Source organism: Streptomyces lienomycini, assembly GCF_027947595.1.
Taxonomy (GTDB): domain Bacteria; phylum Actinomycetota; class Actinomycetes; order Streptomycetales; family Streptomycetaceae; genus Streptomyces; species Streptomyces lienomycini.
In genome coordinates this window covers 5866011-6095609 of sequence record NZ_CP116257.1, presented here as the reverse complement: position 1 = coordinate 6095609, position 229599 = coordinate 5866011, and the positions used below count along the sequence as shown (strand labels likewise).

Genomic DNA, 229599 nt, shown 5'->3' with positions numbered 1-229599 from the left:
CCGCCTCGGGGCGTCCCCGGCTAGCGGGACAGCGCGTCCCGGACCGCCTCGTCGGTGCGGCCCACGACGGCCGTTCCGTCGTCGGCCGTGATGATCGGGCGCTGGATCAGCTTGGGGTGCTCGGTGAGCGCGGTGATCCACCGCTCGCGCGACCCCTCGTCACGCGGCCAGTCCTTGATCCCCAGCTCCCCGGCGTCCGCCTCCTGGGTGCGGGTGATGTCCCAGGGTTCGAGTCCGAGGCGGGTGAGCACCTCGCGGATCTCCGCCGCGCTCGGCACGTCGTCCAGGTAGCGGCGGACGGTGTAGTCGGCCCCCTCGGCGTCGAGCAGACTGATCGCGCTGCGGCACTTCGAACACGCCGGATTGATCCAGATCTCCATGGCGCACACGGTAGCCCGAGGGGCACGGGAACTCGTTCACCACGTGCGTCACAGACACCCCGAAAGCCGTTGTGGCCAGGGGCTTTTGTCAGTGGTGGGCAGTAAAATGGAAGCAGTGTTCGAGGGTGTCGCCGGGAGGCCCGGACGGCGCCCTGACCGCGACTGGAGGATGCCCGTGCCCGCTGCCGCACTGAAGCCGAAGCCGCTGCCCACCCAGTCCACCGCCAAGCGGCCCGTCCTGCTCGACGTGCCGTACGAACCCGTCGAGAAGCGTCCGCTGCCCGCGGGCCGTCCCCGCGAGTGGTACGTCACGCACAACCGCCGGCTCAAGGCGATGCGGCTCGCCATCGCCCTGCTCGACTCCGGCGTCCACCTGCCCGACCAGGCGCGCAACGAGAGGATACGGAGCGCCGCGCTGACCATCGGGGTTCACCCGCCGTCGGACACCACGTGCCACATGGTGCGGGCGCTGATGCGGTACTCGCGGTGAAGCCGGACGCCGGGCGCCCTCCCCGCTGAGGGCGCCCGGCGTCCGCGTTGCCGTCCTCGGGAGCCGGCGCCCCAAGCGCCGGGCCGAGGGGGCCTTCCCTTCTACGCCGACAACTCCCGTTCCAGCGGCGTCCGGAACCGGGGCGTGATCCGAGTCGTGCCCACCCAGGACGCCAGTCGCTCCGCCTCCGCCCCGATCGCGGCCTCCGCGCCGCCGCCGACGCCCTCGCCGTCCAGGATCCGCCAGACGATCTCGCCGTCGGGCCGCTGGGCCCAGCCGCCGACGACGCGGCCGTTCCACCACACCGTCGGCCCGATGTTGCCGCTGCGGTCGAACAGCACCGGCCGCAGCTCGGGGGCGAGATACCAGTCCCGCCGCTGCCAGCCCATCGCGGTCGGGTCCAGGGCGGGCAGCAGCGCCGCCCACGGCTCGTCCGGCCCGGCGACCGGACCGGTGTCACCGGAGACGACGTACCCCGTGCCCTCGTCCAGCGAGACCGCCTCCGCGCCGATCGCGGCCAGCGCCCGGCGCACCTCCGTCACCCGCCACCCGGTCCACCACTTGAGGTCGTCCTCGGTCGCCGGGCCGCACGCCTCGAGCCAGCGCCGCAACAGCTCCGCCTGCGCCACGCCGGTGTCCAGCTCGGGATGCTCGGGCGCCGGTGCCCAGCGGAACTGGCTGGACGTCCACGACCCCAGCGGGCGGCCCCTGACCACCTTGCCCTCCACGCCCAGCACCCTCAGCAGGCGGGTGGAGACGGTGTGCACACCCTCGTAGCTCTTCCCGGCCGCGTACGCGAACTGCTCCTTCAGACGCGGCTCGTCGCGAGCCAGTTCGGCCGCCGTGGCCTGACCCCGCCGGGACAGCGCGGCCAGCGTCGACTCCTCGACCTCCGCCAGCCAGGCCGCGTCCGGAGCCCCGGCCTCCGCCATGTTCCTGACCAGCCTGGACCGCTCCCGGGCGGCGACGGTGCGTCCCGTGGAGGCGTGCACGACCGCGGTCAGCTCCGTAGGGAACACGAACACGGTGTGCCGCATGCCGTGCATCCGGACCAGCACCCCGTCCTCGTACAGCGCACGCTCCGTCCCGCCCACGGTCTTCGCGGCGTCCGCCAGCCGCGCGCCCACGGCCAGATACACCGTCGAGGGGTCCGTGCCGTGCAGCGCGACCAGTGACCCGGCGACCTCCTCCGGGCTCCCCGCCCGGGCCGCGCCCGCCAGCCGCTGGCGCAGGGCCAGCCGCTCCCGCCGCTCCGCCGTCCCGATGTGCCTGGTTCCGTCGCCCATTGCCAGCGCCTCCGCCCGTCCCTAGCGTGCTCGGTGGGGCCATCGTGCACCAGACCACCGACAGTCGGCGGCGCCCGCCCGGTCACAGTCCGGGCGCCCCCCACACGGGGAACCAGCGGCCCAGGTCGCCCTCCACCGGCAGTTCACCGGCGAGCACCGACCGAATCCGCAGCTCCAGCGCGTTGTCCCGCTGCTCCCGGCCGCCGGGCAGCGGCGCGAAGGGGTAGAACGTGCCGCGCTTGTAGAGGTAGACCAGGGCGAGCGGGCGCCCGTCGTCGTCCGCGAAACCCGCCAGCGAGCAGAGCAGCCGCGGGCCGAAACCGCCCCCTTCCAGGGTGCTGTTCACCGCGTGCAGGTCGTTCACCAGCTCCGGCAGCTCGCCCGGGGAGCGGTGCGAGACGAGCCAGGAGTAGCCGTAGGAGTCGTGGGTCAGCTCCACCGGGGTCCGGCCGGCGTCGGCGTCCAGCAGGGCGCGGATCTCGCGGTGCGTGCGCTCGAAGGCGGCGCCCTCGACCGTGGCGAAGCACACCGCGCCCCGCCCGGTCGGCGTGAACCCGGCCGCGGCCTCCAGGCTCACCGCCGCCGACGGCAGCGCGAAGAGACGGTCCAGGTCGGGCGCCACCGGCCTGGACCGGCCGAGCAGAATGTCCAGCAGCCCCATGCCTGCCCCTTCCCCCCTCAGGCCTTGCCGGGGGCCGTCGCCTCGCCCAGCTCGGCGGAGATCCGGCCCAGCTGGTCGAGCCGCTGCTCCAGGCTGGGATGGGTGGCGAAGAACCGGCTGATGCCGGGCTCGGAGCCGAAGGCGGGAGTGAAGTAGAAGGCGTTGAAGGCCTGCGCGGTCCGCAGGTCCTTGGTCGGGATCCGGGCGATGTCGCCCGTGACCTTGGTCAGGGCCGCCGCCAGGGCCGAGGGGCGCCCGGTGAGCAGCGCGGCGGCGCGGTCGGCCGCCAGCTCCCGGTACCGGGACAGGGCCCGGATCAGCAGGAAACTCAGCGCGTACACGGCCGCGGAGACACCCATCACGACCGCCAGGACGGCCATGGTGTTCTGGTCCCGGCGTCCGCCGAAGAGCTGCGAGTAGAAGGCGAAGCGCACGATCAGTCCGGCGATCACGCCGAGGAAGGACGCCACCGTGATCACCGCGACGTCCTTGTGCGCCACGTGCGACAGCTCGTGCGCGAGCACCCCCTCCAGCTCGGCGGGCTCCAGCCGCCGCAACAGGCCGGAGGTGACGCAGACCACCGCGTTGTCCGGATTGCGGCCGGTCGCGAACGCGTTCGGCATCTCCATCTCCGACACCGCGACCACCGGCTTCGGCATGTCGGCCATCGCCGCCAGCCGGTCCACCACCCCGTGCAGCTCCGGGTACTCGTCCCGCTCCACGACCCGGCCGCGCATCGCGAACAGCGCGATCCGGTCGGAGAACCAGTACTGCGCCCCCAGCACCAGCGCCACGATCACCACGACCAGCACCCAGGACTTCAGCACCGCGATCAGCGCGGCGACGAACCCCACGTACAGCAGACCGAGCAGGAACAGCGTGATTCCCATGCGCACGGTCAACCGCCGGTCACTCCGGAAGCGGCTCTGCATCTGCATCACCTCACAGTCGGGCACTCGTCCCGCTGTCCAGTGTGCACCCGGCGAAGGCTCTAGTAGGGCGCCCGGAAGTTGACGTATCCGAGCAGCACGATCACCGCGGCCACGCAGCCCAGCACCACGGCCGTGGACACCCACGACGACCGGCGCCCGGAGCGCACGTGCTCGGGATCGGCGCGGAAGGGGACCGGCCCGGGAGGGTTCTCCTTCCAGCGCGCGGCCAGCATGCGGGCGCGCGCCGAGGGCTCCTTGTGCTCGGCACCGTCGGCCCACCTCAGGTCGTACTCGCGCTCCTCGTCGTTCCGGTCCGGCATCTCCGGCACTCTCCCCGTCCCCCTGACTCGAACAACCGTCTTAGGGACATGATCCCGGCACGCCCGCACCCTGTGAAGTGTTTTCGGCCACGCACGACGGCGCCCCCGCCCTCCGGGAAGAGGGGGCGGGGGCGCCGGACGGCTCGGGCGGGGGCCCGGTCCGGTCACACGTCGAAGTACATCTCGAACTCGTGCGGGTGCGGACGCAGCTGCAGCGGCGCGATCTCGTTGGCGCGCTTGAAGTCGATCCACGTCTCGATCAGGTCCGGCGTGAACACGTCGCCCTGGAGCAGGAACTCGTGGTCGGCCTCCAGACGGTCGAGGACGGCGCCGAGGGAGGTCGGGACCTGCGCCACGTTCGCGTGCTCCTCGGGAGCCAGCTCGTAGAGGTCCTTGTCGATCGGCTCGGCCGGCTCGATCTTGTTCTTGATGCCGTCCAGGCCCGCGAGGAGCAGGGCCGAGAACGCCAGGTACGGGTTGCCGGAGGCGTCCGGGGCGCGGAACTCGACGCGCTTGGCCTTCGGGTTCGAACCCGTGATCGGGATACGCATCGCGGCCGAGCGGTTGCGCTGCGAGTACACCAGGTTCACCGGCGCCTCGAAGCCCGGCACCAGGCGGTGGTAGGAGTTCACCGTCGGGTTGGTGAAGGCCAGCAGCGACGGGGCGTGCTTGAGGATGCCGCCGATGTAGTAGCGGGCGGTGTCCGACAGTCCCGCGTAGCCCTGCTCGTCGTAGAAGAGCGGCTCGCCGCCCGTCCACAGCGACTGGTGGACGTGCATGCCCGAGCCGTTGTCACCGAAGATCGGCTTCGGCATGAAGGTCGCCGTCTTGCCGTTGCGCCAGGCCACGTTCTTGACGATGTACTTGAACAGCATCAGGTCGTCGGCGGCGGCGAGCAGCGTGTTGAACCGGTAGTTGATCTCGGCCTGGCCGGCGGTGCCCACCTCGTGGTGCAGACGCTCCAGCTGGAGGCCGGACTGCTGCAGCTCCAGGGACATCTCGGCGCGCAGGTCGGCGAAGTGGTCGACCGGCGGGACCGGGAAGTAGCCGCCCTTGTAACGGACCTTGTAGCCGCGGTTGTCCTCCAGCGCGCCGGTGTTCCAGGCGCCGGCCTCGGAGTCGATGTGGTAGAAGGACTCGTTCTCGCGGGTGGCGAAGCGGACGGAGTCGAAGACGTAGAACTCCGCCTCCGGGCCGAAGTACGCCGTGTCGGCGATGCCCGTGGAGGCCAGGTACGCCTCGGCCTTCTTCGCCACGTTCCGCGGGTCGCGGGAGTACTGCTCGCCCGTGATCGGGTCGTGGATGAAGAAGTTGATGTTGAGGGTCTTGTCCCGGCGGAACGGGTCGATGCGCGCGGTGGACAGGTCGGGGCGCAGGGACATGTCCGACTCGTGGATGGCCTGGAAGCCGCGGATCGAGGATCCGTCGAAGGCCTGCTCGTCGTCGGGGTCGAACGCCTCGGCGGGCAACGTGAAGTGCTGCATGACGCCCGGCAGGTCGCAGAACCGGACGTCGACGAACTTGACGTCCTCGTCCGCGATGAACTTCTTGGCGTCGTCGGCGTTCTGGAACATCCAGCTCCTCCTACTCCCGACCGTCCCGCCGGGGTGGTAGATCGTTCGTGCGGCCAGTGCGGGTGGCACACGCTTCCTCGACCCTAGGGACGGGTGATTTCTCGGGCGTGACCCATTTGTTTCACAGAAGTTAACCGGCTCCGCCCCCAGCCTAGGTCGGATCGGGGCCCCTCACACCCCGCCGTTCTCGGGACGTATACGGGCGCAGTACCGTGGTCGGGTGGACAACAGGCAAGCAATCGGATCGTGGCTCTCCGGGCCGCGCGCGGCCATCGAGGAGTCCGGCGCCGACCTCGGACACCGGGGGGAGCAGCTCGGTCTGCCCGAGGAGGGCCCGGGCTCGATCGCCCGTCCGGGCCGGCGCATCGGGGCCGTCGCCGTCGACTGGGCCCTGTGCCTCCTGATCGCATACGGCCTGATCACGGACGGCTACAACCAGTCGACGGGCAACTGGGCCCTGCTGATCTTCTTCGTGCTCGGCGTGCTGACCGTCGGCACGGTCGGCTTCACCCCGGGCAAGCGGCTCTTCGGGCTGCGCGTGGTGGACCTGGCCACGGGGCGCCCCAGCCCGCTGCGCGCCCTGCTGCGCACGGTCCTGCTGTGCCTCGCCCTCCCGGCGCTGATCTGGGACCGCGACGGCCGCGGCCTGCACGACCGGGTCGCGCGCACGGTGGAAGTCCGGATCTGACCCACGCCGCGACGCCGGTACGGCGAGGGGGCATCCGGAGTCGATCCGGATGCCCCCTCGCCGTACCGGCGTTCGAAGTCCTACGGGGTCAGCGCTGCCTGGGGTTGCCGCCGCGGGGCATGCGCATGCCCTTCGGCATCGGCCCCTTGGGCAGCGGCATGTTGCTCATCAGGTCGCCCAGGGCGCGCAGCCGGTCGTTGGTCACGGTGACCTGCGGGCCGGACAGCACGCGGGGGAGCTTGAGCATGGTCGTGCGCAGCTTCTTCAGCTCGACCTGGCCCTCGCCGGTGCCCACCACCAGATCGTGCACGGGCACGTCGGCGACGATGCGGTTCATCTTCTTCTTCTCGGCCGCGAGCAGGGACTTCACCCGGTTCGGGTTGCCCTCCGCGACCAGCACGATGCCGGCCTTGCCGACCGCGCGGTGCACGACGTCCTGATTGCGGTTCATCGCCACCGCCGGGGTGGTCGTCCAGCCGCGGCCGATGTTGTCCAGCACGGCCGCCGCCGCGCCCGGCTGTCCCTCCATCTGACCGAAGGCCGCCCGCTCGGCCCGGCGCCCGAAGACGATCGCCGTCGCGAGGAAGGCGAGCAGCACGCCCAGGATGCCCAGATAGATGGGGTGACCGATCAAGAAACCGATCGCGAGGAGGACACCGAAGACGACGATGCCGACACCCGCGAGCACAAGACCGATCTTCTTGTCGGCCTTGCGGGTCATCTTGTAGGTCAGAGCGATCTGCTTCAGTCGCCCGGGATTCGCAGCGTCCGCTGCAGGTTCCTTCCTCGCCATGGCACGAAGTCTACGTGCCCCGCAAAGCGCCGACGACGGCAGTGCCCGGCGGGAGGGGGAGGGACGCGGTCAGGGGCGGCCGACGACGGACTGGCGCAGCGCGCGCTCCGTCTCGATCCGGTCCTTGGCGCGGCGGCGGTCCTCGAGCACGGAGGTCCAGGCGTTGCGCCGGGCGGTGCGCTGGCCGCCGCTCATCAGCAGCGACTCGACGGCCCGCAGGGCGGTGGTGAACGACGGGATGGCGGTGGCGCGAACGGCGCCGACGCGGACGGCGGTGGCACGAACGGGCGCGGCCTGCATCGTGGAGGTCCCCCCTCGGTACGGCTCCGGGTACGGAGACAGGTGTACGTGATGGTGCACGCGGTGATGTACGTGCTGTGATTCCAGGGTCACTGACTGGTGTTACCAGGGCGTGACCCGCCGGTCAAACGGACGTGAAGCCCCGATGCCGGACCCCGCGACGCACGCGCGGCCCCGACCGGTGCCCTCAGCTGCGAGGACGGTCGGGGCCGCGGCGCATCGGCCATTACCGACCGGTAGCACCTTGTGCGTGAATTCACACGGTGGCGGACCGGCGCTGCTCCATGGCCATTCCGTACAGCCGCCCGGCCCGGTAGGACGAACGCACCAGCGGACCCGACATCACACCGGAGAAGCCGAGCTGCTCGGCCTCCTCCTTCAGCTCCACGAACTCCTGCGGCTTGACCCAGCGCTCCACGGGGTGGTGGCGCACGGACGGGCGCAGGTACTGCGTGATGGTGATCAGCTCGCAGCCGGCGTCGTGCAGCTGCTTCAGCGCCTCGCTGATCTCCTCGCGGGTCTCGCCCATGCCGAGGATCAGGTTCGACTTGGTGACCAGACCGTAGTCACGGGCGTCGGTGATGACCTTCAGCGAGCGCTCGTAGCGGAAGCCGGGGCGGATCCGCTTGAAGATCCGCGGGACCGTCTCGACGTTGTGCGCGAAGACCTCGGGGCGGGAGTCGAAGACCTCCCGCAGCAGCTCCGGCACCGCGTTGAAGTCGGGGGCCAGCAGCTCCACCTTGGTGCGGCCCGCCTCGCGGTCCGCCGTCTGCTGGTGGATCTGGCGCACCGTCTCCGCGTACAGCCAGGCGCCGCCGTCCGGGAGGTCGTCGCGGGCGACGCCGGTGATGGTGGCGTAGTTCAGGTCCATGGTGACCACGGACTCCCCGACGCGCCGCGGCTCGTCGCGGTCGAGCGCCTCGGGCCTGCCCGTGTCGATCTGGCAGAAGTCGCAGCGCCGCGTGCACTGGTCGCCACCGATGAGGAAGGTCGCCTCGCGGTCCTCCCAGCACTCGTAGATGTTGGGACAGCCGGCTTCCTGGCAGACCGTGTGCAGGCCCTCGCTCTTCACGAGGTTCTGCATCTTGGTGTACTCGGGGCCCATTTTCGCCCGGGTCTTGATCCACTCGGGCTTGCGCTCGATGGGGGTCTGGCTGTTGCGGACCTCCAGGCGCAGCATCTTGCGTCCGTCGGGTGCGACTGCGGACACGACCGGCTCCCTAGCGTTTGATTCTTCGGCGCCTTTAAGCGTACGCCCGTTGATTTGAATGCCCGGCGAGGGTGCTGGCCTCTGGGGGCTGCCGCCCCCAGGCCCCCGCATCGGCCCTGAGCGGGCCTCGCCCTCAAACGCCGGACGGGCTGGATTTATGCCCCCGGGCCGGGATCTATGCCGCCGGTGCCTTCTCGACGACCCGGGGCTTGAGGTCCGCGTTCTCCAGGACGTCGCGCAGGTGGCGTTCGGCCACCGGGAGGACCTCCTCGATGGTCACGTCGCGGCCGAGTTCGTTCGCCAGGGAGGCGACGCCCGCGTCGCGGATGCCGCAGGGGATGATCTTGTCGAACCACTTGTTGTCGGGGTTCACGTTGAGCGCGAAGCCGTGCATCGTGACGCCCTTGGCGACCCGGATGCCGATCGCGGCGATCTTGCGGTCCTCGCGGCGCTGGCCCGCGTTGGACGGGGCGTACTCGGGGCCGTTGAGCCGCGGGTCGAACTCGTCGTCGGCCAGGCGGGGGTCGAAGTCCAGGGAGAGGCCGCCGAGAGCGGGGCGCCGCTCCACCGGGTCGCCGAGGACCCAGACGCCGCTGCGGCCCTCGACGCGGCTGGTCTCCAGGCCGAACTCCGCGCACGTGCGGATCAGGGCCTCCTCCAGCCGCCGCACGTGGGCCACCACGTCGACCGGGCGCGGCAGCTTCTGGATCGGGTAGCCCACCAGCTGGCCCGGACCGTGCCAGGTGATCTTGCCGCCGCGGTCCACGTCGATCACCGGCGTGCCGTCCAGGGGGCGCTCGCTCTCCTCGGTGCGCCGTCCGGCGGTGTAGACCGGCGGGTGTTCGAGGAGCAGCACGGTGTCGGGGACCTCGTCGGCGAACCGCGCGGCGTGCACCCGGCGCTGCTCGTCCCACGCCTCCCGGTACTCGACGCGTTCGGCACCGAACCCCATCCGGACGAAGCGCAGCTCACTCACGGCACGTGCCTCCCTGCAAGGTCGTCAGGCACGAAGCGTGCCCACGCCACTGTACGACCGCCCACCCGCCGTCAGCCGGGCGGGCAATCCTCACACGATCGGATGAATGCCGGGCGAATGGTGCGACCGGTCGCTTACTCTCCGCTACATTCGCGCCGTTCACGAGGCCATAAGGGCTGCTCACAGGCGCTCCGGGCACATCGAACGCCCGGAAGGCAGGAGACCGCACCGCACCATGACGGAACGACCCGCGCAGCGCACCCCAAACCGCCAGCTCGCCGCGCTCATCGCCGAAGCGGGGTTCTCGAACGCGGGTCTCGCGCGTCGCGTCGACCAGCTCGGACTCGAACACGGCCTGGACCTCAGATACGACAAGACGTCCGTCACCCGGTGGCTGCGCGGCCAGCAGCCCCGCGGCACCACCCCGGCGCTGATCGCCGAGGTCTTCACCCGGCGCCTCGGCCGCCGCCTCAGCGCCCAGGACCTCGGCCTGGACGCCTGCGCACCGGTCTACGCGGGCCTGGAGTTCGCCGGAAGCCCGGAGGAGGCGGTCGACATCATCGGCGGGCTGTGGCGCAAGGACTCCGGCAGCCACGCCGAACTGCGGAAGATCGCCTTCACCCCGGCCGGACTCGTCGTCCCCAGCCGCGACTGGCTGATCGGCCGCGCCGACGAGAAGGTGGCCCGCACCGAGGTACCCGTCCCCGTCCGCATCCCCGCGCAGGGCCGCCCCGCCACTCCGAGGCTCGCCGTCCCGGTCGAACCGTCCCGGCGCCGGCCCCCGGCCGAGCGCGGCCCCGGCCAGAAGGTCAGCGGCGGCGACCTCGCCGCTCTGCGCTCGGTGGGCGAGCTGTTCCGCAGCCTCGACGACCGGTACGGCGGCGGCCACGCCCGCCAGGCCCTCGTGCGCTACCTGGAGCACGAGCTGGAACCGATGCTGCGCGGCACCTACGGCGAGCAGACCGGCCGGCGCCTCTTCGCCGCCGCGGCCGACCTGACCCGGCTCGCCGGCTGGACGTCGTACGACATCGCCGCGCACGGCCTCGCCCAGCGCTACTTCGTGCAGGCGCTGCGGCTGTCGCAGGCGGCGGGCGACCGGGCGTACGGCTCCTACGTGCTGGTCACCATGAGCCGGCAGGCCGTCTACCTGGGCCACGGGCGCGAGGCCGTGCAGCTGGCGCGGGTGGCGCAGCAGGGGGTCGGGACCTCCGCGCCGCCGGTCGTCCAGACGCTGCTGCACGCCGCCGAGGCGCGGGCGCACGGCCTGCTCGGCGAGGTACGGGCCTGCACCGCGGCCCTGGTGCGCGCCGAGCGGGCCCTGGAGGCCGCCCGGCCCGGCGACGAGGTGCCGCACTGGGCGCGCTTCTTCGACGAGGCGCAGCTCGCCGACGAGTTCGGGCACTGCCACCGCGACCTGCAGCAGTTCCGCGCCGCCGCCCAGCACGCGGAACGCTCACTGCAACTGCGCGCCCCCGTCTACGCCCGCAGCCGGCTGTTCTGCCGGGTCGTCCTCGCCACCGCGCGCCTGGGCCTCGGCGAACTGGACCAGGCCTGCCAGCTGGCCGCCGAGGCGGCCGGGCAGGCGGCGGAGATGCGCTCGGTGCGGGCCACGGAGTACGTCCGCGACTTCGAGCGGCGCCTGGAGCCCTACCGGGACGCGGCCCCGGTGCGGGGGTACCGGGACAAGGTGGCGGCGCTGGGCTGACCGCGGAGACGGACGGGCCCCGCCGCTCCGAACGGAGTGGCGGGGCCCGTTGGCCGTTGGCCGTCGGCCGTGGTCGGCTCAGGCGGGGCTGTTGTAGCGCTCGATCATGTGCATGCGGTCGAACGTCCAGCCGCTGGCGATCTCCCAGCTGTGCAGCGGGGAGTTGAGGGTGCCGTCGGCCTTGGCGGTCCAGGTGATGGTCTTGACCCGGCCGTCCGAGTAGCCGTAGAGGGTGGCCAGGTCGTCGCGGCCGTCGCCGTTGTAGTCGCCGGTGACGATCTGCATCCGCTCGCGGTAGTAGTTGTCGGGCGCGACGGTCCACAGCTCGGTGCGGTTGCCGAACTTGCCCGTGGCGTCGGCGGTGAAGCCGATCACGGCGTCGTGGCCGTCGCCGTAGTCGTACCAGGCGGCGAGGTCGTCGCGGCCGTCGCCGTCGAAGTCGCCGGAGTGGAGGCTGGCGGCGTCGAAGTTCCAGCCGGTGGTGCTCCAGCCGTTGACGGGCGTGTTGACGAAGCCGCCGTCGGCAGTGGCGGGGAACGTGATGATCCGCACTTCGCCGGTGGCGTAGCCGTAGAGGGCGGCGAGGTCGTCACGGCCGTCGCCGTTGAAGTCGCCGGTGCTGAACTTCATGTGCGAGGCGGTCCAGCCCTCGGTGCGCGTGAAGGACGCGAAGGGGCTGGCGAAGCCGCCGTCGGCCTTGGCGAGGAAGGTGTGGAGCTTGTCGCCGCCGTCGGCGTAGTCGTACCAGACGGCGACGTCGTCGCGCCCGTCGCCGTCGAAGTCGCCGGAGTTGACCGTCATGCGGTCGAACGACCAGCCCGAGGTGGTCTTCCAGGAGTGCTGCGGCTCGGAGAAGAGGCCGCCGCCCAGGCTGAGCCAGGTGATCAGGCCGACGTCGCCGTTGGAGTAGCCGTAGAAGGCGGCGACGTCCCCGCGGCCGTCCCCGTTGAAGTCGCCGGTGAAGCGCTTCATGTTCTCGGCCCAGTAGTTCCCGGGCAGGACGCTCCACGCGTGCGCGGGGGCGTTGAAGCCGCCGTCGGCCTTCGCGGAGAAGGTGTGGATCTCGTCGTGGCCGTCGCCGTAGTCGTACCACTCGGCCAGGTCGCTGCGGCCGTCGCCGTTGTAGTCGTGGCGGATCTCGGTGCCCGCGGCCCACCGGGACGCGCCCTGGGCGTCGCGGATGACGAAGTTGCCGCGGTCCTGGAGGACGGCCGTGCCGCCGGGCGCGGTCGTCTTCGACTCCCACAGGACGGTGCTGCCGTCGGCGTCGAGGACGGCGAGGTTGCCGTTGGTGTCGAACCGGGCGGTGGCGCCGGGGTGGCCCGCGGTGCCGGTGGACCACAGGGTCTTGCCGGCGTTGGAGACGACGACCAGGTTGCCGTCGGCCTTCAGGGTGAGGCGGGCGGCGTTGGAGGTGAGGCTGTCCTCGGCGTGGAGAACGGTGCCGGGCGCGAGGGTGTCGCCCCCGACGATGTTGTCGAGGCGCGGTGACACGGCGTCGTTGCGGGTCTCGGCCGGGTCGGAGCCCCAGCAGCCGCCCTGCCAGGACTGGCTGGCGAGGGCGACGAGTTCGAACTTGCCGTCCTTCTGCCGCAGCAGGGGGCCGCCGGCGTCGCCGGCGCAGATGGCGTCGTCGTCGGTCTTGCCGTCGAGGGCGAGCGTGGTGCCGGAGACGGACTGGACGGTGAAGGCGGCCGTGTGCCGGGTGTCGGGCACCCACGCGTCCTTGGTCCGGCCGAACCCGACGGCCGTCAGTTCCTCGCCCGCGGTGGGCGCGGTGGTGGCGAACGGGACGGTGGGGCCGCCCGCGGGCGCCGCGAGGCGGGCCAGGACCATGTCGCGGTCGGTGCGGGGGACCAGCTCGACGATCTCGACGGGCTTGCTGGCGCCGCCGGGGCCGTCGGGATTCGGGTCTATGGGGAACCAGGCCGTGGTTCTCCACTTGGGCTTGCCCGCGGTGACGGGACCGGCGCCGAGGTCGTCGGCGAAGCAGCTGGCGGCGGTGGCCACCCACTGGGAGGCGACGAGCACGCCGGTGCAGGATCTCTGGTCGTCGCCCATGTCCAGGCGGGCGGTGAAGTTGTAGGCGTTGGCCGTACTGGCCGGGCCGGTGGCGGCCTGGGCGGTGCCAGCGGTGAGACAGCTGGCGGCGACGGCGGTGGCCATCAGGCCCGCGGTGATCGCGGCGCGGGAACTAAGTCGTGACACGGGTCGGTACTCGATCCTCTCGAGGGACGGCGGGATACGGCGGTCGGGAGTCGGGTCAGCCGGTGACGCGGAGTTCCAGCAGGACGGTGGAGGCACCGCCGGTGCCCTCGCCGACGCCCTGGAAGTCGTTCTTGGTCAGCTCGATCTCCTGGGTCTTGCCGTCCGCGCTCAGTTCGGCGTGCACGGCCGTGTCCGTGGTCTGCAGGGCGTAGACCTCGGGCACCTCGAGGCTGAGGAAGCCCGTGGTGGAGGTGGTCTGGAAGCAGTAGGTGCCTTCGGCGCTCTTGCGGGTCCAGACCTGGATCTGCTCCGGCGATCCGTCGCACTCGGCGAAGAAGATGTGCCCGTCCCCCTTGTGGAGGGTGATGCCCTTCTCCTCGAGGATGCGGTCGGCGTTGGGGTGCTGGAAGTCCTCGACCGCGTAGGCCGGGCCGTCGGCCGCCGCCGCGGCCAGGGCGGGAGTGGCGGCGGTGGAGGTGTCGGAGGCGCTGACCGCGTAGGCGAGCGAGGAGGCGCCGGTGACGGCACCGGCGGCGAGCAGTCCGGCGAGGAGCGGCTTGCTGAAACGGGGGAATCGGCGTGTCTTCACGTTGTCCTTCCGAGGCGGGGCGTTGCCTGTTGCGCGACGCGCCAAGGGCAGCGGCACCGTTCGGGCAGACGTGGTCCGCGCGGTCAGCACGCGGGGCCACCGGAAACCCTCCCGGCGGCCAAGACCCCCTCGCCCCCTCGTGACGCCCCTCCTGGCGCACCGAGAGCGCAAGTTATCACGCGGTCACAAGTCGTCCACAGGGTCACCACATACGCGGCCGCGACGCCGAACTCCGTTTGTCCGCATCTGAACTGGCGATCAGTCAGGTCAAACTCACATGAACTGGAAGTACCGGTCCCACCAGGCCAGGGGCAACTCCTCGTCCTCGTCCGCGTCGTCGTCCTGGTCGCCGGACTCGGCCGCGAGCGCGGCAAGGATCTCCTCGGGAATCTCCTCGTCCTCCAGCTGGCTCGGCCCGTCGTACGGCTCCAGCAGCAACGTGACGGGCACGTACACGCAGGACAACTCCGTACACAGCTCGTCGAGCCAGGCGACGAACGCGTCGTCGAGGCCCTCCTCGCAGTCGGCCACCCCCCAGTCCCGGCCCGTGCGGGTGGTGACGAAGGGGCCGAAGTTGCTGATCAGCACCCACAGGGTCCGGTCCGTCCCCGAGGCCGGGGCGGGAACCGAGACGTAGCCGTAGAAGCTGGCGTCCTGCGCCCCGCCCACCGTCACCGACGGCCCGAAACGCCGCCCCAGCGCCTCGGCGAGCCGCGCGAAGCGCTGACGGGCGGCCGGGATGTCGTAGTGCTCGGGGAGTTCCAGGTGCGCGGGGTCGTCCAGCTCGCGCAGGAGGTCACGGATGCGGTCGGGGGAGAGCATGGCGGGGTCCTTGTCGGTGGCGCGGAGTCCGGGAGGGCCATGGACGCACCCCGAGCGCCGTCCCCGAGGTGCTGAGCCATCACGTGATCACAAGTCGCCCACAAGGTTGTCACCTGTAACGCACAAGTAGGCTCGCTCCGCCGAAGTTCGGTAGCCGACACGTGTTCTGTCGGTCAGTCAGGAATGAATGGACTCTTGAGTCGAATAGTCAGTACAAGACGCAGAACCCATGGACATGTACGCACGGGTGGCGCGATCCGCGGGTCGCGATGGCGGCTCGCCGCGCTGCGCTCCCTGTGCCTCACCCTCCTCGCCGCCCTGCTGCTGGGCGCGTTGAGCACCGCGCCGGCCTCCGCCCTCGACGAGTTGGGGGACGACGAGGAGGTGACCGACTACATTCCGGCCACCGACCGGGGTCGGGTGCTGGAGCTGTGGCAGTCGGGAGGGCCGGCGGCGAAGGCCGCGGCCGAGGTCGCGCTGCTCGGATCCGACGACGACGTGCGGAAGTTCCTCGACAGTGAGAACGCCGTCGCACAGCTCAGCGACGACCGGGTGGAGGCCGTACAGATCCTCTCCCTGGGCGGGCGGGAGGTACGTGCGGCCGCCCAGCAGGCACTCGCCGGGACCCCGGAGGACCTGGACGCCTTCCTCAAGGACGGCTGGGAGGCTCCGCTCCAGCAGGACCAGCGGGTCCAGGTCGTGCAGATCATTTCGGCGGCGTCCGGACCGGGAGTCAAGGCCGCCGGTCAGAAGGCGCTCAACGGCACCATCGAGGACGTACGGAAGTTCCTCAACGACGGCCAGTACACCGCCGCCGACAACGATGCCCGGGTGCAGGTCGTCCAGATCATGAGCACCGGCGGCGAGGCGACCCGTGAGGCCGCCCGGCTGGCGATGAACGGCGACATCAACGACATCCGGGAGTTCCTGGAGGTCGGCCAGTACATCGCGCGGGCCCGCGACCAGGAGCAGGCGACCGTCGCCCAGCTCGCCGAGTGGGCCACCGAGGCCGGACGGCAGGCCAAGGCGGAGACGGAGAAGTCGAAGGAGGCGTCGGCCCGCGCGGTCGAGGCCACCCGGCTCGCCAAGGAGTCGGCGCAGAAGGCGGCCAAGGAGACCGAGGCGGCCAAGAACGACGCGCAGAAGGCGTCGAGCGCGGCGGGCAGGGCCGCCGACGCGGCGCGCGGCGCGGCACGGGCCGCTCAGCAGGCCATCGACGCGGCGAACGCCGCCACCACGTCGGCGCGTGTGGCCGCCAACGCCGCGGCCCAGGCCGCGTCCGCCGCCGCCGCGGCGGCCCAGGCCGCGTCCAACGCCCGCAAGGCCGCGGCCGACGCGGCGACCGACGCCGGGAAGGCGGCCGCCGCCCGTGCGGCGGCCGAGGACGCGCGGGACGCAGCCAAGGGCGCGAAGACGGCCGCGACCGCCGCCGACCACGCCGGCACGGCCGCCTCCGAGGCGGCCAACGCCGCCAAGGCGGCGGCTTCCGCGGGTCTCAACGCGGACGCCGCGGCCAGTGCTGCGTCGGCGGCGAGCGGCCAGGCCGGCGTGTCCAGCGCCCAGGCGGCACGCGCCAGGGCAGCCGCGGCCGAGGCCCACCGGCACGCCGCCCAGGCCACGGCCGCCGCGAACCGGGCGGAGGCATTGGCGGGCAAGGCGGCCAAGGCCGCCTACGAGGCCCGGGACGCGGCCAACTCGGCCGCGAAGCACGCCGAGAACGCCGCCAAGGCGGCTGAGGACGCGGCCGACCACGCGGGTGACGCCGCGACCGCGGCGGCCGAGTCCACGAAGCACGCCAACGCCGCCCAGGACGCCGCCAACGAGGCGACCGCGGCGGTCACCAAGGCGCAGACCACCTTCACCCTCGCGCGCGAGATCGAGAAGGAGGAACTGGCCGCCCGGACGGCAGGAGCGATCGAGCAGGCACGCTCGCTGAAGGAACTCGACGACGAGCGCGCCACGAAGCTGGCCGAGCAGGCCCAGGCGTCCAAGGCGCTGGAGGAGGAGGCGGACCGTCTTGCCGCCGAGGTCGGTCAACCGGACGTCGACGTCGCCGCGGTCGCCCCTCAGGCGCGCAAGGTCGCGCTGAACACGGTGAAGACGCGCGGTCCGTGGAGCGTCGCCGCCGCCGAGGTCGCCCTGGCCGGTTCGGCCGAGGACGTCGTCGCGTACGTGCGTGACGGTCGGGACCAGGCTCAGGAGCTGGACGACCGGGCACGCGTCAACCGGCTCGCCACCCACTCCGAGTCCGAGGCCGTTCGCGCGGCGGCGGAGACGGCACTCGCCGGGGACGCGGCGACGGTAGCCGCCTTCCTGGCCACCGGCCAGCACAAGGCCGCGGCCAACGACTACCGGGTCACCGTCACCCAGCTGATGAACGGTGCCGGGGCCGGAGTGGTGAAGGCGGGCAAGGCCGCCCTCGCGGACGGCTCCCCGGCCGCGCTGCGTGAGTTCATCACCAGCGAGTACTACGCGCAGCGCACCCAGGACGAGCGGGTCGTCGCCGTCCAGCTCGCCGGGTCGGGCACGGCGGAGGTCGCCGCCGGGGCCCGCATCGCGCTGGCGGGTCCGCCGCAGGTCCTGCACGCCTTCATCGAGACCGGGCAGTACGAGACCAAGCGCAAGGACCTGCTGACGGCGACCCATGTGGCCCGGGTGCAGGGTCTGATCGCCGACGCGTCGGCGGTCGCCGCGACGGCCCAGAAGCACGCCGCCGAAGCGCACCGGGCCGCAGCGACGGCCAACAACGCCGCCGAGGACGCCAAGAAGTACGCGCAGCAGGCCCAGGACTCGGCCCAGGACGCCGCCGACTACGCCAAGGACGCGGACGCGTCCGCCGACGCCGCGGCGCGGTCGGCCGCCGACGCCGCCGAGTCGGCGAGGGTCGCGCGTGCCGCGGAGGCCGACGCCCACCGGGCCGCTCGTGACGCGGACAACTCCGCCGCCCGCGCGCAGGTCTCGGCCGACGCCGCCGCCGGTTCGGCCGCCGTCGCCTGGGTGGCGGCGGGAGAGGCCCGCGCGTCCGCGGAGGCCGCCGGCAAGGACGCCGACGCCGCCGCCGAGGCCATGAGCGAGGCGCTGTTCGCCTGGGCCACCAAGGCGTGGGAGGAGGCCGAGCAGGAGCGCAAGAAGCTGGAGGAGCAGGACCGCGAGGACATCAAGGGGCTCGAGAGCCTGGAGGACGCCTTCGCCGACATGGCGGCCGAGGAGGAAGCCGACTGGTGGGACATGGCCACCATCGGCCACACCCTCCTGGACGCGGCAGGCATGGTCCCCGGCTTCGGCGAGGGCTTCGACCTGCTCAACTGCGGCTGGTACGGAGCGGAGGGCGACGCCCTCAACTCCAGCCTCTCCTGCGCCGCCGCCATCCCGATCGTCGGCTGGGGCGCCACGGGTACGAAGTGGGGCAAGAAGGGCTTCTCGGCCGTCGAGGCCTTCGCCAAGTCCATGCGGGCCAACGGCAAGGTTCCGCACATCTGGGCCACCGGCAAGCCTTCGAAGGGCTACACCAACGCACAGAACGCGTTCATCCACTGGAAGAAGCACAGGGGGGAGTTCCCGGAGCTGGGGAGCGCGAGGGAGTACGTGGAGATGGCGCACGGGTACCGCAACGCGGCCAAGCTGCCGCAGCCGCCTCAGGGGTACCGCGTCTGGGATCGCGGCAACGGCAACTACATCGTCTACGAGAAGAACAGCAACACGCTCACCGCCTTCACCAAGGACGACCTGCCCATGAGCATGAACCGCCCCGCGCCCAAGAGCGCCACCAACCCCTACGGATACGATCCGAATGCTTATCCGACGCTGGAGGACTACCTGAAGGCGCAAGGAACGGAGCGGTAGATGCCGGAGGAGGAAGCGGTCCCCGCGGCTGAGGACTTCTGCCGCATGTGCGGATACGACGAGGACAGGTTCTGGGAGGCCGGCTGGCCGACCAACACGGTCTGTGACTGCTGCGGCAACGAGTCGGGCATCGGCGACATGGGCGCGACCCCCGGCGCGTGGAGCGGAGTGGAAGGGCTGCACGCGTTCCGGGGCTGGTGGCTCGGGTCCGGCGCCCGATGGGAGCGGCCCCGCCGTAAGCCGAGGCACTGGGACGTTCTCCGGCAACTCGAGAACATCCCACCGCAGTGGCGTACCCCCGCTCCCCCTCCGGTCGATCGCGCCCGCCGGATGGCGGATCGGGTCTCCTGCGGCTCGCTCGGCACCGAGACCGTGTGCCGGATCTGCGGGTTCTCGGGGGAAGTCTTCTGGCGTGACGGGGCCCCCACGGAGACGGCCTGTCCGTCGTGTGGGGCCGAGTCCGGGATCGACGATCTCGGCACACCGGGGGACTGGGACGCGCTGCGGGGCATCAGGGCCCGTCGCGGGTACTGGGTGGCCCTCGGGGCGCCGTGGGCGGACCCGGACGCCCGGCCGGTGGAGTGGGACGTGCTGGTCCAACTGGCGCGCGTTCCCGACGCCTGGCGCTGATCCGCGGGGCCTCTCCGACGCGTTGAACGGCGAGCAGGGCCACCGGCTTCGGCCGGTGGCCCTGCTCCGTCCCCGGGGGCCGCCCCGGTCGGAACCGGCTTGGTCCGGGCGGACCGGTCACCTCCGGGCACGGGAGCGACCGGTCGCACGGGACGCCGGGTCAAGCGGGAGGGACCCCCTAGACCCAGTCGTCCCCGTCCAGGAGCTGGAAGTACGTGCCGGTGTTCCTGCGGACCTCGATCCTGCCGTCCGCGGTCCGCACCAACAGGTCCGCCTTGCCGTCGGCATTCACGTCGGCGAAGTGGAGGCCGCCCTTCGGATGGCCGAGGAAGTTGCTCCAGCCGGCGCTCCAGTGGGTGCCGCTGTCGAAGTAGGTGCCCTTGTTGGTGCGGACGGCGATGTCGCCGTTGGTTTCGTGGACGATGAGGTCGGCTTTGTTGTCGCCGTTGATGTCGGCGAAGTAGAGGCGGCCCTTGCCCTCGTGGCCGAGGAAGTTGCTCCAGCCGGCGCTCCAGTGGGTGCCGCTGTCGAAGTAGGTGCCCTTGTTGGTGCGGACGGCGATGTCGCCGTTGGTTTCGTGGACGATGAGGTCGGCTTTGTTGTCGCCGTTGATGTCGGCGAAGTAGAGGCGGCCCTTGCCCTCGTGGCCGAGGAAGTTGCTCCAGCCGGCGCTCCAGTGGGTGCCGCTGTCGAAGTAGGTGCCCTTGTTGGTGCGGACGGCGATGTCGCCGTTGGTTTCGTGGACGATGAGGTCGGCTTTGTTGTCGCCGTTGACGTCGGCGAAGTAGAGGCGGCCCTTGCCCTCCTGACCGAGGAAGTTGCTCCAGCCCGCGCTCCGGTGCACGGGCGGGTTGAAGTGATACAGAGGGTCTCCCGGCCTCGTCGCGACCGTCGCCCTCGCCGTACGCACGGTGATCTCCCCGTCCTTGCTCAGAACGACGAGGTCACTCCGCCCGTCCCCGCTCACGTCGGCCGCGTACACGACCTCGCGCAGCTGCTCCCGCGTCTCCCGCACCCAGGTCCGGAGCGCGGCGTCGTCGAGGCGCGGTGACACGGCGTCGTTGCGGGTCTCGGCCGGGTCGGAGCCCCAGCAGCCGCCCTGCCAGGACTGGCTGGCGAGGGCGACGAGTTCGAACTTGCCGTCCTTCTGTCGCAGCAGGGGGCCGCCGGCGTCGCCGGCGCAGATGGCGTCGTCGTCGGTCTTGCCGTCGAGGGCGAGCGTGGTGCCGGAGACGGACTGGACGGTGAAGGCGGCCGTGTGCCGGGTGTCGGGCACCCACGCGTCCTTGGTCCGGCCGAACCCGACGGCCGTCAGCTCCTCGCCCGCGGTGGGCGCGGTGGTGGCGAACGGGACGGTGACCGCGTCGGCCGGGCGGTCGAGGCGGGCCAGAACCACGTCGCGGTCGGTGCGAGGGGCTATCTCGACGACGTCGAAGGTGTTGCCGGCGTCCGGGGAGGCGCCGAGGACGGCCGTGGTCTTCCACTTGGGCTTGCCCGCGGCGACCGGCCCGGCACCGAGGTCGTCGGCGAAGCAGCTGGCGGCGGTGGCCACCCATCGGGCGTCGACGAGCACGCCGGAACAGGCCCGCTGGTCGTCACCTGTCGTCAGGCGGGCGGTGAAGTCGTAGGTGCCGTCGGTGACGGCCGGGCCGGTGGTGGCCTGGGCGGTGCCTGCGGTGAGACAACCGGCGGCGACGGCGGTGGCCATCAGGCCCGCGGCCAAGGCGGCGCGTACGCGGGGTGGGGACATGACGTGGTGCTCACTCCTGTACGAAGAGGTCAGGGGCATCAGCCGGTGACGCGGATCTCGACCAGAACCGACTGGGCGCCGCCGACGGTTCCCTCACCCACACTCTTGAAGTCGTCTTCGGTCATGTTGACGGTCTGGGTCTGTCCCTCGGCGGTCAGGTCCGCACTGATGGGGTTCGTGCTGGTCTCGAGAGCGAAGACGCGAGGCAGCTCCAGCGTGAGGTAGCCGGACTTCGCCGTGGCCTGGAAGCAGTACGTTCCCTTCCGGCCGGCGGATGTGTCCGCGACGGTGTAGACCGTGATCTGGTCGGCGGTCTGACCGCACTCGGCCAACTGAATGTGGCCGTCTCCGCGCTTCAGTCGGATTCCCTCGTCCGCCAGGATCCTGTCCGCACCCGGATAGTTGAAGTCCTCGACCGCGGACGGCATTTCCGCGTCGGCCGCGAGCGGCTCGGAACCGCTTTCGGCGGAAGCCATGGACGAAAGTCCGGTGACCGCTGCGGCGGCCACGAGTGAGCACGCCAGAATTCTTCGAGTTCGCGAAATCAACGTTGTCTCTCCAATGTCGCACGAATGATTGCTTCGGACAGGGGAGGCATCCTGAAGGTGTAGCCGTCAATGCCCCCCTGGCAAACGAATCGGAGAGTATCAAACGGCCTTTCAAGACGCACCCGTTGTTCGTCTCGGAAGTGCGATTCGGGTGAGTCGTGAAATGTGAGGTACGCCTCATTTGCAATGAAACTGGCCGACATGGCCCGTGCGTACCAAATGTGACGTCGTGTCAGCAACCCGTGCTCGCGCCGGAGACTGTGAATATCTGATGGAGAATTCGGGTCTCCTGCTGCTAAATTCAGGTGCCCGGAGTGACCGATGGGGAAGGTCTGTGCTCACAAGGCGAAACGGTTTAGCGGCTCGTAGGAGACAGTCACGCCTCTGGCGCCTGCTGATGGTGCCACTGCTGCCTTTGGCGACTACTGGAAGGGCGGCGGGCCGGGGGTCAAGGCCGCGTCGGAGGCCGCGCTGACGGTGACGCGGCCACCGTGAGCGAGTTCGTGCACAACGGTCAGTACGGTCAGTACGGTCGAGGAGGCCGGCCGGGTCGAAAAGGTTCGTACGCGACCCGGAATGTATGGACTGAATGGTTCCTACTATCCAACCGTGACATTGCTGACAGGGTACGACCTGGAGTGCTCGGGTGCCTTGCTCGACGGATTCACTCAGTGGCTGCTCGACCGGAAGGGAGAGGAGCCCAGCTTTGTTTGGATGGCGCTGGTGCTCGAGGAGAACTTCCCCGGGACACGGGTGATCTGGTTTCGGGGAGAACGCAGCGGAAACGCGGAGGAGTAGACCGGTCGGGGCGCAGCCGCGGTGCACCGGTCGGCGCCCCGCCGTCCTCGACACCGGCCCGACCGGGGACCGGCCCTGTATTCGCGTGAACCGCTCAGGATCAGGCCGCCCGCGCCGCCCCCACCGTCTCCGCCGTGTGCATCGGCCGCCCCGCTCCCAGGTCCGTCAGGATCGCCGCCGAGGCGCGGTGGCCCGAGTGGAGGGCGCCCTGGGCGGTGCTGGTGTCGCGGTGGTCGCCGCAGACGTACAGGCCGGCCAGCAGCCGTACCGGCCTGCGCAGGTCGTGCGGTGGGCGCATCGCGGGCACCGCCTCGGGCGTGTGGTGCACGGCGAGGGTGTCCCAGTGGGCCGTGGGGGTGCCGTAGAGGCGGGCGAGGTGGACGCGTACGGCCGTGTCGACGTCGGGCGGGGGAGGGCCGAGGACCGTCGACGAGACGAGGACGCGGCCGGCCGGTGCCCTGGACGGGTCCACGCGGGAGACCACCGACGTGTGGGCGACCGGACCGCCGCGGTCCGCGTCGAGCAGCAGGGACGCGCCGGTCGTCGGCGGCTCGTCGGTCGTGTGGTGCACCACCGTGACCGGATGGAAGTCCGGCACGCGCAGCCCCGGCAGCAGCTCGGCCGCCGCGCGGGCGTCGGTCGCCACCAGGACGGCCCGGCACCGGATGACGCCGTGCTCCGCCGTGGTCACGGCGTTGGTCGCGACCGCGGTGACACGGACGCCGGTGTGCACGGTACCCGGGGGGAGCGTTCGCGCCAGCTGCTCCGGCAGGGACTCCGCGCCGCCCTGCGGCAGGGCCAGCCGTCCGCCGGCGAAGGCGCGCAGCGCGAGGTCCGCGCACCGGCTCGACGTCGTCAGGTCCGGGTCGCACAGCAGGGCGGCGAGCAGCGGACGCAGGAAGCCGTCGATGGTGCGGGCCGGCAGCCCGCGGGCCGCGAGCGCCTGGGCGGCCGGCAACTCCGGGCGCACCCGGAGCCGTTCGACCGGCGTGCCCGCCAGCCGGGTCAGGGCGGCACCGAGCCGGGCCTGGTCCACGGCGGTGCCGAGCGGGGCGCCGGCCCGGGTGCGGGGCGTGGCGGCGCCCCGCTCGGAGACGCCGGGCGCGGTGAACGTGCGCCGGGGCGCGGGTATCGAGCGGGGGCGCTCGCGAGGGCGCGCACCGCATGGAGTGCGCCCCGTGCGCCCCGGACGCCCGCGGGGGCGCCCGCGCGGTGGTGACGGCCCTCGCTGTGCAGCAGGACGCCGGGGGCGAAGGGCAGCAGCGCGAGGCCGTCGAGCCCCGGGGTGCGGCGCAGTTCGGGATACGCCGTGGACAGCAGCTGTCCGATTCTGTCGAGCCGGAAACCGTCGACCTTCTCGGTCGCCATCCGGCCGCCCACCGCGGGGGCGGCCTCCAGGACCGTGGTCGTCACACCTGCGCTGGTCAGCCGTTGCGCCGCGGCGAGTCCGGCGATCCCGGCCCCCACGACGACGACGTCCGCCTGGTACGCGGGCTCAAGCACGTGCCCCTCCTCGAGGTTGCGCGGCCGCTGGAGACGTCATGCCCCCAACAGCCTTGAGGGATACCCGAGTTCGAGACGAGATTAGGGCCCCGAACGGTCAGTGGGAGTCGCACAGGGGCAGCACACGGTCGCACGGCGGTCGCATACGGGTGTCATGTGTCCGCGATACGACCGTCAAGTGGTCGGAGTCGGTCGGGGGAGAGCGCCCACCAGGCCCGAGGCGGGCGACCCGCCTACAGTGCCGCGCGGATCGCCCCGTCGATCTCCGGGAACGCGAAGCGGAAGCCCGACTCCAGCAGGCGGGCCGGCAGGACCCGCGCGCTGCCGAGCACGTCGCCCGCCATCTCGCCCAGCACCGTGCGCAGGACCGGCGCCGGGACCGGGAAGGGGGTCGGGCGGTGCAGCACGCGGCCCATGGCCACCGTGATCTCACGGTTCGTCACCGGCTGCGGGGCGGTCAGGTTGAACGGGCCGGACAGGTCGTCCCGCTCCAGGAGGTGCCGGATCGCCGCCACCTCGTCGTGCAGCGCCACGAAGGACCAGTACTGCGAACCGTCGCCCAGCCGCCCGCCGAGCCCCGCCCTGAAGAGCGGGAAGAGCCGGCCCCAGGCCCCGCCCCGCCGGGCGACGACCAGCCCGGTCCGCGTGAACACCGTCCGCACCCCCGCCTCCCGGGCGGGCGCCGCCGCGGCCTCCCACTCCACGCACAGGGACGGCAGGAAGCCCTCGCCCGCGGGCGCGCTCTCGTCCACGGCCCGGTCGCCGGTCTCCCCGTAGAAGCCCATCGCGCTGCCGTTCACGAAGACCCGCGGCGGCCGCTCCATCGCGGCGACGGCCTCCGCCAGCGCCGTCGTCCCGTGCACACGGCTGCTGCGGATGCGGGTCTTGTACGCGTCGCTCCAGCGGCGGTCGCCCACCCCCGCCCCGGCCAGGTTGACCACGGCGTCGCAGCCGGCCAGGCCCGCCGCGTCCACCCGTCCGTTCTCCGGATCCCACCGGACCTCGTCCGCGCCCCCGGGCGCGTGCCGCACCAGGCGCACCACCTCGTGCCCGTCCGCGGCCAGCGACCGCGCCAGCGCGCTGCCGATGAGCCCGGAGGCACCGGCCACCGCGATACGGGAACGTTCCCTGCTCAAGCGTCCGTCGTCCATGCGCCCATCCTGCCGGGTGGCCCGCGCGAAACCGCGGAACGTGCCGCCGCCACCGCGTCGTACAGTGATCGTCATGCCAGCCCCGCACATACGTCACGCCAGGTCCGAGGACGAGGAACCGCTGCGCCGGATCGACCGCGCCACCTGGTCCCCGCTGCACGCCGTCTCGCCCCCGCCGGGGCCCGACGATCCCTTCTTCCGCCCGCACTCGGGCCCCGACGACCACCTCGTCGCCGAACTCGACGGCGCCGTCGTCGGCTACGTCCGCCTCGGCTTCCCCACCGAACTGGCCTCCAACGCCCACGTCCGCCAGATCCGCGGGCTCGCCGTCGCCGACGCCGCCCGCGGACACGGCGCCGGACGCGCCCTCGTCCGCGCCGCCGTCGAGGAGGCCCGGCGCCTGGGCGCCCGCCGCATCACGCTGCGCGTCCTCGGCCACAACACCGCCGCACGAGGGCTCTACGAGTCCGAGGGCTTCGTCGTCGAGGGCGTCCAGCCCGAGGAGTTCCACCTCGACGGCGGCTACGTCGACGACGTGCTGATGGGCAGGACGCTGACCGCGGCGGACGGCCCCGCCGGGGCCCCGCTCACGACGTGACCGGCTCGCCCGTGTCCACCGCCCGCGTCGCACCGGCCGCCTGCCGCGCCTCGGGGGCCACCTCCGCCGCCGTCAGCGCGTAGCCGGTCTCGGCGTCGGAGGTGGAACGCGCGAACACCACGCCGTACACCCGGCCGTCCGTGGTCAGCAGCGGTCCGCCCGAGTTGCCGGGGCGGACCGTGGAGCGGACCGAGTAGATCTCCCGGGTCACGCTCTCGTCGTTGTAGATGTTCTGGCCGGTGGCGCGGATCCGGTTCGCCACCGTCGCCGCCCGCAGGTCCAGGGCGCCGTCCTGCGGATAGCCCGCGACCACCGCCGCGTCGCCGCGCGAGGCGTCCTCGTCGAACCGCAGCACCGGGGCGCGCAGGTCGGGAACGTACAGCACGGCCACGTCCTTGTCCGGGTCGAACAGCACCACCCGCGCCTCGTACGCCGGGCCCACCCCGCCGACCCGCACGGTCGGGGCGTCGATGCCCGCCACCACGTGGGCGTTGGTCAGCACGTGCTCCCGCGCGTACACGAAGCCGCTGCCCTCCCGGCCCTGGGCCCCGGCCACGCCCTCCACCTTCACCGTGCTGAGCTTCGCCGCCCGGGCGGCCGCGGGCGTGACGCTGTCGCCGGAGGGCTCGGCGACCTCGGCGGCCGACTCGTTCTCGAAGGGGTTGAAGACCTGCGGGAAACCCGCGTCGGCCAGCGCGGACGTCGCCCCCGAGAACCACCGCGGGGTGGTGTCCGGCATCACCCGCTGCACCGCGCCCAGCAGCGTCGAGTCCCGGATCGCCGAGGTGAGCAGCGAGGACGAGGAGGCCGCCAGGACGCTCGCCGCCACCCACGCCACGATCAGCGCCGCCGCCGAGTTCGCCACCGCCCCGCCGACCCCGTCGGCCACCCGCAGCGGACCGGCGTCCAGCTCCCTGCGCAGCCGCAGCGCGAGACGCCCCGCCAGCTCGTGCCCCACCATCGCCGGGAACAGCACCGTGACCACCGCTACCACCGTCGCCGCGGTCGAGCCCCGCGCCACCAGGTCCGTCACCCACGGCAGGACCCACACGCCGAGCGCCGCGCCGCCCACGAAGCCGGCCAGCGAGATACAGCCGGCCACCAGCCCCCGCCGGTAGCCGGACGCCGCGTAGGCCAGCACCACCAGCGCCAGCACGATGTCGAGCAGGTCCACGCGAACCGCCTTTCTACCGGACCCCGGGACCCTCAGTACGTGCCGTACCGGGCCGATGATCAGCCTGAGAAGCACAGCTGTCCGAAAAACGGCCACCGATGCGGGCCTGTGTGGGCCGTCACATCGGGAAACGCCCCGGACCCGGACGATGGTTCCACCGGGTGGCACAGCACACATCGCGGACAGAGCGGATCCACCGGACAGTAGGACCATGCCAGTCTTCCAAGGACCGCGCAGGGCCCGGGAGCACGGCGCCCCAAAGCGCGGCGCCCGGGAGCGCCGTGCCGCCCGGGAGCGCGGTGCCGCCCGCACACCCGGCGCCTCCCGCCTGCCGCTCGCGGCCCGGGCACTGCTCGGCGCCCTGCCCGGGCTGGCCGCCGTCGCCGCGCTCTTCCTGTGCGCGAACGGCGTACAGGAAGCAGCCGACGCCCAGGCCGCCGCCCCGGCCGCCTCCACCGACCGGTACGCCGCGCCCCGGCCCGACATCGTGCCCCGGTCCGTCTGGCTGGGCGGCGCCGCCCGCGCACAGCCCGCCCCGCGCTACGACGACAGGGTCGTCGCCGTCTTCGTGCACCACACGGACACGCCGAACGGCTACGACTGCGACGACGTGCCGGCCATCCTGCGCGGCGTGTACCAGGGCCAGACCGGTGCCCGGGACTGGGACGACATCGGCTACAACTTCGTCGTCGACCGCTGCGGCACCGTCTACGAGGGCCGCGCCGGCGGCATCGACCGTCCCGTCACCGGCGCCCACACCCAGGGCTTCAACCACCGCACCACCGGGATCGCCGCCCTCGGCACCTACACCGCGGGCGTGCCCGTACCCGACGAGCTGACCGACGCGATCGCCGCCGTGGCCGCCTGGAAGCTCGGCGAGAGCGGCACCGACCCGCACGGGAAGGCCGTCCTGGTCTCCAGCAACGGCCTCAGCCGCTTCGCCGCGGGCGCCACCGCCACGCTGCCCGCCGTCGCCGGCCACGACGACGGCTACGCGACCAGCTGCCCGGGCGCCGCCCTCACCGCCCGCCTCGCGGACATCAGGGACACGGCGGCCCGCCTCCAGGGCCGCGCCTGACCGGCCGGGGTGTCTCAGTCCGGCCCGAACCTCGTCCACAGCCGGGGCAGGCGATCGGCCAGGGCCCGGTCGTCCTCCAGGTCGATCGCCGCGCCCAGCGGTTCCGCGGGCGCGGGCGCGATCCCCAGATCCGGCGCGACGGCACCGGTGAGCTGCTCGTACGCCTCGTCGGCGGCGTACCCCAGCTCCTCGCCGTCGCCGTCCAGCTCCTCGTCGAAGTCGTCCAGCAGCTCCGCGAGCGAGTCCGGCTCGTGCACCGCGCCCTCGTACACCTCGCGGCCCTGGCCGATCAGCCAGCACCGGAAGTAGTCGAACGCGTCGTCACTGGCCCCGCCGAGCAGCACCCAGGCGGCGCCCCACAGGTCCCAGGTGCAGGCGCGGTTGTAGCGGGCCTCGAAGTGGCGGGCGAAGTCGAGCACCAGGTCCGGGTCCATGCCGAGCAACCGCTCCACGAGCAGGTCGGCCTGGTCCTCGGGATCGCCGTCGGCGCCCTGCCTGGCGGCGTCGATCAACTCCCAGAACTCCGTCTCGTCCATCACGGGTCCAGCATCGGCCCTGGGCGGGGGCGGCGCACGTGGAGTGCGGCGGATCGTTATGTACCGGCCGGGGACTCACCGGCGTACAACCCCGCCAACCGTCGTGCGTCCCGCGCGAAACGTTCCCGCAGCGCCGCCGGCGCCAGCACCTCCACTTCCGGCCCGAGCCCCCTGAGCTGCGCGTGCGCGACCTCCTCCGACTCCACCGGCAGCGTCACCGTCACCCAGCCGTCCGCGTCCGGCGTCCCGGCGGCCTCCAGCGCCTCCCGGGCGGACGGCCCGTCGACGGCGTGCGCCAGCGCGCGCACCCCCCGCTCCGACAGCCGCACCACGGCCTCGGCCCGCAGGATCGACCGCGCGAACTCCTCGGCCCGCTCCGCCCAGAACGCCGGCAGGTCGAAACCGCTGTCCCGGGTGAAGCGTTCCGCACCCGCTTCCACGGCCGTGAACCGGTCGATGCGGTACACCCGGTACGGCCCGTCGTCGCACTGCGCGACCCGCGCGCACAGGTACCAGACCCCTGCCTTCAGGACCAGCCCGTACGGCTCCAGCTCCCGGACCACCTCGCTTCGCCCGCGCCGGTAGCGTGCGGCGATCCGCCGGTCGTCCCAGACCGCGTCCGCCACCGCCGGCAGCAGCTCGGGCGTCCGGGGCTCGCGGAACCAGTTCGGCGCGTCCAGGTGGAACCGCTGGGCCGCCGTACGGGAGGCGTCCCGCAGGGAGGGGAGCAGCGCCGCCGACACCTTCAGCCGGGCCGCCGAGGCCGCGTCCTCCAACCCCATCTCGCGCAGCGCCCCGGGCACCCCGGACAGGAACAGCGCCTCCGCCTCGCCCCGCGCCAGCCCGGTCAGCCGGGTGCGGTACCCGCCGACCAGCCGGTAGCCGCCGGCCCGGCCCCGCTCCGCGTACACCGGCACGCCCGCCTCCGACAGCGCCTGCGCGTCCCGCGTCACGGTCCGCTCCGACACCTCCAGCTCCCGGGCCAGCTCGGCGGCGGTCATGCTCGGGCGGGACTGGAGGAGCAGCACCATCTTGATGAGGCGGGCAGCACGCATCCCCACATGATGCAGGAGAACGCGAGGAGGCCCCCGCCGCGGCGGGGGCCTCCTGTCACGACACGCCTCGTGCCCTACAGGCCGTAGCGCTCGCGCGCCTCCTTCACGGCCGTCGCCTTGACCTCGCCGCGCCTGGCGAGCTGGGCCAGGGCCGCGACCACGATGGACTCGGCGTCGACGCCGAAGTGGCGGCGGGCGGCGTCACGGGTGTCCGACAGACCGAAGCCGTCGGCACCGAGCGACGAGTAGTCCTGCTCGACCCACTGCGCGATCTGGTCCGGGACCTGGCGCATGTAGTCGGAGACCGCGAGGACAGGACCCTCGGCGCCCTGGAGCGCCCGGCGGACGTACGGCACCCGCTCCTCGCCGCGCAGCAGCGCCGCGTCGGCGTCCATGGCGTCCCGGCGCAGCTCCGTCCAGGAGGTCGCGGACCACACGTCGGCGGCCACGCCCCACTCCTCGGCGAGCAGCCGCTGCGCCTTGAGCGTCCAGTGGATCGCCGTGCCGGAGCCGAGCAGCTGGACGCGCGGGGCGTTCGCGGCCGGGGTCAGGCCCGCCGTCTCCGCCGTGTTGAAGCGGTACAGGCCCTTGACGATGCCCTCGTCGACACCGGACGGCTTGGCCGGCTGCGGCATCGGCTCGTTGTAGACCGTCAGGTAGTAGAAGACGTTCGGGTCCTCGCCCGGGGCGGCCTCGCCGTACATGCGGCGCAGACCGTCCTTGACGATCGCGGCGATCTCGTAGGCGAACGCCGGGTCGTACGACAGGGCGGCCGGGTTGGTCGCCGCGATGGCCGGGGAGTGGCCGTCCGCGTGCTGCAGGCCCTCACCGGTCAGCGTGGTGCGGCCCGCGGTGGCGCCCACCAGGAAGCCGCGGCCCAGCTGGTCGCCGAGCTGCCACATCTGGTCGGCGGTGCGCTGCCAGCCGAACATCGAGTAGAAGATGTAGAACGGGATCATCGCCTCGCCGTGCGTCGCGTACGACGTCGAAGCGGCGATGAAGTCGGCCATCGAACCGGCCTCGGTGATCCCCTCGTTGAGGATCTGGCCGTTCTTGGCCTCCTTGTAGTACATCAGCTGGTCGCGGTCGACCGGCTCGTACGTCTGGCCCTTGGGCGAGTAGATGCCCAGCGACGGGAACAGCGACTCCATGCCGAAGGTGCGCGCCTCGTCGGGGACGATCGGCACCCAGCGCTTGCCGGTCTCCTTGTCGCGGACCAGGTCCTTGACCAGGCGGACGAAGGCCATGGTGGTGGCCACGTTCTGCGAGCCGGAACCCTTGTCGAAGGACGCGAACGCCTTGTCGGCGGGCGCGGGCAGCGGCGCGAGCGGGTGCACGCGGCGGGCCGGGGCCGGACCGCCGAGGGCGGCGCGGCGCTCCTGGAGGTAGCGGACCTCGGGGGAGTCGGCGCCCGGGTGGGCGTAGGGGACCACGCCGTCGACGAAGGCGCTGTCCGCGATCGGCAGCCCGAGCAGGTCGCGCATGTCCTTGAACTCGTCCACCGAGAGCTTCTTCATCTGGTGGTTGGCGTTCTTGGACGCGAAGCCCCGGCCGAGGGTGTGGCCCTTGACCGTCTGGGCCAGGATCACGGTCGGGGCGCCCCGGTGGGCGAGCGCGGCCCGGTAGGCGGCGTACACCTTGCGGGACTCGTGACCGCCGCGCGAGAAGTGGAAGCAGTCGAGGATCTTGTCGTCGGACAGCAGCTTCGCCATCTCGGCGAGCTGCGGGTCCTTGTTGAAGAAGTCCTCGCGGATGTAGGCGGCGTCGCGCGTCTGGTACGTCTGCACCTGCGCGTCGGGTACCTCGCGCAGGCGGCGTACGAGCGCGCCGGTGGTGTCGAGCTGGAACAGCTCGTCCCACGCCGTGCCCCACAGCGACTTGATCACGTTCCAGCCGGCGCCGCGGAACTGGGCCTCCAGCTCCTGCACGATCTTGAAGTTGGCGCGGACCGGACCGTCGAGGCGCTGCAGGTTGCAGTTGATGACGAAGGTCAGGTTGTCCAGGCCCTCGCGGGAGGCGAGGGTGAGCGCGGTGGTGGACTCCGGCTCGTCCATCTCGCCGTCGCCGAGGAACGCCCACACGTGGGAGTCGCTCAGGTCCTTGATGCCGCGGCTGGTCAGGTAGCGGTTGAACCGCGCCTGGTAGATCGCGGAGATCGGGCCGAGGCCCATGGAGACGGTGGGGAACTCCCACAGCCAGGGCAGCCGGCGCGGGTGCGGGTAGGACGGCAGGCCGTTGCCGCCGGCCTCGCGGCGGAAGTTGTCCAGCTGCTCCTCGGACAGACGGCCGTCGAGGAAGGCGCGGGCGTAGATGCCGGGGGAGGCGTGGCCCTGGATGTAGAGCTGGTCGCCGGAGCCGTCACCCTCCTTGCCCTTGAAGAAGTGGTTGAAGCCCGTCTCGTAGAGCCAGGCGGCGGAGGCGAAGGTGGCGATGTGGCCGCCGACGCCGTACTTGCTGCCGCGGGTCACCATCGCCGCCGCGTTCCAGCGGTTCCAGGCGGTGATGCGCTGCTCCAGCGCCTCGTCCCCGTCCACGGCCGGCTCGTCGGCCGTCGGGATGGAGTTGACGTAGTCCGTCTCCAGCAGCTTCGGCAGCGCCAGTCCGGCGCCCTCGGCGCGCTCCAGGGTGCGGCGCATCAGGTACGCGGCACGGTGCGGCCCGGCCGCCTGGGTGACGGCGTCCAGGGAGGCCTGCCATTCGGCGGTCTCCTCCGGGTCGCGGTCCGGGAGCTGGTCGAGCTCGCTCGGCTGGATGGCTTTGGGGTCGGTCGTCATGTCGCCGCCTTCCTCAGTCGAAGGGGGTTCCCTCATCGGCAAGGGTTCGGGGGTGCCCTAGGTCTTTGGCAGGACAGGGCTGGGGCTTGGGTGGAAGCCCGTCTGTGACTGTAACTCGCTGATCGATGATCGATCAAAGGGTTGAGGGGCAAAACCTCTTGATAACGAGAAAGTCGGCACGGGGTGCCTCCGGCGGTGGCACGGAGTGACCTTGAAGTTGGGGGTTTGTGCAGGTGAGAGGGGGTGGGCGCGGATGAGCTCGGGGGGTTCGGTCGAGTGGCGTCCGCGGGTGGTGTGTGGCTGATCGCGCCCACGCGGCGGAGCCGCATATCGATACAGCCCCGCGCCCCTGGAAGGGCTGCGCCCTTCTCCGGGGGCGCGGGAGGGGCGCAGCCCCTCGGGACGGTCAGGGGCGCGGCGCGCAGCCCAGGACGTGGGACTTGACGATCTCCGGGATGCGCGGGTCCCGGCGGCGGAAGGCCGCGACCAGTTCCTCGTGCTCCTCCGCGTACGACTGCTGCACCGTGCCCAGCCACCGTATCGACAGGGCCGTGAAGACCTCGATCCCCAGCCCCTCCCACGTGTGCAGCAGCACCGAGTTGCCCGCCGCCCGCACCAGCTCCCGGTGGAAGCCCACCGTGTGCCGCACCTGGCCCGTCCCGTCGGACGCGCGGTCGGCCGCGTACAGGGCGGCGACGTGCGGTTCCAGCGCCGAGCAGTCCTGCGCCAGCCGCTCCGCCGCCAGTTCCGCCGCGATCGCCTCCAGGCCCGCCCGGACCGGATAGCTCTCCTCCAGGTCCGCCGCGGTCAGGTTCCGCACCCGTACGCCCTTGTTCGGCGCCGACTCGATCAGCCGCAGCGACTCCAGCTCCCGCAGCGCCTCGCGGACCGGCGTCTGGCTGACCTCCAGCTCCGTGGCGATCCGGCGCTCCACGATCCGCTCGCCCGGCTGCCAGCGTCCGCTGATGATCCCTTCCAGGATGTGCTCGCGGATCTGTTCGCGCAGCGAGTGGACGACGGGCGCGGTCATGGGAGCTCCTTCGGGAGGGTCCCCTTCGGACCCCTGGGGCGGCTGACGTCTAGACAATACGGCCGTCACGGTGGGCGGGAAGGGCGCATGGGGGCGCTTTTACGCAGGTGAGACGAGACTTACACAGCGTGCCCCGGCCGGAACACGACGATGCCCCCGCCCGGGAAGTTCCGGGCGGGGGCACCGTACAGGCCCTCTGGCGGGGGAGACTACAGGCCGAGCTCGACCTCGAACTCGCCCGCCTCCAGGATCGCCTTGACCGACGTCAGGTAGCGGGCGGCGTCGGCGCCGTCCACCAGACGGTGGTCGTAGGACAGGGTCAGGTACGTCATGTCGCGGACGCCGATGACCGTGCCCTCCTCCGTCTCGATGACGGCCGGGCGCTTGACCGTGGCGCCGATGCCGAGGATGGCGACCTGGCCCGGCGGCACGATGATCGTGTCGAACAGCGCGCCGCGCGAACCGGTGTTGCTGATGGTGAAGGTCGCACCGGCCAGCTCGTCCGGGCTGATCCTGCTGGCCCGCACCTTGCCCGCCAGGTCGGCGGTCGCCTTGGCGATGCCGGCCAGGTTCAGGTCCCCGGCGTTCTTGATGACCGGGGTCATCAGGCCCTTCTCGGAGTCCACCGCGATACCGATGTTCTCGGTGTCGAAGTAGGTGATGGTCCCCTCGGCCTCGTTGATCTTGGCGTTGACCGGCGCGTGCGCCTTCAGCGCCTGGGCCGCGGCCTTGACGAAGAACGGCATCGGCGAGAGCTTGACGCCCTCGCGCGCGGCGAACCCGTCCTTGGCGCGGGCGCGCAGCTTCATCAGCCGGGTGACGTCGACCTCGACGACCGACGACAGCTGCGCCTGCTCGTGCAGCGCCTTGACCATGTTGTCGCCGATGACCTTGCGGATGCGCGGCATCTTGACGGTCTGGCCACGCAGCGGGGAGGCCTCCAGGACGGGGGCCTTCTTCGCGGCGGGCGCGGCGGCGGCAGCGGCGGCCGGAGCCGGGGCGGCGGCCTTCGCGGCCTCGGCGGCGGCGGTGACATCCTGCTTGCGGATGCGGCCGCCGACGCCGGTGCCCTTGACGGTGGACAGGTCCACGCCGTTCTCGGCGGCGAGCTTGCGCACCAGCGGGGTGACGTACGCGCCGTCGTCCACCGGCTGCGCGGCGGCCGGAGCGGCGGCCGGGGCCGGCGCGGGCGCCGGGGCGGCGGGCTGCGGGGCGGGAGCCGGCGGCGCCTGCGGGGCAGGAGCGGCCGGAGCCGGGGCGGCCTGCGCGGGAGCCGGAGCGGCCGGAGCCGGAGCCGGGGTGGGCTCGGGCTGGGCCGGGGCGGCCGGAGCCGCCGGGGCCGGGGCAGCCGCCGGAGCGGCACCCGCCGCACCGATGACGGCGAGCTTCGCGCCGACCTCGGCGGTCTCGTCCTCGCCGACCACGATCTCCAGCAGCGTGCCGGACGCGGGCGCCGGGATCTCGGTGTCGACCTTGTCCGTCGACACCTCGAGCAGCGGCTCGTCCTCCTCGACGCTGTCACCGACCGACTTCAGCCAGCGGGTGACGGTGCCCTCGGTGACGGACTCGCCGAGCGCGGGCAGGACCACGTCCGTGCCCTCCGCGGAGCCACCGGCGGCGGCGTCGGCGGTGGGAGCGGGCGCCGGGGCGGCCTGCTCGGTGGACGGGGCGGCGGCGGCGGGCTCGGGAGCGGGCTCGGCGGCCTGCTCGGCCTGCGGGGCCTGCTCGGCGGCCGGGGCGCCGCTGCCGTCGTCGATCAGCGCCAGCTCGGCACCGACCTCGACGGTCTCGTCCTCGGCGACCTTGATGGACGACAGCACGCCCGAGGCCGGGGCCGGGATCTCGGTGTCGACCTTGTCGGTCGAGACCTCGAGCAACGGCTCGTCGGCCTCGACGCGCTCACCCTCGGCCTTCAGCCAACGGGTGACGGTGCCCTCGGTGACGCTCTCGCCGAGCGCCGGAAGGGTTACGGAAACCGCCATGGTTTCGGTTGCTCCTTACGAAAATTGCGGAAGTCTGTGTCGTCGCGCCCGAAGACCGAAGCGGTCAGTCGTGCATGTGGAGCGGCTTGCCGGCCAGCGCCAGGTGGGCCTCGCCGAGCGCCTCGTTCTGCGTCGGGTGGGCGTGGATGAGCTGGGCCACCTCGGCGGGCAGCGCCTCCCAGTTGTAGATCAGCTGCGCCTCGCCGACCTGCTCACCCATACGGTCGCCGACCATGTGGACGCCGACCACGGCCCCGTCCTTGACCTGGACGAGCTTGATCTCGCCCGCGGTCTTCAGGATGCGGCTCTTGCCGTTGCCACCCAGGGGGAACTTGATGGAGACGACCTTGTCCGCGCCGTAGACCTCCTTGGCCTTGGCCTCGGTGATGCCGACGGAGGCGACCTCCGGGTGGCAGTACGTCACCCGCGGCACGCCGTCGTAGTCGACCGGGACGGTCTTCAGGCCGGCGAGCCGCTCCGCCACCAGGATGCCCTCGGCGAAGCCGACGTGCGCGAGCTGGAGGGTGGGGGCGAGGTCACCGACGGCGGAGATCGTCGGAACGTTGGTCCGCATGTACTCGTCGACGAGGACGAAGCCGCGGTCCATGGCGACCCCGGCCTCCTCGTAGCCCAGGCCCTGCGAGACCGGGCCGCGGCCGATGGCGACGAGCAGGACCTCGGCCTCGAACTCCTTGCCGTCGGCGAGGGTGACCTTCACGCCGTCCTGGGTGTACTCGGCCTTCTGGAAGAAGGTGCCCAGGTTGAACTTGATGCCCCGCTTGCGGAAGGCGCGCTCCAGGAGCTTGGAGCTGTTCTCGTCCTCGACCGGGACGAGGTGCTTGAGACCCTCGATGACCGTGACCTCGGTGCCGAAGGACTTCCACGCGGAGGCGAACTCCACGCCGATGACGCCGCCGCCCAGGACGATCGCGGACTTCGGCACGCGGTCGAGGGTGAGGGCGTGGTCGGAGGAGATGATCCGGTTGCCGTCGATCTCCAGGCCCGGCAGCGTCTTCGGCACGGAGCCGGTCGCGAGCAGGACGTGGCGGCCCTCGACGCGCTGACCGTTGACGTCGACGGAGGTGGGGGAGGACAGCCGGCCCGCACCCTCGATGTAGGTGATCTTGCGGGAGGCGACCAGGCCCTGCAGGCCCTTGTACAGGCCGGCGATCACCTCGTCCTTGTACTTGTGCACGCCCGCCATGTCGACGCCCTCGAAGGACGTCTTGATGCCGAACTGCTCGCTCTCGCGGGACTGGTCGGCGACCTCGCCCGCGTGGAGCAGGGCCTTGGTGGGAATGCAGCCGTTGTGCAGGCAGGTGCCGCCCAGCTTGTTCTTCTCGATCAGGGCGACGTCCAGGCCCAGCTGCGCCCCGCGCAGGGCCGCGGCGTAACCACCGCTGCCACCGCCGAGGATCACTAGGTCGAAAACGGTGCTGGCGTCGTTCGCCACGTCACGTCCTCCATGCATGTGCGCCACGCCGGTCTCCAGTGACCGGTCGGCGGCTGGTGTCCGGCCGCTCATTGTTCTCGGCCCTTGGGTGGGCCCTGTCCTGCCGGGCTCCATCTTCGCACTTGTCGACCCCGTACGAGACGCCGGGCCGGGGTGTGAGACGCCCCACGTTCACCTGAGCACGACCCGCGGAACGCACCACCAGCGGCTCCGCCACGTGAACCCGACCGAACGGTGCCCTGCCGGCCGAGGCCAGGGCATCCCCCCTCAGGGGCGCGGGGCTGTACCGATCTGCGGCCCCGCCGCGTGGACGCGACCGGACCGGGGGTGCCCTGCCGGCCGAGGGCACCCCACCCAGAGGCGCGGGGAACTGCGCGACAAGCCACGACGGACCCGCGGCCGCGCAGTCACCCGCACCCGGCACCCTCTCAGGCGCCCCTAGCCCAGGTCGCGCCCCTAGCCCAGCTCACCCGCGGCCGCCAGCTCGGCAACCCGCACCAGCGTCCGCACCGCCGTACCTGTGCCGCCCTTCGGCGTGTACCCGAACGGCCCGCCCTCGTTGAAGGCCGGACCCGCGATGTCCAGGTGCGCCCAGGTGATGCCCTCGCCGACGAACTCCCGCAGGAACAGACCGGCCACCAGACCACCGCCCATCCGCTCGCCCATGTTCGCGATGTCCGCGGTCGGCGAGTCGAGGCCCTTGCGCAGGTGCTCCGGCATCGGCATCGGCCACGCCGGCTCGCCGACCTCCTCGGCCGCCTCGTGCACCGCGGAGCGGAACGCGTCGTCGTTCGCCATGACGCCGTACGTCCGGCTGCCCAGCGCCAGCATCATCGCGCCGGTCAGGGTCGCCACGTCGATGATCGCGTCCGGCTCCTCCTGCGAGGCCGCCCACAGCGCGTCGGCGAGCACCAGCCGGCCCTCGGCGTCGGTGTTGAGCACCTCCACCGTCTTGCCGCTGTACATGCGCAGCACGTCACCCGGGCGCGTCGCGGAACCCGACGGCATGTTCTCGGCCAGCGCCAGCCAGCCGGTCACGTTGACCTCCAGGCCCAGACGCGCGGCGGCGACCACCGCGGCGAACACGGCGGCGGCGCCGGCCATGTCGCACTTCATCGTCTCGTTGTGCCCGGCGGGCTTCAGCGAGATGCCGCCCGAGTCGTAGGTGATGCCCTTGCCGACGAAGGCCAGGGACTTCGTCGCCTTCGACGAGGTGTACGACAGCTTCACCAGCCGCGGACCCGACGCCGAACCGACGCCGACGCCGAGGATGCCGCCGTAGCCGCCCTTGGTGAGCGCCTTCTCGTCGAGCACCTGCACCTTGATGCCGTGCTCCTTGGCGGCGGCCTGCGCCACCGCCGCGAACGCCTCCGGGTTGAGGTCGTTCGGCGGGGTGTTGACCAGGTCGCGGGCGCGGTTCAGCTCCTCGGCGACGGCCGCGGCACGCTCGATCGCCGCCTTGAACGCCTTGTCGCGGGGCTTGCCGCCGAGCAGCGCGGCCTCCGCCAGCGGGCCCTTGCCGTTCTTGGCCTTGGCACCCTTGGCGTCCTTGGACTCCTTGTAGGCGTCGAAGGAGTACGCGCCGAGCAGCACGCCCTCGCCCACGACGCCCGCGTCGGCGGCGTCGGCGAGCGGGAGGGCGAAGGCGGCCTTCTTGGCGCCGGCCAGCGCGCGGGCGGCCGCGCCGGCGGCCCTGCGCAGCGCCTCGGCGTCGTAACCGGCGTCCGCCTCGGGCTCGGCGCCCAGGCCCACCGCCAGCACGACGGGTGCCTTGAAGCCGGACGGCGCGGGCAGCTTCGTCACCTCGCCCTCGGCGCCGGAGGCACCGAGGGTCTCCAGGACGCCGGCGAGCCGGCCGTCGTACGCCTTGTCCACGGCCTCGGCGCCCGGTGCGACGACCGGGCCTTCGGCGCCCTTGGCGACACCGATCACGATCGCGTCGGCCCGCAGGCCGGGCGCCGCGGCGGTGCTGAGAGTGAGAGCAGTCACGGTGGTGAAATCTCGCTTCCGTATGAAATCTTGTGTGGCCGAATGCGGGTGGGTCGACCGGGCCCGACAACCGACCCTAGATCCCTCCTGCGATGCGGTCTCCGCCTGGGCAGGCGAACACCCGGCACGAGCCTACGCTCGCACCCGCCCCCACTCGCTCCCGCGGTGCCGCGGTTTTCCGCGCGGGGCCCCGGATGGGAGATCATTCCCGGGCCATAACCAACGCCCCCCCCCCGCACCTGGAGCACGCCCCGTGAGACGCCCGGTCCTGTCGACAGCCCTTCTCCTGCTGCTGCTCGGGGGCTGCGCGTCGTCACCCGACGACGGGGCGAGCCCCGACCGGGAGGCCGACGGGGCGAGCGCCGGCGACCACTGGCGGCCGCGGCCCGGCACCGCCTGGCAGTGGCAGCTCAGCGGCAGACTGGACACCTCCGTCGACGTGCCGGTCTACGACATCGACGGCTTCGACCACCCCGAGTCCGCGGTGGCGGAACTGCACGACGACGGCCGCAAGGTCATCTGCTACCTCTCCACCGGCGCCTGGGAGGACTTCCGCCCGGACGCGGAGGAGTTCCCCCGGTCGGTGCTCGGCAAGGGCAACGGCTGGGAGGGCGAGCGCTGGCTCGACATCCGCGCGACCGAGGTCCTGGAGCCGCTGATGGCCAAACGCCTCGACATGTGCCGCGAGAAGGGCTTCGACGCGGTCGAGCCGGACAACATGGACGGCTACAAGAACGAGACCGGCTTCCCGCTCACCGCCGACGACCAGCTCCGCTACAACCGGCTGATCGCGAAGCTCGCCCACGACCGGGGGATGGCCGTCGGCCTGAAGAACGACCTGGACCAGATCCCGGACCTGGTGGACGACTTCGACTTCGCCGTCAACGAGCAGTGCGCCCAGTACGGCGAGTGCGCCGACAACAAGCCGTTCACCGACGCGGACAAGGCGGTCTTCCACGTCGAGTACGAGCTGCCGACCGAACGCTTCTGCGCCGACTCCCGCGAGCTGCGGCTCAGTTCGATGCTGAAGAAGTACGAACTCGACGCGTGGCGGGAGGCCTGCTGAGGCCCTCGGGCCCGACCCCCGGGCTCAGCCCATGACCAGGACGACCAGCGCGGTCGTGGCCGCCGTCTCCGCGACGGCGCCGAAGACGTCGCCCGTGACGCCGCCGAAGCGACGGACGCAGTGCCGCAGCAGCAGTTCGGCGACGGCGATCGCGCACACGACGGCGAGCACCGTGCGCAGGACGTCGTACGGGCCCAGGTACGCGCCCGCGGCCGCACCCGCCAGGGCGACCGCCGCGCCGGCGGCCAGCGCCCCGCCGGCCGGGACCACCCCGGCGACCGCCGCGCCCAGCCCCTGCGGACGGGCGGCGGGCACCCCGGCCCGGGCCGCCGTCGTGAGCGCCAGCCGGGCCGCCGTCGCCGACACGGCGGCGGCGATCGCGCCCCGCGCCCACGAGCCGTCGTAGGCCTGGGCGAGCGCGGCCACCTGGGCGAGCAGCGTGAACAGCAGGGTGAGCACGCCGAACGGTCCGATGTCGGACTGCTTCATGATCCGCAGGGCGTCCTCGGCGGGCTTGCCGCTGCCCAGGCCGTCGGCGGTGTCGGCCAGCCCGTCCAGGTGCAGCCCGCGGGTCAGCACGGCGGGTACGGCGGCCGTGGCGACCGCGGCGAGCAGGCTCCCCGCGCCGAGGAACAGCAGCAGGAGCCCGACGGCGGCGGCGACGGCGCCCACGGCCAGCCCGGCCAGCGGAGCGCACAGCATGCCGGCGCGTGCCGCGTCCCGGTCCCAGCGGGTCACCCTGACCGGGAGCACGGTGAGCGTGCCGAAAGCGAAACGGAGACCGTCGGGGGAGGGGGACCTGAGCACCGGCGCAGACTACCCGGCGGTCGACAGGGCGCTTGCGGGCCCCGGGAAATAAAGTGCGCATATGGGAGATTGGTGGCAGCGCAACATCGTGGAACCGGGCAAGCTGCCGCTGCTCCTCGCGCTCACGGCGTTCGTGCTGACGTTCGTCGTCACCCGGGTCGTCACGCGGCTGATCCGGGCGGGCAAGGGGCCGTTCGGCAACGTCGAGGCGGGCGGGGTGCACATCCACCACGTGGTGCCCGGGATCGTGCTCACCGTCGTCGGGGGCTTCGGGGCGGTCGCCGGGGGGCGGCACGGGTTCGGGTCCGCGCTCGCGGCCGTGGTCTTCGGCATCGGGGCGGGGCTCGTCCTGGACGAGTTCGCGCTGATCCTGCACCTGGACGACGTCTACTGGACCGAGGCGGGACGCAAGAGCGTGGAGGTCGTGGTGCTCACCGCGGCCCTGGTCGGGCTGGTCCTCGCCGGGTTCACGCCGTTCGGGGTCGACGGGGTGTCGCAGGACGAGTTGCAGGACCGCGCGAACGTCATCGCGACCGTCGGGGGGAACTTCCTGTTCTCCCTGCTCGCCCTCGCCAAGGGGAAGGCCCGCCTCGCGGTCTTCGGGGTGATCGTGCCCGTCGTCGCCCTGATCGGGGCGGTCCGGCTGGCCCGGCCCGGGTCGCCCTGGGCGCGGCGCTTCTACGCCCGCCGCCCGCGCGCCCGCGCCAGGGCCCGGCTGCGCGCCTACCACCACGACCGCCGCTGGTCCGGGCCGCGCCGCGCCGTCCAGGACTGGATCGGGGGGCGCCCGGATCCGCGGTGACGCCGTTCACCCGCCGGCGGTCACGGCCTCGTCGTCGAAGACCTCCGGCAGCTCCGCCGCCAAGGACGCCGCCGCCTGGACGACGGGCAGGGCCAGCAGGCCGCCCGCGCCCTCGCCCACCTTCACGCCCTGGGACAGCAGCGGCTCCAGGGCCATCCGGTCCAGCGCCTTGGCCTGGCCCGGCTCCCCGCTGTCGTGGGCCGCCAGCCACCAGTCCGGTGCCCGGAAGGCGATCCGCTGCCCGACCAGCGCGCACGCCGCCGTCACGACGCCGTCCAGAACCACCGGCGTCTTGCGCACCGCGCTCTGCAGCAGGAAGCCCGTCATGGCGGTGAGGTCCGCGCCGCCGACCGTGGCGAGGAGCCGCAACTGGTCGCCGAGGACGGGCCGCGCCCGGCGCAGCGCGTCGCGGATCGCCGCGCACTTGCGCATCCAGGCCAGGTCGTCGATCGGCAGCCCGCCCCGGCCGGTGACGACCGACGCGTCCGTCCCGCACAGCGCCGCGACCAGTACGCCCGCCGCCGTCGTCCCGCCCACGCTCACATCGCCGAGCACCACCAGGTCCGTGCCCGAGTCGGCCTCCTCGTCGGCCACCGCCACCCCGGCCCGGAAGGCGGCCTCCGCCTCCTCGAGGGTCAGCGCGTCCTCGATGTCGATACGTCCGCCACCGCGCCGCACCCGGTGTCCCGCCACCTCGGCCGGCAGCGTCCCGGGGTCGCAGTCCAGGGACATGTCGACGACCCGCACCGGCACGCTCAGGCGCCGGGCGAGCACCGACACCGGACGGCCGCCCTCCAGCACCTCGCGCACCAGCGCGCCCGCACCGCCCGCCGGCCGTGCCGAGACGCCCAGCTCGGCGACCTTGTGGTCACCGGCGAAGAGCACCACCCGAGGCCGTTCCACGGGCCGTACCGGTACGGCGGACTGCGCCGCAGCCAGCCACTCGCCCAGGTCGTCCAGGCGGCCCAGCGATCCGGGCGGCACGACCTGACGCTCCCGACGCGCCTCCGCGTCGCGACGTACCCCGCCGTCGGGGCGTTCGATCAGGTCGGTGAAGTCGTCGAGATTCAGCGAGCTCATTCGCCGAACAGTACCGGCCCCGGCCGAACCCGGAGGAGGGCCCGTGGGCACCGCGCCCGGGCTGCGTCGTTGCACTCCGGATCGCGATCACCTACGTAACGTTTTGCCTGGAATGTCGTACGTTCCCGCGTACGTCCTCGTCTCGTGTCGGGAGCCGCCCGTGTCCGGACCCTCCGCCCCCTCGGTGCCTCCCGTCCCTCCGTACGGGCCGTACCGCGAGGACTGCCCCTGGTGCGGATCGCGGCGGCTGCGGGCCCGGCCGGGCGGAGACGGACCGCGGCAGGGCGCACCTCACCGGTCCGCCCTGGTGCGGTGCCACGACTGCCGCCACGTCTTCCGCAACCCGCCGCTCACCCCGGGGCCCGAGCGTCCGGTGGTCCGCGCCGGCGTCCGGCTGAAGCACGGCCGGGCCGCCCGCGCGATGGTCCGCCGCTGCCCGGAGCCCGAGAGCTGGCTGGACGTCGGCACCGGTGACGCCGACTTCCCGCTGACCGCCCGGACGTACTTCCCGTACACCTCGTTCGACGGCCTCGACCCCACCCCCCGCGTGCTGCGGGCCCGCGCCGTGGAACGGGTGGAGGAGGCGTTCGTCGGACGGCTGACGGATCATCACATCGCGGTCCGGCTGCGGGAGCGCTACGACGTCGTCAGCCTCTTCCAGTATCTGGAGCGGGTCGCGGACCCCCGGGCCGAACTGCGGGGCGCGCTGCGGGTGCTGCGGCCCGGCGGGCACCTCCTCGTCGACGTGCCCGACCCGCGCCGCCTGTCTCCCGTGCACCCCGTCGGACTGAGCGCCGAACTCGTGGCCCAGGGCTGCACGGTCCTCACCGGCACCCGCGGCCACCGGGTCATCGCGCGCAAGGACGCGTCAGCCCCGTAGCACCAGCGCCTGGCCCGCCACCACCAGCAGCACCTGCTCGCACTCGGCGGCGAACGCCGCGTTCAGGCGGCCGAGTTCGTCGCGGTAGCGGCGGCCGGACGCGGTGGCCGGGACGATGCCCGAGCCGACCTCGTTGGAGACCGCCACCACCGTGCGCCGGGTGGCGCGTACCGCCTCGGTCAGTTCCCGCAGCCGGTCCCTGAGCGCCCGTTCGCCGCCGTCGGCCCACTCCGCGTCGTCCCACGCGCCGACCGCGTCCATCGCGTCCGTCAGCCACAGGGACAGGCAGTCGATCAGGAGCGGCGGCCCCTCGTCGGCCAGCAGGGGGACCAGGTCGCAGGTCTCGGCGGTCCGCCACGAACCGGGGCGGCGTTCCCGGTGCGCGCCGACCCGCGCCGCCCACTCGGTGTCTCCGCCCCGGGTGCCGCCGGTGGCCACGTAGAGCACGTCGGGGAAGGACTCGAGGCGGTGCTCCGCCTCCACCGACTTGCCCGACCGGGCGCCGCCCAGCACCAGGGTGCGCCGCGGTACGTCGGGCACGTCCTCGTACGAGCCCACCGCCAGCGTCGTGCCGTCCGGCACCGCCCGTGCGCCGGCCGCCGCGAGCCGCCGCGCCAGCTCCCGGCCCGGCGGCACGTCGTGGTCCAGGTGGACGGCGACGACGTCCGTCGTCGGGCCCGCCGCGCCCACCGCCCGCAGCCGCGCCAGCGCGTCCGGCCGCCCCACGACGTCCGCGAGGACCAGGTCGTACGGCTCCGCGGGCGCCTCCAGACCGGCCGGGGCGCCACCCGGCGGCACGTACAGGAGCCGCCCGCCGTCCGGCCCCGTCACCGCGTACCCGGTGCCCGGCGCGTCCAGCGCCACCGCCCGCACCCGGTGCCCGGTCAGCAGCGCCAGCTCCCGCCCGTCCGGCACCCGGCCCGGCTGCGGCAGGCCCGCCGGGACCTCCACGGCGGGGCCGTCGTGCGGGTGGGAGAGCAGCACCTGCCGGACACCGGCCAGGGAGTGTCCGGCACGGGCCGCGGCGAACGCCGCCCCCGGGGTCAGGTCGAGCAGCAGCGCCCCGTCCACCAGCAGCGCGGTCGCCGCGCGCGCGTCCTCGCCCTGCGCCGCGGCACAGGCCGCGCAGGGACAGTCGGGGCGGGGGAGTCCCGCGGGGGCACCGGTGCCGAGCAGAGTCACGTCCACGCACCGATTTTCCCCGGTCGCCCGGAGACGTGCGCGCCCGAGTCCCCCGAGCAGCGGCCGTCCCGCCGGCGGATCCCGCCTCCGTCTCGTCTCCGGGCCTTCTACGGCGCACCCGGCCCAGCGCATAGGCTGCGGACGGAGGCGGGACCAGGATCCGGCTTCCGCTCTGCATGTGCTCACATCTGGGAGGCGTACATGGCGGCATGGACGTGGCGGTTCGAGACGGCCGAGGGGACGGAGGTCCAGCCCGCGGTGCAGCCCGAGGAGTTCACCACGCAAGGGGACGCCGAGTCCTGGATCGGGGAGTACTGGAAGGACCTCAAGGAGGGCGGCACCGACCAGGTGCGGCTGTTCGAGGACGCCACCGAGATCTACGGCCCGATGAGCCTGCACGCCGAGGAGACCGAGGCCGAGGCCGGGACCGACGCCGAGAGCGAGGTCTGAGGGGCCGGTGCCCGGGCGGGGGGCGGGGGCGGATCCGCCCCCGTCACTGCTCGCCCAGGGTCACCTCGGCGGTGTGCCGGTCGCCGTCGCGGGTGTACGTCAGCTTCGTCCGGTCGCCCGGCCGCATCGACGCCAGCGCCTCGGAGAGCGAGGTGATCGTGGTGATGTCCGTGTCCCCGAGCCCGACGATGACGTCCCCGGGACGCAGCCCCGCGTCGTCGGCGGCCCCGCCGCCGCTCACGTCGACGACGGCCGCCCCGGCGGGCCGGTAGCCGTCGTCGACGACCGTACGGGCGGTGATGCCGAGCGCGGCCCGGCCCGAGTCGGTGACCTTGCCGTTCCTGATGATCTGCCCGGCCACCGTCGTCACCATCGACGCCGGGATCGCGAACCCGATGCCGGGCGCCGCGCTGTCGCCGAGGCCCGGGTCGGTCGCCGCCAGCGTCGGGATGCCGATCACCTGCCCGTCGAGGTTCACCAGGGCACCCCCGCTGTTGCCGGGGTTGATGGCCGCCGACGTCTGCACCATGTTGGCGATGGTCGCGCCCGTGCCGCCCCCGCTGCTGCCCTCCGTGACGGTCCGGCCGGTGGCCGACACGATGCCCTGCGTCACGCTGGAGGACAGGCCGAGCGGCGAGCCCATCGCCAGCACGATCTGCCCCACCTCCACCTTCGCGGAGTCCCCGAAGCGGGCCGCCTTCATGCCGTCCGGCACCTTGTCCAGCTTGATGACGGCCAGGTCCTGCTCCGGGTAGGAGGAGACGAGCTTCGCCGTGGAGGCGCCCTCGTCGCGGGCGGTCGTCACCCGGAAGGACTTGCTGTCCCCGACGACGTGGGCGTTGGTGACGACATGCCCCTTGTCGTCGTAGACGACCCCCGACCCCAGTGCGTCGCCCGCCTGGATCTGCACCACCGACGGCAGCACGTCCTTGATGACCCGCTCGTAGTCGGCCTGCAGGTCGCTCGCCGCGCGCGGCGCCGCGGCCTGCGCCGTGTCGCCCTCCCGCGCGCTCCCGGAGCCCCGGTCGGTGCCGGAACCGGCGCCGGAGCAGCCGGTCAGGAGCAGCAGGGAACAGGCCAGCACGGCCACCGGACGGGACAGACGGGCGCGGGAAGTGTCCATGCCCCGAGTCTCACGGCGCACCCCGGCCGCGGCCCCCGGTGAACACCCGAACGGGCGCCGACGCGGTGACGGAACGAGCTAGCCGCGCACCCCGCACAGGTGCAGCAGCGCCGCGACCGTGCGGTACGGGTCCGTCCGGCCGGCCCGCTCCTCGGCCGCCAGCAGGACCTCGAGGTCGTCCGGGGCGGGGGCGCCGTCGGGCGCCGTGTCCGTGAACACCCGCACGCCGTACCAGGTGTGCAGCGGCGCCCCGATGCCCGCGAGCTTCGCCGTCAGCGTCGCCAGCCGGTCCGCGCGGACGTCGAGGCCCAGGCGGTTGCGGTAGTTCACGGTGTCGAAGGCGGCCAGCGCGCCGGCCCAGTCGCCGTGCAGGCCGGGGCGCAGCGCGAGCGCGTCGCCGTTGCGCACCACGAGGGACAGCAGGCCGCCCGGGGCGAGCATCCTGGCCAGCCCGGCGAGCAGCGGATCGGGCTCCTCGACGTACATCAGCACGCCGTGGCACAGCACCACGTCGAAGCTGCCCGGCAGGAAGTGCACGCCGGTGTCCCGGCCGTCCCCCTCGACGATCCGCATCCGCTCCCGGATGCCCTCCGGCTGCCCGGCCAGCGCCTCGCGCGCCGCGGCGATCATCGTGGCGTCCCGCTCCACGCCGGTCACCTGGTGCCCGGCCCGGGCCAGCCGCAGTGCCTGGGTGCCCTGGCCCATCCCGACGTCGAGCACCCGCAGCCGCCTGCCCACGGCGAAGCGCCCGGCTATCTGCTCGTCCAGTTGCCGGGCCACCAGCTCCTGCCGTACGACGTTGCGCAGCCCGGACAGCCCCGCCGTCCAGGCCTTGGCCGCGCCCCCGGCGAACGGCGTCGTGCTCAGGGCCGCTCCCCGCGCTTGACCTGGGGCTTGGGCAGCCGCAGCCGGCGCATCTGGAGCGAACGCATCAGCCCGTAGGCGACCGCGCCGCGCCTGCGCTCGTCCGGGAAGCGCTCGGCGAGACGCTTCTTCAGCCGGAAGCCGTTGACGATCGAGTCCAGCACGATCAGCACGATCACGACCAGCCACAGCAGCAGCGCGACGTTCTGCAGCGAGGCCACCCGGATCATGCTCAGTACGAGGATGACCACGGCCATCGGCAGGAAGTACTCCGCGATGTTGAACCGCGAGTCGATGAAGTCGCGCGCGAACTTGCGGACCGGGCCCTTGTCGCGGGCCGGCAGGTACCGCTCGTCGCCCTTCGCCAGGGCCTCGCGCTGCCGGGCCATCGCGGTCCGCCGCTCCTCGCGCTGACGCTTGGCGGCGTCCTTGCGCGTCATCGGCGTACTGGCGACGCTGCGGCGCTGGGACTGGGCCGCACTGCGCTTGGGCGTGGGCCTTCCCTTCGGGGCCTGCGGGTCACGGGGCTGCTTGGAGTCGGTCACCGGCGCGCTGACGGCGCTCTGGGCCTTCTCATCCTTGGCACGGCTACGGAACACAAAACCCAAGGGTACGGGGTCCCGGGGTGTGGACCCCAGTCCGGTGGGGAACGATCCGGCAACGCCGGTCGTCTGTAAAAGGACAGAGGGGACGTTGTGTACGGCCTCGGGCACCGGTGCATTCCGGACACCCCCGAGGAGTACCTACTCCCTACGCCGGACCGGGAGCGTACGCAGTCGTCCTTGGGGATGAGCGCATCCGTCCCCGAACAGTGCGGTAATGGATGCAGGGCCCGTACTGTGGGTCTTGTTGCAGTCGCTGGAGCTGGAGTCGGTCAGAAGGGGGCGCGCGAAGCCCATGAGCGGTGTCATGAAGCGTATGGGGATGATCTTCCGCGCGAAGGCGAACAAGGCCCTTGACCGGGCCGAGGACCCGCGCGAGACCCTCGATTACTCGTACCAGAAACAGCTGGAGCTGCTGCAGAAGGTGCGCCGCGGCGTCGCCGACGTGGCGACCAGCCGCAAGCGCCTGGAGCTGCAGCTCAACCAGCTCCAGTCCCAGTCGGGCAAGCTGGAGGACCAGGGCCGCAAGGCGCTGGCGCTGGGCCGCGAGGACCTGGCCCGCGAGGCGCTCTCCCGGCGTGCCGCGCTCCAGCAGCAGGTCACCGACCTGGAGACGCAGCACGCCACCCTCCAGGGCGAGGAGGAGAAGCTCACCCTGGCGGCCCAACGCCTCCAGGCCAAGGTGGACGCCTTCCGCACGAAGAAGGAGACCATCAAGGCCACCTACACGGCGGCCCAGGCGCAGACCCGCATCGGCGAGGCGTTCTCCGGCATCTCCGAGGAGATGGGCGACGTCGGCCTGGCCATCCAGCGGGCCGAGGACAAGACCGCCCAGCTCCAGGCCCGGGCCGGCGCCATCGACGAACTGCTCGCCTCCGGCGCCCTCGACGACCAGTCCGGCATGCACAAGGACGACATCCAGGCCGAGCTGGACCGGCTCTCCGGTGGTACGGATGTAGAGCTGGAACTGCAGCGCATGAAGGCCGAGCTGGCCGGGGGCAGCACCTCCGACCGGCAGGCCATCGAGGGCGGCCAGGGTCAGGACCAGGCCCCGTCGCAGTCCCAGCAGCAGCCGCAGGACACCCCGCGCTTCGACAAGCAGTAGCCCACGCCTAGGAGGGCGACATGATCGTACGGATCATGGGGGAGGGACAGCTGAGGCTGGCCGACGGCCGGCTCACCCAGCTGAACGAGCTGGACGACGAACTCCTCGCCGAGATGGAGAACGGCGACGGCCCCGGCTTCCGCGCGACCCTCCAGGCCCTCCTGGCCAAGGTCCGTGAACTGGGCGAGCCCCTCCCGGACGACACCCTGGAGCCGTCCGACCTCATCCTCCCCTCCCCGGACGCCACCCTGGAGGAGGTCCAGGAGCTCCTGAGCGACGACGGCCTCATCCCGGGCGGCACCTGAAGACGCCGTCGGCGCCTGAGAACGCCGGGCGGTTCCATCTTGTCCGTCCGGCGCCCGGGAACGCCGGGTGGCATCAACCAGCCCGTCCGGCGCTTGAGGACGAGGCCGTCCAGGCCGAAGCGGGGGTCTGGGGGCGCAGCCCCCAGCCGACGCCCACCTCATGCGGGCCCACTCACAGGACACGCCCACTCCAGCTACCGTAAAAACCCGTGAGCACCCTCGCCCGCGCCCGCTGCACCCTCGGCGCCCACCCCTCCGCGCTGGACACGGCCCTGGCCGCCGCCGTCCTGGTGTGCATGCTCGCCGGTTCCTTCGTGGACCCGCACGGCCCCGAAGGCGTCAACTGGGACCTGCGCACCCCCGACGCGTTGAGCCTGGCCCTCATGGCCGTCGGCGCCGCCGCGCTCGCCTTCCGCCGCCGGGAGCCGATGGCGGTCCTCGCCGTCACCGGCTGCGTCTCCGTCGTCGAGAGCGTCACCGGCGAACCCCGGGCCCCCGTCGTGATGTCCGCGGTCGTCGCCCTCTTCACCGTCGCCGCCACCACCGACCGCCCCACCACCTGGCGGGTCGGCCTGCTCACCATGACCGTGCTCACCGGCGCCGCCATGCTGGCCGGCCCGCTGCCCTGGTACGCGCAGGAGAACCTCGCGGTCTTCGCCTGGACCGGCATCGGCGCCACCGCCGGGGACGCGGTCCGCAGCCGCCGGGCCTTCGTGCAGGCCATCCGGGACCGGGCCGAGAAGGCCGAACGCACCCGTGAGGAGGAGGCACGCCGCCGGGTCGCCGAGGAACGCCTGCGCATCGCCCGCGACCTGCACGACGTGGTCGCCCACCACATCGCGCTGGTCAACGTCCAGGCCGGGGTCGCCTCGCACGTCATGGACCGGCGGCCCGACCAGGCCAAGGAGGCCCTCGCCCACGTACGCGCGGCCAGCCGCTCCGCACTGGACGAACTGCGGGCCACGGTCGGTCTGCTGCGCCAGTCCGGCGACCCGGAGGCGCCCACCGAGCCCGCCCCCGGCCTCGCCCGCCTCGACGAACTCGTCGGCACCTTCCACCACGCCGGGCTGCGCGTCGAGGTGGCCCGCGCCGACCAGGGCACCGAACTGCCCGCCGCCGTCGACCTCGCCGCGTACCGCATCATCCAGGAGGCCCTGACCAATGTGCGCAAGCACGCGGGGGAGCGGGCGAAGGCCGAGGTCAGCGTCGTACGGGTGGGACCGCACATCGAGGTGACCGTGCTGGACGACGGCACCGGAGAGGCGGCCGACGCACCCGCCGAGGGCGGCGGCCACGGCCTCCTCGGCATGCGCGAGCGCGTCACCGCCGTGCGCGGCACCCTCACCACCGGTCCCCGCTACGGAGGCGGTTTCCGGGTCCATGCGATCCTTCCGGTCAGAAACCGCACCGATGCCGTGGAGGACCCCGTATGACCATCCGTGTCCTGCTCGCCGACGACCAGGCGTTGCTGCGCAGCGCCTTCAAGGTGCTGGTCGACTCCGAGCCCGACATGGAGGTGGTGGGGGAGGCGTCCGACGGCGCGGAGGCGGCCCGGCTGGCCGCCGAACGGCGGGCCGACGTGGTGCTGATGGACATCCGGATGCCCGGCACCGACGGCCTCGCCGCCACCCGCATGATCAGCGCCGACCCGTCCCTCGCCCAGGTCCGCGTGGTCATACTGACCACCTTCGAGGTCGACGACTACGTGGTGCAGTCGCTGCGCGCCGGCGCCTCCGGCTTCCTCGGCAAGGGCTCGGAGCCCGAGGAGCTGCTCAACGCGATCCGTGTCGCGGCCGGCGGCGAGGCGCTGCTGTCCCCGACCGCCACCAAGGGCCTGATCGCCCGCTTCCTCGCCCAGGGCACGGACGACGGGGACCGCGATCCGGCCCGCGCCGAGCGGCTGGAGTCGCTGACCGTGCGCGAACGGGAGGTGCTGGTCCAGGTCGCCGGCGGACACTCCAACGACGAGATCGCCGAGCGGCTGGAGGTCAGCCCGCTCACCGTGAAGACACATGTCAACCGGGCCATGGCCAAGCTGGGCGCCCGCGACCGCGCCCAGCTGGTCGTCATCGCCTACGAGTCCGGGCTGGTACGTCCAAGGGTGGAGTGACCTCCACCCCCGTGTACTGCGGCGGGAGTAGGCGCCGTATAAGGAAATGGACCTGGGGCCTAGGGAACGGGGGCCGCCCATGGCCCAGGGTGTTGGGGTGGGTGCTCTTCCGTGTGCCCGCGTCCGGCGCTGCCATGTGCCCCGTCCCCCGCTCGGCCACAGAAGAGAGACCCTGATCCATGTCCTGGCTGTCGAGATTCAGCCTCGCGCAACGGGCCCTGATAGGCCTGATGTCGATCGTCGCGCTCGTCTTCGGCGCGATCGCCATCCCCCAGCTCAAGCAGCAGCTGCTGCCCACCATCGAACTGCCCATGGTGTCGGTGCTCGCCCCGTACCAGGGCGCCTCGCCGGACGTGGTCGAGAAGCAGGTCGTCGAGCCGATCGAGGACACCCTCGAGGCCGTCGACGGGATCTCGGGCGTCACCTCCACGGCCAGTGAGGGCAACGCCGTCATCATGGCGTCCTTCGACTACGGCCCGAACACCCAGCAGCTCGTCGCGGACGTCCAGCAGGCCGTGAACCGGGCCCGCGCCCAGCTCCCGGACGACGTGGACCCGCAGGTCATCTCCGGCTCGACGGACGACATCCCGACCGTCGTCCTCGCCGTCACCTCGGACAAGGACCAGCAGGCGCTGGCCGACCAGCTCGACAAGACGGTCGTCTCCGAGCTGAAGGACATCGACGGCGTCGCCCAGGTCGTGGTCGACGGCGTCCGCGACGTCCAGGTCACCGTCACGCCGGACCAGGCGAAGCTGGCCGCGGCCGGAGTGGGCCCGCAGGCGCTCGCCCAGTCGCTGCAGGCCGGTGGCGCGACCGTCCCGGCCGGATCCTTCGACGAGGCGGGCGCCAACCGCACCGTCCAGGTCGGCGGCGGCTTCACCTCGGTCCAGCAGATCCAGGACCTCATGGTCACCGGCGAGGGCGTCGACAAGCCGGTCCGCCTCGGCGACGTCGCCACCGTCAAGGAGGAGGAGGCCAAGGCCGACTCCCTCACCCGGACCAACGGCAAGCCGTCCCTCGCCGTCGCCGTGACGATGGACCACGACGGCAGCGCGGTCGCCATCTCCGACGCCGTCGAGGACAAGCTCCCCGCCCTGCGCGAGCAGCTCGGCTCCGGCGCGACCCTCACCGTCGTCAGCGACCAGGGCCCCGCGGTCTCCAAGGCCATCTCGGGCCTGACCACGGAGGGCGGGCTCGGTCTGCTCTTCGCCGTCCTGGTCATCCTGGTCTTCCTGGCGTCGATCCGCTCCACCCTGGTCACCGCGGTCTCCATCCCGCTGTCCGTGGTGCTGGCGCTGATCGTCCTGTGGACGCGCGACCTGTCGCTCAACATGCTGACGCTGGGCGCGCTGACCATCGCCATCGGCCGCGTCGTCGACGACTCGATCGTGGTCCTGGAGAACATCAAGCGGCACCTCGGCTACGGCGAGGAGCGCCAGGAGGCCATCCTCAAGGCCGTCCGCGAGGTCGCCGGGGCGGTCACCTCCTCGACGCTCACCACGGTCGCCGTGTTCCTGCCGATCGGCCTGGTTGGCGGCATGGTCGGCGAGCTGTTCGGCTCCTTCAGCCTCACCGTCACCGCCGCGCTCCTCGCGTCCCTGCTGGTGTCGCTGACGGTCGTCCCGGTCCTGTCGTACTGGTTCCTGCGGCCCCCGAAGGGCACCCCCGAGGACGCGGCCGAGGCCCGCCGGCTGGCCGAGGAGAAGGAGGCGAAGAGCCGCCTCCAGCGCTTCTACGTCCCCGTCCTGCGCTTCGCCACCCGCCGCCGGCTGACCAGCGTGGCCATCGCCGTCGTCGTGCTCATCGGCACCTTCGGCATGGCGCCGCTGCTGAAGACCAACTTCTTCGACCAGGGTGACCAGAAGGTCCTCAGCATCAAGCAGGAGCTGAAGCCCGGCACCAGCCTCGGTGCCACCGACGAGCAGGCCGCGAAGGTCGAGAAGCTGCTCGGCGACACCGAGGGCGTCAAGGACTACCAGGTCACCATCGGCTCGTCCGGTTTCATGGCCGCCTTCGGCGGCGGCACGGACACCAACCAGGCCTCGTACCAGCTCATGCTGGAGGACTCCGCGTCCGCCGAGGACGTCCAGGACCACATCGAGGACGGGCTGGCGAAGCTCGGCGACGGCATCGGCACCACCACGGTCGCCGCCGGTGACGGCTTCGGCAGCCAGGACCTGAGCGTCGTCGTCAAGGCGGGCGACGCGCAGGTGCTCCGCGACGCGGCCGAGCAGGTCCGCAAGACGGTCGCCGGGCTCGACGACGTCACCGACGTCACCAGCGACCTGGCGCAGAGCGTGCCGCGCATCTCGGTCAAGGCCAACGCCAAGGCCGCCGCGGCCGGTTTCGACGACCAGACCCTCGGCGCGGCCGTGGGCCAGGCCGTGCGCGGCACCCCGGCCGCCAAGGCGGTCCTGGACGACACCGAGCGCGACGTCGTCATCAAGTCGGCCCAGCCCGCCCGGACGATGGCCGAACTGAAGGCGCTGAACCTCGGCCCGGTCAAGCTCGGTGACATCGCCACCGTGCGGTTGGTGGACGGCCCGGTCTCGATGACCCGCATCGACGGTCAGCGGGCGGCGACCATCACCGCCAAGCCGACCGGCGACAACACCGGCGCGGTGGGCACCGACCTCCAGTCGAAGATCGACGCCCTCGACCTGCCGACCGGCGCCACCGCCGACATCGGCGGCGTCACCGCCGACCAGGACGAGGCGTTCGTCAACCTCGGCCTCGCCATGCTCGCGGCCATCGCCATCGTGTTCATGCTGCTGGTCGGCACCTTCCGGTCGCTGGCCCAGCCGCTGATCCTGCTGGTGTCGATCCCGTTCGCGGCGACCGGCGCGATCGGCCTGCTGATCGCCACCGGCACCCCGATGGGCGTCCCGGCGATGATCGGCATGCTGATGCTGATCGGCATCGTGGTCACCAACGCCATCGTGCTGATCGACCTGATCAACCAGTACCGCAAGCAGGGGTACGGCGTCGTCGAGGCGGTCGTCGAGGGTGGCCGCCACCGTCTGCGCCCCATCCTCATGACGGCCCTGGCGACGATCTTCGCCCTGCTCCCGATGGCGCTCGGCGTCACCGGCGAGGGCGGCTTCATCGCCCAGCCGCTCGCGGTGGTGGTGATCGGCGGTCTGATCACGTCGACCCTGCTGACCCTGCTGCTGGTTCCGACGCTCTACGCGATGCTGGAGCTGCGCAAGGAGCGGCGGGCGCAGAAGCGGGCCGGGAAGAAGGGCCTGCCCGAGCAGCCGCAGCCCTCCGAGGACCCGGAGCCGGCCCAGGTCTGACTCCCGCGGGCACGACCCAGGGGCGCCCCCCCGTGGACTCACCACGGGGGGCGCCCCTGCGTCGTGCCGTGCCTCGTCCCGTCCCGCGCCTCGGGCACGGGCGTCACCGCCCGGACAGCGCGGCGATGCCGCCGAACAGCACGACGGCCGCGAGGATCACCAGGGCGAGCAGGACGCCCATGCAGAAGCCGCAGCCCTGCCCCGCCCCGCGGCCGAACGAACCGTCGCCCCCACCGGGCACCTGTCCCCGACCTGCCATGCCGCCCCCCCGTCTCTCCCCCCCCGGAGCCCACCGTCGCACAGGCGTCCCCGCAGGCCAACGGAGCAGCGGGAGGCGTGCGCCCGGGGCCTGGTCTTCGTGCACGCGATGCGAGGCGGGGCCCCGCGTACCGCTGAGACGGGGCCCCGCGCACCGCTACGGCAGCGCCAGCATCCGCTCCAGCGCCAGCTTGGCGAACTTCTCCGTCTCCTCGTCGACCTCGATGCGGTTGACGAGGGTGCCCTCGGCGAGGGACTCCAGCGTCCAGACCAGGTGCGGGAGGTCGATGCGGTTCATGGTCGAGCAGAAGCAGACCGTCTTGTCGAGGAAGACGATCTCCTTGTCCTCGGCGGCGAAACGGTTCGCCAGCCGGCGGACCAGGTTCAGCTCGGTCCCGATGGCCCACTTGGAACCGGCCGGGGCCGCCTCCAGGGCCTTGATGATGTACTCGGTCGAGCCGACGTGGTCCGCCGCCGCGACGACCTCGTGCTTGCACTCCGGGTGCACCAGGACGTTCACGCCGGGAATGCGCTCGCGCACGTCGTTCACCGAGTCGAGGCTGAAGCGGCCGTGCACCGAGCAGTGCCCCCGCCACAGGATCATCTTCGCGGCGCGCAGCTCCTCGGCCGTCAGCCCGCCGTTCGGCCGGTGCGGGTTGTAGACGACGCAGTCGTCCAGGGACATGCCGAGGTCCCGCACCGCGGTGTTGCGGCCGAGGTGCTGGTCGGGCAGGAAGAGCACCTTCTCGCCCTGCTCGAACGCCCAGTTCAGGGCGCGCTCGGCGTTGGAGGAGGTGCAGATGGTGCCGCCGTGCCGGCCGGTGAACGCCTTGATGTCGGCGGACGAGTTCATGTACGAGACGGGCACGACCTGTTCGGCCACACCCGCCTCGGTCAGCACGTCCCAGCACTCGGCGACCTGCTCGGCGGTGGCCATGTCCGCCATGGAGCAGCCGGCGGCCAGGTCGGGCAGGACCACCTTCTGGTCGCCGGAGGTGAGGATGTCGGCCGACTCCGCCATGAAGTGCACACCGCAGAAGACGATGTACTCGGCCTCCGGGCGGGCGGCGGCGTCCCGGGCCAGCTTGAAGGAGTCGCCCGTGACGTCGGCGAACTGGATGACCTCGTCGCGCTGGTAGTGGTGACCGAGCACGAAGACCTTGTCACCGAGCTTCTCCTTGGCCGCGCGGGCGCGTGCGACCAGGTCCGGGTCGGAGGGCGAGGGCAGGTCGCCGGGGCACTCCACACCGCGCTCGCTCCTCGGGTCGGCCTCCCGGCCGAGCAGCAGCAGGGCGAGGGGCGTCGGCTGAACGTCGAGCTCCTGGGTTTGGGCGGTGGTCACGACACGCACCCTTTCTGAGTTTTCGTCGACCCTTTTCGTCGAACTGACGCTATATATCATAGCCGGTTCACGTCACTTTGACGATGCGCATAGTGTCGGTGTGACGTGAATCCCGGTGCCGGAGGCGCTGTCCGCCCTCGGGGGCGTGTGCGAGCATGAAGAGGAAGGCCGAGGGGCAAGACACGGGTCCGTCCTGGAATGAATCCGCGGCCCCGTCGGTTGAAACCGTCGGCAAGCAGTCTCCGTACAACCCGGGAGAGATGTAGATGTCCGTATCGGACGAGACCACCACCGTCACCGACGGCATCATCCTGACCGACGCCGCCGCGGCCAAGGTCAAGGCCCTGCTCGACCAGGAAGGCCGCGACGACCTGGCGCTGCGCGTCGCCGTCCAGCCCGGCGGCTGCTCCGGCCTGCGTTACCAGCTCTTCTTCGACGAGCGCTCGCTCGACGGTGACGTGGTGAAGGACTTCGACGGCGTCAAGGTCACCACCGACCGCATGAGCGCCCCGTACCTGGGCGGTGCCACCGTCGACTTCGTGGACACGATCGAGAAGCAGGGCTTCACGATCGACAACCCGAACGCGACCGGCTCCTGCGCCTGTGGCGACTCCTTCAGCTGAGCCGCGCGACACCCAGTACGAGAGGGGCGGCGGCCCGGGGACAGTCCCGGGCCGCCGCCCCTCTCGTGCTCTCGTCACCTGCCCGTGCCTCACCGGCCCCCGGAGGGAGCAGGCAGCCGGGCGCCCGGCTTGTACGCGGGGACGTCCGCACCGTCCGAGCCCACGACCGTCCGGTCGCCGAGCGGCCGGTCGAGCCGCACCGTCCGCTCGTACTCCTTGGCGATCAGGATGCAGACCTTGTCCGGGTGCGGGGTCTCGGTCACCGTGACGGTCACCTTCCCGCCGCTCTCCTTCGCCTTCGCGTCGTAGTCGGAGCACACACCGCCCGTGAAGTGCACCGTCAGCTCGCCGTCGGCCGCCGTGTAACCGCTCACCCGCACGTCCCGCGGCTCGCCGGGCTTCGAGCCCGGCCCGTCGGACGGGGAGGGGGGCGTGGCCGGGGCCGCGGTGGTCAGGTACTTCGGCTCCACCGCCGGGTACGTGACCGTGACGGCGTCCCGCGCGCCCGGCGCCCGCACCTCGAACAGCCAGGACGGCACCAGCGTCTGCCGCCCCCGCACCGGATGCGCGGCCAGCCCGAACACCGCGTCCTCGACCGTCGCGGTCCGCTTCCCGGACTGCTCCGGTGCGCCGGTCGGCAGCGCGCAGGGCAGGTCCGCGCCGTCCTGATGCGGTACGGGACTCGCGCAGCCCCCGATGCCCCCGGCGCCAGGACCGGATCCGCCGCCCGGCGTGTTCAGCAGCGCCAGCGTCTTCTTCGCGTCCAGCACGGGGTACGTGTCCCCCTTCACCGGAGCCTTCACCTGCCCGCTGCCGCCGACGACCTCGCCCAGCGCGCTGACGACCACCCCGGTCGTCAGGCCGTACGTGGGCAGCCCGCCGACCTCGGGCTCCGCGTTCACGGCCCGCCGGGCGCCCATGACCTGGCTCGCGTCCAGCTTGGCGTCGTCCTGGCCCAGCGCCTTCAGCACCGGCGCCGCCGCCTTCTTCGCGGCCGCCTCGCCCACCGGGTTCCCGTCCGCCGAGGGGGCCTTGCAGACGGGGCCCTTCCCGCAGTCGTCGGTCCCGGGCGTGTAGCGGTGGAAGGTCCAGGTGCCCGGTGCCTGCCGGTCCACCGTGAGCAGCGGCCCGGAACCGTCCTTGGCGTTGCCGACCTTCCACGCCCCGCCCTGGACGCGGGGCACGCCCTCCAGCCCCAGCGCCCCGGCCAGCCGGGCCACCTCCGCCTCGGTGACGTCGCCCTCGGCCCGGTACACGGGCGCCGAGCCGGGCCCGTCGGGCAGCGGACCGTCGGCGCGGTAGGTGACGCCGGACGGGTCGGGCTCGCCGGGCGCGATGCCGTTGCCGCCGCCCCCGGAGTCCGCCGGGTGGTCGTCGAGGGGAGCGGCGGGGAGTGCCGTCGCCCGGCGCCCCCGAGGCCGTACCGCCGTCCGAGTCGCCGGCCGCGGACGTGGCCAGGTAGGTGCCGCCGGCTCCCACGAGCAGCACGGCGGCGGCGACGGACGCGACCGCGACCGCCGGGGGGCGCCGCCGCGCGGGACGCCCCGTATCGGCCTCGTCGGCGGCGGTGGCGTCGTCGTTGTCGGGTCGTTCGGTGTTCACCGCATCGCTCCTTCGGCTGTTGCTGGGGACAGCGATGGGACGCGGTGGCACGGCATCCGGTTCCCGGCGACGGAGCCCGTCGCCCGAACGGCCGAACGGGTGAGGAGGTGAGGGGCCGTCCGCCGGGCGGGCTCAGTCGCCGTAGTCCGACATCGCCTCCAGCAGACGCGCCGAGGTCCCCGGCACCCGGACGCCGTGGATGAGCGAGAGGGGCACCGGGCGGGAGGAGGCGTGGGCCGGGGCCGACCAGCGCGGGGTCATCCGGGCGCAGTCGCCGAGCAGCGACGCCAGGTCGCCGTCCAGGTCGGCCGGGGCGGGGTCGGCGGTCCTCGGGTTCGTCATATCCGAACCGTAGGCACGTCCCGGTCCGCGAAGAAAGTTCTACTACCGGGTAGTTTTGCCTGCTTCGGCCTGGCGTCGCCGCCGGGTAGCGTGAACCGTCAACCCGCCCTCCCTCCAGGAGAGAGTCCACGCCGTGCGCATCGCAGTCACCGGCTCCATCGCCACCGACCACCTCATGACCTTCCCCGGCCGCTTCTCCGACCAGCTCGTCGCGGACCAGTTGCACACGGTCTCGCTCTCCTTCCTGGTCGACCAGCTGGACGTGCGCCGGGGCGGCGTCGCCGCGAACATCGCCTTCGGCATGGGTCAGCTCGGCACCGGGCCGGTCCTGGTCGGCGCGGCCGGCGCCGACTTCGACGAGTACCGGGCCTGGCTGGACCGGCACGGCGTCGACACCGGCTCGGTCCGCATCTCCGAGACCCTGCACACCGCCCGCTTCGTCTGCACCACCGACGCCGACCACAACCAGATCGGCTCGTTCTACACGGGCGCGATGAGCGAGGCCCGCCTCATCGAGCTGAAGACCGTCGCCGACCGGGTGGGCGGCCTCGACCTGGTCTCCATCGGCGCCGACGACCCGGAGGCGATGCTCCGGCACACCGAGGAGTGCCGGACCCGCTCCATCCCCTTCGCCGCCGACTTCTCCCAGCAGATCGCCCGGATGAACGGCGACGAGATCCGGATACTGCTGGACGGGGCGACCTACCTCTTCTCCAACGAGTACGAGAAGGGGCTCATCGAGACCAAGACCGGCTGGACGGACCAGGAGATCCTCGGCCGCGTCGGCCACCGCGTCACCACCCTCGGCGCGCGGGGCGTGCGCATCGAGCGGGCCGGCGGGCCGACCATCGAGGTCGGCGTCCCCGACGAGGAGCGCAAGGCCGACCCCACGGGCGTCGGCGACGCCTTCCGCGCGGGGTTCCTGTCGGGACTGGCGTGGGGGGTCTCGCTCGAGCGGGCGGCGCAGGTCGGCTGCATGCTGGCGACGCTCGTCATCGAGACGGTGGGGACGCAGGAGTACCAGCTGCGGCGCGGGCACTTCATGGAGCGGTTCACGAAGGCGTACGGGGACGAGGCCGCCGGGGAGGTTCAGGCGCACCTGGGGTGACGCGCCGTTGCGACTACGGGGGAGCCTCTTGATGCGCGTTGTCGGGTGCGGGTGCTTGGGGGGCTCGTCGCGCAGTTCCCCGCGCCCCTTATCGGCATTACCTCGTCCGGCGGACCAAGTACGCCGTTCCTTCTTCCGCCGGTTCCTCGCCCGCGTACTCCTGCCCCCGCATCTCGCACCACGCCGGGATGTCCAGGCGGGCGGCCTCGTCGTCGGACAGGACGCGGACCGTGCCGCCGACGGGGACGTCGCCGATGACCTTGGCCAGTTCGATCACCGGAACGGGGCAGCGCCGGCCCAGCGCGTCCACCACGAGGTCGGGACCGGCCGCGCGGACGGTCTCCGTCGCGGTCGGCGCCCCCAGCTTCTCCCGCACCGCGGCCACCGTGCCCGGCAGCACCTCCAGGAACCGCTCGACGTCCTCGGCGGGTGTCCCCGGCGGCAGGGACACCCGGACGTTGCCCTCGCTGAGCACGCCCATCGCCCGCAGGACGTGGCTCGGCGTCAGCGTGCCGCTCGTGCAGGACGATCCGGACGACACGGAGAAACCGGCGCGATCCAGCTCGTGCAGCAGAGTCTCCCCGTCGACATAGAGACACGAGAAGGTGACGACGCCGGGCAGCCGGCGCGTCGGATCGCCGACCACCTCCACGTCCGGCACCAGGGCCGGCACCCGCGCCCGGATCCGCTCGGTCAGCTCCCGCAGCCGGGCCGCCTCCCGCGCCGCCTCGGCCCGCACCGCCCGCAGCGACGCCGCCGCGGCCACGATCGCCGGCAGGTTCTCGAACCCCGGCGCCCGGCCCGACTCACGCTCGTCCCCGGGCCCTTGCGGCGCGAACCGCACCCCCTTGCGTACGACGAGCAGCCCCACGCCCGAGGGCCCGCCCCACTTGTGGGCGCTGCCCGCCAGCAGCGACCAGTCGCCCGCCACCTTCCCCCAGGCCAGCGACTGGGCCGCGTCCACCAGCAGGGGCACGCCCGCCGCCCGGCAGACCTCCGCCACCTCCGTCACCGGCTGCTCGGTGCCCACCTCGTGGTTGGCCGACTGGAGACAGGCCAGCGCCGTGTCCTCGCGCAGAGCCGCCGCGTACGCCGCCGGGTCCACCGCGCCCGCCCGGTCGACGGGGACCTGGGTGAGGCTGCCGCCCCCGCCCTCGTGCGCCTCGGCCGCGTGAAGTACGGAGGAGTGTTCGACCGTTGACACGATCAGGTGGTGTCCGACGCGCCGGCGCCCGGCCAGTGCGCCCGCCACACCCGAATGCACCGCCCGCGTCCCCGAAGGGGTGAACACCAACTCGTCCGCCCGGCATCCCACGGCCTCGGCCGCCGCCTCCCGAGCGGCGTCCAGCAGCAACCGCGCCCGCCGCCCCTCCCGGTACAGCCGGGCGGGATCGGCCCACCCCTCGTCGAGGGACGCCAACAGCGCCTGCCGGGCAACGGGATGGAGGGGAGCCGCGGAAGCGGCGTCGAAGTAGGCCACAGGCCAACGCTAGAACGCCGGGTGCTTCAGCGCCCCGCCAGGGGCGCGGGGCCGTGACATGTGAGGACTCCGCCGCGCGGGCGCGAACGACCACAACGCACCGTCAGCCGCCGAACAACCCCAGGCCACACCCCCGTAGGCGCCCCCGTCCCACCCTTAAAGAGTGACCCCCGGCGCGTATGCCACCCTCCCCGCGACCCCCCGGAGGGCGTCGGCTAGGGTTTGGTCCGCATAAACATCAAACCCCTGCCCGACGCAGGGCGGCGACCGACCAGCGAGAAGGCCGCAGCCGAACAGCGCGGGCGAGACTCTCGGGAAGGCGCTACGTGAGTCCCAACGGCTCCGACCGCTCGCCGCGGCGCCCGATGCGGCGGAAGCTGCTGCAGGCACTGACCGCGGGCCTGGTCCTGGCGACCGCCACCGGTTGCACATACGAGGACTTCCCCCGCCTCGGCATGCCCACCCCAACCACGGAAGAGGCTCCGCGGATCCTCTCCCTGTGGCAGGGCTCCTGGGCTGCCGCGCTGGCCACCGGCGTGCTGGTGTGGGGCCTGATCCTGTGGAGTGTCTTCTTCCACCGGCGCAGCCGCACCAAGGTCGAGGTCCCTCCGCAGACCAGGTACAACCTGCCCATCGAGGCGCTGTACACCATGGTTCCGCTCGTCATCGTCTCGGTGCTGTTCTACTTCACCGCGCGTGACGAGTCCGATCTCATGAGCCTCAAGAACAAGCCTGACGTCACGGTCAACGTGGTCGGCTTCCAGTGGAGCTGGTGCTTCAACCACATCGAGGACGTCCCGGGCTCCACCGGCGACGCCAAGACGTCCAAGGAACTGGCGGCCATTCCGGACCGGTTCATCAAGGACTTCCCGGCCGACGCCGGCGGCGTCTACGACTGCGGCACCCCCGGCACGCGGAACCCGCAGACCAACAACCCGGGCCCGACCCTCTGGCTCCCCAAGGGCAAGACGGTCCGCTTCGTCCTGACCTCGCGCGACGTCATCCACTCCTTCTGGGTGGTGCCGTTCCTCATGAAGCAGGACGTCATCCCGGGCCACACCAACGCCTTCGAGGTGACCCCCAACAAGGAGGGCACCTTCATGGGCAAGTGCGCCGAGCTGTGCGGCGTGGACCACTCCCGGATGCTGTTCAACGTCAAGGTCGTCTCCCCGGACCGCTATGAGCAGCACCTCCAGGACCTCGCGAAGAAGGGGCAGACCGGTTACGTTCCCGCAGGCGTCGCGCAGACGAGCCACGAGAAGAACCGGGAGACGAACAACCTGTGAGCATCCTCAACGAACCCCAGGGTGCCTCGGCAGCGGAGGACTCGTACGAGAACGAGCTGCCGGTACGGCGCAAGCAGCCCGGCAACGTCGTGATCAAGTGGTTGACGACCACTGACCACAAGACGATCGGCACGCTGTATCTGGTGACGTCGTTCGCGTTCTTCGTGATCGGCGGCGTGATGGCGCTGATCATGCGCGCCGAGCTGGCCCGACCCGGTCTGCAGATCGTGTCGAACGAGCAGTTCAACCAGGCGTTCACGATGCACGGCACGATCATGCTGCTGATGTTCGCGACGCCGCTGTTCTCCGGCTTCGCGAACTGGATCATGCCGCTCCAGATCGGCGCTCCGGACGTGGCCTTCCCCCGGCTGAACATGTTCGCCTACTGGCTGTACCTGTTCGGCTCGACGATCGCGGTGGGCGGGTTCCTGACCCCGCAGGGCGCGGCCGACTTCGGCTGGTTCGCCTACTCGCCGCTGTCCGACGCGGTGCACTCGCCCGGTATCGGCGGTGACCTGTGGATCATGGGTCTGGCCTTCTCCGGCTTCGGCACCATCCTCGGCTCGGTCAACTTCATCACCACGATCATCTGCATGCGCGCGCCGGGCATGACCATGTTCCGGATGCCGATCTTCACCTGGAACGTGCTGCTGACCGGTGTGCTGGTCCTGCTGGCCTTCCCGGTGCTGGCCGCGGCCCTGTTCGCGCTGGAGGCCGACCGCAAGTTCGGTGCCCACATCTTCGACTCGTCCAACGGCGGGGCGCTGCTGTGGCAACACCTCTTCTGGTTCTTCGGGCATCCAGAGGTGTACATCATCGCGCTGCCGTTCTTCGGCATCGTCAGTGAGATCATCCCGGTCTTCTCCCGCAAGCCGATCTTCGGCTACATGGGTCTGATCGGCGCGACGATCGCGATCGCGGGCCTGTCGGTGACGGTGTGGGCGCACCACATGTACGTCACGGGCGGTGTGCTGCTGCCGTTCTTCTCCTTCATGACCTTCCTGATCGCGGTTCCGACCGGTGTGAAGTTCTTCAACTGGATCGGCACCATGTGGAAGGGATCACTCAGCTTCGAGACACCGATGCTGTGGTCCACCGGCTTCCTGATCACCTTCCTCTTCGGTGGTCTGACCGGTGTCATCCTGGCCTCGCCGCCGCTGGACTTCCACGTCTCGGACTCGTACTTCGTGGTGGCGCACTTCCACTACGTGGTGTTCGGCACCGTGGTGTTCGCGATGTTCGCCGGCTTCCACTTCTGGTGGCCCAAGTTCACCGGCAAGCTGCTGGACGAGCGCCTCGGCAAGATCACCTTCTGGACGCTGTTCATCGGCTTCCACGGCACCTTCCTGGTCCAGCACTGGCTGGGCGCCGAGGGCATGCCGCGCCGCTACGCCGACTACCTGGCCGCGGACGGCTTCACCGCCCTGAACACGGTCTCGACGATCAGCTCGTTCCTGCTGGGCATGTCGATACTGCCGTTCTTCTACAACATCTGGAAGACGGCCAAGTACGGCAAGAAGGTCGAGGTGGACGACCCGTGGGGCTACGGCCGTTCGCTGGAGTGGGCGACGTCCTGCCCGCCGCCGCGGCACAACTTCCTCACGCTGCCGCGCATCCGCAGTGAATCCCCTGCCTTCGACCTGCACCACCCCGAGATCTCCGCGATCGACCAGCTGGAGAACGTCGGCCACGGTGAGAAGGCCCTCGCCGGCGGCAAGGAGGCCGGGAAGTGAAGATCCAGGGCAAGATGTTCATCTGGTTGAGCGTCTTCATCCTCGCCGTGGCGATCGTCTACGGCTACTGGTCCAAGGAGCCGGCCGGCACCACGGCCCTCTTCCTGGCCTTCGGCCTGGCCATCATGATCGGCTTCTACCTCGCCTTCACGGCGCGGCGGGTCGACGCGGGCGCGCAGGACAACACCGAGGCGGACGTCGCGGACGAGGCCGGCGAGGTCGGGTTCTTCAGCCCGCACAGCTGGCAGCCGCTGGCGCTCGGCCTCGGCGGCGCGCTCGCCTTCCTGGGCATCGCCGTCGGCTGGTGGATCATGTACTTCTCGGCACCCGTCCTCCTGGTCGGCCTGTTCGGCTGGGTCTTCGAGTACTACCGCGGTGAGAACCGCACCCAGTAGCACGCGCCGAGCGCCAAGGGGCCCGGACACTCCGCCAGGAGCGTCCGGGCCCCTTCGTGTGCCGTACGCCCCTCACTCTTCCGGCTTACCCACCGTGCCGCCGTTGACGTCTCTCCCTAGCGTGAGGTCATGAGCAACACGGTTCACTTCCAGGCGCGGGGGCGTACGGTCGTCGGCTGCACCCTGCTGGTGATCGCCCTCGGCGCGAGCGTCACCGCCTGCCTCGGCGACGACGACAACCCGCTGTCCGCCGCGCCCTACGACGCGGCCGGCCAGATCTCCTTCAACGGCCCCACGGACGCCGGGAAGAAGGCCGACCCGGACAAACCCCTGGAGGTGGTCGCCGAGGGCGCGGACGGCCGCATCACGGACGTCACGGCCGTGGACGCGACCGGCCGCTACGTCGCGGGCGAACTGTCCGCCGACGGCGCCCGCTGGCACAGCACCTCACCGCTGGCGGCCGACGCCAGTTACACGGTGCGCGTCAGCACCGAGGACGGCGACGGAGCGCCCGGCCGCAAGGTGCTCACCTTCGCGACGGGCAGGCCCAGCGCCAAGAAGACCCTGGACGTCGTGTTCGGGCCCAAGGCGGGCGCGTACGGCGTCGGCCAGCCCGTCACGGCGGAACTGAGCCAGCCGGTCCAGGACCCGGCCCAGCGGGCCATAGTGGAACGCGCCCTGAAGGTCGAGTCCACGCCCGCGGCGAAGGGCGCCTGGTACTGGGTGGACGACAAGAAGCTCCACTACCGGCCCGAGGAGTACTGGCCCGCCCACGCCACGATCCAGGTCCGCAGCACCCTCGACGGCATCAAGATCGGCGACCGGATGTGGGGCGGCAAGGCCAAACCCCTGAAGATCACCACGGAAGACCGCGTCGTGGCCGTCACCGACGCCGCCGCGCACACGCTGACGCTCTACAAGGACGGCGAAGAGGTCCGGCAGGTCCCGGTCACCTCCGGCAAGCCCGGCTTCGAGACCCGCAACGGGGTCAAGGTCGTCCTCGGCAAGGAACCCTTCGTACGCATGCGCAGCAGCACCGTCGGCATCGCCGAGGGCTCCTCGGAGTCGTACGACCTGCCGGTGTACTGGGCCACCCGCGTGACCTGGAGCGGCGAGTACGTGCACGCCGCCCCCTGGTCCGTCGGCTCCCAGGGCGTCGCCAACGTCAGCCACGGCTGCGTCGGTATGAGCACCGACAACGCCGAGTGGTTCTTCGACGCCGTCCAGGAGGGCGACCTCGTCGAGGTCGTCAACTCCGGCGGCGAGACGATGGAACCCTTCGGCAACGGCTTCGGCGACTGGAACCTGGACTGGGCGAAGTGGCGCACGGGCAGCGCGCTGACCGGCGGCACGGGCGCGTCGAACAACCAGGAGACGGCAAGGCTGCGGCCGACGGCGGTGTAGCGCCCCGAAAGGGGTGCGACAAGCCACGACGGTGCCGCACCCGCGAAGCGACCCGCACCCCCGAGCCGGAAGGCGCCCCTAAACCCCCTGCAGCCTCTTCTCCCGCAGCAAAGCGGCCAGCGCCGACGCGAACTCCACCGGCTCCACCGGCAGCGTCACAGCCGCCTCCGCCCGGCTCCAGGTCGCCAGCCACGCGTCCTGCGGCCGCGCGATGAGCAGCAGCACCGGCGGGGACTGGAAGACCTCGTCCTTGATCTGGCGGCACAGGCCCATGCCCCCCATGGGCACGGCCTCGCCGTCCAGGACGCAGACGTCGATCCCGCCCCGGTCCAGCTCCTTGAGCACCGCGGCCGGGGTGGCGCACTCCACGAACTCGACCACCGGCACGTCCGGAGCCGGCCGGCGGCCGGTCGCGAGCCGCACCTGTTCGCGGGTGTTGGAGTCGTCGCTGTAGACCAGCACCGTGGCGGTCGCCTGCATGCTTCCTCCGATACGCGGTGAAGACCGGAAGGCTGTCGTAGCCCGTTGGGCCGGATGCTACTCCCTCGAACGCCCCGTCAGCACTGGTTCGGACACGGCTTCGACGGCCCGTTCGATGGGCCATACGGGCAGTCCAGACAGGGGGAACACTCCGAACGGCACCCCCCGGGGTGAGGGCGGGATAAGCGACCGACATAATGTCGGTCGTGGCGACAGCAACGACAGTAGAAACCGGGCACGCGCACCCGTCGGTCAACCGGCCGAACCTCACCAGCGTCGGAACCATCATCTGGTTGAGTTCCGAGCTGATGTTCTTCGCGGCCCTCTTCGCGATGTACTTCACCCTGCGATCGGTGACCGGCCCGGACTTCTGGTCCGAGAAGGCCGACGCGCTGAACATTCCGTTCTCCGCGACGAACACCACGATCCTGGTGCTCTCCTCCCTCACCTGCCAGCTCGGCGTGTTCGCGGCCGAGCGCGGTGACGTGAAGAAGCTCCGGATGTGGTTCATCGTCACCTTCGTGATGGGTGCGATCTTCATCGGCGGTCAGGTGTTCGAGTACACCGAGCTGGTCAAGCACGAGGGCATCTCGCTCTCGTCGGACCCGTACGGCTCGGCGTTCTACCTGACCACCGGCTTCCACGGACTGCACGTGACGGGCGGCCTGATCGCCTTCCTGCTGGTCCTCGGCCGCACCTACGCGGCCCGGAGGTTCACCCACGAGCAGGCGACCGCCGCCATCGTCGTGTCCTACTACTGGCACTTCGTCGATGTGGTCTGGATCGGCCTGTTCGCCACGATCTACCTGATCAAGTAGTCGCGGCGCGCACCCGCGCAACACCAGAAGCATCGACAGCATCGACGCAGAAGATCCTGACACCGGGGTAATCCGTGAAAAAGCTCTCCGCACGACGACGCCATCCGCTGGCGGCACTCGTCGTCCTACTCCTCGCGCTGGCATGCACAGGGGGGCTGTACGCCGCGTTCGCACCCGCGAGCAAGGCGCAGGCCGATGAAACCGCCCAGTCCCTCGCCATCGACGAGGGCAAGAAGCTCTACGCCGTCGGCTGTGCCAGCTGCCACGGCACCGGAGGTCAGGGCACCACCGACGGTCCGAGCCTGGTCGGCGTGGGCGCTGCCGCCGTCGACTTCCAGGTCGGCACCGGCCGTATGCCGGCCCAGCAGCCCGGCGCGCAGGTTCCCAAGAAGAAGGTCATCTACTCCCAGGCGGAGATCGACCAGCTCGCGGCCTACATCGCCTCGCTGGGTGCCGGTCCGGCCATCCCCTCGGAGGAGAAGTACGGTCCCGAGGGCGCTGACATCGCCAAGGGCGGTGAGCTGTTCCGCACCAACTGCGCGCAGTGCCACAACTTCACCGGCAAGGGTGGCGCCCTGACGCACGGCAAGTACGCGCCGAGCCTCGAGGGTGTCGACCCGAAGCACATCTACGAGGCCATGCAGACCGGCCCGCAGAACATGCCCTCGTTCCCCGACACCACGCTGTCGGAGCAGAACAAGAAGGACATCATCGCCTACCTGGACGCGGTCAACGGCGACGAGACCGAGAGCCCCGGCGGTCTCAGCCTCGGTGGACTCGGCCCCGTCAGTGAGGGTCTGTTCGCCTGGGTGTTCGGGCTGGGCGTGCTGATCGCCGTCGCCGTCTGGGTCGCCGCTCGGACCGCAAAGGCCAGGAAGTCATGAGTAGCCAAGACATTCCAGAAGAGAACCTGCCGGCAGAGCAGGACCACCCGCGCGGCCCGGCTGCCCGGCCCGCGGACGAGCAGCACCCGTTCGCCGACCCGGGGCTGCCGCCCCACGAGCACCGGATCCAGGACGTCGACGAGCAGGCCGCCAAGCGGTCCGAGCGCACGGTCGCCCTGCTGTTCACGCTGTCGATGCTGGCCACCATCGGCTTCATCGCCTCGTTCGTGGCGATCGACGTCGACAAGTCGGTCTACATCTTCCCGCTCGGTCACATCAGTGCGCTGAACTTCGCGCTCGGCATGACGCTCGGCGTCGCGCTGTTCGCGATCGGCGCGGGCGCGGTCCACTGGGCCCGCACCCTGATGTCCGACGAGGAGGTCGCCGACGAGCGCCACCCGATCGAGGCGTCTCCCGAGACCCGTGCCAAGGTCCACGCGGACTTCAAGCAGGGTGCCAAGGAGTCCGTCATCGGGCGCCGCAAGCTGATCCGCAACACGATGCTGGGCGCGCTCACCCTGGTGCCGCTCTCCGGTGTCGTCCTGCTGCGGGACCTCGGCCCGATGCCCGGGACCAAGCTCCGCCACACCCTGTGGTCCAAGGGCAAGCTCCTCGTCAACATGAACACCAACGAGCCGCTGCGTCCTTCCGACGTCGCGGTGGGCTCGCTCACCTTCGCCATGCCCGAGGGCCTGGAGGAGCACGACGAGGACTTCCAGAACGAGATCGCCAAGGCGGCCCTGATGATCATCCGGCTCGAGCCGGACTCCATCAAGGACAAGCGCGAGCTCGAGTGGTCGCACGAGGGCATCGTGGCGTACTCGAAGATCTGCACCCACGTCGGTTGCCCGATCTCCCTGTACGAGCAGCAGACGCACCACGCGCTCTGCCCCTGCCACCAGTCCACCTTCGACCTTGCCGACGGAGCCCGGGTCATCTTCGGTCCCGCCGGTCACGCCCTGCCGCAGCTGCGCATCGGTGTGAACGACGAGGGTTACCTCGAAGCGCTCGGCGACTTCGATGAGCCCGTCGGTCCTGCATTCTGGGAGCGCGGATGAGTACTGCAGCCAACGAAGCGCCCCGCTCACGCGGGAAGGCACCGGCCGGCGAGCGCGTCGCCGACTGGGCCGACGGCCGGCTGGGGATCTACTCCCTGGCCAAGGCCAACATGCGCAAGATCTTCCCCGACCACTGGTCGTTCATGCTGGGTGAGGTCTGCCTCTACAGCTTCATCATCATCATCCTCACGGGTGTGTACCTGACGCTGTTCTTCCACCCGTCGATGGCCGAGGTCACCTACCACGGCTCGTACGTGCCCATGCAGGGCCAGATGATGAGTGAGGCGTACGCCTCGACTCTGGACATCAGCTTCGACGTCCGCGGCGGTCTGCTCATCCGGCAGATCCACCACTGGGCCGCGCTGATCTTCCTGGCCGGCATGTTCGTGCACATGATGCGCGTGTTCTTCACCGGCGCGTTCCGCAAGCCGCGTGAGATCAACTGGCTGTTCGGCTTCCTGCTGCTCGTCCTCGGCATGTTCACCGGCTTCACCGGTTACTCGCTCCCGGACGACCTGCTCTCGGGCACCGGCATCCGCTTCATGGAGGGCGCGATCCTGTCCGTGCCGATCGTCGGCACGTACATCTCGTTCTTCCTCTTCGGCGGCGAGTTCCCCGGCCACGACTTCGTGGCGCGGTTCTACTCGGTCCACATCCTGCTGCTGCCGGGCATCATGCTCGGCCTGGTGGTCGGCCACCTGATCCTGGTCTTCTACCACAAGCACACGCAGTTCGCGGGCCCCGGCAAGACCAACAAGAACGTCGTCGGCATGCCGCTGCTGCCGGTGTACATGGCGAAGGCCGGAGGCTTCTTCTTCCTGGTCTTCGGTGTGATCGCCGCCGTGTCGGCCATCGCCACGATCAACCCGATCTGGGCCATCGGCCCCTACCGGCCGGACCAGGTCTCCACCGGCGCCCAGCCCGACTGGTACATGGGCTTCTCCGAGGGCCTGATCCGGGTGATGCCTGGCTGGGAGATCAACCTCTGGGGCCACACCCTGGTCCTGGGCGTACTGATCCCGCTGATGATCTTCCCGCTGGTGCTGGTGGCGATCGCGGTCTACCCGTTCGTCGAGTCCTGGGTCACCGGGGACAAGCGCGAGCACCACATCCTGGACCGCCCGCGCAACGCCCCGACGCGTACGGCCTTCGGTGTCGCCTGGCTGACCGTCTACTTCGTGCTGCTGATCGGCGGCGGCAACGACCTGTGGGCCACGCACTTCCACCTGTCGATCAACGCGATCACCTGGTTCGTCCGCATCGCGTTCTTCGTCGGCCCGGTCCTGGCGTTCATCGCCACCAAGCGGATCTGCCTCGGCCTCCAGCGCCGGGACAAGGAGAAGGTGCTGCACGGCCGCGAGTCGGGCATCATCAAGCGCCTGCCGCACGGTGAGTTCATCGAGGTGCACGAGCCGCTCAGCCAGGAGCAGCTGCACACGCTCACGGCGCACGAGCAGTACACGCCGGCCGAGATCGGCCCCACGGTCGACGAGAACGGTGTCGAGCGCAAGCCGAAGAGCACGGAGAAGCTCCGCGCCAAGCTCAGCGAGGCGTACTACGGCGAGGAGTCGCAGATTCCGAAGCCGACCGTCGAGGAGTACAAGGAGATCACGAGCGGCCACGGCCACCACTGACCCTCCAGCGTCGCCACACCACGGTCGAAGGGCCCCGTCCGTTCCTCGGACGGGGCCCTTCGCCCTGTCCGGGGCTGGATAGGGTGGGGACCGCACACCTTTCCGTGCTTCACACACACAGGAGCGGCTCATGAGCGCTGTGACCCCCGCTGGAGGCGACATCGCGGCGGGCCGCTCCTGGCCCACCGTGCTGAACAAGCTGCTGGACGGCCGGGACCTGTCCGCGGACGACACCGCGTGGGCGCTGGACGTCATCATGCGCGGCGAGGCGACCGACGCGCAGATCGCCGGGTTCGCGGTGGGCCTGAGGTTCAAGGGGGAGACCGTCGAGGAACTCTCCGGTCTGGTCCGGACGATGTACTCCCACGCCAACGTGATCGAGGTGCCGGGGGAGACCGTCGACATCGTCGGCACCGGCGGCGACGGCGCCAAGACGGTCAACATCTCCACCATGTCGGCGATCGTCGTGGCCGGCACCGGGGCGAAGGTCGTCAAGCACGGCAACCGGGCCGCCTCCTCGGCCTCCGGCGCCTCCGACGTCCTGGAGAAGCTCGGGGTCAACCTGGAGCTGACGCCGAGGCGGGTGGCGGAGGTCGCCGAGGAGGCGGGCATCACCTTCTGCTTCGCCGTGAAGTTCCACCCGGCGCTGCGCCACGTGGCGGCCGCCCGCGGCCAGCTCGGCATCCGCACGGTGTTCAACTTCCTGGGCCCGCTGACCAACCCCGCCCGGGTGAAGGCCCAGGCGATCGGGGTGGCCCACGCCCGGATGGCCCCGATCATCGCCGGTGTCTTCGCCGAGCGCGGCCACTCGTCCCTGGTCTTCCGCGGTGACGACGGCCTCGACGAACTGACCACGACCGCCACGTCCCGGGTCTGGGTCGTGCGCGACGGCGCGGTGACCGAGGAGGTCTTCGACCCCCGCGACGTCGGCATCGACCTGGTGCCGGTGGAGGCCCTGCGCGGCGCCGACGCGTCCTACAACGCCGACGTGGCCCGCCGTCTGCTGGCCGGCGAGCAGGGCCCGGTACGGGACGCGGTACTGCTGAACTCGGCGGCCGCCCTGGAGGCCCTGAACCCCGGCGGGGGGACCCTGGCCGAGCGGCTGCGGACCGGCATGGACCGGGCGGCCGAGGCGATCGACTCGGGCGCCGCCAAGCGCGCCCTGGACCGCTGGGTGGCCGCCAGCCACGCGTAGGAGCGCTCCGCTGTGACGTGCGTCCCGCGATCCGGACCCGGGTTGCGGGACGCCGATCACTTGCCCTAGATTTTCCGACAGGTCATGAGTGACAGTCATGAGGCCCCGGCCGACTGTCCGGCAACCCTCCGTCCGTGGCGGGGTGCCCCGGGTGAAGACCAGGTCGTGGACAGCAAGGTCCGCGGCAAGCGCGGACCCCTCGCACGCTTTCGAAGAGTGTGGGTCCAGGGGTCCTGGGTCGTCCGAGGGAGTCTCCCGTGAACCAGCGAATGCGATAGGGCCGCAGAGCCCCGCCTCCGCACGCAGCCTTCTTCTCTTCACTTCACAGCGCCCTGCCGCGCGCTGGTCCTCACGGGAGTCCGCCATGTCCGTACCCACCGCTGTCGCCACCCCGCTGCCCGTTCTCGGCCGCGACGTCACCGTCCCGCTCGTCACCGGCGGCGAGGTCGCCTACGCCGCGCTCGACTACGCCGCCAGCGCGCCCGCGCTCCAGCGGGTCTGGGACGACGTCGCCGCCTACGCCCCGTACTACGGCAGCGTCCACCGGGGTGCCGGGTACCTCTCGCAGCTGTCCACCGACCTGTTCGAGAACGCCCGCGGGACCGTCGCCGGCTTCCTCGGCTGCCGCGACGACGACCAGGTCGTCTTCACCCGCTCCACCACCGACTCCCTCAACCTGCTCGCAGGCGCCCTGCCCGCCGGATGCCGGGTCTTCGTCTTCGAGACCGAGCACCACGCCTCGCTGCTGCCCTGGCGGGACGCGGACGTGACCTGCCTGGACGCCCCGCGCACGCCCGCCGAGGCCGTCGAGACCCTGGAGCGCGCCCTCGCCGCCCGCGAGCCGTACGGGCCCGCCCTGGTCTGCGTCACCGGCGCCTCCAACGTCACCGGCGAGCTGTGGCCGGTGCGTGAACTGGCCGCCGCCGCCCACGCGCACGGTGCCCGGATCGTGCTGGACGCCGCCCAGCTCGCCCCGCACCACCCCGTCTCCGTGGCCGACCTGGACGTGGACTGGGTCGCCTTCTCCGGACACAAGCTGTACGCCCCGTTCGGCTCCGGCGTGCTGGCCGGGCGGGCCGACTGGCTGCGCGAGGCCGAGCCGTACCTCGCCGGCGGCGGCGCCAGCCGCAGCGTCACCCGGCGCGCGGACGGCAGCGTGGACGTGCGCTGGCACGAGAACGCCGCCCGGCACGAGGCGGGGTCGCCCAACGTCATCGGCGCCTACGCGATCGCCTCCGCCTGCAAGGCGCTCACCGAGGCCGGGTTCGACACGCTGGTCGCCCGCGAGGAGTACCTGATCGGCAAGGTCCGCGAGGGCCTCGCCGAGGTGCCCGAGGTGCGCGTCCTGTCCCTGTTCGGCGACGACGCGCCCCGCGTCGGGGTGCTCTCCTTCGTCGTCGAGGGCTGGAACAGCTCCCACTTCGCCGCCGCCCTCTCCGCCGAGTACGGCATCGGCGTGCGCGACGGTCTCTTCTGCGCCCACCCGCTGCTGCGCACCCTGCTCGGCAGCGACCCGCAGACGCAGGGCGAGTGCGGGGCCCCCGAGGCGGCACCCGGGGAGAAGTCCCTCAACGCCGTCCGCGTGAGCTTCGGCGCGGGCACCCCGGACGAGCACGTCGAGCGGTTCGTGGGCGCCGTCAGGGAGCTGGTGAGCGACGGCGCCCGCTGGAACTACCGCACCGAGGACGGGCGCTGCGTGCCCGACACGACCTCCGCCGACACCGCCGCCCTCGCCTCCGCCTCCGACGCGGCCTGAGCGGCGGCCCGGCCCGGCAGCCGCGACCCCAGCAGCACCATCCGCAGCGCCCGTTCCGTGGCGTCCGTGAGCAGCTCGGCGGCGCGCGCCAGCGCGTCGGCCAGGGCCATGGGCGCCGGCATGATCCCGTGGCAGGCGTCCACGCCCGGCACGTCGTGCGCGCCCTCGCCGAGCGTGCCGGCCAGGGCGAGGACGGGCCGGCCGTGCAGTTTGGCGCGGCGGGCCACCTCGGCCGGGACCTTGCCGCGCGGCGTCTGGCGGTCCAGGGCGCCCTCGGCGGTCAGCACCAGGTCGGCGCGGGCGAGGCGGGCGTCCAGACCGAGGTGGTCCAGGAGCACGTCGAAGCGGGGCAGCAGCCGGGCCCCGACGGCGGCGAGACCGGCGCCGAGACCGCCGGAGGCACCGGTGCCCGGGGCGTCACGCAGCTCGGTGCCGACGACACCGAGGTCGCGGGTGAGGACGCGCGCCCAGTTCTCCAGCCCGGCCGACAACTCCTCGACCTGCGCGGGTGTCGCCCCCTTCTGCGGGCCGAACACCCGGGCCACGCCCCGCTCGCCGCACAGCACGTTGTACGGGTTGCAGGCGACGAGCAGTTCGGTGTCCGCCAGCCGCCCGTCCAGGCCGGACGGGTCGACGCGGGCGAGGCGGACCAGTTCCCGGCCGCCGGGCGGGAGTTCGAAGCCGTCCGCGTCCAGCAGCCGGGCCCCGAGCGCCCGCAGCGCGCCCGCGCCCCCGTCGGAGGTGCCCGAGTCGCCGCAGCCGACCAGCACGCGCCGCACCCCGGTGTCGAGCGCGGCACGGATCAGCTCGCCGACGCCGTACGTGGTCGTGGCGCCGGGGTCGCGCAGGGCGCGGGGGACCAGGGAGAGGCCCGCCACGGCCGCCATCTCCACCACCGCCGTGTCCTGCCGGGCGCCGAGCAGCGCGAAGTGGGTGCCGACGGGCTCGCCCACCGGACCGGTGGCGGCCAGTGCCACCAGCCGCCCGCCGGTCGCGGACGCCAGCGCGACGGCCGTGCCCTCACCGCCGTCGACCAGCGGGATCCGGTCGATCTCGGCGTCGGGCAGGACCCGGCGGACGCCCGCGGCGATGGCGTCGGCGGCGGCCTGGGCGGACAGGGACTCCTTGAAACCGCTGGGAGCCACGACGACTCGGTTCAGCACACAGGACATGGGGGGCTCCTTCAGCGGGTCACGGGTACGCCGAGCAGCGGCCAGACGGCGGCGGCGAAGAACAGCACGAGCGCGGCGGTCAGCGGGGCCAGGACGGCCGACAGCCGCAGCAGGTCGCGCGGGGTGTAGGTGGGGACGCCGGGGACGTCGGAGAAGAGCGTCACCGGCTTGGCGGAGGCCGGGAGCGTGTGGCAGAACCCGGCCGCCGCCGTGGAGGCGAGCGCGGCGGCGACCGGGTTGACCCCGGCGCCCGCGGCCGCGGCGATCACCAGCGGCACCAGGACGGAGGAGCGGGCCGAGCGGGACTGCAGGACCAGGTGGGCCGCCGTGCTCACCGCGACCACCGCGGCGAGGAAGACGGCCGGGGTGACGTCGGCGGGCAGACCCGACACCAGCCACCGCGCCGCGCCCGAGTCGGCGAGCGCGACGCCCATCGCCATCGTGGCCGCCATGAACAGCAGCAGCGACCACGGGACGGTCTTCAACGCGTCCTTGAGCCGTACGGTGCCCAGCGCGGGAGAGGAGGCGACGACCGCGCCGATCAGCGCCACCACCGCGGGGGAGACGTGGTGCAGGGGCTCGCTGCACCACAGGGCCACCACCGTGGCGAGCAGCAGCGCACAGCGCTTCTCCGCCTGCGCCCACGGGCCGGTGACCGGGCGTTCGCTGTGCCGCTGTATCTCCTCGGCGGTGATGCGGACCGGGCCCGCGCGGTCCGCGCGCCGCGTGGTCGTCAGCAGGACCGCCTCCGCCGCGAGGTGCGAGGAGGCGACCGCCAGCGGCAGCCCGAGCAGCAGCCACCGCGTGAAACCGATCCGCTCCCCGGTCGCCTCCCACAGCACCGACACGGTGATCAGATGCGCACCCGCGCCGATCAGGGTCGCCACCGCCGACAGCAGGATCACGGTCGGAAACAGCAGCGCGAGCATCACGACCAGCCGCTTGCGGGCGGCGAGCGCGTGGGCGAGGGCGAGGAACACCGGCAGCGCGAGCGCCGCCCGGCCCGAGGTGGCCGGCACCGCGAACGCCGTGACCACCAGCGCGGCCGTCGTCAGGTGGACCAGCTGCCGCACCGTGCGGGCCCCGCCCACCAGGAACACCGCCGCCCGCCCCGCGAGCCCGGTCCGCGCCACCGCCGCCGCCAGTACGAACGCGCAGATCAGCAGCCACACCGTGGCGTCCCCGAGGGTGCCGAAGAGGGTGTCGCTGCTGATCACCCCGGTCGCGGTCAGCGCGAGTCCGGCGCCCAGCGCGATGTACGTGTCGTCGATCGGCGTACCGATCCAGGCGCAGGTGGCCAGCGCGAACACGGCGAGCGTCAGGCGCGCGTCGCCGCCCGGCGCCGGGAAGCCCGCGGGGAACGCCAGCAGCGCGCACAGGGACAGCGCCACGCACAGGGCCGCCGCGAGGCGGAGGTTCAACGTCACGTCGTCGAGCGTCCACGGGGGCGGTGAGCCCCCCATGAGCGTCACATGAAGGAAATCTCACCCGGTGAAGGAGGAGTCACCAGGTCGGCAGCCGGTACCCCATCCCGCGCACGGTCTCCACCCGCTGCGGCCCGAGCTTCTTGCGCAGCGCCCGCACGTACACGTCCACGATGTTGGAGCCCGGGTCGAAGTCGTAGCCCCACACGTGCGACAGGATCTGCTCGCGGGACAGCACCTGCCCCGGGTGGCGCAGGAACAGCTCCAGGAGCACGAACTCACGGGCCGTCAGGTCCACGGTGCGGCCCTCGGCGCGGGCCCGGCGGGTGCGCAGGTCGAGGCTGAGCGACCCCGACCGCAGCACGGTCACCTCCGGCGCCCGGGCCGCCGTGCGCAGCCGCAGCCGGACCCGGGCGAGCAGTTCCTCGAAGCGGAACGGTTTGGTCATCCAGTCGTCGGCGCCGCCCTCCAGCCCGGCCACGGTGTCCCGTACCGAGTCCCGCGCCGTCAGCACGATCACCGGGGTCGTCACCCGGGACTCGCGCAGCTCGCGCAGGACCGTGAAGCCGTCCCGGCCGGGCAGCCCGATGTCCAGGACGACCAGGTCGAAGCGGCCGGTGAGGGCGTACTCGTGGGCCAAGTCGCCGTCGGCCACCGCGGTGGTGGTGAAGCCGTTGGCGCGCAGGCCCTTCTCGACGAAGGAGGCGATGCGCTCCTCGTCCTCGACGATGAGGATGCGGTTCATGCGGGAGCCTCTTCCGTGCCGCGTCGGGTTCGGTCCAGGGTGAGTACGAAGGTGGCGCCGCCGCCCTCGGTGGCGCGCAGGTCGACCCGGCCGCCGTGGCCCTCCGCGATCGCCCTGACGATGGACAGGCCGAGCCCGGCGCCCGTGCCGCGCACCCCGCGCCGGGCCGTGCCGCGCCGGAACCGCTCGAAGACCACCTCGGCGTCCTGCGGCTGGACGCCGGGCCCGGAGTCGGCGACGTACAGCTCGACGCGCGGGCCGTCGGCGCGGGAGCCGATGCGGACCCGCTGGCCCGCGGTGGTGTGCTGCACGGCGTTCTGCGCGAGCTGCACCATGGCCTGCGTGATCCGCTGGGGGTCGAGGTGGACCTCCCGGTCGGCGACCCCGTCCAGCACCCACTCCCGCTCGCCGAGGGTGCGGGCCTTGACGTAGACGTCGGCGGTGAGTTCGGCCAGCTGCACCGGCTCGGGCGTGACGAAGTCGGGGCGTTCCGCCCTGGCGAGCAGCAGCAGGTCCTCGACTATGCGGCTCATCCGGTCCAGTTCGTCGGTGACGAGGCGGACGGTCTCCTCGCGCTCCGCCGGATCGTCGCCCATCAGCTCCAGGTGGCCGCGCACGATGGTGATCGGGGTGCGCAGCTCGTGGCCCGCGTCGTCGACGAAGCGGCGCTGGGTGGCGAAGGCCCGCTCCAGCCGGTCCAGCATGGCGTTGAACGTCCCGGCGAGCGCCGCCACGTCGTCGTGGCCGTGCACCGGGATGCGCCGGGTCAGGTCCTGCTCGGTGAGCTGGGCGGCGGTCGTGCGCACCAGCCGTACGGGTTTGAGGATCCGCCCCGCGACCACCCAGGCGATGCCGGTGGTCATCAGCAGGGCGACGCCGGAGATGGCGAGCAGCACGCGGAACACCTCGTCCGCGCGGGCCTGTTCGCGGCCCGGGTGGAAGGCGACCACGAAGGCGGCCGCCGGTTCCCCGCCGTAGCGGGCCACGGTGACCTTGGCCCAGCGGATCTCGCCCTCGGGCCGGCGCAGGGTGCCGGTGGAGTCCGGGGAGGCGTGGATGCGGCGTCGGGCGCCGGCGTCCTCGTGCAGGGGCCGGCCGACCGGGATCTCGCGCTGCTGGATGATCTGCGTGGGTCTGCTGCCCACCTCGCCGACCAGGCCGACGAGTTCCTCGTCCAGGTCGGCGTACTGCCGCTCCAGGAACACCCGCAGCAGCCGGCCCGGGTCCGTGAACGGGCGGCCCGTCTCCGGATCGAAGCCCTGCTCCTCGAAGTTGGCGAACTCGCCCGCCTCCTGCGCGAGCAGGCCGTTGATCCGCTGGTCGGTGTCGCGCAGCAGGATCGAGCGGGTGGTCGCCGCCACCGAGGCCAGCGCGACCGCCATCACGAGGAGCAGCCACAGCAGGATCCGGACCCGGGCCGAGACCCGGCGGCGCTCGCGCTCACCCTTCGCCGGGGCCGTCGTCGGCGTCCCCGCCCCGGTCGTCGTCATCGTCGTCATCCGAAGGGCCGTCGGTGACCGGCGGCCGCGTCACCACCTGGTCGCTGGGCGTCGGCTCGGGCGAGGAGGGGGCCGGTCGCGGAGTGGGGGAGCCGCTCTCCAGCTCCACCCTGGCCGGGACCCTGGGCTCCTGCGGGCTGTCGGTCAGGGCGAAACTGGTCGCGGCGATGCCGAGCGGGATCAGGACGACGGCCGCGAGGGCCGCCATCCGGCGGGAGAAGACCATGCCGTGGATTCTGCGCGAGGTGTCCGGCGGGCCGGATGAGTACCGGATGAAGAACTCTTCATCCGGTGCCCTGGCCCGTCGGTCGTCCGCGGCGCCGTGGTGGCTGGTCGCGCAGTCCCTCGTGCCGCACGCGCCGGCGTCTCAGTTGTCCAGGCCGATCGCGAAGGCCGCCTCCAGGTCGTGCTGGGAGTACGTGCGGAACGCGACGTGGGTGTCCGTGCCCTCGACGCCCGGGATCTTGCTGATCCGGCCGGGGATGACCTCGGCCAGGTCCTCGTGCTCGTTCACCCGCACCATGGCGATCAGGTCGTAGGTGCCGGTGACGGAGAAGACCTCGCTGACGTTCTCCAGCGCGGCGATCTGCTCCGCGATCTCGGGAATGCGGTCCACGCTGGTCTTGATGAGGACGATCGCGCTGATCACGGCTGGTTCTCTCCCTCGGGCGCCGCCACTGGAACGCCACCAACTCTAGTCGTACGCCCGAACCGCACCCAGGCGAAGGCGAAGCCCAGCGCGAAGCCCACCAGGTGGGCGAGGTACGCCACCCCGGGACCGTCGCCGGCCCGCCCCGCCGCCATCCACTGCAGGGTCACCCAGAACGGCAGCACGACCCACGCCGGGAAGCGCAGCGGCACGAAGAAGAGGAACGGCAGGAGGCTGGTCACCCGGGCCCGCGGGAAGAGGAACAGGAACGCGCCGAGGACCGCGGAGATCGCGCCCGAGGCGCCGACCAGGGACTGCTGGGAGTGCGCGTTGGCGCCCGCGTAGCCGAGCAGCGCCAGGTAGCCGCAGCCCAGGTAGAACAGGGCGAACTGGAGCCGGCCCATCCGCTCCTCGGTCATCGCGCCGAAGACGTAGAGGAAGAGCATGTTGCCCAGCAGGTGCACCCAGCTGCCGTGGACGAACAGCGCCGTGGCCGGGGTCAGGGCGGAACCGGGGGAGTCCTCGAACAGTTCTGCGGGGATCACGCCCCAGCGCCGGAAGTAGGCGCGCTGCGCGGCGAGCAGCTCCTCCCCGGTGCCGTACCCCGGATTGAGGCCCGCCGCCGGGCTGATCAGGAACAACAGGCAGCAGAGCGTGATCAGCGCGTACGTCACCGGCGCCCCCCGGCCGCGCGCGGCGCGGCCCCTGCCGGGCCTTCCGACCGTTTCCCGTGCTCTGCGGGCCGCCCTGCTCCAGTCGCTGATCATGGACACAGAGCATGACGTAACGGGCGCGAGCCCCCATAGTGCCTCGCCGCCGTGGACACGCGGGCGTCGGGTACCCGCCAGGCCGTAGGGTTACGAGCCACACGCACCGGGGGAGCCCGGCGCGTCACCGACACCGGAAGAGAGCGAACAGCCACGATGACGGTTCCCCTGCCGACCGACACGACGCGGTGGCGCTGCACCCTCTGCGGCAACCTCACCCGCTTCGACGTGACCCGGGCCTCGAAGGTCGTCGAGTACGTGCACCTCGACCTGGCCGGTGAGCCGGAGGTGGAGGAGCGCGAGGTGCTCAGTGAGACCATCGAGTCGGTGCGGTGCCGCTGGTGCAACGCCGTGGACCAGGTGGAACTCGTGGACAGGCCGGGTGCCGCCTCCTGAGCGGAGCGGCCCCGCACAAGGCGATTCCGGCCCGGGATCGCTCGGAGACATTGGGGTGACGGATGGTGGAGACGCACGGCGGGGGGCCGGACGACGGCGCCGCTGAGGTGCTCGACCGCCCGCTGCCCGACGGCGTGCGCCGCCGGGTCGTGCAGATCGTGTCCGACGGCTTCGGCTCACTCACCCTCGGCGAGCTGCCAGCGCAGCTCAGGCAGTACGCCAGGTTCGCCCCGAACCGCCGCGCCAAGTTCGCCGGCAACGCCATGGCCGCCGCCGTGGAGAGCGACCCGCTCTTCCGGCAGCGCATCGGCGAGAAGTTCCGGGACGCCCAGCCGGAACTGGCCGGCGCCCTGGACTCAGGCTCCCCGCCCCCCGCCGCCGACCCGCTCGACGTGGCCGCCGCCGCCTATGTGCTGCGCCCGCACGGCTGGGTGAAGCTGGTGACCGCCGCCGGCGAGGAGGCGCAGCGCGCGGACGCCGAGCGCGCCGACGAGGAGAGCCGCGCGGAGCTGGAGCGGCTGCACGAGGAGCTGGCCCGGGCCCGGGAGCACACCAGGACCGAGACCGAGCGGCTGCGCGCCGAGCTGGACTCGGCGAAGCGGGAGACCGAGTCCCTGCACCGCAAACTGCGCTCCGCCCTCAGCGACGTCAAGCGCGGCGAGGCGGCGCTGCGCAAGGTCCAGGCCGAGATGGACGCCGTCCGCACCGAGGGCCACACCCAGGTGTCCGCCGCCGAGAGCGAGACCCGGCGGCTCAAGACCCGCCTCGGGGAGGCGGAGGCCGCCCTGGAGGCCACCCGCAAGGCGGCCCGCGAGGGGCGCAGCGTCGAGGACATGCGCGTACGGCTGCTCCTGGACACCCTCCTCGACGCCACCCAGGGGCTGCGCCGCGAACTGGCGCTGCCCCCGGTGTCCGTGCGGCCCGCCGAGACCGTGGACGCGGTCGAACCCGGCCGGATGACGCCCAAGGACATCGCCAACCGGGCCCTGTCCGAGAACGACCCGGCGATCCTCGACCAGTTGCTGGCGCTGCCCCAGGCGCACCTGGTCGTCGACGGCTACAACGTCACCAAGACCGGCTATCCGCAGATGCCGCTGGAGAAGCAGCGGTTGCGGCTGCTCGGCCAGCTCTCCCAGCTCGCCGCGCAGACCGGCGCCGAGATGACCTGCGTCTTCGACGGCGCCGAACTGGTGGCACCCGTACTGCTCGCACCGCCGCGCGGGGTGCGGGTGCTGTTCTCCAAGCCCGGTGTCACCGCCGACGAGCTGATCCGTCAACTGGTGCGGGCCGAGCCGCCGGGCCGACCCGTCATCGTCGTCTCCACCGACCGCGAGGTGGCCGACGGCGTGGCCCGCGCCGGCGCCCGCCCGGTGGCGTCCGTAGTGCTCCTCAAGCGGCTTTCCTAGCCCCTCCTTCACTTCCGCACCAACCGCAACGTAGGTGCCGTATACCCGAATTGACGGAGTCGTTGCGCAACGTAGTGTCAGGCGGAGGTCACTGCAGGTGAGTTGTGGCAAAGAACGCAGCGTGCAACCGTGATTTTTTCGGCGGGGGATTTGAATGATCACGAGTGGGTCACTATGGTCACCCTTCGAACCCTCGAACGGGTGATCCCTCTCAAGAAGGAGCTCGTCTCCGTGGCGTCCCACCGTCGTCCCAAGCAGCCGAGCCGCCTGCGCGTCACCGTGCTGACCTCCGCTGCCGCCGCCGCCGTCGCTCTCAGCTCCCAGGCCGCCAACGCCGCGCCGAGCGAGAAGCCGAGCAAGGACGAGGTCAAGGCCAAGGTCGACAAGCTCTACGACGAGGCCGAGCAGGCCACCGAGAAGTACAACGGCGCCAAGGAGAAGCAGGAGAAGCTCGAGAAGGAGGTCTCCACCATCCAGGACAACGTCGCCCGCGGCCAGGAGGAGCTCAACGAGCTGCGCGACGGCCTCGGTTCGATGGCGAGCGCCCAGTACCGCTCCGGTGGCATCGATCCCTCCCTCCAGCTCTTCCTGTCCGCCGACCCGGACGACTACCTGGACAAGGCCTCCACCCTCGACCAGCTGAGCGGTCAGCAGGTCGAGGCGCTGAAGAAGATCCAGGTCAAGCAGCGCGACCTGGCCCAGCAGCGCCAGGAGGCGTCCGGGAAGCTCAAGGACCTCTCCGCCACCCGCGCCGAACTGGGCGAGAAGAAGAAGGAAGTCCAGGGCAAGCTCTCCTCCGCGCAGAAGCTGCTCAACACCCTCACCGCGCAGGAGAAGGCCGACCTCGCGGCCGAGGATGCCCAGCGCGCCACCCGCGGCAACGAGCGCCAGCAGCTCTCCGGCGGCACCGGCACCCCCGCCTCCGGCCGGGCCGGCGCCGCCTTCGCCGCCGCGCAGGGCAAGATAGGCACGCCCTACTCCTACGGTGCCACGGGCCCGTCCCGCTTCGACTGCTCGGGCCTGACCCAGTGGGCCTACGCCCAGGCCGGTGTCTCCATCCCGCGCACCTCCCAGGCCCAGACCGGCGCCGGCACCCGCATCTCCTCGATGAGCCAGCTCCAGGTCGGCGACCTGGTTTTCTTCTTCAACGACCTGCACCACGTCGGCCTCTACGCCGGCAACGGCCAGGTCCTGCACGCGCCGCGCACCGGCACGAACGTCCGCTACGAGTCGATGAGCACCATCGGCGGCCCGTTCATGTTCGGCGTACGCGTCTGACCGTGCCCGAAGTCGACCCCGCCGTGCCGCCCGTTCGGGCGAATCACGTCGGGGTCCTGTGACCCCTCGCCCCGCCGGTGACCTGCGTCAGCGGCGGGGCGCCGTGCTGGACGGCCCCGTCGGTCGTTGGATGGTGCCCCGCGGCGGGGTTACTGTCTGCCGCGTTTCCCCGTCCGCCAGCGGAAGGAGTGCGGCTTCCCGTGGGGTCCCATCGCCGCCTTGCACCATCCGGGTTCGACCGCGGCTCCGCCGCCGCCGTCGGACTGCTCTCCGTCGCCGCCGCACTCCTGGGCGCCGTGCCGGCCACGGCCGCCCCGCACGACGACCGGCGGGCGGAGGTGGACCGGCTGCACACCGAGGCGGAGCGGGCGACCGAGGCCTACAACAAGGCCGACGCGCGCACCGACGCCCTGCGCGAGGAGGTCACGAACGCCCAGGACTCCATCGCCCGGCAGCAGCAGCGCGTCAACACCATGCGGGACGCGCTCGGTTCGCTGGCCGGCGCCCAGTACCGCTCCGGCGGCATCGACCCCACGCTGGCGCTGCTGCTCTCCGCCGACCCGGACGACTACCTCGACCGGGCGTCCGCGCTCGACCGGATCACCGCCCGTCAGGCGGGCGAACTGAAGGAACTCCAGCAGGCGATGCGCGACCTCGCCCAGGACCGCGCCGAGGCCGCCCGCAAGCTCACCGAGCTGGAGAAGGGCCGCGAGGCCGTCGCCGCCCACAAGAAGACCGTGGAGCGCAAGCTCGCCAAGGCCCGCGAGCTGCTCGCCGCCCTGCCGGACGACGGACGGTCCGGCCACGACCGGGGGTCCCGCTCCGGCCGCGACGACCTGACCGCCCTCACCGGTGCCGCCGCTCCCGCCTCCGGCCGGGCCGCGGACGCCTTCGCCGCCGCCCGCTCCGCGCTCGGCAAGCCGTACGTCTGGGGCGCCAACGGCCCCTCCGGCTTCGACTGCTCGGGCCTGACCCAGTGGGCGTACGCTCAGGCCGGGGTCGGCCTCCCGCGCACCTCGCAGGCCCAGTCCGGCGCCGGCCGGCGGGTGTCCCTGGCCGAGGCGCGACCCGGCGACCTGGTCGCCTACCGGGACGACGCCAGCCACATCGGCATGTACGCCGGGAACGGCCGGGTGATCCACGCGCCCTACCCCGGTGCGCCGGTGCGCTACGACCCGGTCGGCATGATGCCGGTCTCCTCGGTCACCCGGGTGTGATCCACCGCGGCCCCCGGACCGGTGCCCTCCGCGGCCGGCCGCCCGTACGATCGGGCAGGTGGCCGGTCGAAGGCGGGTGTCGGGTTCCTCCGTGGTGGCGCTGTGCCTGCTGCTCGTCGCCCTCGTGGCCTGCGGCGGCCGGACCGGCGCCGACCCGGTGCGGGCCGAGGTGCAGCGGGTCCTCGACCGGCGCGCGGCGGCCGTCCTCGCCCACGACGCGACCGCCTACGCGCGCACGGGCACCGCGACCGGCTTCGGCAACCTGGGCGCGATCCCGCTGGCCGAGTGGTCCTACCGCGTGAACCAGGTGGACCGCGCCGGTGACACCGCCACCGCCCGGGTCGAGCTGCGCTACCGCGTCGAGGGCTACGACCGGGGCGCCGTCGCCACCGGCCGCACGGTGCGGCTGAGCCGGGACGGCACCGCAGGGCGCTGGTCCGTCGACTCCGACCGGCCCGCGAAGGAGTCCGGCCAGCAGCCCTGGGACCAGGGAGCGGTCGAGGTCGTCCGGGGCGAGCACAGCCTGGTGCTCGGCGTCGGGCAGTCCACCGCCGCCCTGCGGAGCTTCGCCGGCCTCGCCGACCGGGCGGTGCCCGCGGTCTCCGACGCCTGGGACGGCGACTGGGCCCGCCGGGTCGTCGTGGTCGTCCCGCGGTCGCTGGAGGGCATGGCGGGGCTGCTCGGCTCGCCCGCCTCGTCCTACCGGGGCATCGCCGCCGTCACCACGGGGGAGACCGGCGGCCGGGAGCACGCCCCCGCGGACCGGGTCGTCGTCAACCCCGACGCCTACGGGCTCCTCGGCGACCTCGGCAAGCAGGTCGTGCTCACCCACGAGACCACCCACGTCGCCACCCGGTCCGACACCACCTCCGCCACCCCGCTGTGGCTCTCCGAGGGCTATGCCGACTGGGTCGGCTACCGCGGCACCGGACGCGCCCCCACCCAGTCCGCGCCCGAGCTGACCCGGGGGGTCTCCGAGGGGCGGACCCCCGGCCGGCTGCCGGCCGACGAGGACTTCGGCTTCACCGCCGACGCGGACGAGCTGGCCCGGGCCTACGAGAGCGGCTGGCTGGCCTGCCGCATGATCGCCGCGCAGTGGGGAGAGGACCGGCTGAACGCCCTCTACCGCGCCGTGGGCGCCCACGACGAGCGGGCGGGCGCCGTCGAGGACGCGATGGGCGAGGTGCTGGGGACGACGCCGCAGGAGTTCACGCGGCGGTGGCGGGAGTATCTGCGGACGGAGCTGGGCTGAGCTGCCCCGGCTTCCCGGACGGCTCCGGGGCGCGGCGGCGCACCGTGTCGCGCCACAGGGCACGGGCGCCGACGACGGCGGCGGCCACCAGCAGTCCGTTGCGCACGAACAGCAGCGCGATGCCGAGGGGCGTGCTCGCCACGACGTCGCCGAACAGGACCGGGAACTCCAGCACCGTCAGCGGACTCGCCGCCAGCACCAGGACGACCGGTACCCGCATCCGGCTCGCCCGGAAGCACCGGCAGACCGCCGCGAGACCGATCAGCCACACCAGGTACTGCGGGCTGAGCACCCGGCTCGTCACGGTGAACACCAGCACCGCCACGAAGGCCGCGTCCGCCGCCGTGTGCGCCGCGAACCGCGAGGCCCTCAGCCGCCACAGCAGCAGCCAGCCGAACGCCACCGCGCTCAGCGCCAGCGCGACCGTGCTGACCGCGCCCACGTACGGGCCCAGGAACTCCACCGAGCCGTAGTTCAGCAGCATCCGGCCCTCCCAGCCCAAGTGCCGGGCCACGTGGAAGACCAGCGAGCCCAGCGACTCCACCTCGGTCCCCCGCTCCCGCTGGAACGTCAGGAACGCGAACGCCCCGGGCATCGCCACGGCGAACAGCGCGGCCAGCCCCGCCCCGCCCACCGCGGCGGCCACCCACGGCCGGCGCCCGCGCATCCCCGCGAGCACCAGCACCGGCCACACCTTCAGCAGCGCCCCCGCCGCCGCCAGCGCCCCCGCCACCCGGGGGTGCCGGCCCGCGGCGAGCAGCGCGGCCACCGCGACGGCGGTGACCATCAGGTCGTAGCGGGCGTACACGGTGGGCCCGAGCAGCGGGACGCCCCCCACCCACACCCACGCACCGCGCGGCGAGCGCCCGGCCCCCCGGCCCGCCCGCCACAGCAGCCCGAGGACGGCGGCGTCCGTGACGCAGACCAGGACGAAGAAGGCCGTCGCGTACTCCAGGAAGGGCAGCAGGCCGGGGGAGAGGACCGCGAGGGCCGCCGCGGGCGGGTACTGCCAGGTGACGTCGTCCAGCGGAAACGTTCCGGTGCGCAGTACGTCGGCCCAGTCCCGGTAGATCACCGACACGTCGCTCGTGACGTCCGGACCGGGGAAGACCAGCACCTTCAGCACGAACAGCAGCAGCACCAGCCGCGTGGCGCCCCAGGCCGTCAGCAGCCAGGCCGGTGACCGCCCCGCGTCCCTCGTCTCCACGCGCTCCCTGCCCGTCCGTGTCCGCCCGTCCCCGTCTGTCCGCCGATGCGGCCATGATGACCCGGACACCTGGGGGCGTGCCACAGGAGACGGCCGGGCCGGGGTGACCGGCGGCCGGTTCGGTAGGGTCGGCGGCGTGCGCAAGACCTTGATCGTGACGAACGACTTCCCGCCGCGCCCGGGCGGCATCCAGGCCTTCCTGCACAACATGGCGCTGCGCCTGGACCCCGAGCGCCTCGTCGTCTACGCCTCCACCTGGAAGCGGGGCCGCGAGGGCGCCGACGCCACCGCCGCCTTCGACGCGGAGCAGCCCTTCACCGTCGTACGGGACCGCACCACGATGCTCCTGCCGACGCCGGGGGCGACCCGGCGGGCGGTGGGACTGCTGCGCGAGCACGGGTGCACGTCGGTGTGGTTCGGTGCGGCGGCGCCCCTCGGCCTGATGGCCCCGGCGCTGCGCAGGGCGGGCGCCGAACGGCTCGTCGCCACCACCCACGGCCACGAGGCGGGCTGGGCCCAGCTGCCCGCCGCCCGGCAGTTGCTGCGCCGGATCGGGGAGTCGACGGACACGATCACCTACCTCGGCGAGTACACCCGCTCCCGCATCGCGGGCGCGCTGACCCCCGAGGCCGCCGCCCGCATGGTGCAGCTGCCGCCCGGCGTCGACGAGAAGACCTTCCACCCGGGCAGCGGCGGCGACGAGGTACGCGCCCGCCTGGGCCTCACCGACCGGCCCGTCGTCGTCTGCGTCTCACGCCTGGTCCCGCGCAAGGGCCAGGACACCCTGATCCGCGCGTTGCCCCGCATCCTGGCCGCCGAGCCCGACGCGGTCCTGCTGATCGTCGGCGGCGGCCCCTACGAGAAGGACCTGCGCCGCCTCGCCGCCGAGACGGGAGTGGCCGCCGCCGTGCACTTCACCGGCGCCGTGCCCTGGGCCGAGCTGCCCGCCCACTACGGCGCCGGCGACGTCTTCGCCATGCCCTGCCGCACCCGCCGGGGCGGCCTCGACGTGGAGGGCCTGGGCATCGTCTACCTGGAAGCCTCCGCCACCGGCCTGCCCGTCGTCGCCGGGGACTCGGGCGGCGCCCCCGACGCGGTGCTCGACGGCGAGACGGGCTGGGTGGTCCGGGGCGACGACCCGAACGAGTCCGCCGACCGCGTCACCACCCTCCTCGCCGACCCGGAACTCCGCCGCAGGATGGGGGAACGGGGCAGGTCCTGGGTGGAGGAGAAATGGCGCTGGGACCTGCTGGCGGAGCAGCTGAAAACGCTGCTGTAGGACAACGCCCCAAGGGGCGCGGGGAACTGCGCGAGCAACCACGACGAACCCGCACCCGCCCATGGCGACGAGGGGGCACACCCTTGGGCGCCCTACTTGGAGTAGATCGCCTCGATCTCGTCCGCGTAGTCCTTCGCCACCACATTCCGCTTCAGCTTCAGCGAAGGCGTCAGATGCCCCGAGTCCTCGGTGAACTGCGCCCCCAGCACCCGGAACTTCCGCACCGACTCCGCCTTCGACACCGCCGCGTTCCCGTCGTCGATCGCGTCCTGGATCGTCGCCAGCAGATCCGGGTCCTGGCGCAGCGACACCGCGGTCGAGCCGGCCGGCTTCCCGTGCTCCGCGCACCAGCGGCCCAGGAACTCCTCGTCGAGGGTGACCAGCGCGCCCACGAACGGCCGCCCGTCGCCGACCACCATGCACTCCGCGACCAGCGCGTGCGCGCGGATGCGGTCCTCCATGACGGCCGGGGCGACGTTCTTGCCGCCGGCGGTGACGATGATCTCCTTCTTGCGGCCGGTGATCCGCAGGTAGCCGTCCTCGTCCAGGGTGCCGATGTCGCCGGTGTGGAACCAGCCGTCGGCCAGCGCCTCCGCGGTCGCGCCCGGGTTGTTCCAGTACTCCTTGAACAGGTGCTCGCCGTGCAGCAGCACCTCCCCGTCGTCCGCGATGCGCACCACCGAGCCGGGCAGCGGCTGACCGACCGTGCCGATCTTCTGCCGGTCCCAGGGGTTGAAGGCGGTGGCCGCGCAGGACTCGGTCAGGCCGTAGCCCTCCAGGACCGTGAAGCCGATGCCGCGGAAGAAGTGGCCGAGCCGCCCGCCGAGCGGGGCACCGCCGGAGATGGCGTACTCGCCGCGCCCGCCGAGGACCGTGCGGAGCTTGCCGTAGACGAGCTTGTCGAAGACCTTGTGCCTGATCTTCAGGCCGAGGGACGGGCCCGACGGGGCGTCCAGGGCCTTGCTGTACGCGATCGCCGTGTCGGCGGCCCGGTCGAAGATCCTGCCCTTGCCGTCGGCCTGCGCCTTGGCGCGCGCCGAGTTGTACACCTTCTCGAAGACGCGCGGCACACCGAGGATCAGCGTGGGCCGGAAGGCGGCCAGCTCGTCGGTGAGGTTCTTGATGTCGGGGACGTTGCCCAGCTTGATCGGCGCGATCATCGGCGCGACCTGGACCAGACGGCCGAAGACGTGGGCGAGCGGGAGGAAGAGGAGGACGGAGCACTCGCCCGTGCGGAACAGGGGCCGCAAACGCTCGACGACGTTGCCGCACTCCGCGAAGAAGCTGCGGTGGGTGAGCACGCAGCCCTTGGGGCGGCCGGTGGTGCCGGAGGTGTAGACGATGGTCGCGGGGTCGTCGGCCTTGGCGATCGAGCCGCGCTCCTCGACGGTCCGGTCCGTGACGTCCTGGCCCAGACGCCCCAGCTCCTCCACGGCCCCGGCGTCGATCTGCCACACCTGCTTGAGGGCGGGCAGCCGGTCGCGCACCGACTCGACGGCGGTCCCGTGCTCGGCCGACTCCACGACGCACGCCGTGGCCCCCGAGTCGCTGAGGATCCACTGCACCTGCTCCGGCGAACTGGTCTCGTACACCGGCACGGTGATCGCGCCCGCGCTCCAGATCGCGAAGTCCAGCAGCGTCCACTCGTAGCGGGTGCGGGACATCAGGCCGACCCGGTCGCCCGGCTGGACACCGGAGGCGATGAGGCCCTTGGCGGCGGAGTGCACCTCGGCGAGGAAGGCGCGCGCGGTCACGTCCTGCCAGGCACCCCCCACCTTGCGGGCGATGACGGCGACGTCGGGATGCTGCGCGGCGTTTCTCCGGACGATGTCGGTCAGGTTTCCGTCCGTGGGGACCTCGTACAAGGCCGGAAGGCTGAACTCGCGCAAGACTGCTGCTCCTCATAGGGCGCCGGCGCCACGACACTGTGTGATGCGACGGTGCGGTCCAAGGCTCGGGCAAGTGCTCGGGACACCTCATGCACCATTCACATGTTGAAATCCAGAGCACGACTGGACGGCCCGGACGTTACCCGCCGGTATGCCTTCTCCGACAGGGGGTCCCCGCGAGATGTTCGCTGCGTCACACGGACGGGGTTTGCTGTGCGCACAGTAGTCGACGGACCAGCCGACCAGCCAGTAACCGCAGGTCCGACCGCCACTGTTCACATCGGGCGCGCGCTGCTTACGCTTGATCGCCATGGCACCCACACCGCCCCGCAACACGAGCACGCGCGTCCACGTGGTCAGCGACGTCCATGGCAACGCCCGCGACCTGGCCAGGGCCGGCGAGGGCGCCGACGCCCTGATCTGCCTCGGGGACCTCGTCCTCTTCCTCGACTACGCCGACCACTCGCGCGGCATCTTCCCCGACCTGTTCGGCGCCGCCAACGCCGACCGCATCGTCGCGCTGCGCACCGCCCGCCGCTTCGACGAGGCCCGGGACTTCGGCAGGCGGCTGTGGGCGGAGGCCGGCGGGGAACCGCGCGAGCTGATCGAAGGGGCGGTGCGCAAGCAGTACGCCGAACTGTTCGCCGCGTTCCCCACCCCGACCTACGCCACCTACGGCAACGTCGACGTGCCGCCCCTGTGGCCCGAGTACGCCCGCCCCGGCACCACCGTGCTCGACGGCGAGCGGGTGGAGATCGGGGGCCGGGTCTTCGGCTTCGTCGGCGGCGGACTGCGCACCCCGATGAACACGCCGTACGAGATCAGCGACGAGGAGTACGCCGCGAAGATCGAGGCCGTCGGCGAGGTGGACGTGCTGTGCACCCACATCCCGCCGGACGTGCCGGAACTGGTCTACGACACCGTGGCCCGCCGCTTCGAGCGGGGCAGCCGCGCGCTGCTCGCGGCCGTCCGCCGCACCCGGCCCCGCTACGCGCTGTTCGGGCACGTCCACCAGCCGCTGGCACGGCGGATGCGCGTCGGGGCGACCGAGTGCGTGAACGTCGGCCACTTCGCCTCCACCGGACGGCCGTGGGTCCTGGAGTGGTGAAGGTGTGCCGCCGGACCTGCGCAGGTGGGTGGTGACGTTCGCCGGGCCCGTGCGCGATAGCCTTCACGCGGCACACACGTGCGCGTGATGGGCGTACGACGACCCTCAGTAGCGGCCCGCATTCCGGAGGAGCCACGGCGATGGCGGAACACACCAGCTCGAGCATCACCATCGAGGCGGCACCCGCCGACGTCATGGCGGTGATCGCCGACTTCGCCCGCTACCCGGACTGGACCGGCGAGGTGAAGGAGGCGGAGGTCCTCGCGACCGACGCACGGGGGCGTGCCGAGCGGGTCCGCCTCGTCATGGACGCCGGCGCGATCAAGGACGACCAGACGCTGGGCTACACCTGGACCGGCGAGCACGAGGTCTCCTGGACGCTGGTGAAGTCCCAGATGCTGCGCTCCCTGGACGGCTCCTACCTCCTGCGCCCCGCGGGCACGGGCACGGAGGTCACCTACCGGCTCACCGTCGACGTCAAGATTCCGATGCTCGGCATGATCAAGCGCAAGGCGGAGAAGGTCATCATCGACCGGGCCCTGGCGGGCCTGAAGAAGCGGGTGGAGTCGAAGTAGCGCAGCGGCACCCCGCACCGCCGGGCTGCGCATCCCCCCGCACCCGCACCCGCACCCCTGGCACCCCCCGCACCCGCGCCCGGGGGCGCCCGGGCACCGGTACCGTTCACCCCCATGCGCACCCTCCTGATCACGGGCCCCGGCGGCACCGGCCGTAGCACCGTCGCCGCCGCCACCGCGCTCACCGCGGCCCGGCAGGGCACCCGCACCCTGCTCCTGGGCACCGACCGCGACGACACCCTCGGCGCCGCGCTCGGCGTGCGCACCGGCCCGGCGCCCAGCCTCGTCGAACCCGGCCTCACCGTCCGGCGGCCCGACGCCGCCCAGGACTTCCGGGACACCCTCGCCGCCCTCCAGGACCGCGCCGCCTCCGCGCTCGACCTCCTCGGCGCCGCCCGCCTCGACAGCGAGGAGCTCACGCCGCTGCCCGGCGCCGACGAACTCGCCCTGCTGCGCTCCCTGCGCGAGGCGGCCCTGGCCGAGACGCACGACCTCCTCGTCGTCGACCTCCCGCCCGCGCCACGCGCCCTCGCCCTGCTCGCCGCGCCCGAGGAACTGCGCCGCTGCCTGCGCCGGCTGCTCCCGCCCGAGCGGCAGGCCGCCCGCGCCCTGCGCCCCGTCCTCGGCCGGCTCGCGGGCGTCCCCATGCCCGCCGAGGCGCTGTACGAGGCCGCGACCCGCTGGGACCTGGAACTCGCCGCCGCCGAGGCCGTCCTGGCCGACCGGCACACCGTCGTACGGCTGGTCGCCGAACCCGGACCGGCCGGAACCGACGCCGTCCGCGCCGCCACCCTCGGCCTCGCCCTGCGCGGTCTGCGCACCGACCTGCTGGTCGCCAACCGCGTCCTGCCCGAGGACGTCCCGGCGGACAGCTGGCTCGGCGGCCCGCTCGCCCAGCAGCGCAAGGCACTGGAGGAGTGGCGGGGGACGTACGACGTCCGCACCGTCGCCCACCTCGGCCGGGACCCCCGCGGCACGGACGACCTCGCGGCCCTCGACGTGCCCGGCGTCACCCCGGACCTTCCCCCGGTCGAGTGGCCCGTCACCGACCGGCTGGCCGAGGACGGCGTGCTGGTCTGGCACATCCCCTTGCCCGGCGCCGTGCGCGAGGAACTCGACCTCGTCCGCCGCGGTGACGAACTCGCCGTCGCCGCCGGGCCGTTCCGCCGCGTCGTCCCGCTGCCGTCCGCACTGCGCCGCTGCACCGTCGACGGGGCCGCGCTGCGGGAGGGCGCGCTCGCCGTCCGGTTCGCGCCGGACCCGGACCTGTGGCCGCGGGAGCGCTGACCCGACGGAACCCGGCGGGGCACGGGCCCGTTCGGGTAACGTCGTAAGGACGAACCGTAGTCAGGAGTCCGTCATGAGCGAAGAGCTCCCCCCGTCCGAGGCCCCCCGCCCCGGCGAGGCCGACGAGACGCGAGCCGCCGACAAGGCGCGAGCCGACGAACCGCGAGCCACCGACACCGACGCGTGGGCGACGGCCTGCGCCGAGGACCTGGAGGCGGAGAAGGCCCGCCGTCGCGCCGAGTACGGGCCGCCGCCGGGCTCGGCCGCCGAGGAGCTGCGCCGGCTCGTCGACACCGTCGCGGACAAGTTGTCCGCCCTCCAGTCGCCGCTGTTCGGCCAGGTCGCCGGACCGGCCGCCCAGCAGGTGGTCCGCCAGGTCGTCCAGCAGGCCAGGGCCGCCGTGGAACCGGTCGTCGAGCGCAACCCGGACGTGTTCGACCACCTCGCCGCCGCCGGCGGCGAACTCCTCGCCGCCTACCGCTCCGCCGTCCAGAACCAGGAACGCCGCTGGACCACCGGCGACACCACCCCCAAGGACCCGCGCGACCCCCGTGACCAGGACGAACGCGGCGCCGACGACCGCGACGAGGGCGACGGGGGCACCGGCCCCGGACAGCGCATCGACCTGGACTGAGCCCCGCCTCGGGTACGGTTGCCCTTAGCGGGGCTCGACCGAACTGAGGGATTCATGGGACTCACCATCGGCGTCGACATCGGCGGCACGAAGATCGCGGCCGGCGTGGTCGACGAGGAAGGCAACATCCTCTCGACCCACAAGGTGCCGACCCCCACCACACCCGAGGCCATCGTGGACGCCATCGCCTCCGCGGTGGACGGCGCGCGCGTGGGGCACGAGATCGTCGGCGTCGGTATCGGTGCCGCCGGATACGTCAACCGCCAGCGCTCGACGGTCTACTTCGCGCCGAACATCGACTGGCGCCAGGAGCCGCTCAAGGAGAAGGTCGAGGCCCGCGTCGGCCTCCCCGTCGTCGTGGAGAACGACGCCAACGCCGCGGCCTGGGGCGAGTACAAGTTCGGCGGCGGCAAGGGCCACCGCAACGTCATCTGCATCACCCTCGGCACCGGCCTCGGCGGCGGCATCATCATCGGCAACAAGCTGCGCCGCGGCCACTTCGGGGTGGCCGCAGAGTTCGGCCACATCCGCATGGTGCCCGACGGTCTGCTGTGCGGCTGCGGCTCGCAGGGCTGCTGGGAGCAGTACGCGTCGGGCCGGGCGCTGGTGCGGTACGCCAAGCAGCGTGCCAACGCCACCCCCGAGCGCGCCGAGGTGCTGCTCGCGCTCGGCGACGGCACCCCCGACGGCATCGAGGGCAAGCACATCTCGGTCGCCGCCCGCCAGGGCTGCCCCGTCGCCGTGGACTCCTACCGGGAGCTGGCCCGCTGGGCCGGTGCCGGCCTCGCCGACCTGGCCTCGCTCTTCGACCCGTCCGCCTTCATCGTCGGCGGCGGCCTCTCGGACGAGGGCGACCTGGTCCTCGACCCGATCCGCAAGTCGTACAAGCGCTGGCTGGTCGGCGGCAACTGGCGCCCGGTCGCCGACGTGGTCGCCGCCCAACTCGGCAACAAGGCCGGCCTGGTGGGCGCGGCCGACCTGGCCCGGGAACCCGACCCGATCATGTGACAGTCGCTTTCAGAGCGACGGCAACCGTCCCCACCCAAGGGGCGCGGGGAACTGCGCGACCAGCCTCATCCGACCGGCAGTCGCCCACGAACCCCGCGCCCCGACCCATGAGGCGCCCGATCATGCGGTCCCGTAAATTGACGCCATGGCAACGTCCCTCCCCGCGCTCCCCAACTCCCGCACCGAGCCCGACGGTTCCGCGGTCATCCGCGTCCTGAGCTACAACATCCGCTCGCTGCGCGACGACACCGACGCCCTCGCCCGCGTCATCACCGCCTGCGCGCCCGACCTCGTCCTCCTCCAGGAGGCCCCCCGGCTCTTCCGCTGGCGCAAGAAGATCACCCGGCTGGCCGCCGCGTCCGACCTGGTCCTCCTCTCCGGGGGCGGCACCGCGGCCGGCCCCGCGCTGCTCTGCTCCCTGCGGGCCACCGTGGAGCGCACCGAGGACGTACTGCTCCCGCTCACCCCCGGCGAGCACCGCCGGGGCCTCGCCACCGCCGTGGTCCGCGTCGGCGGCGCCCGGCTCGGCGTACTGAGCACCCATCTGTCGCTGCGGCCGGACGAGCGCCACGAGCAGGCCGGCCTGCTCCTCGACCAGCTGGCCGCCCTGGGCGTGGAGCACGCCGTGGCGGGTGGCGACCTCAACGAGCGCCCCGGCGGCCGCACCTTCCGGCGGCTCGGCGACGGGCTGCGGGACTGCTGGACCGCCGCGCCCTGGGGCGGCGAGTACACCTTCCCCGCCACCGGCCCGGACCGGCGCATCGACGCCGTCTTCGTCACCGAGGGCGTGGAGGTGCTCGGCTGCGGCGTGCCGCTGGGGCTGCCCGGGGTGGCCGAGGACGACCTGAGGGCGGCCACGGACCACCTGCCGGTCCTGACCGCCCTCCGCGTACCCGCGACCACCTGAACCCGCACCCGGCCGGTCCCGGACCGGGCCGCTTCCGGAACCGGGGAGCAGGCCCTAGACCACCGCGCCCCGGCCCGGGTCGTCGTCGTCCTCGTCGCCCGTCCGCATCCGCATGACCAGGGTGGCGAAGCCGCCGAGGAAACCGCCGATGCTCAGCGTCGCCAGCCACCAGGTCATGTCCCAGCCGAGCAGCACCGCCAGCAGAAGCAGCACGGGGCCGCCGAGCACGCCCAGCCAGCCGAACTTGGAGGTGGGGTCCGCGTCGGGCAGCGGCGGCGGCTCGGGCGGTACGAAGTGGCCCTCGTCGTCCGCGTCGAAGTCCTCGTCGGACGGCTCGGCCGGCGTGTGGTCCCGGGGGCCGACCCCGGGCGCGAACGCCACGGAGCCGCCCAGCGGCCGCGCCGAGGACGGCTGGTCGGCCGAGGGCTTCTCGTCGTTCACCTCGGGCTCCAGGAGCGCGAGGTCCTCGACGGACTTGAACGGCTTCGCGCCCGGCGGGTCCGGAGGCTCCTCCCCGTACCCGGCGACGATCGCGGCCCAGGCGGCGTCCTCGTCCAAGGACGCGTCCTGCTGCCCCTCGGGCCCGCCGCCCGCCGCGCGCTCCCGCCCCTCGCGGCGCTCCCGCTCCAGGTCCCGCTCCTCGCGGTCCTCGCGGTCGGAGTCGTGCTCAGCCACCTGCGGCCGTCCCTTCCTTGCCGAGACCGGGCTCCGGTTCCCCGACGGAACCGGGCGCGAGCCGGCCGATGAACGCGACGCTCCGCGCGAAGATCCGGTCCGCATCGTGGTCCAACGTCGCCACGTGGTAGCTCTGTTCCAGCAGGACCTCCGTCACGTCCGTCGACGACACCCGGCCGAGGATCCGCGCCGAGTCGGTCGGCGGCACCACGTGGTCCTGCGGGCTGCGCAGCAGCAGCAGCGGCTGGGTCACCTGCGGCAGATCGCCGTCGGCGAGCCGGAAGAAGGCGCGCAGCGAGTGCGCCGAGTGCAGCGGCACCCGGTCGTACCCCAGCTCCGTACTGAGCGGCTTGGCGATGTCGCTGGCGATGCCCTTCGTCGCCGGCACCAGGTGGCGCAGGACCGGGAGGGCGTGCTGGGCCACGCCGTGCATCCGGTTCGCCGGGTTGACGACCATGACGCCCTCCACCGCGTCCCCGTGCTTGGCGGCCAGCCGCAGCGCCAGCGCACCGCCCATGGACAGACCGGCCACGAAGACCCGCGCGCAGCGCTCACGCAGGGCGCGCAACTCGCGGTCCACCTCCGCGTACCAGTCCTGCCAGCCCGTGACCTGCATGTCCTGCCAGCGCGTGCCGTGCCCGGGCAGCAGCGGCAGCGCGACGGTCAGGCCACGCGCGGCCAGGTACCGGGCCCAGGGGCGCAGCGACTGCGGGGAACCCGTGAAGCCGTGGCAGAGGAGGACGCCGACCTCCCCGCCCTCGTGGCGGAACGGCTCGGCTCCGGGCAGGACCGGCACGTCTCGGTCTCCTGTCGTCAGGGGGCCGGCACAGCCGGCACGTCGTGTGCGGTGCTCGTCGGTACTTCGCGGCTACTTCACCGTACGCGACCGCACTGACACCGACCAGGGCCGTCGGGGCCATTGACGGTGCCCCGGGTTAAGGTCTGAGCCTCAGACACGGGAGGCACTCGGTTGTTGTACGGCGCGATGAAGGTCACCATCGGGGGTTCGCTGAAGCTCGCCTTCCGGCCCTGGGTGGAAGGCCTGGAGCACATCCCGGCCGACGGCCCCGCCATTCTGGCGAGCAACCACCTGTCGTTCTCCGACTCGTTCTTCCTGCCCGCCGTCCTCGACCGCAAGGTGACCTTCATCGCCAAGGCCGAGTACTTCAACACGCCCGGAGTCAAGGGCCGGCTGACCGCCGCCTTCTTCAAGGGCGTGGGCCAGCTCCCGGTGGACCGCTCCGGTGCGCGCGGCGCGGGGGAGGCCGCCATCAAGAGCGGCATAGAGGTCCTGGAGCGCGGCGAGCTGTTCGGCATCTACCCCGAGGGCACGCGCTCCCCGGACGGTCGCCTCTACCGCGGCAAGCCGGGCGGCCTCGCGCGCGTGGCGCTCGCCACCGGTGCGCCCGTCCTCCCGGTCGCCATGATCGACACCGAGAAGATCCAGCCGCCCGGCCAGGTGATGCCGAAGCTGATGCGGCCCGGCATCCGGATCGGCAAGCCGCTGGACTTCGCCCGCTACCAGGGCATGGAGCACGACCGCTTCGTACTCCGCGCGGTCACCGACGAGGTCATGTACGAGATCATGAAGCTCTCCGGCCAGGAGTACGTCGACATGTACGCGACCGCCATGAAGCGGCAGCTCGCGGAGGCGGCGAAGGCCGAGAAGGAGGCGGCCAAGGCGGCCAGGGCCGCGCTCGCCCAGGCCGAGAAGGAACAGGCCGAGAAGGAACAGGCCGAGAAGGAACAGGCGGCGAAGGACCGGACCGGGCCCTAGGCGGCACACCGGCGGCGGTGCCCGGGGGAGGGGACAGGGGGACATGGCCAGGCGCGAGAGAGTCATGAGGATGTCGGTCGAGCAGCCGCTGTGGCGGGCGCTCGCCGGCTACCGCGTGCTCACCATGCTGTACGCGATCGGCTTCTTCGCCACCGCCTACTCCGGCTTCGACCGCCCCTGGCTGGCCGTCGCCTACTACGCCGTCCTCTTCGTGTGGACCCTGGCCACCCTCCCCAAGGTCGCGAACGCCGCGAGCTGCACCAAGCGCTTCCTCGCCGCCGACCTCACCGTCGCGCTGACCGGCGTCATGCTCACGCCCTTCGCCGACGCCCACGAACGCGTCATGGACGGCGGCCCGACCCTGCCGTCGATATGGACCGCCGGGTCCGTGCTGGCCTTCGCCATCAAGGGCGGCTGGCGTTGGGCGGCCGTCGCCTCCACCCTCGTCGCCGTCGCCAACCTGGTCGAACGCGGCACCCCGGCCCGCGACACCGTCCACAACGTCATCCTCGTCTGGGTCGCCTCCATCGCCATCGGCTACGTCGTCGAGGTCGCCCGTGCCTCCGAGCGCACCCTCGCCCGCGCCCTGGAGATCGAGGCGGCGACCCGGGAACGCGAGCGGCTCGCCCGGGACATCCACGACAGCGTCCTCCAGGTGCTGGCGATGGTGCAGCGCCGGGGCGCCGTCATCGGCGGCGAGGCGGCCGAGCTGGGCCGGCTCGCCGGCGAGCAGGAGGTCGCGCTGCGCACCCTGGTCTCCGGCGGCCTGGTGCCCGTCTCCCGGGTGTCGGAGGACACCGCCGACGGCGCGGTCGTACGGGCGGTGGACGAACCGGAGGGGACGGACCCGGACGGCCCCGTCGATCTGCGCGCGCTGCTCGCCCCGTACGCCGGCTCCCTGGTGAACCTGGCCGAGCCCGGAGCGCCGGTCCCGCTGGCGCCGGCCGCGGCGCGGGAGCTGGCGGCCGCCGTGGGAGCCGCCCTGGACAATGTGCGCAGGCACGTCGGCGAGCGGGCCCGCGCCTGGATCCTGGTCGAGGACGAACCCGACCAGGTGATCGTCACCGTCCGCGACGAGGGCCCCGGCATCCCGGACGGGCGGCTCGCCGAGGCCGAGGGAGAGGGACGGCTCGGCGTGGCCCTGTCCATCCGGGGCCGACTGCGCGACCTCGGCGGCACGGCCGAGCTGATCTCGGTGCCCGGCCAGGGCACGGAGGTCGAACTGAGGGCACCGAAGGAACCGGCGGCGGCGCCGCGCGGGGGAAAGGCGGCGGACCATGAGTGAACGACAGGACCCGATCAAGGTCATGGTGGTCGACGACCACCCGATGTGGCGCGACGCCGTCGCCCGGGACCTGGCCGAGTCCGGCTTCGACGTCGTCGCCACGGCGAGCGACGGCGACCAGGCCGTGCGCCGGGCCCGGGCCGCCGCGCCCGACGTCCTCGTGCTCGACCTCAACCTGCCCGCCAAGCCCGGCGTCCAGGTCTGCAAGGAGGTCGTCGGCGCCGACCCGAAGGTGCGGGTGCTGGTGCTCTCGGCGAGCGGGGAGCACGCCGACGTCCTGGAGGCGGTGAAGTCCGGCGCGACCGGGTACCTGCTGAAGTCCGCCTCCACCGAGGAGTTGCGGGACGCGGTGCACCGCACGGCCGCGGGCGACCCGGTCTTCACCCCGGGCCTGGCCGGACTGGTCCTCGGCGAGTACCGCCGCCTCGCCTCCGAACCCGCCGCCGCCGTGGGCACCGACGACCCCCAGGCGCCCCGGCTCACCGAGCGGGAGACCGAGGTGCTGCGGCTGGTCGCCAAGGGCCTGAGCTACAAGCAGATCGCCGAACGCCTCGTCATCTCCCACCGCACCGTGCAGAACCACGTCCAGAACACCCTGGGCAAGCTCCAGCTGCACAACCGGGTGGAACTGGTGCGGTATGCACTCGAACGAGGTCTGGACGACGTCTGACCCCGCGGAGGACAGTGGCCTCAACCACTCACCCTGACAAAGGGGTTGTGCGATGAAGGTCGGAGTACTGACCGGAGGCGGTGACTGCCCCGGACTCAACGCCGTCATCCGGGCCGTCGTCCGCAAGGGTGTACAGGAGTACGGCTACGACTTCACCGGTTTCCGGGACGGCTGGCGCGGCCCCCTGGAGGGCACCACCGTCCCGCTCGACATCCCGGCCGTCCGCGGCATCCTGCCCCGCGGCGGCACCGTCCTCGGCTCCTCGCGCACCAATCCGCTCCAGCGGGAGGACGGCATACGGCGGATCAAGGACAACCTCGCCGCGCTCGGCGTCGAGGCGCTCGTCGCCATCGGCGGCGAGGACACCCTCGGCGTCGCCACCCGCCTCGCCGACGAGTACGGCGTGCCCTGCGTCGGCGTCCCCAAGACCATCGACAACGACCTGTCCGCCACCGACTACACCTTCGGCTTCGACACCGCCGTCGGTATCGCCACGGAGGCCATCGACCGGCTGCACACCACCGCCGAGTCCCACATGCGCGTCCTGGTCGTCGAGGTCATGGGCCGGCACGCCGGCTGGATCGCCCTCCACTCGGGCCTGGCCGGCGGCGCCAACGTCATCCTCATCCCCGAGCAGCGCTTCGACGTCGAGCAGGTGTGCGCCTGGGTGACCTCCCGCTTCCGGGCGTCCTACGCCCCGATCGTGGTCGTCGCCGAGGGGGCGGTGCCGCGCGACGGCGACCTGGTGCTCAAGGACCAGTCCCTGGACTCCTACGGACACGTGAGGCTGTCCGGGGTCGGCGAATGGCTGGCCAAGCAGATCGAGAAACGCACCGGCAAGGAGGCCCGCACCACCGTCCTCGGCCACGTCCAGCGCGGCGGCACCCCCAGTGCCTTCGACCGCTGGCTCGCCACCCGGTTCGGTCTGCACGCGATCGACTGCGTGCACGACGGGGACTTCGGGAAGATGGTGGCGCTGCGCGGCACGGACATCGTCCGCGTCCCCATCGCCGAGGCCACGGCCCGGCTGAAGACGGTCGACCCGGCGCTGTACGAGGAGGTCGGCGTCTTCTTCGGCTGACCTCGGCCGACCAACCGACCGACCAACCGACCGGCGACGGCGGGCCGGGGGTCGTATATTCGGCCCGGAGCCCACCACGACGGGAGCGGTCATGGAGATCCTTGCCTTCGGCGTCCAGGCCGACGAGAAGCCCCTGATCGAGCGGGCCTTCCGCGACCGCGAGGACGTCCGCTGCCTGGACGTCTTCCTCAACGAGGACACCGCCCCCATCGCGGCCGGCCACGAGATCGTCTCCACGTCCGTCAACGCCGACCTCGGCGCGGGCGTCCTGGAGATCCTCGCGGCCGGCGGCACCCGGATGGTGGCCCAGCGCTCCACCGGCTTCAACAACGTCGACCTCGACACGGCCGAGCGGCTCGGCATGACCGTGTCCCGGGTCTCGTACTACTCGCCGTACTCGGTCGCCGAGTTCGCCTGGGCGCTGGCCATGGCCGTCAACCGGCGGATCGTGCGCGCCTCCATCCGCACCCGCGACTTCGACTTCCGCCTGCACGGGCTGATGGGCCGGGACCTGCACGGCCGCACCGCCGGCGTCCTCGGCACCGGCAAGATCGGCGAGGCCTTCGCCCGGATCGCCCACGGGTTCGGGATGCGGCTGCTCGGCTGGGACGTCGCCGAGAACCCGGCCTGCGCCGAGCTGGGCATGCGCTACGTCCCGAAGGACGAGCTGCTCGCCCGCTCCGACCTGATCACCCTGCACGTGCCGCTGATGCCCGAGACCCGGCACCTGATCGACGCGGCCGCCCTGAAGTCGATGCGCGACGACGCCATCCTGGTCAACTCCAGCCGCGGCGGCCTGATCGACACCGCCGCCCTCGTCGGCGAGCTGCGCGCCGGCCGCTTCGCGGGCGTCGGCCTGGACGTGTACGAGGCGGAGGCGGGCCTGTTCTTCCTCGACAAGTCCCTGGAGGCCGTCGAGGACGACACCCTGGCCCGCCTCGTCACCTTCCCGAACGTCCTGGTCACCTCGCACCAGGCGTACTACACCGAGGACGCCGTCGGCCAGATCGTCGACGCGACGGCACGCAACGTCCTCGACTACCGGGAGGGCCGCCGCTCGGAGAACGTGCTGGTCCCGCGCAGCTGACCGGTCAGCTCCCGCACGATCGCCGCGCCGTTCAGCGTCAGCACCGACTCCGGGTGGAACTGCACCCCGGCGAAGCCGCCGCCCCGCAGCGCGTGCACCTCGCCGCCCGCCGAGCGGCTCACCTCGATGCCGTGCGCGGCAAGCTCCGCCAGCGCCGCGTCGTCGCAGCGCGCGGTGAAGCTGTTGTAGAAGCCGACCGTCTCCCGTCGCCCGAACAGGTCGATCTCCGTCTGGGCACCCTGGTACGGCACCTCCTTGCGCACGATGTCGAGCCCCAGCTCCGCCGCGATCAGCTCGTGCCCGAGGCAGACACCGAGGACGCCGTGCCGGTTCGCCGCGAGCAGCTCGGCGGTCAGGGACCGCAGGAAGCGCATCTTCGGGTCGGCCGGGTCGGTCGGATCACCGGGGCCGGGCCCCAGCACCACCGGCCCCTCGTGCCCGAGCACCGCCTCGCGCAGCCCCGCCCCGTCGTACCGCCGCACGCTCACGGCGAGCCCCGAGGAGCGCAGCACGTGCGCGAGCATCGCCGTGAAGGTGTCCTCCGCGTCGACGACCAGGGCGTGCCCGGTGCGCGCGACCGGGTGTTCCCGCATCCGCAGCCAGAACGGGGCCAGCGAGGCGCGGCGCCCGTCCAGTGCCGCCCGGACCCGGGGGTCGTCGGCCAGCCTCGGCCGCTCGGCCTCCGCACGCGGCCGGGACGGGCCCACGCCCAGCGCCGCCAGTACCCCGGCCGCCTTGGCGTGGGTCTCCGCGACCTCGCCCGCCGGGTCCGAACCGCGCACCAGCGTGGCGCCGACCGGCACCCGCAGCCGCCCCGCCGCGTCGATGTCGGCGGTACGGATCAGGATGGGGGAGTCGAGGGTCTGCGCTCCGGCCGCCCGCCCCGGCCCCTCGCCCGGCCCCTCGCCCGGGTCCCGCCCGAGCAGCGCCAGCGCGCCCGCGTAGTAGCCCCGCCCGCCGCTCTCGTGCCGCTCGATGACCCGGCAGGCGTTCTGCACCGGCGAGCCGGTGACCGTCGCCGCGAACATCGTCTCCCGCAGCACCTCCCGCACGTCCAGGGAGGACTTGCCGCGCAGTTCGTACTCGGTGTGCGCGAGGTGCGCCATCTCCTTGAGCCGCGGGCCGACGACCACCCCGCCCATGTCGCCGACGGTGCACATCATCTTCAGTTCCTCGTCGACGACCATCGACAGCTCCTCGATCTCCTTGCCGTCGGCGAGGAAGCCGAGGAGGTGCTCGGGCGTGGGCCCCTCGGCGGGGTAGCGGTACGTGCCGCTGATCGGGTTCATCACCACCGTGGCGCCCGCCCGTCCCCCACCACCGCCCTCGGCCGGGAGCGCGTCGCGCTCGTCCCTCCAGCCCGACATCCGGACGTGCACCTCCGGGCTGGCCCCGACCAGCGTGCGGTCCCCGGTGTGCACGACGAACGTCCAGTACGCGCCCCGCTCGCCCTCCAGCAGCCGCCGGAACAGCGCCAGCGCGTCGGCCCGCCCGAACCCCGGGATCCGGCCCTCGTACGTCCGCCGGATGACGAAGTTGGCGCCCTCACCGGCGCCGATCTCCTCGTCCAGCACCCGCCCGACGATCCGCGCGTACTCCTCGTCGCCGACGTCGAAGGCACCGCCCTCGACCCGGACGTCGTGCGCGGGCAGCCGGGTGAGCGCCTCGGTGAGCGGGACGTCGTAGCGCTCCTCGGGGGTGAGCATCAGCAGCGGCGTACCGTCGTCGCGGACGTCGAAGCCGCGCTCCCGGATCTGCCGGAAGGGGACGAGGGCCAGCCCTTCCTCGGGCAGTGCGGCCAGTTCCTCGTACTCCGTGACCGGCCCGAGCAGCAGTTCCACGAGGTCGTGGTCGTGGCCGGGGGTCCGACGGCGGAGCAGGGCGAACGGGCGGGTGTCGGCCAGGAGGCCGTCGAGCGGTGACACGGGCTGCGTCGCGGACGGTGTCATGTGTGGTGTCCCTCTCAGGAGGAGGAACGGCCCGGTCGCGGAAACACCGAAGGCCGCCCCTCGGGCGGCCTTCGCGGAGTCATGTGCAACGCGCAGTCAGTGGGCCGCCGGATGAGCGGTCCACCACCAGTTCTGGGTCGAGTGCGCGAACATGGGGCGCAGCGTACCCCACGACGACGCGTCCACGGAGCGTGCGACCCGTCTCACTCTCTGAGCGCGGCGAAGGAGGACCGTCGTGACCGCGTAGTGTTTGGCGGGTGACCGTGAACGCTGATTCTCAAAGCGTCGCCGCTCAGGCGACATGGCGAAACCTGCCTGCGGCGCAGCAGCCCGAGTACCCGGATGCCGAGGCTCTGCGCGATGTGATCGCCGAGCTCGAAACGTATCCCCCGCTGGTGTTCGCCGGCGAGTGCGACCAGCTGCGTGCCCGGATGGCGGCCGTCGCCAAGGGAGAGGCGTTCCTGCTCCAGGGCGGTGACTGCGCCGAGTCGTTCGACGCGGTGTCGGCCGAGCACATCCGGGCGAAGCTGAAGACGCTGCTCCAGATGGGCGCCGTCCTCACCTACGCCGCGTCCGTGCCCGTGGTGAAGGTCGGCCGGATCGCCGGCCAGTACTCCAAGCCGCGCTCCAAGCCGACCGAGACCCGCGACGGCGTGACCCTGCCGACCTACCGGGGCGACTCGGTCAACGGCTTCGACTTCACCGAGGCGGCCCGGGTCCCGGACCCCGAGCGGCTCAAGCGCATGTACCACGCGTCGGCGTCCACGCTGAACCTGGTGCGCGCCTTCACCACCGGCGGCTACGCCGACCTCAGGCAGGTGCACGCCTGGAACCAGGACTTCGTGAAGTCCTCCCCCTCCGGCCAGCGCTACGAGCAGCTCGCCCGGGAGATCGACAACGCGCTGAACTTCATGCGGGCCTGCGGGACGGACCCGGCCGAGTTCCAGACGGTCGAGTTCTTCTCCTCGCACGAGGCGCTGCTGATGGACTACGAGTCGGCCCTCACCCGCGTCGACTCGCGCACCGGGCAGCTGTACGACGTCTCCGGGCACATGGTGTGGGTCGGTGAGCGCACCCGGCAGCTGGACCACGCGCACATCGAGTTCGCCTCGCGGATCCGCAACCCGATCGGCGTCAAGCTCGGCCCGAACACGACGGCCGAGGAGGCGCTGCAGTACATCGAGCGCCTCGACCCCGAGCGCGAGCCCGGCCGGCTGACCTTCATCGTCCGGATGGGCGCGGACAAGATCCGCGACAGGCTCCCCGAGCTGGTGGAGAAGGTCACCGCGTCCGGTGCCACCGTCGCCTGGATCACCGACCCGATGCACGGCAACACCTACGAGGCGGCGTCCGGCCACAAGACGCGCCGCTTCGACGACGTGCTCGACGAGGTCAAGGGCTTCTTCGAGGTCCACAAGTCGCTCGGCACCCACCCGGGCGGCATCCACGTGGAGCTGACCGGCGACGACGTCACCGAGTGCGTGGGCGGCGGCGACGAGATCTTCGTCGACGACCTGCACCAGCGCTACGAGACGGCCTGCGACCCGCGGCTGAACCGCAGCCAGTCGCTCGACCTGGCGTTCCTGGTGGCGGAGATGTACCGGGACCAGTGACGGACCGCCCCCGCGGGGGCGGGTGAAATGGGGCGCGGGTCACACGGGATCCGCGCCCCCTCCACTTTTGCCGGCCTTGCGCGATGGGTAAGGTTAGGTTTGCCTCACCGGCCAGTCGGGTCCTCCGGTCGTCGTCGGTACGGCACGACCTTGTACCCCGCCCGGGAGGTGAACCGCGTGTTCGTCTGCAGCTGCTTCGGTGTCACCGAGGAACAGGTGAAGAGCCACGCGGAGGCCGGCGCGTGCACGCCCCGGCAGATCGCCTCCGCCTGCAAGGCGGGCACCGACTGCGGCGGCTGCGTACGCCGGATCCAGGCCCTGCTCGGTCGCGGTGCCTGTCCCCGCCGGCAGCTGGCCGACCAGGGGGCGCCCGTCCTCACGGAGCTTCCCGAAGCGGCCTGAGACCCGCTAGAGCGTGCCCGGGCCCGACGGATCCGGCTGGGTCTGCTCGATCACCGTCGACAGGTACAGGGACTCACCCAGCTTCTCGACCAGGTCGAGCTGCGTCTCCAGGTAGTCGATGTGGTGCTCCTCGTCGGCGAGGATCGCCTCGAAGACGTTGGCCGACGTGATGTCGTGCTTGGCCCGCATCACCTCGATGCCCCGGCGCAGCCGGTCGATCGCCTCCAGCTCGACCTCCCGGTCGGCCTGGAACATCTCGGTCACGCTCTGGCCGACCCGCACGTGGAAGAGCCGCTGGTAGTTCGGCAGGCCGTCCAGGAGCAGGATGCGGTCGGTGAGGACCTCGGCGTGGCGCATCTCGTCGAAGGACTCGGCGCGCGTGTACTTCGCGAGCTTGTGCCAGCCCTTGTGGTCCTGCAGCTTCGCGTGCAGGAAGTACTGGTTGATGGCCGTGAGCTCGGCGGTCAGCTGCTCATTGAGGAACTCGATGACTTCCGGGTCGCCCTGCATCGCTTGACGCTCCTTCGAACGGGAACAGGCGTGTTGCGCGGCATGATTGCACCGGCTCCGAAGATCGTCCAGTAAGTGTCGACTTAGTAAGTAAGTACAGGCTTAGTCGTCTTGATCCAGGATTGATGCTGTTTGCCCGAATGTAAGTGGGGCGGGTCGGGGGGCGGGGACCCGGGTCTGTCAGGATGGAGGCATGGGTCAGCCGGTGGGACACGAATCGGGAGAAGGCGGTTCGCAAGGAGCGTCGCGGTTCGAGCTCCCGCCCGGCCAGCGGCTGCAGCGCGGCTGGCCCGTCACGCACTACGGACCGGTCCCCAAGTTCCGCCCCGAGCGCTGGGAGTTCCGGGTCTTCGGCGCCACCACCGGCGACGAGAAGCACGGCTGGACCCACGACGAGTTCACCGCCCTGCCGTACACCACGGTCGTCGCCGACCTGCACTGTGTCACGAAGTTCAGCATGCTCGGCTCCGAGTGGGGCGGTGTCCCGGCCGCCACGATCCTGGACCTCGCCCCGCCCGCGCCCTCCGTCACCCACGTGATGGTGTGGGCCGAGTACGGGTTCAGCTCCAACCTCAGGCTCGCCGACTTCGCCGCCGCGCGCACCCTCTTCGCCACCCACAAGGACGGCGAACTGCTGACCGCCGAGCACGGCTTCCCGCTGCGGCTCGTCGTCCCGCACCTGTACGCCTGGAAGGGCCCGAAATGGGTCCGCGGCATCGAGTACATGACCGCCGACCGGCGCGGGTTCTGGGAGGAGCGCGGCTACCACAACATCGGCGACCCGTGGCGCGAGCAGCGCTACTCCTACCAGGAGGAGCCGGGGGACGGCCCCGAGCTGTAACCCCGGGGGATCAGGCGTCGCGCAGCTTCTTCAGCCGCTCCACGTCCGCCGCGTGCCCCTCCTTGCCGCCCGGCGTCTCGATGACCAGCGGCACGCCCTCGGTCGCCGGGTGCGTCATCAGGGCGCGGAACGGATCCTCGCCGATGTGACCGGCGCCGATGTTCTCGTGCCGGTCCTTGTGCGCCCCGGCCACGTCCTTGGAGTCGTTGGCGTGGATCAGCCTCAGCCGGCCCTCGCCGACCGTGTCCACCAGCAGGTCGAGCGTTTGGTGCATGCCCGACGGCCCGGTCAGGTCGTGGCCGGCCGCGAAGATGTGGCAGGTGTCCAGGCACACGCCCAGCTTCGGATGGGCGTCCAGCGCCTCGAAGTACGGCCCGAAGTCCCAGGTCCGCGAGCACAGGGAGGAGCCCTGCCCGGCGGTCGACTCCAGGAGCAGGTACGGGTCGTCGTCGTGGGTCAGCTCGTCGAGCAGCGGCAGCATGTGCTCCCGCACCTGCTTCAGCGCCACCGCCCGGTCCCGTCCGCCGGTCGCGCTCCCGGTGTGCACCACCACGCCCCGCGCCCCGATCGCCCGCCCGCGCCGCAGCGAGTGCCGCAGCGACTCGACCGACCGCTCCACCGTCGCCTCGGTGTGCGAACCGAAGTTGATCAGGTACGGCGCGTGCACGTACGCCGGGATCGACCCGGCCGCGCACGCCCCCCGGAACGCCTCGTCCTGCTTCGGGTTGCCGGCCGGTGTGGCCCAGCCGCGCGGATTGGCGACGAAGACCTGCACGGCCTCCGCCCGCAGCTCACGGGCGTAGGACAGTCCGACGGAGTGCAGCCCGCCGGCCACCGGGACGTGGCCGCCGACGGGGTTGCGGGGGAGGGCGGCGGAGACGGTGGCCGAGGGGGCGGACGGTTGACTCTTCACCCATCCAGGGTGTCATGCGGCGGACGGTGCCCCTCACCTGATGGTGATCTTGACGGTGGACCCCTCGGGAGCCGTGTCGCCGCCGTCCACCGACTGGTCCTTGACCGTGTCGCCGAACAGCCCCAGCAGACCGCGCTCCTCGTCCACCTCGAAGCCCGCGTCCTCCAGCTTCCGCCTGGCGTCGTCCACACGGTCGCCGACCACGTCCGGGACCTCGATCATGCGGGGGCCCTTGGACACCGTGAGCGTGACCGTGTCGCCCTCGGCGGCCCGGCCGCCCGGGTCCGGCGCCTGCCGGGCCACCTTGCCGCTGTCGTACTCGGAGTTCACCCGCTCGTCGGCGACCTTCACCTTCAGGCCGGCGTCCGTCAGCTCCGCCCTGGCGTCCTCCAGGTCGTCCCCGGTGACGTCCGGGACGTCGATCGGACTGCCCTTGCTGACGACGAGCGCGACCGCCGAGCCCGCGCGCACCGTGGTGCCCGCCTTGGGCTTGGTGGAGATCACGAAACCCCTGGCCACCTCGTCGCTGAAGGCCCGCGTCACCATCCCCGGCTCCAGCCCGTCGTCCTTCAGCAGCCCCCGCGCCCGGTCCAGCTTGTAGCCCGTCACGTCCGTCAGCTTCACGGTGTCGGGGCCGTCGGAGACCGTGAGCGACACCGAGTCGTTCTTCCGGATGCGGTCGCCCACCCCGGGATCGGTGCTGATGACCTTGCCGCGCTCGACGGTGTCGCTGTACGCGTGCCGCACCTTGCCGACGTCGAGACCGGCGTCGTCCAGCCGGTCGCGGGCCTGCGCCTCGGTCTTGGACAGCAGCGGCGGCACCTTCGTGAACTGGCCCGAGTTGATGTACCAGATGCCCGTGCCGACGCCGAGCACCAGCAGCACGGCCACGACGACCGCCAGCGGACCGCGCCGCGGCCGGGGCAGGCGGGACCGGGCCGGGGCGGGCGGGGAGCCGCCAGCCGGCTGGTGCGGTCGACCCCGTCCGCGCCGGACCCGCCGTCCGCGCCGGTGGGGGAGGTCAGCGCGCGCGGGATGACGCTCGTACGGTCCTCGGCGTTGTCGTGCTCCGCGGCGAGGGCCTGCGGCGGCACCGCGTCCAGCTGGTCCGCGCTCAGCGCCTCACGCGCCTCACGGGCCCGCGCCAGCAGCGCCACGGCGTCGTGCGGCCGGATCTCCGGGTTGCGGGCGGTCGCCGAGGCGACCAGCTCGTCCAGCTCGTACGCCATCCCCGGCACCGCGGCCGACGGCGGCGGCACGTCCTCGTGGAGGTGCTTGTAGAGCACCGCCGCGGGCGAGTCCCCGTCGTGGGGCTTGGCGCCGGTCAGCATCTCGTGGAGCAGGACGCCGCACGCGTACACGTCGACCCTGGGGTCGGCGGTGCCGTGCTCGATCTGCTCGGGCGCCAGGTAGGAGACGGTGCCGAGAACGGCACCCGTGGTGCTGGTGACGGTGTCCACGGCCCGGACCAGGCCGAAGTCGGCGACCTTGACCCGGCCGTCGTCCCCTATGAGGACGTTCTCCGGCTTCATGTCCCGGTGCACGAACCCCGCCCGGTGCGCGGCGCCCAGCGCGGCCAGCACCGACTCCAGGATGTCCAGCGCGGCCCGCGGCCGCAGCGCCCCCCGCTCGCGCAGCACGTCCCGCAGGGTGCAGCCCGCGACGTACTCCATGGCGAGGTAGACGTACGCCCCCTCGGCCCCCTGGTCGAAAACCTGGACGACATTGGGGTGGTCGAGCCGCGCCACCGACTTCGCCTCGCGGATGAACCGCTCGACGAAGGTCGCGTCCGTCGCCAGCGCCGGGTGCATCACCTTCAGCGCGAGCACGCGGTCCAGGCGGGTGTCCACGGCCCGGTAGACCGTGGCCATCCCGCCGACCGCGATCCGCGCCTCGACGCGGTACCGGCCGTCGAGCACCTGCCCGACGAGAGGGTCCTGAAGGGTCGTGTCCACGCAGGTGAGTGTACGAGCCACCACCGACACCCCGCGTCGCTGCCCGGAATCGGGGCGGGACTGAGGCGGACCTGTGACGTGGGCGACACGTGCCCGCCGTCACCCGAAGGCGGGCCGCTCCGGATCCAGGTCCGCCAGGCCCTCCGCGGGAGAGGACGCCTCGGCGAAGTGCCGCCGGGGGATCCGCCCGGCCCGCCGTGCCAGCCGCCCCGCCTCCACAGCGAACCGCATGCCCTCGGCCATGAGCACCGGCTCCCGCGCCCGCGTCACCGCCGACGCCAGCATCACGCCCGCGCACCCCAACTCCATCGCCATCGCCACGTCCGACGCCGTACCGGCCCCCGCGTCCAGGATCACCGGCACGCGCGCGTGCTCCACGATCAGCTGGAAGTTGTGCGGGTTGCGGATTCCCAGCCCGGACCCGATCGGCGAGCCCAGCGGCATGATCGCCGCGCACCCGACGTCCTCCAGCTTCCGCGCGAGCACCGGGTCGTCGTTGGTGTACGGCAGCACCGTGAACCCGTCGTCGACCAGCGCCTCCGCGGCGTCCAGCAACTCGACCGGGTCCGGCAGCAGCGTGCGCTCGTCGGCGACGACCTCCAGCTTCACCAGGTCCGTGCCGAGCGCCTCGCGCGCCAGCCGCGCGGTCAGGACGGCCTCCCCGGCGGTGAAGCAGCCGGCCGTGTTCGGCAGCACCCGGACGCCCAGCCGGTCCAGCACCGACAGCACGGACCCGTGCACCGAGGCGTTCACCCGCCGCATCGCGACGGTCGTCAGCTCCGTCCCGGAGGCCACCAGCGCGCGCTCCAGCACGTCGAGGCTGGGCGCCCCGCCCGTACCCATGATGAGGCGGGAGCCGTACGACGTACCGCCGAGGACGAAGGGATCGTCGGCCATGGTCAGCCTCCTTGGACAGCGGTGAGGACCTCGACGCGGTCGCCGTCGGCCAGGGCGGTGGCGGACCACCGCGCGCGCGGGACGACGGTCTCGTTCAGGGCAGCGGCCACTCCGGACGGCGCCGCGGTGAGCGTGCCCACCAGCGCGTCCAGGGCGGTGCCGGGAGCCACCTCGCGGGGCTCGCCGTTGACGGAGATGCGCACAGGGCTCATACGGGCTGCTCCGAGAGTTCCGAGGATGCCGGGAGTTCCGGGAGTGCGGGCCCGGCGCCGAAGCGCCGGGGGGTGAAGGGGCGGGCCTCGTCCGGCAGCTCCCCGGTGGTCAGGGCGTGCGCCATGACGTCGCCGGTGACCGGGGTGAGCAGCACGCCGTTGCGGTAGTGGCCGGTGGCCAGCAGCAGTCCGTCCAGGGCGGTCGGGCCGAGCAGCGGGGCGTTGTCCGGGGAGCCCGGGCGCAGACCCGCGCGGGTCTCCGTCAGGGGCAGCTCCGTGATGCCGGGGACCAGCTCGTGGGCGTCGCGCAGCAGCTCGTAGACGCCGCCCGCGGTGACCGTCGTGTCCCAGCCCAGCTCCTCGCTGGTGGCGCCGACGACCAGCTCGCCGCTCTCCCGGGGCACCAGGTAGACGTGGCTGCCGCGCACCACGGCGCGCACGGTCCGGTTCAGCAGCGGCCCGTGCGTCCGCGGCATGGTCAGCCGCAGCACCTGCCCCTTCACGGGCCGCACCGGCGGCAGCACGGCCTCCGGCACGCCGCGCAGGCGTCCGCTCAGGCTGCCCCCGGCCAGCACCACCTGCCCGGCCGCCAGCGTTGTGCCGTCGGCGGTGACGACGCCCGTGGCCCGGTCCCCGCGCCCGACGGTGAGCCGCTCGGCCCACACCCGGTGGAAGACCACCCCCGCGCGTTCGCAGGCGGCCACCAGCGCGCGGGCGAGGCGACGGGGGTCGATCTGGTGGTCGCCGTCCACCCGGAGCCCTCCGCGCACGCCCGGCGCGAGCATCGGCTCCAGACGCCGGCACTCGCGCCCCGACAGCCACTCCGACTCCAGGCCTGAGCGCTGCTGGAGGGCGTGCAGCTCACGCAGGTGGGCGCGGTCGTCGGCGTCCAGCGCGACCGCGAGCGTGCCGCAACTGCGGTAACCGAGGTCCTGGCCGGTCAGCTCGGTCAGCTCGGCGGCGAACTCCGGGTAGCGGCGGGCCGAGGCGAGGTTCAGCGCGAGCAGCGTCTGCTCGCCGTGGTGCAGCTCCGTGACGGCGGCCAGCATCCCGGCCGCCACCTGGGCCGCCCCGCCGCCCGGCCCGGGGTCCACGACCGCCGTGACCAGCCCGCGCTGAGCGGCCCGCCAGGCCGTGACCAGCCCGACGATCCCCCCGCCGACGACGAGGACGTCGGGCGTACGGGACGGAGGCGACGTACCCGGGGTACGAGGCGTGTGCGGTGGAGACGACATGGGCGTCCAGCCCCTCCCTTCGCCGGCATGACCCGGATCAGGTTCGTACGGTCGGAGGCCGCCAGCCTCCCTCTCAGCCCGGTGCGTCCGGGCTCCCGCGAGTGCCTTGCGCGGCCAGCCTAGCCCGCGGGGACCGGTACCTGTAAGGGAGCCTCCGCGTGGGGCGGGGCCGGACAGCCCACCGTGGACGCGCGCCGACCGGCGGGACGCCGGGTGTCTATGGTGATCGGGTGAGCGAGCAGACGCGGGAACGGGGACAGGGGCCGGCGGCGCCGGACGCGGAGCGCCGGGTGGTCGTGGTGGGCGCCGGGATGGCGGGCGTGCAGACCGCGGTCGCCCTGCGGGAACAGGGCTTCACCGGCAACGTGACCCTGATCGGCGCCGAACCGCACCAACCGTACGACCGCCCCCCGCTGTCCAAGGCCGTCCTGCTCGGCACCGCGGACGGCTCCGCCTTCGACGTCGACTTCGATGAGCTCGGCATCACCCTGCGGCTGGGCTGCGAGGCGCTCGGCGTCGACCCCGGCGCGCACGTCCTGGACACCTCCGGGGGACCCGTGCCCTACGACGCCCTCGTCCTCGCGACCGGCGCCGAACCGGTCCGGCTCCCCGGCTCCGACGGCGTGCCCGGCGTGCACCTGCTGCGCACCCTGGACGACGCCGAACGGCTGCGCCCGGTGCTCGCCCGGCAGCACGACGTCGTGGTCGTCGGCGCGGGCTGGATCGGCGCCGAGTTCGCCACCGCCGCACGCGAGGCGGGCTGCGCGGTGACCGTGGTGGAGGCCGCCGACCGGCCCCTCGCCGACGTGCTGCCCGCCGAGGTCGCCGCCCCGATGACCGCCTGGTACGCCGACGCGGGCGCCGAACTGCGCACCCGCGCGCGCGTGCGGCGCGTCGAGCCCGGCGGTCCCGGCGAGCCCGGCCGGGTCGTCCTCGACGACGGCACCCGGCTGCCCGCCGGCGCGGTCGTCGTCGGCATCGGAGCCCGCCCGGCCACCGGCTGGCTCGCCGGCTCCGGGATCGCCCTCGGCGCGCACGGCGAGGTCCTGGCCGACGACCGCCTGCGCGCCTCCGTCCCGGACGTCCACGCGGTCGGCGACTGCGCGTCCTTCCCCTCCGCCCGCTACGGCGAGCGGCTCCTGGTGCACCACTGGGACAACGCCCTCCAGGGCCCGCGCACGGTCGCCGCGGACATCGTCGACGCCCCCGGCGGCGAGACCGCCGCACCCTACGATCCCGTGCCGTACTTCTGGTCCGAGCAGTTCGGCCGCTTCGTCCAGTACGCCGGTCACCACACGGCCGCCGACACCACCCTGTGGCGCGGCGACCCGTCGAGCCCGGCCTGGACGGTCTGCTGGCTGCGCGAGGGCCGCCTGGTCGCCCTGCTGGCCGTGGGCCGCCCGCGGGACCTGGCACAGGGCAAACGCCTGATCCAGGCGGGTACGGCGATGGACCCCGCACTGCTGGCCGATCCGGCGAGGCCGCTGAAGGCGGCCGCGGCGTAGTCCGGCTTCCGGCTGTCAGTGCCAGATGGCAGGCTTGTGGCGTGACCGAGATCGACGCAAAGACCGAGGCCCTCGTGCCTGACTGGCTCACCGTTCCCGACATCGCCGAGATGCTCGGCGTCGAGGTGACCCGTGTACGCCAGCTGATCAAGGAAGGCCAGCTCATCGCCGTACGCCGCGGCGAGAACCGCGCGCTGCACATCCCCGCGGCCTTCATCGACGAGGACAAGGTCGTCAAGGGCCTGGTCGGAACCCTGACGCTGCTGCGGGACGACGGCTTCTCGTCCGAGGAGATGCTGGAGTGGCTCTTCACCCCCGACCCGAGCCTGCCCGGCACCCCCGCCCAGGCCCTGAGTGAGAATCGCGGTACGGAGGTGAAGCGCCGCGCCCAGGCGCTCGCCGTCTGACCCACCACACCACCCGGCGTGCGAGCCGCGGCCCCGGCCTCCCGAGGACCGTCCGGCCCCCGGCCCGCACGCCGGACCCGCGCGGCCCGCCACCGGCCCGCGCCACCGACCCGGGGGGACACCCGCATGCCCGACACCGCTCCGACCACCGCCCGCGCCCGGCTCGCCGACGCCCGGCTCTACCTGTGCACGGACGCCCGCCGGAGCCAGGGCGACCTGCCCGAGTTCCTGGACGCCGTGCTGGCCGGCGGCGTCGACATCGTGCAGTTGCGCGACAAGGGCATGGAGGCGGCCGAGGAGCTGGAGCACCTGGAGGTCTTCGCCGACGCCTGCGCCCGCCACGGCAAGCTCCTCGCGGTCAACGACCGCGCGGACGTCGCGCACGCCGCCCGAGCCGACGTGCTGCACCTCGGGCAGGGCGACCTCCCGGTGCCCGCCGCCCGGGCGATCGTCGGCGAGGACGTGCTCATCGGCCGCTCCACGCACGCCGAGTCCGAGGCCGCCGCGGCCGCCGTCCAGGCCGGCGTGGACTACTTCTGCACCGGCCCGTGCTGGCCGACCCCCACCAAGCCCGGCCGCCACGCGCCGGGCCTCGGCCTGGTCCGCCGCACCGCCGCCCTGGGCACCGACCGCCCCTGGTTCGCGATCGGCGGCATCGACCTGGGCAACCTGGACCAGGTGCTCGAGGCGGGTGCCCGGCGCGTCGTGGTCGTCCGTGCCCTCACCGCCGCGGACGACCCGGGCGCGGCGGCGGCGGAGTTCGCCAAGCGCCTCGGGGAGGCGTGAGTCCGTTCTCCGGGACGGCGTGAGCCGTTCTCCGGAAGGGTGCGGGCGCGGAGGGGGCGGATGCCGGGGGCATGTGTCCAAAAGGTGGACAACAAATCGACAATGCGGACAAATATCCCGCATCCGGTTGGGGGACCGCCCACCCCTGGCTAACCTGCCCATATGGCCCTCGGAACCGCAAGCACGAGGACTGATCGCGCCCGCACGGTGCGTGACATCCTCGCCACCGGCAAGACGACGTACTCGTTCGAGTTCTCGGCGCCGAAGACGCCCAAGGGCGAGAAGAACCTGTGGAGCGCGCTCAGGCGGGTCGAGGCCGTGGCCCCGGACTTCGTCTCCGTCACCTACGGCGCCGGCGGTTCCACGCGCGCGGGCACGGTCCGGGAGACCGAGCAGATCGTCGCCGACACCACCCTGACCCCCGTCGCCCACCTCACCGCCGTCGACCACTCCGTCGCCGAGCTGCGCAACATCATCGGCCAGTACGCCGACGCCGGGATCCGCAACATGCTGGCCGTGCGCGGCGACCCGCCCGGCGACCCGAACGCCGACTGGATCGCGCACCCCGAGGGCCTGACCTACGCCGCCGAACTGGTCCGGCTCATCAAGGAGTCGGGCGACTTCTGCGTCGGCGTCGCGGCCTTCCCCGAGATGCACCCGCGCTCCGCCGACTGGGACACCGACGTGACGCGCTTCGTCGACAAGTGCCGGGCCGGCGCCGACTACGCGATCACCCAGATGTTCTTCCACCCCGAGTCCTATCTGCGCCTGCGCGACCGGGTCGCCGCGGCCGGCTGCCGGACCCCGGTCATTCCGGAGGTCATGCCGGTGACCAGTGTGAAGATGTTGGAGAGGTTGCCCAAGCTCAGCAATGCCTCGTTCCCGGCGGAGCTGAAAGAGCGCATCCTCGCAGCGAAGGACGATCCGGCGGCTGTACGCTCCATTGGCATCGAGTTCGCCACGGAGTTCTGCGCGCGGCTGCTGGCCGAGGGTGTGCCCGGACTGCACTTCATCACGCTGAACAACTCCACGGCGACGCTGGAAATCTACGAGAACCTGGGCCTGCACCACCCACCGCGGGCCTAGACCGGCCGCACGTATTTGCGACACACTGCGTAACGGCCACTGGGAGAGGGGCGTACATGGGCTGGACGGTCCTCTACATCGCGTTCGGCGTCGTCGCGCTGTGGCTGCTCGGCGAGGTGCTGCTGCAGTACAAGGCGCGGCTGCGCTGGCGGCTGCTCGCCTTCGGCGGCTTCGTCGGAGTCGTGGCCGGTGTGCTGATGTCGAACGTGCTCGTGATCGGTGTCGGCGCCGCCGCCTTCGCGGTCGGCCAGACCTACGTCACCCTGTCGTTCCGCCGCGGCTTCGAGGCCGGCTGGGCGGTCAACGCGCCCGCGAGCCTGGTCGGCAAACGCCGACGTCCCGAACGGGGCCGCCGGGAACCGACGTTGGAGGTCTCCGGGTTCGAGTCCGCCGAGGGCGGCCAGGAGCACGGCGACGGCTACGACGGCGGCGAGCGCCTGCCCGGCCACGCCCCCGGCCAGGACGGCCCGGCGTACGGCCACGACGACTACGACCGGGACGACGTCTTCACCCCGGCCCGCCCTGCCGGCGACCCCGCGGCCGCGGAGACCACCGCCATCTACGAACCGCAGCCCATGCCGGACGACACCGGCTCGTACGGCGTGTACGCCGACTCCGGTCACGCCGCCGGCCGGCAGCAGACACCGCCGAGCACGCCGGGCGCCGACCAGGCCTACGCCTACGACTACTCGGGGTACGGACAGCAGGAGTACGGCTACGACACCGGCGGGCAGCAGCAGTACGCCGCCTACTCCGACCCGTACATCGGCACCCACACCTACGGCGGCGGCGCGTACGACACCGGCGGCTACGACACGAGCGGCGGCCAGCAGTACGGCCAGCAGGGCTACGGGCAGCAGGACCAGTACACCGCCGGCGCTTCCGGCGGCTACGGCGGTGAGACCCCGGCCGGCGGCGTGTGGGTGCCGCAGCAGCGCAGCACCGACGACCCCTACGGCGGCGAACTCCCGCCGGACCAGTCGTACCCCTACCAGGGCAACGGCCAGAACCAGGGCCAGAGTCAGGGGCAGGGCTACGACGAGCAGTACCGCTACTGACGAGCCGTCCGGAGCCCTGGGGCGGCCCGGTGTCCGCCCCGGGGCCGCTCACCGGGAGCCGCGGAACTCCGGTCCCTCCACCACGAGTCCGGCGACCAGCGCGCCCGACATGCCCGCGTGCGGGAGCCCACCGCCGGGGTGCGACCAGCCGCCGACCGTGAACAGACCGGCCGTGCGGGTGCCGTTGGCCGGGTGCAGCAGCCGCCCGGAGGCCCCGGCCAGAGCCGGGGCCGGAACAACGCCGTCCGCCGCACCCGTGTCCGCGGCGACATCGGCCGGAGTGCGCACCTCGTGCCACAGCAGACGGTCGCGCAGGCCCGGCACCGCACGCCCGGCGACGTCGATCAGCCGCTCGGCGCGCTGGGCGAACGCCTCGGTCGTGTCCCGGTCCGGCCCGCCGCCCAGCGCGGGCACCGCCGCCGAGAGCGTGACCGCCTCGTGCTCCGCGTCCGGGACCAGCGCCGGGTCGTCGGGCCGAAGGACGGTGACCGTCGGCTCCGCGGCCGTCCCGGAGGCGGCGCCGAACAGGCTGTCCGACTCGGCCCGCGCGTCCCGCGCGTGAACCACCGTCCGGTGCACCGTGCCCTGCGGACGGCCGCCCCGCAACGCCAGCAGCACCGTCAGCCGGCTCGCCCCACCGCGCTGCGGCCCCACCTCGCCCCCGTCCCGCACCGGCGCACCACCGCGGAGGCGGTCCAGCACGCCCGGCGCGACGCCGGAGACCACGAACTCGGCCTCCGTCACGGCCCCTTCGGCCGACTCCACGCCCACCACCCGGCCGTCCTTCTCGACGATCCCCGCGATCTCGGACCCGAAGCGGAACTCGACCCGGCGGGCCAGGCACCGCTCGTACACCGCCCGCGCCAGCTCCCGCAGGCCGCCGCCGCGCACGTACCACACACCGAACGCGTACTCCATGTACGGCAGCACGGCGGCGTTCGCCGGGGCGGTGCGGGGATCCAGGCCGTACGCGAGCGCGTGGCCGTCCAGCAGGGCGGCGAGGCGGGCATCGCGCAGCTCCCAGGCGCCGACCTCGGCGAGCGTGCCGGCCCGGCGGGTGCGCAGCAGCCGCTTGTGCGGGACCGACGGATAGGGCTCGCGCTCGGCGAGCACCTCCCAGTTCGGCCACAGTGGCTCCTCCAGGAGCGGGCGGCGCGTCCGGTCCCAGGTCTCCCGGGCCCGCACCAGGAAGTCGCCCCAGCGCTGCCCGGCGGACGGGCCGAGCGCCGCGTCCAGGGCGGCGACGACACCCGCGCGTGAGGCGTTCGGCAGCGACACCTCCGTGCCGTCCGCGAACACGTGCCGGGACGACGGGTCGACCTGGACCAGCTCGACGAGGGACTCCAGCGGCTCCTTGCCGGTCTTCACGAACAGATCGCGCCAGACCGCGGGCAGCGGCAGCAGACCGGGGCCGGTGTCGAAGGAGAATCCGTCCCGCTCGAAGCGGCCGAGGGCTCCGCCGTACGTCCCCGTCCGCTCGTGCACCACCACCCGGTGGCCCGCGACGGCCAGCCGGGCGGCGGCCGCCATCGCGCCCATCCCGGCGCCGATCACCGCAATCCGTGCCATGCCAGGGACTTTATCCGCCGCCACCGACAGCCCGGCCCGAGGGCCGGGCACGGAGGCCGTGCGCGGAGGCGGGGCACCGGCGGCCGGGTTTCGCCGGACCCTAGGTACCACGACGCACGCGCGCGTGACCGGTCGGCGACGCACCGCCGTGAGCCGGGACACACAGGGCTGAGTACCCGTACTCAGGTCGGTAGATGAGTACGCGCGCGGATGGGCCGCGACCTGCGGGAACGAGAGAGTGGAGACACGGAGAGGGGCACGGCTCCGGTACCGGCGGCACGGGGCGCCGGAACGGAGCCGGGCCCGCGATCCGCTCCTTCCGCCGGCCGAGGTCGGCGGGAGCGAGTACGGGGGAGCCCGGAGGGACGACCGGCGACGGACGCCCCGACGCGGGGACGTACGGGGGAGCAGGAGAAGACGCCGGTCCGACGGCGGCCCGCGGGGGACGCGGCCACCGCGGACCGGCGTTCTTCGTCCCGGGGTCAGGGGCGGCCGCTCACGCGGCCCTGGAGCAGCCGCGACAGCGCGGCGTGCACCTCGTCGAGGGAGCGCTCCGGCTGGAACGACTTCCAGTCCAGCGCGGCCACCAGGACCATGCCGACCAGCGCGGCGGCCGTCAGCGGCACGTCGATCTCCTCGCTGAACTCACCGCCCGCCACGCCCTCGCGCAGCACGTCCTCCACCACCGCCAGGGCTTCCTGCCGGACCACCAGCAGCGTGGACTGCCACGCCCGGTTGGTGCGCCACAGCTCGGCCACGTACAGCTGGGTGAAGGCCGGATAGCGGTCGATGAAGACGAGCCCCGCGCGGATCATCGCGTCCAGGGCGTCGACCCGGCCGCGGCCGTCCCGGGCCGTCCGCTCGGCGGCCTCGCGCAACGAGGCGGTCAGCAGGCCCACACCGTGCCGCAGCAACTCCTCGAAGAGGACGGACTTGCTGGCGAAGTTGTAGTAGACCGTGCCCTTCGCGACCCCGGCCCGCTCGGCGATCTCGTCCACCGTGGTGGCGGAGAAGCCCTGCTCGGCGATGAGGGTGACCGCCGCCTCGTAGAGCTTCTGCCGAGTGGCCTCGCGACGGCTGCCGCCCTGCGGGGCGGTGCTGCTGCTTTCCATGGTCCCGATTCTCACAGCACTCCGCGCCCCGCCCCCACCGCAGGGGCCGCGCGAGCGACCGCCCCGAACTCCCGCTCGAATGAAAAGTCCAGGTCAGAACGGATTGTCAGTGCCATACCTCACGATGGGCACATACGGCACCTCCTGCCAGGACGTGCCGTCACGGAGACGACAGGAGGATCGTCATGGCCCACTCGTCCGCAGCCGCCGCCCGGCGGCACCGCGCGTCCGGCCCTGCACCCTCACTGACCGGACCGGCGAGCGACGTGCATCCCGTGCTCCGCCGGACGACCGCCCCACCCGCCGCCCTCGACCTGCTCGCCCAGGCCCGGGCCGGACTGGAGGAGGCCACCGTCCTGGAAACGCCCAACGAGCGCTACGCGACGGCCCACCTCGCCGCCCTGCGCACCGCCGCCGCCGTGCTGGCCGCGCGGGGCCGCCCGGAGACCACCCCGCGGGCCCGGGCCCGCATCCGCAGCGCCTGGGAGGTACTCCCCGAGATCGCGCCCGAGCTGTCCGACTGGAGCGCGCTGTTCGCCTCCGGCGCGCGGCGGCGGGCGCGGGCCGAGGCGGGCATCCAGGGCGCGGCGGGCCGCCGCGAGGCGGACGACCTGATACGCGACGTGGCGATGTTCCTGCGCCTCGTGGAGCGGATGCTGGTCCTCCAGCCGGTCCTGCCCCCGCCCCGCCCCGACGCGGACCCACCCGGTCCGGAGTACCCCGGCACCGCTCCCGGCACCGGTACGGCGCCGGGAGCGGGCCGGCGCCTGCCGGACGCGGGATGAGCGGCTGCCCGGCGGGCGCGGCGGAGGCAACAGGGCGGAGGCCATAGGGTGGGAGACGCCTGAAGCCTCCCCCTTCCCGCACCGGCCGGGGGCGGCAGCCCGTTCGCTCCGCCCGTGTCCGAGGCGGTGCCGCGCCGAGGAGTCAACTGCCGTGTCGGATCCGATGCGCCCGCCCGCCTCCCCATCCCGACCGCAGACGGCGGCTCCGCGCTCCGAGCCCTCCCGTTCCCGGGCCGCCCTGCGCACCGCCGTGGTCTGGGACGTCCTCCAGGACGCCCTCGACCGCCGGGCCAGGGCCACGGGCCGCCAGGCGCTGGACGTCCTCGACACCGGTGGCGGCAGCGGCAACTTCGCGGTGCCCGTGGCCGGCCTCGGCCACCGCGTCACCGTGGTGGACCCGAGCCCCAACGCCCTGTTCGCCCTGGAGCGCCGCGCCGCCGAGGCCGAGGTCGCCGACCGCGTGCGGGGCGTCCAGGGCGACGCCCGCGGCCTCTTCGACGTGGTCGAGCGCGGCGGCTACGACGTGGTGCTGTGCCACGGCGTACTGGAGTACGTGGACGACCCCGCGGAGGGCGTCCGCAACGTGGTGGCCGCCCTGCGCCCCGAAGGCGTCCTGAGCCTGCTCGCGGCGGGCCTCGGAGGCGCCGTGCTCGCACGCGCCCTCGCCGGCCACTTCACCGAGGCCCGGCAGGCCCTGGCCGACCCGGAGGGCCGCTGGGGCGCCGCAGACCCCGTGCCGCGCCGGTTCACCGCCGAGCAGCTCACCGGGCTGGTCGAGGCCGCCGGGCTGCGGATCGGCGCCGTGCACGGAGTCCGGGTCTTCGCCGACCTCGTTCCCGGCGTGCTGGTGGACACCGAGCCGGGCGCCATGGACGCCCTGCTCAGGCTGGAGGCCGCGGCGGCCGAACTCGCCGCGTTCCACTCGGTCGCCACCCAGCTCCACGTGCTCGGTGAGACCGGAGAGGCCGACGCGACCTGAGTCGCGAGGTGATGTACGGCGCTGATCAGGGGCGCGACTGCAGATGGAGTACGCCACAGGCCCCCCGAACGGGGGCCAGTCGCCGTATGATCGAGGGAGACCGCCCGGCATGACGGGTCGGCCGCTGGGGAATGGGAACTTCAGCGAGCCGGCACGGCCATGACGGAGTCCGGTTGGCCAATTGGCGCAGAGGGGCGGGTTTCACGGGGGCGATTCCCTGCCTATCCTGAAGGGACCCCCCCCGGGTCGCCCCGGCGACTGCACGATGAGGAGGACTCCGTGCCGCTCTCGGAGCACGAGCAGCGCATGCTCGAGCAGATGGAGCGAGCGCTGTACGCCGAAGATCCCAAGTTCGCGACAGCGCTCGAGGGAAGCGGGCTGCGTACGTACACCCGGCGACGGGTCTACCAGGCGGTCGCGGGCTTCCTTGTAGGTATTGCGCTCCTCATGGCCGGTATGGTCGCCCAGCAGGTGTGGCTCAGTGTGGTGGGCTTCCTCGTGATGCTGGGCTGCGCGGTTCTCGCCGTGACCGGCTGGCGCAAGGCCCCCAAACCGGGCGAGCAGCAGCAGGCGGCCGGTGCCGGTCCGCAGGCAGCGCGCCGCCAAGGACGACAGAGACGCTCCATGATGGATCGCATCGACGAGCGGTGGCAGCGCCGCAGGGATGAGCAGCAGGGCGGCCAGTAGCGCCCGAAGCAACCGCTCACCAGGACATGCGCGTGAGGGGGTGACCACCCGGACGGTGGTCACCCCCTCACGCGTACGCATGCGCCCCGCTGCCCGCCCCGACCCCGGCCGCCCCGGCCGCTCACTCGCATGGCCGTGCCCGCCGGCCGCGGTTCCGGCGCGCGGCAAGTGCCCGCACGGGGCGCCTCCGCACGGGGCACTCCGTACGTGAGATGCCCGGCCGCAAGAGCCCTGGCGCGAGACGCCCGTCGCGAGTCGGGAGAGCCGCGGTCGATCCGCTCCCGTCCGGGACGGCTCCTGCCCGGGACGGCTCCCACCCGCGACCGTGCCGCCCGGATGGCTCCCCCGGGGGCGGGCCACCGTACTCACTCGCGTGGCCGTGCCCCCGGTCGCCGTTTCAGCCCTGCTGCCCCGATGCCCTCCGCCAGGCCGGCCGGGCCGCCGCGGCCCGCCGCCTCAGGGCGGTCCAGCGGTCCGACACCGCCCAGGTCACCCGTACGGCCGAACGCGGGGCGAACCGTGCGCGCAGCAGGGTGCCCCGCCCGGCCGTGCCCCGCAGGCCCGCGCTCGCCCGCCGGACGTCCTCCGTCAGCCCCGCCGTCAGGCGCGGGCGGGGCGCGTAGAGGACCTGCTCCACGGCGTCGGCCACCCGGTGCACCGCAGCCGTGGCCGCCGGGTCGAGCTGCCCGAGCCGGACGATGCGGAGGGCCGCCCCGCGAGGCGTCTGCGACTGTTCCGGCAGGATGCCGAGGTCCCACGCCGTGTCGTTCAGTTCCTGCCAGACCGCCAGGGTGTGCGGGCCGGCGTCCGCCTCCGTGCGGCCGTGCGCGCCCAGCCGCACCGCCCGGGTGCGCAGCCGCCACAGCATCGGTGCCAGCAGGATCAGCAGGACGACCAGACCGGCCAGGGCCCAGGCCGCCGCCGCGTACCACTTCGGTCCGTCGCCGCCCGTGACGGGCAGCGCCGCCGCGGTCTCCGAGTCGCAGGCGTCCAGCTTCTTGTCCTGCGCCGAGCAGGTCTCGCTCGTCGACGGCGCCGCCGACGGCTCGGTCTCCGCGTCCTGCGACGGCAGAGCCGGATCCGGTACCGAACTGCCCGGCGCGTCCGGGATGGTGTAGGCCGGGGCCGAGCCGCGCGTCGGCGTCGGTTCGAAGCGGGTCCAGCCGACGCCCTCGAAGTACACCTCGGGCCACGCGTGCGCGTCCCTCAGCCCCACCGACACCGAACCGTCCGCCTGCGGGGAGCCCGGCGCGAAACCGACCGCGACCCTGGCCGGAATGTCCAGGGAACGGGCCATCACCGCCATGGCGAAGGAGAAGTGGACGCAGAAGCCCTCCTTGTCCTTCAGGAACCGGGCGATCGCGTCCGAGCCGCTGCCGACCTTGACCTGGGTGTCGTACTCGAAGCCCCCGTTCACCGCGAAGTACTCCTGGAGCTCGACCGCCTGCTCGTACGGGTTCGCCGCACCGGCGGTGACCTCGCGGGCGGTCCGGCGGACCACCTCGGGCAGCGAGTCCGGCAGCTCGGTGTACTCGCGCCTGAGCGCCGCCGACGGCCGTGGTGCCGCGGCGAGCTGCTCCGCCGTCGGCTGCACGTTCAGGCTCCGCACCTCGTACTTCAGCCCACGCGTGTTCTGGCCGTGGTCGCCCACCAGGGTCATGCCGACGGGTTCGTAGCGCCAGTTGCCCGCCACCCGCACACCGCTGGGCGGGTACGGCATCGGCAGCCAGTCCTGCGCGTACCAGTCCGCGGCCGAGACGAGCGTCCGGGTCTCCGTGCGCCGGATGTCGGGGCCCAGCCCGGCCGGGGTCGGGAACGTGCCCTCCGGCACGGCGGTGATGTGCCGCTTGGACGGCTTCCAGGTGGTGCCGTCGAAGTCGTCCAGGGACACGATGCGCAGGTAGAGGTCGGAGAGGTCCTCGGAGTCGGTCTGGACGGACAGGACCTGCCGGTCCTCGTTGACGTTGAGGCTGTCCCGCAGGGACACCAGCGGATTCACCGCGGAGATCGTGCCGCCGCCCCCTGTGCCGGAGCCGCCGCCCGTCCTGGCGTTGTCAAGGAGCCCGCCGTCCATCGCGGGCAGCGCGAGCGGCACCACCAGGGCGATGCCCAGCGCGAAGGCGCCGATACGCCGTCCCGTACGGACCGGGGCGACCGCACCGCCCTGCTCCCCGCCCAGGGCGCGGGGCGCACCGCCGAAGACCCGGCCCCACTGCGAGAGCCGGTCGCGTCCCTCGGCCAGCAGCAGCGTCAGATAGCCGGCCGCCGCGACCAGGAACCACAGCCACTCGGCGCCGCCCTCGGACAGCCCCGCGGCCACCGAGTACAGCGCGAGCAGCGGCAGGCCGGCCGGGGCGGCACTGCGGAAGGTCACCGCGAGGGTGTCCACCAGCAGACCCACCACCAGGACCCCGCCGACCAGCATCAACCGGATGCCGTCGGACTCGAGCGGCGCCGGGATCGCGTACCGGGCGATGTCGTCGCCGCCCTGTCGCAACAGGTCGGCGAAGTGCTGGAAGGCCTGCGGGCCGGGGACCAGCCCGGCGAGCGCCTGCCGACGGGCGAAGACCAGGGTCAGCAGCATCAGGGTGACCAGGGCCTGGACGGCGATGGTCAGCGGCCGGGCCAGCGGTACCCGCCGCGCCACCGCGCCCACCCCGGACTGCACCGCGAGCAGGACTGCCGCCTGCAGGATCCAGGTGGCCGGATCGACCAGCGGCAGCAACGCGCACGCCGCCGCCAACGTCGCCGCCCACGCACACAGGGCCAACCGCGCCCGCCCGCTCATCGCACCCCTCCCCGCCCGGCGGCCGCGGTGGCGCCGGCGCCACCCTCGGGGCCGCCCGGTCGCCCGTACGGGCCGGCGAACCCCGTCGTGCCCGCCCGCGTCCCCAACCGTGCCGGTCCGCTCACGTCCGCGTCCCGGCCCCGTCCGCCCGCCCCTGCGCACCGCTGAGGCCGCGCCCGCCCGTTCATCGCGCCCCCGGTGTGCCGGTCGCCGTCGTGACAGTGGTGCGCTCGCGGTCCGCCAGCCGCCACAGCTCCTCCACGGTCGCGCCCCGGGGGACGGCCACCGCGGTCCAGCCCGACTCGCGCAGCATCCGCAGACGCTCCCCGCCCGTGTCCAACGGGCCCGGCACGTCGGTCGGTTCCCGCGCCCAGGTCTCACTGTCCAGGACGAAGGCGACGGCGGCTCCGCTGCGCTGCCGCATCTTGGCGGCCACCGTCGCCTGCTCCTCGTCCAGGTCGCCGAAGAACGCCACCAGCAGCCCCTCGGTGCCGCCCCGCAGCATGTCGTAGGCCGAGGACAGGCCCAGTCCGTCCGAGTGGTCGATCACGGCGAGGGCGTCCATCATCAGCCCGGCCGAGTCGGCCGTCCCCTGGCTCGCGCCCGCGAAACCGTCGGCACCCTCGCCCGGCACCGAGTCCCCGGTGTCGGTGAGCAGCCGGACGGAGAAACCCCGCTCCAGCATGTGCACCAGCACCGACGCCGCGCCCGACACCGCCCATTCGAAGGCCGAGTCGGGGCCCGCGCCCTCGTAGGCCACGACCCGGGTGTCCAGGAACACCGTGCAGCGGGCGCGCTGCGGCTGCTCCTCGCGCCGCACCATCAGCTCGCCGTACCGCGCGGTGGAGCGCCAGTGCACGCGGCGCAGGTCGTCGCCGTGACGGTACCCGCGCGGGATCACGTCGTCGTCGCCGGCCAGGGCGAGCGAGCGCTGCCTGCCCTCGCCGTACCCCTTCGCCTCGCCGCTCAGCCGTACCGGCGGCAGTGCTTCCACGCGCGGGATCACGGTCAGGGTGTCGTGCGCCGAGAAGGACCGGGTCAGCTCGCACAGGCCGAACGGGTCGGTCAGGCGCAACTGGAGCGGCCCCAGCGGATAGCGGCCGCGCAGGTCCGAACGGACCCGGTAGGACACCTCCCGCCGCCCGCCCGGCTCCACCCGGTCGAGCACGAAACGGGGCCGCGGGCCGAGCACGTAGGGCACCCGGTCCTGGAGCATCAGCAGACCGGTGGGCAGCCGGGAGACGTTGTCGACGCGCAGATGGACCCTGGCCTCGCTGCCGGCCGGCACCCGGCCGGGGGCGAGCCGGCGACTGCCCGCGACGCGGTAGCGCGTCCGGTGGAGCACGGCCGCGCACACCAGGGGCAGCACACCGAGGAGCAGCCCGACACGCAGCAGATCGCCCTGTCCGAGGACATAGGCGCAGACCGCGGCCGCGATGCCGGCGGCCAGGAAGGAACGCCCCCGGGTGGTCAGGCCGGCCAGGGCGGTCCGGATGCCGCCGTGCTCGCCCCGGTCGTCCTCGGACCGGTCCGTCCCCCCGGCGTCCATCACAGCCTCCGCGGCGGTTGCTGACCGTACGCCGAGGTGCCGCGGCCCATGCCGAGGCCCGTCTGCTGCTGGGGCGCCGCGGGCACCGGGGTGCGCTGCAGGATCTCCTGGACGACCTGCTCCGCGGTACGGCGGCCCAGCTGGGCCTGCGCGGTCGGCAGCAGGCGGTGCGCCAGGACGGCGACCGCGAGGGCCTGCACGTCGTCCGGCAGCGCGTAGTCCCGGCCGCTCAGGGCCGCGGACGCCTTCGCCGCGCGCAGCAGGTGCAGCGTGGCACGCGGTGAGGCGCCGAGTCTGAGGTCCGGGTGGGTGCGCGTGGCGGAGACCAGGTCCACGGCGTACCGCCGGATCGGGTCCGCCACGTGGACGCCGCGGACCGCCTCGATCAGCTTCAGGATGTCGTGCGTGTGCGCCACCGGCTGCAGGTCGTCCAGCGGATTGACGCCGCCGTGCACGTCGAGCATCTGCAACTCGGCCTCGGCGCTGGGGTAGCCGATGGAGACCCGGGCCATGAAGCGGTCGCGCTGGGCCTCCGGCAGCGGATAGGTGCCCTCCATCTCGACCGGGTTCTGCGTCGCCACCACCATGAAGGGGCTGGGCAGCTCGTAGGTCTGGCCGTCGATGGTGACCTGGCGCTCCTCCATCGACTCGAGCAGCGCCGACTGCGTCTTGGGCGAAGCGCGGTTGATCTCGTCGCCGATGACGACCTGGGCGAAGATCGCGCCCGGCTTGAACTCGAAGTCACGGCGCTGCTGGTCCCAGATCGACACCCCGGTGATGTCCGAGGGCAGCAGGTCGGGCGTGAACTGGATGCGGCGCACGGAACAGTCGATGGACCGCGCCAGCGCCTTGGCCAGCATGGTCTTGCCGACCCCCGGAACGTCCTCGATCAGCAGATGCCCCTCGGCGAGCAGCACGGTCAACGAGAGCCGCACGACCTCGGGCTTGCCCTCGATCACCTCTTCGACCGATGCGCGGACCCGCTCGACCACAGCGGTCAGATCATCCCCCACGCTTCCGTACGCCCGCGCGGCGGCGCCTCCACGGCTCGCCTGATCGTCATAGGTCGTCACCGGCCCTCCTCGGCCTTTCCCCGCACTTCCTGGGAAGCGGGGGTACCCCAACTTGCCGGGCCGGCCCCGCACCGCGGACCGGTCCACCCCGAATCACGGACACCGCCCGGAAAAAGTTCCGTGCGACACCACTTCCCGCATTCTTGCCGCCGTTACCGATTCGTGTCACTCGCCTGTGGACAACTGGCCGCGACATGTCGGCCCTTGCGGCCTTTGCGGCGCTTGTCCGGCGGGAGCCTCGGGGTGGGCCACCGGGTTCGACCCGATCAGGCGGGGTCGACCTCGCGCAGCAGACCCGTCTTCACGTCGAAGACGAAACCGCGCACGTCCTCCGTGTGCAGCAGGAACGGAGAGGTGCGCACCCGCTCGATCGACTGCCGCACGTCCTGGTCGGCGTCCCGGAAGGCCTCCACCGCCCACGCGGGGCGCTGGCCGACCTCCAGCTCCAGATCGTGCCGGAAGTCCTCGGTGATGGACTCCATGCCGCAGTTGGTGTGGTGGATGAGGGCCACGCTGCGGGTGCCGAGTGCCCGCTGGCTGATCGTCAGGGAGCGGATCACGTCGTCGGTGACGACACCGCCCGCGTTGCGGATCGTGTGACAGTCACCGAGTTCCAGACCGAGCGCCGCGTGCAGGTCGATGCGTGCGTCCATGCAGGCCACGACGGCGACGCGCTGTACGGGGCGGGCGTCCATCCCGGGGTCGGCGAAGGCCGCGGCGTAGCGTCCGTTCGCCTCGACGAGTCGGTCGGTGACGGTGTGGCCGCCCTCGACGGTGGATTCCGGGCCTGTGGGTACCGATGCGGAAGTCGTCATAGCCATGACGTTACTGGCCGTCCCCGCCCGTGGCCCGCTGTGAAGCGGGACAAAGAACGTCATCGAGGCTTGTTGTGAGCCAACCCACAGGGCGGTGCGTATGCAGCCGTACGGGTGAAATGCCGTGCCATGCCGGTTTGCGGGCGCCGCGTCCGCGACGCGCAGGCCGGTTGATTGACCGGGCGACACGGTGGACTAAAGTGACGCGAAGCGGGAGGCGTGGTCCTCCCTGCTGGACTGAATTCCCCGGAGACCTGGGCGACGTCCCGCCAGATCTCCCCACGTGCGCGGCGCGTACGTACGGCTCGGCCTCCTCCCGCTCCCGGCCGGCCGACGCTTTTGGCGCCGGCAGGCCTCCCCTTCGGATGCGAGCGGGAGGGGACCCGGCAGTGCGTGACGCCGTGCCGGACCTGAGAGGCCGCCCCACTTGAGCCAGAGTCGACACGTCCCGGTGATGCTCCAGCGGTGCCTGGACCTGCTGGCGCCCGCCCTCCAGGAGCCGGGAGCCGTGGTCGTCGACTGCACGCTGGGACTCGGCGGGCACAGCGAGGCGCTCCTCGAACGCTTCCCCGAGGCCCGGCTCGTCGCCCTCGACCGCGACAAGGAGGCGCTGCGCCTGTCCGGCGAGCGGCTCGCCCCCCACGGCGAGCGCGCCACCCTCGTCCACGCCGTCTACGACGAGCTGCCCGAGGTGCTCGACCGGCTCGGCGTCCCCCGCGTCCAGGGCGTGCTCTTCGACCTCGGCGTCTCCTCCATGCAGCTCGACGAGGCCGACCGCGGCTTCGCCTACGCCCAGGACGCCCCGCTCGACATGCGGATGGACCAGAGCACCGGCATGAGCGCCGCCGAGGTGCTCAACACCTACCCGCCCGGCGAACTCGTCCGCATCCTGCGGGCGTACGGCGAGGAGAAGCAGGCCAAGCGGATCGTGTCCGCCGTCGTGCGCGAGCGCGAGAAGGAGCCGTTCACCAACAGCGCGCGCCTCGTGGAGCTGATCCGGGCGGCGCTGCCGCAGGCGGCCAAGCGCACCGGCGGCAACCCGGCCAAGCGCACCTTCCAGGCCCTGCGCATCGAGGTCAACGGCGAGCTGTCCGTGCTGGAGCGGGCGATCCCGGCCGCCGTCGAAGCGCTCGCCGTCGGCGGGCGGATCGCCGTACTGTCCTACCAGTCACTGGAGGACCGGCTGGTCAAGCAGGTCCTCGCGGCCGGCGCAGCCAACACCGCGCCGCCCGGCCTGCCCGTGGTCCCCGAACGCTACGCACCCCGGCTCAAGCTGCTCACCCGCGGTGCCGAACTTCCCACCGAGGAGGAGATCGCCGAGAACCGGCGGGCGGCACCGGCGCGGCTGCGCGGCGCCGAGCGCATCAGGGAGTCCGTCGGGTGAGGAGGGTCCCTCGGGTGAACCGAGTGAGGGCAGGCCAGACACGGGTGCGGACGGCCCACCCGGGCCGGGGGGAGGGCGCGTGAGCAGGAAACCCGAACTGAAGGGCAGGGCGGCCCGCCTCGCCCGGCTCCTTCCCACGGGCGGCCCCCGCGGCCAGGCCGCCCGGGCGCCCTTCGTCCTCCTCGTCGTCGTCCTGCTCGGCGGCGGCCTCATCGGGCTCCTGGTGCTGAACTCCGCCCTGAGCGAGGGCTCCTTCCAGCTGGACGACCTGAAGCAGCAGACCAAGGAGCTGACCGACGAGGAGCAGGCCCTCCAGCGGGACATCGACGCCTACTCCGCCCCCCGGGCCCTCCAGCGCCGCGCCCGCGAGCTGGGCATGGTGCCCGGCGGCGACCCCGCCTTCCTCGACCCCGACGGCACCGTCAAGGGCTCGCCCAGCCCCGCGCCCGCCGCGGCCACCCCGCTGGTCCTCGCGCCCGAGGCGCTGACCGCGACGTCCGGCGACGCGTCCGCGGCCGCCCCGTCCCCGTACACCGAGCCCGCCGGCCCCGCCCCCACGTCCACCCCCGCGGCCACACCCAGCACAGCCGCCACCCCCACCCCAGCGGCGACGCCCACCCCGACCCCGACTCCCGGCAGGTGACGGAAGTGTCCGACAGGGAACCGCCGCGCCGCCGGGTGCCAGGACCCGCGAGGCCCGTCCGCCCCGGCGGGCGGCGACAGCCCGGACCCGGTGCCCGGCCCGCCCGCAGGCCGGGACCGCCGCGCCCGCGGCCCGCGCCATCCGGCTGGGCAGCCCGCGCCCGCGCCTGCGCATGATCGGCCTCGCGCTGACCCTGGTGCTGGCCGCCTTCGTCGTACGGCTCCTCCAGGTGCAGGCCGTCGACGCCGGCACCTACTCCGCGAAGGCCGAGCAGAACCGCTACGTCGTGCACACCCTGCCCGCCGAACGCGGCGGCATCACCGACCGCAACGGCGTCGCCCTCGCGAGCACCGTGGACTCCTACGACATCACCGCCGACCCCACGATGTTCACCCGCGAGCAGCTGAAGGTCGGCGACGGACCCGAGCAGGCGGCGGCGCTCCTCGCGCCGATCCTCGGCGAGGACCAGCAGGACCTCGTCGACCGGCTCCGGCCGAAGAACGGGGAACTGCGCTACGTCCGCCTCGCGCGACGGCAGACCCCCCAGGTCTGGAACCAGATCAAGGACCTGAAGAGCGCGCTCGTCACGAAGGCGGAGACGGACAAGTCCGTCGTCAACGTCCTCGCGGGCGTCTTCGCCGACCCCAGCAGCAAGCGGGTGTACCCGGGCGGCGACCTCGCCGCCGGCATCCTCGGCTGGGTCGGCGCCGACGGCAAGGGCGGCGGCGGCCTGGAGCGGAAGCTGGACAAGACCCTGGCCGGCGAGGACGGCAGGATCCGCTACGCGCAGTCGGGCGGGCGCCAGGTGCCCACCGCCGGTTCGACCGAGACGCCCGCCGTGCCCGGCAGCGACGTCGAGCTGACCATCGACCGCGACATCCAGTGGGCCGCGCAGCACGCCATCAGCGAGCAGGTGGAGAAGTCCAAGGCGGACGGCGGCTACGTCATCGTCCAGGACACGGAGACCGGCGAGATCCTCGCCATGGCCAACGCCCCGAGCTTCGACCCGGGCGACCTCGCCCACGCCGACCCCGCCGCGCTCGGCAACGCCGCCCTCCAGGACGCCTTCGAACCGGGCTCCACCGCCAAGGTGCTGTCGATGGCGGCCGTGCTGGAGGAGAACGCCGCCACGCCGGGCACCCGCATCACCGTCCCCAACCGGCTCAAGCGCGGCGACCGGCTCTTCAAGGACGACATCGACCACCCGACCTGGTACCTCACGCTCAACGGCGTGCTCGCCAAGTCCAGCAACATCGGCACCATCATGGCCACCGGCGAGCTGGGCAAGACCCAGGCCGAGGCCAACAAGGTGCTCTACTCCTACCTGCGCAAGTTCGGCCTCGGCGGCTACAGCGGCCTCGGCTTCCCCGGCGAGACCAAGGGCATCCTCGCGCCGCCCGACCAGTGGTCGACCTCGCAGCAGTACACGATCCCTTTCGGCCAGGGCGTCTCCGTGAACGCGCTCCAGGCGGCCTCCATCTACTCGACCGTCGCCAACGGCGGCGTCCGCGTCGAACCCACGCTGGTGCGCGGCACCAAGGGCGCCGACGGACGCTTCACACCGGCCCCCGAGCCCAAGAAGACCCGGGTGACCAGCGAGAAGACCGCGAAGACACTCGCCCGGATGCTGGAATCCGTCGTCGACGACGAGGAGGGCACCGGCACCAAGGCCCGCATCCCCGGCTACCGGGTGGCGGGCAAGACGGGCACGGCCAACCGGGTGGATCCGGCCACCGGCAAGTACCACGGCTACACCTCGTCGTTCGCCGGTTTCGCCCCCGCCGACAAGCCCCGCGTCACCGTCTACTGCGCCATCCAGAACGCCACCGAGGGCAGCTACTTCGGCGGCCAGATCTGCGGCCCCATCTACAAGCAGGTCATGGAGTTCGCCCTGAAGACCCTTCAGGTCCCGCCGACCGGGGCCGCCCCCGCGAACCTCCCGGTCACCTTCAAGCCCTGAGCCGCCCCGCCCGCACCCACCGAGCCCGTACCGAGCCAGCGCCGTTTCAGTACCGAGCCACCAGGAACCACCCGTGACAACGATCACCCCCGACCCCGGGAACCAGAGCGCCCCCCAGGCCTCGCCCCAGCCCTCGCTTCGCCCGCAGGCGGGTACTCCCGGTACGCTCACCGCCGTGCCACACCCTGAACAGTCCCAAACCACCCAGAAGGGCCACCCCGTGACATACCCGGGACCGCCCCGGCCGGTGCGGATCTCCGCCACACCCCTCGCGGAACTCGCCGATCAGCTGGGTGCCACCGCTCCGGACGGCTCCGCCGGGGTCACCGGCATCACCCACGACTCGCGCGCCGTGCGCCCCGGTGACCTGTACGCCGCCCTCCCCGGAGCCCGCGCCCACGGCGCCGACTTCGTCACCCAGGCCGCGGGCCTCGGCGCCGCCGCCGTGCTGACCGACCCGGCCGGCGCGGAGCGCGTCGCCGCCACCGGACTGCCGGCGCTCGTCGTCGACGACCCCCGCGCGCGGATGGGTGAACTGGCGGCCACGATCTACGGCCACCCCGGCCGCGACCTCCTCCAGATCGGCATCACCGGCACCTCCGGCAAGACCACCACGGCCTACCTCGTCGAGGGCGGTCTGCGCACCGCGAAGTCCACCGGTCTGATCGGCACGGTCGAGATGCGCATCGGCGACGAGCGCATCAAGTCCGAGCGCACCACGCCCGAGGCCACCGACCTCCAGGCGCTGTTCGCGGTGATGCGCGAGCGCGGCACCGACGCGGTCGCCATGGAGGTCTCCAGCCACGCCCTGGTGCTCGGCCGCGTCGACGCCTGCGTCTTCGACATCGCGGTCTTCACCAACCTCAGCCCGGAGCACATGGAGTTCCACTCCGGCATGGAGGACTACTTCCAGGCCAAGGCGCAGCTCTTCACCCCGAAGCGCAGCAAACTCGGCGTGGTCAACGTCGACGACGAGTACGGGCGCCGCCTCGCCAACGAGGCCACCGTCCCGGTCGTCACCTACTCCGCCGAGGGCCACCCGGACGCCGACTGGCGTGCCGACGAGGTCGAGGTCGGTCCGCTGGACTCCACGTTCACCGTGCTCGGTCCCAAGGGTGAGCGGATTTCGGCCAAGTCGCCGCTGGCCGGGCCGTTCAACGTGGCCAACAGCCTCGCCGCGATCGTCGCCCTCGCCGCCGCCGGACTCGACCCGCAGAGCGCCGCCGACGGCGTCGCCGCCGTACCGGGCGTGCCGGGCCGGCTGGAGCGCGTGGACGAGGGCCAGCCCTACTTCGCGGTGGTCGACTACGCCCACAAGACCGACGCCGTCGAGTCCGTCCTGCGGGCCCTGCGCAAGGTCACCGAGGGCAGGCTGCACGCCGTGCTCGGCTGCGGCGGCGACCGGGACACCACCAAGCGGGAACCGATGGGCGCCGCCGTGGCCCGGTTCGCCGACACCGCCGTACTGACCTCCGACAACCCCCGCTCCGAGGACCCCCTCGCGATCCTCGCCACCATGCTCCAGGGCGCGGCGTCCGTGCCCGCGCACGAGCGCGGCGAGGTCCAGGTCTTCGAGGACCGGGCCGCCGCGATCGCCGCCGCCGTCGCCCGGGCCGAGCCCGGCGACACCGTGCTGGTGGCGGGCAAGGGCCACGAGCAGGGCCAGGACATCGCCGGTGTCGTCCGTCCCTTCGACGACCGCCAGGTGCTGCGCGAAGCCATCAAGAAGACCCAGGGATGAACTCCCGAACGATCCGAGGGACGAGATCCCGAACGATCCAGCCGATCCTGATCCTGATCCAGGGGACGAACTTGTGATCACCCTCTCACTCGCCGAGATCGCAGAAGTCGTCGGCGGGCGGATGCACGACATACCGGACGCGTCCGCCGAGGTCACCGGGCCGGTCGTCCGGGACTCCCGGGAAGCCGGGCCCGGCAGCCTCTTCGTCGCCTTCGTCGGCGAACGGGTCGACGGCCACGACTTCGCCGCGCAGGTCGTCGAAGCGGGAGCCGCGGCCGTCCTCGGCTCCCGCCCCGTCGGCGTGCCCGCGATCGTCGTGGACGACGTCCAGGCCGCCCTCGGCGCCCTCGCCCGGCACGTCGTACGCCGCCTCGGCACCACCCTCGTGGCCCTCACCGGATCCGCCGGCAAGACCAGCACCAAGGACCTGATCGCCCAGGTCCTGCGCCGCAAGGCGCCCACGGTGTTCACGCCCGGTTCCATGAACAACGAGGTCGGGCTGCCGCTCACCGCGCTCACCGCCACCGACGAGACGAGGTTCCTCGTCCTGGAGATGGGCGCCCGCGGCATCGGCCACATCCGGTACCTGTGCGAGCTGACGCCGCCGCGGATCGGCCTCGTCCTCAACGTCGGCTCCGCGCACATCGGCGAGTTCGGCGGCCGGGAGCAGATCGCCCGGGCCAAGGGCGAACTCGTCGAGGCGCTGCCGCCGGCCGAGGAGGGCGGCACCGCGGTCCTCAACGCGGACGACCCGCTCGTACGGGCCATGGCCTCCCGAACGAAGGCGAAGGTGATCCTTTTCGGAGAGTCCGACGAAGCGGACGTTCGCGCCGAGAACGTGCGACTCACGGACACCGGACAGCCTTCCTTCAGCCTTCACACACCCTCCGGTGCAAGCGATGTGACCATGCGCCTGTACGGTGAGCACCACGTGTCGAACGCGCTCGCCGCGGCCGCCGTCGCCCACGAGTTGGGCATGTCCGCAGACGAGATCGCCACCGCGCTCTCCGAGGCGGGCTCCCTCTCCCGCTGGCGGATGGAGGTCACCGAGCGCCCGGACGGCGTGACGGTCGTCAACGACGCCTACAACGCGAACCCCGAGTCCATGAAGGCAGCGCTGCGTGCGCTGGTCGCCATGGGAAAGGGGCGCCGTACGTGGGCGGTGCTCGGCAAGATGGCCGAGCTCGGGGACGAGGCGCTCGCCGAGCACGACGCGGTCGGGCGGCTCGCCGTCCGGCTCAACGTCAGCAAGCTCGTCGCGGTCGGGGGCAGGGAAGCCCGATGGCTGCAACTGGGCGCATATAACGAGGGTTCGTGGGGTGAGGAGTCGGTGCACGTGTCCGACGCACAGGCGGCGGTCGACCTGTTGCGCAGCGAGTTGCGCCCGGGGGACGTCGTGCTCGTGAAGGCGTCCCGTTCGGTGGGTCTGGAGAGCGTCGCCACGGCGCTGCTCGAGACCGGCGCCGAGGGTGAGGTTGCCGCCCGATGATGAAGCAGATCCTGTTCGCGGGAGTCATTGGCCTCTTCCTGACGCTGGTCGGCACCCCGCTGCTGATCAAGCTCCTGGCCCGCAAGGGCTACGGCCAGTACATCCGCGACGACGGACCGCGCGAGCACGCCAGCAAGCGCGGTACGCCGACCATGGGCGGCATCGCCTTCATCTTCGCCACGGTCGCCGCGTACTTCCTGGCCAAGGGCATCACCGGCTACCTGGACCCGGACATCGACGCGGGGCCGACCTTCTCCGGTCTGCTGGTGCTCGGCCTGATGGTGGGCATGGGCCTGGTCGGCTTCCTCGACGACTACATCAAGATCGTCAAGCGGCGTTCGCTGGGCCTGCGGGCCAGGGCGAAGATGATCGGCCAGCTGACCGTCGGCATCGCTTTCGCCGTGCTCGCGCTGCAGTTCGCGGACAACCGGGGCAACACCCCGGCGTCCACGAAGCTGTCGTTCATCACCGACTTCGGCTGGACCATCGGCCCGGTGCTGTTCGTGGTCTGGGCGCTGTTCATGATCCTCGCCATGTCGAACGGCGTGAACCTCACCGACGGCCTGGACGGCCTGGCCACCGGCGCCTCCGTCCTGGTCTTCGGCGCCTACACCTTCATCGGCGTCTGGCAGTTCCAGGAGTCCTGCGCCAACGCGCTGACCCTGACCAACCCGGGCGCCTGCTACGAGGTGAGAGACCCGCTCGACCTCGCGGTGGTCGCGTCCGCCCTGATGGGCTCCTGCCTCGGCTTCCTGTGGTGGAACACCTCGCCGGCCAAGATCTTCATGGGCGACACCGGTTCGCTCGCCCTCGGCGGTGTGCTCGCGGGTCTGGCGATCTGCTCGCGCACCGAACTGCTGATGGCCATCCTCGGCGGCCTGTTCGTCCTGATCACCATGTCGGTGGTCATCCAGGTCGGCTCCTTCCGCCTCACCGGCAAGCGGGTCTTCCGGATGGCGCCACTCCAGCACCACTTCGAACTCAAAGGCTGGTCCGAAGTCCTTGTCGTGGTCCGCTTCTGGATCATCCAGGGCATCTGCGTGATCGTCGGACTCGGCCTCTTCTACGCGGGATGGGCAGCGGACAAGTGACCTCCTCGGTGCCTTCGGAATTCACCGGCAAGCACGTCACCGTCGCCGGACTCGGCGTCTCCGGCGTCCCGGCGGCCAAGGTGCTGCACGGGCTCGGCGCGCACGTCACGGTCGTCAACGACGGCGACGACGAGCGCTCCCGCGCCCAGGCGGCGGAGCTGGAGGCGCTCGGCGTCTCCGTGCGCCTCGGCGACGGCGACACCCTGCCCGAAGGCACCGAGCTGATCGTCACGGCGCCCGGCTGGAAGCCCACCAAGCCCCTGTTCACGGCGGCCGAGCAGGCCGGCGTCCCGGTCTGGGGCGACGTGGAACTGGCCTGGCGCCTGCGCGGACCCGACTCCGCGCCGTGGCTGGCCGTCACCGGCACCAACGGCAAGACCACCACCGTCCAGATGCTCGCGTCGATCCTGAAGGCGGCCGGTCTGCGCACCGCCGCCGTCGGCAACATCGGCGTCTCCCTCCTGGACGCGGTCACCGGCGACACCGAGTACGACGTCCTCGCGGTGGAACTGTCCAGCTACCAGCTCCACTGGGCCCCCTCCCTGCGCGCCCACTCCGCCGCCGTGCTCAACCTCGCCCCCGACCACCTCGACTGGCACGGCTCCATGGAGGCCTACGCCGCCGACAAGGGCCGTATCTACGAGGGCAATCGCGTCGCGTGCGTCTACAACGTCGCCGACCGGGCCACCGAGGACCTGGTCCGTGCCGCCGACGTCGAGGACGGCTGCCGGGCCGTCGGCTTCACTCTCGGCACGCCCGGGCCCTCCCAACTCGGCGTCGTGGAGGGCCTCCTGGTCGACCGCGCCTTCGTCGAGGACCGGCAGAAGAACGCCCAGGAACTCGCCGAGGTCTCGGACGTCGACCCGCCGGCCCCGCACAACATCGCCAACGCCCTTGCCGCCGCCGGACTCGCCCGCGCCTTCGGCGTCTCCGCCGGCGCCGTCCGGGACGGGCTGCGCGCCTTCACCCCGGACGCCCACCGCATCGCGCACGTCGCCGACGTGGACGGCGTGGCCTACGTGGACGACTCCAAGGCCACCAACACCCACGCCACCGAGGCCTCCTTGGCGGCCTACGAGTCGATCGTGTGGATCGCCGGCGGACTGGCCAAGGGCGCCACCTTCGACGAACTGGTCACGGGCGCGGCGAAGCGGCTGCGGGGCGCCGTCCTCATCGGCGCCGACCGCGCACTGATCCGCGAAGCCCTGGCGCGACACGCCCCCGAAGTACCCGTCGTCGACCTCGACCGGACCGACACTGGTGCGATGCTCCAGGCCGTCCGGGAGGCCCGGCGACTCGCCCGGCCCGGAGACACGGTGCTGCTGGCCCCGGCCTGCGCTTCCATGGACATGTTCACCAACTACAACCAGCGCGGTGACGCGTTCGCGCAGGCCGTTCGCGAACTCGGCGCCTGACCCGGCCGCGCTCCCGCGCCGGGTGAACTCGGGAGGACGCGTGGGACGGTCCATGCCGACGTACAGCGGAGGCAGCGTTGCCCGGTAGCCCGCAGAGCCGCACCGGACGTCCGCCCGTACAGCGGGCCGTCAAGCGACCCACCACGCCGGGGCCGCCCCACGAGAACCCGGTGCTCCGCCTGTACCTGCGCCTGCGCCGCGCCTGGGACCGGCCGCTGACCGCCTACTACCTGATCTGCGGCGGCAGCGCGCTGATCACCGTGCTCGGCCTGGTGATGGTCTACTCGGCCTCCCAGATCACCGCGCTCCAGCTGTCGCTGCCCGGCTCGTACTTCTTCCGCAAGCAGGCGCTCGCGGCGCTCATCGGCGTCGGCCTCCTCGTCGCCGCCATGAAGATGCCGGTCAAACTGCACCGGGCGCTGGCCTACCCGATCCTCGCGGGTGCCGTCTTCCTGATGATCCTCGTGCAGGTGCCGGGGATAGGAGTCGCGGTCAACGGCAACCAGAACTGGATCGCGCTGGGCGGCTCCTTCCAGATCCAGCCCAGCGAGTTCGGCAAGCTCGCCCTGGTGCTGTGGGGCGCGGACCTGCTCGCCCGCAAGCAGGACAAGAAGCTGCTGGCGCAGTGGAAGCACATGCTGGTGCCGCTGGTGCCCGCCGCGTTCATGCTGCTCGGACTCATCATGATCGGCGGCGACATGGGCACCGCGATCATCCTGACGGCGGTCCTGTTCGGACTGCTGTGGCTGGCCGGCGCCCCCACCCGGCTCTTCGCGGGCGTACTGTCCATCGCCGTGCTGCTCGGCTTCATCCTCATCAAGACCAGCCCCAACCGCATGGCCCGCCTCAACTGCCTCGGCGCCACCGACCCCGGCCCCGGCGACTCCTGCTGGCAGGCCGTGCACGGCATCTACGCCCTGGCCTCCGGCGGACTGTTCGGTTCCGGACTCGGTGCCAGTGTGGAGAAATGGGGGCAACTCCCGGAAGCGCACACCGACTTCATCTTCGCCGTCACCGGTGAGGAACTGGGCCTGGCGGGGACGCTGTCGGTGCTCGCCCTCTTCGCGGCTCTAGGCTATGCGGGTATCCGCGTGGCCGGACGCACGGAGGACCCCTTCGTGAGGTATGCCGCGGGAGGCGTGACCACCTGGATCACGGCCCAGGCCGTGATCAACATCGGTGCGGTCCTCGGGCTGCTGCCGATCGCCGGTGTCCCCCTCCCGCTGTTCTCCTACGGGGGTTCCGCCCTGTTGCCGACCATGTTCGCCGTCGGTCTGCTGATCGCCTTCGCGCGTGACGAACCCGGTGCGCGGGCGGCGCTTGCGCTGCGGCAACCTCGCTTTGGTAGAAAGCGGGGAGCCAGGGGACCCGCGCCCAAGCGGAGCCCCCGGAGTTGGAACACGATGCGACGGCGTGCCTCGGCGGCGCGTTCGTCCGGAGAGCGGTGAATTTCGGTGCATGTCGTACTCGCCGGCGGAGGAACCGCGGGCCACATCGAGCCCGCGCTCGCCCTCGCGGACGCCCTGCGCAGGCAGGATCCCACCGTGGGGATCACGGCGCTGGGCACGGAACGCGGCCTCGAGACCCGCCTCGTACCCGAGCGCGGTTACGAGCTGGCGCTGATCCCGGCCGTACCGCTGCCACGCAAGCCCACCCCCGAGCTGATCACCGTCCCGGGCCGGCTGCGCGGCACCATCAAGGCGGCCGAGCAGATCCTGGAGCGCACCAAGGCGGACGCCGTGGCCGGTTTCGGCGGCTACGTGGCGCTGCCCGCCTACCTCGCGGCCAAGCGGCTCGGCGTGCCGATCGTCGTCCACGAGGCCAACGCCCGCCCCGGCCTGGCCAACAAGATCGGCTCGCGCTACGCCGCGCAGGTCGCCGTCTCCACCCCCGACAGCAAGCTGCGCGACTCCCGCTACATCGGCATCCCGCTGCGCCGCTCCATCGCCACGCTGGACCGCGCCGCCGCCCGTCCCGAGGCCCGCGCGCTGTTCGGGCTCGACCCCAACCTGCCGACGCTGCTGGTCACCGGCGGTTCGCAGGGCGCCCGCCGCCTCAACGAGGTGGTCCAGCAGGTCGCGCCCTGGCTCCAGCAGGCCGGCATCCAGATCCTGCACGCGGTCGGACCCAAGAACGAACTGCCGCAGGTCCACCAGATGCCGGGAATGCCCCCGTACATCCCGGTAAGTTATCTGGACCGGATGGACCTCGCGTACGCCGCCGCCGACATGATGCTCTGCCGCGCGGGCGCGATGACCGTCGCCGAACTCTCCGCCGTCGGGCTCCCGGCCGCCTACGTCCCGCTGCCCATCGGCAACGGCGAACAGCGGCTCAACGCCCAGCCGGTGGTCAAGGCCGGCGGCGGACTGCTGGTCGACGACGCGGAACTCACGCCCGAGTGGCTCCAGCAGAACGTCCTGCCCGTACTCGCCGACCCGCACCGGCTGTACGAGATGTCCCGCGCCGCCGCCGAGTTCGGCCGCCGGGACGCCGACGACCTCCTCGTCGGCATGGTGTACGAGGCGATCGCCGCCCGTGCGCGCCGCTAGACACGTCTGACGGAAGGCAGGGGAGCGTGGCCGGACCGACCACCGCCGAACGCGGTGCACGCCAGCAGGAGTCGTCCGGCCCGCCCCGGGCACGCCGGTTCCGCCCGCCGCGCCTTCGTACGATCATCATCCTCGCCGTCGCGCTCGTACTGGTCGCGGGCGGAACCGTCTGGGTGCTCTACGGCTCGGCCTGGACGCGCCTGGAAGACGTGTCCGTCTCCGGAACCCGGGTCCTGACGCCCGAGCAGGTGCGCGAGGCCGCCGACGTGCCCGTCGGGGACCCGCTGGTTTCCGTCGACACCGAGGCGGTCGAGGCCCGACTGCGCCGGAAACTGCCGCGCATTGACGAGGTCGACGTGGAGCGTTCCTGGCCGCACGGAATCGGGCTGAAAGTGACGGAGCGTACTCCCGTCCTGATTGTGCAAAAGGGCGGAAAGTTCGTGGAAGTGGACGATGAAGGCGTCCGTTTCGCCACGGTTTCCAAGGCCCCGAAAGGCGTGCCCGCGCTCGAATTGGAACCGGCTCGTTCCGGATCCGCCGCGGCGAGCCTGCGCCGCTTCGACGAGGACCGCCTGGTGCGCGAGGCGGTGCGGGTGGCAGGCCGGCTCCCGGACGAGGTGGCCCGGGACGCACGGCTCGTCAAGGTCCGTTCCTACGACGACATCTCGCTGGAGTTGAGCGGCGGGCGGACCGTCTCGTGGGGAAGCGGTGAACAGGGTGTGGACAAGGCGCGCGCGCTGACCGCGCTGATGAAAGCGACGCCCGACGCGCGGCACTTCGACGTGAGTGTTCCCACCGCCCCGGCGTCATCCGGGAGTTGACGGGTATACGTGCAGGCCAGCACCCTGGTTGGGCAGCGCTACGGCTGATCACATAGGGTGAAAAGAAAAACGGGAGGTTCGGCGTGTTCGTTGAACGTGCGCCACTTGTCGACTTAGTGTCCTGTTCGGAAGAGTCCAAGGAACAGACACACTGGTAACCCTAAACTTCAGCGTTAGGGTTCGGGTCGGCGCTACGGACCGTCCCAATCGGCATCAGTCGTCGGGTCGCGGGGGCATCAGTGCTTCGGCGGTCGGGCGACACGTAACTCGAGGCGAGAGGCCTTCGACGTGGCAGCACCGCAGAACTACCTCGCAGTCATCAAAGTCATCGGTGTCGGCGGCGGTGGTGTCAATGCCATCAACCGGATGATCGAGGTCGGTCTCAAGGGCGTCGAGTTCATCGCCATCAACACCGACGCGCAGGCGCTGTTGATGAGCGACGCCGACGTCAAGCTCGACGTCGGCCGCGAACTCACCCGCGGACTCGGCGCCGGAGCCAACCCGGCCGTCGGCCGCAAGGCCGCCGAGGACCACCGCGAGGAGATCGAGGAGGTCCTCAAGGGGGCCGACATGGTCTTCGTGACCGCCGGTGAGGGCGGCGGCACCGGCACCGGCGGCGCACCCGTCGTGGCCAACATCGCCCGCTCGCTGGGCGCCCTCACCATCGGCGTGGTCACCCGCCCGTTCACCTTCGAGGGACGGCGCCGGGCCAACCAGGCCGAGGACGGCATCGCGGAACTCCGCGAAGAGGTCGACACCCTCATCGTCATCCCCAACGACCGGCTGCTGTCCATCTCGGACCGCCAGGTCAGCGTGCTCGACGCGTTCAAGTCCGCCGACCAGGTGCTGCTGTCCGGTGTGCAGGGCATCACCGACCTCATCACCACCCCCGGCCTGATCAACCTGGACTTCGCCGACGTGAAGTCGGTCATGTCCGAGGCCGGTTCGGCGCTCATGGGTATCGGCTCGGCCCGCGGCGACGACCGCGCGGTGGCCGCGGCCGAGATGGCGATCTCCTCCCCGCTGCTCGAGGCGTCCATCGACGGCGCCCGCGGGGTCCTGCTCTCCATCTCCGGCGGCTCCGACCTCGGCCTGTTCGAGATCAACGAGGCCGCCCAACTGGTCAGCGAGGCCGCCCACCCCGAGGCCAACATCATCTTCGGCGCGGTCATCGACGACGCCCTCGGCGACGAGGTGCGGGTCACCGTGATCGCGGCCGGCTTCGACGGGGGCCAGCCGCCGTCCAAGCGGGACAACGTCCTCGGGTCGTCCTCGGCCAAGCGCGAGGAGCCCACCCCGGCCCGGCCGTCCGAGAGCCGGCCGTCCTTCGGCTCGCTCGGCAGCGTCAAGCCGAAGGAGGAGCCGGAGCAGGTGCCCGCGCCGGAGCCGGTCGTCGACCTCCCGCCGGTCTCCCCGCCGCCGGTCCCGCCGTCGCGGACCTACTCGGACAGCGCCGCCGAGGAACTGGACGTGCCGGACTTCCTGAAGTGATAGGACAGCGCGACACCGTGAACGGCGCGCACTTCGGCTTCACCGACCGGTGGGGCGGAGTGAGCGCCGTTCCGTACGAGGAGCTCAACCTCGGCGGCGCCGTCGGTGACGACCCCGGCGCCGTCACGGCCAACCGGGAGCTGGCGGCCAAGTCGCTGGGCGTCGACCCGGCCCGGGTGGTCTGGATGAACCAGGTGCACGGCGCCGACGTCGCCGTGGTCGACGCGCCCTGGGGGGAGCGGCCGGTCCCGCGGGTCGACGCCGTCGTCACCGCCGAACGCGGTCTCCCTCTCGCCGTCCTCACCGCCGACTGCGTGCCCGTCCTCCTCGCCGACCCGGTCGCAGGCGTCGCCGCCGCGGCCCACGCGGGCCGACCGGGACTGGTCGCCGGGGTCGTCCCCGCCGCTGTAGGGGCCATGACCGAACTCGGCGCGGACCCCGCCCGCATCGTCGCCCGCACCGGACCCGCCGTGTGCGGCCGGTGCTACGAGGTGCCCGAGGAGATGCGCGCCGAGGTGGCCGCCGTCGAGCCGGACGCGTACGCCGACACGAGTTGGGGCACGCCGGCTCTCGACGTGAGCGCCGGAGTGCACGCGCAACTCGAGCGCCTCGGGGTGCGCGACCGGGCGCAGTCGCCGGTGTGCACCCGGGAGTCGGCGGACCACTTCTCGTACCGACGCGACCGCACCACCGGGCGGCTCGCGGGCTATGTCTGGCTGGACTGATGGGGCATGACGGACCGTAAGCAGGAACTCGCCGCGAACCTGGCGACAGTGGAAGAGCGCATCACCGCCGCCTGCGCGGCGGCGGGCCGCCCCCGGGAGGAGGTGACCCTCATCGTGGTCACCAAGACCTACCCCGCGGACGATGTGCGCATTCTCTCGGAACTCGGGGTCCGCCACGTCGCGGAGAACCGCGACCAGGACGCGGCCCCCAAAGCCGCGGCATGCTCGGATCTGCCGCTTTCGTGGCATTTCGTCGGCCAGTTGCAGACCAACAAAGTGCGATCCGTGGTGGGTTACGCGGATGTCGTGCAGTCCGTCGACCGGGCCAGACTCGTCACCGCCCTGTCCAGGGAGGCCGTACGGGCCGGCCGCGAGGTGGGCTGCCTCCTCCAGGTCGCGCTCGACGCGGGAGAGGGCGGACGGGGGGAGCGGGGCGGTGTCGCACCCGCCGGAATCGAAGAGTTGGCCGACCTGGTCGCCGGATCGGACGGGCTGCGGTTCGACGGCCTGATGACCGTCGCGCCGCTCACCGGCGAGTACGCGGGACACCAACGGGCGGCGTTCGAGCACCTCATGGAATGGTCGACCCGCGTGCGCCGGACCCATCCGGCTGCGAACATGGTCTCCGCGGGGATGAGTGCGGACCTCGAACAGGCCGTGGCCGCCGGAGCGACACATGTACGCGTCGGCACTGCGGTACTCGGAGTCCGTCCCGTGCTCGGGTAACGTCGCCAAGAAGTCGGACCACAGCAGAAAATATGGTCATTACCGCCGAAAGGCGGACGCAACGACCTCGTGGATCGCAGGCACTTGGAGTCGTCAGCAGATCCACCACAGAGCGGAGGACTCAGAGCATGGCCGGCGCGATGCGCAAGATGGCGGTCTACCTCGGCCTCGTGGAGGACGATGGGTACGACGGCCGGGGGTTCGACCCCGACGACGACTTCGAACCCGAACTCGACCCCGAGCCCGAGCGGGACCACCGGCGCCACGAGCCGGTGCACCAGCCGCACGGCTCGCATCAGCCCCAAAGGGACGAAGAGGTACGAGTCGTACAACCGCCCGCGCAGCGCGAGCCGGTGCCCCGTTCCGCTTCGCTGGGGGCGGAATCGGGTCGCCCGGCGCGTATCGCGCCCGTGGCGTCCATCACACAAGAACGCGCAAGCCTGGAAAAGAGCGCACCGGTCATCATGCCCAAGGTCGTGTCCGAACGAGAGCCCTACCGGATCACCACACTTCACCCCCGGACCTACAACGAGGCCCGTACCATCGGGGAACACTTCCGTGAGGGCACGCCGGTGATCATGAATCTCACTGAGATGGATGACACAGATGCGAAGCGACTTGTCGACTTTGCGGCCGGTTTGGTGTTTGGTCTTCACGGCAGTATCGAGCGGGTGACGCAGAAGGTGTTCCTGCTGTCTCCTGCTAACGTCGATGTCACGGCGGAGGACAAGGCCCGCATCGCAGAGGGCGGGTTCTTCAACCAGAGCTGAGACGCACAACCGGTACAGAGCAAGAACCCGGGCCCGAGTCAGGGTCCGAGAGATGGTTCAGGGGAGAGGGAAGCACAGGTCATGAGCGTGGTCCTGGATGTCGTCTACATCGCGCTGATGTGCTTCCTCATCGTGCTCATCTTCCGGTTGGTCATGGACTACGTCTTCCAGTTCGCCCGCTCGTGGCAACCCGGCAAGGCGATGGTGGTCGTTCTTGAGGCCACCTACACTGTCACCGATCCACCGTTGAAGCTTCTGCGGCGGTTCATCCCGCCGCTGCGTCTCGGGGGCGTGGCGCTCGACCTGTCCTTCTTCGTACTGATGATCATCGTCTACATCCTGATCTCGATCGTGAGCCGGCTGTGATCGATGAGAGAGATACGGGCTTGCCGAATGCCGACGACAACGTTGAGGTGAAGAGATGCCGTTGACCCCCGAGGACGTGCGGAACAAGCAGTTCACGACCGTCCGCCTCCGAGAAGGCTATGACGAGGACGAGGTCGATGCCTTCCTCGACGAGGTCGAAGCCGAACTGACCCGACTGCTCCGCGAGAACGAGGACCTGCGCGCCAAGCTGGCCGCGGCGACGCGCGCGGCCGCGCAGAACCAGCAGAACATGCGCAAGCCTCCGGAACCGCCGCAGGATCAGCAGCCACCGCACCAGCAGGGACAGCCGCCGCACCAGCAGGGGCACCCGCAGCAGGGCGGGATGCCACAGCAGGGCGGGATGCCGCAGCAGGGCATGCGAGGTCCCGGCGCTCCGGTGCCCGCCGGCATATCGGGCCCGCCGCAGCAGCAGATGGGTGGCCCCATGGGTGGTCCGCCCCAGCTGCCGAGCGGTGCCCCGCAGCTGCCCGCCGGCCCCGGCGGACAGGGTGGCCCGCAGGGTCCCGGCCCGATGGGTCAGGGTCCGGGGCCGATGGGCCAGGGCCCGGGTCCGATGCAGGGCCAGATGGGTCCCGGTCCGATGGGCGGCCCCATGGGCGGCCCGCAGGGTCCCGGCGGCCCCGGTGGTCCCGGCATGCCCGGTCAGGGAGGCCCCGGTGGCGACAGCGCCGCCCGCGTGCTCTCGCTGGCCCAGCAGACCGCGGACCAGGCGATCGCCGAGGCGCGTTCCGAGGCCAACAAGATCGTCGGCGAGGCGCGTTCGCGTGCCGAGGGTCTGGAGCGGGACGCCCGTGCCAAGGCGGACGCCCTGGAGCGGGACGCGCAGGAGAAGCACCGCGTCGCGATGGGCTCCCTGGAGTCCGCCCGCGCCACGCTGGAGCGCAAGGTCGAGGACCTGCGCGGCTTCGAGCGCGAGTACCGCACGCGGCTGAAGTCCTACCTGGAGTCGCAGCTGCGCCAGTTGGAGACCCAGGCCGACGACTCGCTCGCCCCGCCGCGTACCCCCGCGACGGCCTCTCTGCCGCCGTCCCCGGCGCCCTCGATGGCACCGGCCGGCGCGAGTGCCCCGTCCTACGGCGGCAACCAGTCGATGGGCAGCGGTCCGGGCCAGTCCGGTCCGTCCTACGGCGGGCAGCAGCAGATGTCGCCCGCGATGACCCAGCCGATGGCACCGGTGCGGCCGCAGGGGCCGTCGCCGATGGGGCAGGCGCCTTCGCCGATGCGTGGGTTCCTGATCGACGAGGACGACAACTGATCTGTAGTACGGCGTAGCCTTCGGCAGCGTTCAGGGCGGGCCCCGGGTTTCTGAACCCGGGGCCCGCCCTTGTGTCGTGCGGGGTGCTGGTGCTGGTGCTGGTGCTGGGCGGGGTCTCGCTGTCCGCGGCGGCTGCGGCAGAGGGCCCGCATCTCCTGGATGCGGGCCCTCGTCGCTCTCCTTCGGTTACTGCTTGCGCAGGCGGAACACCAGGGACAGGCCCTCGTCCGTGAACGGCGCCCCGTACGTGTCGTCCGCCTCGCCCTGGGCGAAGTCCGTCGCCAGGACCTCGTCGGCGATCAGGCCGCGGTGGTCGGTCAGGGCGGCGATCGTCGCCGGGTCCGTGGCCGTCCAGCGCAGGGCGATGCGGTCGGCGACGTCGAGGCCGCTGTTCTTGCGGGCCTCCTGGATCAGCCGGATCGCGTCCCGGGCGAGGCCCGCACGGCGCAGCTCCTCCGTGAGCTCCAGGTCGAGCGCCACCGTCGCGCCCGAGTCGGAGGCGACCGACCAGCCCTCGCGCGGCGTCTCCGTGATGATCACCTCGTCCGGGGCGAGGGTGATGGTCTCGCCGTCGACCTCCACCGACGCCGTGCCCTCGCGCAGCGCGAGGGACAGCGCGGCGGCGTCCGCGCCCGAGACCGCCCTGGCCACGTCCTGGACGCGCTTGCCGAACCGCTTGCCCAGCGCCCGGAAGTTGGCCTTCGCGGTCGTGTCGACCAGGGAGCCGCCGACCTCGCTCAGCGACGCGAGGGACTCGACGTTCAGCTCCTCCGTGATCTGCGCGTGCAGCTCGGGGCTGAGCGTCCCGAAGCCCGCCACCGCGATCAGGGCGCGGCTGAGCGGCTGGCGGGTCTTGACACCCGACTCCGCGCGCGTGGCCCGGCCCAGCTCGACCAGGCGGCGGACCAGGACCATCTGCTTCGACAGCTCCGGGTCGATCGCCGTGAGGTCGGCCTCGGGCCACGACGACAGGTGGACCGACTCCGGGGCACCCGGGGTGACCGGAGCGACCAGGTCCTGCCAGACCCGCTCGGTGATGAACGGGGTCAGCGGCGCCATCAGTTTGGTGACCGTCTCGACGACCTCGTGCAGGGTGCGCAGCGCGGCCTTGTCGCCCTGCCAGAAGCGGCGGCGGGAACGGCGTACGTACCAGTTGGACAGGTCGTCGACGAACGCGGACAGCAGCTTGCCGGCGCGCTGGGTGTCGTACGCGTCCAACGCCTGGGTGACCTGGTCGGTCAGCGCGTGCAGCTCGGAGAGCAGCCAGCGGTCCAGGACCGGGCGGTCGGCCGGGGCCGGGTCGGCCTCGCTGGGGGCCCAGCCCGTGGTGCGGGCGTACAGGGCCTGGAAGGCGACCGTGTTCCAGTATGTGAGGAGCGTCTTGCGGACGACCTCCTGGATGGTGCCGTGGCCCACCCGGCGGGCCGCCCAGGGGGAGCCGCCGGCCGCCATGAACCAGCGGACCGCGTCGGCGCCGTGCTGGTCCATCAGCGGGATCGGCTGGAGGATGTTGCCCAGGTGCTTGGACATCTTGCGGCCGTCCTCGGCGAGGATGTGGCCGAGGCAGACCACGTTCTCGTAGGACGACTTGTCGAAGACCAGGGTGCCGATCGCCATCAGCGTGTAGAACCAGCCGCGGGTCTGGTCGATGGCCTCGGAGATGAACTGCGCCGGGTAACGGCTCTCGAACAGCTCCTTGTTCTTGTACGGGTAGCCCCACTGCGCGAACGGCATCGAACCCGAGTCGTACCAGGCGTCGATGACCTCCGGCACGCGCACCGCTTCGAGGGAGCAGCCCTCGTGGGTGCAGGTGAAGGTGACGTCGTCGATGAACGGGCGGTGCGGGTCCAGGGCCGACTGGTCGGTGCCGGTCAGCTCGGTCAGCTCCGCGCGGGAGCCGACGACCGTGAGGTGGTCCTCCTCGCAGCGCCAGATCGGCAGCGGGGTGCCCCAGTAGCGGTTGCGGGAGAGCGCCCAGTCGATGTTGTTGTTCAGCCAGTCGCCGTACCGGCCGTGCTTGACCGCGTCCGGGTACCAGTTGGTCTTCTCGTTCTCCTGGAGGAGACGGTCCTTGATCGCGGTGGTGCGGATGTACCAGGACGGCTGCGCGTAGTAGAGCAGCGCGGTGTGGCAGCGCCAGCAGTGCGGGTAGCTGTGCTCGTACGGGATGTGCTTGAACAGCAGGCCCCGGGCGTCCAGGTCCTCGGTCAGCTTCTCGTCGGCCTTCTTGAAGAAGACGCCGCCGACCAGCGGGACGTCCTCCTCGAAGGTGCCGTCGGGGCGGACCGGGTTGACCACGGGCAGGCCGTAGGCCCGGCAGACCTTGAGGTCGTCCTCGCCGAAGGCGGGGGACTGGTGGACGAGGCCGGTGCCGTCCTCGGTGGTGACGTAGTCCGCGTTCACCACGTAGTGCGCGGGCTCGGGGAACTCGACCAGCTCGAAGGGGCGCTGGTACGTCCAGCGCTCCATCTCGGCGCCGGTGAAGGACTGCCCGGTGGTCTCCCAGCCCTCGCCGAGGGCCTTGGCGACCAGGGGCTCGGCGACGACCAGCCTCTCCTCGCCGTTCGTGACGACGACGTAGGTGACGTCGGGGTGCGCGGCGACCGCGGTGTTGGAGACCAGGGTCCACGGGGTCGTCGTCCAGACCACCAGCGCGGCCTCGCCGGCCAGCGGGCCGGAGGTCAGCGGGAAGCGGACGTAGACGGACGGGTCGACGACCGTCTCGTAGCCCTGGGCCAGCTCGTGGTCGGACAGGCCGGTGCCGCAGCGGGGGCACCAGGGGGCGACGCGGTGGTCCTGGACCAGCAGGCCCTTGCCGAAGATCTCCTTCAGCGACCACCACACGGACTCGATGTACTCGGGGTCCATCGTGCGGTACGGGTCCTGGAGGTCGGCCCAGTAGCCCATCCGGGTCGTGAGCTCTTCGAAGGCGTCGGTGTGGCGGGTCACCGACTCGCGGCACTTGGCGTTGAACTCCGCGATGCCGTACGCCTCGATGTCCTGCTTGCCGGAGAAGCCCAGCTCCTTCTCCACCGCCAGCTCCACCGGGAGCCCGTGGCAGTCCCAGCCGGCCTTGCGGCCCACGTGGTAGCCGCGCATCGTGCGGAAGCGGGGGAAGACGTCCTTGAAGACGCGCGCCTCGATGTGGTGCGCGCCGGGCATGCCGTTGGCGGTGGGCGGGCCCTCGTAGAACACCCACTCCGGGCGGCCCTCGGACTGCTCCAGGCTCTTGGCGAAGATCTTCTGCTCGCGCCAGAAGTCGAGCACCGCGTGTTCGAGCGCGGGCAGGTCGACCTGGGCGGGTACCTGGCGGTACTGAGGCGTTGTCATCAGCGAGCTTCCTCCGGCGGACGTGCTGCCTTCCGTCGGAGGGACGAGAGCCGTGCTCCCGCGGTACCACCCTCCTTGGCCCGGCCGGTGCGTCGTGTGCTCCGGCGAGCCCCCTCATTGGGGTCGCGAGCCGGCTCTACTCGCCGCGGCTGTCCTGCCACGGCTTTCTTCCGGCGGCTCCGGGGTGATCTTCACGTCGCGCTCGCCCCCGGGCTCACACCGTCCCCGGGTCGCTCTGGGCTGCTGACGCCGCTACTCGTCCCCATCCACGCCTTTCGCTGCGCCCAGTGTACGGCGCCGCGCGGACGGCGGCCGACCGGTTTTCGCGCCGGGAGGGGAGCGGGCGTGCCACGGCCTCCGTACGGCCCGGCCTGACCCGAATGCCGCCGTCCGGGGTGCGGCGCGCGGGCGGCCCGGTCGGGAGCCGCTGCGGCGGATTACCGGGCGGGGAGCTGGGCACAACGCATGCATGCTCGACGCGAGGTGCGCGGCGGGCGGGCGAACCGGGCGGCGTGCCCCGTTGCCGCGGGACCGGAGTCGATTTATCGTCCCAGCACGATTCGCGCGCAAGATCACAATATGTGAAGGGGCCGCGGCCATGGTGGCGAAGAAGAAGACGACGGCCGCGAAACGGAGCGCCGCGGAGGAGGGCGCCGCGCAGGAGAGCACCGCGGAGCAGGACCCCGCGAAGGCGGCGACGGCACGGAAGAGCCCGGCGAGGAAGACCGCGGCGAAGAAGAACGCGGCCGGGACGACCGCGGCGAAGAAGAGCACGGCGAAGAAGAGCACGGCCAAGAAGGCGGGCGCGGCCGAGGCCGCGGAGCAGACGGGAGCCACGACGGTGGTTGCGAAGAAGACTCCTGGCACGGCCACGGCGGCCAAGACCGCCGTTCCCAAGGCACGCGGCGCCGCCGTGGACCCCGGCGACCTCGCGGTACGCCCCGGCGAGGAGCCCTGGACCCCGCAGGAGGTCGAGGAGGCGCGCGGGGAGCTGCAGTCCGAGGCCGACCGGCTGCGCACCGAGATCGACACCTCCGAGCGGTCCCTGCAGGGCATGATGCGGGACTCCGGCGACGGCGCGGGCGACGACGAGGCCGACACCGGCAGCAAGAACATCACGCGCGAGCACGAACTGGCACTCGCGGCCACCGCGCGCGAGGTGCTCACCCAGACCGAGCGCGCCCTGGAACGCCTGGACACGGGCACCTACGGTCTGTGCGAGAACTGCGGCAACCCCATCGGCAAGGCCCGCATGCAGGCCTTCCCCCGGGCCACCCTGTGCGTCGAGTGCAAGCAGAAGCAGGAACGGCGGTACTGAGCCGGTACGGAGCAGCAGCCGGGACGGGAGGCGTGCCGTACCCTCGTCCTCAGTCAAGGACCTAGGCTGAGGGACTCACGTGGCAGAGGCGGAGCGCATCATCGGTACTCCGGACACCCCGGACACGGCGGGGGACGGGCAGGAGCGGCCCGACGCCGAGCAGGAGCGGGAGCAGGCTTCGGAGCGCCCCCGGGGCAAGCGGCGGGTCGCCGTGCTGTTCGCGGTCGCCGTGTTCGCATACCTGCTCGACCTGGGCAGCAAGATGCTGGTGGTCGCCAAACTGGAGCACCACGAACCGATCGAGATCATCGGCGACTGGCTGAGGTTCGTGGCGATCCGCAACGCGGGCGCGGCCTTCGGCTTCGGCGAGGCGTTCACGATCATCTTCACGGTGATCGCGGCGTCCGTGATCGTCGTGATCGCCCGCCTCGCGCGCAAGCTCCGCAGCCTGCCGTGGGCGATCGCGCTCGGCCTGCTGCTCGGCGGCGCCCTCGGCAACCTCACCGACCGGATCTTCCGCGCGCCCGGCGTCTTCGAGGGCGCGGTCGTGGACTTCATCGCGCCCAAGCACTTCGCCGTCTTCAACCTCGCCGACTCGGCGATCGTCTGCGGCGGCATCCTGATCGTGATCCTCTCCTTCCGGGGCCTGGACCCGGACGGGACCGTCCACAAGGACTGAGCGCGTCCGGGGGGGGGCGCCGGGACTGAGCGCGTGTTCGGGAGTGTCCGAGCCGTCCGGCATACTCGACGGGTGAGCACGATTCCCGAGATCCGCACCCTGCCCGTGCCCGACGGCCTGGAGGGCGAGCGCGTCGACGCCGCCATCTCCCGCATGTTCGGCTTCTCCCGCACCAAGGCCGCCGAGCTGGCGGCGGCGGGCAAGGTGCAGGTCGACGGGTCGGTGGTCGGCAAGTCCGAGCGCGTCCACGGCGGCGCCTGGCTCGAGGTCGAGATGCCCGAGGCGCCCGCGCCCGTGCAGATCGTCGCCGAGCCCGTCGAGGGCATGGAGATCGTGCACGACGACGACGACGTGGTCGTGATCGTCAAGCCGGTCGGCGTCGCCGCCCACCCGTCCCCGGGCTGGTCCGGGCCGACCGTCATCGGCGGCCTGGCCGCCGCCGGGTACCGCATCTCCACGTCCGGCGCCGCCGAGCGCCAGGGCATCGTGCACCGCCTCGACGTCGGCACCTCCGGCCTGATGGCGGTGGCCAAGTCGGAGCGCGCCTACACCTCGCTCAAGCGCCAGTTCAAGGAGCGCACGGTCGACAAGCGCTACCACACGCTCGTGCAGGGCCACCCCGACCCGACCAGCGGCACCATCGACGCCCCCATCGGCCGCCACCCGCAGCACGACTACAAGTGGGCCGTCACCGCCGAGGGCAAGGCCTCCGTCACGCACTACGACCTCATCGAGGCCTTCCGTGCCGCCTCCCTGCTCGACGTGAAGCTGGAGACCGGCCGCACCCACCAGATCCGCGTCCACATGGCCGCCCACCGCCACCCGTGCGTCGGCGACCTGACCTACGGCGCCGACCCCACCCTCGCCAAGCGGCTGCGCCTGACCCGCCAGTGGCTGCACGCCGTGCGGCTCGGCTTCGAGCACCCCGGCGACGGCCAGTGGGTCGAATACGCCAGCGACTACCCCGAGGACCTCCAGCGCGCCCTCGACCTGGTCCGCGAGGAGACCTACGGATGAGTGCCCCGCGGTCCGCCGCACGCTCCGCACCGGCCTACGCCGTGCGCGTCGCCGAGGACCCCGCCGACCGGGAGGCATGCTTCGCGGTGCGCAAGGACGTCTTCGTCGCCGAGCAGAAGGTCCCCGAGGACATCGAGTACGACGCCCACGACGCCGGCGCCGTGCACGTCCTCGCGGTCCGGGCGGACGGCGTGCCGCTCGGCACCGGCCGGCTGCTGCACGGCGCGGCGGCCGCCGCGAGGAACGGCGACGGCGACCCGGACGTCGGCTCCCTGGGCCGGCTCGCGGTGACCGCGGCGGCCCGCGGTCTCGGCGTCGGGGCCGCGCTGGTGCGGGCCCTCGAGGACGCGGCACGCGCGCGTGGACTCACCGCGGTGGATCTGCACGCGCAGACACACGCCCTGGGATTTTACGAACGTCTGGGGTACCAGGCCTACGGACCCGAGTTCCCGGACGCCGGGATCCCGCACCGCGCGATGCGGCGAACCCTGTAGCCGGGGCGCCGAACGGGCTGGTGAGACCGGTGGCGTGGCAGGCTTGAGGTCCGCCGTCCAGTAACGCCGAGACCCCACCGGAGCGGTGACTGTGGATCAGCTGGCCCTGTTGTTCATGCTGTTGCTCGGGGCCCTGCTGAGCGTTCCCCTGGGTGCCCGGTTCGGGCTGCCGGCGCCGGTGCTGATGACGCTGCTCGGGATCGTCCTGGCCCTGCTCGACTTCGTGCCCAACGTCGACATCCCGCCCGAACTGATCCTGCCCGCACTGCTGCCCCCGCTGCTGTACGCGGCGGTACGGCGCACGTCCTGGCGGCAGTTCGCGGCCAACAAGCGCCCGATCTTCCTGCTGGCGGTCGCGCTGGTCTTCGTCACCATGGTGTGCGTGGCCTCCGTGGCCCACGCGATCGTGCCGGGACTGCCCGTCGCCGCCGCCTTCGCGCTGGGTGCGCTGGTGGCGCCTCCCGACCCGGTCGCCGCGACCGCCGTCGCCGGTCAACTGGGGCTGCCGCGCCGCCTGGTGTCCATCCTGGAGGGTGAGGGACTGTTCAACGACGTGACGGCCATCGTGCTGTACCACGTGGCCATCGCCGCGGCGGTCGGCGGCGCCTTCTCGCCGTGGGAGGCCGGGCTCGACCTGGTGCTGTCCGCCGTCGTCGCCGTCGCGGTCGGGCTGGCGCTCGGCTGGGGCTCCAACAAGCTCATGAGCGTGCTGGGCGACCCGACACTGCAGATCGGCCTGACCCTGCTGGTGCCGTTCGTGAGCTACGTCGCCGCCGACGAACTGCACGGATCGGGCGTACTCGCCGTGCTCACCACCGCCATGTTCCTCGCCGAGTACGCCTCGGACGCCGACGACGTGATGACCCGGCTCGGCGGACACACCGTCTGGGACGTGGTCGACACCCTGGTCACCGGGGTGGCCTTCGGGCTGATCGGCCTCGAACTGCACAACGCCATCCGCACGGCCTCCGGCCGGTGGACGGAACTGCTCGGCTGGGCGGCGGCGATCACCGCGGTGGTCATCCTGGTCCGCCTGCTGTGGCTGCTTCCGGCCACCTGGCTCACCCAGCGACTGCACGCCAGGCGCGACCAGGACGAGGACATCCCGACCAGCTGGCGGGAGACCGTGGTGATGTGGTGGGCGGGGATGCGGGGCGTGGCCTCGGTCGCGCTGGCCCTGGCGATCCCGCTGGAGACGGACGACGGGTCGGCCTTCCCCCACCGGGAGGAACTCGTCTTCGTCGCGTTCGGCGTGATCATGGGCACGCTGCTGCTCCAGGGCCTGACGCTGCCCTGGCTGGTGGGCCGGCTCGGGGTACGGGCGGACACCGAGCGGGAGCAGGAGTACGAGAGGGGCCTGGCGCTGCGGGCGGCCAAGGCGGCGAAGCGGCGCCTGAAGGAGATCGAGGACGTGGAGGAACTGCCGGAGGAGCTGTCCGAGCAGATGCTGCGGCGCGCGTACGACATCGGCGTGCGCATCAGCCCCGACCTGGGGGACGAGGAGCGCAGGGAGGCGATGGAGCAGCGAGCGCGCCGGGTCAAACGCGTCCGGCGCATCCAGGGCGAGATGCTGAGCGCCGCCCGCCACGAGATCCTGGCCGCCCGCAGCGAGGCCGGGGCGGACCCGGAGGTCGTGGACCGGGTCCTGCGCCACCTGGACGTCCGCAGCCTGCGGTGAGGCCGCGGACGTCCCGGCGCCGCCCCGGGGTCACAGGTGCTTCGTCGGCCGCCCGGGGAAGCGGTGGCCCCCGGCGTCCGGGGAGCGGTGGGCCCCGGCGTCGGAGGAGCGGCGGGCGTGCGGAACACCGTCGCGGGACGGGCGCAGGGCGGCGTCCGCGGTGTTGACCCGCGGCAGCGCGTACGGATGCTCGTCGGTCAGCCAGCGGAGCATCCCCTCGCGGACCGCGACCCGCACCGTCCAGATGTCGTCGGCGTCCTTCGCGGTCACCAGGGCCCGCACCTCCATGGTGGTCGGGGTGGTGTCCGTGACGGTCAGGTTGTAGTTGCGCCCGTCCCAGGCCGGGCACTCGCGCAGCAGGTCGCGCAGCTTCTCGCGCATCGGGTCCAGCGGCGCCGTGTGGTCGAGGTGCCAGTAGACGGTCCCGGTCATCTGCGGGGTGCCGCGCGACCAGTTCTCGAACGGCTTCGACGTGAAGTACGACACCGGCATCGTGATCCGGCGCTCGTCCCAGGTGCGCACCGTCAGGTACGTCAGCGTGATCTCCTCGACGGTGCCCCACTCGCCGTCCACCACGACCGTGTCGCCCATGCGCACCATGTCGCCGAAGGCGATCTGGAACCCGGCGAACAGGTTGCCCAGCGTGGACTGGGCCGCCACACCGGCGACGATGCCGATGATGCCCGCCGAGGCCAGCAGCGAGGCGCCCGCCGCGCGCATGGCCGGGAACGTCAGCAGCATCGACGACACGGCGACCACGCCGACGACCGCCGTGACCACCCTCATGATCAGCGAGACCTGGGTCCGCACCCGCCGCACCCGGGCCGGTGCCCGCTCGGCGTGGGCGTGCGCGTAACGCGAGTAGGACGTCTCGACGACCGCCGCCGCGATCCGGACCACCAGCCAGGCCACCGAGCCGATCAGCATCAGCGTCAGTGTCCTGCCGACGCCCGTCTGGTGCTCCGGGAACACCTCCGCCTCGACGTAGGACCCTCTCAGCAGGCCCGCGCACAGCGCGATCTGGTAGGGGACGCGGGCGCGGCGCAGCAGCCCCCACAAGGGTGTCTCGGGGTGTCGTCCGTCGGCCTTGCGCAGCAACAGGTCGGTGGCCCAGCCGATGACCAGGGTCAGCAGGACTGAGCCGCCGACCACGATCAGCGGGCGGAGTATCGTCTCCATCCCTCGAACGTAACCGCCACCGCCGTGTGGTGAACCTGTGACTTACGTCCTGCTCCGGGTATCGCCCGGTGCCGCGCCGTCACCCCCGGCTGGCACCATGGCCTCATGAACATCGTGCTCTTTCACTCGACCCTCGGCCCGAGGCCCGCGGTGCGGCAGGCCGCCGACCGGCTGCGCGACGCCGGGCACCAGGTGTGGACCCCGGACCTCTTCGAGGGCCGCACCTTCGACTCGGTCGAGGAGGGCATGGCCCATCAGGACGGGATCGGCCGGGAGGAGCTGCTGAAGCGGGCCGTGCTGGCCGCCGCGCCCTACTCCGAGCGGGGCCTGGTGTACGCCGGGTTCTCGCTCGGCGCCTCCATCGCCCAGACCCTCGCCCTCGGTGACCACCGGGCGCGCGGCCTGCTGCTCCTGCACGGCACCTCGGACCTCGCGCCGAACGCCTCGGTCGACGAGCTGCCGGTCCAGCTGCATGTCGCCGAGCCGGACCCCTTCGAGACGGACGACTGGCTCAGCGCCTGGTACCTCCAGATGGGCCGGATCGGCGCCGACGTCGAGGTGCACAGATACGCCGGAGCCGGTCACCTCTACACCGACCCGGACCTGGACGACTACGACGCGGAGGCGGCCGAGGCCACCTGGCGGGTGGCGCTCGGCTTCCTCGAAACGCTTCAGGAGGCTCAGACCGGGGCGTAGACCCGCTCGACGCGCTGCGTGCCGCTGCGCGTGCGGTAGGAGCGGGCCCAGGCGGAGGCGGCGTCCGCGTCGGTGCGGTCGGCGACGACGTAGTAGTCCATCTGCGCCCGGTCCGCGGTGACGTCCAGCACGCCGTAGCCGTGCCGGTCCGTGTCGACCCAGTGCACGTGCCGGTTCGCGGCCCGGATGACGGGCGCCGCGATCGCCGAGACCGTGCCCTCGGGGACCTTCACGATGTCGTCGAGGTTGTCGGAGGTCACCGAGGTGACGACGAACTCCGTGGCCGCCGAGGCGGACAGCGGGTACGTCCCCGCGTGGTGCGGCACGTCGTTGGCCCACGCCATGTGGATGTCGCCGGTCAGGAACACCGTGTTGCGGATCGCGTGCGCGCGCAGGTGGGCCAGCAGCTCGCGCCGGTCGTCGGTGTAGCCGTCCCACTGGTCGGTGTTGAGGCCGATGCCCTCCTTCGGCAGCCCGAGCAGCTCGGCGAGCGGCCCGAGCAGCGAGGCGGGCAGCGCGCCGACCGCGAACGGCGAGATCATCACCGGGTTGCCGACCAGCCGCCAGGTGGCGTCGGAGGCGGCGAGGCCCGACTTGAGCCAGTCGAGCTGGGCGCGGCCGGTGAGGGTGCGGTCCGGGTCGTCGACGTCGCCGTCGCCGAGTGCCACCTGCTGGGAACGGAAGGACCGCAGGTCCAGCAGCGAGAGGTCGACGAGCTTGCCGAACCGCAGCCGTCGGTAGGTGGTCCCCGCGATCGCCGGACGCACCGGCATCCACTCGAAGTAGGCCCGCTTGGCGGCGCTCTGCCGCTCCGCCCAGCTCCCCTCGGCACCCTCGGTGTGGTTCTCGGCACCCCCGGACCAGGTGTCGTTGGCGATCTCGTGGTCGTCCCAGATCGCCACCACCGGCGCCGTCGCGTGCAGCGCCTGGAGATCGGGGTCGGTCTTGTAACGGCCGTGCCGGACGCGGTAGTCGGCGAGCGTGAGGATCTCGTGGGCGGGGGCGTGCGGCCGTACGACCGTGTCGCGGGTGCCGTACTCGCCGGTGCCGTACTCGTAGATGTAGTCGCCCAGGTGCAGCCAGGCGTCCAGGTCGCCGCGGGCCGCGAGATGCCGGTACGAGGAGAAGTACCCGGCCTCCCAGTTGGCGCAGGAGACCACGCCGAAGCGCAGGCCGGTGACGGCCGCGTCGTGCGCGGGGGCGGTGCGGGTGCGGGCGGCGGGGGAGTCGGTGGGGCCCGCGGCGAAGCGGAACCAGTAGTCCGTGGCGGGCGCGAGGCCGCGCACGTCCGCCTTGACGGTGTGGTCGGAGGCGGCCGTCGCGGTGACGGAGCCCTTGGCGACGACGTTCGTGAGGGCCTTGTCCGTGGCGACGACCCAGCTCACCTCGGTGTCCGGGCCGGTTCCGGAGCCGGGTATGGCCTCGGGCACCGGTGTCACCCGGGTCCACAGCAGGATCCCGTCGGGCAGGGGATCGCCGGAGGCGACGCCGTGCAGGAAGGCGGGGGCCGCGTCGGCGGCGCCCGCGGGCAGCGCCGCGGCCAGCGGGGCGGCCAGCGGGGCGGCCAGGACGGCGCCGGCCGCCGCGGCCCTGACGACCGTACGGCGGCTCGGAGTGCGGGGGTTCGCGGAGGTGTCGTTCTCTTCGGACGCTCTGTGTCGACTGGTCACGGACGATCAGGTTACTGATCGGTACGCGCGGGAGTGGGCGAACTCGCGAAAGTTCGCCCACTCGTCAGCCGGGGATCACCGGGTCACTTGGTGACGCCGGCGTCCTTCAGGGCCTTCTGCCACGCGTCCGGCGTGCTCGGGGTGTCGACCACCTTGTCGTTGATCTTGATGGTCGGCGTCGACTGCACGCCCTCCGCCTTGTCGAAGGACTTGCTCATCCGCATCGCCCAGGCGTCGTAGGTGCCCTTCTCCACGGCGTCCTGGAACTTCTTGTTGTTCTTCAGGGCGTCCACCGTGTTCGCCACCTTGATCAGGTAGTCGTTCTTGGCGAACTCGTCGGTCGTCTCCTCCGGGTGGTACTCGGTGGAGTACAGCGCCGTCTTGTAGTCGACGAACGCCTCGGGGCTGACGTTCAGCGCGGCGCCGAGCGCGCTCAGCGCGTTCTTCGAGCCCTCGCCGCCCAGGTTGCCGTCGAGGAAGGTGCCGACGGTGAAGGAGAGCTTGTAGGTGCCGTCCTCCATGCCCTTGTTGACGGTCTCGCCGATGCTCTGCTCCATCGCCGCGCAGCCCGGGCACCGCGGGTCCTCGTAGAGGTGGACGACGTTGTCGGACTTGGACTCGCCCATGACGACCGTGGTGCCGTCCTTGCCGGAGGTGTTGGCCGGGGCCACCACCTTCGCCTCGGCGGCCTTCTCCCAGCCGCTCGGCTTGTTGCCCTGCACGACGGCGTAGCTGATGCCGCCGGCTATCGCCAGCACACCGACGATGGAGACGGCCACGACGATCTGCCGCTTGGCCTTGTCGCGCTTGGCCTGGCGCTCCCGCTCCTCGCGCAGGCGCTCTCGGGCCGCCGTCTTCGCCGCCTGGCTGTTCCGCTTGCTCATGATGGTGATCTCTCCGGGGACGCGCACACGGGGGTGTGCGGATATGTGTACGGGGGACTGCTGTGCTCGGTGCTGCTCGTGCGACGGGTCACACGAGGGCGGCCACCGGGCTCGGCGGTCCGCGCCGTCCCAGGGAGTGCGTGAGGATCCGCTCGCGGGCGCCGGCGGCGCGGCGGGCCGGGAGCGCCGGGCGGCGCACCGACGGGGCCCGGCGTACGGTCACGGCCGCGACGGCGAGCAGCAGCGGCCGGAAGGTGGTCGCGGCCACCGCGCCGAGGAGCTGGGCCAGCGCCCGCTCGCCGCGCCGCAGCCAGGCCGCCGCCAGCAGCCCGACCGCGACGTGCGCGGCAAGGAGCAGCCAGGCGGTGCCGGGGGCGGCCTGGGCCAGCACGGACGCCATCCGGTCGGTCTCGGCCCCGGTCACCCGGGTCAGCGGCGCGGTGACGCCCGCGTGGATGCCGGTGCCGTCGCCGCACAGCACGTCGAAGCCGACGGAGCGCAGCGGGCCCGCGACCGGGCCGCCCGCGCGGCCGTAGCAGACGTGCTGGCCGGTGGTGAAGACCGTGTCGGCCGCCAGTTCCAACGGGATCAGCAGGGCGGCGATCCGCCCGAAGCCGCGCTCGCGCCGCCCGGCCAGGGCGTACGCGATCAGGAACACGGCGGCGGCGACCGCGGCCACCGTGGTCAGCGGCAGCGGAACCCCGGACAGCAGCACGTGCGACGCGGTGCTGAGCGTCACGACGAGTGCCGTGAACAGCGCCGCGCGTACGGCTCTGAGCGGGGTTCCGGATATGTCCATAGCAGTAGAAGAGTGTGTCACGGGGTCCGGTAAGGGACCCCTAAAGGGTTCCTGTGAGACGGCCGACGGTTACCGAACCGGAATGGTCACAGGCCGGGGATCCGGCCGTTGCGGAACAGGTCGACGAAGGTCTGGTGGTCACCGCGCGCGCGTGCGCCGTACCGGTGCGCGAAGTCGACCAGCAGCGGCGCGAAGCCCTCCTCGTCGGCCGCGATCGCCGCGTCGATGGCCCGCTCGGTGGAGAACGGCACCAGGGACTCCCCGGACTGGTCGTCGGCCGCCCCGTGCATGGTGGCGGTGGCCCGGCCCAGGTCGGCGACGACCTCGGCGATCTCCTCCGGGTCGTCGATGTCGCCCCAGTCCAGATCGACCGCGTACGGCGAGACCTCGGCGACCAGCTGCCCGGCGCCGTCCAGCTCGGTCCAGCCCAGCCACGGGTCGGCGTGCGCCTGCAGGGCGCGCTGGGAGATCACGGTGCGGTGGCCCTCGTGCTGGAAGTAGTCCCGGATCGCCGGGTCGGTGATGTGACCGGAGACGGCCGGGGTCTGGGCCTGCTTGATGTAGATCACGACGTCGTTCTCCAGGGCGTCGCTGTTGCCCTCCAGCAGGATGTTGTACGAGGGCAGGCCGGCCGAGCCGATGCCGATGCCCCGGCGCCCCACGACGTCCTTCACGCGGTAGGAGTCCGGGCGGGCCAGGGAGGACTCGGGAAGCGTCTCCAGGTAGCCGTCGAAGGCCGCCAGGACCTTGTAGCGGGTGGCGGCGTCCAGCTCGACGGCGCCGCCGCCGGGAGCGAAACGGCGCTCGAAGTCGCGGATCTCGGTCATCGAGTCCAGCAGGCCGAAGCGGGTCAGGGAGCGGGCCACCCGCAGCGCGCCGAGCAGCGGCCCGTCCGCGGTGTCCAGCGTGAAGGGCGGCACCTCGTCGCGCTTGGCGCCGGTGGCCAGGGCGTGGATCCGCTCGCGGTACGCGACCGCGTACACCCTCACCAGCTCGGTGATCTGCTCGTCGCTGAACGCCTTCGCGTAGCCGATCAGCGCGATGGAGGCGGCGAAGCGCTTGAGGTCCCAGGTGAACGGGCCGACGTAGGCCTCGTCGAAGTCGTTGACGTTGAAGATCAGCCGGCCGGTGGAGTCCATGTACGTGCCGAAGTTCTCCGCGTGGAGATCGCCGTGGATCCACACCCGGGAGGTCCGCTCGTCCAGGTAGGGGCCGCCCCGCTGGTCGCTGAACTCCGGATCCTCGGTCACATCGCGGTAAAAGAGGCCGGCGGTGCCGCGGTAGAAGGCGAAGGCCGAGGCCGCCATCTTCCGGAACTTGACGCGGAACGCCGCGGGATCCGCGGCCAGCAGCCGGCCGAAGGCGGTGTCGAAGACGGCGAGGATCTCCTCGCCGCGGTGCTCCTCGTTGAGCTGCGGGACCGACATGCCTGGTGCCTCCTGGTGCGGGTAATGCCTGACGGGTGGAGCGGATCTCCACTCGGGCCAACGTTCGAACGGATGCGGGAGTGCCCGCCCCGAAGGTACGCGTGGGGCCATCGAGTGTCAGCGGCGAGGCATAGACTTCGACGCTGACCCCCCGGATCGACCGCAGCCAGTCGTCCCCAGTTTTCCCAGGAGGCCGCACGTGTCCAAGCCGCCGTTCACGCACCTGCACGTCCACACCCAGTACTCGCTGCTGGACGGTGCCGCGCGGCTCAAGGACATGTTCGACGCGTGCAACGAGATGGGCATGTCGCACATCGCCATGTCCGACCACGGCAACCTGCACGGGGCGTACGACTTCTTCCACTCCGCGCAGAAGGCCGGGGTCACCCCGATCATCGGGATCGAGGCGTACGTCGCCCCCGAGTCCCGGCGCAACAAGCGCAAGATCCAGTGGGGCCAGCCGCACCAGAAGCGGGACGACGTGTCCGGTTCCGGCGGTTACACCCACAAGACCATGTGGGCGACGAACAGCAAGGGCCTGCACAACCTCTTCCGCCTCTCCTCCGACGCGTACGCCGAGGGCTGGCTGCAGAAGTGGCCGCGGATGGACAAGGAGACCATCAGCCAGTGGTCCGAGGGCATCGTCGCCTCCACCGGCTGCCCCTCCGGCGAGGTCCAGACCCGGCTGCGCCTCGGCCACTTCGACGAGGCCCTGAAGGCGGCCGCCGACTACCAGGACATCTTCGGCAAGGACCGCTACTTCCTGGAGCTGATGGACCACGGCATCGAGATCGAGCACCGGGTCCGCGACGGGCTGCTGGAGATCGGCAGGAAGCTCGGCATCCCGCCCCTGGTGACGAACGACTCGCACTACACGTACGCGCACGAGGCCACCGCCCACGACGCGCTGCTGTGCATCCAGACCGGCAAGAACCTCTCCGACCCGGACCGCTTCCGCTTCGACGGCACCGGCTACTACCTGAAGTCGACGGACGAGATGTACGCCATCGACTCCTCCGACGCCTGGCAGGAGGGCTGCGCCAACACGCGCCTGATCGCCGAGATGATCGACACGACCGGCATGTTCGAGAAGCGCGACCTCATGCCGAAGTTCGACATCCCCGACGGCTTCACCGAGGTCACCTGGTTCCAGGAGGAGGTCCGCCGCGGCATGGAGCGCCGCTTCGCGGGCCAGGTCCCCGAGGACCGCCAGAAGCAGGCCGAGTACGAGATGGACGTCATCATCCAGATGGGGTTCCCGGGCTACTTCCTCGTGGTCGCCGACTTCATCATGTGGGCCAAGAAGCAGGGCATCGCGGTCGGCCCCGGCCGAGGCTCCGCGGCCGGTTCGATCGTGGCGTACGCGATGGGCATCACCGACCTCGACCCCATCCCGCACGGCCTGATCTTCGAGCGGTTCCTGAACCCCGAGCGCGTCTCCATGCCCGACGTCGACATCGACTTCGACGAGCGCAGGCGCGTCGAGGTGATCAGGTACGTGACGGAGAAGTACGGCGCCGACAAGGTCGCCATGATCGGCACCTACGGCAAGATCAAGGCGAAGAACGCCATCAAGGACTCCGCGCGCGTCCTGGGCTACCCGTACGCGATGGGCGACCGGCTCACCAAGGCCATGCCCGCCGACGTCCTCGGCAAGGGCATCGACCTCAACGGCATCACCGACCCGACGCACCCCCGCTACAGCGAGGCCGGCGAGATCCGCGGGATGTACGAGGCCGAGCCGGACGTCAAGAAGGTCATCGACACCGCCAAGGGCGTCGAGGGCCTGGTGCGGCAGATGGGCGTGCACGCGGCCGGCGTGATCATGTCCAGCGAGCCCATCGTCGACCACGCCCCGATCTGGGTGCGGCACACCGACGGCGTGACCATCACGCAGTGGGACTACCCGCAGTGCGAGTCGCTCGGCCTGCTGAAGATGGACTTCCTCGGCCTGCGCAACCTCACGATCATGGACGACGCCGTCAAGATGGTGAAGTCCAACAAGGGCGTCGACCTCGACCTGCTGTCCCTGCCGCTCGACGACCCCACGACCTTCGACCTGCTGCAACGCGGCGACACGCTCGGCGTCTTCCAGTTCGACGGCGGCCCCATGCGCTCCCTGCTGCGGCTGATGAAGCCCGACAACTTCGAGGACATCTCCGCAGTCTCCGCGCTCTACCGTCCCGGCCCCATGGGCATGGACTCGCACACCAACTACGCGCTGCGCAAGAACGGCCTGCAGGAGATCACGCCGATCCACAAGGAACTGGAGGAGCCCCTCCAGGAGGTCCTCGCGGTCACCTACGGCCTGATCGTCTACCAGGAGCAGGTGCAGAAGGCCGCCCAGATCATCGCGGGCTACTCGCTCGGCGAGGCCGACATCCTGCGCCGCGTGATGGGCAAGAAGAAGCCCGACGAACTGGCGAAGAACTTCGTCCTCTTCCAGGCCGGAGCCCGGAAGAACGGCTACAGCGACGAGGCCATCCAGGCCCTGTGGGACGTGCTGGTCCCCTTCGCCGGCTACGCCTTCAACAAGGCGCACTCGGCCGCGTACGGCCTGGTCTCGTACTGGACCGGCTACCTGAAGGCGAACTACCCGGCCGAGTACATGGCCGCGCTGCTCACCTCGGTCAAGGACGACAAGGACAAGTCCGCCGTGTACCTCAACGAGTGCCGGCGCATGGGCATCAAGGTGCTGCCGCCCAACGTCAACGAGTCCATGTCGAACTTCGCCGCGCAGGGCGACGACGTGATCCTCTTCGGCCTCTCCGCCGTCCGCAACGTCGGCACCAACGTCGTCGAGTCGATCATCAGGTGCCGCAAGGCCAAGGGGAAGTACGGGTCCTTCCCCGACTACCTGGACAAGGTCGAGGCGGTCGTCTGCAACAAGCGGACGACGGAGTCGCTGATCAAGGCCGGCGCCTTCGACGAGATGGGGCACACCCGCAAGGGCCTCACCGCGCAGTACGAACCGATGATCGACAACGTGGTCGCGGTCAAGCGCAAGGAGGCCGAGGGCCAGTTCGACCTCTTCGGCGGCATGGGCGAGGAGGCGAACGACGAGCCCGGCTTCGGACTCGACGTGGTCTTCGGCGAGGACGAGTGGGACAAGACCTACCTCCTCGCCCAGGAGCGGGAGATGCTCGGCCTCTACGTCTCCGACCACCCGCTCTTCGGCCTGGAGCACGTGCTCTCCGACAAGGCCGACGCGGGCATCTCCCAGCTCACCGGCGGGGACTTCGGCGACGGCGCGGTCGTCACCATCGGCGGCATCATCTCCGGTCTCCAGCGCAAGATGACCAAGCAGGGCAACGCCTGGGCCATCGCCACCGTCGAGGACCTCGCCGGCTCCCTGGAGTGCATGTTCTTCCCGGCGACGTACCAGCTGGTGTCCACCCAACTCGTCGAGGACGCGGTGGTGTTCGTCAAGGGGCGCCTCGACAAGCGCGAGGACGTGCCGAGGCTGGTCGCGATGGAGCTGATGATCCCCGACCTGTCCAACGCGGGCGCCAACGCCCCCGTCGTCCTCACCATCCCGGCCACCCGCGTCACCCCGCCGATGGTCAGCAGGCTCGGTGAGATCCTCACCCACCACCGGGGCGACAGCGAGGTGCGGATCAAGCTCCAGGGCCCCACGAAGACGACGGTGCTGCGCCTGGACCGGCACCGGGTGAAGCCCGATCCGGCGCTCTTCGGCGACCTGAAGGTGCTGCTCGGCCCGTCCTGCCTGGCGGGCTGAGCGGCCTCCCGGACCAAGACGAGCGAGGGCGCACCCGGTTGCCGGTGCGCCCTTCCTCGTGGCTGTCAGTTGTGGCCGAAGCGCTTGTTCCGCTTGCGGGAGGCCGCGTCGCCGGGCGTCGTCAGCTGCGGGGAGTGCTGCTCCTCGCGGTCCAGCACGGTCGACTCGGCGGCCTGCGGGGAGCGCTCGGCCCGGGGCTGCTTACGATCACGGTTGTTCTTGTTCTTGGCCATGGTGATCTGCCTCCTGAGGGGGATCTGGGGACCAGGACCGGAACCAGATTCACATAGGCCAACAAAGAACGCATATCGGGCAATTACCGTCCGTGACGCGGTTCGTCGGGGTGCGGGGCGCCGAAACGCCACGCCGAAGATCGAGTTCGGGCCGTTAACCTCCGCGTGGTCGGGCAGACTCGAAGGAAGCCCGAAGCAAACCTCCCGGAAAGAGGGTGGATCGCGTGGACCGCTGCATCGTCCTGGTGGACGCCGGGTATCTGCTGGGGGCCGCCGCCAGTCTCCTCGCCGGGGAGCCCTCGCGCTCGCGCATCAGCGTCGATCACGCCGCCCTCATCCAGGGGTTGCGCGACCGCGCCGAGTCCGACACGCAGCAGCCCCTGCTGCGCATCTACTGGTTCGACGGCGCCCCCGACCGCGTCCCGCAGCCCGAGCACCGGCGGTTGCGCGTGATGCCCCGGGTCACCGTCCGGCTCGGCGCCCTCACCCGCAGCGACGGGCGGTGGGCGCAGAAGGGCGTGGACGCCGCCATGCACGCCGAACTGACCGAGCTGGCCCGCAACCGCGCCTGCTCCGACGTCGTCCTGGTGACCGGCGACGGCGACCTGCTGCCGGGCATGATGGCCGCCAAGGAACACGGCGTCGCCGTCCACCTGTGGGCCGTACAGGCCGCCGACGGCGACTACAACCAGTCCGAGGACCTGGTCGCCGAGGCCGACGAACGCCGCGTCCTGGACCGTACGTGGATCACGAAGGCCGTACGCGCCAAGGAACTCGGCGGCATCTGCGCGCCGCCGCCCGTGCCCCGCCCCGAGATCGCCGCGATCCTCTCCGCGCCGCTGCCCGACGCCGCCCTCTCCGCCGCCGCGGAACGGCCCGCCCGGGAGCCCGAGCACCCCACCACGGCCACCGCCGCGAGCAACGGCACCGACGAGCGGGTCCCGCCCGCCAAGGGCGTCCCCACCCCCAAGGACCTCGCCGCCCTGCGCGCTCCCGGCCCGCACGCCGCCCCGCAGCCGACGAGCGCCACCCTGCGCTGGTCCTCCGACAAGGGCTGGGTCGACCGGCCCGCCGGCGAGCCGTCCGAGGCCGCCTCCCTGCCGACGCTGGCCCAGCTCACCACGGCCGAGCAGCGCTGGGCCGACCGCGAGGAGGACATCACCACGGTCGGCGGCGACCCCTACGAGGTCGGACAGGTGTTCGCCCGGCGCTGGCTCGAACGCCTCGGAGACCACGGCCACCTGCAGAAACTGTCCGGGATGTACCCGCGCATCCCGCACCGCGTCGACGGGGAGCTGCTGCGCTACGCCGCCCGCTTCGGTCTGCTGGCCCACAAGGACGACCAGATCGACGAGCACGACCGGTACGCGATCCGGGCCGGGTTCTGGCGCGAGATCGACGCGCGGACGGCGACCGAACGCGCCCCCGCCGCGGAGTGAGACGCTCCGGCGACCCGGGCGGCTCCCCCCGCGTACCGGCACCCGCCGAATCGACACTTATGGGCGGACCCGGGAGCGGGGCGGGGCGGCGGACCCCGTACTCTCGTCCCTTGTGAGTACGCGCGCGGCACAGGCACTTCGACCCGGTGGCGATGCCGTGTGCGTGATGCGCGGACTGACCAAGACCTATCCGGCGGTGCGAGGCAGGCGCGGCGCTCCCGCCACCCCGGAGGTGCGGGCCACCGACGACGTGAGCCTGGACATCCGCCGCGGCGAGATCTTCGGGCTGCTCGGACCGAACGGCGCAGGCAAGTCCACCCTCGTACGCCAGCTCACCGGGCTGATGCGCCCCGACCGCGGCGCCGTGGAGATCCTCGGGCACGACATCGTGCGCCACCCGGAGCGGGCCGCGCGGATCCTCGCCTACCTGGGGCAGGAGTCCAGCGCCCTGGACGAACTGACCGTGTCGCTGGCCGCCGAGACCACCGGACGGCTGCGCGGCCTGGAGGCGCGGCGGGCCCGCGCCGAGCGGGACGCCGTCCTGGAGGAGCTGGGCCTGACCGGCCTCGCCGCCCGCCCCGTCAAGAAGCTCTCCGGCGGCCAGCGCCGCCTGGCCTGCTTCGCCGCCGCACTGGTCGGGCAACGCCCGCTGCTCGTCCTGGACGAGCCGACCACCGGCATGGACCCGGTGGCCCGGCGCGCGGTCTGGGCGGCCGTCGACCGGCGCCGCGCCGAACACGGCACCACCGTGCTGCTCGTCACCCACAACGTCATCGAGGCCGAGACCGTCCTCGACCGGGTCGCCGTCCTGGACCGGGGACGCGTGATCGCCTGCGACACGCCCTCGGGGCTCAAGGAGAAGGTCGCCGGAGAGGTCCGCGTCGACCTGGTGTGGCGCGAGAGCGCACCGCTGAACGTCCCGGAGGTCGCCGCCCTGCGCGACCGCGTCGCCGAGTCGGGGCGCCGCTGGACCCTGCGGCTCGCTCCCGAGGAGGCCCGCGCGGTCGTCGCCACCGTCACCGGCGGCGCCGCCTTCGCCGCCCTGGACGACTTCACCCTCGCCACGCCCAGCCTCGAGGACGTCTACCTGGCGCTGGGCGGCGCCGCACGACAGGGGCTGGTGAGGGCGTGAACACGCGAGCGACGGGAACACCGGACGCCGCGTCCGCATCCGTCGGGGCGGCCGCTTCGAACGACCCCAGCGAAGGGAAGCAGCGCGACGTGAGTGTCGTACCCGCGGACGGTGCTTCGGGCACCGTCCTGGCCGTCGAGGAGCAGCGCACGGCCGCCCCGGCCGCGCTGGGGCCGAAGGCGCGGCTGTGGCCCTCCCTGGTGGCCGTGTACCGGGCGCAGTTGTCCCGGGCGCGGGTCGCGCGCATCCCGCTGCTGTTCGTGGCGACCTTCCAGTCGGTCGGCATCATGATCCTGATGCGCGGCGTCGTGGACGGCGGCGGCGAGGCCCAGTCGGTGGTCGCCGGGTCGGCGGTGCTCGTCGTGGCCTTCGTCGCGCTGAACCTCCTCGCCCAGTACTTCGGCCAGCTGCGCGCCAGCGGCGGCCTCGACCACTACGCCACGCTGCCGGTGCCGCCCGCCGCGGTGGTGCTGGGCGCGGCGGGCGCCTACGCCTCCTTCACCGTCCCCGGGACCGTGGTGACGGCGGTCTTCGGGTGCCTGCTGTTCGGGCTGCCGATGACCCACCTGTGGGTACTGGTGGCCGTGATCCCGCTGGCCGGTGCCGCGCTCGCCGGACTGGGCGCGGCGCTGGGGCTGCTCGCGCCCCGGCCCGAGTTCGCCACGCTGCTGGGCCAGCTCGGCATGTCCGCGGCGCTGCTCCTCGGCGTACTGCCGCCCGAGCGGATGCCGCAGGTGGTCCGACTGGTCCGGGACCTGCTGCCCTCCACGTACGGCGTGGAGGCGTTCGCCCGGACGTTCGGCCGGGGGCCCGACTGGGGCCTCGTCCTCGGCGACCTCGCGGTGTGCGCCGCGGTCGGTGTGATCTCGCTGGCCGTCGCCACCTGGGCGTACCGCAGGGCCGCCGTCCGGTGACGCGCCGCACAGGCGGGTTTGGCACGATGGCGGGGTGACCGCACCTCTGACTCCGCCACCGCCGCCGAACGAACGCTCGTCGCACCAGGGCGGTCCGGTGCCGCCGCCCGCCGGTGCGCACGCGGTGGGCACCGCCTTCGACGCCCCGCACGACGACCACGGAGAACAGGACGGCCCCGGGATGCTGACCGAAGTGCGGCAGGCCGCCGTGACCGCCGTGGCGGTCGCGCTCTCCGGGGCGCTGCTGGGCGTGCTGTGGTGGAAGCTGGCGCCGAGCGTGCCGCTGGTCGGCCAGCTGGTCGACGACAGCTGGGTCGTCTACCTCAAGGACTCCGAGGGCGAGCAGGCGGTCGGTGTCGACGGCACGTTCACTCTGCTGGCCCTGGCGTTCGGCGCGCTCAGCGCGGTGGTGGTCTTCCTGGCGCGGCGGCGCGGGGGCGTGCCCCTGGTGGTGGCCCTGGGCGTCGGCGGGATCCTCGGCTCGCTGCTGGCGTGGCGGCTCGGGGTGTGGCTCGGACCCGCCCAGGACGTGATCGCCCACGCCAAGGAAGCGGGCAAGGGGGTGACGTTCTCGGCGCCGCTGAAGCTGGGCGCCAAGGGAGCGCTGCTGGCGTGGTCACTGGCGGCGCTCGTGGTCCACCTGGGGCTGACGGGACTCTTCGGGCCCCGCGACCCGGAGCCCGACCCCTGGCCGGCGCCGGGGCGGTCCCCGTCGGGGCCGTACGGGGACAAGCCGGCCTGACCTCGCGCGCGCCCGAAGACGCCGCCGGGCGCCGGGCCGCGTCACGGGGCCGCGCCGCCCGGCAGGGCTACGCGCGGCCGATCGGGGCGAGGACCGCGTCCGTGAGTCCGGCCAGGTCGGCGGGGGAGAGTTCCACCTCCAGGCCCCGGCGGCCCGCCGAGACACAGATCGTGGCATGGTCCGCGGCCGTCGCGTCCAGGACCGTGGCGAGCCGCTTGCGCTGGCCCAGCGGGGAGATGCCGCCCCGCACGTAGCCCGTGGTGCGCTCGGCCAGGGCCGGGTCGGCCATCGCCGCGCGCTTGCCGCCCACCGCGGCGGCGAGCGCCTTGAGGTCCAGTTGGCCCGCCACCGGCACCACCGCGACCGTCAGGGCGCCGTCGACGTCCGCCACCAGCGTCTTGAACACCCGCTCCGGCGAGAAGCCCGTCGCCTCGGCCGCCTCCTCGCCGTAGGACGGGTGGGCCGGGTCGTGCTCGTACGTGTGGACCGTGTACGTCACCCCGGCCGCCGTCAGCGCCACCGTCGCGGGGGTGCCGCCGGACTGCTGCTTCTTCGCCTTGTTCGACTTCTTCGCCATGCGAGGCGGCACCTCAGTTGAGACTCGTCGGGCCGCGCGTCAGGTCCGACGCGGGCAGGGACGGCAGCGAACGGATGATGGACGTCTCGGAGCGGAGGAGTCTCAGCTCGTCCCTGAGGCGGGACGCGGTGTCCGGGGCCTGGAGCAGACGCTGCTTCGTCGGGGTGTCCAGCATCATCGCGGCGGCGACCAGGTAGGAGACCACGCCCGGCTCGTCCGGCAGGTCGGCGCCGGTGGCCAGCGAGCGTTCCCGGGCCCCGGCCAGCCGCTTCTGGTACTGCCGGAAGGACCGCAGCACGCCCTCGGCCAGCGCGCCCGCCTCGTCGCCGAGTTCCTCGGGCAGCGGCTCCAGCTCGGCGGTCAGGAAGGGGCCCGAGGACTCCACCGAGAGCAGCCGCACCCGGTTCGTGCCGGTCGCCAGCACCTCGAAGGTGCCGTCGGCCCGTTCGCGGATCGTCGCCGCGTCGGCGATGCAGCCCACCTTGTGGAACGCCTTGACCGGGTCGGTGCCGAACCCGGCCGCGGGTCCGCGCTCGACGGTGGCCGTCGGGTCGGGCAGGCCGGGGGCGCTCTCGGCCACCTCGTGGCCGTCGCGGATCGCCACGACGCCGAACCGGCGCGGTTCGTCCTCGGGGGTCTTCAGCAACTCGCGCATCATGGCGCGATAGCGCTCCTCGAAGATGTTGAGCGGGAGCACCAGCCCCGGGAACAGGACGGAGTTCAGGGGGAAGAGGGGGAGCCGGACGGTGGTCACGTCGCAGAAGCCTAATGGTCGCCGGGGCGGACGCGTCCGCCCCGCCCGTTCCGTGGACGGCCGGCGCCCTGCGAACCGGTCGCCGGACCGCTCGTGGAACCGCTCCCGGAACCGTTCGCGGAGACCACCGCGGCGTGGACGTCCGCACGCACCCGGACGAAGCGGCCGAGCGGGTCGTCCGTGTCCCGGTCCCACGGGAAGGACGTGACGTAGGGGCCGGTCAGCCGCAGTTGCTCCGCCGCGTCCTGGTGGCGTCCCAGGCGCACGAGGACGTCCACCAGCAGGTTCCGCAGCGCCGCGGCCCAGGGGTCGGCCGCCGGGTACGCCGCCGAGAGAGCGGTCGCGCGGTCGGCCGCGGCGTCCAGCCGGGGGCGGAGCGCGGATACGCCGGGCGCGTCGGCGTCGGCGTCGGCGTCGGCGTCGGGGCCGGGGCGGGGGCGGGCACCGCCGGGCGCCGTGAGGCAGGCGTGGGCCGCGTGCAGCGGCAGCGCCCGGACGAGCGCCTCCTCGGGGGCGTCCTGCGCGGCCGTCTCGGCGAAGTCCAGGCACTCGCGGTGGGCGCCCGGGGAGGCGGCGGCCAGGTACTCCAGGGCGGCGACGTGGCAGCCGTAGTGGTGCGGGTCGCGGCGGACCGCCTGCTCCCAGAGCCGCTCGAACTCGGTGTGCCCGGCGTGCGCGCCGCGCGCGGCGTCCAGTGCGGTCCGCCACGGCACCGGGTCCGGCCCGGCGTCCCGGGCGGCGGCGACGACCGCGGGGAGCACCGGGCGCAGGAGTTCGGCGCGGGCCGGGGAGTCCCAGTCGCGGTGCACCGCCAGGCGGGCCGCGACCAGCAGGGCGTCGGGGTCGTCCGGGGCGGTGGAGCGCCAGTCGCCGAGCCACTCGGCGCGGGAGCGGGCGAAGGCGGCGAGCCGGGTCGCGTAGCGGTCGCGGTGGTCCCACTCGGCGTTCTCGCGGGTACCGGCGAGGAGACCTGCGGCGGGACCGTGCTCACCGCGGGCCGCGGCGACGAGGGCGGGGGCGAGACGGTCGTCGGGGGCGTCGAGGAGCACGTCGTCGTCTTGGGCGGGCCGTGGCGACCGGGGACGGGCCCGGGCCGCGGTCCGCAGGAACGCGCGCAGCATGGCCAGTACGACGGCCGAGGGTTCGGGATGGTTGTGCGCCCCCGCCTCCGCCTTCGCCCGACCGTGCCCCCACCGCCTTCTGCCCCCGCCCCCGCACCGGCCTCGCGCCAGGCTCGGCCTTCGTCTTCGCCCCCGACCCGGCCCCGTGCCCGCCTCGGCCTTCGCCGCCGCCCCCGCCTCCGCCCTCGCGCCAGGCTCGGCCTTCGCCGCCGCACCCGCCTCGGCCTTCACCCCCGACCCGCCGCCGCACCCGCCCCGTCTCCACCGCCGCACCCGTTTCGGCTCTCGTCTTCGCACTCGCCTCCGCCTCGGCCCCTTCCATGGCCCCCGTACCCGCCTCGGCCCCCGTCTCCGCCGCCGGACCCGTCTCGGCCCTCGTCTTCGTACCCGCCTCCGCCCCCGCCCCCGCACTCGTGCGGCTCGCGTCGCCTCCGGTGGGGGACCGGGCCGTGGGGGCTGAGCGGCACCCGGAGGGGTCAGCTGCGGCGGAGCAGGCGGGTCGCGCCCGCCGCCACCGTGGTCGCCAGGATCCAGCCCAGCAGGACCAGGGACGTCGCCAGCCACTGCCAGCCGCCGTGCAGGTGCCAGGAACCGGCCTGGCCCAGGTCGATCACCGGGAGGAGGAGGTCGAGGGCGAAGAGGGCCGGGTTCCAGTCGGGCTGCTCGCCGTTCTTCAGGGGCGGCGGGTCGGCGCGGGCGAAGGCGAGCGAGCCCGCCGCCCACAGCACCGCCATCCACACCGCGGCCCGGCCCGGCCGGTAGCCGTAGGCGACCGTCCAGTCCTGCGCGTACCCCACAAGCTTCGCGGCGACGGGCAGGCTCTCGCGGCGCCTGCGGTGCTTGGCGAGCAGCACCTCGCGGGCGTCCTCGTCCTCGCCGCCCGCCCGCAGTACGGAGGCGAGGCGCTCGTACGGCTCCGGGTGGTACTCGGCGGTCGCGGCGCCCACCCACCGCAGCCGCTTCTCCAGCGGGAACGGGCCGCGCGGCACCAGGTTCTCGTAGGCGAAGCCGCCCATGTGCAGCCGGCCGGGGCCCGGCCAACTGTCCGCCCGGTCCATCAGGTTGACCACCCGCGCCCCCGACAGCACCACCCGCCCGCGCGCCGGCCGCTCCCCCAGGAACCGCAGCTCGGGCGTCTGCACCCGGCGCATGGACAGCTCCTGTTCGTCGGTGAAGGTGAACCGCGCGTGCTCGAGGTCGAGCGCGTCGCCGAACCGCCCGTCGTCCAGCCGCACCCCGCCCTCGCACTCGAAGCGCTGGATGCGGGTGCCCTGCGCGGGGGTGGTGCCGCGCAGCAGCGGGCTGCCCAGGCCCGCCGGGGTCAGGTACAGCGTGCGCTCCACCGTCAGCTGCGGGGCGTTCAGCGCGTGCCGGGTGTACGGGTTCAGGAGCCGGGCGCCGCGCAGGCTCAGCGACACGCCGACCTGGGCGCTGCGCAGACTCACCTCGCCGTGCGCCTCCAGCATCTCCGCCTGGAGGTCCTGCCCGACCGTCATGCCGTCCGCGGCGATGGAGCGCCCGCTGCGGTCCCGGTGCACGACCGCCTGGTTGAGCAGCAGGTCGGTGCCTATCTGCGCGTCCGTGAGCCGGATGCCGCCGGGGAAGCGGGAGCGCGGCAGGTGCAGGTCGCCCTCGGTGTGCAGCCGGGCCGCCTCCAGGCGCGGCACCGAGCAGTCCACCAGCCGCACCGTGGTGAACCGGGTCTCCGGCAGCAGCACCTCCCGCTCGAACCGGCAGCCCCGCAGCTCGACGTACGGTTCGACCGTGCCGCCCGCGAGGTCCATCGTGTCGCTGATCCGCACGCCCACGAGCTTCAGCGACGACACCCGGCCCGCGAGCGCCGGAGGGCCGTCGAGAAGCAGCCAGCACACGATGCGGGCCCGCACCGTCCGCTCCGGTCCCCAGGGATGCCCGCCGTGCGGGTCGTCGGTGAGCGCGTCGCCGCTGCTCAGGTCGTACACGCTGCCGTTGCGGAAGGCCTGCCACATGCCGGCCTCGGCGGCGGTCAGGTCGTCCGGCAGCTCTCCGTCACGATGGTCGGCCCCCTCGGTCACGGTGCTTCACTCCTTCCCCACCTACTCGCCGGTCGCTCACCCTTCGTACAACCGTTCATGCCCACTGAGTGACCTTCCGAACACTCAAAGTGAGCACGGATCGCGCGAGTTCACCTCGGAGCGGGGGAGTCCGTCGCGTTCTGTATCAGCCATTGATACGCGCGGACCGCGCCCGACGCGGGTCTGAGAGAATTGGTTCCGTGATCTCCCGAATCGATCTGCGCGGCGACGCCCTCCCCGAGGGCCCCGCCCTGCGCGACCTGCTGCCCCGAGCCGACTTCGACGTCTCGGCCGCCCTGGAGAAGGTGCGTCCGATCTGCGAGGCCGTACATCATCGGGGCGACGCGGCGCTGATCGACTTCGCCGAGCAGTTCGACGGCGTCCGGCTCGACCGGGTGCGGGTCCCGGCCGCCGCGCTCACGCGCGCGCTGGAGGAGCTGGACCCGGCCGTCCGCGCGGCCCTGGAGGAGTCCATCCGCCGCGCCCGCCTCGTCCACCGCGAGCAGCGCCGCTCCACGCACACCACGCAGGTCGTGCCCGGCGGCACCGTCACCGAGAAGTGGGTGCCCGTCGACCGGGTCGGGCTCTACGCCCCCGGCGGCCGGTCGGTCTACCCCTCGTCCGTGATCATGAACGTGGTGCCCGCGCAGGAGGCCGGCGTCGAGTCGGTCGCGCTCGCCTCGCCCGCCCAGGCCGAGTTCGGGGGCCTGCCCCACCCGACGATCCTCGCCGCCTGCGCCCTGCTCGGCGTCGACGAGGTGTACGCGGCCGGTGGCGCCACCGCCGTCGCGATGTTCGCCTACGGCACCGAGTCCTGCCCGCCCGCCAACATGGTCACCGGCCCCGGCAACATCTGGGTCGCCGCCGCCAAGCGCTTCTTCACCGGGAAGATCGGCATCGACGCCGAGGCGGGGCCGACCGAGATCGCCGTCCTGGCGGACTCGACGGCCGACCCGGTGCACGTCGCCGCCGACCTGATCAGCCAGGCCGAGCACGACCCGCTGGCCGCCGCCGTCCTGGTCACCGACTCCGCGGAGCTGGCGGACGCGGTCGAGAAGGAGCTCCAGCCGCAGGTCGAGGCCACCAAGCACGTCGAGGACCGCATCCGCCCGGCGCTCGCCGGCCGCCAGTCCGCGATCGTCCTGGTCGACGGCCTGGACGAGGGCCTGCGCGTGGTCGACGCCTACGGCGCGGAGCACCTGGAGATCCAGACCGCCGACGCCGCCGCCGTCGCCGAGCGCGTCAGGAACGCCGGCGCGGTCTTCGTCGGCCCCTGGGCGCCCGTCTCCCTCGGCGACTACGCGGCGGGGTCCAACCACGTCCTGCCCACCGGCGGCTGCGCCTGCCACTCCTCGGGCCTGTCCGTGCAGTCCTTCCTGCGCGGCATCCACATCGTCGACTACACGCGCGACGCGCTCGCCGAGGTCGCGCACCACGTGGTGACCCTGGCGGAGGCCGAGGACCTGCCCGCGCACGGCGCGGCGATCAAGGCGAGGTTCGAGTGGAAGGTCCCGGAAAGCAAGTGACGTTCGGCATCGACGACCTCCCCGTACGGGACGAGCTGCGCGGCAAGTCCCCCTACGGCGCACCCCAGCTGGACGTGCCGGTACGGCTGAACACCAACGAGAACCCCTACCCGCTGCCCGAGGCCCTGGTCGAGCGGATCGCCGAGCGGGTCCGCGAGGCCGCCCGCGACCTCAACCGCTACCCCGACCGGGACGCGGTCGAGCTGCGCACCGGACTGGCCGCGTACCTGACGCACACCTCCGGCCACCCCCTGGACGTGAGCAACGTCTGGGCGGCCAACGGCTCCAACGAGGTCATCCAGCAACTGCTGCAGGCCTTCGGCGGGCCGGGCCGCACCGCCATCGGCTTCGAGCCGTCGTACTCGATGCACGGCCTCATCGCCCGCGGCACCGGCACCGGCTGGATCTCCGGGCCGCGCCACGACGACTTCACCATCGACGTGCCCGCCGCCGAGAAGGCGATCGCCGAGCACCGTCCGGACGTCGTCTTCATCACCACCCCCAACAACCCCACCGGCAACGCGGTCCCCGCCGAGACGGTCCTCGCCCTCCACGACGCCGCCCAGACGGCGAAGCCGACCATGGTCGTCGTGGACGAGGCGTACATCGAGTTCAGCCACGGCGCCTCGCTGCTGCCGCTGCTCGACGGCCGCCCGCACCTGGTCGTCTCCCGCACCATGTCCAAGGCGTTCGGCGCGGCGGGCCTGCGCCTGGGCTACCTCGCCGCGCACCCGGCGGTCGTCGACGCCGTCCAGCTCGTACGGCTGCCGTACCACCTGTCGGCCGTCACCCAGGCGACCGCGCTGGCCGCCCTGGAGCACACGGACACGCTGCTGAAGTACGTCGAGCAGCTGAAGGCCGAGCGGGACCGGCTCGTCGCCGAACTGCGCGCCATCGGCTACGAGGTGACCGAGTCCGACGCCAACTTCGTCCAGTTCGGGCGGTTCGCGGACTCCCACGAGACCTGGCGGCAGATCCTCGACCGGGGCGTCCTGGTCCGGGACAACGGCGTACCGGGGTGGCTGCGGGTCACCGCCGGAACCCCGCAGGAGAACGACGCGTTCCTCGACGCGGTACGTGAAGTCAAGAAGGAGCAGAACACATGAGCCGCGTGGGACGCGTGGAGCGCACGACCAAGGAGACCTCGGTCCTCGTCGAGATCGACCTCGACGGCACCGGCAAGACCGACATCGCCACCGGTGTCGGCTTCTACGACCACATGCTCGACCAGCTCGGCCGGCACGGTCTGTTCGACCTGACCGTGAAGACCGACGGCGACCTGCACATCGACTCCCACCACACCATCGAGGACACCGCCCTCGCGCTGGGCGCCGCCTTCAAGCAGGCCCTCGGCGACAAGGTGGGCATCTACCGCTTCGGCAACTGCACGGTCCCGCTGGACGAGTCCCTCGCCCAGGTCACCGTCGACCTCTCCGGCCGCCCCTACCTCGTGCACACCGAGCCCGAGAACACGGCGCCGATGATCGGCGAGTACGACGTGACGATGACCCGGCACATCCTGGAGTCCTTCGTGGCCCAGGCCCAGGTCGCCCTGCACGTCCACGTGCCCTACGGCCGCAACGCGCACCACATCGTGGAGTGCCAGTTCAAGGCGCTGGCCCGGGCCCTGCGCTACGCCTCGGAGCGCGACCCGCGCGCCGCCGGAATCCTGCCTTCCACGAAGGGCGCGCTGTAAGCCATGAACGGTACGTCCACCGCACTGATCGTCGTCGGCCTCTTCTTCCTCGGCGGCATCTACTCCTTCGCCAAGCAGCAGATGCCCAAGGGGCTGATCGTGCTGCTCTCGATCGGCGCCGGGATGTGTCTGCTCGCCGGTGTCCTGAGGCTGGAGGTCTGGAGTTGACCGCCAAGAGGGTCGTCGTCTTCGACTACGGCTTCGGCAACGTCCGCTCCGCCGAGCGCGCCCTCGCGCGCGCCGGGGCCGACGTCGAGATCACCCGCGACTACGACAGGGCGATGAACGCCGACGGGCTGCTGGTCCCCGGCGTCGGGGCCTTCGCCGCCTGCATGGACGGGCTCAAGGCCGCCCGCGGCGACTGGATCGTCGACCGCAGGCTGTCGGGCGGACGCCCGGTCATGGGCATCTGCGTCGGCATGCAGATCCTCTTCGCGCGCGGCGTCGAGCACGGCGTGGAGGCCGAGGGCCTGGACGAGTGGCCCGGCACGGTCGGACCGCTCCAGGCCGACGTCGTGCCCCACATGGGCTGGAACACGGTCGAGGCACCCGCCGACTCCCAGCTCTTCGCCGGGCTCGACGCCGACGCCCGCTTCTACTTCGTGCACTCCTACGCCGTCCACGAGTGGAACCAGGAGTCGCACAACCCGCTGATCGCCGAGCCCCGGGTGACCTGGTCCACGCACGGCAGGCCCTTCGTGGCCGCCGTGGAGAACGGCGCCCTGTGGGCGACGCAGTTCCACCCCGAGAAGTCCGGCGACGCCGGCGCCCAGCTCCTCACCAACTGGATCGAGACCCTGTAGAGATGAGCAAGCTCGAACTCCTCCCCGCCGTCGACGTCCGCGACGGCCAGGCCGTCCGCCTGGTGCACGGCGAGTCCGGCACCGAGACCTCCTACGGCTCCCCGCTGGAGGCCGCCCTCGCCTGGCAGCGCTCCGGCGCCGAGTGGCTGCACCTGGTCGACCTGGACGCGGCGTTCGGCACCGGGGACAACCGTGCGCTGATCGCCGAGGTCGCGGGGGCCATGGACATCAAGGTGGAGCTGTCCGGCGGCATCCGCGACGACGACACCCTCGCCGCCGCCCTCGCCACCGGCTGCACCCGGGTGAACCTCGGCACCGCCGCCCTGGAGACCCCGGGATGGGTCGCCAAGGTCATCGCCGAGCACGGCGACAAGATCGCGGTCGGTCTCGACGTACGCGGCACCACGCTGCGCGGCCGCGGCTGGACCCGGGACGGCGGCGACCTCTACGAGACGCTGGACCGCCTGAACAAGGAGGGCTGCGCCCGGTACGTCGTCACCGACATCGCCAAGGACGGCACCCTCCAGGGCCCCAACCTGGAGCTCCTGAAGAACGTCTGCGCCGCCACCGACCGCCCCGTCGTGGCGTCGGGCGGCGTGTCGTCCCTGGACGACCTGCGCGCGATCGCCGGGCTGGTCCCGAGCGGTGTCGAGGGGGCCATCGTCGGGAAGGCCCTCTACGCGAAGGCGTTCACCCTGGAAGAAGCCTTGGAGGCTGTGTCGCCATGACATCCGAAGCCGTACGGCGCGTGCAGAGCGGAAGTCCCTGGGAAGAATCCTTCGGGTTCGCACGCGCCGTGGCGGCGGGCGACCGAGTCATCGTGGCGGGCACCACCGCCTTCAAGGGCGACATGCTGTACGGCGAGGGCGACCCGTACGAACAGGCCAAGGTGGCCTTCGCCTCCGCGGTGGAGGCGATCGGTGAGTTCGGGCTCGGCATCGAGTCCGTGATCCGGACCCGGGTGTGCCTGGCGCACTCGCGCGACGTCGACGCGGTGGGCCGCGCCCACAAGGAGCTGTTCGACTCCGTACGCCCGGTCACGACCCTGCTGGTCGTGCAGGGCTTCATCGACTCGCGGGTCCTGGTGTCAGTCGAAGTGGAAGCGTATAGAGGAGCCGTGGATTCATGACCCTGGCGGTCCGAGTCATCCCCTGCCTGGACGTGGACAACGGCCGGGTCGTCAAGGGCGTCAACTTCCAGAACCTGCGCGACGCGGGCGACCCCGTCGAGATGGCCAAGGTGTACGACGCCGAGGGCGCCGACGAACTGACGTTCCTGGACATCACCGCGTCGTCGGGCAACCGCGAGACGACCTACGACGTGGTGCGCCGCACCGCCGAGCAGGTGTTCATCCCGCTGACCGTCGGCGGCGGCGTGCGCACCGCCGAGGACGTCGACAGGCTGCTGCGGGCCGGTGCGGACAAGGTGGGCGTGAACACGGCCGCCATCGCCCGCCCCGACCTGATCCGGGAGATCGCCGAGCGGTTCGGCCGGCAGGTCCTCGTCCTGTCGGTCGACGCGCGCCGCACCGAGACGGGCTCCTTCGAGGTGACCACGCACGGCGGCCGGCGCGGCACCGGCATCGACGCGGTGGAGTGGGCGCACCGCGCCGCCGAGCTGGGCGCGGGGGAGATCCTGCTCAACTCGATGGACGCGGACGGCACGAAGGACGGCTACGACCTGGAGATGATCGCGGCGGTCCGCAAGCACGTGGGCGTCCCGGTCATCGCGTCCGGCGGCGCGGGCGGCCTCGCCCACTTCGCCCCGGCCGTCGAGGCGGGCGCGGACGCGGTCCTGGCGGCGTCGGTCTTCCACTTCGGCGACCTGCGGATCGGCGAGGTGAAGGAGACGCTCCGCGCGGCGGGGCATCCCGTCCGGTAGGGGCACGACGACGAGAAGCGAAGGGAAAATTGCGCAACACTCATTGCGCAATTTTCCTTTCGTAATCTAGCCTGGTCGCATGCCGCGCCAGGAGAACCACCCCATCACCGATCTGGGCACCCTCAAAGCCCTCGCCCACCCGCTGCGCATGCAGCTCTACCGGGGCCTGTGCGTGGCGCGCACGGCGACCGCCTCGCAGCTCGCGGAGCAGGTGGACGAGGCCGTCTCGCTGGTCAGCTACCACCTGCGCAAGCTGGCCGAGCACGGGCTGGTCGAGCAGGCCGAACCGCAGAGCGCGGACGGCAGGGAGCGGTGGTGGCAGCCCTCCTCGGACGGCGTCACCATCCGCGACGAGAACTTCCGCGACGCCCCCGAACGCGCGGCCGCCCACCTCGCGGCCACCCGGCTCTTCCACGAGCAGCGCGCCGACATGTACCGCCGCTACCTCGACGAGCGTCCCACCTGGGGCCCCGAGTGGAACTCCGCCGCCCCCGACAACGAGTCACTGCTGCGACTGACCCCGGCCGACCTGGCCGAACTCTCCGCCGAGCTGCTCGCCCTGGCGAGGAAGTACGACGAACGGGGCCGGGCCGCCGAGGACGCCGGCGACACCGAGGGGCGCGAGAACGTCGCGCTGCACGTCTACGGGTTCCCGTTCCGTGTCTGAGGCGACCACGTCCACTACGGACGGACAGATATCCGCGCCCGCCGCGCGCCCCGCCCACCGCGACGGCAACGTCCTGCGCTGGGTCACCGCCTACACCGCCTCCATGCTCGGCGACACCGTCTTCTACCTCGCGCTGTCCTGGGCCGCCGTGCAGCGGGGCACACCCGCCGAGGCCGGGATCGTCACGGCGGTGAGCGCGGTGCCGCGTGCGCTGCTCATGCTCGGCGGGGGAGTGGTCGTCGACCGGCTCGGGCCGCGCAGGGTCGTCATCGGCAGCGACGCCGTACGGTGCGCGGCGGTCCTCGCGGTGGCCGTGCTGCTCTTCGCGACCGACCCGGGACTGTGGCTCCTCGCCCTGCTCGCCCTCGTCTTCGGCGCGGTGGACGCCCTCTTCCTGCCCGCCGTCGGGGCGCTCCCGGCGCGCATCACGGCCAAGGACCAGCTCGCCCGCGTCCAGGGCATGCGTGGCCTGGCCGTCCGCTTCGCCGCCGTCGTGGGCGCCCCGCTCGGCGGGCTCGGTGTCGCGGTGGGCGGATCGGCCGCCGCCTTCGCGTTCGCCGGGCTGCTGATCGCCGTGTCGGTGCCGCTGCTGGTCTCCGTACGGATACGCGCCCTGCCCCGCGACGACGCGCCGGCGGCCGCCGCCGAGGGCGGCACCGCGTGGCGGGACCTGCGGGACGGGCTCCGGTACATCCGGCGGCACCGCGTCCTCGGACCGCTGATGCTGGTCATCGCCCTCGGAGACCTGGGCTTCGTCGGCCCGCTCAACATCGGCCTGACCCTGCTCGCCGACGAACGCGGCTGGGGAGCCTCCGGAATGGGCTGGGTGCTCGCCGGCTTCGGAGTCGGCGCCGGGACGGCGGCCCTGCTGCTGACCGTCCGGGGGCGTGTACCGCACGCCGGGTACGTCGTCGCCGGCGCCCTCGTCCCCGGCGCGGTCGCGATCGGCGCGCTGGCCCAGGCCCCCGCCCTCCCGGTGGCCGTCGGGACGGCGCTGCTCATCGGCCTGCTCGCCGGGCTCAGCGGCGCGCTGTGCGGCGCCCTGCTCCAGACCCAGTCGGCCCCCGGGATGCTGGGGCGCGTCACGGCGGTCTCCGGGATCGTCAGCCTGGGGATCGCCCCGCTGAGCATGCCCCTGTCCGCCGCCGCCATCGGCGTCTGGGGCACCGGCCCGGTCTTCGCCGTCAGCGCCGCCGTCTGCGGCCTCGGCGGGGTCGTCGCCCTGTGCGCGCCCGGGGTGCGGCGGGCCGAGCTGCCCGAGTGAGCGGCGGGCCTCAGATGCCCAGCTGCTTCGTCTCCCGCAGCCTGGCGATCGCCTCCTGCTCGCCCTCCAGCTCCACCTTCGCGGCGTCCTGCCGCCCGAACGCGAACAGCAGCAGCTCGGACGGCTCGCCCGTCGCCGTCACCACCGGCGTACCCCGGTGGGCGACCGCCGTCCGGCCGTCGGGGCGGCGCAGCACCAGGCCCGTCGGGATGCCGCGGCCCATCAGGCGGGCGGCGCGCTCCAGGCGGGACCACAGGGCGTCCTGGAAGACCGGGTCCAGCTCGCGCGGCGACCAGTCGGGCCGGGCACGGCGGACGTCCTCCGTGTGGACGTAGAACTCCACCGTGTTCGCCGCCTCGTCGACCTGCTTGAGCTGGAAGGGGGAGAAGCGCGGCGGGCCCGTGCGGATCAGCCGGAGCAGCTCCTCGTACGGCTTCGCGGTGTACTCCTCCATCACCCGGTCGAGGCGGGACGCCAGCTGCTTGATCATGCTGCCCCCGGCGGCGTCCGGCCGGCGCTCGCGCACCACCACGTGCGCGGCCAGGTCACGGGTCCGCCAGCCGTCGCACAGGGTCGGGGAGTCCGGACCCGCCGTCTCCAACAGGTCCGCGAGCAGAAGCCGTTCACGCTTGGCGAAAGTCGACATGGAGTCAGCCTACGGCGACCGGCCGGGTCCGCCCAATGGACAACGCCGGGGCGTGTCCGTCCCGCGCGGCACAATGGACGCATGACCAGCAGCTCCCCCAGCAGCGCCGCCCCCGGGCGGCCCAGCGCGCTCGCCCCGGAGATCGCCGACCGGCTCAAGCGCAGCGCCGACGGCCTCCTGCCCGCCATCGCCCAGCAGTACGACACCGGAGAGGTGCTGATGCTCGGCTGGATGGACGACGAGGCGCTGCACCGCACGCTGACGACCGGGCGCTGCACCTACTGGTCGCGCAGCCGCCGGGAGTACTGGGTCAAGGGGGACACCTCCGGGCACTTCCAGTGGGTGAGGTCCGTGGCGCTGGACTGCGACGCCGACACCGTGCTCGTCAAGGTCGACCAGGTGGGCGCCGCCTGCCACACCGGCGCCCGCACCTGCTTCGACGCCGACGTGCTCCTCGCCGACGGCGCCGCGGGCTCGGGCAGCGACGCGCCCGGCGCGGGTCAGTAGGGTCTGCCGCCATGGACGCGACGCACGACATGGACCTCGACACCTTCCGCAAGCTCGCCGCCGACCGCCGGGTGATCCCGGTCGGCCGCAAGCTCCTCGCCGACGGCGACACCCCGGTGGCCCTGTACCGCAAGCTCGCCGCCGAGCGCCCCGGCACCTTCCTGCTGGAGTCCGCCGAGAACGGCCGCGCGGCGTTCCGATGGTCCCGGTACTCCTTCGTCGGCGTCCGCAGCGCCGCCACCCTCACCGAGAAGGACGGGCAGGCGCACTGGCAGGGCACCCCGCCCGTCGGCGTCCCCACCGACGGCGACCCGCTGGCCGCCCTGCGCGCCACCGTGGAGGCCCTGCACACACCGCGCGACCTCGCCCACGACCTGGGCCTGCCGCCCTTCACCGGCGGCATGGTCGGCTACCTCGGCTACGACATCGTCCGCCGCCTGGAGAAGGTCGGCCCCGGCGAGCGCGACGACCTGAAGCTGCCCGAGCTGACCATGCTGCTCACCAGCGACCTCGCCGTCATGGACCACTGGGAGGGCTCGGTCCTCCTGATCGCCAACGCGATCAACCACAACGACCTGGAGACCGGCGTCGACGAGGCCTACGCCGACGCGATCGCCCGCCTGGACGCCATGGAGGCCGACCTCACCCGCGCCGTCGCCCAGCCCCCGGCCGCGCTGCCGCCCTCCGAGCTGCCCGAGTACAGCGCGCTGTGGGGCGGCCCCGACTTCCAGGACGCCGTCGAGGACATCAAGGAGCGCATCCGCGCGGGCGAGGCCTTCCAGGTCGTCCCCTCGCAGCGTTTCGAGACGCCCTGCACGGCCAGCGCCCTCGACGTGTACCGGGTCCTGCGGGCCACCAACCCCTCCCCGTACATGTACCTGCTCCGCCTCGACGGCTTCGACGTCGTCGGCTCGTCCCCCGAGGCACTGGTCAAGGTCGAGGACGGCCGCGCCCTGGTGCACCCCATCGCCGGGACCCGCCCGCGCGGCGCCACCCCGCAGGAGGACCAGGCCCTCGCCGACGAACTGCTCGCCGACCCCAAGGAGCGCGCCGAGCACCTGATGCTCGTCGACCTCGGCCGCAACGACCTCGGACGCGTGTGCGAGCCCGGCTCCGTCGAGGTCGTCGACTTCATGTCCGTCGAGCGGTACTCGCACGTCATGCACATCGTCTCCACGGTCACCGGCCGGGTCGCCCCGGACCGCACCGCCTTCGACGTCCTCACCGCCTGCTTCCCGGCCGGCACCCTCTCCGGCGCCCCCAAGCCGCGCGCCCTGCAGATCATCGACGAACTCGAACCCTCCCGGCGCGGCCTGTACGGCGGCTGCGTCGGCTACCTCGACTTCGCGGGCGACTCCGACACCGCCATCGCCATCCGCACCGCGCTGCTGCGCGACGGCACCGCCTACGTCCAGGCGGGCGCCGGAGTCGTCGCCGACTCCGACCCGGTCGCCGAGGACACCGAGTGCCGCAACAAGGCGGCGGCGGTGCTGAGGGCCGTACACACGGCCAACCGGCTGGCGCAATAGGGCCAACCGGACGGAGCGGTGGGGTGATTCTCACGTCGGAGATTCCGAACCCCGGGTGACGGTTCGCCCGGGGTTCGGGTGATAGTGGAGTACGTGACAGCCGTTCCTCATCCCCGCACCCCAGCCGCAGGACCCGCCCGGGCCGGCCGCCGGAGCCTCGCCGTCGCCCTGCTGTGCGGCGCGCTCGGCGCCGCCGTCGCCCTGCTCGCCACCCGGCAGGAGTGGGCGGAGGGCACCGCCACGGTGGCCGGCGGGGCGTTCACCCTGACCGCCAAGGGCAGCGACGTCACGGGCGTACCCGCGGCGCTCGCCATAGTCGGCCTCGCCGCGCTCGTCGCCGTGTTCGCCGTGCGCCGCGCCGGCCGCTTCGCCGTGGCCGGCCTGCTCGCGCTGAGCGGCGCCGGCACCCTCGCCGCCGCCCTGGCCGGCGCCTCCGACAGCTCCGCCCTGGACGAACAGGCCGCCAAGGCCGCCGGCGACACCTCGGCCACGGTCGACGCGCTCTCCCACACCGCCTGGCCCTACGTCGCGGCCGTGGGCGGCGCCCTGCTCCTGCTGGCCGGTCTGCTCGCGCTGCGCTACGGCCGCCAGTGGCCCGCGATGTCCGGCCGCTACGAGCGCGACGGCACCCCGCGTCCGCGCCGCAGGCCGCAGACCGTCGACCCGAACCGCCCCGAGGACCTGTGGAAGGCCATCGACCGCGGCGAGGACCCCACCAGCGCCTGACCCTGGGACGCACCCGCGTTCACCCGCCGGAGCACCCCCGCTCACGGCGCGTGCCCCCGTGCGGGACAATGGGTGCGAGCGTCCTGCTCAGACATGGCACACAGCAACGAGGAGCAAGCAATGGCGGGCAGCAGCCACGGTCACACCCCGGCCGCCTGGACCGGTGTCATCATCGCCTTCATCGGTTTCTGCATCGCGGGCATGTTCATGGTGGCGGCCCAGCCGTGGGGCTTCTGGGCCGGCATGGCGGTCGTGCTCCTCGGCGGTGTCGTCGGCTACATCATGAAGATGATGGGCCTCGGCCAGCCGAAGCAGAACCACCCCGTGCACCAGGTCGCGGGCGAGCACGCGGGGGCCGGCGCCAAGGGCTGACCCGGCACGCGGTGCCCGAGGGGCGGATCGGCACACGGGTGCCGGGACCGCCCCTCCCGTGCGCGTGGGGGCCGCCGGGGGCAGAATGCGGGCGTGGACGCCGAGAGCGCAGAGCCGACCCCGACCAGCACCCCGCCCAGCGCCCGGCCGGGCATCCGGAGCGGCGCCCGGCCGGGCCCCCGACCGGTATCCCGGTCCGCGGCGCGGTCGCCCGCCTGGCCGTCCCGGCCGGAGTGCTCGCGGCCGTCGCCGGGGCCTTCGCGTACGTGGGCGGCGTGGACCCCTACGAGCCCGGCCACTACCCCGTCTGCCCCCTGCTGCGCTTCACCGGCGTCTACTGCCCCGGCTGCGGCGGGCTGCGCAGCGCCCACGCCTTCGTCCACGGCGACCTCACGGCCGCGCTGCACGCCAACGCGCCCGCCGTCCTCGCCTACCTGGGCTTCGCCGTGCTGTGGACCGTCTGGGTGATCCGCGCGGCCCGGGGACGCCCCGTCCGGGTCGACCTCGGGCCGGTCCACCTGTGGACGCTGGGGACGTTGCTGCTGGTCTTCACGGTTGTCCGGAACCTGCCGTTCGGCGGCTGGCTCATCCCTTGATCATTTACGGGGTGTCCAGGTAATGGGACGGCGATCGGGGCGGATGCGGGACCCGTGCCCGGCTCCGGATACCATCGCAGTGACCACACGTTTCGCCGTCTGAAAGGGGGCCGCTCGCGTGAGTGTGCTCGACGAGATCATCGACGGAGTCCGTGCCGACCTCGCGGAACGGCAGGCGCGCGTCAGCCTCGACGAGCTCAAGGAGCGCGCGGCCAAGGCCCGCCCCGCCAAGGACGGCGTGGCCGCCCTGCGCGGCGACGCCGTCAAGGTCATCTGCGAGGTCAAGCGCTCCAGCCCCTCCAAGGGCGCGCTCGCGGCCATCGCCGACCCGGCCGGACTCGCCGCCGACTACGAGGCGGGCGGCGCCGCCGTCATCTCCGTCCTCACCGAGGAGCGCCGCTTCGGCGGCTCGCTCGCCGACCTGGACTCGGTCCGCGCCCGCGTGGACATCCCGGTGCTGCGCAAGGACTTCGTCGTCACCTCGTACCAGTTGTGGGAGGCCCGCGCACACGGCGCCGACCTCGTGCTGCTGATCGTCGCGGCCCTCGAACAGCCCGCCCTGGAGTCCCTGATCGAGCGCGCCGAGTCCATCGGACTCACCCCGCTCGTCGAGGTGCACGACGAGGACGAGGTCGAACGCGCGGTGGACGCGGGCGCCAAGGTCATCGGCGTCAACGCACGCAACCTGAAGACCCTGGAGGTCGACCGCGGCACGTTCGAGCGGGTCGCCCCGGAGATCCCCGCGCACATCGTCAAGGTCGCCGAGTCCGGCGTCCGCGGCCCGCACGACCTCATCGCCTACGCCAACGAGGGCGCCGACGCCGTCCTGGTCGGCGAGTCCCTGGTCACCGGCCGCGACCCGAAGACCGCGGTCTCCGACCTGGTGGCCGCCGGCGAACACCCGGCACTGCGCCACGGCCGGGGCTGACACCCCGGTAGGCTGACCCCATGACGCTCCCGCTCCTCCCGGAATCCCGGGACCCGTACGCGCGCCTGGCGCGCGGCTGCCGCCCCCGCGGCTGCCGCGCCCCCGCCCGCCGGGTCCACGGCCGCCGGGTGCGGTACGTCATCGGAGACGAACCGGGGCAGGTCAACGGCATGCGATGGCCTCAGCGCCCCGTAAGGGGCGCGGGGAACGGCGCGAGCGACCACATGCTGCCCGCAGCGGCCTGACTTCCCCCGCCCCCACGGCGAATCTGCCCACACCGGACACTCACCGTGAGGTACACGCATGCCCAGCAACTTCTTCATCCCCGACCCGGAGGGCCAAGTCCCCTCCGCCGAGGGCTACTTCGGCGCCTTCGGGGGCAAGTTCATCCCCGAGGCCCTCGTCGCCGCGGTCGACGAGGTCGCCGTCGAGTACGACAAGGCCAAGTCCGACCCCGAGTTCGCCCGCGAACTGGACGACCTCCTCGTCCACTACACCGGCCGCCCGTCCTCCCTCACCGAGGTCCCCCGTTTCGCCGCCGAGGCAGGCGGAGCCAGGATCTTCCTCAAGCGCGAGGACCTGAACCACACCGGCTCGCACAAGATCAACAACGTGCTCGGCCAGGCCCTGCTCACCAAGCGCATGGGCAAGACCCGCGTCATCGCCGAGACCGGCGCGGGCCAGCACGGCGTGGCGACGGCGACCGCCTGCGCCCTCTTCGGCCTCGACTGCACCATCTACATGGGCGAGATCGACACCCGCCGCCAGGCCCTCAACGTGGCCCGCATGCGGATGCTCGGCGCCGAGGTCGTCGCCGTGAAGTCCGGCAGCCGCACGCTGAAGGACGCGATCAACGAGGCGTTCCGCGACTGGGTCGCCAACGTCGACCGCACCCACTACCTGTTCGGCACCGTCGCGGGTCCCCACCCCTTCCCGGCGATGGTCCGCGACTTCCACCGCGTCATCGGCGTCGAGGCCCGCCGCCAGCTCCTGGAGCAGGCCGGACGCCTCCCGGACGCCGCGATCGCCTGCGTCGGCGGAGGCTCCAACGCCATCGGCCTCTTCCACGCCTTCATCCCCGACACCGACGTCCGCCTCATCGGCTGCGAGCCCGCCGGGCACGGCGTCGAGACCGGCGAGCACGCGGCCACCCTGACCGCGGGCGAGCCCGGCATCCTGCACGGCTCCCGGTCCTACGTCCTCCAGGACGACGAGGGCCAGATCACCGAGCCGTACTCGATCTCGGCCGGCCTGGACTACCCCGGCATCGGCCCCGAGCACGCCTACCTCAAGGACTCCGGCCGCGGCGAGTACCGCGCGGTCACCGACGACGCCGCCATGCAGGCGCTGCGCCTGCTGTCGCGCACCGAGGGCATCATCCCGGCCATCGAGAGCGCCCACGCGCTGGCCGGTGCCCTGGAGGTCGGCAGGGAACTGGGCAAGGACGGGCTGATCGTGGTCAACCTGTCCGGCCGGGGCGACAAGGACATGGACACCGCCGCCCGCTACTTCGGGCTGTACGACACCGACGCCCAGGTCGCCGAGGACGCCGCCGGCACCGCCGAGATCGAGGGGGACGCCAAGTGAGCGGGAACGTACGACTGCTGAACGACACCCTCGCGGCGACGAAGTCCGAGGGCCGCGCCGCCCTGATCGCCTACCTCCCGGCCGGGTTCCCGACCGTGGACGGCGGCATCGCGGCGATCAAGGCCGCCCTCGACGGCGGCGCCGACGTCGTCGAGGTGGGCCTGCCGCACAGCGACCCCGTCCTCGACGGCCCCGTGATCCAGACCGCCGACGACATCGCCCTGCGCGGCGGTGTGAAGATCGCCGACGTGATGCGCACGGTCCGCGAGGCCCACGAGGCCACCGGCAAGCCGATCCTCGTCATGACGTACTGGAACCCCATCGACCGCTACGGCGTGGAGCGCTTCACCGCCGAGCTGGCCGAGGCGGGCGGCGCCGGGTGCATCCTGCCCGACCTGCCGGTCCAGGAGTCGGCGCTGTGGCGCGAGCATGCGGACAAGCACGGGCTCGCCACGGTCTTCGTGGTCGCGCCCAGCAGCAGGGACGCGCGCCTCGCCGAGATCACCGCGGTCGGCAGCGGCTTCGTCTACGCCGCCTCCCTGATGGGCGTCACCGGCACCCGCGAGTCGGTCGGCGCGCAGGCCGAGGACCTGGTGCGGCGCACCCGCGCCACCACCGACACCCCGGTCTGCGTCGGTCTCGGCGTCTCCAACGCCGCCCAGGCCGCCGAGGTCGCCCGCTTCGCCGACGGCGTCATCGTCGGCTCGGCGTTCGTCAAGCGCATGCTGGACGCGCCCGACGACACGGCCGGTCTGGAGGGCGTACGCGCGCTCGCCGCCGACCTGGCGAAGGGCGTGCGCGGACAGGCGTGACGGCACGCTTGTGACAGGGGTCCCTCGTACGAGTGGACCTGGGACCGGGGAGGCGCGCTGCGCCTCCCCGGTTCGTTCTGCGGGGTGTGAGCGAGAAGAACCGACAGGGAAAGCGCACCGCCCGCGAGAAGCTGGCGGCCGAGCGCGAGAAGCAGAAGTCCAGGGACAAGCGCCGCCGCGCGCTGATCGTCGGCGCGAGCGTGGTCTGCGTCCTGGGACTCGCGGCGGTGATCGGCGTGGTCGCCGCGAACGCGGGCAAGGACGACGGCAGCGAGTCGGCCGGCCCGATCGTGGCGCCCTCCGGCGCGCAGGGCAAGGACGGCCTCGCGATCCCCGTCGGCAAGGAGAGCGCCAAGTCCACGCTCACCGTCTGGGAGGACTTCCGCTGCCCGGCCTGCAAGGCCTTCGAGCTGGCGTACCGGGACACCGTGCACGAGCTGACCGACGCCGGACAGCTCCGGGTCGAATACCACCTGGCCACGATCATCGACGGCAACATGGGCGGCACCGGCTCCCGCAAGGCCGCCAACGCCGCCGCCTGCGCCCAGGACGCCGGGAAGTTCCCCGCTTACCACGACGTGCTGTACGACAACCAGCCCTCGGAGACCGACGACGCCTTCGCCGACGAGAACAAGCTCCTCGACCTGGCGGGCAAGGTCGACGGCCTCGACACCACCCTGTTCCAGGAGTGCGTGAAGAACGGCAAGCACAACAGCTGGGTGGAGAAGTCCAACAAGGCCTTCCAGAACGGCGGCTTCAGCGGCACCCCGACCGTGCTCCTGGACGGCAAGAACATCTACCAGGACCGCTCCATGACCCCCGCGAAGCTCAAGCAGATGGTGGAGGAGGCCAACAAGTAACGCGCCCGCTCGTTACGGACCCGTAGCCGGGCTGCCCGCCGCGCGTCCCGTCCGACACGGTAGCGTCGACCCTGCCATGGAACTTGCCTTCATTCCCAGCCCGTCGCGCGGGGTGCTGCACCTCGGTCCCATTCCGCTGCGCGGCTACGCGTTCTGCATCATCATCGGCGTCTTCGTTGCCGTCTGGCTCGGCAACAAGCGGTGGATCGCCCGGGGCGGGCGGTCCGGCACGGTGGCCGACATCGCGGTCTGGGCCGTTCCCTTCGGCCTGATCGGCGGACGCCTCTACCACGTGATCACGGACTACCAGCTGTACTTCAGCGAGGGCCGTGACTGGGTCGACGCCTTCAAGGTCTGGGAGGGCGGACTCGGTATCTGGGGCGCGATCGCGCTCGGCGCGGTGGGCGCCTGGATCGGTGCCCGGCGCCGGGGCGTCCCGCTGCCCGCGTACGCCGACGCCATCGCACCCGGCATCGCCCTCGCCCAGGCCATCGGCCGCTGGGGCAACTGGTTCAACCAGGAGCTGTACGGCAAGGCGACCGACCTGCCGTGGGCCGTGGAGATCACCTCGACGGCCGACGGACGGCTGCCCGGCACGTACCACCCGACGTTCCTGTACGAGTCGCTGTGGTGCATCGGCGTCGCCGCGCTCGTCATCTGGGCCGACCGCCGCTTCCGGCTCGGCCACGGGCGGGCCTTCGCCCTGTACGTCGCCGCCTACTGCGCGGGCCGGTTCTGGATCGAGTACATGCGCGTCGACGACGCCCACCACATCCTGGGCCTGCGCCTGAACAACTGGACCGCGCTCTTCGTGTTCCTGCTGGCCGTGCTGTACATGGTGCTCTCGGCGCGGATGCGTCCGGGCCGGGAGGCCGTGGTGGAGCCGGGCGCGGAGTCCGCCGACGGCGAGGCCGCGGCCGACGCGAAGAAGGACGCGAAGAAGGACGCGAAGAAGGACGGGGAGACGGACGCGGCGAAGGGCGCGACGGAGGACGCGGGAGCCGTGCCCGGGGACGCCGGAGCCGACGCCTCGGACGACCCGGACACCGTGCGGAAGACGGGGGCGACCGGGGACGGGGCCGCCGCGGCCGCCGAGGACACGGACGACGCCGAGGACGCGAAGGACGCCGAGAGTGTGAAGAACGGCGCCGACTCCGCCAAGAAGGGCTGACCGCCCGCCGTACTGCGCCGAGGGCGCCCGGGGCTTCCCGGGCGCCCTCGGTGTGTGCCGGGCGTCCGTCAGGACAGGACGGGCCGCCGGGCCAGCGACAGGGTGCGCCGGGCCGTCGCCACCACCGCCGCGTCGACGAACCGGCCGTCCGGCAGCGCCTGCGCCCCCGGCTGGACCGTGGCCGCCTTGACGATCGTCTCCGCCTCCTCCAGCTCCCGCTCGGTGGGCAGGTACGCCCGCTCGATGATCGGCAGCTGGCGGGGGTGGATCGCGGCCCGGCCCAGGAAACCCAGCGCGCGGCCGTGCGCGCAGGACGCCGCCAGGCCCTCCAGGTCCCGGATGTCCGGATGCACCGTCTGCGAAGGCGGCGCCAGCCCGGCCGCACGCGCGGCCACGACCACCCGCGAGCGCGACCAGTCCAGGCCGGTGTCCCCGCGCACGCCCAGGTCGGCCCGCAGGTCCGCCTCCCCGAGGGCGATGCCGCGCAACGCCGGGTCGGCCGCCGCGATCCGGTACGCGCGCTCCACGCCCAGGGCCGTCTCCAGCAGGGCGTACAACGGCGGCCCGCCGGTGGCCGCGGCGACGCCGGCGACCTGCTCCGGGGACGTGACCTTGGGCAGCCGCAGCCCCGACAGCCCCGGCAGCGCGGCCAGTGCCGCCAGGTCCCCGGCGGCGAGCGGCCCGTCCAGGGCGTTGACGCGGACGTGCACCGGCACCGGCTGCGGTTCGCCGAGCAGCTCGGCCGTGGCGTCGCGGGCGTACTCCTTGCGGTCGGCGGCGACCGCGTCCTCCAGGTCGACCACCACCACGTCGGCCCCGGCGGCCAGCGCCTTGGCGACTACCCGGGGGCGGTCCCCGGGGGCGTACAGCCAGGTCAGCGGGGGTGCGGTCAGCGACACGGCCGGGGGTGCGGTCATACGACGCCCTCCTCGCGCAGTTCCTTCACGTCCGCCGGGGTGAGCCCGAGTCCGGTCAGGACCTCCTCGGTGTCCGCGCCGTGCGGGCGCCCCGCCCAGCGGATCGCGCCCGGGGTGGCGGAGAGCCGGAAGAGGACGTTCTGCATGCGCAGCGGGCCCAGCTCGGGATCGTCGACGGTGGTGACGGTGTCCAGGGCCTGGTACTGCGGGTCGCTCAGCACGTCCCGCACGTCCTGAACCGGCGCCACGGCCGCCTCGGCCTTCTCGAACGCGGCGAGCACGTCGGCGCGGGTGTGCCGGGCGATCCAGTCGCCGACCGCCGCGTCCAGCACGTCGGCGTGCCGGGCCCGTTCCGCGCCCGTAGCGAACCAGGGCTCGTCGATCAGCTCCGGGCGGCCCACCAGCCGCATCACGCGCTCGGCGACCGACTGCGCCGAGGTGGAGACGGCGACCCAGGTGCCGTCGGCGGTGCGGTAGGTGTTGCGCGGGGCGTTGTTCTGGGAGCGGTTGCCGGTGCGCGGCTGGACGTGGCCGAGCTGGTCGTACCAGGTGGGCTGGGGGCCGAGGACGGTCAGGATCGGCTCGATGATCGCCATGTCGACGACCTGGCCCTCGCCGGTGCGCTCCCGCGCGGCCAGCGCCGTCATCACGGCGTACGCCGTCGCCAGGGCCGCGATCGAGTCGGCGAGGCCGAACGGCGGCAGCGTCGGGGGCCCGTCCGGTTCGCCGGTCATCGCGGCGAAGCCGCTCATGGCCTCGGCGAGGGTGCCGAAGCCGGGGCGGCGCGCGTACGGGCCGAACTGGCCGAAGCCGGTGACCCGGGTGAGGACGAGCCGGGGATTGACGGCGGACAGCTCGTCCCATCCCAGGTCCCACTTCTCCAGGGTGCCCGGCCGGAAGTTCTCGACGACGACGTCCGCGGTCGCGGCGAGACGCAGCAGGGTGGTGCGTCCGGCCGGCCTGGACAGGTCCAGGGTGATGGTGCGCTTGTTGCGGCCCAGGACCTTCCACCACAGGCCGACCCCGTCCTTCGACGGGCCGTGGCCGCGGGACGGGTCGGGGCGGGTGGGGTGCTCGACCTTGATCACCTCGGCGCCGAAGTCGCCGAGCAGGGTGGCGGCGAGCGGGCCCGCGAAGAGGGTGGCGAGGTCGAGGACGCGCAGGCCGGTCAGGGGAGGGGAGACGGGGGGAGGGGCGGCGGGCTCGGGCATGGGCGGGTGGCCTCCCGGTGCGTGAGGTGGGCGAGGGTGTCGAAGCCGGTGCCGTCGAAGTCGCCGACGGAGGTGGCCAGCCGGTTCTTCAGCGGGGCCGTCCAGTGGCCGGGCAGGGCCGCCGGCGACCCGGCGAGCAGGGCGGCGACGCCGCCGACGGTGGCGCCGTTGGAGTCGGTGTCCCAGCCGCCGGAGACGACGCGCGCGAGGGAACCGGTGAAGTCGCCGCCCGCGTGGGTGAGCGCGGCGGCGATCAGGGCCGTGTTGGGGACGGCGTGCACCCAGTGGTGGGCGGGGGAGTGGACGGCGTGCAGCTCGTCCACGACCGCGTCGAAGTCGGCGTGCGCGGCGGCGAGCCGTACGGCGTGCCGGACGGCCTCGGCGAGTCGGGAGCCGGGCGGCACCACCGCGAGGCCGGTGCGCAGACAGGCGTGGACGTCGGCGGTGCCGGTCGCGGCGGTGGCGATGACGGCCGCCGCGAACATCGCCGCGTAGACGCCGTTGGCGGTGTGGGTGAGGACCGCGTCCCGGTGTGCCTGCCCGGCGGCGGCGCCCGGGTCGCCGGAGTTGGTCCAGCCGTGCACGTCGGCGCGGATCAGGGCGCCGATCCACTCGCGGAACGGATTGCGGTGCCGGGCGGTGTCCGGAGGCTCGATGCCGGTCAGGAGGTTGCGGTAGGCGAGGCGCTCGGCGGTGAAGGTGCGGCCGGCCGGGAGTTCGTCGAGCCAGACGCGGGCCACGTCCGCGGTGGTGAAGGCCCTGCCGTGGCGCTGGAGCAGCAGGAGACCGAGCAGGGGGTAGTTCAGGTCGTCGTCCTCCGGCATGCCGTCGATGTTCTCGGCGAGGGAGGTGGGCGCGGAGCGGCGGTTCCAGGGGTACGCGGTGAGCAGTCCGCTCGGCACGCCCCGGGCCGTGAAGTACGTGGTCGGGGGCCAGTTCCCGGCGGCCCGGCCGAGGCGGCGGATGCCGGTCAGCGGGAGCTTCTCGACGGGTTTGCCCAGGAGGCAGCCGACGGCGCGGCCCAGCCAGGCGGCCTCCAGCCGGGTGGGCTCCGGCCGGGTGGGCTCCGATCGGGTGGGCTCCGGCCGGGTGGGCTCCAGCCGGGTGGGCTTCGACCGGGTGGGCTCCAGTCGGGTGGGCTCCAGTCGGGTGGACTCCGTCCCGGTGGTTTCCGGCCGGGTGGGCGGCATCGGCGCGGCGGGGGCGCGGAGCGGCCAGTCGGGGCACAGGGCCCTGATCCGGTCGAGGTCCGTCGGCTCGCTGTCCGCCAAGGGGGCGGGCAGGCCGGCCAGTTCGTCCAGGAGGTCTTCCGCCAGCAGGCGCAGCCGTGGGGAGGCGGGCCGGGCGGAGGCACCCGCCCGGGACGGCGCCTCGTCGCCGCCGGCCGCCCGCCAGCGGGCCGCGACGGCCGACGCGTCGCGGCCGTCCAGCCGTGCCTGGCGCAACTCGTGACCGATCAGGTCCTCGGGCTGCGCCCAGGTCAGTCGGAGCATCCCGCGCCTCCGACCGCGGTGAACGCCTCCTCGTGCGCGCGCCGCCTGCGCACATCCCGCGCGAAGACCTCCCGCGCGACCGCGGTGAGCGTCGCCGCGGGCTCCCACAGGTCCAGCCGGCTCGCCTCCGCGACCGTCTTGGCCCACTCCTCCGGCACGGGCGAACCCAGCGCACCGGCCAGCGCGCCCGCCATCGTGGCGATGGAGTCGCAGTCGCGGCCGTAGTTGACCGCGCCGAGCACCGCGTGCCGGAAGTCGCCGCCGGAGACGAGCAGCATGCCGAGGGCGACGGGCAACTCCTCGATCGCGTGCAGCCGGGAGGGGCGACGGGCGCCGAGCGAGGGCGCCCGGTAGTCGGGGCCCACCGTGTCGTACGGGGCCACCGCCGCCCGCAGCGGCGCGAGCGCCGACTCGAACTCCGAGTGGCGGCGGGCCACGTCGCACACGGCCTCGATCGCCTCCCGGGTGCCGTCCTTGGCCAGGGACAGCGCGGCCGTCACCACCGACTCCGCAGTCGCCCCCGGTACGCACGCCGCGGCCACCGCCGCCGCCAGGACACCGGCCGCCTCCCGGCCGTACGACGACTGGTGGGCGCCCGCGACGTCCAGGGCCTCGGCGTAGGCGGCCCCGGGGTTCGCCGCGTTGACCAGGCCGACCGGAGCCATGTACATCGCGGCACCGCAGTTGACGATGTTGCCGGTGCCGGCCTCGCGCGGGTCCGTGTGGCCGTAGTGGATCCGTGCCACCAGCCACTTCTCCGCCAGGAAGATCCGCTGGAGGGGGAGTGCCTCGGCCTCCAGCTCCGGGATCCAGCGGGGGTGCGTGATCAGGTCGGGGACCAGGTGCTCGGCGACCGCGTAGGCGTCGAGGTGGTCGCGGACGGTGCCGTACACCCGCACCAGCGCGTGGGTCATCAGGGTGTCGTCGGTGACGTGGCCGTCGCCCTTGTGGTACGGGGCGACGGGGCGGGCGGTGCGCCAGGCGTCGCCGTTCCAGGGGCCGACGACGCCGTGGACGCGGCCGCCGTGGCGTTCGAGGATCTGCTCGGGGGAGTAGCCCTCGACGGGGCCGCCGAGCGCGTCGCCGACCGCCGCGCCGACGAGGGCACCGGTGACGCGGTCCTCCAGGGGCGCGGTGTCCGGGGTGCTGGGGGTCATGAGGAGCCTCGTCCTTCCGGTCGGGACGGTCGGGTGGCGTGCAGGAGTCCGGCGAGTTCGACCAGGTCGGTGCCGGTGAGCCGGGGCAGTACGCAGCCGGGGAGGGTGCGGCAGGTGTCCCGCCAGGACGCGGGGACCGACGTGCCGCCGCCCAGGGCGCCGGTGAGGGCGCCCGCCAGCGCGGGGGCGGAGTCCGCGACCCTGGACAGACAGGCCGCCGCCGGCACCGCCTCGGCGATGCGGCCCCCGGCGGCGGTGGCCAGGGCGAGGGCGACGGGGACGGTCTCGGCGGCGGCGATGCCGTAGCTGTAGACGTGGTCGACGATGTGGTGTTCGAGGAGCGGGACCAGGGCGAAGGTGCTCTCGGCGTCCGCCGCGAGGGCCAGTGCCTGGCGGGCGTTGCGGCCGATCTCCGTCGCCTCGGGGAGTTCCGCGAGCGCCGCCGCCACGCAGGCGTCCACGCCGGCGCCGTCGAGGGCGCGGGCCAGTGCCGCCGCCATGGCCCGGGCGCCGTGCACGCCGTCGCCGTCCTGGGTGTAGCGGGCGTCGAACTCGGCGAGGTCGGCGGCGAGCCGCGGGGCGCCGGGGTGGGCGACGGCGAGCACGCAGGCCCGCACGCAGGCGGCGTCGTCGAAGTAGTGCGGGTTGTCGTGGCCGGTGGCGGGCGGCCGCAGGCCGGCGGCGAGGTTGCCGAGTCCGGCCCGCACCGAGATGCGGGCGCGCAGCGGCAGTACGGCCGACTCGACCTCGGGGGCGCGGTCGGCCGCCGCGGCCACCTCGCTGGCGACGGCGTTCCAGGTCAGGTCGATCGCGGCCCGCATCCGGCGGTCCCGGCCCACGTCCCCGAGCGCGCTGTCGTCCCCGGCCCGCAGGACCGCCTCCGCGGCGAACGCCGCCCACTCGGCGTCGTCCGAGGGCCCCAGGCGCAGCGGCTCCGGCGGCTGGTTCAGGGCGATGGGGACGGGGAGGGTGGTGGTCGCGTTCTGCTCGGCGAAGGTGTCCAGCTCACGCGTGAGCCGACGCGTCCACTCCGGCATCCGGGCGGCCCGGTGCCGCGCGGCGGGCCAACCGGCGGCATCCCCGGCGGCCAGCCCGAGAAGGAGCCCCTCGATACGCCCGGCAAGCGACACCGTGCGGGACGGCGCGACGACCTCCGACGCGGCGCTCGGTGCGGGGCACGGCCGGGGCCCTGGCTCGGATTCCGGCGCGGGGCCCGGCGGGGGTGCGGTGCGGCGCCCGGTTCGGTCTCCGGTGTGGGGCCCGGCGGGGGGTGCGGCGCGGCGCCCTGTTCGGTCTCCGGTGTGGGGCCCGGCGGGGGGTGCGGTGCGGCGCCCGGTTCGGTCTCCGGTGCGGCTGCCGGTTCGGCGCCTGTCCTGGTCCCCGCCGTGGCGCCCGGTTCGGTCTTCGGCGTGGCCCCCGGCCCAGCCTCTGGCGTGGAGCCGGGCATGGTGTTCGGCGTGGGGTCCGGTGCGGCGCGCGGCTCGATCACCGGTTCGGCGCCTGCCTCGGTCTCCGGTGCGGCCCCCGGCTCGGTCTCCGGCATGGGGCCCGGAATGGTGCTCGGCGTGCGGTCCGGTTCGGTGCATTGCTCGGTTCCCGGTGTGGGGTCCGGTCCGGTGCATTGCTCGGTTCCCGGTGTGGGGTCCGGTTCGGCGCACTGCTCGGGCCCCGGTGTGGGCCCCGGGTCGCCCCCCGGGCGGTGTCCGCTTCCGCCGGGGGTCTCCTGGTCCGGCTCTTCGGGTGGCGCGACGTACGCCGTGGTGGCCGCTGCCTCGCCCGCCGGTCTGGTCCTGCTCACGTCCCCACCTCCGCCGGTGGCGGGGGCGTGTCCCGGTGTGGTCGCCGGGTGCCGGGGGGTGTCGGCTCGCGGGGCGGGAGGCCGGTGTCGCAGGGCGCGGAGTGCGTCGCTGCGCCCGTACCCGCCGTCACCCGTTCCGGTCCCCGGCGTACTCGCTCGGCGGCGTGCGGCCCGTGCTCCGCTCCCCGCGGCGCTCGCGGTGGTGGCGACGCGCCGTCCGTGTCCCCCGGCGGCGTCCCGTGGATCAGCAGGTCGGCCACCTCCAGGACGTGGTGGCCGGCCATCGTCGGCAGGCAGCTCCCGCGGGCGGGGCCGATGGCGGCGGACCAGTCGGCCGGAATGGCGTGGACGCCCCGGGTCGCCCCGGCCAGGGCACCGGCCACCGCGGCCGTGGTGTCGGCGTCGCGGCCCATGTTGACGGCCGTCAGCACGGCGTCCGTGAAGTCGCCGTCGGCCGCCGCGTAGGCGCCGAAGGCGAGGGCGACCGCCTCGGGGGCCAGGTCGGTCCACGGATAGCCGCCGACGACCACCGCGGAGCGCACCGCGCGCTCGCCGCGGTGGGCCGCCGTCATCGCGCGGCGCAGACTGCGGGCGGTCCAGGAGTCGTCCGGTACGACGGCCAGGGCGGAGGCCACGACCGCCACGGGCGGCGCCCCGGCCATCGCCGCCGCGACGCCCGCCGCGACCGCCTGGCCGCCGTAGATGCCCTCGCCCTCGTGGCTGACCGAGCCGTCGATCGCCGCCAGCCGGGCCGCCTCGGCCGGGCGGCCGGCCGCGAACACGCCGTGCGGCGCGGCCCGCATCGCCAGGCCGTCGCTCCAGGCGTGCCGGTGCTGGGCCGAGATGGGGGCGGCCAGCCCGCGGCGGAGGTTCTCCAGGGTGCCGCGCTCGCTGAAGCCCGCACCCCGGAACGGGCCCTCCTCCCGGTCCGCGATCCACTCGTGCCAGGCCGTCTCCACATGGACCGGGGTGAGCGCGGAGCCGTACCGGGCCAGCAGCAGGCCGGAGAAGATCGCGTACTCCGTGTCGTCGGTCCCGGCGGGCCGGTCGGCGACGTATCCCGTGATGCGGCCCCAGCGGGCGCGGATCTGCGACGGCTTCATGTTCTCGGCCGGCGCTCCGAGGGCGTCCCCCACGGCCAGTCCGAGCAGCGCGCCCCGGGCCCTCTCGCGCAGCCCGACGGAGTCCTGCGGCGCGGGGACCGGGGGAATGCAGGCGGTGGATGCCATGCGGCCTCTCCTCTCCCTTTGCGCATCTGTCCCCGGTGCGGTGCGCGCCACAGCCTCACCGGACCCAGCGTCACCCGGTCGACATCTGTGCGGGCAAGATCACGGATGAGCGCACGAGGGTAAAACCGCAGGTAAGCCCAGCCTTTCCTTGCTGGCGAGGTGGAAATGATCGGCATAGATTGGGTGTTGTTAAAAAGTAGAACGAGTCCAAACTAGTCCCCGGGGGGAACCTCATGGCCATCATCGAAACCGAGGCGCCGCTGCACGCGGCGCACCGCGACAACCACACCCACCGCGACGTGAACGGCGGCTGGCTGCGCCCCGCCGTCTTCGGCGCGATGGACGGCCTGGTCTCCAACCTCGCCCTGATGACCGGTGTCGCCGGCGGTACGGCGAGCCAGCAGACCGTGGTGATCAGCGGGCTCGCCGGGCTGGCCGCCGGTGCCTTCTCCATGGCCGCCGGCGAGTACACCTCCGTCGCCTCCCAGCGTGAGCTGGTCGAGGCCGAGCTGGACGTGGAGCGCCGCGAACTGCGCAAGCACCCGGCGGACGAGGAGGCCGAGCTGGCCGCGCTCTACGAGGCGCGCGGCGTCGAGCCGGAGCTCGCCCGTGAGGTGGCCCGCCAGCTGTCCAGCGACCCCGAGCAGGCGCTGGAGATACACGCCCGCGAGGAGCTGGGCATCGACCCCTCCGACCTGCCGTCACCGACCGTCGCGGCCGTCTCCTCGTTCGGGTCCTTCGCGCTGGGCGCCCTGCTCCCCGTCCTGCCGTTCCTGCTCGGCGCCGGTGCCCTGTGGCCCGCCGTGCTGCTCGCGCTGGCCGGGCTGTTCCTGTGCGGCGCGGTGGTCGCCAAGGTCACGGCCCGCAGCTGGTGGTACAGCGGACTGCGGCAGCTCGCCCTCGGCGGCGCGGCGGCCGGTGTGACGTATCTCCTGGGCAGCCTGTTCGGAACGGCCGTAGGATAGTCCGGCTCGAACTTATGCGGGGGTCCGCATACGTACCCGTTACTCGCTGGTTTCGACCGCGCAATCTCCGGGCATGAGCCGTAAGCGCTGTGGGCAACGAAGCTCCCTGCGCACTCGCGGAGTGGGCGACGACGCTTCCTCCGCCCCCCGGGCCGACGGACAACGATCTGTTCGCTTCGGTCTCCATAGCCTCCACCCACGGGTTCGGTACCCCCGCCGCAACCCTCCGGTGTCCGCATGTTGGAACGGATTGTCCCGTTTACCGAGAACCAATCCATCATGTAACCTGCACCAAATTTTGCACCGAACCGCAGAGGGCCAACGTCGTCCCTCGGCAACCGCACATGCCAGATGACGACGACGGGAGAGCCGATGCGTACGCCGCGCCAGCCGTCCCAGCATTCCGCGAATGGCCAGAACTGGTCCTTCATGGATGCTCGCCCTGCCGCGCAGGGTATGTACGACCCCCGCAACGAGCACGACGCCTGCGGCGTCGGTTTCGTCGCCACTCTCACCGGCGAGGCATCGCACACCCTGGTCGACCAGGCACTCACCGTGCTGCGCAACCTGGAGCACCGCGGCGCCACCGGCTCCGAGCCGGACTCCGGCGACGGTGCGGGCCTCCTCTCCCAGGTGCCGGACGCCTTCTTCCGCGAGGTGGCCGGATTCGAACTGCCCGAGGCCGGGGCGTACGCCGTCGGCATCGCCTTCCTGCCGGATGACGGCACCGAGGACGCCGTCTCGCGCATCGAGACGATCGCCGCCGAGGAGGGCCTCACGGTCCTCGGCTGGCGCGAGGTCCCGGTCGCCCCGCAGATGCTGGGCGCCACCGCCCGCTCGACCATGCCGGTCTTCCGGCAGATCTTCGTGAGTGACGGCACCTCCCGGGGCATCGCCCTCGACCGCCACGCCTTCGCGCTGCGCAAGCGCGCCGAGCGCGAGGCCGGCGTCTACTTCCCGTCGCTGTCCGCGCGGACCATCGTCTACAAGGGCATGCTGACCACCGGCCAGCTGGAGCCGTTCTTCCCGGACCTGTCCGACCGCCGCTTCGCCTCCGCGATCGCGCTCGTGCACTCCCGGTTCTCCACCAACACCTTCCCGGCCTGGCCGCTGGCCCACCCGTACCGCTTCGTCGCGCACAACGGCGAGATCAACACGGTCAAGGGCAACCGCAACTGGATGCGCGCCCGCGAGTCCCAGCTCGCCTCCGGCCAGTTCGGATCGTCGTCCGACCTCGAGCGGCTCTTCCCGGTCTGCACGCCGGACGCCTCCGACTCCGCCTCCTTCGACGAGGTCCTGGAACTGCTGCACCTCGGCGGGCGCTCGCTGCCGCACTCCGTGCTGATGATGATCCCGGAGGCGTGGGAGAACCACGACTCGATGCACGCGGACCGGCGTGCCTTCTATCAGTTCCACTCCACGATGATGGAGCCCTGGGACGGCCCCGCCTGCGTCACCTTCACCGACGGCACCCAGGTCGGCGCCGTACTCGACCGCAACGGCCTGCGCCCCGGCCGCTACTGGGTCACCGACGACGGCCTCGTCGTCCTCGGCTCCGAGGTCGGCGTCCTCGACATCGACCCCGCGAAGGTCGTCCGCAAGGGCCGCCTCCAGCCCGGCCGCATGTTCCTCGTGGACACCGCCGAGCACCGCATCATCGAGGACGACGAGATCAAGGCCCAGCTCGCCGCCGAGCAGCCGTACGCCGAGTGGATCGAAGCCGGCGAGATCGAGCTGTCCGACCTGCCCGAGCGCGAGCACATCGTGCACACCCACGCCTCGGTCACCCGCCGCCAGCAGACCTTCGGGTACACCGAGGAGGAGCTGCGCGTCATCCTCGCGCCGATGGCCAAGGCCGGCGCCGAGCCGATCGGCTCCATGGGCACCGACTCGCCCATCGCCGCGCTCTCCGAGCGCCCCCGGCTGCTCTTCGACTACTTCACCCAGCTCTTCGCCCAGGTCACCAACCCGCCGCTGGACGCCATCCGCGAGGAGCTGGTCACCTCCCTGCGCTCCTCGCTCGGCCCGCAGGGCAACCTGCTGGACCCGACGGCCGCCTCCTGCCGCAGCGTCCTGCTGCCCTTCCCGGTGATCGACAACGACGAGCTGGCCAAGCTCATCCACATCAACGCCGACGGCGACATGCCCGGCTTCAAGGCCGCCACCCTCTCCGGCCTCTACCGGGTGCACGGCGGCGGCGACTCGCTCGCCGCCCGCATCGAGGAGATCTGCGCCGAGACCGACGCCGCCATCGAGAACGGCGCCCGGCTCATCGTCCTCTCCGACCGCCACTCGGACGCCGAGCACGCGCCGATCCCGTCGCTGCTGCTCACCGCCGCCGTCCACCACCACCTCATCCGCACCAAGCAGCGCACCGAGGTGGGCCTGCTGGTCGAGGCCGGCGACGTCCGCGAGGTCCACCACGTCGCCCTGCTCATCGGCTTCGGCGCCGCCGCCGTCAACCCCTACCTGGCGATGGAGTCCGTCGAGGACCTGGTCCGCGCGGGCACCTTCCTCCAGGCCGTCGACGGCGAGCCCGAGCAGGCCATCCGCAACCTGATCTACGCCCTCGGCAAGGGCGTCCTCAAGGTCATGTCCAAGATGGGCATCTCCACCGTCGCCTCCTACCGCGGCGCCCAGGTCTTCGAGGCCGTCGGCCTCGACGAGGCCTTCGTCGCCAAGTACTTCAACGGCACCGCCACCAAGATCGGCGGCGTCGGCATCGACGTCATCGCCGAGGAGGTCGCCGCCCGCCACGCCAAGGCGTACCCGGCCAGCGGCATCGCACCGGCCCACCGCACCCTGGACATCGGCGGCGAGTACCAGTGGCGCCGCGAGGGCGAGCCGCACCTGTTCGACCCGGAGACGGTCTTCCGCCTCCAGCACTCGACGCGCTCCGGCGAGTACGGCATCTTCAAGAAGTACACCGAGCGGGTCAACGAGCAGTCCGAGCGGCTGATGACGCTGCGCGGCCTCTTCGGCTTCACGTCGGACCGGCAGCCGGTCCCCCTCGACGAGGTCGAACCCGTCTCCGAGATCGTCAAGCGCTTCTCCACCGGCGCCATGTCGTACGGCTCCATCTCCCAGGAGGCGCACGAGACCCTCGCCATCGCCATGAACCAGCTGGGCGGCAAGTCCAACACCGGCGAGGGAGGCGAGGACCCGGAGCGCCTGTACGACCCCGCGCGCCGGTCCAGCATCAAGCAGGTCGCCTCCGGCCGCTTCGGCGTCACCAGCGAGTACCTGGTCAACGCCGACGACATCCAGATCAAGATGGCCCAGGGCGCCAAGCCCGGCGAGGGCGGCCAACTGCCCGGCCACAAGGTGTACCCGTGGGTCGCCAAGACCCGGCACAGCACCCCCGGCGTCGGCCTGATCTCCCCGCCGCCGCACCACGACATCTACTCCATCGAAGACCTGGCCCAGCTGATCCACGACCTGAAGAACGCGAACCCGCAGGCGCGGATCCACGTCAAGCTGGTCTCCGAGGTCGGCGTCGGCACGGTCGCGGCGGGCGTGTCCAAGGCACACGCGGACGTGGTGCTGATCTCCGGCCACGACGGCGGCACCGGCGCCTCCCCGCTCACCTCGCTCAAGCACGCGGGCGGCCCCTGGGAGCTGGGCCTCGCCGAGACCCAGCAGACCCTGCTGCTCAACGGCCTGCGCGACCGGATCGTCGTCCAGACCGACGGCCAGCTCAAGACCGGCCGCGACGTCGTCATCGCCGCGCTGCTCGGCGCCGAGGAGTTCGGCTTCGCCACCGCGCCGCTCGTCGTCTCCGGCTGCGTCATGATGCGCGTCTGCCACCTGGACACCTGCCCGGTCGGCATCGCCACCCAGAACCCGGTCCTCAGGGACCGGTTCTCCGGCAAGGCCGAGTACATCGTGAACTTCTTCCGGTTCATCGCCGAAGAGGTCCGCGAGATCCTCGCCGAACTGGGCTACCGCTCCATCGAGGAGGCCGTCGGCCACGCCGAGACCCTCGACGTGACCCGCGCCGTCGACCACTGGAAGGCACAGGGCCTCGACCTGGCCCCGCTGTTCCACGTGCCCGCGCTGCCCGAGGGCGCGGTGCGCCACCAGGCCGTCGGCCAGGACCACGGCCTGGAGAAGGCACTCGACAACCAGCTGATCAAGCTCGCCTCCGACGCCCTGTCCGCCTCGGACGCCACCGAGGCCTCCCCGGTGCGCGCCCAGGTCGCCATCCGCAACATCAACCGCACGGTCGGCACCATGCTCGGCCACGAGATCACCAAGAAGTTCGGCGGCGCGGGCCTGCCCGACGACACCGTCGACATCACCTTCACCGGCTCGGCCGGCCAGTCCTTCGGCGCCTTCCTCCCGCGCGGCGTCACGCTGCGCCTGGAGGGCGACGCCAACGACTACGTCGGCAAGGGCCTCTCCGGCGGCCGCGTGATCGTCCGCCCCGACCGGGGCGCCGACCACCTCGCCGAGTACTCCACCATCGCCGGCAACACCATCGGCTACGGCGCCACCGGCGGCGAGATGTTCCTGCGCGGCAAGGTCGGCGAACGCTTCTGCGTCCGCAACTCCGGCGCGCTGGTCGTCTCCGAGGGCGTCGGCGACCACGGCTGCGAGTACATGACCGGCGGCCACGCCGTCGTCCTCGGCGAGACCGGGCGCAACTTCGCGGCCGGCATGTCCGGCGGCGTCGCCTACGTCGTCGACCTCGACCGCGACAACGTCAACTCCGGCAACGCCGACGCGATCCAGGAACTGGACGACGCCGACAAGGAATGGCTGCACGACGCCGTGCGCCGCCATGCCGAGGAGACCGGGTCCACCGTCGCCGGGAAGCTGCTCGCCGACTGGCCCGTCGCCGTGGAGCGCTTCAGCAAGCTCATCCCCCGTACGTACAAGGCAGTGCTCGCCGCCAAGGACGCCGCCGAGCGAGCCGGTCTCTCCGAGACCGAGACCACCGAGAAGATGATGGAGGCGGCGACCAATGGCTGATCCCAAGGGCTTCCTGAACCACGGACGCGAGGTCGCCCGGACCCGCCCCGTCGACGAGCGCGTCAAGGACTGGAGCGAGGTCTACGTCCCCGGCTCCCTGCTGCCGATCATCAGCAAGCAGGCCAGCCGCTGCATGGACTGCGGCATCCCGTTCTGCCACAACGGCTGCCCCCTCGGGAACCTGATCCCCGAGTGGAACGACTACGCCTACCGCGAGGACTGGTCGGCGGCGTCCGAGCGCCTGCACGCCACCAACAACTTCCCGGAGTTCACCGGCCGCCTGTGCCCGGCCCCGTGCGAGTCGGCATGCGTGCTCGGCATCAACCAGCCGCCGGTCACCATCAAGAACGTCGAGGTCTCCATCATCGACAAGGCGTGGGAGACCGGGGACGTCGCCCCGCGCATCCCGGAGCGCCTGTCCGGCAAGACCGTCGCCGTCATCGGCTCGGGCCCGGCGGGTCTCGCCGCCGCCCAGCAGCTCACCCGGGCCGGTCACACCGTCGCCGTCTACGAGCGCGCGGACCGCGTCGGAGGCCTCCTGCGCTACGGCATCCCCGAGTTCAAGATGGAGAAGCGGCACATCAACCGGCGCATAGAGCAGATGCGCGCCGAGGGCACCCGCTTCCGCACCGGCGTCGAGGTCGGCCGCGACCTGACGGCCACCAGCCTCAAGAAACGCTACGACGCCGTCGTCATCGCCGCCGGCTCCACCACCGCCCGCGACCTGCCGGTCCCCGGCCGCGAGCTGAACGGCATCCACCAGGCGATGGAGTACCTGCCGCTGGCCAACAAGGTCCAGGAGGGCGACTACGTGGCGCCCCCGATCTCGGCCGAGGGCAAGCACGTCGTCGTCATCGGCGGCGGCGACACCGGCGCCGACTGCGTGGGCACCGCCCACCGCCAGGGCGCCGCCTCCGTCACCCAGCTGGAGATCATGCCCAGGCCCGGCGAGGAGCGGAACCCGGTCGCGCAGCCGTGGCCGACCTTCCCGATGCTGTACAAGGTCACCAGCGCCCACGAGGAGGGCGGCGAACGGGTCTACGCCGTCTCCACCACCCACTTCGAGGGCGACGAGGACGGCAACGTCCAGTGGCTGCACCTGAGCGAGGTCGAGTTCACCGACGGGAAGCTCACGTCGAAGCCGGGCACCGAGCGGAAGATCCCGGCCCAGCTGGTCACCCTCGCCATGGGCTTCACCGGCACCGACAAGGACAACGGCCTCGTCGACCAGTTCGGCCTGGAGCTCGACGCACGGGGTAACATCGCCCGGGACGCCGACTTCCAGACCAACGTGCCGGGTGTGTTCGTCGCCGGTGACGCCGGCCGCGGCCAGTCGCTCATCGTCTGGGCGATCGCCGAGGGCCGCTCGGCCGCGCGAGGCGCCGACCGCTTCCTGACCGGAGCCAGCGACCTGCCGGCCCCGATCCGCCCGACCGACCGCGCCCTCGCGGTCTGACGGACGGAACAACCGAAGAACGTTACGCACAATGGCGTGCGGAACACTGATGGCGCCTGCCCTGTCCCCGACCGGACCAAGGGGCAGGCGCTGTCGCATGCGCGGGGCCCGCCCCGCCTACGGCACCCGGTACGTGTCGCCGTACATCTCCCACACCAGCGGCGTCGCCAGCCGCATGTTCCCGGCCGTCAGGAACCGGCGCTGGGCCGTGTCGACGCGGGAGGTGTCGATGCCCGGACGCTTGTCCCGCATGGCCTGCACGCGGAGCTTCAGGAAGGTGTCCAGGTACTGCTTCTCCGAGCCGCCCTGCCCCGGCGTCTTCGCCCGGGCCATGGCCTGCTCGCGCAGCCCGTAGAAGCCCTCGGGGTCCGTGTCGGGGCCGTGGAAGACCATCGCGTCGTAGTAGACGAACTGGCCGAGCGTGCCCAGGCCGTCCAGCTTGGCCAGCCGGACCGCCGGTTCGAAGTAGACCCGGTCGCGCTCCTCCTCCTGCGCCTCGCGGAACGCCGGGACCTCGGCCTCCGCCTTCCAGGCCGCCGTGAAGCCCGGGTCCAGGCCCTCGTGGGAGTCGCTGCCGTCGACCTCGCGCAGGGCGGGCAGGTACGTCGCCAGGCCGTTGTCCGGGTGGGCCTCGGTGTAGCGCTCGACCAGGGCCAGCAGGTCGTGGGTGCCGGTGCAGAAGCCGATGATGCCCGCGGTGTACCCGTCGCCGTCCCCGACGTCCTCGATGCTGCCGTAGGCGGTGCGCCACTGGGTGGTCGAGTTCTCGGCGCTGGAGACGAGCTGCTGGGCCAGCTCCTTCTTCGCCGGTGCGGCGAGCCCCGGCGGCAGGTCGGCGATCAGCGCGTCGTCCGCCTCGCGCTCCTTCTCGGCCCGGTCCTTGGCGTCGCCGCGGGCCGGCCCGGCGGCGGAGGCGGCGGCCGGGGCCCCGGCCGAGTCCGCCGAGTCGTCCGGCACGACGAAGTACGCGCCCGCGGCGATCACGGGAACGGCCGCGAGGAGCAGCACACCGGCACGTTTCATAGGGGGATACCTCCGCCTGTCATTTCCGACACCTTGATCGCCGCCGTCACCGCCAGCAACACCACCAGCCCGGCCCCCGCACCGGCCTGCACCGCCGCCCGGCGCCCGTCCCGGGGCGCGTACGCGAAGGCCAGGGCCAGCGCGCCGCCCACCAGGAGGCCGCCGAGATGACCCTGCCACGAGGTGAACCCGGCGGAGATCAGCAGCCACAGCACCAGCACGGCCACGAACCGGTTGACCCGTGCCGTGTCGGCGCCCAGCCGACGGTGGAGCACGTAGTACGCGGCCCCCGTGCCGAAGATCGCACCCGACGCGCCGACCGAGGCCCGCCCCGGGTCGGCGAGGACCAGCTCCAGGACGGAACCGCCGAGCGCCGACAGCAGATACAGGGCGGCGAAACGGACCCGACCGAGCATCAGCTCCACCACCCGCCCCAACTGCCACAGCACCACCATGTTCACCGTGATGTGCAGGATCCCGAAGACGCCCTCGAAGGGCGACTGGTGAAGGAACGCACTGGTGAGCAGGCGCTCCCACTCACCCCCGGCGACGCCCTCGGTCCGCAGCGGCCCCGACGTGAGGTACGGCCCCCCGCCGGTGTAGTACTCCCCGCCCGGACCGACCAGCCGCGCACCGACCATGGCGAACCGGTCCACGATCTCCGGCCGCACCACCTCCGCCAGGTACGCGAGCACGTTCAGGGCGAACAGCACGTACGTCACCACGGGCGTCGTCGACATCCTGCCGCCCACGATGGTCCGGGCCTGCCGCACCGACCGCGCCCCCTCCCGCACACAGGCGGGGCACTGGTGGCCGACCGGCGCCTGACGCACGCAGTCCGGGCAGATGTACCGCTCGCAGCGGGTGCAGCGGACGTGGCACTCCACCGCCGGATGGCGATAGAACATGGTGACGGTGGACTCGGAATCCACGGGGCCGGCTCCTCGGGACGGACGGATGTGAGCCGGTGGGGTCGGCGGCGAACAAAATAGCGAACGCCGGTGGGCCGGCCGGGAGCCGGGGGTGCGCCGTGCCGTACCCTCGGCACCCGAACGACGTATGTCGGGACGACGGGGGAGTCCGCATGGCCGCGATCAGTCTCAGCAAAGTCAGGGAGACGGCGCCCGCGCTGGTCGACCTGTACAAGACCGCCGGGGAGTCGCTGACCAAGCACCGCATGGCCGGGGAACGGGCCGCGGTCTACCTCGTCGTCGACTACTCCGGCTCCATGAAGCCGTACTACAAGGACGGCAGCGTCCAGGCGCTCGCCGACCGCGTGCTGAGCCTCTCCGCCCACCTCGACGACGACGGCACCGTCCCGGTCGTGTTCTTCTCCACCGACGTCGACGCCGTCACCGAGATCGCCCTCGCCGACCACCAGGGGCGGATCGAGCGGATCGTGTCCGGCCTCGGCCACATGGGCAAGACCAGCTACCACCTCGCCATGGACGCCGTCATCGACCACTACCTGGACAGCGGCTCCCGCCACCCCGCCCTGGTCGTCTTCCAGACCGACGGCGGCCCCATCAACCGGCTCGCCGCCGAGCGCTACCTGTGCAAGGCGGCGCCGCTGCCGCTGTTCTGGCAGTTCGTCGGCTTCGGCGACCCGGACAGCCGCCAGTTCGAGTATCTGCGGCGGCTCGACGAACTGGCGGTGCCCGGCAAGCGGGTCGTCGACAACGCCGGGTTCTTCCACGCCGGCCGCGACCCGCGCAAGGTCACCGACGCCGAGCTGTACGACCGGCTGGTGGGCGAGTTCCCCCAGTGGCTGGCGGCCGCACGCGCCCAGGGGATCGTGCGGCCCGCCTGAGCACGGCGGCTCAGTGCCTGAGGGAGAAGCCCAGCGCGACCCGGGCGGACACCTCCACCACTCCCGGGGCCAGCGCGCCGGGCGGACCGCCGCCCGCGGAGGCACGGAACGCGGCGACGGGCTCCGACTCCACGTCCTGGATGTGCAGTACCGGCCCCAGCCGCGCGTCCGCCGCCTCCGCGTACACCTCGGCCTTGCGGCGGGCCGCGGCCACGGCCCTGCGCCGCGCCTCGTCGAGCAGCGAGAGCCGGTCGCGCACGTCGAACTCGACGCCGTCGATCCGATGCGCGCCCGCCTCGACCACGTCCGCGATCAGCCGCTCCAGGTCGTCCAGCGCCTCGGTCTCCACCGAGTACGAGGCCTGGCACCGGTACCCGAGCGTCCTCCGGCGACCGCCGTGGCCGTCGTACTCCGAGCTGAGGCCCAGTCGGGAGCCCGAGACCGAGGCGTCCGGCACCCCGTGCCGCCGCAGCACCTCCCGCAGCCGGGCCACGGCCTCCCCGGCCCGCTGGAAGGCCTGCTCCGGCGACGGTTCCAGCACGTCCACCGCGGGCCGCACCCGCGCGAACGACGGCTCGTCCCGCACCGTGCCCGAGCCGAACACGCTGATGCCCCACGGTTCTTCGATGGCCTGTGTCATACGGGCATTCAAGCAGCGCGCCCGCGCCCCGCGCCCCCGATCACGTGTCGCACTCCAGCACCGTCCGGCACAGCCCGCACCGCGCCCGCACCCGCCCCCGCACCGGCACCCTGATCCGCTGGTGGCAGGTCGGGCACGGGAACGACACCCGCAGTCGCCCCGGCGCCTCGGCGGTGAAGGCATACGGCCCGCCGTCCGCGACCGGCCCGGCGGCCCGCGCGTCCTGCGCGTGGCGGCGGTCCCGGGCGTAGCGGCGGCGGCCCGCCCAGCCGGCCGCGGTCAGCGGCGGCTGCCGCTCGTCCCGGCGGGCCCTGGCCAGCCCCCTGCCGTACGCCGTGTAGGCCTGCGGACTGGTGAACCACACCGACGGGTCCTCCCCGAACAGCAGCGCGCGCTTGGCCAGCACGTAACCGAACTCCTCCGGCGTCAGATACCCCAGCTTCTGCGAGGACGCCGAGTCCTCCCGGTAGGCGTCCAGCAGCAGCCAGCCCGCGCCCAGGTACGTCGTCGCCGTGTCGGTGAGGATCTCGTTGGCGCGCGTGCCGTCGAAGGCCAGGTCGAGACGGTGCAGGTAGACGTGCATCACCTCGTGCGCGAGGGCCGCGCCGATGTCCCGGCGATGCGTGCGGAAGCGATCGTTCAGCTCGATGAAGTACTCCGGCCCCGCCGTCAACTCCACGCTCGCCGCGTGCGTCATCTCGCGAAAGGAGACGATCATGCGGGCGTCCGGCAGCCGGTAGTGCCGCACCAGCTCGCGGGCCACCCGCTGCGCGCCCAGATACAGGTCGTCGGTGTCGCAGAACGCCACGTCGACCGGCGCCACACTGGCCGAGAACGACTGCACGGTGTCATGCGACAGCCGCCGGTACAGCGCCGTGACGGCCTCCCGCACCGTCTCCAGATGCGGGAACCCGTGCTCGACCGGTCCGCCGTTCGCCACGCCCGACCCCCAAGACGCCTCGACCCTGCCCCCACTGTACGAGCAAGCACACGCGGTACGAGCGACTACGCAGCGGCACCCGACCGGACGGCGTTCAGCGCCTGAGACGGTCTGCGACGGCCGGGCCGCCGCCCGTAGGGTGTGCGCCCATGACCACCAGCAACACCGGTACCGGTGCCGACGAACCCGCCGTCCGCGAGGAGCTGGCCCGGCTGAGGGACAGCATCGACAACATCGACGCGGCCGTCGTCCACATGCTCGCCGAGCGCTTCAAGTGCACCCAGCAGGTCGGCCACCTCAAGGCCCGCCACCGGCTGCCGCCCGCCGACCCGGCCCGGGAGGCCCGGCAGATCGCCCGGCTGCGCGCCCTCGCCGAGAGCGCCAAACTGGACCCGGCCTTCGCCGAGAAGTTCCTGAACTTCATCGTCGCCGAGGTGATCCACCACCACGAGCGCATCGCCGAGAGCAACGGCGGCGGCGACGGCGGCGGCGCGGTGCGAGCCTCCGACTGAGACCGTGCGCCCCCGCCCACGGGGGCGCACGCCGGGAGAGCGGCACGCTCTGCGCGACGGACCGGACATACTCCGCGTACCGAACCGCCTCTGTGCGCTGCCGACGGCATCAGGCAGCATGTCGTGCATGTCCGTACTGACGCGCGACGAAGCGCAGACCCGTTCCCGGCTCCTCGACGTCCACCACTACACGATCGACCTCGATCTGACCCGTGGGGACGACACCTTCGACTCCCGGACCGCCATCCGGTTCACCGTCCGCGGCGACACGGACACCACGGACACCTTCGTCGAGGTCAAGCCCGCCGAACTGCGCTCCGCCACCCTGGACGGACACCCCCTCGACCCGGCCGCCCTGGACGAGAACCGGCTGGCGCTGAAGGGACTCGCCCCCGGCGAGCACGAACTGCGCGTCGACGCGGCCATGCGCTACTCCCGCACCGGCGAGGGCATGCACCGCTTCACCGACCCCAGCGACGGCGGGACCTACGTCTACACCCAGCTCTTCCTCGACGACGTCCAGCGCGTCTACGCCGCCTTCGACCAGCCCGACCTCAAGGCCGTCTTCGACCTCACCGTCACCGCCCCCGAGGGCTGGACCGTCCTCGCCAACGGCATCACCGAACACACCGGCGACGGCCACTGGAAGGCCGCCACCACCCCGCCGATCTCCACCTACCTCGTCGCCGTCGCCGCCGGCCCCTGGCACTCCGTACGCACCGAGCACCGCGGCCTGCCCTTCGGCATCCACTGCCGCCGCTCGCTCGCCCCCCACCTGGACGCCGACGCCGACGAACTCCTCGACGTCACCCGCGCCTGCTTCGACCGGTACCACGAGAAGTTCGACGAGCCCTACCCCTTCGACTCCTACGACCAGGCCTTCGTCCCCGAGTTCAACGCCGGCGCCATGGAGAACCCCGGCCTGGTCACCTTCCGCGACGAGTTCGTCTTCCGCTCCGCCGTCACCGACACCCAGCGCCAGACCCGCGCCATGGTCATCGCCCACGAGATGGCCCACATGTGGTTCGGCGACCTCGTCACCCTGCGCTGGTGGGACGACATCTGGCTGAACGAGTCCTTCGCCGAGTACATGGGCTACCAGACCACCGCCGAGGCCACCCGCTTCACCGACACCTGGACCGACTTCGGCGTCACCCGCAAAGCCTGGGGCTACGACGCAGACCAGCGCCCCTCCACCCACCCCGTCGCCCCCGAGAACGTCCGGGACACCGCCTCCGCCCTCCTCAACTTCGACGGCATCTCCTACGCCAAGGGCGCCTCCGCCCTGCGCCAGCTCGTCGCCTGGCTCGGCGAGAAGGACTTCCTGGCCGGCATCAACACCCACATCGAGCGGCACAAGTTCGCCAACGCCTCCCTCGCCGACTTCCTCGACTCCCTCGCCGCCGCCACCGACCGCGACGTCCACGCCTGGGCCGCCGCCTGGCTGCGCACCACCGGCGTCGACACCCTCGTGCCCGACCTGAGCGCCGACAACGGCCACTGGCACCTCGACATCCAGCACCGGGGCAGCACCGGAACCTGGTCCGCACCCGACCCCACCAAGGACGGCGAGGGCCTCAAGCACGCCGGGAGCCTCAAGCCCGGCGGCGGCGAACGACCGCACCGCATCACCATCGGCGTCTACGACCACGACCTCCACGACGCCGGCCGCCTCACCCCCCGCCGGCGCATCGAAACGGACCTCGGCACCGGGAACACCGCCCTCAGCACCGCCGGCGCCCAACCCGCGCTCGTCGTCCTCAACGACGGCGACCTCACCTACGCCAAGATCCGCTTCGACGCCCACTCCTTCCGGACCCTCCAGGAGTGCCTGTCCGGCCTGCCCGACCCGCTCACCCGGGCCGTCGTCTGGAACGCCCTCAGGGACGCCGTCCGCGACGGCGAACTCCCTCCCGGCACCTACCTCGACATCGCCCGCGCCCACCTCCCGCACGAAACCGACCTCGCGCTCGTCGACGGCGTCCTCGCCTTCGCCGCCGGCCAGATCGCCGACCGCTACGCCACCCCCCAACAGCGGCCCGCCGCCCTCAACACCCTCGCCGAACTCTGCCGCGACCTCATCCGCCGCACCGAGGACGGCGACCACCCCGGCCTGCGCCTGATCGCCGTACGCCACCGCATCGCCACCGCCGCCCACCCCGACACCATCGCCGCCTGGCTCGCCGACGGCACCGTGCCCGGCGGCCCCGAACTCGACCCCGAGCTGCGCTGGCGCATCCTCACCCGGCTCGCCGTCCTCGGCGCCACCGACGAGGCCGCCATCGCCGCCGAACTGGCGAACGACCCGAGCGCCACCGGCCAGGAGGGCGCCGCCCGCTGCCGCGCCGCACTGCCCGACCCCGAGGCGAAGGCACGCGCCTGGGACGCCATGTTCACCGCCGACGACCTCTCCAACTACCTGTTCACCGCCACCGCCCAGGGCTTCTGGCAGCCCGAACAGGCCGACCTCGTGGCCGACTACGTCCCGCGCTACTACACCGACGCCGTCGCGCTCGCCACCCGCCGCGGCCCCGCCATCGCCGACGCCGCCGGCCGCTGGGCGTTCCCCGCCCACGCCGTCGACGCCGACACCCTCCGCCTCGGCCAGGAGTGCCTCGCCCACGCCGACCCCCTCCCCGCCCTGCGCCGCAAGCTCGCCGACCAGCTCGACGACCTCCACCGCGCCCTGCGGGTACGGGAGGCCGGCACGCGCTGAGCCCGGGGCGGGGCGGCAGGCGGGGGAGAGGGGCGCTCGGATACCCCTTTCGGGTTGTGATCACTGAGCTGTCCGGGCGTACGCGCACCCGCGCGTACAAGCTGGAACCCCAGCCCCCGCGCCCCAAGGACAGCCCATGGGCCTGCCGCCCCTCGCCTCGGGCCCGCACGGCACCGACGCCCTGCGGCCCCTGCTCGACACCGTGCTCGACGCCCTGCGCACCGGCACCGCCGCACGCCGCGGCCCGCTGCCCGCGGGCGGCCCCGACACCGTCGCCGCCCGGGTCGCGGCCGCGGCCGGCGACATCCTCCCCGACCGCGGCGACCCCGACGCGCTGCGCGCCCTGGTCACCGCGCTCGCCGAGGGCGCCGCCGACCCCGCCCATCCCCTGTGCGCCGCCCACCTGCACGCCCCGCCCCTCGCGGTCGCCGCGGCCGCCGACCTCGCCGCCAGCGTCCTCAACCCCTCCCTCGACTCCTGGGACCAGGCACCCGCCGCCTCCGCCCTCGAAACCCTCGTCACCCGCGCCCTCGCCCGGGAGACCGGCGCCGCCGACGCCCTCGTCACCACCGGCGGCACCGAGTCCAACCAGCTCGCCGTCCTCCTCGCCCGCGAGAGGCACGGCGCCGCCCTGCGACTGGTCCACGGGGAACACGCCCACCACTCCCTGCCCCGCGCCGCCTGGCTGCTGGGCCTGCCCGACCCCGTCGTCGTGCCCGCCCCCGCCGGCGTCCTGGACCCCGCCGCCCTCGACGAGGCCCTCACTCAGGTCCCCGGACCCCACCTCGTCGCCGCCACCGCCGGCACCACCGACGCCGGGCTCATCGACCCCCTGCCCGAGATCGCCGACCGCTGCACCGCCCACGGCGCCCGCCTCCACGTCGACGCCGCCTACGGAGCGGGCCTCCTCTTCAGCGACCGGCACCGCGCCCGGCTCACGGGACTGGACGCCGCCGACACCGTCGCCCTGGACCTCCACAAGCTCGGCTGGCAGCCGATTCCGGCGGGCGTCCTCACGGTCACCGACACCGGCGACCTCGCCGCCCTCCACCACCGCGCCGACTACCTCAACGCCGACGACGACACCGACGCGGGCCTGCCCGACCTCCTCGGCCGCTCCCCGCGCACCAGCCGCCGCCCCGACGTCCTCAAAACCGCCGTCACCCTCAAAACCCTCGGCCGCGCCGGACTGGGCGCCCTCGTCGACACGGTCTGCTCCCTCGCCCGGGAGTTCGCCGACCTGGTCGCGACCCACCCCGGATTCGAACTGCACGCCCCGCCCACCATCAGCACGGTCCTGTTCCGGCCCGCGGGCGCCACCGACGACGCCGTCGCCGCCGTACGCCGCACCCTGCTCACCACCGGCCGCGCCGTCCTCGGCCGGGCCCGCGCCGACGGCCGGCTCTGGCTCAAGGCGACCCTCCTCAACCCCCACGCCGGACCGGACGACCTCGCCGCCCTCCTCACGCTCGTGGAAGGACCCACCCCCCGATGAACACCGCCCCGCACCCCGCCCCCGACGCCCCCCGCGACCTCGTCGGCATCGGCGTCGGCCCCTTCAACCTCTCCCTCGCGGCCCTCGCCGACCCCCTCACCGGCCTCGACGCCGTCTTCTACGACCAGCGCCCCGCCTTCCGCTGGCATCCCGGCCTCCTCCTCGACGGCGCGCGCGTCCAGGTGCCCTTCCTCGCCGACCTGGTCACCCTCGCCGACCCGGCGAGCCCCTGGACCTTCCTCAACCACCTCAGGGCCAGAGAACGGCTCTTCCCCTTCTACTTCGCCGAACGCTTCCACATCGAGCGTGCCGAGTACGACGCCTACTGCCGCTGGGTCGCCGGGAACCTGCCCTCCCTCCACTTCCACCACCAGGTCGACGCGGTCCGCTGGAACCCCGAACGCGGCCTCTTCGAGGTCGACTACACCCAGCTCGACTCCGACGGAGAGGCCGAGGCCCTCGGCCGCACCCACACCAGGAACGTCGTCCTGGGCGTCGGTACCGAACCCCACGTCCCCGACCCGCTCAGGCCCCTCGTCGACGACCCCCGCGTCCCCGTCGTCCACGCCGCCGACTACCTCACCCACCGCGACACGCTCCTGGCCGCCGGCCACGTCACCGTCATCGGAACCGGCCAGTCCGGCGCGGAGACCTTCCTCGACCTGCTCCGCCACCGCCCCGCCGGGCACGAGCGGCTGCACTGGCTCGGCCGCACCGAGGCCCTCGCCCCGATGGAGTACTCCAAGCTCGGCCTGGAGCACTTCACCCCCGACTACACCCGCTACTTCCACGGCCTGGCCGAACCGGTCCGCGACCGCCTCGTCGCCGCCCAGTGGCAACTGCACAAGGGCATCGACGCCGACACCACCGCCGCCATCCACGACGAGCTGTACCGCCGCACCCTCGACGGCGGCTGGCCCGACACCACCCTCACCCCCGGCGTCCACGTCCGCACCGCCGGCCGCATCGGCGCCACCCAGGTCGAACTCCACCTGGAACACGAACAGCAGAAGACCCGCTCACGCCTCACCACCGACGCCGTCGTGCTCGCCACCGGCTACCGCGAACGCCCCCTGGGCCGCGTCCTCGCCGGACTCGACCCCTACATGCGGCGCGACAGCCGCGAACGCCCCCGCGTCGACGACCGCTTCCGCCTCGTCCTCGACCCCTCCGTCACCGGCTCCGTCTACGTCCAGAACGCCGAGACGCACACCCACGGCGTCGGCGCACCCGACCTCGGCCTCGCCGCCTGGCGCAGCGCGACCATCCTCAACGACCTGACCGGGCAGGAGCCCTACCCCCTGCCCGGCCGCACCGCCTTCACCACCTTCGGCCTGGCCGACGGCCTGCCCCAGATCCCGTCCGCACGCCACCACCGGGCGCTCACCCCCCTGGCGGACGGAGCCTGAGAGGCCCGCGATCAGAACAGCGGCTCACCGTTCCGCGTCAGCGACCAGTCAGCGGACGCGAAGTCCTCCGGGTCCAGCACACCCTTCGCGGTCGCCCACTCCGCGATCCGCGTGCGGATCTCCGTCGACTCCGACCACAGCTCCTTGGCCGACGCCACGTGCGGGAAGGCACCGCCGCCGTTGGCCCGGTAGTTGTTCACCGCCAGCACGAACTGCTGGGCGTCGTCCAGCGGAGCACCGCCGTACGTGAGGTTCCGGATCCGCGAACCGGCCGCCTGCGCGACATCGATCTCGTACCTCAGACCCGACACGTAGTCGTAGTTGTAGTCCGGGCGGCCGTTCGCGTTCGTCAGCTTCTCCACGTCCACCGGCGCACCGGCCGCCGTTTGCACGTAGTACTCCGCCGAGTACTCCAGGTACCCCCGCAGCTGCGCGCCCGTCAGCAGCTTCGCGACCAGCGTGTTGTCGTACACGTACAGGCTCGACAGGTCCCGGATCGTCACGTCGCCGGCCGGGATCTGAGAGGTCCGCGAGAACGGCGACGCCTGGGCGAGCACCGGCAGCGCGGCGTACTCCGTACCCGCCAGCGCCTCCTTGACCACGTCCTCCTGCACCTTGGTGATCAGGTCGATGATCGGGGCGTCCTTGTACCGCGCCTCGACCGTCGTCAGGGTCTCGGTGGCCGTGCCGACGACCTGGTTGACGTACGCCACCACCTTCGCGTGCTCGTCCGCCAGCAGCCTCGTGATCCTCGGGTCGTCCTCGACCGCGGCGGAGTCCCGCAGCGAGGCCCTGACCGACTCGACGTGCCAACGACCCCGCTCGAAGAACAGTTCGAAGTCGAACAGGGTGAGCCGCTCGGCGAAGCACAACGGCTCCGACAGGACGACGGTCCTCCCCGTCTCCTCGTTGACGACCTTCAGCTCCGCGATCTCCTCGTGCGCGTGGCCCACCAGGATCGCGTCGATCCCCGGCACCTGCCGGGCCACGTCGGCCGCCGCGTTCTCCACGTACGGAACCTGGTCACCGTAGGACGACGTGCCCGACGAACCGGAGTGCGCCGACACGATCACCACGTCCGCGCCCATCGAACGCAGCTTCGGCACCCACTTGGCCGCCTGCTCCTCCAGGCCCGGGAAGGCCAGCTTCCCCTGCACGTACGCCTTGTCCCAGATCGCGATGCCCGGGTTGGTCAGCCCCAGCACCGCCACCTTCACCGGCGGCGCCCCCTTCACCCGGAAGGTCTTCATGAAGTACGGCGGGAAGGCCGGCTTCAGCGTCTTCGCGTCGACCGCGTTCGCGCCGAGCAGCGGGAAGTCGCACTGCTCCTCGAACCGGCGCAGCGTCTCGATGCCGTAGTTGAACTCGTGGTTGCCGAGCGCCACCGCGTCGTAGCCGATGGCGTTCATCGCCTGCGCCATCGGGTGCACCGGGCCGCCCTCGGCGGTGATCGGATCGACCTTGGCGTAGTAGTACGTCAACGGGGTGCCCTGGATGGTGTCGCCCGCGTCCAGGAGCAGCGTGTTGTGGCGGCCCTTCTCCTCGCGCACCTGGTCCACCAGGGTGGAGATCCGGCCGAGGCCCTGGGCGTTGCCCGCCGCGTCCGTGTACTCGGCGTCCTTGAAGTAGTCCCAGTTGAAGACGTGCCCGTGCAGGTCGGTGGTGCCGAGCACGGTCAGCGCGTACCGCTTGGGCTTCTTGCGGCCGCGGTGCGCCTGGGGCGCCGCCTCGGCCGCCGGGGCCGCCGCCGCGCCGGCCAGCGCGACCCCCGCCCCCGTCACGGCGGACCTGCTCAGGAACGTGCGGCGGTTCAACGGCATGGCTGACTCTCCTCGGTGACCTGTGTACCCCATCTGGCAACGCGCGTAGATTCTGTCCTGAACATGCCTCCTGTCAAGAGCCGGCCGCCCGTTCAAACGCTCATCGGAGCGGCCGGGCGCACAATTCAACACTTGTCAATAACCCTTTACTCAAAGGTTGTTGAGTGGTCATACACGGCCAATTCGCTACCCGTCGGTAAGTCATAGGCTCGACCCATGCGCCGAGCGAAAATCGTTTGCACTCTTGGGCCCGCCACCGACTCCTACGACCAGATCAAAGACCTGGTCGACGCCGGAATGGACATCGCCCGCTTCAATTTCAGCCACGGCACCCACGCCGAACACGAAGAGCGCTATCACCGTGTCCGCAAGGCATCCGACGAGACCGGCCGCAGCGTCGGCACCCTCGCCGACCTTCAGGGCCCGAAGATCCGCCTCGGCCACTTCGGAGAAGGACCCGTACTCCTTGAACGCGGAGACACCTTCACCATCACCGTCGAGGAAGGCGTCACCGGCGACCGCCACGTCTGCGGCACCACCTACGCCGGCCTCGCCGAGGACGTCACCCCCGGCGAACGCGTCCTCGTCGACGACGGCAAGGTCTGCCTCCAGGTGACCGGCGTCGACGGACCCCGCGTCCGCACGAAGGTCGTCGAGGGCGGCATGGTCTCCGACCACAAGGGCCTCAACCTCCCCGGCGTCGCGGTGTCCGTGCCCGCCCTGTCGAAGAAGGACGAGGACGACCTGCGCTGGGCGCTGCGGGCCGGCTTCGACGCCGTCGCCCTCTCCTTCGTGCGCAGCGGACGCGACGTCCTCGACGTCCACCGCATCATGGACGAGGAGGGCCGCCGCCTCCCGGTCATCGCCAAGGTCGAGAAACCGCAGGCCGTCGAGAACATCGAGGACATCGTCGCCGCCTTCGACGGCATCATGGTCGCCCGGGGCGACCTCGGCGTCGAAATGCCCCTGGAACAGGTGCCGATCGTCCAGAAACGCGCCGTCAAGCTCGCCAAGCGCAACGCCAAGCCGGTCATCGTCGCCACCCAGATGCTCGACTCCATGATCGACAACGCCCGGCCGACCCGCGCCGAGGCCTCGGACGTCGCCAACGCCGTCATCGACGGCACCGACGCGGTGATGCTCTCCGGCGAGACCAGCGTCGGCAAGCACGCCACCGACACGGTGCGCACCATGGCCCGCATCGTCGAGGCCGCGGAGGAGGACATCCTCGCCAAGGGGCTGCCGCCGCTGACCGAGCGCAACAAGCCCCGCACTCAGGGCGGCGCCGTCGCCCGCGCCGCCGCCGAGACGGGCGACTTCCTCGGCGCGAAGTTCCTGGTCGCCTTCACCCAGTCCGGCGACACCGTCCGCCGCCTCTCCCGCTACCGCTCACCCATCCCCCTGCTCGCCTTCACCCCGGAACCGGCGACCCGCTCGCAGCTGAGCCTGACCTGGGGCGTGGAGACGTTCCTCGGCCCGCACGTGGACTCCACGGACGCGATGGTCGACCAGGTGGACGAGCTCCTCACCCGGTACGGCCGCTGCGAGAAGGGCGACGTCGTGGTCATCACGGCCGGCTCACCGCCGGGGGTGTCCGGCACGACGAACCTGGTACGGGTCCACCACATCGGGGAGGACGACAGTCCCCAGTAGGCCGTCAGTACTTGGGCCCGACGTGAGCGTCCATGAGGACCACGGAGGCTCTGCGGGCTACGGAGATGTTGAAAGGGATCCCGTTGCGTGTGCACCGGGTCCACTCGACGCCGAGAGAGTCGAGGGTGTCGGTGTACAGGCGGCGGATGTCGGCCGAGACGTTGGTGAAGAAGTACCGGGGATATTCGTAGCGCTTGAGTACCCCGCCGACGCTCCTCTGGGTCCAATTGGTGATGCGGCAGCCGTCGGAGTGGATGAGGCCCCGGACGAACGCCCAGGGGTGAGCGTCGACGATCGTCTGTTGCCAAGGATCGAGAGCGATCCGGCGATCGTGCTTTTTGCCGGGGCCGTGTTGAGGGAAGAAGCAGGGCCAGTGTCCGCTGTAGCCGACCACGGACGTGTATCCGACGGCTTGGACCCGGTGGGCCTTGCCGCTGGGATTGACGGCCTGGACCGCGGCAGCGCACGCATCGACGAGGCCGGGCCACGCGTCGGCGCAGGCAATCCGGAGGAAGTAGCCCGACCGTGCGCCGGGGCTGATGCAGCCATCGCCGAGATAGAGACCGAGCAGGTAGGCGTATGCCGCCCGGTCCTCGGGTGGCTTGGCCGTCGGACCGCAGAGCGAGCAGAAGCCTTGTCGCATGCGTGGCAGAGGCTCGATGCGGGTCTGCCAGGAGCGGATGGCGGCGCGGGATATGCCGGTTTCCTTGCTGACCGAGTTCAGGCTCCGCCCTTGTGCCACCAAGGCCAGTGCTCGCGTTCGTGTGCTCACGTCGTACATGCGGCCACTCTGCGGGCGCGGAAGCATCGACACACAGCAAAAAATGGATGTTCACGAGAACGTGGACATCCACTCGCTGACGGTAATCTTGGAAACCAAGGAAAAGTGCCCCGGGTCGGACTCGAACCGACACTGTATGGGTTTTGAATCCATTGCCTGCTGCCAATTGGGCTACCGGGGCCCGCGGGATCGAAGGTTTCCCCCGACCCTCCGCGCGTACACCTTACCGCAGCTAGGTAGGCTCTTGTCAGCAGCACCCCTGCCCCGAACGAGGAGCCCACGTGACCGCCCCCGAGTCGCCCCAGCCCGCCGACGTGACCGATGACGAGCAGTCGCACGTGCCTCCGCTGACGACCCGTGTCGTCATCGCCGAGGACGAGGCGCTCATCCGGCTGGATCTCAAGGAGATGCTGGAGGAGGAGGGGTACTCCGTCGTCGGCGAGGCCGGTGACGGGGAGCAGGCCGTCGAGCTGGCCCGGGAGCACCGGCCCGACCTGGTGATCCTCGACGTGAAGATGCCGAAGCTGGACGGCATCTCCGCGGCGGAGAAGATCGCCGAGGAGAGCATCGCGCCGGTGCTGATGCTGACCGCGTTCTCGCAGCGCGACCTGGTGGAGCGGGCCAGGGACGCCGGGGCCATGGCGTACCTGGTGAAGCCGTTCAGCAAGAGTGACGTCGTGCCGGCGATCGAGATGGCGGTCTCGCGGTTCACGGAGCTGAAGGCGCTGGAGAAGGAGGTCGCGGACCTCAGCCTGCGTCTGGAGACGCGGAAGCTGGTGGACCGTGCGAAGTCGGTGCTGCAGACGGAGTACGGGCTGACCGAGCCGGCGGCGTTCCGGTGGATCCAGAAGACGTCGATGGACCGGCGGATGTCGATGCAGCAGGTGGCCGAGGCGGTCATTCAGGACGCCGAGGAGAAGAAGGCGTCCAAGGGCTGAGCGAGCGTGGCGAAGGCCCGCGTCCCCGTGAGGGGGGCGCGGGCCTTCGCCGTGCGGTCTGCCGGGTGGGTCAGTCCTCGCCGAGGTAGGCCTTGCGGACCGACTCGTCGTGGAGGAGGTCCTGGCCGGTGCCGGACAGGACGATGTTGCCGACCTCCATGACGTGTCCGTGGTCCGCCAGGGACAGGGCTGCCTGGGCGTTCTGCTCGACGAGCAGGATGGTTGTGCCCTGGGACTTCAGCTCGGCGATCGTCGACATGATCTTCTGCATCATGATCGGTGAGAGGCCCATGGAAGGTTCGTCGAGCATGAGCAGTTTCGGCTGGGACATGAGGGCGCGGCCCATGGCGAGCATCTGCTGCTCGCCGCCGGAGAGGGTGCCCGCGGCCTGCTTGCGGCGTTCGCCGAGGATCGGGAAGAGGTCGTAGGCCCGCTGGATGTCCTTCTCGATGCCGGGCCTGTCGTTGCGCAGGAAGGCGCCGAGGCGGAGGTTGTCCTCGATGGTCATGCGGGGGAAGATGTGCCGGCCCTCGGGCGAGTGGGCCAGGCCCAGGGAGACGATCTGGTGGGCGGGGGTCTTCTTGAGGGACTTGCCGCCGAACCTGATCTGGCCGCCGACCGGTTTGAGCAGTCCGGAGAGGGTGCGCAGGGTGGTGGTCTTGCCGGCGCCGTTGGTGCCGATGAGGGTGACCACTTCGCCGGCGTCGACCGTGAAGGAGATGCCCTTGACGGCTTCGATCTTGCCGTAGGCGACGCGGAGGTCCTCGACCTCGAGGAGTGCGGTCATCGGTCGTTCTCCTTGCCGGCCGCGGTGTCCTTGGTGGTGTCGGCCTGGGCGGCTTCGGCGGCCTCCACCTCGGCGGCCTCCGCGGCGCCCGGGTCGTTCTCGAGGGGTTCGCCGAGGTAGGCGGCGACGACGCGTTCGTCGCCCTGCACGGTGGCGCTGTCGCCCTCGACGAGTTTCTCGCCCTGGACGAGGACGGCGACGCGGTCGCAGAGGTTGAAGATGAAGCGCATGTCGTGCTCGATGACGAGGACGGCGATGCCCTGGTCGCGGATCGCGAAGACGAGTTCTTCGGTGGCTCGGGTCTCCTGGGGGTTCATGCCGGCGGTCGGCTCGTCCAGGAGGAGCAGTCCCGGTTCGCTGGCGAGGGCGCGGGCGATCTCCAGCTTGCGCTGCTCGCCGTAGGGCAGGTTGCGCGCGAGATGGTCGGCCTTGGCGGCGAGGCCGACGAACTCCAGGAGTTCCAGGGCGCGTTCGCGGGAGGCCTTCTCGGCGCGATGGAAGCCGGGGCCGCGCAGTACGGCCGACCAGAAGCCTTCCTTGGTGCGGGTGTGGCGGCCGACGAGGACGTTCTCCAGGACGGTCATGTTGCCGAAGAGGCGGATGTTCTGGAAGGTGCGGGCGATGCCGGCGGCGGTCACTTTGAAGGACTTGGCCGGCAGGACGCGGTCCTTGTAGCGGACCTCTCCCTCGGTGGGGATGTAGAGGCCGGTGAGGCAGTTGAAGAAGGTCGTCTTGCCGGCGCCGTTGGGTCCGATCAGGCCGACGATCTCGCCGCTGTTGACGGTGAGGTCGACGTTGTTCACGGCGGTGAGTCCGCCGAAGCGCATGGTGACACCGCGTGCGTCGAGGATGGTGGTGCCGGGGGCGGGGGCGCCCGGTGCGGTGTCCTTGGTGGTGGTGTCGGTGGTCATGGTGGTCAGGCCCCTGTCTTGCTCAGGACTGTGGGCGCTTCGGCCTCTTCGTGGAATTCCAGCTTGCGGCGCCGGTTGGCGATGAGTCCTTCGGGGCGGAAGCGCATCAGCAGGACGAGTGCGAGTCCGAAGGCGAAGAGCTGGTAGTCGTCGAGGAACTGGAGCTTGTTGGGGATCAGGAAGAGCAGCGAGGCGCCGATGAGCGGGCCGGCGATGGTGCCCATGCCGCCGAGTACGACCGCGGCGAGCAGGAAGGCGGAGTTGGGCGGGGTGGTGCCGGCGAAGAGGTACTGCTCGGGGGTCACGGTGTAGGTGACGTGGGCCTGTACGGTGCCGGCGAGTCCGGCGAGGGAGGCGCCGACGGCGAAGGCGATGAGTTTGACGCGGAAGCCGTTGATGCCCATGGCGAGTGCGGCGGTCTCGTCCTCGCGGATGGCGACCCAGGCGCGGCCGATGCGGGAGTCGCCGCTGCGTCGGAAGACGAGGACGACGACGGCCGTGATGACGAGCATGAGGAAGAAGTAGTTGGCGAACCGGCCGATGGTGAAGCCGCCGATGTCGTGCGCGATGCCGAGGTCGAAGCCGAGGACGTTGAGGTCGGGGATGGACGAGATGCCGTTGGAGCCGTTGGTGACGTCCGGCCCGGAGGTGCCGTCCAGGTTGTTGGCGGTGATCCGGAAGATCTCTCCGAAGCCGAGGGTCACGATGGCGAGGTAGTCGCCGCGCAGTCGCAGGGTGGGGGCGCCGATGAGGACGCCGAAGACCAGTGAGGCGGCGGCGCCGACGAGGACCGCGCCCCAGAAGGGGAGGTGCAGGTCGAACGGCGAGCTGGGGGAGCCGGAGACCATGGAGGCGGCGTAGGCGCCGACGCCGAGGAAGGCGACGTAGCCGAGGTCGAGCAGGCCGGCGAGGCCGACGACGATGTTCAGGCCCAGGGCGACCGTGGCGAAGATGAGGATGTAGACGCCGATGGTGGCGTACTGGTCGTCGGACTGGGTGAAGGGGAAGCAGGCCGCCGCGACGAACGCGCCGCAGACGGTGATGTTCTGGTGGCGTGCCGTGATCTCGGAGACCTGGGCGATCAGGCCGGACTTGTTGAGGGCGGCGAAGCCGAAGCCGGCCGTGATGAGGAAGCCGACGAAGAGTTCGTCGTACTCGGTGCCGATGCCGTAGGTGAAGACGAACAGGCCGACGGCGAGGACGGCGACGATGATCAGGATCTCGGCGTAGGACGGCAGGGCGCGCACGGGGCGCGGGCTGCCGGAGGCGAAGGCCGCCTTGACGATCTGCCAGTTGTGGGAGCTGGTGTGCTTGAACCGCTCCCAGCCGGTGTCGTCGGGGTCGAACGGGTCGGGTTCGGGGCGCTCGACGGGCAGGGCGAGGGAGCCGAGGAAGGTGATCAGGGTGGCGGCGGCCGCGACGTAGCCGCCGGGCTCCAGGTTGACGACGCCGCCGAGTTGGGCACTGATCGCGATGACCGTGTACCAGGCGGTGGCGAAGGCGGCGAGAGCGGCGAAGCGGAGGGCCGCGTCGGCGCCGGCCGGCACGAGCCAGCGCAGCCCCTTGACGCCGTACGACGCGAGGCCGATGAGCGCGGTGAGGGCGCCGGCGACCAGCACCAGCACCTGGAGGCCGCCCGGGTAGCCGTAGACGGTGAGGTCGCCGGGGAACTCCGCGGTCCAGGTCCAGGCGAGGAAGGTGGAGACGACGGTGAGGACGCCACCGCCGGTGGCGAGGGCGCGGCCGATGTGCGCGGGGATGCCGATGAGGCCGGAGGCGTCGCTCGCGGCGGGGGCACCGGTGTTCTTCGGCGCGGTGGTCTGTGTGGTCATCGGTGTCACGCCCTGTCCGCAACGCGTTCGCCGAGCAGGCCCTGTGGCCTGAACAACAGCACGAGGATGAGGAGGATGAAGGCCCAGACGTCGGACCAGGACTGGCTGCCGAACTTGTCCAGGCCGGGGATGTCGGCGATGTAGGCGGTGGCCAGGGTCTCGGCGACGCCGAGGGTGATGCCGCCGATCATGGCGCCGTAGATGTTGCCGATGCCGCCGAGGACGGCCGCGGTGAACGCCTTGAGGCCGAGGATGAAGCCCATCTTGAAGTCGATCTGGCCGTACTTGAGGCCGTTGGCCACGGCCCCGACGGCGGCGAAGACGGCGCCGAGCGCGAACGCGACCACGATGATGCGGTCGGTGTTGACGCCCATCAGCTTGGCGGTGTCCGGGTCCTGTGCGGTGGCCTGCATGCCCCGTCCGGTGCGGGTGCGCATCACGAAGAAGCCGAGGATGGCCATGCTCACCGGGGCGGCGATGAACAGGAAGATGTCGCCGGTCTGCAGGGTGACACTGCCGATGTGGAAGGGGCCGCCGTCGATCTGCGGGAAGGTCCGGGCCGACTTGGCCTCGGGGTACCAGGCCCACACCGCCTGCTGGAGGGCGAGGGAGAGGCCGATGGCCGTGATGAGGGGGGCGAGGCGGGGGGCTCCGCGCAGGGGCCGGTAGGCGAACCGTTCCGCCCCGACGGCGACGGCGACGGAGACGACCATGGCGCCGAGGAGCATCAGGGGCAGGGCGATCAGCATGGAGGTGCCGTCGGGCAGGATGTAGACGTAGACCGTGAGCGCGCCGAAGGCGCCGGTCATGAAGATCTCGCCGTGGGCGAAGTTGATGAGCTGGACAATGCCGTAGACCATTGTGTAGCCGATGGCGATCAGCCCGTACATGGATCCCAGTAGCAGGCCGTTGACCAGCTGCTGCGGCAGTTCGTTCACCGCATGTCCTCCGAGACTTTCGGACGTTCGACGGATGTGGCCGGATGCGAGTGCGCGCGGGGCGCCTGTGGAACAGCGCCCCGCGCGGCTCGTGGGCTGGGTGGTGCGGGTGGGTGTGTCAGCCGGTGAAGGTGCCGGACTTGACGGAACCCCAGGCACCGTTCTCGACGGCGTACACGGTGAGCTGCTTGTTGGTGGCGTCACCGAACTCGTCGAAGGAGACCTTGCCGGTCACACCGTCGAAGGAGACGTCCTGCATGGCGTCCACGACCTTGGAGCGGGCGTCGTCGGGGAGCTTGCCGTCGTTGGCCTCGACGACCTTCTTGACGGCCTCGATGATCGCCCAGGCGGAGTCGTAGGAGTAGCCGCCGTAGGCCTCGTAGGCCTCCTTGTATCCCTCGGTCTTGTAGTTCGCCACGAATTCCTTGGCGGAGGGCAGTTCTTCCACCGGGGCGCCGACGGAGGTCGCGAGGTCGCCGGTGCCGCTGGCGCCGGCGAGCTTGATGAAGTCGGCGCTGTAGATGCCGTCTCCGCCGACCAGCGGAATCTTGGCCCCTGCTGCCTTGATCTGCTTGCTCAGGGGGCCGGCCTGCGGGTATTCGCCGCCGTAGTAGACGACGTCGGCGCCGGAGTTCTTGACCTTGGTGGCGACGGCGTTGAAGTCCTTGGTGTCGGGGTTGATGTGCTCGGTGCCGACGACCTGGCCGCCGAGCTTCTTGAACTCCTCGGTGAAGGTCTTGGCGAGGCCGGCGCCGTAGGTCTTCTTGTCGTCGATGACGAAGACCTTGCGCTTCTTGGAGTCGTTGTAGACGTACTGCGCGGCGAACGGGCCCTGGATGGCGTCCGTGGTCGCGGTGCGGAAGTACGACTTGTAGGGCCGGACCTTCTTGGTCTGCCAGTCCACGCCCTGGGTGAGCGACGGGTTGGTGTTGGCCGGGGAGACCTCGACCAGCTTCGCCGTGTCGAAGACCTTCTGCATCGACTCGCCGACGGAGGAGTTCAGCGGGCCGACGACGCCGAGGACCTTGTCGTTGGCGACGAACTTGGTGGCGTTCTGCTGGCCGACGGACGGCTGGCCCTGGTCGTCGAGGGCTTCGACCTCGAAGGTGATGCCGTCGACGGTCTTCTCCTTGTTGGCCGTCTTGGCCGCGAGGTCCGCCGAGTTCTTGATGCCGAGGCCGAGCGCGGACAGGTCGCCGGTCAGCGGGGCGTCGACGCCGATGACGACGGTGGTGCCACCGCCGCCCTTGCCGGAGTCCGAGCCGCCGCCGTCGTCGTCACGCGAGCCGCAGGCGGTGAGGGTGAGCGCTCCCGCCGCCAGAGCGGCGGTGATGGCGATGAGCGAACGTTGACGCACGATCAGTCCTTTCCCTGGCGCGGCCGCTTCCCCGTGGAGGCGGTCGA

202 protein-coding genes, 1 tRNA gene, 4 pseudogenes and 2 riboswitches are annotated in these 229599 nt (G+C 72.4%); of the genes and pseudogenes, 115 read left to right on the top strand and 92 right to left on the bottom strand.

Translation table 11 applies throughout. The features are described 5' to 3' along the window. Window positions 1-20: 20 nt before the first annotated feature. Window positions 21-380 carry an arsenate reductase family protein gene (locus tag BJ961_RS27805; RefSeq protein ID WP_271415531.1) on the bottom strand — a complete coding sequence of 120 codons (360 nt, stop codon included), beginning with the start codon at window positions 378-380 and terminating at the stop codon, window positions 21-23. Between the two features lie 175 nt (window positions 381-555). On the opposite strand from BJ961_RS27805, the gene BJ961_RS27800 reads away from it, so the two are divergent. Next, window positions 556-870, top strand: coding sequence for a hypothetical protein (locus BJ961_RS27800; RefSeq protein WP_271415530.1), 315 nt, complete (start codon window positions 556-558; stop codon window positions 868-870). A 101-nt stretch (window positions 871-971) separates the two neighbouring features. On the opposite strand, the gene BJ961_RS27795 is transcribed toward BJ961_RS27800, so the two are convergent. From BJ961_RS27795 to glnA, 5 genes are all read right to left on the bottom strand, one after another. Beyond that, on the bottom strand, window positions 972-2156 hold the full coding sequence (locus tag BJ961_RS27795) for a winged helix DNA-binding domain-containing protein (protein WP_271415529.1): 1185 nt from the start codon (window positions 2154-2156) through the stop codon (window positions 972-974). Between the two features lie 82 nt (window positions 2157-2238). Next, window positions 2239-2817: a PspA-associated protein PspAB gene (pspAB, locus tag BJ961_RS27790; protein WP_271415528.1), complete on the bottom strand. Its 579-nt coding sequence runs from the start codon at window positions 2815-2817 to the stop codon at window positions 2239-2241. 17 nt (window positions 2818-2834) lie between these two features. After that, complete coding sequence (gene htpX, locus BJ961_RS27785) at window positions 2835-3749, bottom strand: zinc metalloprotease HtpX (RefSeq protein WP_271417188.1); 915 nt, start codon at window positions 3747-3749, stop codon at window positions 2835-2837. Window positions 3750-3808: 59 nt separating this feature from the next. After that, on the bottom strand, window positions 3809-4069 hold the full coding sequence (locus tag BJ961_RS27780) for an SCO2583/SCO2584 N-terminal domain-containing protein (RefSeq protein WP_271415527.1): 261 nt from the start codon (window positions 4067-4069) through the stop codon (window positions 3809-3811). A 164-nt stretch (window positions 4070-4233) separates the two neighbouring features. After that, window positions 4234-5643 carry a type I glutamate--ammonia ligase gene (gene glnA / locus BJ961_RS27775; RefSeq protein ID WP_271415526.1) on the bottom strand — a complete coding sequence of 470 codons (1410 nt, stop codon included), beginning with the start codon at window positions 5641-5643 and terminating at the stop codon, window positions 4234-4236. Between the two features lie 220 nt (window positions 5644-5863). Here glnA and BJ961_RS27770 point away from each other — a divergent pair, with 220 nt between their 5' ends. Then, window positions 5864-6331 carry an RDD family protein gene (locus tag BJ961_RS27770; protein WP_271415525.1) on the top strand — a complete coding sequence of 156 codons (468 nt, stop codon included), beginning with the start codon at window positions 5864-5866 and terminating at the stop codon, window positions 6329-6331. Between the two features lie 88 nt (window positions 6332-6419). Here the strand turns inward: BJ961_RS27770 and BJ961_RS27765 are convergent, their stop codons facing one another. The 4 genes from BJ961_RS27765 to lipB all read right to left on the bottom strand — a co-directional run bounded on the left by BJ961_RS27765 (window position 6420) and on the right by lipB (window position 9610). Continuing rightward, window positions 6420-7124 (bottom strand): DUF4191 domain-containing protein, encoded by a 705-nt coding sequence (locus BJ961_RS27765; RefSeq protein WP_271415524.1) that lies wholly within the window; start codon window positions 7122-7124, stop codon window positions 6420-6422. Between the two features lie 69 nt (window positions 7125-7193). After that, window positions 7194-7424 (bottom strand): SCO2195 family GlnR-regulated protein, encoded by a 231-nt coding sequence (locus BJ961_RS27760; RefSeq protein WP_271415523.1) that lies wholly within the window; start codon window positions 7422-7424, stop codon window positions 7194-7196. Between the two features lie 256 nt (window positions 7425-7680). Next, the gene (lipA, locus tag BJ961_RS27755; RefSeq protein WP_271415522.1) at window positions 7681-8634 is read right to left on the bottom strand and encodes a lipoyl synthase; all 954 of its coding nucleotides are present in this window, start codon (window positions 8632-8634) and stop codon (window positions 7681-7683) included. Window positions 8635-8809: 175 nt separating this feature from the next. Further along, window positions 8810-9610, bottom strand: coding sequence for a lipoyl(octanoyl) transferase LipB (gene lipB / locus BJ961_RS27750; RefSeq protein ID WP_271415521.1), 801 nt, complete (start codon window positions 9608-9610; stop codon window positions 8810-8812). 235 nt (window positions 9611-9845) lie between these two features. Here lipB and BJ961_RS27745 point away from each other — a divergent pair, with 235 nt between their 5' ends. Beyond that, complete coding sequence (locus tag BJ961_RS27745) at window positions 9846-11315, top strand: regulator (protein WP_271415520.1); 1470 nt, start codon at window positions 9846-9848, stop codon at window positions 11313-11315. Between the two features lie 78 nt (window positions 11316-11393). On the opposite strand, the gene BJ961_RS27740 is transcribed toward BJ961_RS27745, so the two are convergent. From BJ961_RS27740 to BJ961_RS27730, 3 genes are all read right to left on the bottom strand, one after another. Then, the gene (locus tag BJ961_RS27740; protein WP_271415519.1) at window positions 11394-13523 is read right to left on the bottom strand and encodes an FG-GAP-like repeat-containing protein; all 2130 of its coding nucleotides are present in this window, start codon (window positions 13521-13523) and stop codon (window positions 11394-11396) included. A 55-nt stretch (window positions 13524-13578) separates the two neighbouring features. After that, entirely contained in the window at window positions 13579-14112 is a 534-nt protein-coding gene (locus tag BJ961_RS27735; RefSeq protein ID WP_271415518.1) for a hypothetical protein, read from the bottom strand. 273 nt (window positions 14113-14385) lie between these two features. Further along, complete coding sequence (locus BJ961_RS27730; RefSeq protein WP_271415517.1) at window positions 14386-14934, bottom strand: hypothetical protein; 549 nt, start codon at window positions 14932-14934, stop codon at window positions 14386-14388. 195 nt (window positions 14935-15129) lie between these two features. On the opposite strand from BJ961_RS27730, the gene BJ961_RS27725 reads away from it, so the two are divergent. Both BJ961_RS27725 and BJ961_RS36050 read left to right on the top strand, forming a co-directional pair. Then, entirely contained in the window at window positions 15130-18777 is a 3648-nt protein-coding gene (locus BJ961_RS27725) for a hypothetical protein (protein WP_271415516.1), read from the top strand. Further along, window positions 18778-19407 (top strand): hypothetical protein, encoded by a 630-nt coding sequence (locus BJ961_RS36050; protein ID WP_328657077.1) that lies wholly within the window; start codon window positions 18778-18780, stop codon window positions 19405-19407. It abuts the gene before it with no gap. 178 nt (window positions 19408-19585) lie between these two features. On the opposite strand, the gene BJ961_RS27710 is transcribed toward BJ961_RS36050, so the two are convergent. After that, window positions 19586-21157: an FG-GAP-like repeat-containing protein gene (locus BJ961_RS27710; RefSeq protein ID WP_271415515.1), complete on the bottom strand. Its 1572-nt coding sequence runs from the start codon at window positions 21155-21157 to the stop codon at window positions 19586-19588. A gap of 38 nt (window positions 21158-21195) precedes the next feature. After that, a complete protein-coding gene (locus BJ961_RS27705; RefSeq protein WP_271415514.1) occupies window positions 21196-21666 on the bottom strand; it encodes a hypothetical protein in 471 nt (156 codons plus the stop codon). A 648-nt stretch (window positions 21667-22314) separates the two neighbouring features. Between BJ961_RS27705 and BJ961_RS27700 the strand changes: the two genes are divergently transcribed. Then, on the top strand, window positions 22315-22503 hold the full coding sequence (locus tag BJ961_RS27700) for a hypothetical protein (protein WP_271415513.1): 189 nt from the start codon (window positions 22315-22317) through the stop codon (window positions 22501-22503). 100 nt (window positions 22504-22603) lie between these two features. Here BJ961_RS27700 and BJ961_RS27695 read toward each other — a convergent pair. Beyond that, window positions 22604-24006: pseudogene (locus BJ961_RS27695) on the bottom strand (NAD(P)/FAD-dependent oxidoreductase). Window positions 24007-24239: 233 nt separating this feature from the next. Further along, window positions 24240-25157 (bottom strand): TIGR01777 family oxidoreductase, encoded by a 918-nt coding sequence (locus BJ961_RS27690; RefSeq protein WP_271415512.1) that lies wholly within the window; start codon window positions 25155-25157, stop codon window positions 24240-24242. A 73-nt stretch (window positions 25158-25230) separates the two neighbouring features. On the opposite strand from BJ961_RS27690, the gene BJ961_RS27685 reads away from it, so the two are divergent. Then, window positions 25231-25755, top strand: coding sequence for a GNAT family N-acetyltransferase (locus BJ961_RS27685; protein WP_271415511.1), 525 nt, complete (start codon window positions 25231-25233; stop codon window positions 25753-25755). Here the strand turns inward: BJ961_RS27685 and BJ961_RS27680 are convergent. After that, a complete protein-coding gene (locus tag BJ961_RS27680; RefSeq protein ID WP_271415510.1) occupies window positions 25745-26929 on the bottom strand; it encodes a MarP family serine protease in 1185 nt (394 codons plus the stop codon). The two genes, BJ961_RS27685 and BJ961_RS27680, sit on opposite strands and share 11 nt — an antisense overlap. Before the next feature lie 211 nt (window positions 26930-27140). On the opposite strand from BJ961_RS27680, the gene BJ961_RS27675 reads away from it, so the two are divergent. Continuing rightward, window positions 27141-28007 carry a peptidoglycan recognition protein family protein gene (locus tag BJ961_RS27675; protein WP_271415509.1) on the top strand — a complete coding sequence of 289 codons (867 nt, stop codon included), beginning with the start codon at window positions 27141-27143 and terminating at the stop codon, window positions 28005-28007. Between the two features lie 14 nt (window positions 28008-28021). Here BJ961_RS27675 and BJ961_RS27670 read toward each other — a convergent pair whose 3' ends face one another. The 7 genes from BJ961_RS27670 to BJ961_RS27640 form a co-directional block, all read right to left on the bottom strand. After that, the gene (locus tag BJ961_RS27670) at window positions 28022-28543 is read right to left on the bottom strand and encodes a DUF4240 domain-containing protein (RefSeq protein ID WP_271417186.1); all 522 of its coding nucleotides are present in this window, start codon (window positions 28541-28543) and stop codon (window positions 28022-28024) included. Window positions 28544-28599: 56 nt separating this feature from the next. Next, window positions 28600-29598 (bottom strand): helix-turn-helix transcriptional regulator, encoded by a 999-nt coding sequence (locus BJ961_RS27665; RefSeq protein ID WP_271415508.1) that lies wholly within the window; start codon window positions 29596-29598, stop codon window positions 28600-28602. Window positions 29599-29672: 74 nt separating this feature from the next. Further along, window positions 29673-32372: a pyruvate dehydrogenase (acetyl-transferring), homodimeric type gene (aceE, locus tag BJ961_RS27660; RefSeq protein ID WP_271415507.1), complete on the bottom strand. Its 2700-nt coding sequence runs from the start codon at window positions 32370-32372 to the stop codon at window positions 29673-29675. Window positions 32373-32778: 406 nt separating this feature from the next. After that, window positions 32779-33402 carry a GntR family transcriptional regulator gene (locus tag BJ961_RS27655; protein WP_271415506.1) on the bottom strand — a complete coding sequence of 208 codons (624 nt, stop codon included), beginning with the start codon at window positions 33400-33402 and terminating at the stop codon, window positions 32779-32781. A gap of 209 nt (window positions 33403-33611) precedes the next feature. Beyond that, window positions 33612-35384, bottom strand: a complete 1773-nt coding sequence (sucB, locus tag BJ961_RS27650; protein WP_271415505.1) for a 2-oxoglutarate dehydrogenase, E2 component, dihydrolipoamide succinyltransferase — start codon at window positions 35382-35384, stop codon at window positions 33612-33614. A 64-nt stretch (window positions 35385-35448) separates the two neighbouring features. After that, on the bottom strand, window positions 35449-36837 hold the full coding sequence (gene lpdA / locus BJ961_RS27645; RefSeq protein ID WP_271415504.1) for a dihydrolipoyl dehydrogenase: 1389 nt from the start codon (window positions 36835-36837) through the stop codon (window positions 35449-35451). A 456-nt stretch (window positions 36838-37293) separates the two neighbouring features. Further along, window positions 37294-38826, bottom strand: coding sequence for a leucyl aminopeptidase (locus BJ961_RS27640; RefSeq protein ID WP_271415503.1), 1533 nt, complete (start codon window positions 38824-38826; stop codon window positions 37294-37296). Window positions 38827-39079: 253 nt separating this feature from the next. Between BJ961_RS27640 and BJ961_RS27635 the strand changes: the two genes are divergently transcribed. Next, window positions 39080-39892 (top strand): endo alpha-1,4 polygalactosaminidase, encoded by an 813-nt coding sequence (locus BJ961_RS27635; protein WP_271415502.1) that lies wholly within the window; start codon window positions 39080-39082, stop codon window positions 39890-39892. 24 nt (window positions 39893-39916) lie between these two features. Here the strand turns inward: BJ961_RS27635 and BJ961_RS27630 are convergent, their stop codons facing one another. Then, window positions 39917-40699: an adenosylcobinamide-GDP ribazoletransferase gene (locus tag BJ961_RS27630; RefSeq protein WP_271415501.1), complete on the bottom strand. Its 783-nt coding sequence runs from the start codon at window positions 40697-40699 to the stop codon at window positions 39917-39919. A 61-nt stretch (window positions 40700-40760) separates the two neighbouring features. On the opposite strand from BJ961_RS27630, the gene BJ961_RS27625 reads away from it, so the two are divergent. Next, window positions 40761-41501 (top strand): hypothetical protein, encoded by a 741-nt coding sequence (locus tag BJ961_RS27625; protein WP_271415500.1) that lies wholly within the window; start codon window positions 40761-40763, stop codon window positions 41499-41501. Between the two features lie 6 nt (window positions 41502-41507). On the opposite strand, the gene cobT is transcribed toward BJ961_RS27625, so the two are convergent. Further along, window positions 41508-42581 (bottom strand): nicotinate-nucleotide--dimethylbenzimidazole phosphoribosyltransferase, encoded by a 1074-nt coding sequence (gene cobT, locus BJ961_RS27620; RefSeq protein WP_271415499.1) that lies wholly within the window; start codon window positions 42579-42581, stop codon window positions 41508-41510. Between the two features lie 160 nt (window positions 42582-42741). On the opposite strand from cobT, the gene BJ961_RS27615 reads away from it, so the two are divergent. Next, the gene (locus BJ961_RS27615; RefSeq protein WP_271415498.1) at window positions 42742-43461 is read left to right on the top strand and encodes a class I SAM-dependent methyltransferase; all 720 of its coding nucleotides are present in this window, start codon (window positions 42742-42744) and stop codon (window positions 43459-43461) included. Here the strand turns inward: BJ961_RS27615 and BJ961_RS27610 are convergent. Beyond that, window positions 43450-44649, bottom strand: a complete 1200-nt coding sequence (locus BJ961_RS27610) for a bifunctional adenosylcobinamide kinase/adenosylcobinamide-phosphate guanylyltransferase (RefSeq protein WP_271415497.1) — start codon at window positions 44647-44649, stop codon at window positions 43450-43452. The genes BJ961_RS27615 and BJ961_RS27610 overlap by 12 nt on opposite strands. A 195-nt stretch (window positions 44650-44844) precedes the next feature. Between BJ961_RS27610 and BJ961_RS27605 the strand changes: the two genes are divergently transcribed. After that, window positions 44845-45093 (top strand): hypothetical protein, encoded by a 249-nt coding sequence (locus tag BJ961_RS27605; RefSeq protein WP_271415496.1) that lies wholly within the window; start codon window positions 44845-44847, stop codon window positions 45091-45093. A gap of 43 nt (window positions 45094-45136) precedes the next feature. Here the strand turns inward: BJ961_RS27605 and BJ961_RS27600 are convergent, their stop codons facing one another. From BJ961_RS27600 to BJ961_RS27590, 3 genes are all read right to left on the bottom strand, one after another. Continuing rightward, complete coding sequence (locus BJ961_RS27600) at window positions 45137-46216, bottom strand: S1C family serine protease (RefSeq protein WP_271415495.1); 1080 nt, start codon at window positions 46214-46216, stop codon at window positions 45137-45139. Window positions 46217-46294: 78 nt separating this feature from the next. Continuing rightward, complete coding sequence (locus tag BJ961_RS27595) at window positions 46295-46996, bottom strand: class I SAM-dependent methyltransferase (RefSeq protein WP_271415494.1); 702 nt, start codon at window positions 46994-46996, stop codon at window positions 46295-46297. 83 nt (window positions 46997-47079) lie between these two features. Continuing rightward, entirely contained in the window at window positions 47080-47718 is a 639-nt protein-coding gene (locus BJ961_RS27590; protein WP_271417185.1) for a DUF3043 domain-containing protein, read from the bottom strand. A 271-nt stretch (window positions 47719-47989) separates the two neighbouring features. Here BJ961_RS27590 and BJ961_RS27585 point away from each other — a divergent pair, with 271 nt between their 5' ends. From BJ961_RS27585 to BJ961_RS27565, 5 genes are all read left to right on the top strand, one after another. Next, on the top strand, window positions 47990-48787 hold the full coding sequence (locus BJ961_RS27585; protein ID WP_271415493.1) for a PspA/IM30 family protein: 798 nt from the start codon (window positions 47990-47992) through the stop codon (window positions 48785-48787). A gap of 20 nt (window positions 48788-48807) precedes the next feature. Then, on the top strand, window positions 48808-49092 hold the full coding sequence (gene pspAA / locus BJ961_RS27580) for a PspA-associated protein PspAA (RefSeq protein ID WP_271415492.1): 285 nt from the start codon (window positions 48808-48810) through the stop codon (window positions 49090-49092). Window positions 49093-49301: 209 nt separating this feature from the next. Next, the gene (locus BJ961_RS27575) at window positions 49302-50525 is read left to right on the top strand and encodes a sensor histidine kinase (RefSeq protein ID WP_271415491.1); all 1224 of its coding nucleotides are present in this window, start codon (window positions 49302-49304) and stop codon (window positions 50523-50525) included. After that, window positions 50522-51202 (top strand): response regulator, encoded by a 681-nt coding sequence (locus BJ961_RS27570; RefSeq protein ID WP_271415490.1) that lies wholly within the window; start codon window positions 50522-50524, stop codon window positions 51200-51202. Before BJ961_RS27575 ends, BJ961_RS27570 begins: the two co-directional genes overlap by 4 nt. A gap of 179 nt (window positions 51203-51381) precedes the next feature. After that, window positions 51382-54498 carry an efflux RND transporter permease subunit gene (locus BJ961_RS27565; RefSeq protein WP_271415489.1) on the top strand — a complete coding sequence of 1039 codons (3117 nt, stop codon included), beginning with the start codon at window positions 51382-51384 and terminating at the stop codon, window positions 54496-54498. A gap of 103 nt (window positions 54499-54601) precedes the next feature. Here BJ961_RS27565 and BJ961_RS27560 read toward each other — a convergent pair whose 3' ends face one another. Further along, window positions 54602-54757 carry a hypothetical protein gene (locus tag BJ961_RS27560; protein WP_271415488.1) on the bottom strand — a complete coding sequence of 52 codons (156 nt, stop codon included), beginning with the start codon at window positions 54755-54757 and terminating at the stop codon, window positions 54602-54604. Window positions 54758-54913: 156 nt separating this feature from the next. Then, on the bottom strand, window positions 54914-56098 hold the full coding sequence (nadA, locus tag BJ961_RS27555) for a quinolinate synthase NadA (protein WP_271415487.1): 1185 nt from the start codon (window positions 56096-56098) through the stop codon (window positions 54914-54916). Between the two features lie 266 nt (window positions 56099-56364). On the opposite strand from nadA, the gene BJ961_RS27550 reads away from it, so the two are divergent. Next, window positions 56365-56721: an iron-sulfur cluster assembly accessory protein gene (locus tag BJ961_RS27550; RefSeq protein WP_271415486.1), complete on the top strand. Its 357-nt coding sequence runs from the start codon at window positions 56365-56367 to the stop codon at window positions 56719-56721. Between the two features lie 89 nt (window positions 56722-56810). Here BJ961_RS27550 and BJ961_RS27545 read toward each other — a convergent pair. Continuing rightward, window positions 56811-58323 (bottom strand): annotated as a pseudogene (locus BJ961_RS27545) (hypothetical protein). Between the two features lie 132 nt (window positions 58324-58455). Beyond that, window positions 58456-58665: a hypothetical protein gene (locus BJ961_RS27540; protein ID WP_271415485.1), complete on the bottom strand. Its 210-nt coding sequence runs from the start codon at window positions 58663-58665 to the stop codon at window positions 58456-58458. A 133-nt stretch (window positions 58666-58798) separates the two neighbouring features. Here BJ961_RS27540 and BJ961_RS27535 point away from each other — a divergent pair, with 133 nt between their 5' ends. After that, window positions 58799-59773 carry a carbohydrate kinase family protein gene (locus tag BJ961_RS27535; protein WP_271415484.1) on the top strand — a complete coding sequence of 325 codons (975 nt, stop codon included), beginning with the start codon at window positions 58799-58801 and terminating at the stop codon, window positions 59771-59773. A 97-nt stretch (window positions 59774-59870) separates the two neighbouring features. Here the strand turns inward: BJ961_RS27535 and BJ961_RS27530 are convergent, their stop codons facing one another. Continuing rightward, window positions 59871-61253 (bottom strand): cysteine desulfurase/sulfurtransferase TusA family protein, encoded by a 1383-nt coding sequence (locus BJ961_RS27530; protein WP_271415483.1) that lies wholly within the window; start codon window positions 61251-61253, stop codon window positions 59871-59873. A gap of 326 nt (window positions 61254-61579) precedes the next feature. On the opposite strand from BJ961_RS27530, the gene ctaC reads away from it, so the two are divergent. From ctaC to BJ961_RS27510, 4 genes are all read left to right on the top strand, one after another. Then, on the top strand, window positions 61580-62539 hold the full coding sequence (gene ctaC / locus BJ961_RS27525) for an aa3-type cytochrome oxidase subunit II (protein ID WP_271415482.1): 960 nt from the start codon (window positions 61580-61582) through the stop codon (window positions 62537-62539). Then, window positions 62536-64272 (top strand): aa3-type cytochrome oxidase subunit I, encoded by a 1737-nt coding sequence (gene ctaD / locus BJ961_RS27520; protein WP_271415481.1) that lies wholly within the window; start codon window positions 62536-62538, stop codon window positions 64270-64272. The genes ctaC and ctaD overlap by 4 nt, the downstream gene beginning before the upstream one ends. Next, window positions 64269-64667 carry a cytochrome c oxidase subunit 4 gene (locus BJ961_RS27515; RefSeq protein WP_271415480.1) on the top strand — a complete coding sequence of 133 codons (399 nt, stop codon included), beginning with the start codon at window positions 64269-64271 and terminating at the stop codon, window positions 64665-64667. Before ctaD ends, BJ961_RS27515 begins: the two co-directional genes overlap by 4 nt. A gap of 129 nt (window positions 64668-64796) precedes the next feature. After that, on the top strand, window positions 64797-66071 hold the full coding sequence (locus BJ961_RS27510; protein ID WP_271415479.1) for a L,D-transpeptidase: 1275 nt from the start codon (window positions 64797-64799) through the stop codon (window positions 66069-66071). Between the two features lie 78 nt (window positions 66072-66149). Here BJ961_RS27510 and BJ961_RS27505 read toward each other — a convergent pair whose 3' ends face one another. Next, window positions 66150-66551 carry a response regulator gene (locus tag BJ961_RS27505; RefSeq protein ID WP_271415478.1) on the bottom strand — a complete coding sequence of 134 codons (402 nt, stop codon included), beginning with the start codon at window positions 66549-66551 and terminating at the stop codon, window positions 66150-66152. A 197-nt stretch (window positions 66552-66748) separates the two neighbouring features. Between BJ961_RS27505 and ctaE the strand changes: the two genes are divergently transcribed. The 6 genes from ctaE to BJ961_RS27475 all read left to right on the top strand — a co-directional run bounded on the left by ctaE (window position 66749) and on the right by BJ961_RS27475 (window position 73896). Beyond that, window positions 66749-67369, top strand: coding sequence for an aa3-type cytochrome oxidase subunit III (ctaE, locus tag BJ961_RS27500; protein ID WP_003976664.1), 621 nt, complete (start codon window positions 66749-66751; stop codon window positions 67367-67369). 74 nt (window positions 67370-67443) lie between these two features. Then, a complete protein-coding gene (gene qcrC / locus BJ961_RS27495) occupies window positions 67444-68253 on the top strand; it encodes a cytochrome bc1 complex diheme cytochrome c subunit (protein ID WP_271415477.1) in 810 nt (269 codons plus the stop codon). After that, complete coding sequence (gene qcrA, locus BJ961_RS27490; protein WP_271415476.1) at window positions 68250-69311, top strand: cytochrome bc1 complex Rieske iron-sulfur subunit; 1062 nt, start codon at window positions 68250-68252, stop codon at window positions 69309-69311. The genes qcrC and qcrA overlap by 4 nt, the downstream gene beginning before the upstream one ends. After that, a complete protein-coding gene (gene qcrB, locus BJ961_RS27485) occupies window positions 69308-70945 on the top strand; it encodes a cytochrome bc1 complex cytochrome b subunit (protein ID WP_271415475.1) in 1638 nt (545 codons plus the stop codon). Before qcrA ends, qcrB begins: the two co-directional genes overlap by 4 nt. Window positions 70946-71075: 130 nt before the next feature. Further along, entirely contained in the window at window positions 71076-72140 is a 1065-nt protein-coding gene (trpD, locus tag BJ961_RS27480) for an anthranilate phosphoribosyltransferase (RefSeq protein WP_271415474.1), read from the top strand. 80 nt (window positions 72141-72220) lie between these two features. After that, window positions 72221-72337, top strand: a riboswitch (SAM riboswitch). Between the two features lie 167 nt (window positions 72338-72504). Beyond that, entirely contained in the window at window positions 72505-73896 is a 1392-nt protein-coding gene (locus BJ961_RS27475) for an aminotransferase class V-fold PLP-dependent enzyme (protein ID WP_271415473.1), read from the top strand. Here BJ961_RS27475 and BJ961_RS27470 read toward each other — a convergent pair. The 7 genes from BJ961_RS27470 to BJ961_RS27440 form a co-directional block, all read right to left on the bottom strand. Continuing rightward, on the bottom strand, window positions 73812-75059 hold the full coding sequence (locus BJ961_RS27470) for a glycerate kinase (RefSeq protein WP_271417184.1): 1248 nt from the start codon (window positions 75057-75059) through the stop codon (window positions 73812-73814). The two genes, BJ961_RS27475 and BJ961_RS27470, sit on opposite strands and share 85 nt — an antisense overlap. A gap of 20 nt (window positions 75060-75079) precedes the next feature. After that, on the bottom strand, window positions 75080-76495 hold the full coding sequence (locus tag BJ961_RS27465) for an SLC13 family permease (RefSeq protein WP_271415472.1): 1416 nt from the start codon (window positions 76493-76495) through the stop codon (window positions 75080-75082). Between the two features lie 76 nt (window positions 76496-76571). Beyond that, the gene (locus BJ961_RS27460) at window positions 76572-77237 is read right to left on the bottom strand and encodes a response regulator transcription factor (protein WP_271415471.1); all 666 of its coding nucleotides are present in this window, start codon (window positions 77235-77237) and stop codon (window positions 76572-76574) included. After that, entirely contained in the window at window positions 77234-78727 is a 1494-nt protein-coding gene (locus tag BJ961_RS27455; RefSeq protein ID WP_271415470.1) for a sensor histidine kinase, read from the bottom strand. The genes BJ961_RS27460 and BJ961_RS27455 overlap by 4 nt, the downstream gene beginning before the upstream one ends. Continuing rightward, window positions 78678-78962 carry a small secreted hydrophilic protein gene (locus tag BJ961_RS27450; protein WP_271415469.1) on the bottom strand — a complete coding sequence of 95 codons (285 nt, stop codon included), beginning with the start codon at window positions 78960-78962 and terminating at the stop codon, window positions 78678-78680. The genes BJ961_RS27455 and BJ961_RS27450 overlap by 50 nt, the downstream gene beginning before the upstream one ends. Window positions 78963-79103: 141 nt before the next feature. After that, window positions 79104-79385, bottom strand: coding sequence for an Lrp/AsnC family transcriptional regulator (locus BJ961_RS27445; protein WP_055416531.1), 282 nt, complete (start codon window positions 79383-79385; stop codon window positions 79104-79106). Continuing rightward, window positions 79382-80152 (bottom strand): rhomboid family intramembrane serine protease, encoded by a 771-nt coding sequence (locus BJ961_RS27440; RefSeq protein WP_271415468.1) that lies wholly within the window; start codon window positions 80150-80152, stop codon window positions 79382-79384. Before BJ961_RS27440 ends, BJ961_RS27445 begins: the two co-directional genes overlap by 4 nt. A gap of 156 nt (window positions 80153-80308) precedes the next feature. Between BJ961_RS27440 and BJ961_RS27435 the strand changes: the two genes are divergently transcribed. The 5 genes from BJ961_RS27435 (at window position 80309) to BJ961_RS27415 (ending at window position 85701) form a co-directional block, all read left to right on the top strand. Next, window positions 80309-80548, top strand: coding sequence for a hypothetical protein (locus BJ961_RS27435; protein ID WP_271415467.1), 240 nt, complete (start codon window positions 80309-80311; stop codon window positions 80546-80548). 62 nt (window positions 80549-80610) lie between these two features. After that, the gene (locus BJ961_RS27430; protein ID WP_271415466.1) at window positions 80611-81954 is read left to right on the top strand and encodes an NYN domain-containing protein; all 1344 of its coding nucleotides are present in this window, start codon (window positions 80611-80613) and stop codon (window positions 81952-81954) included. 231 nt (window positions 81955-82185) lie between these two features. Beyond that, entirely contained in the window at window positions 82186-83232 is a 1047-nt protein-coding gene (locus BJ961_RS27425; protein ID WP_271415465.1) for a C40 family peptidase, read from the top strand. 200 nt (window positions 83233-83432) lie between these two features. Continuing rightward, on the top strand, window positions 83433-84449 hold the full coding sequence (locus tag BJ961_RS27420; protein ID WP_271415464.1) for a C40 family peptidase: 1017 nt from the start codon (window positions 83433-83435) through the stop codon (window positions 84447-84449). 58 nt (window positions 84450-84507) lie between these two features. After that, complete coding sequence (locus BJ961_RS27415; protein WP_271415463.1) at window positions 84508-85701, top strand: hypothetical protein; 1194 nt, start codon at window positions 84508-84510, stop codon at window positions 85699-85701. Here the strand turns inward: BJ961_RS27415 and BJ961_RS27410 are convergent. Further along, window positions 85658-86908, bottom strand: coding sequence for a glycosyltransferase 87 family protein (locus tag BJ961_RS27410; RefSeq protein WP_271415462.1), 1251 nt, complete (start codon window positions 86906-86908; stop codon window positions 85658-85660). The genes BJ961_RS27415 and BJ961_RS27410 overlap by 44 nt on opposite strands. Before the next feature lie 136 nt (window positions 86909-87044). On the opposite strand from BJ961_RS27410, the gene BJ961_RS27405 reads away from it, so the two are divergent. Beyond that, entirely contained in the window at window positions 87045-88187 is a 1143-nt protein-coding gene (locus BJ961_RS27405; protein ID WP_271415461.1) for a glycosyltransferase family 4 protein, read from the top strand. A 92-nt stretch (window positions 88188-88279) separates the two neighbouring features. On the opposite strand, the gene BJ961_RS27400 is transcribed toward BJ961_RS27405, so the two are convergent. Next, window positions 88280-90076 carry an AMP-dependent synthetase/ligase gene (locus tag BJ961_RS27400; RefSeq protein WP_271415460.1) on the bottom strand — a complete coding sequence of 599 codons (1797 nt, stop codon included), beginning with the start codon at window positions 90074-90076 and terminating at the stop codon, window positions 88280-88282. A 310-nt stretch (window positions 90077-90386) separates the two neighbouring features. On the opposite strand from BJ961_RS27400, the gene BJ961_RS27395 reads away from it, so the two are divergent. From BJ961_RS27395 to BJ961_RS27370, 6 genes are all read left to right on the top strand, one after another. Beyond that, entirely contained in the window at window positions 90387-91184 is a 798-nt protein-coding gene (locus BJ961_RS27395; protein WP_271415459.1) for a metallophosphoesterase family protein, read from the top strand. Between the two features lie 140 nt (window positions 91185-91324). Then, complete coding sequence (locus BJ961_RS27390) at window positions 91325-91759, top strand: SRPBCC family protein (protein WP_271415458.1); 435 nt, start codon at window positions 91325-91327, stop codon at window positions 91757-91759. A 114-nt stretch (window positions 91760-91873) separates the two neighbouring features. Continuing rightward, on the top strand, window positions 91874-93046 hold the full coding sequence (locus tag BJ961_RS27385; protein ID WP_271415457.1) for an ArsA family ATPase: 1173 nt from the start codon (window positions 91874-91876) through the stop codon (window positions 93044-93046). A gap of 73 nt (window positions 93047-93119) precedes the next feature. Beyond that, window positions 93120-93680, top strand: coding sequence for a DUF5304 domain-containing protein (locus BJ961_RS27380; protein WP_271415456.1), 561 nt, complete (start codon window positions 93120-93122; stop codon window positions 93678-93680). A gap of 54 nt (window positions 93681-93734) precedes the next feature. After that, complete coding sequence (locus BJ961_RS27375; protein ID WP_271415455.1) at window positions 93735-94688, top strand: ROK family glucokinase; 954 nt, start codon at window positions 93735-93737, stop codon at window positions 94686-94688. A 145-nt stretch (window positions 94689-94833) separates the two neighbouring features. Continuing rightward, complete coding sequence (locus tag BJ961_RS27370; protein ID WP_271415454.1) at window positions 94834-95595, top strand: endonuclease/exonuclease/phosphatase family protein; 762 nt, start codon at window positions 94834-94836, stop codon at window positions 95593-95595. A 54-nt stretch (window positions 95596-95649) separates the two neighbouring features. On the opposite strand, the gene BJ961_RS27365 is transcribed toward BJ961_RS27370, so the two are convergent. Both BJ961_RS27365 and BJ961_RS27360 read right to left on the bottom strand, forming a co-directional pair. Beyond that, window positions 95650-96270 (bottom strand): hypothetical protein, encoded by a 621-nt coding sequence (locus tag BJ961_RS27365; RefSeq protein ID WP_271415453.1) that lies wholly within the window; start codon window positions 96268-96270, stop codon window positions 95650-95652. Further along, window positions 96263-97066, bottom strand: a complete 804-nt coding sequence (locus BJ961_RS27360) for an alpha/beta hydrolase (RefSeq protein ID WP_271415452.1) — start codon at window positions 97064-97066, stop codon at window positions 96263-96265. The genes BJ961_RS27365 and BJ961_RS27360 overlap by 8 nt, the downstream gene beginning before the upstream one ends. 189 nt (window positions 97067-97255) lie before the next feature. Between BJ961_RS27360 and BJ961_RS27355 the strand changes: the two genes are divergently transcribed. The 5 genes from BJ961_RS27355 (at window position 97256) to BJ961_RS27335 (ending at window position 102170) form a co-directional block, all read left to right on the top strand. Next, window positions 97256-98047, top strand: coding sequence for a lysophospholipid acyltransferase family protein (locus BJ961_RS27355; protein WP_271415451.1), 792 nt, complete (start codon window positions 97256-97258; stop codon window positions 98045-98047). A 43-nt stretch (window positions 98048-98090) separates the two neighbouring features. After that, window positions 98091-99332, top strand: coding sequence for a MacS family sensor histidine kinase (gene macS / locus BJ961_RS27350; RefSeq protein ID WP_271415450.1), 1242 nt, complete (start codon window positions 98091-98093; stop codon window positions 99330-99332). Next, on the top strand, window positions 99325-100002 hold the full coding sequence (locus tag BJ961_RS27345) for a response regulator (RefSeq protein ID WP_271415449.1): 678 nt from the start codon (window positions 99325-99327) through the stop codon (window positions 100000-100002). The genes macS and BJ961_RS27345 overlap by 8 nt, the downstream gene beginning before the upstream one ends. Before the next feature lie 52 nt (window positions 100003-100054). After that, window positions 100055-101083, top strand: coding sequence for a 6-phosphofructokinase (locus BJ961_RS27340; protein ID WP_271415448.1), 1029 nt, complete (start codon window positions 100055-100057; stop codon window positions 101081-101083). Window positions 101084-101174: 91 nt separating this feature from the next. Next, entirely contained in the window at window positions 101175-102170 is a 996-nt protein-coding gene (locus BJ961_RS27335) for a 2-hydroxyacid dehydrogenase (protein ID WP_271415447.1), read from the top strand. Here BJ961_RS27335 and BJ961_RS27330 read toward each other — a convergent pair. Together BJ961_RS27330 and BJ961_RS36215 are read right to left on the bottom strand one after the other, a co-directional pair. Beyond that, window positions 102122-104119: an anthranilate synthase family protein gene (locus tag BJ961_RS27330; RefSeq protein WP_271415446.1), complete on the bottom strand. Its 1998-nt coding sequence runs from the start codon at window positions 104117-104119 to the stop codon at window positions 102122-102124. The genes BJ961_RS27335 and BJ961_RS27330 overlap by 49 nt on opposite strands. A 96-nt stretch (window positions 104120-104215) precedes the next feature. Then, a complete protein-coding gene (locus BJ961_RS36215; protein ID WP_071528813.1) occupies window positions 104216-104272 on the bottom strand; it encodes a trp operon leader peptide in 57 nt (18 codons plus the stop codon). 104 nt (window positions 104273-104376) lie between these two features. On the opposite strand from BJ961_RS36215, the gene BJ961_RS27325 reads away from it, so the two are divergent. Together BJ961_RS27325 and BJ961_RS27320 are read left to right on the top strand one after the other, a co-directional pair. Further along, window positions 104377-105732 carry a class II 3-deoxy-7-phosphoheptulonate synthase gene (locus BJ961_RS27325; protein ID WP_271415445.1) on the top strand — a complete coding sequence of 452 codons (1356 nt, stop codon included), beginning with the start codon at window positions 104377-104379 and terminating at the stop codon, window positions 105730-105732. A 168-nt stretch (window positions 105733-105900) separates the two neighbouring features. Then, on the top strand, window positions 105901-106134 hold the full coding sequence (locus tag BJ961_RS27320) for a (2Fe-2S)-binding protein (RefSeq protein WP_271417183.1): 234 nt from the start codon (window positions 105901-105903) through the stop codon (window positions 106132-106134). Between the two features lie 6 nt (window positions 106135-106140). Here BJ961_RS27320 and bfr read toward each other — a convergent pair whose 3' ends face one another. Continuing rightward, window positions 106141-106644 (bottom strand): bacterioferritin, encoded by a 504-nt coding sequence (bfr, locus tag BJ961_RS27315; RefSeq protein ID WP_271415444.1) that lies wholly within the window; start codon window positions 106642-106644, stop codon window positions 106141-106143. A 193-nt stretch (window positions 106645-106837) separates the two neighbouring features. Between bfr and BJ961_RS27310 the strand changes: the two genes are divergently transcribed. Continuing rightward, entirely contained in the window at window positions 106838-107485 is a 648-nt protein-coding gene (locus BJ961_RS27310; RefSeq protein WP_271415443.1) for a sulfite oxidase-like oxidoreductase, read from the top strand. Between the two features lie 10 nt (window positions 107486-107495). On the opposite strand, the gene BJ961_RS27305 is transcribed toward BJ961_RS27310, so the two are convergent. The 5 genes and pseudogenes from BJ961_RS27305 to thiO all read right to left on the bottom strand — a co-directional run bounded on the left by BJ961_RS27305 (window position 107496) and on the right by thiO (window position 112697). After that, window positions 107496-108398 carry a deoxyribonuclease IV gene (locus tag BJ961_RS27305; RefSeq protein ID WP_271415442.1) on the bottom strand — a complete coding sequence of 301 codons (903 nt, stop codon included), beginning with the start codon at window positions 108396-108398 and terminating at the stop codon, window positions 107496-107498. 33 nt (window positions 108399-108431) lie between these two features. Then, a pseudogene (gene pknB / locus BJ961_RS27300) lies at window positions 108432-110353 on the bottom strand (Stk1 family PASTA domain-containing Ser/Thr kinase). A 99-nt stretch (window positions 110354-110452) separates the two neighbouring features. After that, the gene (locus BJ961_RS27295) at window positions 110453-111250 is read right to left on the bottom strand and encodes a thiazole synthase (protein ID WP_271415441.1); all 798 of its coding nucleotides are present in this window, start codon (window positions 111248-111250) and stop codon (window positions 110453-110455) included. A gap of 2 nt (window positions 111251-111252) precedes the next feature. After that, window positions 111253-111453: a sulfur carrier protein ThiS gene (gene thiS, locus BJ961_RS27290; protein WP_271417182.1), complete on the bottom strand. Its 201-nt coding sequence runs from the start codon at window positions 111451-111453 to the stop codon at window positions 111253-111255. A gap of 5 nt (window positions 111454-111458) precedes the next feature. Continuing rightward, the gene (gene thiO / locus BJ961_RS27285) at window positions 111459-112697 is read right to left on the bottom strand and encodes a glycine oxidase ThiO (RefSeq protein ID WP_271415440.1); all 1239 of its coding nucleotides are present in this window, start codon (window positions 112695-112697) and stop codon (window positions 111459-111461) included. Continuing rightward, window positions 112695-112806, bottom strand: a riboswitch (TPP riboswitch). Its footprint overlaps the gene before it by 3 nt. 121 nt (window positions 112807-112927) lie before the next feature. Between thiO and BJ961_RS27280 the strand changes: the two genes are divergently transcribed. The 5 genes from BJ961_RS27280 (at window position 112928) to BJ961_RS27260 (ending at window position 117539) form a co-directional block, all read left to right on the top strand. Beyond that, window positions 112928-114202: an NAD(P)/FAD-dependent oxidoreductase gene (locus BJ961_RS27280; protein WP_271415439.1), complete on the top strand. Its 1275-nt coding sequence runs from the start codon at window positions 112928-112930 to the stop codon at window positions 114200-114202. A gap of 41 nt (window positions 114203-114243) precedes the next feature. After that, on the top strand, window positions 114244-114609 hold the full coding sequence (locus BJ961_RS27275) for an Rv2175c family DNA-binding protein (protein ID WP_271415438.1): 366 nt from the start codon (window positions 114244-114246) through the stop codon (window positions 114607-114609). Window positions 114610-114735: 126 nt separating this feature from the next. Then, window positions 114736-115395 (top strand): thiamine phosphate synthase, encoded by a 660-nt coding sequence (gene thiE, locus BJ961_RS27270; RefSeq protein ID WP_271415437.1) that lies wholly within the window; start codon window positions 114736-114738, stop codon window positions 115393-115395. A gap of 162 nt (window positions 115396-115557) precedes the next feature. Further along, entirely contained in the window at window positions 115558-116481 is a 924-nt protein-coding gene (gene metF / locus BJ961_RS27265; RefSeq protein ID WP_271415436.1) for a methylenetetrahydrofolate reductase [NAD(P)H], read from the top strand. A 56-nt stretch (window positions 116482-116537) separates the two neighbouring features. Next, complete coding sequence (locus BJ961_RS27260; RefSeq protein WP_271415435.1) at window positions 116538-117539, top strand: SCO2102 family sporulation regulator; 1002 nt, start codon at window positions 116538-116540, stop codon at window positions 117537-117539. A 48-nt stretch (window positions 117540-117587) separates the two neighbouring features. On the opposite strand, the gene BJ961_RS27255 is transcribed toward BJ961_RS27260, so the two are convergent. After that, window positions 117588-119108, bottom strand: a complete 1521-nt coding sequence (locus tag BJ961_RS27255) for a phytoene desaturase family protein (RefSeq protein WP_271415434.1) — start codon at window positions 119106-119108, stop codon at window positions 117588-117590. 482 nt (window positions 119109-119590) lie between these two features. After that, window positions 119591-120220, bottom strand: coding sequence for a TetR/AcrR family transcriptional regulator (locus BJ961_RS27250; RefSeq protein ID WP_271415433.1), 630 nt, complete (start codon window positions 120218-120220; stop codon window positions 119591-119593). 185 nt (window positions 120221-120405) lie between these two features. Here BJ961_RS27250 and BJ961_RS27245 point away from each other — a divergent pair, with 185 nt between their 5' ends. The 3 genes from BJ961_RS27245 to BJ961_RS27235 all read left to right on the top strand — a co-directional run bounded on the left by BJ961_RS27245 (window position 120406) and on the right by BJ961_RS27235 (window position 122671). Further along, complete coding sequence (locus BJ961_RS27245; RefSeq protein WP_271415432.1) at window positions 120406-121005, top strand: SAV_6107 family HEPN domain-containing protein; 600 nt, start codon at window positions 120406-120408, stop codon at window positions 121003-121005. A gap of 151 nt (window positions 121006-121156) precedes the next feature. Then, complete coding sequence (locus BJ961_RS27240) at window positions 121157-121984, top strand: methyltransferase (protein ID WP_271415431.1); 828 nt, start codon at window positions 121157-121159, stop codon at window positions 121982-121984. A 279-nt stretch (window positions 121985-122263) separates the two neighbouring features. Continuing rightward, window positions 122264-122671, top strand: a complete 408-nt coding sequence (locus BJ961_RS27235) for a spore wall synthesis complex protein (protein ID WP_271415430.1) — start codon at window positions 122264-122266, stop codon at window positions 122669-122671. A gap of 397 nt (window positions 122672-123068) precedes the next feature. On the opposite strand, the gene BJ961_RS27230 is transcribed toward BJ961_RS27235, so the two are convergent. The 4 genes from BJ961_RS27230 to BJ961_RS27215 form a co-directional block, all read right to left on the bottom strand. Then, the gene (locus tag BJ961_RS27230) at window positions 123069-125459 is read right to left on the bottom strand and encodes a transglutaminase family protein (RefSeq protein ID WP_271415429.1); all 2391 of its coding nucleotides are present in this window, start codon (window positions 125457-125459) and stop codon (window positions 123069-123071) included. A 184-nt stretch (window positions 125460-125643) separates the two neighbouring features. After that, window positions 125644-127008, bottom strand: coding sequence for a DUF58 domain-containing protein (locus BJ961_RS27225; protein ID WP_271415428.1), 1365 nt, complete (start codon window positions 127006-127008; stop codon window positions 125644-125646). After that, on the bottom strand, window positions 127008-128081 hold the full coding sequence (locus BJ961_RS27220; protein ID WP_381159784.1) for an AAA family ATPase: 1074 nt from the start codon (window positions 128079-128081) through the stop codon (window positions 127008-127010). Before BJ961_RS27220 ends, BJ961_RS27225 begins: the two co-directional genes overlap by 1 nt. 266 nt (window positions 128082-128347) lie before the next feature. Then, window positions 128348-128896 (bottom strand): beta-class carbonic anhydrase, encoded by a 549-nt coding sequence (locus BJ961_RS27215; protein ID WP_271415427.1) that lies wholly within the window; start codon window positions 128894-128896, stop codon window positions 128348-128350. A 427-nt stretch (window positions 128897-129323) separates the two neighbouring features. On the opposite strand from BJ961_RS27215, the gene rsmH reads away from it, so the two are divergent. The 16 genes and pseudogenes from rsmH to divIVA all read left to right on the top strand — a co-directional run bounded on the left by rsmH (window position 129324) and on the right by divIVA (window position 147343). Continuing rightward, a complete protein-coding gene (gene rsmH / locus BJ961_RS27210; protein ID WP_271415426.1) occupies window positions 129324-130280 on the top strand; it encodes a 16S rRNA (cytosine(1402)-N(4))-methyltransferase RsmH in 957 nt (318 codons plus the stop codon). A gap of 79 nt (window positions 130281-130359) precedes the next feature. Next, entirely contained in the window at window positions 130360-130923 is a 564-nt protein-coding gene (locus BJ961_RS27205; protein WP_271415425.1) for a septum formation initiator family protein, read from the top strand. After that, window positions 130920-132883 (top strand): annotated as a pseudogene (gene ftsI, locus BJ961_RS27200) (cell division protein FtsI). Before BJ961_RS27205 ends, ftsI begins: the two are co-directional and overlap by 4 nt. Window positions 132884-133103: 220 nt before the next feature. Further along, window positions 133104-134624 carry a UDP-N-acetylmuramoyl-L-alanyl-D-glutamate--2,6-diaminopimelate ligase gene (locus BJ961_RS27195; protein ID WP_271415424.1) on the top strand — a complete coding sequence of 507 codons (1521 nt, stop codon included), beginning with the start codon at window positions 133104-133106 and terminating at the stop codon, window positions 134622-134624. A 73-nt stretch (window positions 134625-134697) separates the two neighbouring features. Continuing rightward, window positions 134698-136113, top strand: coding sequence for a UDP-N-acetylmuramoyl-tripeptide--D-alanyl-D-alanine ligase (locus BJ961_RS27190; protein WP_271415423.1), 1416 nt, complete (start codon window positions 134698-134700; stop codon window positions 136111-136113). After that, window positions 136113-137204 carry a phospho-N-acetylmuramoyl-pentapeptide-transferase gene (mraY, locus tag BJ961_RS27185; protein ID WP_271417180.1) on the top strand — a complete coding sequence of 364 codons (1092 nt, stop codon included), beginning with the start codon at window positions 136113-136115 and terminating at the stop codon, window positions 137202-137204. The genes BJ961_RS27190 and mraY overlap by 1 nt, the downstream gene beginning before the upstream one ends. Window positions 137205-137212: 8 nt before the next feature. After that, on the top strand, window positions 137213-138619 hold the full coding sequence (gene murD, locus BJ961_RS27180; RefSeq protein ID WP_271415422.1) for a UDP-N-acetylmuramoyl-L-alanine--D-glutamate ligase: 1407 nt from the start codon (window positions 137213-137215) through the stop codon (window positions 138617-138619). A gap of 77 nt (window positions 138620-138696) precedes the next feature. Further along, the gene (gene ftsW / locus BJ961_RS27175) at window positions 138697-140067 is read left to right on the top strand and encodes a putative lipid II flippase FtsW (protein ID WP_271415421.1); all 1371 of its coding nucleotides are present in this window, start codon (window positions 138697-138699) and stop codon (window positions 140065-140067) included. A 6-nt stretch (window positions 140068-140073) separates the two neighbouring features. Continuing rightward, window positions 140074-141168: an undecaprenyldiphospho-muramoylpentapeptide beta-N-acetylglucosaminyltransferase gene (gene murG, locus BJ961_RS27170; protein WP_271415420.1), complete on the top strand. Its 1095-nt coding sequence runs from the start codon at window positions 140074-140076 to the stop codon at window positions 141166-141168. Window positions 141169-141194: 26 nt separating this feature from the next. Next, window positions 141195-141989, top strand: coding sequence for a cell division protein FtsQ (gene ftsQ / locus BJ961_RS27165; RefSeq protein ID WP_271415419.1), 795 nt, complete (start codon window positions 141195-141197; stop codon window positions 141987-141989). A 288-nt stretch (window positions 141990-142277) separates the two neighbouring features. After that, complete coding sequence (gene ftsZ / locus BJ961_RS27160) at window positions 142278-143480, top strand: cell division protein FtsZ (protein ID WP_271415418.1); 1203 nt, start codon at window positions 142278-142280, stop codon at window positions 143478-143480. Continuing rightward, the gene (pgeF, locus tag BJ961_RS27155) at window positions 143477-144205 is read left to right on the top strand and encodes a peptidoglycan editing factor PgeF (protein ID WP_271415417.1); all 729 of its coding nucleotides are present in this window, start codon (window positions 143477-143479) and stop codon (window positions 144203-144205) included. The genes ftsZ and pgeF overlap by 4 nt, the downstream gene beginning before the upstream one ends. Window positions 144206-144211: 6 nt before the next feature. Further along, window positions 144212-144931, top strand: coding sequence for a YggS family pyridoxal phosphate-dependent enzyme (locus BJ961_RS27150; RefSeq protein WP_271415416.1), 720 nt, complete (start codon window positions 144212-144214; stop codon window positions 144929-144931). A 128-nt stretch (window positions 144932-145059) separates the two neighbouring features. Then, a complete protein-coding gene (sepF, locus tag BJ961_RS27145; protein ID WP_271415415.1) occupies window positions 145060-145701 on the top strand; it encodes a cell division protein SepF in 642 nt (213 codons plus the stop codon). 81 nt (window positions 145702-145782) lie between these two features. Beyond that, complete coding sequence (locus BJ961_RS27140; RefSeq protein ID WP_007448661.1) at window positions 145783-146067, top strand: YggT family protein; 285 nt, start codon at window positions 145783-145785, stop codon at window positions 146065-146067. 55 nt (window positions 146068-146122) lie between these two features. Beyond that, window positions 146123-147343: an apical growth/hyphal branching protein DivIVA gene (gene divIVA, locus BJ961_RS27135; RefSeq protein ID WP_271415414.1), complete on the top strand. Its 1221-nt coding sequence runs from the start codon at window positions 146123-146125 to the stop codon at window positions 147341-147343. Window positions 147344-147529: 186 nt separating this feature from the next. Here the strand turns inward: divIVA and ileS are convergent, their stop codons facing one another. Next, entirely contained in the window at window positions 147530-150673 is a 3144-nt protein-coding gene (gene ileS / locus BJ961_RS27130) for an isoleucine--tRNA ligase (RefSeq protein ID WP_271415413.1), read from the bottom strand. 598 nt (window positions 150674-151271) lie between these two features. Here ileS and BJ961_RS27125 point away from each other — a divergent pair. The 5 genes from BJ961_RS27125 to BJ961_RS27105 all read left to right on the top strand — a co-directional run bounded on the left by BJ961_RS27125 (window position 151272) and on the right by BJ961_RS27105 (window position 155859). Continuing rightward, window positions 151272-151991 carry a TraR/DksA family transcriptional regulator gene (locus BJ961_RS27125; RefSeq protein ID WP_271415412.1) on the top strand — a complete coding sequence of 240 codons (720 nt, stop codon included), beginning with the start codon at window positions 151272-151274 and terminating at the stop codon, window positions 151989-151991. Window positions 151992-152070: 79 nt separating this feature from the next. After that, window positions 152071-152670 carry a signal peptidase II gene (gene lspA / locus BJ961_RS27120; protein ID WP_271415411.1) on the top strand — a complete coding sequence of 200 codons (600 nt, stop codon included), beginning with the start codon at window positions 152071-152073 and terminating at the stop codon, window positions 152668-152670. 72 nt (window positions 152671-152742) lie between these two features. Then, window positions 152743-153687, top strand: a complete 945-nt coding sequence (locus BJ961_RS27115) for an RluA family pseudouridine synthase (RefSeq protein WP_271415410.1) — start codon at window positions 152743-152745, stop codon at window positions 153685-153687. After that, the gene (locus BJ961_RS27110) at window positions 153684-154181 is read left to right on the top strand and encodes a GNAT family N-acetyltransferase (protein ID WP_271415409.1); all 498 of its coding nucleotides are present in this window, start codon (window positions 153684-153686) and stop codon (window positions 154179-154181) included. Before BJ961_RS27115 ends, BJ961_RS27110 begins: the two co-directional genes overlap by 4 nt. Window positions 154182-154272: 91 nt before the next feature. After that, the gene (locus tag BJ961_RS27105) at window positions 154273-155859 is read left to right on the top strand and encodes a Na+/H+ antiporter (protein WP_271417179.1); all 1587 of its coding nucleotides are present in this window, start codon (window positions 154273-154275) and stop codon (window positions 155857-155859) included. 30 nt (window positions 155860-155889) lie between these two features. Here BJ961_RS27105 and BJ961_RS27100 read toward each other — a convergent pair whose 3' ends face one another. After that, a complete protein-coding gene (locus tag BJ961_RS27100) occupies window positions 155890-157038 on the bottom strand; it encodes a mechanosensitive ion channel family protein (RefSeq protein ID WP_271415408.1) in 1149 nt (382 codons plus the stop codon). A 60-nt stretch (window positions 157039-157098) separates the two neighbouring features. Between BJ961_RS27100 and BJ961_RS27095 the strand changes: the two genes are divergently transcribed. Beyond that, window positions 157099-157734, top strand: coding sequence for a dienelactone hydrolase family protein (locus BJ961_RS27095; RefSeq protein WP_271417178.1), 636 nt, complete (start codon window positions 157099-157101; stop codon window positions 157732-157734). On the opposite strand, the gene BJ961_RS27090 is transcribed toward BJ961_RS27095, so the two are convergent. The 4 genes from BJ961_RS27090 to BJ961_RS27075 all read right to left on the bottom strand — a co-directional run bounded on the left by BJ961_RS27090 (window position 157719) and on the right by BJ961_RS27075 (window position 162514). Next, window positions 157719-159404, bottom strand: coding sequence for an alkaline phosphatase D family protein (locus BJ961_RS27090; protein ID WP_271415407.1), 1686 nt, complete (start codon window positions 159402-159404; stop codon window positions 157719-157721). The genes BJ961_RS27095 and BJ961_RS27090 overlap by 16 nt on opposite strands. An 83-nt stretch (window positions 159405-159487) precedes the next feature. Beyond that, window positions 159488-160288 (bottom strand): DsbA family protein, encoded by an 801-nt coding sequence (locus BJ961_RS27085; protein WP_271415406.1) that lies wholly within the window; start codon window positions 160286-160288, stop codon window positions 159488-159490. Between the two features lie 88 nt (window positions 160289-160376). Beyond that, window positions 160377-161087, bottom strand: coding sequence for a hypothetical protein (locus BJ961_RS27080; protein WP_271415405.1), 711 nt, complete (start codon window positions 161085-161087; stop codon window positions 160377-160379). Between the two features lie 86 nt (window positions 161088-161173). Further along, window positions 161174-162514 (bottom strand): DUF2252 domain-containing protein, encoded by a 1341-nt coding sequence (locus BJ961_RS27075; RefSeq protein WP_271415404.1) that lies wholly within the window; start codon window positions 162512-162514, stop codon window positions 161174-161176. A 199-nt stretch (window positions 162515-162713) separates the two neighbouring features. Here BJ961_RS27075 and dnaE point away from each other — a divergent pair, with 199 nt between their 5' ends. After that, the gene (gene dnaE / locus BJ961_RS27070) at window positions 162714-166253 is read left to right on the top strand and encodes a DNA polymerase III subunit alpha (protein ID WP_271415403.1); all 3540 of its coding nucleotides are present in this window, start codon (window positions 162714-162716) and stop codon (window positions 166251-166253) included. 65 nt (window positions 166254-166318) lie between these two features. Here the strand turns inward: dnaE and BJ961_RS27065 are convergent, their stop codons facing one another. Continuing rightward, a complete protein-coding gene (locus BJ961_RS27065; protein ID WP_271415402.1) occupies window positions 166319-166486 on the bottom strand; it encodes a hypothetical protein in 168 nt (55 codons plus the stop codon). A gap of 224 nt (window positions 166487-166710) precedes the next feature. Here BJ961_RS27065 and BJ961_RS27060 point away from each other — a divergent pair, with 224 nt between their 5' ends. The 4 genes from BJ961_RS27060 (at window position 166711) to BJ961_RS27045 (ending at window position 170713) form a co-directional block, all read left to right on the top strand. Beyond that, window positions 166711-167925 (top strand): NYN domain-containing protein, encoded by a 1215-nt coding sequence (locus BJ961_RS27060; RefSeq protein WP_271415401.1) that lies wholly within the window; start codon window positions 166711-166713, stop codon window positions 167923-167925. Between the two features lie 166 nt (window positions 167926-168091). Further along, complete coding sequence (locus BJ961_RS27055; protein ID WP_271415400.1) at window positions 168092-169057, top strand: ABC transporter ATP-binding protein; 966 nt, start codon at window positions 168092-168094, stop codon at window positions 169055-169057. 89 nt (window positions 169058-169146) lie between these two features. Beyond that, window positions 169147-169971, top strand: coding sequence for an ABC transporter permease (locus BJ961_RS27050; protein ID WP_271415399.1), 825 nt, complete (start codon window positions 169147-169149; stop codon window positions 169969-169971). A gap of 34 nt (window positions 169972-170005) precedes the next feature. Further along, window positions 170006-170713, top strand: a complete 708-nt coding sequence (locus BJ961_RS27045) for an AAA family ATPase (RefSeq protein WP_271415398.1) — start codon at window positions 170006-170008, stop codon at window positions 170711-170713. Window positions 170714-170780: 67 nt separating this feature from the next. On the opposite strand, the gene ybaK is transcribed toward BJ961_RS27045, so the two are convergent. The 4 genes from ybaK to BJ961_RS27025 form a co-directional block, all read right to left on the bottom strand. Next, window positions 170781-171290 carry a Cys-tRNA(Pro) deacylase gene (gene ybaK, locus BJ961_RS27040; RefSeq protein ID WP_271415397.1) on the bottom strand — a complete coding sequence of 170 codons (510 nt, stop codon included), beginning with the start codon at window positions 171288-171290 and terminating at the stop codon, window positions 170781-170783. A 13-nt stretch (window positions 171291-171303) separates the two neighbouring features. Further along, window positions 171304-172044 (bottom strand): LON peptidase substrate-binding domain-containing protein, encoded by a 741-nt coding sequence (locus tag BJ961_RS27035; RefSeq protein WP_271415396.1) that lies wholly within the window; start codon window positions 172042-172044, stop codon window positions 171304-171306. Between the two features lie 11 nt (window positions 172045-172055). Next, on the bottom strand, window positions 172056-173165 hold the full coding sequence (locus BJ961_RS27030; protein WP_271415395.1) for a hypothetical protein: 1110 nt from the start codon (window positions 173163-173165) through the stop codon (window positions 172056-172058). Between the two features lie 476 nt (window positions 173166-173641). After that, the gene (locus BJ961_RS27025) at window positions 173642-175219 is read right to left on the bottom strand and encodes an oxidoreductase (RefSeq protein WP_271415394.1); all 1578 of its coding nucleotides are present in this window, start codon (window positions 175217-175219) and stop codon (window positions 173642-173644) included. A gap of 200 nt (window positions 175220-175419) precedes the next feature. Between BJ961_RS27025 and hisD the strand changes: the two genes are divergently transcribed. The 10 genes from hisD to BJ961_RS26975 all read left to right on the top strand — a co-directional run bounded on the left by hisD (window position 175420) and on the right by BJ961_RS26975 (window position 183056). Beyond that, window positions 175420-176745: a histidinol dehydrogenase gene (gene hisD / locus BJ961_RS27020; RefSeq protein WP_271415393.1), complete on the top strand. Its 1326-nt coding sequence runs from the start codon at window positions 175420-175422 to the stop codon at window positions 176743-176745. Further along, the gene (locus BJ961_RS27015; protein WP_271415392.1) at window positions 176742-177851 is read left to right on the top strand and encodes a histidinol-phosphate transaminase; all 1110 of its coding nucleotides are present in this window, start codon (window positions 176742-176744) and stop codon (window positions 177849-177851) included. Before hisD ends, BJ961_RS27015 begins: the two co-directional genes overlap by 4 nt. Further along, window positions 177848-178441 (top strand): imidazoleglycerol-phosphate dehydratase HisB, encoded by a 594-nt coding sequence (gene hisB, locus BJ961_RS27010; protein ID WP_271415391.1) that lies wholly within the window; start codon window positions 177848-177850, stop codon window positions 178439-178441. Before BJ961_RS27015 ends, hisB begins: the two co-directional genes overlap by 4 nt. A 3-nt stretch (window positions 178442-178444) precedes the next feature. Beyond that, complete coding sequence (locus tag BJ961_RS27005; protein ID WP_003976764.1) at window positions 178445-178609, top strand: hypothetical protein; 165 nt, start codon at window positions 178445-178447, stop codon at window positions 178607-178609. Then, window positions 178606-179244 (top strand): imidazole glycerol phosphate synthase subunit HisH, encoded by a 639-nt coding sequence (hisH, locus tag BJ961_RS27000; protein WP_271415390.1) that lies wholly within the window; start codon window positions 178606-178608, stop codon window positions 179242-179244. The genes BJ961_RS27005 and hisH overlap by 4 nt, the downstream gene beginning before the upstream one ends. Window positions 179245-179246: 2 nt before the next feature. Further along, on the top strand, window positions 179247-179972 hold the full coding sequence (gene priA, locus BJ961_RS26995) for a bifunctional 1-(5-phosphoribosyl)-5-((5-phosphoribosylamino)methylideneamino)imidazole-4-carboxamide isomerase/phosphoribosylanthranilate isomerase PriA (RefSeq protein WP_271415389.1): 726 nt from the start codon (window positions 179247-179249) through the stop codon (window positions 179970-179972). Beyond that, entirely contained in the window at window positions 179969-180373 is a 405-nt protein-coding gene (locus tag BJ961_RS26990) for a RidA family protein (protein WP_271415388.1), read from the top strand. The genes priA and BJ961_RS26990 overlap by 4 nt, the downstream gene beginning before the upstream one ends. After that, entirely contained in the window at window positions 180370-181125 is a 756-nt protein-coding gene (gene hisF / locus BJ961_RS26985) for an imidazole glycerol phosphate synthase subunit HisF (protein ID WP_271415387.1), read from the top strand. Before BJ961_RS26990 ends, hisF begins: the two co-directional genes overlap by 4 nt. A 79-nt stretch (window positions 181126-181204) precedes the next feature. Further along, window positions 181205-181792, top strand: a complete 588-nt coding sequence (locus tag BJ961_RS26980; RefSeq protein ID WP_271415386.1) for an ArsR/SmtB family transcription factor — start codon at window positions 181205-181207, stop codon at window positions 181790-181792. Beyond that, the gene (locus tag BJ961_RS26975) at window positions 181785-183056 is read left to right on the top strand and encodes an MFS transporter (RefSeq protein ID WP_271415385.1); all 1272 of its coding nucleotides are present in this window, start codon (window positions 181785-181787) and stop codon (window positions 183054-183056) included. Before BJ961_RS26980 ends, BJ961_RS26975 begins: the two co-directional genes overlap by 8 nt. Before the next feature lie 10 nt (window positions 183057-183066). Here BJ961_RS26975 and BJ961_RS26970 read toward each other — a convergent pair whose 3' ends face one another. After that, complete coding sequence (locus tag BJ961_RS26970) at window positions 183067-183702, bottom strand: TIGR03085 family metal-binding protein (RefSeq protein ID WP_271415384.1); 636 nt, start codon at window positions 183700-183702, stop codon at window positions 183067-183069. Window positions 183703-183783: 81 nt separating this feature from the next. Between BJ961_RS26970 and hisI the strand changes: the two genes are divergently transcribed. The 11 genes from hisI to lgt all read left to right on the top strand — a co-directional run bounded on the left by hisI (window position 183784) and on the right by lgt (window position 192790). After that, window positions 183784-184209 (top strand): phosphoribosyl-AMP cyclohydrolase, encoded by a 426-nt coding sequence (gene hisI / locus BJ961_RS26965; RefSeq protein ID WP_271415383.1) that lies wholly within the window; start codon window positions 183784-183786, stop codon window positions 184207-184209. A gap of 11 nt (window positions 184210-184220) precedes the next feature. After that, window positions 184221-185738, top strand: coding sequence for an anthranilate synthase component I (locus BJ961_RS26960; RefSeq protein WP_381159826.1), 1518 nt, complete (start codon window positions 184221-184223; stop codon window positions 185736-185738). An 84-nt stretch (window positions 185739-185822) separates the two neighbouring features. Continuing rightward, window positions 185823-186464: a TIGR02234 family membrane protein gene (locus tag BJ961_RS26955; RefSeq protein WP_271415382.1), complete on the top strand. Its 642-nt coding sequence runs from the start codon at window positions 185823-185825 to the stop codon at window positions 186462-186464. 120 nt (window positions 186465-186584) lie between these two features. Next, a complete protein-coding gene (locus BJ961_RS26950) occupies window positions 186585-186836 on the top strand; it encodes an HGxxPAAW family protein (protein ID WP_271415381.1) in 252 nt (83 codons plus the stop codon). Between the two features lie 188 nt (window positions 186837-187024). After that, window positions 187025-187432: a DUF2752 domain-containing protein gene (locus BJ961_RS26945; protein WP_271417176.1), complete on the top strand. Its 408-nt coding sequence runs from the start codon at window positions 187025-187027 to the stop codon at window positions 187430-187432. A 118-nt stretch (window positions 187433-187550) separates the two neighbouring features. Further along, window positions 187551-188360 (top strand): indole-3-glycerol phosphate synthase TrpC, encoded by an 810-nt coding sequence (gene trpC / locus BJ961_RS26940; protein ID WP_271415380.1) that lies wholly within the window; start codon window positions 187551-187553, stop codon window positions 188358-188360. 20 nt (window positions 188361-188380) lie between these two features. Further along, on the top strand, window positions 188381-188605 hold the full coding sequence (gene trpM, locus BJ961_RS26935; protein WP_271415379.1) for a tryptophan biosynthesis modulator TrpM: 225 nt from the start codon (window positions 188381-188383) through the stop codon (window positions 188603-188605). A gap of 58 nt (window positions 188606-188663) precedes the next feature. Then, window positions 188664-189947: a tryptophan synthase subunit beta gene (gene trpB, locus BJ961_RS26930; protein WP_271415378.1), complete on the top strand. Its 1284-nt coding sequence runs from the start codon at window positions 188664-188666 to the stop codon at window positions 189945-189947. Next, the gene (gene trpA / locus BJ961_RS26925) at window positions 189944-190759 is read left to right on the top strand and encodes a tryptophan synthase subunit alpha (RefSeq protein ID WP_271415377.1); all 816 of its coding nucleotides are present in this window, start codon (window positions 189944-189946) and stop codon (window positions 190757-190759) included. The genes trpB and trpA overlap by 4 nt, the downstream gene beginning before the upstream one ends. Before the next feature lie 86 nt (window positions 190760-190845). Further along, entirely contained in the window at window positions 190846-191619 is a 774-nt protein-coding gene (locus tag BJ961_RS26920; protein WP_271415376.1) for a DsbA family protein, read from the top strand. 76 nt (window positions 191620-191695) lie between these two features. Continuing rightward, window positions 191696-192790, top strand: coding sequence for a prolipoprotein diacylglyceryl transferase (gene lgt, locus BJ961_RS26915; protein ID WP_271415375.1), 1095 nt, complete (start codon window positions 191696-191698; stop codon window positions 192788-192790). A gap of 68 nt (window positions 192791-192858) precedes the next feature. Here lgt and BJ961_RS26910 read toward each other — a convergent pair whose 3' ends face one another. The 6 genes from BJ961_RS26910 to BJ961_RS26885 form a co-directional block, all read right to left on the bottom strand. Further along, window positions 192859-193683 (bottom strand): HpcH/HpaI aldolase/citrate lyase family protein, encoded by an 825-nt coding sequence (locus tag BJ961_RS26910; RefSeq protein WP_271417175.1) that lies wholly within the window; start codon window positions 193681-193683, stop codon window positions 192859-192861. 20 nt (window positions 193684-193703) lie between these two features. Further along, window positions 193704-194918, bottom strand: coding sequence for a CaiB/BaiF CoA transferase family protein (locus BJ961_RS26905; RefSeq protein WP_271415374.1), 1215 nt, complete (start codon window positions 194916-194918; stop codon window positions 193704-193706). Further along, complete coding sequence (locus BJ961_RS26900) at window positions 194876-196411, bottom strand: ADP-ribosylglycohydrolase family protein (RefSeq protein WP_271415373.1); 1536 nt, start codon at window positions 196409-196411, stop codon at window positions 194876-194878. Before BJ961_RS26900 ends, BJ961_RS26905 begins: the two co-directional genes overlap by 43 nt. Further along, complete coding sequence (locus BJ961_RS26895; protein ID WP_271415372.1) at window positions 196399-197568, bottom strand: ADP-ribosylglycohydrolase family protein; 1170 nt, start codon at window positions 197566-197568, stop codon at window positions 196399-196401. Before BJ961_RS26895 ends, BJ961_RS26900 begins: the two co-directional genes overlap by 13 nt. After that, complete coding sequence (locus tag BJ961_RS26890) at window positions 197565-198698, bottom strand: ADP-ribosylglycohydrolase family protein (protein WP_271415371.1); 1134 nt, start codon at window positions 198696-198698, stop codon at window positions 197565-197567. Before BJ961_RS26890 ends, BJ961_RS26895 begins: the two co-directional genes overlap by 4 nt. 664 nt (window positions 198699-199362) lie before the next feature. After that, on the bottom strand, window positions 199363-200595 hold the full coding sequence (locus BJ961_RS26885; protein ID WP_271415370.1) for an ADP-ribosylglycohydrolase family protein: 1233 nt from the start codon (window positions 200593-200595) through the stop codon (window positions 199363-199365). A gap of 233 nt (window positions 200596-200828) precedes the next feature. Between BJ961_RS26885 and BJ961_RS26880 the strand changes: the two genes are divergently transcribed. From BJ961_RS26880 to BJ961_RS26870, 3 genes are all read left to right on the top strand, one after another. After that, entirely contained in the window at window positions 200829-201560 is a 732-nt protein-coding gene (locus BJ961_RS26880) for a VIT1/CCC1 transporter family protein (RefSeq protein WP_271415369.1), read from the top strand. Between the two features lie 429 nt (window positions 201561-201989). Further along, a complete protein-coding gene (gene gltB, locus BJ961_RS26875; protein ID WP_271415368.1) occupies window positions 201990-206534 on the top strand; it encodes a glutamate synthase large subunit in 4545 nt (1514 codons plus the stop codon). After that, window positions 206527-207990: a glutamate synthase subunit beta gene (locus tag BJ961_RS26870; RefSeq protein WP_271415367.1), complete on the top strand. Its 1464-nt coding sequence runs from the start codon at window positions 206527-206529 to the stop codon at window positions 207988-207990. Before gltB ends, BJ961_RS26870 begins: the two co-directional genes overlap by 8 nt. A gap of 117 nt (window positions 207991-208107) precedes the next feature. Here the strand turns inward: BJ961_RS26870 and BJ961_RS26865 are convergent, their stop codons facing one another. Both BJ961_RS26865 and BJ961_RS26860 read right to left on the bottom strand, forming a co-directional pair. Further along, the gene (locus BJ961_RS26865) at window positions 208108-209013 is read right to left on the bottom strand and encodes a chitosanase (RefSeq protein ID WP_271415366.1); all 906 of its coding nucleotides are present in this window, start codon (window positions 209011-209013) and stop codon (window positions 208108-208110) included. Next, complete coding sequence (locus BJ961_RS26860; protein ID WP_271415365.1) at window positions 209010-209945, bottom strand: rhomboid family intramembrane serine protease; 936 nt, start codon at window positions 209943-209945, stop codon at window positions 209010-209012. The genes BJ961_RS26865 and BJ961_RS26860 overlap by 4 nt, the downstream gene beginning before the upstream one ends. A gap of 152 nt (window positions 209946-210097) precedes the next feature. On the opposite strand from BJ961_RS26860, the gene BJ961_RS26855 reads away from it, so the two are divergent. After that, window positions 210098-210823: a vWA domain-containing protein gene (locus BJ961_RS26855; RefSeq protein ID WP_271415364.1), complete on the top strand. Its 726-nt coding sequence runs from the start codon at window positions 210098-210100 to the stop codon at window positions 210821-210823. Between the two features lie 10 nt (window positions 210824-210833). Here the strand turns inward: BJ961_RS26855 and BJ961_RS26850 are convergent, their stop codons facing one another. Beyond that, a complete protein-coding gene (locus BJ961_RS26850) occupies window positions 210834-211463 on the bottom strand; it encodes an SIMPL domain-containing protein (protein ID WP_271415363.1) in 630 nt (209 codons plus the stop codon). 40 nt (window positions 211464-211503) lie between these two features. Continuing rightward, on the bottom strand, window positions 211504-212403 hold the full coding sequence (locus BJ961_RS26845) for a hypothetical protein (protein ID WP_271415362.1): 900 nt from the start codon (window positions 212401-212403) through the stop codon (window positions 211504-211506). 149 nt (window positions 212404-212552) lie between these two features. On the opposite strand from BJ961_RS26845, the gene BJ961_RS26840 reads away from it, so the two are divergent. The 4 genes from BJ961_RS26840 to BJ961_RS26825 all read left to right on the top strand — a co-directional run bounded on the left by BJ961_RS26840 (window position 212553) and on the right by BJ961_RS26825 (window position 218535). Continuing rightward, complete coding sequence (locus tag BJ961_RS26840; RefSeq protein WP_271415361.1) at window positions 212553-212915, top strand: chorismate mutase; 363 nt, start codon at window positions 212553-212555, stop codon at window positions 212913-212915. 118 nt (window positions 212916-213033) lie between these two features. After that, entirely contained in the window at window positions 213034-215631 is a 2598-nt protein-coding gene (pepN, locus tag BJ961_RS26835; RefSeq protein WP_271415360.1) for an aminopeptidase N, read from the top strand. A gap of 136 nt (window positions 215632-215767) precedes the next feature. Then, a complete protein-coding gene (locus BJ961_RS26830; RefSeq protein WP_271415359.1) occupies window positions 215768-217126 on the top strand; it encodes a pyridoxal phosphate-dependent decarboxylase family protein in 1359 nt (452 codons plus the stop codon). Beyond that, a complete protein-coding gene (locus tag BJ961_RS26825; RefSeq protein ID WP_271415358.1) occupies window positions 217123-218535 on the top strand; it encodes a lysine N(6)-hydroxylase/L-ornithine N(5)-oxygenase family protein in 1413 nt (470 codons plus the stop codon). Before BJ961_RS26830 ends, BJ961_RS26825 begins: the two co-directional genes overlap by 4 nt. Before the next feature lie 11 nt (window positions 218536-218546). On the opposite strand, the gene BJ961_RS26820 is transcribed toward BJ961_RS26825, so the two are convergent. Continuing rightward, complete coding sequence (locus BJ961_RS26820) at window positions 218547-220355, bottom strand: bifunctional metallophosphatase/5'-nucleotidase (RefSeq protein ID WP_271415357.1); 1809 nt, start codon at window positions 220353-220355, stop codon at window positions 218547-218549. 216 nt (window positions 220356-220571) lie between these two features. Between BJ961_RS26820 and pyk the strand changes: the two genes are divergently transcribed. After that, window positions 220572-222008, top strand: a complete 1437-nt coding sequence (gene pyk / locus BJ961_RS26815) for a pyruvate kinase (RefSeq protein ID WP_271415356.1) — start codon at window positions 220572-220574, stop codon at window positions 222006-222008. Between the two features lie 4 nt (window positions 222009-222012). Here pyk and BJ961_RS26810 read toward each other — a convergent pair whose 3' ends face one another. Beyond that, the gene (locus BJ961_RS26810; protein WP_271415355.1) at window positions 222013-222789 is read right to left on the bottom strand and encodes a transcriptional regulator; all 777 of its coding nucleotides are present in this window, start codon (window positions 222787-222789) and stop codon (window positions 222013-222015) included. 106 nt (window positions 222790-222895) lie between these two features. Beyond that, window positions 222896-222970 (bottom strand) — tRNA-Leu (locus tag BJ961_RS26805). A 100-nt stretch (window positions 222971-223070) separates the two neighbouring features. Between BJ961_RS26805 and BJ961_RS26800 the strand changes: the two genes are divergently transcribed. Continuing rightward, window positions 223071-223727, top strand: a complete 657-nt coding sequence (locus BJ961_RS26800) for an ANTAR domain-containing response regulator (protein WP_271415354.1) — start codon at window positions 223071-223073, stop codon at window positions 223725-223727. A gap of 70 nt (window positions 223728-223797) precedes the next feature. Here BJ961_RS26800 and BJ961_RS26795 read toward each other — a convergent pair whose 3' ends face one another. The 5 genes from BJ961_RS26795 to BJ961_RS26775 all read right to left on the bottom strand — a co-directional run bounded on the left by BJ961_RS26795 (window position 223798) and on the right by BJ961_RS26775 (window position 229552). Beyond that, a complete protein-coding gene (locus tag BJ961_RS26795; RefSeq protein WP_271415353.1) occupies window positions 223798-224514 on the bottom strand; it encodes an ABC transporter ATP-binding protein in 717 nt (238 codons plus the stop codon). Then, on the bottom strand, window positions 224511-225425 hold the full coding sequence (locus BJ961_RS26790; RefSeq protein ID WP_271415352.1) for an ABC transporter ATP-binding protein: 915 nt from the start codon (window positions 225423-225425) through the stop codon (window positions 224511-224513). Before BJ961_RS26790 ends, BJ961_RS26795 begins: the two co-directional genes overlap by 4 nt. 5 nt (window positions 225426-225430) lie before the next feature. After that, window positions 225431-227257: a branched-chain amino acid ABC transporter permease gene (locus BJ961_RS26785; protein ID WP_271415351.1), complete on the bottom strand. Its 1827-nt coding sequence runs from the start codon at window positions 227255-227257 to the stop codon at window positions 225431-225433. A 5-nt stretch (window positions 227258-227262) separates the two neighbouring features. Continuing rightward, window positions 227263-228195 (bottom strand): branched-chain amino acid ABC transporter permease, encoded by a 933-nt coding sequence (locus BJ961_RS26780; protein ID WP_007388355.1) that lies wholly within the window; start codon window positions 228193-228195, stop codon window positions 227263-227265. Between the two features lie 118 nt (window positions 228196-228313). Next, on the bottom strand, window positions 228314-229552 hold the full coding sequence (locus BJ961_RS26775) for a branched-chain amino acid ABC transporter substrate-binding protein (RefSeq protein WP_271415350.1): 1239 nt from the start codon (window positions 229550-229552) through the stop codon (window positions 228314-228316). Window positions 229553-229599: the final 47 nt, after the last annotated feature.

Coding starts and splice junctions, on each gene's coding strand:
- BJ961_RS26855 (WP_271415364.1), top strand. CDS start 210,098: ATGGCCGCGATCAGTCTCAGCAAAGTCAGGGAGACGGCGCCCGCGCTG.
- BJ961_RS27335 (WP_271415447.1), top strand. CDS start 101,175: ATGGAGATCCTTGCCTTCGGCGTCCAGGCCGACGAGAAGCCCCTGATC.
- BJ961_RS27310 (WP_271415443.1), top strand. CDS start 106,838: ATGGGTCAGCCGGTGGGACACGAATCGGGAGAAGGCGGTTCGCAAGGA.
- BJ961_RS27140 (WP_007448661.1), top strand. CDS start 145,783: ATGAGCGTGGTCCTGGATGTCGTCTACATCGCGCTGATGTGCTTCCTC.
- BJ961_RS27440 (WP_271415468.1), bottom strand. CDS start 80,152: ATGATCAGCGACTGGAGCAGGGCGGCCCGCAGAGCACGGGAAACGGTC.
- sepF (WP_271415415.1), top strand. CDS start 145,060: ATGGCCGGCGCGATGCGCAAGATGGCGGTCTACCTCGGCCTCGTGGAG.
- BJ961_RS26990 (WP_271415388.1), top strand. CDS start 179,969: ATGACATCCGAAGCCGTACGGCGCGTGCAGAGCGGAAGTCCCTGGGAA.
- BJ961_RS27030 (WP_271415395.1), bottom strand. CDS start 173,165: ATGCTGCGCGCGTTCCTGCGGACCGCGGCCCGGGCCCGTCCCCGGTCG.
- hisI (WP_271415383.1), top strand. CDS start 183,784: ATGACCAGCAGCTCCCCCAGCAGCGCCGCCCCCGGGCGGCCCAGCGCG.
- BJ961_RS27745 (WP_271415520.1), top strand. CDS start 9,846: ATGACGGAACGACCCGCGCAGCGCACCCCAAACCGCCAGCTCGCCGCG.
- sucB (WP_271415505.1), bottom strand. CDS start 35,384: ATGGCGGTTTCCGTAACCCTTCCGGCGCTCGGCGAGAGCGTCACCGAG.
- BJ961_RS27540 (WP_271415485.1), bottom strand. CDS start 58,665: ATGACGAACCCGAGGACCGCCGACCCCGCCCCGGCCGACCTGGACGGC.
- BJ961_RS26820 (WP_271415357.1), bottom strand. CDS start 220,355: ATGCCGTTGAACCGCCGCACGTTCCTGAGCAGGTCCGCCGTGACGGGG.
- BJ961_RS27675 (WP_271415509.1), top strand. CDS start 27,141: ATGCCAGTCTTCCAAGGACCGCGCAGGGCCCGGGAGCACGGCGCCCCA.
- priA (WP_271415389.1), top strand. CDS start 179,247: ATGAGCAAGCTCGAACTCCTCCCCGCCGTCGACGTCCGCGACGGCCAG.
- trpD (WP_271415474.1), top strand. CDS start 71,076: ATGAGCGCTGTGACCCCCGCTGGAGGCGACATCGCGGCGGGCCGCTCC.
- BJ961_RS26810 (WP_271415355.1), bottom strand. CDS start 222,789: ATGTACGACGTGAGCACACGAACGCGAGCACTGGCCTTGGTGGCACAA.
- BJ961_RS27670 (WP_271417186.1), bottom strand. CDS start 28,543: ATGGACGAGACGGAGTTCTGGGAGTTGATCGACGCCGCCAGGCAGGGC.
- trpB (WP_271415378.1), top strand. CDS start 188,664: ATGCCCAGCAACTTCTTCATCCCCGACCCGGAGGGCCAAGTCCCCTCC.
- thiO (WP_271415440.1), bottom strand. CDS start 112,697: ATGTCGTCTCCACCGCACACGCCTCGTACCCCGGGTACGTCGCCTCCG.
- BJ961_RS27435 (WP_271415467.1), top strand. CDS start 80,309: ATGACGGTTCCCCTGCCGACCGACACGACGCGGTGGCGCTGCACCCTC.
- BJ961_RS27110 (WP_271415409.1), top strand. CDS start 153,684: ATGAGTGCCCCGCGGTCCGCCGCACGCTCCGCACCGGCCTACGCCGTG.
- ileS (WP_271415413.1), bottom strand. CDS start 150,673: ATGACAACGCCTCAGTACCGCCAGGTACCCGCCCAGGTCGACCTGCCC.
- BJ961_RS27345 (WP_271415449.1), top strand. CDS start 99,325: ATGAGTGAACGACAGGACCCGATCAAGGTCATGGTGGTCGACGACCAC.
- BJ961_RS27100 (WP_271415408.1), bottom strand. CDS start 157,038: ATGGAGACGATACTCCGCCCGCTGATCGTGGTCGGCGGCTCAGTCCTG.
- BJ961_RS27710 (WP_271415515.1), bottom strand. CDS start 21,157: ATGTCCCCACCCCGCGTACGCGCCGCCTTGGCCGCGGGCCTGATGGCC.
- BJ961_RS27370 (WP_271415454.1), top strand. CDS start 94,834: ATGGCAACGTCCCTCCCCGCGCTCCCCAACTCCCGCACCGAGCCCGAC.
- aceE (WP_271415507.1), bottom strand. CDS start 32,372: ATGACGACCGACCCCAAAGCCATCCAGCCGAGCGAGCTCGACCAGCTC.
- macS (WP_271415450.1), top strand. CDS start 98,091: ATGGCCAGGCGCGAGAGAGTCATGAGGATGTCGGTCGAGCAGCCGCTG.
- BJ961_RS27625 (WP_271415500.1), top strand. CDS start 40,761: ATGGGAGATTGGTGGCAGCGCAACATCGTGGAACCGGGCAAGCTGCCG.
- BJ961_RS27245 (WP_271415432.1), top strand. CDS start 120,406: ATGGCCCACTCGTCCGCAGCCGCCGCCCGGCGGCACCGCGCGTCCGGC.
- BJ961_RS27080 (WP_271415405.1), bottom strand. CDS start 161,087: ATGGACATATCCGGAACCCCGCTCAGAGCCGTACGCGCGGCGCTGTTC.
- BJ961_RS27570 (WP_271415490.1), top strand. CDS start 50,522: ATGACCATCCGTGTCCTGCTCGCCGACGACCAGGCGTTGCTGCGCAGC.
- BJ961_RS27005 (WP_003976764.1), top strand. CDS start 178,445: ATGAACGGTACGTCCACCGCACTGATCGTCGTCGGCCTCTTCTTCCTC.
- mraY (WP_271417180.1), top strand. CDS start 136,113: ATGAAGCAGATCCTGTTCGCGGGAGTCATTGGCCTCTTCCTGACGCTG.
- BJ961_RS26895 (WP_271415372.1), bottom strand. CDS start 197,568: ATGACCCCCAGCACCCCGGACACCGCGCCCCTGGAGGACCGCGTCACC.
- pspAA (WP_271415492.1), top strand. CDS start 48,808: ATGATCGTACGGATCATGGGGGAGGGACAGCTGAGGCTGGCCGACGGC.
- BJ961_RS26960 (WP_381159826.1), top strand. CDS start 184,221: ATGGACGCGACGCACGACATGGACCTCGACACCTTCCGCAAGCTCGCC.
- BJ961_RS27390 (WP_271415458.1), top strand. CDS start 91,325: ATGGCGGAACACACCAGCTCGAGCATCACCATCGAGGCGGCACCCGCC.
- BJ961_RS26850 (WP_271415363.1), bottom strand. CDS start 211,463: ATGACACAGGCCATCGAAGAACCGTGGGGCATCAGCGTGTTCGGCTCG.
- lgt (WP_271415375.1), top strand. CDS start 191,696: ATGGAACTTGCCTTCATTCCCAGCCCGTCGCGCGGGGTGCTGCACCTC.
- cobT (WP_271415499.1), bottom strand. CDS start 42,581: ATGAGCTCGCTGAATCTCGACGACTTCACCGACCTGATCGAACGCCCC.
- BJ961_RS27075 (WP_271415404.1), bottom strand. CDS start 162,514: ATGTCGGTCCCGCAGCTCAACGAGGAGCACCGCGGCGAGGAGATCCTC.
- BJ961_RS27355 (WP_271415451.1), top strand. CDS start 97,256: ATGAAGGTCACCATCGGGGGTTCGCTGAAGCTCGCCTTCCGGCCCTGG.
- BJ961_RS27380 (WP_271415456.1), top strand. CDS start 93,120: ATGAGCGAAGAGCTCCCCCCGTCCGAGGCCCCCCGCCCCGGCGAGGCC.
- BJ961_RS36050 (WP_328657077.1), top strand. CDS start 18,778: ATGCCGGAGGAGGAAGCGGTCCCCGCGGCTGAGGACTTCTGCCGCATG.
- BJ961_RS27730 (WP_271415517.1), bottom strand. CDS start 14,934: ATGCTCTCCCCCGACCGCATCCGTGACCTCCTGCGCGAGCTGGACGAC.
- BJ961_RS27455 (WP_271415470.1), bottom strand. CDS start 78,727: ATGACGACGACCGGGGCGGGGACGCCGACGACGGCCCCGGCGAAGGGT.
- BJ961_RS26795 (WP_271415353.1), bottom strand. CDS start 224,514: ATGACCGCACTCCTCGAGGTCGAGGACCTCCGCGTCGCCTACGGCAAG.
- BJ961_RS27475 (WP_271415473.1), top strand. CDS start 72,505: ATGTCCGTACCCACCGCTGTCGCCACCCCGCTGCCCGTTCTCGGCCGC.
- BJ961_RS27065 (WP_271415402.1), bottom strand. CDS start 166,486: ATGGCCAAGAACAAGAACAACCGTGATCGTAAGCAGCCCCGGGCCGAG.
- hisB (WP_271415391.1), top strand. CDS start 177,848: ATGAGCCGCGTGGGACGCGTGGAGCGCACGACCAAGGAGACCTCGGTC.
- BJ961_RS27560 (WP_271415488.1), bottom strand. CDS start 54,757: ATGGCAGGTCGGGGACAGGTGCCCGGTGGGGGCGACGGTTCGTTCGGC.
- htpX (WP_271417188.1), bottom strand. CDS start 3,749: ATGCAGAGCCGCTTCCGGAGTGACCGGCGGTTGACCGTGCGCATGGGA.
- BJ961_RS26905 (WP_271415374.1), bottom strand. CDS start 194,918: ATGCCCGAGCCCGCCGCCCCTCCCCCCGTCTCCCCTCCCCTGACCGGC.
- BJ961_RS27385 (WP_271415457.1), top strand. CDS start 91,874: ATGCGCACCCTCCTGATCACGGGCCCCGGCGGCACCGGCCGTAGCACC.
- BJ961_RS27395 (WP_271415459.1), top strand. CDS start 90,387: ATGGCACCCACACCGCCCCGCAACACGAGCACGCGCGTCCACGTGGTC.
- pyk (WP_271415356.1), top strand. CDS start 220,572: ATGCGCCGAGCGAAAATCGTTTGCACTCTTGGGCCCGCCACCGACTCC.
- BJ961_RS27565 (WP_271415489.1), top strand. CDS start 51,382: ATGTCCTGGCTGTCGAGATTCAGCCTCGCGCAACGGGCCCTGATAGGC.
- BJ961_RS27430 (WP_271415466.1), top strand. CDS start 80,611: ATGGTGGAGACGCACGGCGGGGGGCCGGACGACGGCGCCGCTGAGGTG.
- BJ961_RS27780 (WP_271415527.1), bottom strand. CDS start 4,069: ATGCCGGACCGGAACGACGAGGAGCGCGAGTACGACCTGAGGTGGGCC.
- BJ961_RS27600 (WP_271415495.1), bottom strand. CDS start 46,216: ATGGACACTTCCCGCGCCCGTCTGTCCCGTCCGGTGGCCGTGCTGGCC.
- pspAB (WP_271415528.1), bottom strand. CDS start 2,817: ATGGGGCTGCTGGACATTCTGCTCGGCCGGTCCAGGCCGGTGGCGCCC.
- divIVA (WP_271415414.1), top strand. CDS start 146,123: ATGCCGTTGACCCCCGAGGACGTGCGGAACAAGCAGTTCACGACCGTC.
- BJ961_RS26885 (WP_271415370.1), bottom strand. CDS start 200,595: ATGGCATCCACCGCCTGCATTCCCCCGGTCCCCGCGCCGCAGGACTCC.
- BJ961_RS26950 (WP_271415381.1), top strand. CDS start 186,585: ATGGCGGGCAGCAGCCACGGTCACACCCCGGCCGCCTGGACCGGTGTC.
- metF (WP_271415436.1), top strand. CDS start 115,558: ATGGCCCTCGGAACCGCAAGCACGAGGACTGATCGCGCCCGCACGGTG.
- trpM (WP_271415379.1), top strand. CDS start 188,381: ATGACGCTCCCGCTCCTCCCGGAATCCCGGGACCCGTACGCGCGCCTG.
- thiE (WP_271415437.1), top strand. CDS start 114,736: ATGCCCGACACCGCTCCGACCACCGCCCGCGCCCGGCTCGCCGACGCC.
- hisF (WP_271415387.1), top strand. CDS start 180,370: ATGACCCTGGCGGTCCGAGTCATCCCCTGCCTGGACGTGGACAACGGC.
- qcrA (WP_271415476.1), top strand. CDS start 68,250: ATGAGTAGCCAAGACATTCCAGAAGAGAACCTGCCGGCAGAGCAGGAC.
- BJ961_RS26970 (WP_271415384.1), bottom strand. CDS start 183,702: ATGTCGACTTTCGCCAAGCGTGAACGGCTTCTGCTCGCGGACCTGTTG.
- BJ961_RS27585 (WP_271415493.1), top strand. CDS start 47,990: ATGAAGCGTATGGGGATGATCTTCCGCGCGAAGGCGAACAAGGCCCTT.
- BJ961_RS27085 (WP_271415406.1), bottom strand. CDS start 160,288: ATGAGCAAGCGGAACAGCCAGGCGGCGAAGACGGCGGCCCGAGAGCGC.
- BJ961_RS27230 (WP_271415429.1), bottom strand. CDS start 125,459: ATGAGCGGGCGGGCGCGGTTGGCCCTGTGTGCGTGGGCGGCGACGTTG.
- qcrB (WP_271415475.1), top strand. CDS start 69,308: ATGAGTACTGCAGCCAACGAAGCGCCCCGCTCACGCGGGAAGGCACCG.
- BJ961_RS27295 (WP_271415441.1), bottom strand. CDS start 111,250: ATGGCCGACGATCCCTTCGTCCTCGGCGGTACGTCGTACGGCTCCCGC.
- glnA (WP_271415526.1), bottom strand. CDS start 5,643: ATGTTCCAGAACGCCGACGACGCCAAGAAGTTCATCGCGGACGAGGAC.
- pepN (WP_271415360.1), top strand. CDS start 213,034: ATGTCGTGCATGTCCGTACTGACGCGCGACGAAGCGCAGACCCGTTCC.
- BJ961_RS27250 (WP_271415433.1), bottom strand. CDS start 120,220: ATGGAAAGCAGCAGCACCGCCCCGCAGGGCGGCAGCCGTCGCGAGGCC.
- BJ961_RS27225 (WP_271415428.1), bottom strand. CDS start 127,008: ATGGACGCCGGGGGGACGGACCGGTCCGAGGACGACCGGGGCGAGCAC.
- BJ961_RS26840 (WP_271415361.1), top strand. CDS start 212,553: ATGACCACCAGCAACACCGGTACCGGTGCCGACGAACCCGCCGTCCGC.
- BJ961_RS27760 (WP_271415523.1), bottom strand. CDS start 7,424: ATGCAGGCCGCGCCCGTTCGTGCCACCGCCGTCCGCGTCGGCGCCGTT.
- BJ961_RS26880 (WP_271415369.1), top strand. CDS start 200,829: ATGGCCATCATCGAAACCGAGGCGCCGCTGCACGCGGCGCACCGCGAC.
- BJ961_RS27215 (WP_271415427.1), bottom strand. CDS start 128,896: ATGACGACTTCCGCATCGGTACCCACAGGCCCGGAATCCACCGTCGAG.
- BJ961_RS27330 (WP_271415446.1), bottom strand. CDS start 104,119: ATGACACCGTCCGCGACGCAGCCCGTGTCACCGCTCGACGGCCTCCTG.
- BJ961_RS27255 (WP_271415434.1), bottom strand. CDS start 119,108: ATGGCACGGATTGCGGTGATCGGCGCCGGGATGGGCGCGATGGCGGCC.
- BJ961_RS27460 (WP_271415471.1), bottom strand. CDS start 77,237: ATGAACCGCATCCTCATCGTCGAGGACGAGGAGCGCATCGCCTCCTTC.
- ybaK (WP_271415397.1), bottom strand. CDS start 171,290: ATGGCGAAGAAGTCGAACAAGGCGAAGAAGCAGCAGTCCGGCGGCACC.
- BJ961_RS27685 (WP_271415511.1), top strand. CDS start 25,231: ATGCCAGCCCCGCACATACGTCACGCCAGGTCCGAGGACGAGGAACCG.
- BJ961_RS27655 (WP_271415506.1), bottom strand. CDS start 33,402: ATGACCGCGCCCGTCGTCCACTCGCTGCGCGAACAGATCCGCGAGCAC.
- BJ961_RS26785 (WP_271415351.1), bottom strand. CDS start 227,257: ATGACCACACAGACCACCGCGCCGAAGAACACCGGTGCCCCCGCCGCG.
- bfr (WP_271415444.1), bottom strand. CDS start 106,644: ATGCAGGGCGACCCGGAAGTCATCGAGTTCCTCAATGAGCAGCTGACC.
- BJ961_RS27550 (WP_271415486.1), top strand. CDS start 56,365: ATGTCCGTATCGGACGAGACCACCACCGTCACCGACGGCATCATCCTG.
- BJ961_RS26980 (WP_271415386.1), top strand. CDS start 181,205: ATGCCGCGCCAGGAGAACCACCCCATCACCGATCTGGGCACCCTCAAA.
- BJ961_RS27375 (WP_271415455.1), top strand. CDS start 93,735: ATGGGACTCACCATCGGCGTCGACATCGGCGGCACGAAGATCGCGGCC.
- BJ961_RS27605 (WP_271415496.1), top strand. CDS start 44,845: ATGGCGGCATGGACGTGGCGGTTCGAGACGGCCGAGGGGACGGAGGTC.
- BJ961_RS27260 (WP_271415435.1), top strand. CDS start 116,538: ATGGGCTGGACGGTCCTCTACATCGCGTTCGGCGTCGTCGCGCTGTGG.
- BJ961_RS27795 (WP_271415529.1), bottom strand. CDS start 2,156: ATGGGCGACGGAACCAGGCACATCGGGACGGCGGAGCGGCGGGAGCGG.
- BJ961_RS26825 (WP_271415358.1), top strand. CDS start 217,123: ATGAACACCGCCCCGCACCCCGCCCCCGACGCCCCCCGCGACCTCGTC.
- BJ961_RS27690 (WP_271415512.1), bottom strand. CDS start 25,157: ATGGACGACGGACGCTTGAGCAGGGAACGTTCCCGTATCGCGGTGGCC.
- BJ961_RS27505 (WP_271415478.1), bottom strand. CDS start 66,551: ATGCAGGCGACCGCCACGGTGCTGGTCTACAGCGACGACTCCAACACC.
- BJ961_RS27765 (WP_271415524.1), bottom strand. CDS start 7,124: ATGGCGAGGAAGGAACCTGCAGCGGACGCTGCGAATCCCGGGCGACTG.
- BJ961_RS27665 (WP_271415508.1), bottom strand. CDS start 29,598: ATGCGTGCTGCCCGCCTCATCAAGATGGTGCTGCTCCTCCAGTCCCGC.
- BJ961_RS26790 (WP_271415352.1), bottom strand. CDS start 225,425: ATGACCACCGACACCACCACCAAGGACACCGCACCGGGCGCCCCCGCC.
- ctaE (WP_003976664.1), top strand. CDS start 66,749: ATGTCGGTCGTGGCGACAGCAACGACAGTAGAAACCGGGCACGCGCAC.
- BJ961_RS27150 (WP_271415416.1), top strand. CDS start 144,212: ATGACGGACCGTAAGCAGGAACTCGCCGCGAACCTGGCGACAGTGGAA.
- BJ961_RS27510 (WP_271415479.1), top strand. CDS start 64,797: ATGAGCAACACGGTTCACTTCCAGGCGCGGGGGCGTACGGTCGTCGGC.
- BJ961_RS27055 (WP_271415400.1), top strand. CDS start 168,092: ATGCGCGGACTGACCAAGACCTATCCGGCGGTGCGAGGCAGGCGCGGC.
- BJ961_RS26900 (WP_271415373.1), bottom strand. CDS start 196,411: ATGCTCCGACTGACCTGGGCGCAGCCCGAGGACCTGATCGGTCACGAG.
- BJ961_RS26865 (WP_271415366.1), bottom strand. CDS start 209,013: ATGAAACGTGCCGGTGTGCTGCTCCTCGCGGCCGTTCCCGTGATCGCC.
- gltB (WP_271415368.1), top strand. CDS start 201,990: ATGGATGCTCGCCCTGCCGCGCAGGGTATGTACGACCCCCGCAACGAG.
- BJ961_RS27125 (WP_271415412.1), top strand. CDS start 151,272: ATGGTGGCGAAGAAGAAGACGACGGCCGCGAAACGGAGCGCCGCGGAG.
- BJ961_RS27340 (WP_271415448.1), top strand. CDS start 100,055: ATGAAGGTCGGAGTACTGACCGGAGGCGGTGACTGCCCCGGACTCAAC.
- BJ961_RS26870 (WP_271415367.1), top strand. CDS start 206,527: ATGGCTGATCCCAAGGGCTTCCTGAACCACGGACGCGAGGTCGCCCGG.
- BJ961_RS26830 (WP_271415359.1), top strand. CDS start 215,768: ATGGGCCTGCCGCCCCTCGCCTCGGGCCCGCACGGCACCGACGCCCTG.
- BJ961_RS27450 (WP_271415469.1), bottom strand. CDS start 78,962: ATGGTCTTCTCCCGCCGGATGGCGGCCCTCGCGGCCGTCGTCCTGATC.
- BJ961_RS27805 (WP_271415531.1), bottom strand. CDS start 380: ATGGAGATCTGGATCAATCCGGCGTGTTCGAAGTGCCGCAGCGCGATC.